Raw genomic sequence first — 230,686 nt, forward strand, 5'->3', positions numbered from 1 at the left:
CTCGCCCAGGCCTTCGGCTTCACGCTTGGCGTTCAGCGCCGCCTTGAGCAGGTAGACATTCTTGACCCCCGGGATCTCCACCGGGTACTGGAAGCCCAGCAGCAGGCCGGCACGCGCGCGCTCCTCGACTTCCATCTCCAGCACGTCCTCGCCTTCATAGGTGATGGTGCCCGAGGTCACTTCATAACCGTCCTTGCCGGCGATCACGGAAGACAGCGTGGACTTGCCCGCACCGTTCGGCCCCATGATGGCGTGGACTTCACCCTTGTTGATGGTCAGGTCGAGCCCCTTGAGGATTTCCTTGCCTTCCACCGAGACGTGCAGATCTTTGACTACGAGCATGATGATACCTTTGGCTGACAGGCCGCCCGCAAGCGGCCCTCAAGAATGGGGATGAATGCGAAACAGGCTGTGGCGTTAGCCGACGGCGCCTTCGAGGGTGACGTTGAGCAGCGCCTCGGCCTCGACGGCGAACTCCATCGGCAGCTCCTGGAAGACGTCCTTGCAGAAACCGTTGACGATCATGTTGACCGCATCTTCCTCGCTGATGCCGCGCTGACGGCAGTAGAACAGCTGATCCTCGCCGATCTTGGACGTCGTCGCCTCGTGCTCGACGGTAGCGGTGGCGTTGCCGATCTCCTGATACGGGAAGGTGTGCGCACCACAGCGATCGCCGATCAACAGCGAGTCACACTGGGTGAAATTGCGCGCGCCCTTGGCCCGTGGACCGATCTTGACCAGGCCACGATAGGACTGCTCGGAGTTGCCGGCCGAGATGCCCTTGGAGACGATGGTGGACTTGGTGCCCTCACCGATGTGGATCATCTTGGTACCGGTGTCCGCCTGCTGGCGACCATTGGTGACGGCGACGGAGTAGAACTCCCCGACACTGTCCTTGCCACGCAGGATGCATGACGGGTACTTCCAGGTGATCGCGGAGCCGGTCTCGACCTGGGTCCAGGACACCTTGGAACGATCACCGCGGCAATCGGCGCGCTTGGTGACGAAGTTGTAGATGCCACCCTTGCCGTCTTCATCGCCCGGATACCAGTTCTGGACGGTGGAGTACTTGATGTAGGCATCTTCCAGCGCGACAAGCTCGACCACGGCGGCGTGCAGCTGGTTCTCATCACGCTGCGGTGCGGTGCAGCCTTCCAGATACGAGACCTGAGCCTGCTTCTCGCAGATGATCAGGGTGCGCTCGAACTGGCCGGTGTTGGCGGCGTTGATGCGGAAGTAGGTGGAAAGCTCCATCGGGCAGGTCACGCCTTCCGGCACGAACACGAAGGAGCCATCGGTGAAGACGGCCGCGTTCAGCGCGGTGAAGTAGTTGTCTGCCTTGGGCACGACGGTCCCCAGATACTGCTTGATCAGCTCCGGGTAGTCCTGGATGGCTTCCGAGATGGAGCAGAAGATCACGCCCGCCTCGGACAGTTCCTTCTTGAAGGTGGTGGTCACCGATACGGAGTCGAATACCGCATCCACCGCCACGCCAGCCAGCGCGGCGCGCTCGTGCAGCGGGATACCCAGCTTCTCGTAGGTCTCCAGCAGTTTGGGGTCCACCTCATCCAGACTCTGCGGACGATCTTCCGGCTTCTTCGGGGCGCTGAAATAGGAAATCGCCTGGTAGTCGATCTCGGGGTAATCCAGGTGTGCCCAGGACGGCGCCTTCATCTTCAGCCACTGATGATAGGCATCCAGACGCCACTCCAGCATCCACTCCGGCTCACCCTTCTTGGCCGAGATGAAGCGAATCACGCTCTCATCAAGTCCCGGCGGAATGGTGTCGCTCTCGATGTCGGTCACGAAGCCCTGCTTGTACTCTCGCTGTACAAGCTGCTCCATCTCCTGGCTCGCCATGCTGGTCTCCTCTCCCGGAGAAGCTCCGGGTCTGTTCAGATTCCTGATCACCCCGCCTCAACTGCGGCGAAGCTCGAATATTCGAATATTTCTGATGCCTGTCCCGCTACCGTGGGGCTGAGCATTCAGCGCCCGGACATGCCGTTGACGACGCTTCCTGCACTGCTGTCCTTGTCGGGGGCTCCCCCGTCAGCCTCTTCATCGCTGTAGAGACTGACGGCCTGTATGGGCAACTGGATCGGCATCCGCAGCGGTGCGGTGGATGCCAGATGTGCCAGCGTCACGCTGCCCAGCAGTTCACCGATGGCGCGCGAGACTCTCTGCCAGTTGTCGGCCACGCCACAGGTGTTGACCAGCTCGCAATCGCCATCGGCGTGGCTGCATTCCGTGACGGCCACTGGACCTTCGATGGCACTGATGATGTCACTGGCCGTGATGTCACTGGCGGGTCGCGCCAGACGGTAGCCCCCCTGCGCCCCACGACGTGACTCCAGCAATCCGGCGCGTACCAGCGCCTTCAAGGTCTTGCTGACGGTGGGATGCGGCAACTGAACGCTTTCCGCGAGATCGATCGCTGCATGGGCCGACTCCGGCTCGCGAGCGATGCGCGCCATCACCACGGCGGCATAATCGGTCATTCTGGAAAGCTTCAGCATCTTGCCTCCACTGCGGGGTTATCAATTGGGGACCATTTTAGTCCTGTATCAGAACGATGTGAAGCCAAGCACCCTGCGAAAACGCCAAATTGCGGCCTGGGCAACCAGTTTGCCGACAAGATAGCCGCCGATCACAACAAAAATAACAATCATTCCCATTTAAAATTCCTACTGACCACCCCACCCTGCCACTCTCGAGCCTGTACAAACCCTTCTGCTGCCAGCCTTGGAACGCAAGACACCCCGCCGGGAAATCCCGACGGGGTGTCTTGGTCTTGCATCATCTCGACATCACGCGCCGCTCAGGAGAGCGACGTGGTCATGATCAGTCGTGGAACGGATTGCGCAGCACGATGGTCTCGTTGCGATCCGGGCCGGTGGAGATGATGTCGATCGGCACGCCGACCTGCTCTTCCAGGAAGCTGATGTAGGCACGGGCATTGGCCGGCAGCTTCTCGACTTCACGCACGCCGATGGTGGAGTCGCTCCAGCCCGGCAGGTCCTGGTAGAGCGGCTCGATGGCTTCATAGCCTTCGGAATCCACCGGGTTGTCCAGCACGTCGCCATCCTTGCTGCGATAGCCGATGCAGACCCGGATGTTCTCGAGACCATCCAGCACGTCCAGCTTGGTCAGGCAGATGCCGCTGACCGAGTTGATCTGCACGGCGTGACGCAGGGCGACGGCATCGAACCAGCCACAACGCCGCGCACGACCGGTGGTGGCACCGAATTCGTGGCCACGCTCGGCCAGGTGACGGCCGAACTCATCGAACAGCTCGGTCGGGAACGGGCCGGAACCGACACGCGTGGTGTAGGCCTTGGTGATGCCCAGTACGTAGTCGAGATACAGCGGGCCGACGCCGGAACCGGTGGCGGTGCCGCCGGCAGTGGTGTTGGAGCTGGTGACGTACGGGTAGGTACCGTGGTCGATGTCGAGCAGTGAGCCCTGAGCACCCTCGAAGAGGATGTTCTCGTTGGCCTTGCGCACGGAGTGGACCAGATCCACGGTGTCGCAGACCATCGGGCGCAGCTCTTCGGCCATTTCCATGGCTTCGTCCAGCACCTGCTGGAAGTCGACCGGCGCTTCACCGTGATAGTGCTGCAGCACGAAGTTGTGGTAGTCCAGCACTTCGCCCAGCTTGGAGGCGAAACGCTCACGGTGGAGCATGTCACCCAGACGCAGGCCACGACGCGCGACCTTGTCTTCGTAGGCCGGCCCGATGCCACGACCCGTGGTGCCGATCTTGGCGACACCACGCGCCTTCTCGCGCGCCTGATCCAGGCGCACGTGATAGGACAGGATCAGCGGGCAAGCCGGCGACAGACGCAGACGGTCACGTACCGGCACGTCGTTGGCTTCCAGCTCACGGATCTCCTTGATCAGCGCTTCCGGAGACAGCACGACGCCGTTGCCGATGACGCAGGTCTTGCCCGGGTGCAGGATACCGGACGGGATCAGGTGAAGAACGGTCTTCTTGCCATCCAGCACCAGTGTATGGCCGGCGTTGTGGCCACCCTGGAAGCGCACGACGGCGCTGGCGGATTCGGTCAGCAGGTCAACGACCTTGCCCTTGCCTTCATCACCCCATTGGGTGCCGAGCACGACTACATTCTTGCCCATGATTCCTAGTCTCTTTCGGTGAATAACCGTCGGTGAAAACCCACTCACAAGTGCAGCCACCTCAAGGGCAGCTGCACCTCGGGACCTGGTGGCCCCTGCTGTTCTGCTGGCTGGCACGCATGGCCGTCAGCGGATCACGACTGCAGCATCACGACCTGCCAGGTGCCATCGACCTGGACAAGCTCGCGGTTGCAACGGTGCGCATCGGCACCGGTGGTCTGGCCCGGCAGCGCGGCGATGACACGCTCGCCGTCGGCGCGCAGCTGATCGACACACTCTCGCAGCGCGCTGTCATTGAGCGCCGGTGCCCAGATGCCATCGCAGGCCGGAGGCTGCACGGCGAGCGACGCCAGCTGCTTCAGGTCCATCGAGAAGCCGGTGGCCGGACGCGCACGTCCGAAGGCACGCCCAGTATCGTCGTAGCGCCCGCCCTTGGCCAGCGCCTGACCGTAGCCCGGCACATAGGCCGCGAACACCATGCCGGTGTGATATTCATAACCGCGCAGTTCGGCGAGATCGAAGTACAACGTGACCTGCGGGTGACGCTCACGCACGACCTGACTGAGGGCGGCAAGCTGATCCAGTGCGCCGGCGACGGCAGCGGGCGCGCCGGCAAAGGCGGTCCGGGCCTGGGCAAGAATCTCTTCATCCCCGTGCAGGTGCGGCAGGGTCTTGAGCATGCCCGCCACCACCTTGTCACCCACCACGCGATCGATCAATGCATCGAGAGCGGAATACTGCTTGCGTTCGATGGCGGCGAACAGCTCGCGCTCGTGCTCGTCGCTCATGCCGGCTTCGGCGATCAAGGCACGATAGATGCCGATGTGCCCCAGCGCCAGGTGCAGCTCGCCAGCACCGGCCTGCTCGAGGCTGGTCAGTGCCAGGTGCAGGATCTCGTGGTCGGCCTCAAGGCCAGCATGACCGAACAGCTCGGCACCGACCTGCACCGGGCTGCGTCCGCCCTGATGCTTGTCCGCCTTGGTACGCAGCACGTTGGCGCAGTAGCACAGACGCACCGGCCCTTCACGATGCAGGGAGTGGGCATCCATGCGTGCCACCTGCGGGGTGACATCGGCACTGGCTCCCATCATGCGCCCGGTCATCTGATCTGTCAGCTTGAAGGTCTGAAGGTCAAGCTCGGTACCGGTGCCGGTCAGCAGGGAATCAAGGAATTCGACGGGAGGCGGCAGCACCAGGTCATAGCCGAAGCGATGATAGAGGTCGAGCAGCGCGCGGCGCAGCGCCTCCATACGGGTTGCCTGAGGCGGCAGTACCTCATCCATGCCATCCGGGAGGAGCCAGCGATCTGCGATGGTCATTGCGCTATCCTGCGAGAAATTTTTGACAAGGAGTGGCGCGTATCGCGCGTGCCGTCAGTGCAGGGACATGCCGCTGCAACTCAGTGACGAAACACCCGCGCAACACGCTGGACACTCGACGGCAACGCCCTTGAAACACGGCGTGAGACAGGCTCGAGCCGCGCCTTGAGGCGGCTTCGCGAGCAAGGACTGCCACGCTGACAGCGCCTGTCCGGGGCCCATCGGGACTTCGTGGGAACGTCGTCGATAGAGGAAAAACGGCCACAAAAAAACCGGGCGGTGCCCGGTTGCAGGAGTCTAGCATGAATCCTTTCGGGATGAACCCCACACGAGACTTCGTGCGGGGTTCATCCGCGGCATCGTCATCTGTTCGCCTGATGACGATGCGGACGGTCAGCCGTTACTGAGAGCCGCCCTTCGAATCCTTGAAGAAGCGGAAGAATTCGCTATCCGGCTGGATGACCATCATGTTGCCATCACCCTTGAAGCTGTCGCGATAGGCCTGCAGCGAGCGATAGAAGCGGAAGAACTCCAGATCCGCCCCGTAAGCCGCAGCGTAGATGGCGGCCGCTGATGCGTCCCCCTCACCACGCAGGGTCTGCGCCTGCTCTTCAGCCTGCGCAAGCAGTACCGAACGACGGCGGTCCGCATTGGCCTGGATCTTCTCGGCCTGCTCCTGACCCTGGGCACGATATTCACGTGCCTCACGCTGACGCTCGGTCTTCATGCGCTCATAGACCGCCTGAGAGACTTCGTCCGGCAGGTCGATGCGCTTGACGCGGATATCGAGAATCGACACCCCCAGCTCCTTGCGCATCACCGCGTCGAGCTCTTCGGTGGGCTTCTTCATCAGCGCATCACGCTGTTCGGAGATGATCTGCACCAGCTCGAGCTTGCCGAACTCGTTACGCAGACTCTCGTCGACACGCGGCGCGATCAGACGCTCTGCCATCTGCTCATCACCGGACGTCGCCTCGTAGTAGCGCTTCGGGTCGATGATCTTCCACTTGACGAAGGAGTCGACGATGACCGCCTTCTTCTCGCGGGTCAGATAACGACTCGCCTGGGCATCCAGTGTCAACACGCGCGTATCGAAGGTACGAATCGTGTTGTAGACCGGCAACTTGAAATGCAGGCCCGGCTGGATGTTGTCTTCCACCACCTCACCAAACTTGAGCTTGATGGCGCGCTGGGTCTCATCGATCGTGTAGAGGCTGTTGCTGGCGAACCAGGCAACGACGGCCAGACCCGCCACGGCCATCAGTGAGCGATTGTTGATCATTGACGACCCTCCCGACGAATGCTGTTGCTGCTGTCATTGCTGCTCTGGCTGCTGCGGCCGAGAGCGTCGCTCGCCTGTCGGGACACGCGATCCAACTCACTGCGACTCATGCCACTGGCATCCTCGGACGTGGCATTGGACTTGCCAGCCAGCTTGTCCAACGGCAGGTACATGAGGGAGTTGCCGTTCTCGACATCCACCAGCACCTTGTTGGTCTTGCCGAGCACTTCCCCCATGGTCTCGAGGTACATGCGCTCGCGGATGATCTCCGGTGCCTTCTGGTACTCGGTCAGCAGGGAAGTGAAGCGATTGGCCTCACCCTGGGACTTGGCCACCACCGACTCCTTGTACCCTTCGGCTTCCTCGATGATGCGCTGCGCCTGACCTTGAGCCGCCGGGAGAATCGAGTTCTCGTAGGCCAATGCCTGGTTGATCGTGCGCTGACGATCCTCACGAGCCTTGATGACGTCATCGAAGGAATCCTGGACCGCTGCCGGCGCCGACGTGGACTCGACGTTGATGGTCTGCAATGTCAGACCCACGCCATAGTTGTCCAGGTAGGACTGCAGACGCGACTTGACGTTGCTGGCCAGCAGCTCACGCCCGGAGGTCAGGATGTCGTTCATGTCGGCGCTGCCGACTTCGTGACGCAATGCAGAATCCATGGCGTTCTCGAGGCTGACCTCGGGAGCACGCACGTTGAGCAGGAAGTCACGCGGGTTGGATACCTGATACTGGACGGACATCTGCACTTCGACGATGTTCTCGTCCTGCGTCAGCATCGACTTGGTCTGGGAGAGCGAGCGCACCTTGGTGACGTTGATCTCGCGCACGTCATCGATGATCGGCGGATTCCAGTGCAGACCCGGGCCGACGATGTCGTTGTACTTGCCGAAGCGAAGCACCACGCCACGTTCGGACTGATCGACCAGATAGAAACCGGAAGCCGCCCAGATGGCGACCAGCACCACCCCGATGATGCCCGGCAGGGCAAAGGCATTGGTGCTGCCACCACTGCCGCCGTTGCCGCCCCCGCTGCCGCCACGACGCTTGCGGCCGTTGCCCAGCATGCCGTTGAGCTTGTCCTGGAACTTCTTCAGCGCTTCGTCGAGGTCGGGCGGTCCACCGTTGCCACCGCCGTTGCCTCCACCCCCTTTCTTGTCCCCGTTGCGGCCACCGCCACTCCAGGGGTCATGCTGGTTGCCGCCACCCGGCTCATTCCAAGCCATACGTCGTCTCCACTCAGTCGATGTTCCGCTCGTCATTATGATGACGCCGCCCATGCCGGCTTTCGTTGCCGGGAATCGTCCCCGGCAATTGATGACCGGTTCTTTGCTATGACACGGCGGCGCGCCCCTTGCGGGAGAAGGCCATGGCCCTGCCTGACAACCATCCTCTGCCAGGCGGCATCCGACAATCCCTTCACGTCGAATGCCTGTTGCTCGCTGCACGTCACTATCCGTGCAAGGGCATCTGCATCAGGTACCTGCAGATGCCAGATGACGCAATCACTGCGTCAGGACTTGTGCGTCACCGAGAGGCGATGCTTCTCGGCGCGCTCGGCAGACAGCTCACGCTGCCAGGCCTCACGATCGTCATGCTCGCCCCCGAGGTAGGCCTCGGGAGATTCCCCAAGATGCGACAACAGCTGGAGAAAGTCGCGCTTCTCGAGACGAATGTCCATCAACGCATTGCCCTGCTCGTCATACGCTTCACTCTTGACGGCATCCAGCTCATGCAGACCGGCACGCAGGCGTGACTTCTCCGGCCCCAGCGTCAGACGGGTCGAGATGACATTGTCTGACAGCAGCTCGGAGAAGGCCTGCATCAGCAGATCCAGCCCCTTGCCGTCACGCGCCGACAACCATACGACCAGCGGACGTCCGAAGCCGTCGCGCTCGATGCGCGGCGCCATGTCGAGGCGATCGACCTTGTTCATGACCAGCAGGCGTGGCACGTCACCGGCCTCAATCTCGTTGAGCACCTCGTTGACCTGCTCGGTATTGCGATCATTTTCCGGATCAGCCGCATCGATGACGTGCACCAGCAGGTCCGCCTCGGCGGCTTCCTGCAGGGTGGCCTGGAACGCTTCCACCAGCTTGTGCGGCAGGTGCCGAATGAAGCCGACGGTATCCGCAAGCACCGCAGGGCCCACGTCTTCCAGCTCCAGACGGCGCAGCGTCGGGTCGAGCGTGGCGAACAGCTGATCCGCCGCATAGACCTCAGAGGTGGTCAGCGCATTGAACAGCGTCGACTTGCCGGCGTTGGTATAGCCGACCAGTGACAGGCTGGGGATCTCGGCACGTGCCCGAGCACGGCGGTTCTGATCGCGCTGCTTGTGCACCTTCTCGAGCCGCTTGTGGATCGACTTGATCCGGGCACGCAGCAGACGACGGTCGGTCTCGAGCTGGGTTTCCCCCGGGCCACGCAGACCGATACCGCCCTTCTGACGCTCAAGGTGGGTCCAGCCACGCACCAGGCGGGTGGACATGTACTCGAGCTGAGCGAGCTCCACCTGCAGCTTGCCCTCGTGGGTACGCGCGCGCTGGGCAAAGATGTCGAGGATCAGACCGGTGCGGTCGATCACGCGACACTGGAGCGAACCTTCAAGGTTGCGCTGCTGGGAAGGGCTCAATGAATGGTTGAAGATCACAAGCTCGGCTTGGTGCTCGGCCAGGGCCTCACGCACTTCCTCAAGCTTGCCTTCTCCGATGAACGTACGGGAGTCAGGGCGGGGCCGGCTACCCTCGATGAGGGTGGCCGGCACGGCGCCTGCCGAACGTACGAGTTCGAGGAGCTCACCGGCATCCTCGCGTTCTTTTTCGTCCCGGAAATTGACATGGACCAGGACGGCCGTTTCACCGGCTTCGGGTCGTTCGAAGAACAATCAGCGCCTCGGATTTCAGCTTTCTGTGGAGGGCACGGTCGCATCCTGGGCCGGCAGGCGCACATTGCGCGAGGGCACCACGGTTGAGATAGCGTGCTTGTAAACCATCTGGGAGACGGTATTGCGCAGCAGGATGACGAATTGATCGAAGGATTCGATCTGGCCCTGCAGCTTGATGCCGTTGACCAGGAAGATCGAGACCGGAATACGTTCCTTGCGCAGGATGTTCAGGTACGGGTCCTGGAGTGATTGACCTTTGGACATGTGACTCTCCGTAAAAAATGTCTCGTTCGAGGCAAGTATGGTTATGTTCGCCAGCGCTCCGGGTTGCCCTCTTTGGGGGGCTTCACGGGCGCGGGTCGTGACAGCTCATGTTACGCTAAGTGCTGGTCTGGCGCACGATTTTCAAGGTTTCACTGTAAGGATTTACACCCATGGAATCCACGTGGTGAATCCCCTTCCAGCTACGCAGCCAGGTCAATTGACGCTTGGCGAGCTGGCGGGTGGCAATGATGCCACGCTCACGCATCTCGTCACGCGTCAGATGCCCCTCCAGATAATCCCACACCTGACGATAGCCGACACAGCGTATCGAGGGCAGCCCGGGGTGCAGCTCCGGGCGAGCCTTCAGCGCTTCGACCTCGCCAATCAGGCCCTGTTCCAGCATCTGGTCAAAACGCGTCTCGATACGTTCATGTAACACGGCTCTGTCATGGGGCGCCAGTGCGATCGGGATCGGCCGGAACGGAAGCTCGGCTTCCGGCTGCTCCGCGAGCAGCTCCGTCATCGAGCGCCCGCTCAACAGACAGACTTCCAGCGCACGTGTCAGACGCTGCGGGTCCGAGGGCCGGATCCTCTCGGCGCTCGCCGGATCCAGCCTGGCAAGCTGCGCATGCAGCGCCGGCAGCCCTTCGTCTCTGGCGCGTGCTTCCAGCTGTTCACGCAGCGCGGGATCCGCCGCCGGCAGCTCCGCCACACCTTCCAGCAGCCGCTTGAAGTACATCATGGTGCCACCGACCAGCAGCGGCATCTTGCCGCGGGACTGGATCTCGGCGATATGCGCCAGTGCATCGCGACGAAACTCCGCTGCCGAATAGCTCTCCAGCGGGTCCAGGAAGTCAATCAACCGGTGCGGCGCCCGCGCCAGCTCTTCGGCGCTGGGCTTGGCGGTCCCGATGTCCATGCCACGATAGATCAGCGCGGAATCGACGCTCACCAGCTCCGCCCCCTGCTCCTCGTGCCAGCGGATGGCCAGGTCCGTCTTGCCGGAGGCTGTCGGTCCCATCAACAGCATGACAGGCGGTTTGTCAGCCATCTCATGCGCGGCACGGGGGGAAATGTCGGGGGATTGCGTCTGGGTCATGACCTATTGTCTGGGCTAGGAGGTGAATCAAGGGTGAACCACTGTCGATACCGGGCAGGCTTACTGCCCACGCAGGAACAGCTTGTCGAGTTCATTCATGGAAAGTTCGGTCCAGGTAGGACGGCCATGATTGCACTGACCGGAGCGCTCGGTGCGCTCCATGTCTCGCAGCAGGGCATTCATCTCGGGGACCGTCAGACGACGATTGGCCCGCACGCTGCCCCGACAGGCCATGTCCGCGAGCAGCTCATTCATGTGAGCTTCCATACGATCGCTGCGGCCGTAACGCTCGAGATCCTCCAGCATGCCGCGCACCAGTGGCTCGACATCGGCATTGCCGAGCACCACCGGCACCTGTCGCACCAGCAGGGTTTCCGGTCCGGCGGCGTCCAGCTCGACACCCAGACGCGTGAATGCCTCGGATTCGCGCTCGAAGGTACCCATCTCGCGCGAACTGACGGCAAGTGACACCGGCACCAGCAGCGGCTGGGCCTCCAGATGACCGCCGCCATGCACATGGCGCTTCATGCGCTCGTAGGTGATGCGCTCATGGGCGGCGTGCATGTCGACCATCACCAGTCCACGCGAGGTCTGCGACAGGATGTAGACCCCGTGCAGCTGCGCGATGGCGTAGCCCAGCGGTGGCGTATCATCCTCGGCGCTCTGGGCTGGCAGGCCACGCATCACGATGTCAGAGGCGACAGGCGTGGGCCCGTCAGCGGACACATTCTCCGCCGGGACTCCCGACGATGGCTCCGCTGACGGTGCCGAGACCTGCCAACCGGCGGCAGATTCGCTGATACCGGCCGGTGCGTCATCCTCACCTTGGCGCATCCCTTCGCCCAGGGTGACACGCGGGGCGCGTCGCGCCTCGCGCTCGGCACTGGCGATGGCGGCAGGGTCGCGAGCAGCGCCATGCTCAGGCGTTGTGCCCGCTGGCCCGCCACCCGGCGTCAGCAGATGGTCTTCGCTGGGATGCAACGCACGATAGCCGGCCATGAACTGACGCACCCGCTCAGCACTCAGGCGCTCGCTGGAGCGGCCATCTCCGGCCGGCGGCAGCTGTGACGATGGCTTCCAGGGCGCTGCAGCGCCTGACGGCTCACCTGCAGCGGCTGACTGATCCTTCCCGGCCGACGCACCACCACCAGGGGATGACTGCGCTGACGCACCATGCTCCTGCGCATCCTGCTCCTGACGCCCGAGACGCATGCCCTGCTGCTGCCAGCCGGGATCCTCCTCCTTCTCCTGGCCCTCGATACCGGTGGGCGCGGCGCTGTTGTCACCGGGGCGCACCTCGGCCAGTGCCTTGTGCAGGCTGGAGAACAGGAAGTCGTGCACCAGGCGTCCGTCGCGGAAGCGCACTTCGTGCTTGGTGGGGTGAACGTTGACATCCACCACCGTGGGGTCCAGCTCCAGATAGAGCACGAACACCGGATGCCGGCCGTGGAACAGCACGTCGCGATAGGCCTGACGCACGGCATGCGCGACCAGACGGTCACGCACCACGCGGCCATTGACGAAGAAATACTGCTGGTCCGCCTGGGCACGCGAATGCGTCGGCAAGCCGACCCAGCCGGAGAGACGCAAGCCGGAGGCCTCGATATCCAGATGCAGCGCATGCTCGAGGAAGTTGCGGCCCAGCAGTGCGCCGATCCGGCGCTCCACCGTCAGCGTGTCCTCGCCGGCACGCAGCTGATGTACCACCTTCTGGTTGTGGCGCAACGTCCAGCCGATGTCGTGACGCGACAGCGCGAGACGCCGGAAGCTTTCCTCGACATGGCCGAATTCGGTCTTCTCGGTACGCATGAACTTGCGACGCGCCGGCGTATTGAAGAACAGGTCACGCACGGCCACGCTGGTGCCACGCGGATGGGGCGCCGGCGAGACGCGCGGCGACATCTCACGGCCTTCCGCCACCACCCGCCAGCCATTGGCGGGCTCATCCGAGACGTTCGAGAACAGCTCCAGGCGCGAGACCGAGCTGATCGAGGCCAATGCCTCCCCCCGAAAGCCGAGACTCGCCACACCTTCCAGGTCATCAAGGCTCTCGATCTTGCTGGTCGCGTGACGTGACAGGGCCAGCGGCAGATCCTCCTCGGTGATGCCGCAGCCGTTGTCACGCACGCGAATCAGCCGCGCACCGCCGCCTTCCAGTTCCAGTTCGATGCGCGTACTGCCGGCATCGATGGCGTTCTCGATCAGTTCCTTGACCACGGAGGCCGGTCGCTCCACCACCTCGCCCGCCGCGATCTGGTTGGCAAGACGCGGATTGAGAATGCGGATACGCCGCTCACGTGTTTCAGCGACATCCGTATCAGATGGCTCGACGGACATGGAAGAACTCCTGATTATGCATGCGTAGAGGGCGTCTCTCTGAAAACGACACTGCCCGCCGACCCGGCCTCTCCGTGCGGCGAGCACGCAAGAGCCGAGTCAGCGGACAGTCGACGGGCTTCATGCCCGATGGATAGCGTGCTCGGGCTGCCACGCCCGCCTGCCGCCACATCGAAGGAGCAGGCGGCCTGACACTCAGCCGCGTGGAATCTTGAGCACCTGACCGACGCGGACCGTGTCCCCGCTCATGCCATTGGCCTGCTTCAGCGCGGCCATGCTCACGTTGTGACGCTGTGCGACTTCCGACAGCGTATCGCCACTCTTGACGCGATACTCGCCACCGTTGCCGCCTCGTGCCTGGCTGCGTCGCCATGCCAGCAGACTGGCAGGCGGCGGATTGCGCTCGAAGTGGCTCTGGATACCCGAGAAGATCGAGCGCGCCAGCTTTTCCTGATAGGCGCCACTGTTGAGGTTGCGCTCTTCCTGGGGATTGGAGATGAAGCCCGTTTCCACCAGCAGAGACGGGATGTCCGGCGACTTGAGCACCACGAACCCGGCCTGCTCCACCTGACGCTTGTGCAGCGAGTTGATGCGGCCCAGATTGGCCAGCACGCCGCTGCCTGCCGCCAATGAATCATTGAGCGTGGCGGTCATGGTCAGATCCAGCAGCACGCCGCGCAGCATCTCATCCTTGTCATTCAGGCTGAGGTTGCCATCCACGCCGCCGATCAGGTCAGCACGGTTCTCGGTGGCCGCCAGCCAGCGGGCGGTCTCTGAGGTGGCGCCACGGCTGGACAGCGCAAAGACCGAGCTGCCATGCGGCCGCGGACTGTTGAAGGCGTCGGCGTGCACCGAGACGAAGAAGTCTGCCTTCTGCTCACGCGCGATCTCGGTACGCTTGCGCAGCGGGATGTAGTAATCGCTGTTGCGGGTCAGGATGGCCTTGAAGCCGGGCTGCTCGTCGAACATGCGCTTGAGGCGCTTGCCGATCTTGAGCACCACATCCTTCTCCTTGGTACCGCTCGGGCCGCTGGCGCCCGGGTCCTCACCGCCATGACCGGGGTCAATGGCGATGATGATATCGCGCTTGGGATGCGTCGCCGCCTTGCTGCTCGGCAGCGGCGCGGCAGGCTCGCCCTTCAGCTTGCGCTTGGCTGCCGCCTGCTCCTGCTCGCGGATACGGGCTTCGATCGGGTCAATGGGATTCTCGACCGCGGACTCGCCCGGGAACTCGAGATCCACCACCAGACGGTTGCCGTACTTGTCGTTCGGCGCCAGCGTGAAGTCCTTGGGATTGACCTGGCGCGTCAGATCCAGCACGACCCGCAGGGCATCGTCCTGTCGTCCGGTACGGATCGCCTTGATGGCACTGCCTTCCAGATCCAGCGCATCGAGCTTGCGCTTCACCGCGTTGCTGGCCACCTCGCTTGCCGCGAGGTCGATCACCAGACGCCGAGGATTGTCGAGGCTGAAGATGTTGGCACTGGCTGCGCTATCGAGATCGAACACCAGCCGCGTGTGGTCCGGCGCGGTCCACAGCCGCAGATTCTCGACCTTGGCGGCCAGCGCCTGGGGAGCGAGCGCGAGACTTGCCAGCGAGCACATCACCCCCCCCGCCAGGCAGCGACGTAGACCGCGCATCATGCGCAGGCGAGAGGATTGGGGCGCAGTTTCAGGCATCGGAAAGGGTGACTCGAACAGAAGGAACATGGATGAATATAGCGAAGGATGACCAGACGCAGCCACGAAGATGATACGGCACGTCAGGCGCCATCATGCCTGAGAGGCGCGTCGCTCGGCCAGTGCCTCAAGCCAACCCTCTCCTCGCGGTGTGAGGGCATGCAACTCGGCCTCGCGGCCCTGCTCGGCGACGGACAACGTCACGCGCAGGTCCGGCACCGGCAGGAAGCCCTGACCACAGCTTGGCCACTCGATCAGCGCCAGGCTGTCATCGGCAAGCAGGTCTCGCCCGCCGATGAACTCAAGCTCCTCCGGGTCAGCCAGCCGGTAGAGATCGAAATGATTGATGTGCCATTCGCCGCCCTCGGGACGTGGCAGCACATAGGGCTCCACCAGGGTATAGGTCGGACTCTTCACCGCCCCCTCATGCCCGTAGGCACGCAGCACGCCACGCGTGAGAGTCGTCTTGCCGGCCCCCAGCTCACCTTCCAGGAACACCAGCCCGCGGCCGGCAAGGACGTCGCCCAGCTGGCTGCCAAAGGCAACCTGGGCATTTTCATCAGACAGGAGTATGCGCATTTCGGGCCCGTGGATTGAGCAATAAATGCATATAGGATGCCAGATCACCCGCGAGCAGGCCACGCTCGCCGCGCTCCTGCACCGCACGGTCGGCGGCCAGGGCGTGCACCAGCACGCCGACCCGTGCCGCCTGCGCCATGCAACACGTGACATGCGCCGCCTGTGCCGTGCCCTGCTCATGGGTGCGTGACTGGCGTGCATCGAAGCCACCATTGAGCGCCTGGGCCGCCAGCCCCGCGATGATGCCGCCCAGCACGTCCCCCATGCCGCCACTGGCCATGCCGGGATTGCCATAGGGACACAGCGCCACGTCTGGCCCTTCCAGTACGCCGGCGGGACTGGCAATCAGACTGCCGGCCCCCTTGAGCACTACACTGCCGCCATATCTTTGCTGCAGGGCGCGCACGGCGCCGGGCCGGTCCTGCTCGACCTGTGCCACCGAGCAGCCCAGCAGGCGCGCCGCCTCTCCGGGATGCGGCGTCAACACCCAATCGTCGCGTCGGATCACCTCACCTTCACCGGCTCGCCAGGCCAGCAGGCTCAGGGCGTCGGCATCCACCACCAGCGGCTGGTCGGCCGCGAGCACGCGAGACAGTCCTCCCCAACCCCACAACAGGCTCTCCAGCGGCTCCGTCCCCATGCCGGGGCCGACCAGTGTCACGCTGGCCTGTGCCATCTGGGCTTCCAGTACGGCAAACCCGTCATGACTGCTGCCCTCCGGCCCGCTCTTGAGACCACGCACCATGACTTCCGGGCAGCGTGTCAGGCTGGCGCTGACATGCGCCGGCGCGGTAAGCAGCGCCACCTTGCCGGCACCGGCACGCGCGGCGGCTTCACTGGCCAGCAGAACGGAGCCGCCAAGCCCCGGCCCGCCGCCAAAGACGAGCACGCTGCCGGCATCTCCCTTGTGCGCCAGCGGAGAGCGCGGCACCAGCTCGGTCTCCAGCCAGCGCGGCGTGAGGCGCTGCACGGACTCGCACGCCAGCAGCGCTGCCGTTCGGGTCTGCTTGACCACCTCCGGCAGCACCCGAGCCGCACCAAGCCGCGCCAGACTGACGTGTCCGGCATGCAGCTCGGCGCGCCCGGTGTGCAGACCCGGCTTGTCGACCAGAAATGTCAGCGTGACATCCGCCTCCACGGCGACACCGGCCACCGCCCCCGTGGCGGCATCAAGCCCCGAGGGCACATCCAGCGCCATGACATGCGCGCCCTCCCGGTGACGTTGGTTGATCAGCTCGATGGCGTGGGCGACCGCGCCGCGGGGCGCCTCGCGCAGACCGATACCGGTCAGGGCGTCCAGCAGCAATGGCCAGCCCTTCACCAATGATTCTGCCGTGGCGGTATCTTGTGGCCAGGGGTGACGCTCGACCCCGGCTTCCCGCGCGGCAATCGCGGCCAGTTGGGCATCGCCTGTCAATTGCGCCTCATCCTTCAAAGCGATGATGCGCACCTCGAACCCCGCCAGCTGGGCAAGACGCGCCACCAGGTAGCCGTCGCCCGCATTGTTGCCGCCACCACACAGGACACACAATCTGCGCGTCTCGGGCCATCGCTGCCGCAGCAGGTCGAAGGCTGACTGCGCCGCCCGCCCCATCAGACGCTTGTCCACCGACGCTTCAGGCAAGCTGTTGGTCATCGAGACGGTCTCTTCCGCCAGCAGCCAATGCTCGAGGTCACGCAGCGCCGCGATGGGCCACAGGCAATTGACCGAACGCCACAAGGCTTGAGTGGCGGATGAGACCGGCGTCACATCGCAGGGGTTAGAGGAATCGCTCACGGCCATGCCCACACTCCATGTCTGATAAACTGAGTCGTGCCCGCGCCCTGGAAAAGCGGCGCCGCACGCCCTGAAATACTGGGTAGCGCACACCTCACATGCCGCTTGGGCTGATCGGCAAGTTACGCTAAGGTGGCGCCCTTTCGCACGCACCGCCGACTCCTCGCCGTGAGACGCCAGCGTGCACCATGCTCCTGAACATCCTGTCCAGCTGGAATGCCCATGCCTGCTTCATCCGCCACCATGCCCCTGCCCGCCGACGCAGCCGGAAGCTCTCCCGACGAGACATCCGGTGATGACTCGCGCGTCGCCGACCCTCAGGCCATGGCGGAACTGGCAGCCCGCATCAAGACATGGGGGCGCGAACTGGGGTTTCAGCAGGTCGGGATCACCGATGTCGACCTCTCGGAACACGAGGCCTACCTGGAACGTTGGCTGGCCAATGGTCATCACGGCGAGATGAACTTCATGGCCAAGCACGGCACCAAGCGCACGCGCCCGGAGGAGCTAGTGCCCGGCACGCTGCGCGTCATCAGCGTGCGCCTCGACTACCTGCCGCCCGAGGTCGAGACCACCCAGGTACTCAGCCAGCCCGAGCGCGCCTACGTCTCACGCTACGCGCTGGGACGCGATTACCACAAGCTGATGCGCAAGCGGCTGGCCAACCTGGCCAAGCAGATAGAGAAGGAAGTCGGCACGTTCGGCTACCGCGCCTTCGTCGACTCCGCTCCGGTCATGGAGCGCGCGCTGGCCCAGAAGGCCGGTATCGGCTGGTTCGGCAAGAACGCCATGCTGATGAACCAGCAGGCTGGCTGCCTGTTCTTCCTGGGCGAACTCTACACCGACCTGCCTCTGCCGGTGGATGCCCCCTTCGAGAAGGAGCACTGTGGCAGCTGCAACGCCTGCAAGGTCGCCTGCCCGACGGATGCCATCGTCGAGGACAAGGTCATCGATGCACGCCGCTGCATCTCCTACCTGACCATCGAGCTGGATGGCGCCATCCCCGAAGAATTCCGCCGTGCCATGGGCAACCGCATCTATGGCTGCGACGACTGCCAGCTGTTCTGCCCCTTCACGCGCTTTGCCAAGGCGACCCAGGAGGCGGATTTCTCGCCACGCCATGATCTGGATCGCATCGAGCTGATCCGGCTGTTCTGCTGGGGGGAGCAGGAGTTCCTCGACAAGACGCAAGGCAGTCCCATCCGGCGTATCGGCTATGAGAAGTGGCTCTCCAACATCGCCATCGGGCTGGGCAATGCGCCCTGGTCGGAGCAGGTCGAGCATGTCCTGCGTGCCCGCCTGCCCTATCCCAGCGAGCCACTGCGCGAGCACGTGCGCTGGGCGCTGAAGGAGCAAGCCATCAAGCGCGGTGCCCGTCTGGCCACCGCGCTCTGACACTCTCACCCTGCGTCGTTCAGACGATGCCCTGCTGGGTCAGCTTGAGGAAGGTCTTGCGGTAATGCGCAAGCTCCGCCAGTGACTCGCGGATATCATCCATCGCCTGGTGAGTCGCGCGCTTCTTGAAACCGTCCAGCGCGGCCGGATTCCAGCGCTTGGCGAGTTCCTTGAGGGTCGAGACATCGATGTTGCGGTAGTGGAAGAACGCTTCCAGCAACGGCATCTCATGCTGCAGGAAACGGCGATCCTGATGCACGCTGTTGCCGCACATCGGCGAGGCGCCTGCCGCCACGTGGCGGGCCAGGAACTCGAGAGTCTGACGTTCGGCTTCGGCGGTATCGATCTGACTTTCCTTGACGCGCGTCACCAGCCCAGATTCGCCGTGGGTGCGCGTGTTCCATTCATCCATCGCCTCCAGCAGGCTGTCCGGCTGATGCACGGCCAGCACCGGCCCTTCGGCAATCAGGTTGAGATCTCCGTCGGTGACCAGCGTGGCCACCTCGATGATGCGCTCACGCGCGGGGTCGAGACCGGTCATTTCCAGGTCGATCCAGATGAGGCGGTCGGCCTGCGCGGTGGGATTTGCCATGGGTCACTCCTTGCTGAACGGGGAATGGGAAGACGCTGAGGATCCGCCTGTGACGGCAGTATCACACGCCATCCCGGGGTGTCGCACGACACCCGAGGGCGCAAAGGGTACAATCGCGCCGCAGAGGGGGGAAGACGCTCCCATCCCTGGCGAACGAACGGCGACCGGAGTCACCAGCCAAGCATGAGCAAACGCAAGCTAAGCCGCCAGCAACAATGGCGCATCGAGAAGGTCCAGGCCGAGCGTACCAAGCGCGCAGAAAAGCGCGAGACGCAGGACCGCGACAAGCTCGACGCCGGCGAATACGGCCCGGAACAGCACGGCCGTGTCATTGCCCACTACGGGCGCAGCCTGGAAGTCGAAAGTGAATCCGGCAGCCTGCATCGCTGCCACCTGCGCGCCAACCTGGAAACGCTGGTCACCGGTGACCGCGTGATCTGGCGTGAAGCCAGCGACGCCACGGGTGTGGTGGTGGCACGCGGTGCCCGCACTACCGAGCTTGAACGCCCGGACATGCGGGGGGTGCTCAAGCCGGTGGCCGCCAACATCGACCAGATCATGATCGTGTTCGCCGCCGAACCCGCGCCACAACCCAATCTGATCGACCGCTACCTGATCGCTGCGGAAGCCACCGGCATCACGCCGGTGCTGGTGCTCAACAAGGTTGACCTCCTGCCCGAGAGCGGTGGTGTGCTGCGTGACCTGCTGGCACGCTACGAGGCACTCGGCTACGACGTCGTCGCCTGTACCACGCGCGGCGAGGCAGGCCTGGACGCCCTGAAGGCACAGCTGAGCGATCGCACCTCGGTGTTCGTCGGTCAGAGTGGCGTCGGCAAGTCGTCACTGGTCGGCATGCTGCTGCCCCGAGAAGAGATACGTGTCGGCCCGCTCTCCACCGAATCACGCCAGGGCATGCACACTACCACCACGGCCTGGCTCTATCACATGCCGGACGGCGGTGATCTGATCGACTCACCCGGTATCCGTGAATTCGGCCTGGTGCACCTGACGCCGGAGCAGGTCACCGATGGCTTCCGTGAATTCCACGACTACCTGGGGCTATGCCGCTTCCGTGACTGCAAGCACGAGAAGGAGCCGGGCTGCGCCCTGCTCCAGGCAGTCGACAGCGGCGAGATAGGCCGCGTGCGCTTTGACAGCTACAAGAAGATCCTGCTGTCACTGACCGAGAGCTGAACGTGCGCGACTGACGCCTCTCTTCAAGGTCTGGTTCGCAAGCACCACGAAAAACCCCCACCCGTCTGTGACGAGTGGGGGTTTTTCATGTCAGTCGAACTGACGGGGCGAGGACGTGATCCGGCGGATCAGGCCAGCGCCTTCTCCACGACCTCGTAGAGATTGCGCGACAGCTTCTCGGCCCGGATACGCTCGAGCTCAGCCTTCATCAGCGCCTGACGCTTGGCATCGAAACGCTTGTAGCGCGTCAGCGGCGTGATGATGCGCGCCGCGATTTCCGGATTCAGGCGATTGAGTTCGATGACCACATCCGCCAGCAGGCGATAGCCTTCGCCATCGAGGCGATGGAAGTTGACGCGGTTCTGACCGGCGAAGGCACCGATCAAGGCGCGCACCTTGTTGGGGTTGGTCAGCGAGAACGCCGGATGCTCCATCAAGAAGCGCACGCGATCCAGCACGTCAGCCTGCGGACGCGTGACCTGGATCGAGAACCACTGATCCATCACCAGCGGATCATGCGACCAGCGCTCGGCGAAGGCCTTGAGGGCCGGATCGCCCAGCTCCGTGCGCGAGGAGTGCACCAGCAACGTCAATGCCGCGCGTACGTCGGTCATGTTGTGCGCCGCTGCCAGCTGAGCCTGGGCCAGACGCACGCCCTCCTCGTCCTCGATGCTCATCAGATAGCTGAGCGCGGCATTCTTGAGGCTGCGGCGCGCCATCTGCTCGAAGGTCGGCGCGTAGTCGCCCTGCTGCTCATTGGCATGATAGAGCGCGACGAAATCATCGCGCAGTGCCGTGGCCAGTTGCGCCTTGGCGGTCTTGCGCGCCCAGTGGATGGCATCGACATCGACGACAGTCTGCTGCTCGGCGATATAGGCCTCCGACGGCAGGGTCAGCATCTCGGCCAGCACGGCACGATCGGACGCCTCGCTCTGGAGCAGGAAGCGATAGGCGGCCAGCAGACGCGCATCGAGTGATGCCTGGGTGTCGCCCTGCTGCCAGGCGGCCATCAGATCCTCGAGCGCTGCCAGCGCCAGACGCTGACCGGCATCCCAGCGGTTGAAGCCATCGCTGTCATGCTGCATCAGGAAGGCCAGCTGCTCACGGCTGTAGGCGAAGGACAGCTTGACCGGCGCCGAGAAGCCGCGCAGCAGCGACGGCACGGGGTCGGCACCGGCCTCGAGGCCAGTGAAGACGAAGGTCTGCTCGGCCTCGGTCAGCTCCAGCACCGTTTCCGTGCCCAGCGCCTCGCCGTCGAGCGTGAGCGCCAGATCACTGCCATCCGCACCCACCAGGCCCATGCGTACCGGGATCACCAGCGGCAGCTTCTCAGCCTGCCCCGGTGTCGCTGGGGTGGACTGATGCAGCGTCAGGGAATAGCGGCCCGACTCGGCATCGAAGTTGCCGCGGGCGCTGATTTCCGGCGTCCCCGCCTGAGAGTACCAGCGCATGAACTGGGTGAAGTCTCGCCCGGAGGCTTCGCTCATCGCACTGATGAAATCCTCGATGGTGGCGGCGCTGCCATCGTTGCGCGCGAAGTAGAGGTCACTGCCGCGGCGGAAGGCCTCTTCGCCCAGCAGGTTGGCGACCATGCGCACCACTTCGGACCCCTTCTCGTAGATGGTCAGGGTGTAGAAGTTGGAAATCTCGATATAGGACGCCGGGCGCACCGGATGCGCGGTGGGACCGGCATCTTCCGCGAACTGCGCGGTGCGCAGCATGGCGACGTCTTCGATGCGCTTGACCGGCGCCGAATTCATGTCGGCGGAGAAGGTCTGGTCACGATAGACGGTGAAGCCTTCCTTCAGGGACAGCTGGAACCAGTCACGGCAGGTGACGCGATTGCCGGACCAGTTGTGGAAGTACTCGTGTGCCACCACCCCTTCGACGCGCTGGAAGGCAGCGTCGGTGGTGGTGTCGGGATTGGCCAGCACACAGGCGCTGTTGAAGATGTTGAGACCCTTGTTCTCCATCGCGCCCATGTTGAAGTCATTGACCGCGACGATCATGAAGATATCGAGGTCATACTCGCGCCCATAGACCTCCTCATCCCACTTCATGGAGGCCTTGAGAGAGTTCATGGCGTGCTGGGTCTTGTCGAGATTCTCCGGCTCGACCCAGATCTCCAGGGCGACATCACGCCCGCTCATGGTGGTGAAGCTGTCGGCGTGCTTGACCAGATCCCCCGCCACCAGCGCGAACAGGTAGCACGGCTTGAGGTGCGGGTCCTGCCAGGTGACGAAATGACGGCCGCCTTCCAGCTCGCCACGCTCGACGGGATTGCCGTTGGAGAGCAGGATCGGGTAGTTCGCCTTGTCCGCGATGACGGTCGTCGTGAATACCGACATCACGTCCGGACGATCCGGGTAATAGGTGATACGGCGGAAGCCCTCGGCCTCGCACTGAGTGCAGAACATGCCGGAGGACACATAGAGCCCTTCCAGTGCCGTGTTGGCCGCCGGGTCGATCAGCACGACCGTCTCGAGCTCACAGCTGGCCGGCAGCGCCGCGAGGGTGAGATGCGTCTCGTCGACCTTGTATTCATCACTGGCGAGCGCTCGCCCATCGACACGCACGGATTCCAGCGTCAGGTGCTCGCCATTGAGCACCAGCGGCGGCGTCGCGTCACTGCCCACGGCGGCATCGGGATTGGCCTCGAGGGTCAGCACGGCCGTCACGCGGGTCGCGGACGGCGCCAGATCGAACGTCAACCGAGTGCTGAGAATGCGCCAGGCCGGCGCTTGATAATCATCAAGATGAATGGCGGCAGGTTGTGACATGAAGGACTCCACGATCAACGCCGCGCGGACGATGCCACACGGCAGGAAAACATCGGGCAGCGATGGCAGCCTGCCACCGCGCCCGCGATGAATGGCCCCTCACGGGAGGGGCAGGACACGCGAATGACTAGTCGTTCTGCAGGCGTTCGCCGCTGACGGGTCGGGAGGGCTCATCGAAGGGCTCGGCCGGGGAAGGCGCAGGCGCGAGTTCCTCGTATCCCCCGCGCGGCTCGGGGCGCGTGCCCAGCCAGATGGCCAACAGGGAAAGGAAGACCAGCAACGAGACCTTGACCGCCATCACGGAAACGGTGAAGAGAATGATCAGCATCGAGACCACCAGCATGCCGACCGCCAGGATGCGTGCACGCAGCGGGATGGCACGCTCGCGCTCCCAGGAGATCAGGGGAGGCCCGATCTGGGGGTGTTCGCGAATGTAGCGCGCGAAGCGAGGGGAGCCGCGACTGGCACAGGCCAGCGCCAGTAGCATGAAGACGGTCGTCGGCAACAGGGGCAGGAACATGCCGGCAAACCCGATCGCGAAGAACAGCCAGGCCAGCCCCAGCCAGCAGATCCGCTTCATGCGCCGAAAAATCATCATCTCAAGGTCCCCTCAACCATCGGGCGCACACCGCGTGCCACCTGCTACCAGTCAAGCGCCAGATGCCTCCCGAGGGAAGTGCATTCTGGCTATCTTTCCCATAGCTGCTGCGTGCATGGTAACGGGCTTGCCCGTGACACGAAAGGCGAACGGGATTGCGGTACAGGCGACATTCAGTCGCTGTGCGCCACCTGCCAGAGGCGCATGATGGCTTCACAGCGGTCCGCCAGCAGTTCAGCGGTGCGCGTCAGGGCCTGCTCCAGCGGCATGGCAGCGTCACACAGGGTGAAGACGGCGCTGACGCCTTCGTCATGCGCAGCCTGCCAGCCATCCGCGAGACGCCCTGCCAGCACGATGGCCGGCACTCCGGCCGCTCGGGCGGCACGCGCCGCGCCGATGGGCGTCTTGCCTCCCAGGCTTTGCCCATCCAGCCCGCCCTCGCCGGTGATCAGCAGGTCACACCCTTCCAGGCGCTGCGCCACGTTCAGTCGTTCCATCACAAGCTCGATGCCCGGGCGCAGCTCCCCCGTGAGCCAGGCCGCCACTGCGTAGCCCATGCCACCTGCGGCACCAGTGCCCGGCAGCTGCTGGTGGTCCTCCCCCAGCACCTCGGCACTCATCCGCGCGAAACGCCCCAGCGCGACGTCCAGCTCCTCGACCACCGCCTCATCCGCGCCCTTCTGCGGCCCGAACACGGCCGTCGCGCCACGCGGGCCACACAGCGGGTTGTCGACGTCCACCGCCGCGGACACCTTGAGAGTCGCCAGCCGCGGGTCCAGGCCACTGGCATCCAACCGCGCCAGTCGTGCCAGCGCCGCGCCTCCGTCCGGCAGTTCGTCACCCGCCTCATCCAGCAGGCGCAGACCAAGTGCACGCAACATGCCGCTGCCGCCATCGTTGGTCGCGCTGCCGCCCAGCGTGACGATCAGGCGCTCGGCACCGGCCTCCAGCGCGGCAAGCACCAGCTGTCCGACGCCGTAGGTACTGGCGATGCGCGCATCACGCTCATCGGGGCTGAGCAGGTGCAGACCACTGGCCTCGGCGAGCTCGACGATGGCCGTGCGGCTACCCGCTTGCCAGCCCCATTGCGCAGTGACCTCACGCCCCAGCGGATCACGTACCTGAGCGCTGCGCGCCTCGATGGGATCTGCCTCGCTTGCAGCGGCCAACAGTGCCACCAGGGTGCCCTCTCCGCCATCTCCCAACGGGCACAGGTCGAGCTCGGCCTCGGGCAATACGCGCCGGATGCCGCTCGCCATTGCCTCGGCAGCCTCCAGCGCAGGCAGCGCCTCCTTGTAGCTGTCAGGGGCCAGCAGGATACGCAACGCCGAACGAGAGGAGGAAGTGGTAACGGGAGACATGGGCTGACGATCCTTGTTGTCAATGGTGGGGATGATCTCAGGTGCTCCTGCGTGATCAGGCATGCGCTGGATGACGCCACGGCACGCTCGGCGCGTCATGGACACGCAGGGCGACTCATGGTCCGCAGGATCCTGACGCTCATTGGTGCCATGCGCTGCCCACAAACGCAACTGCCACCCACCGGAGAACCGACGAGTGGCAGCGAAATTGCCGACGGGAAGCTTGTGATGCTGGCGCGGCAGAAGCCGCTCGGGCGATGCGCGACGCATCACCGGCACCTCACTTGACCAGGCGCGTCTCGGTGGGGGCCAGTGTCACCTTGCCCTCGCGCTTCAGGTGGCCGATGGCACGCTTGAAGTTGGCCTTGCTGGCGCCGAAGGCGTCGCTGATGGCCTGGGGGTCGCTCTTGTCACCCAGCGGCAGTACCCCGGCGTTGGCTTCCAGACGTGCAAGGATGCGGTCCGCCAGCTGTTGATGGCCTGCAGGGCCCGGTGCCTGCGGGGTCAGGTCGATGTTGCCGTTGCCATCATTCTTGAGCACCCACAGACGCAGACGATTGCCGATATGCAGGCGGGTGAAGATGCGATCATGGTGCACCAGCCCCCAATGGGCATTGTCGATGATGATCTTCATGCCCAATTCGGTCTTCGCCGCCACCAGGCCGGAGATTTCCTGACCGACGGTGTACTCGGCCGGAGTCTTGTCCAGCCAGCGATCCAGGCGCATCGACGCGACCATGCGATCGCTGTGCTTGTCGAGCCCCACGTGCACCATGGCGAACTGGCCCGCCTTGAGCTCACGCTTGCGCTCGCCGTAGGGCAGCAGCAGGTCCTTGCCAAGGCCATTGTCGAGGAAGGTGCCGATGTCATTGACCTCGACCACCTTGAGGGCGGCGAACTCACCGACCATGGCGCGCGGATAGCGCGTGGTGGCCAGCAGGCGGTCTTCATCATCAAGACTCACGAAGACTTCCACCGCGTCACCGATATCGGCACCGGCAGGAATGAAGGGAGTCGGCAGCAGGATTTCACCGCGGTCACCGCCGTCGAGGAAGACGCCGAAGCCGACCCGCTTGGTGATGGTCAGGGTATTGCGCTGGCCGATAGCGAGCGGAGCAGACATGTAACCTCTCTTTGCGCAGCCCGACCCACCCGGGGCGAGCGTCACGCGAATATGACGAACGAAGATGGTGAAACGCTTTGAGAGCGCAGCGCCTGAAACGGGTACGTGACGCTTTCAAAGCGATTCAAACGAACACAGCACCGCTCGCCGAGAGCGAACGGTGCTGAGAGTGGCGCCCCTGACACTTGTCGACGACATTTGCCGCTGACAGCGGTCAGCCGTGACATGAGCGCCAGGCGCGCGAGGAAGATCAGTCGCGGAAGTTGTTGAACTGCAGCGGCAGCTCGATGCTCTCGTCACCTTTCAGCAAGGCCATGGCACCTTGGAGATCATCACGCTTCTTGCCAGTGACGCGCACCTTCTCACCCTGGATCTGGGCCTGGACCTTGAGCTTGGCATCCTTGAGCGCCTTGACGATCTTCTTGGCGGTCGGCTGATCCAGCCCCTGCCGCAGCACCAGCTGCTGGCGGGCACGCACACCGCCGGTGTCAGCGTCCTTCTCTTCCAGGCAACGCACGTCGATGCCACGCGCGATCAGGCGACCCTTGAGCAGCTCGATCATCTGACGCAGCTGGAAATCGGCGTCGGCTTCCAGATTGACGGTCTCTTCCTTCTCGAGTTCGAAGCCGGCAGTCACGCCCTTGAAATCAAAGCGTGTCGCAAGTTCGCGATTGGCCTGATCGACGGCGTTCTGAACTTCGTGCTTGTCGAGTTCGGAGACAATATCGAATGACGGCATGGGAGCGATTCCTTTGAAGCCATGAAGAATAAACAGCGCATCCTAGCCCATGGGGGCGACGCGCGCCATGCCCGGCCGTCAGGCAGCGCCCGCATCTCCCCACGTCGAGATCCCCTCAGCCCTGATGTCGCTGCTGCTGGCGGGCGGGTTTGATGAGGGAATCACCAGTGACTTGCGCATCTTCCAGGCCGCCGCGCCGTCGGCGTAGTAATCGCGCAGGCGACCATTCCTGGCAAAGCCGTGGCGCTCATAGAGGGTGATCGCTGCACCGTTGCCGGTATGCACTTCCAGATCGAACTGCTCACAGCCCTGCTCGATGGCCAGCTGCTCGAGCGCGATGAGCAGACGCTGGGCGAGACCGCGTCCGCGCGCCTCGGGATGCAGACAGAAGGAATAGAGTCGTGCCCGGCGTGAATTGCGTCGGAACAGCACGGTGCCATAGCCCAGCACGCTGCGCAGCGGGGTGGCGTCATCCTGCGCCACGCTGCCCGCCGGCCACAGTGCGGCCATCGCATTGCCTGCCGCCGGCAGGGCGTCCGAGCCATCGCCTTCTGGCTGGATGATGACGAGGGTGCGTGCATTGGCACGCAGAATCAGATGGGACAGCTGACGACGACTGAACCAGTCGCTATCGAAACTGACTTCCTCGAGCTCTACCAGAGCATCGAGATCGGCCCGGATCGCCGGACGCAGAATGGGGGTCATGATGCAGGCTCTCCCGCCTGTCAGCGCCCTGAGGCAGCCCTGAAATCAAGGTGTCGTGGGGCGGTAGCAATCCGCTGCATTCTGGGCATGCAGGCACGTCTTGTCTCGACCTATTTGCATGAAATTATTTCATCTTGTTGTCTATTGCGATGACGGAGATTGTTTTTCATGATGCGCTGCATTCGGCACCGCTTCGGTGCCCGCCCTTCGAGGCTACTCAATGTCCCGCCTGCGTATCGTGGTTGACCGTGTCAGTGACTGGCGCGCCTTCTATCCCAGTGATGATGTCATCAGCGCCCACGACTTTCTGTCCGAGCTCTCCCACGACAGCTCCGTGCCCACGGACCGGGCAGACCAGGACGCTCCGCAGCCCGCGACCCACGTCATCAATCTCTGCGGCGGGCTCGATTACCTCGGGATCGGCTATTACGTCTCGCTGCTGGCACAGGCGCGCGGACAGAAAGCCCTGCCGTCGGTGGAAACGCTCAACCAGCTGTCGCGCAAGTCACTGATCGACATGGAACTGGGCAGCATCCGTGTGCTGCTTGAGGAGCTGACGCGCAAGAGCGCCCTGCCCGCCCCGCAGACAGTCCCCCACGAGACCGGCAAGCATGCGCATCTCGACCTGCTGCTGACCTTCGGTGAGAGCGATGACCCCGCACTGGCACGTCTCGGTCGCAAGCTGTTCGAGCGACTGCCCTGCCCGTTGCTCGAGGTGCGACTCGAGGCGCGTGGCGAGCGCTGGACCCTCAGGCGAGTGCGCCCGCAATCCTTGAACCATCTGGCGGAAACGGACGAGGATCGCTTTGCCCAGGCGCTCAACCGCCATTCCCGCAAGGTCTGGCGCACCCCGAAGGCTCGCCGCCACTATCGTTTCGACCTGGCGATGCTGGTGGACCCGAATGAGGCACTGCCACCGTCCAATCGTACGGCGCTCAAGCACTTCATCCGCGAGGGACGCCGCCTGGGCATCGACGTCAGTCTGATCACCAAGCGTGACGAGGGACGTCTGGCCGAATTCGATGGGCTGTTCATCCGCGAGACCACAAGCCTGGACCACCATACCTACCGCATGGCCAAGCGAGCCGAACACGAAGGGCTGGTGGTGATCGACGACAGTCAGTCGATTCTGCGCTGTACCAACAAGGTCTTCCTGCATGAGCTCCTGAAGGCTCGCGGCCTCAGCGCCCCACAGGGGCGCCTGATTCATCGCGGCGAACTGCGCCAGCTGGCCGAACGCGGACAGCACATGCGCTATCCGCTGGTGATGAAGGTGCCGGATGGTGCCTTCTCGCGCGGCATCGTCAAGATTGACGGGCCGGAGACACTGGTGCGTGAAGCCGAGCGACTGTTCCATGACTCCGCTCTGCTGCTGCTGCAGGAATGGCTCCCAACCGAGTTCGACTGGCGTATCGGCGTGCTCGACGGCAAGGTGCTGTTCGCCAGCCGTTACTACATGGCGCGTGGCCATTGGCAGATCTATGACCACAGCGGCGCCCGCACCCGCTCCGGCGGCTTTGCCACCGTTGACCCGAGTGACGTGCCCCCCGCCGTGATCAAGGCGGCTCTCAAGGCGACACGTCTGATCGGTGATGGGCTCTATGGAGTTGACCTCAAGCAGCTCGAGGATCGCGTGGTGGTCATCGAGGTCAATGACAACCCCAATCTGGATGCGGGGGTCGAGGATGTCGTGCTGGGACGCGAGCTCTACCACCGAGTGATGCAGGTTTTCCTGGAGCGCATGCAGGCGCGCCGCCAGCCCGTGCTCGGCTGAATCCCCCGGCTGAATCCCCCGGCTGAATCCGCTGGCTGAACCAGTCGGGCCGGCATCTCTCTTCGATATCCCCAGGCCATACGACAACGCCCGCACTCCTGGAAGGGAGCGCGGGCGTTGTCATTCTCATTAGCCTTGAGTTTATTTCGCAACACGGGGCGCTGTCATTCGCCGAGCTGGACCTCGACCTCATACCCCGTGAACTTGCGCAGATTGATCACCCCGCTGTCGAGGATCAGATACTGACCCTTGAGCCCTTCGAGCACGCCTTCCACCACGGGTGTCTTGTCGAAGTTGAACGAGGTGACCTTGGTCGGCGCGGTACGCACCGGAAACTCGAAGGCCAATGCCGTGGTATCCAGTACCCGGATGGCGTCTTCACCGCAATGCGCCTGCAGCGCCGCCAGACCCTCGGCCATCTGCTCGAGCAGTGCATCACGCTCGGCTTCCAGATCAAGCTCGGCCACATCGCCCTTGAGCATCGCGCGCCAGTTGGTGCGGTCATTGAGTGCCTGCTTGAACAGCACCTCGACCAGCCCTGACTGCAGACGATTGGAGACCTCGACGATGGGCAAGGCCTGGATGGCACCCTGATCGAACCAGCGCGTCGGCATCTGGGTCTTGCGGGTGATACCGACCTTGAGGCCGGAGGAGTTGGCCAGGTAGACGATATGCGGCTGGAAGCAATGCTCCTCACCCCACTGAGGATCACGACAGGTGCCTTCCGCGAAGTGGCAGGTCTCCGGCTTCATGATGCAGCCATCACACTGTGGCAGCTTGCGAAAGCAGGGATAGCAATGCCCCTGCGCGAAGCTCTTCTTGGTCTTGCGCCCGCAATGGCTGCAGTGGATCTGACCGGTGAAGTCCAGGCGTACCTTATGGCCAATATAGGCGTTCAGCGGCTGGGTGATCTCGCCCAGTCGCAGGCCATAGCTGGCCGCCAGCGGCTCACGCGAGCCTGACTGCGCATCCGCCGAGGTATCGATCGCAAGCGCCTCACCGGCAGGCACGATGGACATCTTGCGGATGTCCCCTCTCAGGGTCACCGACTCCACAGCGGGCTGAGGTGCGCCATCGACGTCCAGTGCATCATCCAGTGTCAGTTGACCCACTTGATCTGCTCCGGCTCATCGCGTGAAGCAGTGTCGTCACCGTCACGCGGACCGCAAGTACCGTTGTCGATGAAGCCGACACGTGACTCGGCAGGCACGTTGTTGTGGACCTCGTACTTGATGACGGCTTCCATGCACAGCTCGACCTGCTCCGAGGTCAGCACCCGGCCGTCCGGCCATTTGCGCAGCTGCATGGACTGCTTGAGGCTCTCGTAGATGGCCGGGGTCATCTGTTCGACCATCCCGTCGAAAGTCATGTCACTCATGGGGGTTCTCCTGATGCTGGAGCACGGCGCGGGGGCAGCGCCACGCGGGCAACGTGACGCCACGCCGTGCAAAATGCGTCCATTCTATCATTGTCATCCGCCTGGCTGTCATGACGTGGTGCCCGGTGCGCGGCGCGGCAGCACGAATCCCAGCACCAGTCCTGCCAGCAGTCCACCGAGATGCGCCTCATTGGCGATGGCCCCAAGGCCGATGGCACTCGATAGCGGTGTCATGCACAGCACCAGATAGATCAACATGAAGATCATCAGCGAGCGCTGCATCTGATAGCCCAGCATCGGCCGTCGACGAGCCGCGATGAAGACATAGCCGATCACGGCGAAATCGATTCCCGAGAGCCCACCGAACAGCACACTGCCGGTGGCGTACTGCGCCAGGTTGGCAGCCACCCCGCTCACCAGCACCACCAGCGCGAAGCGCCAGGCGCCATCGATGGCCTCGATCTGGCGCCCGAACACCCATAGCCACAGCAGATTGAAGACCAGATGCAGAATGCCGAAATGCATCAAGGAGGGTGACCACAGCCGCCACCACTCCCCCGCCAGTGTCGTGGACAACGGCGCCGGTGCAATGTGCTGACTGCCCACCAGCTCAAAGGGCACGATGGCCAGCCATTCGAACACCGCCGCCTGACCCAGCACGTACTGACAGAGTACGGTGAGGCAACAGGCGAGCCCGACCAGCCATGTCAGCGGAGTCTGTCTGACGAGCTGCCAGAGACCGCCCGATGAACCGCTTGAGAAACCCGACGCCTCCGTAGCCTCATCGCGCAGCGGCTCTCCGCGTGAGTGGCGCTCCAGCATCGCGATCACGCGGGGGAGCTGCTCGGGGTCCGCCAGCCACAACATCTGACGCACCGCCTCCCCGTCAGGGGTCGAGACGCGCTCGGAGGTGATCTGGTGGCCGATCTTCTCCGCCCACAGCGCCTGACGCAGTGCGAGCGTATCGAAGGAGTCGTCTAGAGTCAGAACCTGGAACATGCAGTGTCCTTGCAGTGACAAGTCAGCGTGATGGCATCTCTCGACAGTAGCCCGACGTCGAGAGCGCCGATGGGCGGTCGGTGGCAGATCCAGCTGATGCCACTCTGGATAGGGACTTGTCTGGAGAGCCGCGATGGCGGCGATGACAAACTGACAGGCATAAAAAAAGTCCGGTGGGGGGCACCGGACTGAGCAAGGGATCATTCAAGGGAACACTTACTCTGAGTCCGGGATGGTGCTTTGGTTCACTGGTTGCTTATTGAAAAAAACAATGGCGATGAGAAAAGTCCGGCAGGTATGACTATGGCCCAGCACGCTATCCCCTCATCTCACCGCGCCCCGACAACTCCTCGGCCGGCAACTCTTCCGGCAGTGGACGACTCGAGGGTTCGCGCGGCACCGGCACCCAGACGAAATTGGCGGCATCCAGCGTCGCTTCGCCACTGAAGCGATAGGCGACCAGGCGACCGCATTTGACGGCGCTGTAATCGAGACAGGCGATATTGGTCGCCGGGAGCGCAGGCACCCCTTCACACCAGTAATGCCCCAGGAACAATGGCAATTGCTCTGGTCCGTAATACGGCAATTTCTCGAGCTCGCCCTCGCTCAACCAGCGCGACTCCAGCTCTCCCGGCAGATTGTCGGGCTGGAACACCACATCGCCATAGGTGCGAGGCTCGCGCGCCCAGAAATGCGCCCGGAAACTGCGGCGCGTGAAGCCATCCCCCGAGTGGATCTCGACGCCCTCCGGCAAGCGCAGACTGGTCCCCCGAGTCAGGCGATCCAGCACCCGATAGGCAAAGCTCGAGGGGTCGACGGAGTCCTGCAGGAAGGCTTCATCGATGCAGCCATCCGGAAAGCGCGCCAGAAACGGACGCACCAGCGCTTCATCCCAACAGGCGTGGACCACGCGCAGACCACTCTTGCCCTCTCCCAGCGACGGCAGTTCAAGACACAGCGGCATGCGCATGAACCAGCTCAATGCGTCATCCCACTCATCGGGATGATGCTGATACTGATCGAGCGTCTCGCGAATGATGCGATTGTGCCGCGAGGTATGCGGGCGCAGAAAATCACGGTGATCGCCACTCTCCCGCAGGCGTGCACGCCGACAATAGGCCAGCGCGTTGTATTCATGGTTGCCCATCACGATCAACGCCTCACCGGCTTCCACCATCCGGCTGGCCAACTGGACGGCCAGTCGGATACGAGGCCCACGATCGATGATGTCACCAAGAAAGATCACCTTGCGCGAGGCATGACGATACACGCCATCCTTCAGGTGATAGCCGAGCTTCTCCAGCAGCGCCGCCAGCGTGGCGCCACAGCCGTGCACATCACCGATCAGATCATAGCCATCCCGTGGCGCCACGAATGCGTTCATGCTGCTTGCCTTGATGTCATTCGCCGAGGCGGTTGCTCCAGCCGAGCTTGGTGCGACAGATCTCGAAATAGTTGTGCTCCAGCGGATGGATCAGCGTCAGACGTTCGCGCTTGCGACGAATCTTGAGCACATCGCCGGGCTTGGCCACGACCTGAGTCTGGCCATCGCAGCTGATGTGGGGATAGGTCGTGTTGCTGGCGCTGATGTGCAGGAGTATCTCGCTGGCCGCGTCGATCACGATCGGACGACTGGACAGCGTATGCGGGAACATCGGCACCAGCGTGATGGCCTCCAGGCGCGGGTGGACGATCGGCCCGCCGCCGGAGAGCGCATAGGCAGTCGAGCCGGTCGGAGTGGCCACGATCAAGCCATCGGAGCGCTGGGAATAGACGAACTGGCCATCGATGAACAGCTCGAACTCGATCATCCGCGCCGCCTTGCCAGGGTGTAGCACGACATCGTTGAGGCCGTCCGCCGCGCCTATCTTCTCGCCGTCCCGAAAGACTTCCGCCTCCAGCAGGAACCGCTGCTCACTGAGGTAGTCACCCTCGAGCACCTCGGCGACCTTTTCCTCCAGCTCATCTGGACGGATGTCGGTGAGAAAGCCCAGACGGCCGCGATTGACGCCCAGTACCGGCGTGCCACTGCGACACAATGCACGCGCCGCGCCCAGCAGACTCCCATCACCGCCCACCACGATCACCAGATCACAGCGCTCGCCCATCTGACGACGGCTCGCCACCTCAAGGCCATGGTCAAGCAACAGCGTCGCCGTGCGCTCCTCGATGATCATCGCCAGCTGGCGAGCCTCAAGAAAGCGAATCAAGCGCTTGAGCGTGTCCACTACCTGAGCACTGCCCAGTCGACCAATCACGCCGATCGTATTGAATTGCTGCTTCATCACGCCTCCCGGGCTGTCATGCAGAACATTATGCGGACTCCCTTCACCAGCGGCAATGCACCTGCATTTTCCGTTGCAGCATCAAGCCACTACCCACCCTTGGCGATATCAGCACATCCAATTGCCTGAATGGCGCGTTAGTTCAGGCATATCGCAAGACATTGTCCCGGTCCACGCCCGCGTGTGACAGACAGCGACTCAACGGGACCGGACCAGCACGCCATGCTCTGCATGTCTCGCCATCAAATCACCTTCATGCCTCCTCGACGTGCTCCATCAATGTCACAGCCGAGGGGTTCACACGACTCTGGAGCTCTCTCCATGTCACTTGCCAACCTCTCATGGGGCGACTACCGTCAGCTGAACGATGGATTCCCAGCCAATGGAGTCGGGCCCCCGATGCCAGCACACACGACACCCGTCAGTTCGCAAGACCCGGACGACTTTGACCACGCCAGTGCCATAGAGGCCTGTGCGCTCGGTGATGAAACCGCCTTTCGTCGCCTCTATGACCTTGAGTCCGGCCGCATGCTGGCACTTGCCATGCGCCTGCTCGGCAGCCGGGATCAGGCCGAGGACGCCGTCCACGATGCCTTCATCAAGCTGTGGTCCAATGCCGGCCAATATCGCCGTGAACTCGGCAATGGCCGCGCCTGGCTGTTCACCATCCTGCGCTATCGTGCACTCGATCAGCTGCGGGCCCAGGGACGGACGCCCCGCGGTGACAGCGAGGCGCTCGACAGCCTCGCCGACTTGCTCGCCAACCCGGAAGCGGCAGCACACGACAGTCAGACAGCCCATCAGCTGAGCGATTGTCTGGGTGAGCTGGAAGCCCCACGACGCGAACCCATTCTGCTGGCGTTCTTCAAGGGCCTGACCCACGAGCAGATCGCCGAAAAACTCAGCGCCCCGCTCGGCACCATCAAGGGTCGCATCCGTGCCGGACTCAAGCGACTGCAGGAGTGCCTGTCACGATGAACCATTTCCCGATCCCCGAATCTCCACAAGAGCAGAATCTGTTGCTGGGTGAACACACCCTGGGCCTGCTGGACCCCGAACGTGAAGCCGAGGTGCGCGCCTGGATAGAGCGCGACGATGAGGCCGCCCGCATGGCACTTCGCTGGCAGCAGCACTGGCTGAGCGTCAGTGATCGCCTGCCGCCGGAACCGGCCTCCGATTCGCTGTGGAAACGCATCGATGCCAGCCTGACGCGCCTCAAGCAGACTCCGACGCCAGCCCATGACACGGGTGGCGCTCCTGCTCCGCAAGCCCCCTGGCTGTGGCGCTGGCTGGGAGGCGGGCTGGGTCTGGGGCTGGGCGCCGGACTCGCTCTTGCTCTGGCGATGCAGGTGGGGCCCTTCGCGCCTCAATCACCACAAGATGGCACCCCGCCAGTGGCGACCGAAGTGCCCGAGTCATCCGCGCAGCGCATGGTCGCGGTGCTGCAGACTCTCGAGGACCCTGCCACGCCGACCTGGGTCGCCAGTGTCACGGCCGGTGGCGGACTTCAGTTGACACCCAAGGTCACTATCGAGCGTCCGACGGATCGCGCCATCGAACTCTGGACCCTGACCGATCCAGCGGAGGGCCCGCGTTCGCTGGGTCTGGTGGACCCGGTGGCAGGTATCGAGTTGAGCGCCGAACAGATCGGCCGCATGAGTCCGGGCCAGTTGCTCGAGATGACACTGGAGCCCAGCGGTGGTTCGCCGACCGGCAAACCGACCGGCAAGGTGCTGGCCATCGGCCGCCTGGTCAACCTGGGACAGATCGACAGCTGACGGGAGCACTCTCTGCCCAGGCCCGCCCGCCCTGCCACGCCATGCCTTCTCATCAGAGGCTCGCCGTGCAGGGCGGGAGGCGCCATGCTCTCGGAGGCCCTCCAGGCCAAGGGGAGCAAGGTCAGCGCAATGGCAACATCAGCGCCAGACACGAACGCCAGACACGAACGCCAGACACGAACGCCAGACACGAAGAAGCCCCGCCATGGCGGGGCTTCTTCGTGTCTGGTCAACCGTCTCTTCAGCAGATGCTCAAGGAAAGTGTCAACTCAGCTCTCGGTACGCTCGAGCCAGGATTCGACGGTTTCGGCACCGTGCTCTTCCTTCCACTCTTTCAGCTGCTTGTGATTGCCACCACGGGTCTCGATCACTTCACCGGTATTCGGGTTCTTGTAGACCTTCAGCTTGCGCTTGCGGCGAACGCCGCCAGCCTTGGTTTCCGCGCTCGCGGCAGCTGCCGGCGTCTGGCTGGCTTTCGGATCCAGCAGGCCAATCACGTCGCGAGTGGACTTGCCGTATTCACTCATCAGGGAATCAAGCTTGTCCTTGAATTCCAGCTCATTCTTCAGGCGATCATCGTTGCGCAGGCTTTCCAGTTGCTCTTGAAGTTTCTTGAGCTCTTGTTCTTTCTGCATGAAATCGGTCAACAGGGACATGGGGTTCTCCAAGGGTATCGGGACAGTCAGGAATTCACTTCCGGAAACAGGTGCTGCGAAAGAAATCGCCGATCAACAAATAACAGCTGCTTCCTGGATTTGGCTCACGCAGGGACTTGGGACAGTAAGACCCTACAGAAGCTGAAGGGATTATAGACCAAGCATGTCCACGCCGTGAAGCACTAATCAACTAACGACAAGTTAATCAAGCGCTCTCTGGAATGCAATAGCTGGCACTCGAAAAGATATGTGAATTCAAAATAGTCTCTGCCTGCAAATATCGTTAATTAGAATCGACATGAGCCTAGAGTCCCTATATGGCGGGCGTCAGCGGCCGTCAGGCGGTATTGTAGAATCACATCGACATCACAGGCAGGTAAATTCTCTCGCTGGCAAGCCGCAGCTTTCATGAAGTATTCATATTGTGACTTTTTCAGTAGCTCTTTCATCACACATCATCACTCCGAGTCCCTCTTGTTCTTGAGCGTATCCTCAAAAGCATGCAGACACAGAGGAAAGTAAACCTTCGCTTCAGCTCCACCAATCCCCCAGCACTATTTCCGCCGGCAATATTAGAGACATCACCCCCTCCAGAAAGTGACACTTCACAAATCATGTCAACCTGATAAAGTGGTCAAGGTTAACAAAGAGGTTCAATTGCCGTCAGCGTCGATGGAGAACATCATGTCCTACCCCCAGACCGCCTCACATGCCGATCAGCCACAAGCGCTTTGGCATCCGTATACGCAGATGCACGCGATGCCTGCCCCGCTTGAGGTCGTGGGCGGAGTCGGGCCGCGCATGACACTGAGTGACGGCGAGACCCTGCTGGACGCAACCTGCTCCTGGTGGTGCATGATCCATGGCTATGGCCATCCTCGACTTGTCTCCGCGATTCAGCAGCAAGCGGCTCAATTGTGTCATGTGATGCTCGGGGGTATTCGGCACCAACCGGCAGTGGCGCTGGCCGAGGCACTGGTGCGCATCACCCCGGAGGGGCTGAACCACGTGTTCTTCTCGGACAGTGGCTCCGTCGGCATGGAAGTCGCCATGAAGATGGCAGTGCAATACCAGCAACAGCGTCAGGATCGTGATGACACTCGCGGGCGGACGCGAATGCTGTCGTTGATGAAGGCCTACCACGGGGACACGGCAGGCTGCATGGCGGTCTGCGACCCGGAAGAGGGCATGCACTCACTGTTTGCCGACTTCCTGCCCAGACATCATTTCGCGCCGGCACCGACGGCGGGATTCACGGCGCCATATGAAGAGGTCCTCGGTGACATCGCAGCTCTGCGCAGAGAGCTCGAGACGCATGATGACATCGCCGCCCTGCTGATGGAGCCGCTGCTCCAGGCAGCCGGCGGCCTCAACATGTACTCGCCTCACTACCTGAAAGCGGCACGTGATTTATGTGACGAGTTCGGTGTGGTGTTGATCTTCGATGAGGTCGCGACAGGATTCGGACGTACTGGAAAACTGTTTGCCTGTGAGCATGCAGATGTGACGCCCGATATCATGGTGCTGTCAAAAGGACTGACGGGAGGGTATCTGGGACATGCTGCCACCCTCGCCCAGAGCCATATCTTTAATGCCTTCGATGGCAAGGATGCCAATACTGCCTTCATGCATGGCCCGACGTTCATGGGCAACCCATTGGCTTGCCGAGTGGCACTGGAAAGCCTCAAGGTTTTCGAGGAAGACGATTATCTCGGCAAGATCGCCAGCCTCAATCAGGTACTACGAGAGGAACTCGCGGATTTCTCACATCCCGCCATTGGCGACATACGCGTATTGGGAGCCACTGCCGTGATAGAAGTTCACGATGCAGCAAGTCTTGAAGGGGCTCAGGCTCACGCTCGTCAGCAAGGGGTCTGGTTGCGACCCTTCGGCCGCTGGCTCTATACCATGCCGGCTTATATCACCTCACACGACGACTTGCGCAAGATCACGCATACCATGAAGAGCCACTTTACCGACAATCTCTGAGGCAAGACATCAGGACAGGGATCTGCTCGGCTGCCTGTCGGCTGACGGGGAGTGACTGAGAGTGACGATCGCCCTCATCACTCCCCTCTTCTTCCTTCACTCTTCTCTCAACGCCGAGATTCGAGGCCCATCTCCCGGCAGGGGAATGCGGTCGGAAGCGCTCAATCTCCCCAGAGACGCCGCTCGAGGCGCGCATGTGCATCTGCCGTCAGCATCCCGCCCTTCATCAGTTTCTTGAGAAAATGACGATAGCGGCGGGCGATCTTGCGGCGCGCCAACCAGGCGATACCGGTGGCGAGGGGGATGAAGTCCGGATTGGAGATGCCATCGATCAACCACAGGCGCGGGGATTGATGCTCGCGAAACTGGACCACGATGTTGCGATCATTGAGGTCGGACGGTATCAGCCAACGCTTGTCGAGATAGCGATAGAGGTTGGCCAGCTCATCCATCAATGCCTCCTCCCCCACCCGCTCGGGAGTTTCATGACAGACCTCTCGCAGACGGCGCGAGGTCGTGCCGTCATCGTCGAGTATCAGATCGAAGACCAGCCCGAGGCCCTCTCGGGTCGCCACGCTGCCATGATAGGCAGGCACGTAGGACCAGTCGTGCACACCTCGCCTCACGAGCCCTTCGAAGTAGCGCTGCTCGCGCTGATTCTGGCGGCTTCCTTTGTCGGGATAGCGCGGTACCTTGATGCAGCGCCGAGGATCACGGGGGTCCTGATAGACACGGCGATCATTGCCCATGCCGATGACACGGGCATTTTCAAGCTCCAGCATGCGCTCTCCTGTTGAATAACGCCTGCGACTGCAGCCGCCGGGCAGCGTGGCATTCTACAAAAAGCCCTTCCCTTGCGCCAACCGTGCCGCCGGCGGCCGCGTTCCATGAGGTCATTCATCGGCCATTCAGCTTGGGACCTCGCTCTGGTATGATAACGCGCCATTTTCTGGCAGTTTCAGGACGAAACCGCCTGACGTAAGCGATCAGCACGACTTGCGAGGTATTGCCCGGGATCGGGTGGCCGCGCACACCTGCAACCCCCCGCTCCATTGGCACATCTCCCTTAATGAGGTACTCGCATGAATGCGGTAATACTGGCCGTTCTGGTCATGGTCGGCCTGTCACTGGCCCGAGTCTCGGTCGTCTTCGCTCTGGTGGCCGGCGCCTTGGTCGGCGGCCTGTTCAGTGGCCTGTCTCTGACTGACACTCTCGGCGCTTTCAACGACGGCGTCGGCGGTGGTGCCAAGGTCGCCCTGGCCTATGCCACGCTCGGTGCCTTTGCCGTGGCCCTGTCTCGCTCCGGCCTGCCGGATCTTCTTGCCGCACGCCTGATCGGCATGCTCAATGGGGAGAGCACCCCTCGCCGTCAGACCGCCATCAAGTACGGCTTGCTGGGCAGCGTGACATTGGTGGCGATCTCGTCCCAGAACCTGATCCCTGTCCACATCGCCTTCATTCCGATCCTGATTCCGCCACTGCTGGTGGCCATGAACCGCCTGCGCCTGGATCGCCGCGCTGTCGCCTGTGCCCTGACCTTTGGTCTGACGGCTCCCTACATGCTGCTGCCGGTGGGCTTCGGTTCCATCTTCCTCAATGACATCCTGCTGGCCAACATCAATGAAGCGGGCCAGGCAATGGGGCTGGAAGTCACCCGCGGCATGGTGCCGATGGCGATGGCCATTCCGGTAGGCGGCATGTTCCTGGGACTGCTGACTGCGGTCTTCGTCTCCTATCGCAAGCCGCGTGACTACGCCAATCGCGAGATCAAGTCGACCAATGTCCCGCACCATACTCCAGTGCACGCACCATCCCGCAGCGGCCTGATCATGGCTGGGGTCGCCATCATCGCCGCCCTGGGCATCCAGCTCTATTCCGGCTCGATGATCCTGGGCGGCCTGGTCGGCTTCGCCATTCTTTCCCTGGGTGGCCTGTTCAAGTGGAACGAAGCCGACGACCTGTTCACCTCCGGCATGCGCATGATGGCACTGATCGGCTTCATCATGATCTCGGCAGCCGGCTTCGCCTCCGTCATGAAAGCCACGGGTGATATCCAGACCCTGGTGGATGCCTCCTTCCACATCATCGGAGACAACAAGCCGTTGGCCGCGCTCGTCATGCTGATGGTCGGTCTGTTCATCACGCTGGGCATCGGCTCCAGCTTTTCCACCATCCCGATCATCGCGGCGATCTATGTCCCGCTGGCCCTGCAGTTCGGATTTTCCCCTCTGGCGACCGTCGCCTTGATCGGCACCGCGGCCGCACTGGGCGATGCTGGCTCCCCCGCCTCTGACTCCACGCTCGGCCCGACGGCAGGCCTGAATGTCGATCAACAGCATGATCATATCTGGGACAGCGTGGTGCCGACCTTCATCCACTACAACATCCCGCTGATCGTCTTCGGCTGGGTGGCGGCGATGACGCTGTAATCCGCCGGCCAGGGTAGCCTGGCAACGGCAACAGGAAATACGACAACGCCCGGCAGGCATCACGTCTGCCGGGCGTTGTCGTCTCTGGGCGAAGAATGAGGCGACACGCCGCCTGATACTGGACAGCCATCCAGTCTTTTAGGATGATGCGCGAATGCGCAAGATCCTTCATGCTGACTGCGATTGTTTCTACGCCGCCGTCGAGATGCTTCGTCACCCAGAGTGGCGCGAGGTGCCCATCGCCATCGGTGGCCGCACCGAGCAACGTGGCGTGATCGCCACCTGCAATTATCCGGCTCGCGCCTTCGGCGTCCGCTCTGCGATGTCCACAGCGCGCGCCCTGCGCCTGTGTCCGCAACTGATACTCGTCCCCCCCGACTTCGAGCGCTACCGTGCCGTCTCGCAGGAGATCCAGGCACTGTTTCACGAACTGACACCACTGGTGGAACCTCTATCGCTGGACGAAGCCTACCTGGACGTCAGCGACATCGAGGAATTTCAGGGAAGCGCGACCTGGATGGCGCGCTGGCTGAAGGAAGAAGCCCTGAAGCGCACCGGGATCACGCTGTCGATCGGCGTGGCCGCCAACAAGTTCCTGGCCAAGATCGCGAGTGATTGGGAGAAACCCGATGGCCTGACGGTGATCACGCCAGAGTCCAGCGACGCCTTCATTCGTAAGCTGCCCGTCGGCAAGCTGCATGGCGTCGGCCCGGCCACGCTGGCCCGCCTCAATCGGCTGGAGATTAGCACCTGCGATGACATCCGCACGACACCACTGACCACACTGGTCGAACACTTCGGCAAATTCGGACATCGCCTGCATGAACTCTCTCATGGCATTGATGACCGCCCCGTCAAGGTCGAGAGAGAGCGAAAGTCCATCAGTGTCGAACGCACTTTCGATCAGGATCTTCCGGATCTCTCCGCCTGCCTCGCCAAGCTTCCCATGCTGATGGGGCGCCTCGGGGAGCGTCACGCACGCCAGGAACAGCCGGTGCTGGCCAAGCAGTTCGTCAAAGTACGCTTCAACGACTTCACCAGCACCACGCTGGAAAGCCTCCTCCCCGCCTCCACCCTCTCATTGCCGGACGCCAGGAGTTTCGCACTGCTGATGGAGCAAGCCTGGCAACGTGGCCATCGACCGGTGCGCCTGCTGGGAGTCGGTGTCCGACTCAAGGCCCACGAAGAGACGCAACAGCTGGGGCTGTTCTGAGAGGGTGCCGCGCTTGACTGGCAAACTTGACGGACGGATGACAGGCATAAAAAAAGCCAGTCACAAGGACTGGCTTGTCCGGTCATCGATACCCCAAGGGTATCGCCGGAAGGGTCGTGAAACCCGCTCAAGGAACCATCGCAACCTGCAATGCAGGCAGGAAACGAGAGTGGGCGAACAGCTCTGCGCATTGAACGACGCAGCCACTCTCGGCAAACGCCTGCGGGGAGCATGAGATGCTCGACCCGCAGGTGTCAGGAAGGAATGCCCAGATTCATCGATGATGATGACAGTCCATCCGCTTCAACTGTCAGCATCATATCTTTTAGCCCGCAAACTAAAAAGCCGATCCACAGCAACAGTCCCATGCCACAACGGCACCGGATCAACGCTGACTCAATGGCAACCGTTGGATGCACTGGTTGGATCACTGGACGGGCGATGGGCGCCAGGATGAGGCGGGTTGTTGCCCCCGGACAGCAGCCGCTGGATGTCCGCCGCCGCCATGGGCTTGTAGAAGTAGTATCCCTGAATGAGATCACAGCGCATTTCACGCAACAGCTCGAGTTGCTGGATATTCTCCACCCCCTCGGCCACCACCTCCAGCCCCAGTCGATGCCCGAGGAAGACCGTCGCTTCCATGATGGCGCGATCCTTGGGTTCCTGAGCACATTCGATCACGAAGGAGCGATCGATCTTGAGCGCCGTCACCGGCAGCATCTTGAGGTAGCTCATCGAGGAGTAGCCGGTCCCGAAATCATCGATCGCGATCTTGTAGCCTCTGTCGTGCAGGGCACGCAGGCTATCGCGCACCTTGACGTCAGCATCGATCAACACGTTCTCGGTCAGCTCGATGCCGATGTCCCGTGGCGTCAGGCCATATTCCGCCACGCATGCCTCAAGACGCTGGAAGACGTCGCTGTTGATCGCCTGACGCCCGGAGATATTGATATCGATCCGATAGCCCTTGATCCCCATGGCATGCCACTCGGCCTGCTGGCGACATGCCTGACGAATCACCCAGTCACCCAGGCGCTCGATCAGATTGGTGCGCTCTGCCACCTTGATGAAGTCAGTCGGGGGAATGGGCCCCTCGGGCGCATGCCAGCGCATCAGCGCCTCTACCGACTCGATACGCTCACTGCGCGCCGCGACCTGAGGCTGGAAGTGGAGGAACAGCTCGCCACCCCCATCCTCGCTCAACAGCGTCTGAAGGCGCCCCGCCAGATGATGCTGATGCAGCATGGCATCGCGCACTTCCTGGTTGAAGAACTGATATCCATCACGCCCGGCCTGCTTCGCTCGGTGCTTGGCGACGTCTGCATTGCGCACCAGTTCCGGCGCATCATTGCCATTCTCGGGATAGAGGCTGACGCCGATGCTCAGACGCAGCAACAACTCACGCCCTTCTATCTGGAAGGGGCGCTGGAAATCTTCGCGGATCCGCTGCACGACCGACAAGGCATCACTTTCATAATCCAGGCGCGGCATCGCCATGACGAATTCATCGCCGCCGAAGCGTGACAGTAGATCCTGACTCCGCTGGAACCCCTGCAAGCGCGACGCGACGCTGCGAATCACGAGGTCCCCCATCTCATAGCCCTGGGTATCGTTGATCTCGGTGAAGTGGTCGATATCCAGGAACAGCACCATCAAGGTATCGCCGTGACGCTGACACTCCCCGAGCATGTTCTCGAGCTCAGTCTCGAACGTCTGCCGATTGGGCAGTTCGGTCAGCGGATCGAATCGCGTCATGTAGTCCAGCTCACGCTGAACCTTGCGCTCGCCCGCCAGATCGATGTCGATGCAGAACATCAATGGATTGTCCGACCGCTCACCCAACATGACGTGGTGAGAGAACACCGGCACCGGTGCGCCTGACTTGTGCTTCAGCTCAAGCTCGCTCGCCGGGATCTGGGTGCCGTGATTGACCCACGCGTGGTGGGCATCCACCACGATGTCCGCCATTTCATCCGGTATCAGCAAGGCTTCAAGACAACGCCCTCGAGCTTCCTGCTCGCTGAAACCATACAGTCGCTCGCTGGCCTCATTCCAATAGATCACTCGGCGCTGGCTGTCGTACCCCTGCACTGCCACGCGTGGCAGGCTTTCCAGCAATTCGCGAAAGCGCTGGTCACTGGCGGGGAGTCCCATGCTGGCCGAGGGGCCAACAACACTAGTCTGCATGACCGCCTCCTGCGTGTGCTGTTGATATGCCATCTGACGATGACGAATCAGCATGATGCCCGCAGTTGCGCCAATAATCACCATCAGCAGCGCTGAAGGCCAGCGGCCGATGATGTCCTGCACTGCCACGACCCCCACCAGCAGGCCGATCGCGATGGCAGCGACCACTGTTCCAAAGAGCGCAATCCCAGTCGCTCTTCCGGTCTGACGAGACCCATCTGCCATGATCCAGGATACCTCCCCTACCATCTTGTCTACCGACCGGTGCTCGGCGGGGACACGCACGTTGCCTGAATCCGCTGAGTTATCGCGATATACATCACTGGAGCCAATAGCAGTCTAAGTGTCTGCCTCGCATAAACACAGTGCCAAACCCGCCGTGACACACGCCTCCTCTCAACGCTACCAGCACCTGCGTCACGCATTGCCCATGCCGTTTTTCGCCGAAAGGCGACAAAGAATACCGCTCATGACTGACATGATGCCAGGAGATCAGACCTCTAATACCCCTCCATCGCCCAGACGCCCATATTGATGATACTTACGCAAGATTAACGCTCTAAGCCGCGCGCTAGGTTTGACTCTCTCTCATGCATCTTCCCATTCTCCTCGACGTTGCGAACGCAACACCTTCCAACAGGCGCTAAATGCCGAAACATCGAGGAATTCTTGCATGAACATCGTAAACCGTGGTGTACGTCAGCTGGCCGATGCTTCCCGTAAACTCACTCTGGACCAGAGCGCTCTCAACGATCGCTACCCGGCAACGTCATCAGAGGATAGCGCTCTCTCGCTGCCCAGGATCTCTGAGTACTGGCCGACAAGCGTGCATGAGGAGCTGGCTCGTCAGCACTGGAGCAAGGCAACGATCACTCCACACATTGACTTGAACGCCTGGCAGGGTTTCCTGGACAACCTTCCCCGTGACCCTTACGTCAACACACGATGGAAGCGCATGTCTTGGCTGCACCTGAATGACCAGATGGAAGTCGAAACCCTTGGCGAGTGCCCGATGGCGCAGGGTGGACGCTTCAATGATGCTGCCAGCATGGCGGACCGCCTGAGATACTACGATCCGCTGGAAGCGGCGTTCACTGAGCGCGACGACGTGCGCGCCTTCGTCAAGGCCTGGGCCGACATGTGGGGCATCGGGCCGCGTGAGCCGATCCTGATGCAGATCACGGGTGTCCGCGGCGACGGCACCATCGACCCTCTCCAGGGACAAGGCATTCACGCCGACGGCTGCAAGTACTTGAGCATTCTGGTACTCAATCGCGAGAACGTCAGTGGTGCCATCAATACCCTCTACCGCGACAAGGCCGGCAGCGAGTTGCTGGCGACCACCGAGCTGGCACCGGGAGAGGTTCTGCACATCCATGATGACCAGCTGTTCCACAGCGTCAGCTCCATCACTCAGGATAACGCGGGCCAGCACTTCGAGCGCTTCATCATCATCATCAACTGCTCATTCATCGATGAGTTCCAGAACCGCATGCTGCGTCGTCACTTCCCGGGGGCAGTCCTGAACGACTGCGAGTGAAGCCATTCGAATTCACTGAGCAGACTGGCAACCCGGTGTCCGGGCATCGCCCGCACAACTGCCTCGACGACAGCTTTCCTCATCTCATCCTGGGGGATCGGTAGCTTCCGAGGCCTCCCCACCTGACCTGCACTCAAGCGTCGCAGCACGCTACCTGAGCACGACACGAGGAACCAGCCGGGCAACCGGCTGGCCTGGCGTGCCACTCCTGACTGGCCCGAAGGCCTCAGCCTGATCGCGACCGCCCCCCTCCTGCAACAGCCCCGCCAACGGCTTCCGCCTGCATGCCAAGCGCATCGGTTTCATTGTCCGCGCGCCATGTACTGGCGATATACTCGACTCATGACAGAGGCGTTGCCCACGATGCGCCTTCCACGACAGGAAATCCTCATGACGCTTGAATCAGGACTGACCTTCTTCCTTGCCATCTTCCTCTTCGGGATCACTCCCGGCCCCGGAATCCTCGCCCTGATGGCGCGTGGCATGAGCCAGGGAGGCAATGCCTGTGTCCCGATGGCCGTCGGCATGAGCCTCAGTGACGTCTGCTACATGCTGGCGGCCGTCTTCGGTCTCTCGGCACTGGCGACCCATTGGAGCGAGCTCTTTCTGGTCATCCGCCTGCTGGGGGCCGCCTATCTGATCTACCTGGGGTACAAGCTCTGGACCTGCCGACCCAGTCTGGAAGACACGGAAATTCCCGACATACGCGGAAGCTGGTGGCGTGGCTTCCTGCAAGGCTTCCTGATCTCGGCCTCCAACCCCAAGGTCATCCTGTTCTACATCGCCTTTCTGCCGACCTTCATGGACATCACCCGCCTGAGTGGTGGCGATATCGTGATCGCGGCCGCTCTCAATCTCAGTGCCTTGCTGATCGGGGTCGTCCCTGTCGGTTACGCCGCAGGCCGCATTCGTCGCCATCTGCGCTCGACGCGAGCCGTCAGACGCCTCAACCGCAGCGCTGCCAGCCTGATGATCGGTGCCGGCAGCTACCTCGCACTGCGTGGTTGAGCACCGGCCTCCTGCGCCAGTCTGGCCGCCGATACGAGAACGCCCCTGTCAATCACATGACAGGGGCGTTCTCTTCGATCACTGAGGCAATTCGCTCAGGTCATGCAACGGATGGCACCGTTACTGACGGATACCTTCCACCACCAGGTACATGTCGACCGTCGCGGCCGCTGGCCCAAGCTTGGAGGTGTCGATGCCATAGTCGGCGAGCTTGAGCGTGGTGGTGCCCTCGAAGCCCTGACGATAGCCGCCCCAGGGGTCTTCGCCACCGCCGATGTGATCGACATCGATGGTGATCGGCTGCGTCTCGCCATGCAGTGTCAGATCCCCCGTCAGCTTGCCGGCACCATCACCGGAAGAGGTGAACCCGGTGGAGACGAAAGACGCCGTCGGGTACTCGGAAGCATCCAGGAAATCAGCGGACTTGATGTGCTTGTCGCGCTCGGCGTGGGCGCTGTCCAGGCTGTCGACATCGACTTCGACCTTGACGCTTGACGCCTCGGGCTGACCCTCGTCATAGCGGAAGGTCCCCGTGAAGTCCTTGAACTCACCCAGGACGTAGGAGTAGCCGAGATGGCTGATCTTGAACTGGATGAAGGCGTGCTGGCCCTTGGTGTCAATGACATAGTCCGAGGCCTGAGCCTGGCCCGCCATCAAGGGGAGTGCCGCTGCCAGAAGGCCGCCAGCGAACGTCTTGCCCAGCGAGAAGGCCTTGGGTGTCAGGGATGTGTCGTTCATGTCCTAGCTCCTTGAGGATTCGTCATGCATGGTGCCGCCGTGGTGGCCGGCAATTCCTTTCAGCGCAGCGGCCAGAGCATACGTCGCAACGTGTCCTGGCCCTCCATCAGATGATGCTTGAAGGCGGCAGCGGCGTGACCAAGCGACAGGATGACGAGCGCCCAGGCCGCGTACCAGTGAACGTCTCCTGCCAACGTCGCCTGATCCTTCATCCCGCTGAGCAAGGCAGGCACGTCAAACAGCCCGAATACGCTGATGGCTCGTCCATCCGCCGTCGAGATCAGATACCCCGAGATCATCACCAGCAACAGCAATGCATACAGCAAGGCATGCCCGATGCGCGCCGCCCGCTGCTCGATGCGGGAGCCATGCGCCTGTGGCGTCGGCTGCATGGCTCGCCAGACAAGGCGCAGCAACGTGATCACGAACAGCACCACGCCCACGGAGCGATGCCACCAGGGACCCAGCTGATACCAGCGATCATAATAGCCCAGTGATGTCATCCACCACCCGAGGGCGAAGAGCCCGATGATGGCCAGCGCCGACAGCCAGTGCATCACGATGACGGGCCAGCCCCACCCCCGACGACTATTGCGCCACATGCTTGTCTCCCTGTCCTGTCATCCAACGCGCCGAGCGTGAGCCCACCTGCCGTGATCGACGCTCTGAACCGCGATACGACACCGTATCGTGATGATGCCTTCCCATGGCAGCCAGCTTACCCACTGGCCTGCCACGCGCCAAGCGATAGTCCCACCCCTTTCTCATCATGCCGCGCCAACCATGCCGGCGCTGAGCGCTCTCTTCCCGAGACACCGGCCACCGTCACGGCCGAGCAGATGCAGAAACGCCCGGCATGGCCGGGCGTTCTCTCACGACAGTGCTGGTCGACTCATGCAGACGCCAGGCGATCCAACCCAAGCGCCAGATCACGCTTGATGTCATCGAGATCTTCCAGACCCACCGCGATGCGCACCATGCCGTCCACGATACCGGCGGCCGCTTTCTGCTCATCACTCAAGCGGCCATGCGTGGTGGTGGCAGGATGCGTGATGGTGGTCTTCACATCACCGAGGTTGCCGGTGATCGACAGGATGCGCGTGGCATCGATGACCGACCAGGCCCCTTCACGGCCTCCCTTGATGACCACCCCCAGCACGGCACCGAAGGCCTTCTGCTGAGCCTTGGCGAGTGCATGCTGCGGATGACTCTCGAGGCCTGAATAGTGGACGCGCTCGACCGCAGGATGCGCTTCCAGCCAGTGCGCCAGCTCCAGCGCACGTGCACAGTGGGCCTCCATGCGAATGTTGAGCGTCTCCAGTCCCTTGAGGAAGACCCAGGCATTGAAGGGGCTCAGGCAGGGCCCGCACGTCCGCACCACGCCGAAGACCTCTTCCATCAACGCGCTGCTGCCGACCACTGCCCCGCCCAGGGTACGCCCCTGACCATCCAGATACTTGGTGGCGGAGTGGATGACGATATCCGCGCCCAGGGTCAGCGGACGCTGCAATGCCGGGGTACAGAAGCAGTTGTCGATGGCAAGCCATGCATCATGTTCATGTGCCAGCGCTGCCAGCGCCTTGATGTCACCGATCTCGGACAACGGATTGGAGGGTGTCTCGGCGAACAGCAGCTTGGTGGACGGTGTGATGGCCGCGCGCCAGGCCTCGAGATCCCCCAGTTCGACGAAGCGCGTGGTGATGCCCAGCTTGCCGAAGTACTTGGTGAACAGGCTCACACTGGAGCCGAAGATGGAACGCGAGGCGACGATCTCATCCCCGGCTTCCAGCAGGGCCAGCACAGTGGACATGATCGCGGCCATGCCGGAGCTGGTGGCCACGCAGCGCTCACCGCCCTCCATTGCCGCCAGTCGCTCCTCGAAGAAGCGCACCGTCGGGTTGGTGAAGCGCGAGTAGATGTTGCCGGCTTCGTCACCACCGAACTTGGCTGCCGCCTCGGCCGCACTGCCATAGACGAAGCTGGACGTGGTGTAGATGGGCTCGCCGTGCTCCTGCTCACCGCCACGCAAGTGACCGGCGCGGATGGCGAGCGTCTCCAGTCCCAGCTCATCGCGGGAAAGGTCGGCGCGGGAAAGATTGTCGTCGTGCATGGTGTCCAGTACCTCTACTGATGGAATCCGCTGATCTCTGTCCCGGATGACGTGGCTCACGGGATTGTCAGGTTACGCGCCGCGGGCGCTTCTTTCATGAGCCGGGAAACAGAGCAGAAAGCTGTCGGTCAATGTTACCGGTTTTGAACGCGCAACGGGCCCCGGATTTCTCCGGAGCCCGTTGCGAATCACTCACCCTGCCATGACCTGTCACGCGAGACAGGTCATGGGGTCAGTCGATGTCTTCGGAATCGTTGTGCAGATCCACGACCGCGTGGGTCTCGCCTGCGTTCTTGGCACCGTCGTTGCGTGAGGCCTGCAGGTCGTTGAGGTAGGCCTCATCGATATCGCCGGTCACGTAGATGCCATCGAACACGGAGCAGTCGAACTCGTCGAGGGCAGGATTGACCTCGCGACAGGCGTCCTTCAGGTCATCGAGATCCTGATAGAACAGACGATCCGCGCCGATCAGATCCGCGATTTCCCTCTCGGTACGACCATGGGCGATCAGCTCTTCCGCGGCCGGCATGTCGATACCGTACACATTGGGATAGCGAACCGCTGGCGCCGCCGAGGCGAAGTAGACATTCTTCGCGCCCGCCTCACGGGCCATCTGGATGATCTCGTTGCAGGTAGTGCCACGCACGATGGAATCATCCACCAGCAGCACGTTCTTGCCGGCAAACTCGATATCGATGGCGTTGAGCTTCTGACGCACGGACTTCTTGCGCAGCGTCTGCCCCGGCATGATGAAGGTACGGCCGATGTAACGGTTCTTCATGAAGCCTTCGCGGTAAGTCACTCCCAGATGCTGAGCCAGCTCGAGAGCGGACGTGCGCGAGGTATCCGGAATCGGGATGACGACATCGATGTCCTGCTCCGGCCATTCCCGCACGATCTTGTCGGCCAGCTTCTCCCCCATGCGCATGCGAGTGCCGTAGACATAGGCACCGTCCAGCAGGGAGTCCGGACGCGCCAGATAGACGTGCTCGAAGATGCAGGGCTTGAGTACCGGATCATCAGCGCACTGCAGGGTATGAAGCTGACGCTCCATGTCGATGAAGACGGCTTCCCCCGGTGCCAGGTCACGGATCAGCTCGAAACCGGCGACGTCCAGCGCCACGGATTCGGAAGCGATCATGTACTCGGTACCTTCAGCAGCCTCGCGCTTGCCGAAGCAGGCCGGACGAATCCCGTGCGGATCACGGAAGGCGACCAGGCCGGTGCCGTTGATGATCGACACGGCGGCATAGCCACCCTTGCAGCGACGGTGCACACGACGTACCGCATCAAAGACATCACCCGCGCCCAGACGCATGCCCTGCTTGCCCAGCTCGTGAGCGAAGACATTGAGCAGCACTTCGGAATCGGAGCTGGTGTTGATATGACGCAGGTCGGAGGAGAAGAGCTCCTGCTTGAGCTGCTCGGAGTTGGTCAGGTTGCCGTTGTGCGCCAGGGTGATGCCGTAGGGCGAGTTGACGTAGAACGGCTGCGATTCCGCCTCGCTGGAAGAGCCAGCGGTCGGATAGCGAACATGGCCGATGCCCATGTTGCCCTTGAGTCGCTGCATGTGACGAGTGCGGAAGACATCACGCACCAGGCCATTGCTCTTGCGCAGCAGGAAACGACCCTCGTGCCAGGTCATCATCCCCGCGGCATCCTGCCCACGATGCTGCAATACGGTCAGCGCGTCATACAGCGCCTGGTTTACCGAGGCGTTGGCCATCAAACCTACAATCCCGCACATCCCGTCATTACCTCACTGATACACACTAGGAGAGGGAGGCGCCAGCCATCATCAGCGCGCCTCCACATGGCAATATGAGTGCTCACATGCCGCAATTGTCAGGCCTGCCCACACCACAGGCAACACCTGACCGATGGGTCAATCGATACCACGATGCTTGCTGCACCTCGACGCGCTGACCTGCTCGGGGGGTCGAGCAGACAAAACAAAAGCGCCGAGCAAGAATGCCCGGCGCTTTTGTCGTCTCAAGGTGCTGCGGTGTCACCATCACGCTGCTGATGCTGCTGACGCATGAACTGCTCGGCGACCTGCTGACTGACGCCTTCACTCAGCGTGCGGCCTTCGTGGCGGGCACGCTCGAGCAGGCCACTCGCCTGCTGCTGGAAACCGGCAGTCTGTGAGGATGGAGCCGTCCCGTCCTGCGGCAACTGCCAATCCCCTCCCGTGTCCCACTCACGGTAGCGTGCCAGCGACCAGTCGCGCAGCTGCTCCAGCGTCGGGCGCAGCTGTGCCGCCTGCCAGTCCGCACTGTCACGCAGAGGTGTCAGGCCGACGACAGCCGTCACCAGCACCAGGATCACCGCCGCCCGAAGCGCGCCGAAGACACCCCCCAGCAGGCGATTGAAGCCCCCCATGCCGACCGCCTGGACCAGGCGTTCGAGCAGACGCAGCATCAATCCCCAGACCAGCACCGTGCCCAGTACCACCAGCACGAAGCCGACCGCGGTGCGAATGCCCGGAGACAGGATCACCTCGTCGAGCAGAGCCCCGGCTTCCGCCCCGAACTGGCGTGCCGCCACCAGGGCCACCAGCCAGCCTGCCAGTCCCAGCGCCTCGCTGAGCAGACCACGCATCAACCCCAGCAACACGGAGATGATCAGCAGCCCCAGACACAACCAATCGATCCAGACCAGCGCGTTCACTCACCCTCCTTCCGGCGTACCAGAAGGCCCTTGATATTGACCTGCTCCTGAAGGCGAGAGCGCGCGGACTCACCAATCTCGGAAGATTTGTAGGGACCGACGAATACCACGGTCAGATTGCCATCCCGCGCGACGCGATAGGCCGCGAATCCCTTGCTCTGCAGGTCCTTCTGGAGTCGCTCGGCGTTGGCCGGCTTGCCGAAGCTGCCGACCTGCACCGCCCAGCCACCGGCGGAAGAAGATGGCGCGCTGGCGGCAACGGCAGGCTTGGGCTCAGGCGCCGGTTTGGGCTCTGGCTTGGGCGTCGGGGCCGGCTTGGGCTGCGGTGTCGGCGCAGCCTTCGGCTCGCTGATGGACACGGATCTGGTCGGCGACAGCTGCTGCGCCTCCGCCACGCGAGCTCGCGACTCGGAGGCGTTTTCGATGCCGGGTCCGGGATCACTGTCACGCACCTTGCCATTGCCATCCACGAAGGTGATGGGGACATCGGTACCAATCTTCAGCTCGCTGGGGGGCTGCGGTGCATCCACCGTCGAACGGTCGATATCCACCGGTTTGCCCAATGTCATCACCGGACTGGGACGCTCATCACGGGCCGGCGGCTCATCAAACAACATCGGGATGAAGATCACGCCCAGGGCCAACAGGATGACTGCGCCGCTGATCCGTTCTCGCTTGCCATATTTCATCGTGCCATCTCCCTTGCACCCGGATTCCAATGACCGCGGTCCTGCTTCACCTCAGGCATCCTCGTCGTCAAGCCATGCCAGCGCTTCGCCGACCGTGAAGAAGGAGCCGCAGACCAGCACCTCCCCCGCGGTGGCATGCTCCACCAGCCAATTCGCCGCCTCAGCGACCGAATCGCATTCCGCCAGCACGGTCCCCTGGCAGGCACGCACCACGGCAGCCAGCTCACTGGCCTGGCGAGCACGCTCGCCGCCCAGTGTCGCCACGACGAAGCCATCCACCACGGGCGACAGCGCCTCGATCACGCCTCGTGCGTCCTTGTCTCCCAGCATGGCCAGCAGCACCAGACGCGGTCGAGCGGAACGCTCACGCGCCGCCAGACGACTGGCCAGATAACCTGCCGCATGCGGGTTGTGCCCCACATCCAGACACCAGTCACGCCCATGACGCTGGACCCATTGCATGCGCCCCTTGAGCTGGACATTGGCCATGGCATGGCGCACGCATGACACCTCAAGCGCCACACCGGCCGCGACGAGCGCATTCAGCGCACTGGCCGCGTTGTCGCGTGGCAGGCCGGGGTCCGGAAGTGCCTCGAGGGTCATGATGGGGTCGCTCAGTCGCTGCCAGTGCCAGAGCCCATCCGCTGACGACCTTGCCGGGGAGGCGAGGTCCTGCTCGCAGGCGTCCTGCCAGACAAAGTCCTGCCACAGCACCTGAGGCGTCACACCCAGCGAGCGGGCGTGCTCGGCACAGCTGCTCGGCAAGTGATCGGAGCCGAAGATGGCCGGGCGCCCTGCACGCAGGATACCCGCCTTCTCGAAGCCGATGTTCTCGAGGTCCGTGCCCAGGAAGGCAGCATGATCCTGTGCCACGGTGGTGATCATCGCCACATCGCAGTCGATAATGTTGACGGCATCCAGACGCCCGCCGAGACCGACCTCCAGAATCGCCAACCGTGGCTGTCGCTGAGCGATCAACCACAGGCCAGCGAGCGTGCCGGCCTCGAAGTAGGTCAGGCTGATCACGCCCTGCCCATCTCCCGCATCCGAATGACGCGCCGAATCCACCTGCTCGAAGGCAGTGATCAGCTCGTCGTCACTGGCGTGCTGCCCATCGAGGGTCACGCGCTCGTTGTAATGCAGCAGGTGCGGAGAGGTGTAAGTCGCGGTCGTCAGACCATGCGCACGCCCGAGCGCCTCGAGCATGGCGACCGTGGAACCCTTGCCGTTGGTACCGGCCACGGTGATGACCCGCTCGCCAATGCGACGAGCCCCGGGGCCGACAAGCCCCAGACGCTCAGCCACGCATTGCACGCGGGCGAGCCCCATGTCGATGCTGACGGGATGCTGGCGCTCCAGACGCGAAAGCCAGTCTTGCAGTGACAGCTCGCGTGGCACGGCCTCATGCAGGGCAGCAACGCTCAGCGGAGGCCGCTCACGGGACTGCAGCACCTCTCGGGTGCTGCAGTGGCCCGGCGCATTGGCCTGCTCAGCCATCGCGACGAACGCCTTGCGGCTTGTCGGCGGAGAATGTCTCGTCAAGCACGCTGTCAACCGCGGAGCGCGGCTCTGCAGGCTGCGGCTCGCTCGGTGCAGCCTCGACAGCCTCACCTTCGACAACGACTTCCGTGGCATCTACCCCCGGTGCCTGCACGTCAGCCTTGACCGGCAGACCCTGCAGCTTGAGCAGGATGCTGGACAGACGCTCACGCATGTCGCGACGATGGATGATCATGTCGACCGCGCCATGCTCGAGCAGGAACTCTGAACGCTGGAAGCCTTCCGGCAGTTTCTCGCGCACGGTCTGCTCGATGACACGCGGGCCAGCGAAGCCGATCAGGGCATTCGGCTCGGCAACGTTCAGGTCGCCCAGCATGGCAAGCGATGCCGATACGCCACCGAAGACCGGATCCGTCAGCACGCTGATGTACGGTACGCCTGCCTGTTTGAGCTTCTCGAGCGCAGCGGAGGTCTTGGCCATCTGCATCAGGGAGAACAGTGCTTCCTGCATGCGCGCGCCACCGGAGGCCGCGAAGCATACCAGAGGCACTTCTTCCGCCAGCGCGAGTTCGGCGGCACGCACGAACTTCTCACCGACGATGGCCCCCATGGAGCCGCCCATGAAGCTGAATTCGAAGGCGACGGCCACGACAGGCTGTCCGGAAAGCGTGCCGCGCATGGCGACCAGCGCATCCTTTTCGGACGTCTGCTTCTGGGCGGCGCTCAGGCGATCCTTGTACTTCTTGGAATCGCGGAACTTGAGGCGATCGACCGGCTCCAGATCTGCCGCGATCTCCTCACGACCCTCGCTGTCGAGGAACCAGGACAGACGGGCACGCGCAGTGAGACGCAGATGGTGGTCACACTTCGGGCAGACGTTGTCGTGCTTGGTCAGCTCCGGAAGGTACAGGACTGCTTCGCACTTGGGGCATTTACGCCACAGGCCGTCAGGAATGGAGGTACGCCGATCCTTGCGTTGGATACGGCTCATTGACGGCACAATCTTGTCAAGCCAGCTCATGGTGGGGAGGCTTCCGTTTTGCTGCTGTTCTGGGCACCGCTCGACGACTGTCGGCGGCCATGCGAGTTGGCACATATTCCAGGGCGCTCACGCCCCGGCAATATGGCGGGCAGCTACCATCACAGGGCAGTGCCAATGGAAAAGACCGTGCAACCCATTGGTCGTACGGCCACTTTTCCGAATTCTGGGGGTCATTGTAGCGGCTTCGCCCCCCTTGCGGGTAGTGCGAGATGCCAATTGAGCGTTGCGGCCCTCGCGGCTGATGACGAAAGCAGCGCAAGGGTCGCAGCGCTTGCCGGCAAATCAGCGCCGATAGCGGACTGCCTGACAGAATGCCTGCATGCGCTCGGCGCTCTTCTCGCCAGGCGCGGCTTCCACACCGCCGGAGACATCGACCGCGTAAGGGGCGACCTGCGTCACCGCCGCGGCGACATTGCCTGACTCAAGACCACCGGCGAGGATAACCGGCAGCGGCAGATCAGCCGGGATGCGCGACCAGTCGAAGGTCTCGCCGGTGCCACCGGGCACGCCAGGGCGATAGGCATCCAGCAGCAAGCCACGCGCGTCGTGGTAGCGCGCCGCCTCTGCGGCGAGATCGATCCCGTCACGCATTCGCAACGCCTTGATATAGGGCCGCCCTGCCGCCCGGCACTGTTCCGGCGTCTCATTGCCATGCAACTGGAGCAGATCGAGATGTGGCGCCGCTGCGGCAATCTCTTCGGCGCTGGCATCCACGAACAGGCCGACCCGTGTCACGAAGGCCGGCACGCATGCGGCAAGCTCGGCCAATCGCGCCACATCGACCGCACGCTTGCTGCCCAGCCACAGCACGAAGCCCAGCGCATCGGCACCTGCCGCCACGGCGTCGCGGATATCCTGCTCACGCGCCAAGCCACAGATCTTGATCCGGGTACGCTGGCTCGCACGAGCGCTCATCTCGGTCATGGGATCACTCCGTTCAACGTGAGGATTCATTCTGGGTGGCAGCCGTCAGCGTGTCATCCTCAGCGCCTGCTGCAGGGTCGCCTGCCGCAGGAATCGCTTGTTCATGCTCGCGACTGAGGCGCTCGGCTTCACGGGCCACATTGCCTAGCCGGATGGCTTCCTGCTCACTGAGCTTGCCCGCCGCGCGCGCCTCTTCGGCACCCTCGGCCTCGGCACGGGCCAGGCGTGAGCGTACCATCGGGCAATCCGGCAAGGGACGCTCTCCCGTCCACTCCCCGAGATGGGCCACCAGACCAGGCCCGAGCGGCTCCCTGGGCAGCTCATAGCGCGGCGGATAGATGACGTCGACGAAGTGAAGTCCCGTGGCTGCTGCCGTGGCACTCGAACGCGTGCGATCTCCCCCGCGCATCAGCTCGACGATCCACTCGACAGGCTTCTCGCCACGTCCGATGGCCATCAAGGTACCGGCAATATTGCGCACCATGTGGTGCAGGAAGGCATTCGCCTGGATGTCGATCATGACCAGCTGGCCGTGACGACTCACCTCGATGAAATGCACGTGGCGTCGTGGCGAGCGCGACTGACAACCTGCCGCACGGAAGGCCGAGAAGTCCAGCTCCCCTACCAGATGGGCGGCCGCCGCCTGCATGTCGGCGACATTCAGGGGTTCACGACACCAGGTGGCGTTGTGACGCTCCATCACCGGCCGAAAAGGCTGATTGATGATCATGTAGCGATAACGACGCGCGATGGCGCTGAATCGGGCATGGAAGTCATCGGGAACGGGGACCGCCCAATGGATACCGATATCCGGGGGAAGATTGACGTTGCCGCCCATGCGCCATGCCTTGCGGCTGCGGCCCACGGGGGTATCGAAGTGCACGACCTGACGCACGGCGTGCACACCTGAATCGGTGCGCCCGCTGCAGTGGACGGTGATGGGAGTAGAAGCCACCTTGGAAAGCGCCTTTTCAAGCGTTTCCTGCACGGAAGGTGCGTGGCTGAGGCGCTGCCAACCGCAATAGCGGCTGCCATCATACTCGACGCCCAGAGCGATGCGCCCCGGGCGTCTTTCATTATCATCAAGCGGTGTAAAAAAGGGCATCAGGTCAGACCAAAGCGCTCCATCAACGCCAGCGCCTCTTCACGGATCATCCCGTCACTGGCGGAGGCGAGCGGCTCAAGCAGCGCTGCCGCTTGATCATCCTCACCATCCACCAGCAACTGGCGGGCTTCCTCGAGCTGCTGGAAGGCCACGCTATCCTGGGCGCCAGCCCCTGCCCCTGCCATGCCGACAGAGGGATAGGCATTATCCTGATCCCCGGACTCGAACGCCACTTCCTCCACCTCGAATTGCGAGATATCACGACGAGGGACATCCACCTCTTCCAGCGTCATGCTATCCAGCGACGGCAACTCGTCGGCTGCTGAAAAGGCGCTTGCAGGCGCCACCTCGTCGCCTGAAGGTGCACTGGATTTCGCAGATTCACCTTCCTCATTGATGGAGGCGGAGGTAAATTCGACCGCCTCACCCTTGAGCGCCTCGTCCGCCTTCTCGGCACTTGCCACTGCCGCAGGCTCCACACCGTCATCAAGCGTCAGTTCCGGCGCCTGGTAATCGATCACGTTGTCACTGAAGAAACTGGTATCGGGTGCCGCCTTTCCGTGCTCGGGACTCTTGCCCTTGAGGCCGGGCTCGAATGCGACTCCTACGTCTGCCGGAGTGTCATTCGTGACGGCGGCATCAGCGTGCAAGTCATCCTCGAACGAGCCACTGTCCTGCCCTTCGCCTGAAGAGTCAGACACGTCACCCTCCGGCTCGCGCTCATCGTCCTGCAGGTTCGCGCCACCTGCCGCCAGCCTTTCAGAGGCTGCGCTGGCCGAGGATGGCACACGCAGGGACTGGGCATATTGACTGACGACACCGGAGAGATGCGTCACGTTGCTTGCGGCCACCGCGCCACCCATGGCAGCACGCATGGGGCTACCCATTCCGGCGTAACGGTTGAGCAGCGCCTGAGCCTCTTCACGCTCTTCTGCATTGCCCGCCGCCAATACCTTCTCGCTTTCGTGATTCAGCGCCTCGAGATTGCCAAGTTCTCCATGCACTCCCATCAGCTTGAGACGCAGGTCCTGACGACTCTCATCGTCTGCAAGACCGGTTTCCAGCAGGGCTTGCGCCTGATCGAAGCGTCCATAGGCGATGAAGATATCCGCCTCGCTGATGGCAGCGGCCTCAGGCTGGGCCAGAGGCTCAAGAGTGTGAGAGCCACGACTTGCCACTGCAGACGCCTCTTCCGGGACCTGTCTGTCAGCGGTACCCGCTGCAGCACCAAAGGCACCCCGTGACGGGTCCTGCAGATCCTGGTCGTTGTGACGCACGGCATCCGCGAAGCTCATGCTGGAGTCATCCTTCGGCCCCGAGCGACGACGCAGCAACAGCAACAGCAGCAACAGCAATGCTCCCGCCGCGCCGCCCACCATCATCAGATTGTCCTGTACCCACTTCCACGTCGCCTGCGGCCAGGGCTGGCTGGGCAACACGAGATTGCCTTCACCATCACGCGGCTGGCCCAGATCCACCCCGGCAGCGACCAGACTCTCGGGTAGCGTCAAGGGAGTGATGCCGCTGTTGACCAGCAGACGGTTCTGCTTAGCCAGCAATACCTTGGCCGTTTCCAGCTGCTCGGTACGCTCGGCCAGGGAAGCACGCAGTTCACCGACTTCACTGCGCAATGAAGCGACTTCACTGCGCAGGTCGTCACGCTCCTGCTCCAGTTGATCCAGACGCTGCTGGTTGGTCAGCAACTGGTCTTCCAGCGATTCGAGGCGATCCGACAGCTCATCGATGGCCTGCTGACTGCCCGCGGAAATCTGCGTACTGGCGACCGCCTTGCTCGCTGGCGTGGCCTCTTCATCGATCAGCGTCAGGCGCGGCTTGCCGTCAGCACCCGCACTGGCGGGGCCACTGGGAGCGGGCGCTGCAGCGGGCGCCTCACTGGCCGTGGCGGTATCCTTCGGAGACGCGGACGTCGTCTTCTTGCTGGCCGGAGCAGGAATGGTCTTGCCTTGCGCCCCCGCGACCCACTGCTGATATTGCTCACGCACTTCGCGATCGGCCGCCGTGCGCGAGCGGCCCAGCATGGTGGCGCGATCGGGAACGCTCAGGACCACCCCCGCCCTCAGCTTGTTGATGTTGCCGCCCGGGAAGGCACTGGGATTGGCTTCCTGAATCGCCAGCATGGTCTGACGGATGCTGACCCCGGCATCCGGCCGCACGCGTCGTGCGATGGTCCACAGGGAATCGCCACTGCGTACCTTGATGCTTGACGGCGTTTCGCCCGCCGCGGGCGCAGCGCTTGCCGAGGACGACTGACCACTGTCACGGAAGACCACGGAACGCGAGGGTGTCGACCCCGTGTCGGCCAACGGACGTGAGCGCGCACCAGAAGGCGTCACCAGTGCCGGCTGACTGGAATAGCCCGCCGGATCGAACAGCAGCGTGACCTGACGCTGCAGCTTGCCATTGGGCCACTCGACGTCCAGCAGAAGATCCACATAGGGCTCACGTACCGCCCCGTTGGTGGTCAGCTGAAGATAATAGCGGCTGCCCTGCTGCTTGATGGCCACCTTGACGTCATCACTGACATAGCTGCGGTCCACACCGGCACGCGCAAAGGCGGCGGCATCGGAGACGTTCGCCTTGATCAGGCTGCTATCAAGCCCGGAGGTATCTGTCAGGCCGATGCGGGCATCCAGCGGTTGATTCAGATTCGAGCGCAATCGCGGCGATTCCATGCCGACCGCCAAGGCCTGAGCACTATAGATGGCGAAGGAGATCGCCAGTGCGAGAGGAAGCTTGCGTCCCATTGAGTGTCCCTTCGTATGCGACCGATTCAGTGTCCGGCCGGCGCATTATGTTACGTATTCTTACATATAAGATACCAGAGAGTCCGCCTCATGATTCAGGCAAGGCGCGACTCAGCCAGAAAAATTTCAACGCTAGCGGGCGTCGTCCCCTCTGATAGCCCACCTGCTCCCCGGATGACAGGAGTGACCAGCTCCACCTCATCCGGCTGACACGATACTCAAATATGCATACGAGATGCCATCATGCATCAACATCGCCAGCCAAATTCGCAAAAAATGCGCAAGCCGGAATGAAGCCGGTCAGTCATTGGAATGACATGCCGGTCATCTGCTGCCCATGGCACTGCCGATCATCGGCACGACCGACCATCGCAATCACCCTTCATTGGGCATTCGGGACATGACCGGGAACCCGGACATGGTCCGCCAGGACATTCGTCAGGGACGTTCGAGTGCATGGATATTCGATTGCAGGATTTTCGATTGCAGAATTTTCGAGCGCAAAAAAGTCGCCCCCGGCTCCGAGGAGTCGGGGGCGACGTCTTGCATCACGCCATGGCACTCAACCGCGAGGGCCAGCCATCGTGATGATCAGGCGGCGCGATGTTCCCGCAGAATGGTCAGCATGCGCTTGAGCGGCTCCGCGGCCCCCCACAGCAGCTGGTCACCCACACTGAAGGCAGACAGGTATTCACCACCCATCGCCAGCTTGCGCAGACGGCCGACCGGAACGGTCAGGGTGCCGGTAGCAGCAGCCGGTGTCAGGTGCTTGAGGCTGTCTTCCTTGGTGTTGGCGACGACCTTGACCCAGTCGTTGTGCTTGGCCAGGCGGTCTTCGATCTCGTCCAGCGGCACGTCCTGCTTGAGCTTGACGGTGAAGGCCTGGGAGTGGGAGCGCATCGCACCGATCCGCACGCACAGCCCATCGATCATGATCGGGTTGCCTTGGCTGTCGAGAATCTTGTTGGCCTCGACACCGGCCTTCCACTCCTCGCGGGTCTGACCGGATTCCATCGGGGAATCGATCCACGGCAGCAGCGAGCCGGCCAGCGGCGCACCGAACTGCTGGGTCGCGAAATCATCGCCGCGCATGGTGGCGGTCACCTTGCGGTCGATATCCAGAATCGCGCTGGCCGGGTCTGCAAGCTCCGAGGCCACGCTGCCATTGAGCTGGCCCATCTGGGTCAGCAGCTCACGCATGTGGCGCGCACCGCTGCCGGACGCCGCCTGGTAGCTCATGGAAGTCATCCACTCGACCATGCCGGCCTCGAACAGGCCACCCAGACCCATCAGCATCAGGCTGACGGTGCAGTTGCCGCCGACGAAGGTGTTGGCACCGGCACCGATCTTCTCATCGATCACGTGACGATTGACCGGGTCCAGCACCAGCACGGCATCCTTCTCCATGCGCAGGGTGGAGGCCGCATCGATCCAGTCGCCCTTCCAGCCGGCTTCACGCAGCGGGCCGAACACCTGCTTGGTGTAGTCGCCACCCTGACAGGTAACGATGACGTCCAGCGCCTTCAGCTCATTGATGTCATTGGCATCCTTGAGCGCCGGCACCGGCGTGCCCACGTCCGGGCCGGCCTGACCGACCTGGGAGGTGGAGAAGAATACCGGCTCGATACCGGCGAAATCGTTGTCATCACGCATGCGTTGCATCAGCACGGAACCGACCATGCCACGCCAACCGACAAATCCGACTTTCAACATGCTTGTTCTCCTTGTTCATGCACGGCCGGGAACACGGAAGACACCGAAGCTCCCGGCACAGGAATGACCCGCAGCGAGCACAGGCAACTCACACGAGGCGAGCCTTGCCCAACGCTCCAGCCGCAGGTCCTGACACGAAAGCCCAGCGACGCACGCCAGGCTTCCTCATGATCATCTCGCGTGAACGCCACTCACGAGCGGCGTTCACGCGGGTCTTGCCTTACGCCTGGGCCTTGAAGGCGGCCAGCACGGCATCGCCCATCTCAGAGGTGGAGACCTTGCGAGTGCCAGCGTAGGCGATATCGGCGGTACGCAGACCTTCATCCAGCACCACACCGACCGCCTTCTCGATACGCTCGGCCCACGCCGCTTCATTCAGCGAGTAGCGCAGCATCATCGCCACTGACAGGATGGTCGCCAGCGGGTTGGCGATGCCCTGACCCGCGATGTCCGGCGCGCTGCCGTGGCACGGCTCATACATGCCCTGGCCGCTGGCATTCAGCGAGGCGGACGGCAGCATGCCGATGGAACCGGTCAACATCGCGGCTTCATCCGAGAGGATGTCGCCAAACATGTTGCCGGTGACCACCACGTCGAACTGCTTCGGTGCACGCACCAGCTGCATGGCGGCGTTGTCGACGTACATGTGCGACAGCTCGACATCCGGGTAGTCGGCGGAGATGCGCTCCATCACGTCACGCCACAGCATGGTGACTTCCAGCACGTTGGCCTTGTCGACACTGCACAGCTTCTTGTTGCGCTTCTGGGCCATCTCGAAGGCGGTGCGGCCGATACGCTCGATCTCGGATTCTGAGTAGACGTAGGTGTTGTAGCCGACCTGCTGTCCGTCGCGCGTCTCGATGCCACGCGGCTGGCCGAAGTAGATGCCACCGGTCAGCTCACGCACGATCATGATGTCCAGACCGGACACCACTTCCGGCTTGAGGCTGGAGGCCTCGGCCAGCTGCGGGTAGAGAATTGCCGGGCGCAGGTTGGCGAAGAGTTCAAGCTCCTTGCGCAGCCCCAGCAGGCCGCGTTCCGGACGCAGGGAGATATCTTCCAGCTTGTCCCACTGCGGCCCACCGACCGCGCCGAGCAGGATGGCGTCTGCCGCCTTGGCGGCGTCCAGCGTGTCCTTCGGCAGCGGATGGCCCGCCGCGTTATACCCTGCACCACCGACCTTGCCTTCGCTCAGCGTGATGTCCAGCCCTTCGCTGCGTGCGGCTTCAAGGATCTTCACGGCTTCGGCCGTGATTTCCGGGCCAATGCCATCACCGGGCAGAATCAGGATATTGCGGCTCATCTGGAACTCCTTGGGCCGGAGAGCATCCGGCAAGACCGACGGTTCACCGCCGGTGCTGAGACTGGGCTCGCTGCCACTCTGGACGGCGAGCCATGACGAATGTGTTGCGACTGCGGCGCTGACTGGCGTGACGCTGGACAGATCAGGCCGTCTTGCCATCGCGGAACAGCCAAGGACGCTCGGCGCGATGACGCGTCTCGAAGCTGTCGATGGCGTCCTGATCCTTGAGGGTCAGACCGATGTCATCCAGGCCTTCCATGAGGCAATGCTTGCGGAAGCTGTCCACCTCGAAGGGGATCGACTCACCGGACGGCGTGATGACGGCCTGCGCCTCGAGATCGATATCCAGACGATACCCTTCCACCGCTTCGGCTTCCTTGAACAGGCGATCCACCGTGTCCTCGTCGAGGGTGATCAACAACAGGCCGTTCTTGAACGAGTTGTTGTAGAAGATATCGGCGAAGCTCGGCGCGATGACGACACGGAAGCCGAAGTCGGTCAGTGCCCAGGGCGCGTGCTCCCGCGAGGAGCCGCAACCGAAGTTGCGACGCGCCAGCAGCACGCTTGCGCCTGAGTAACGCGGCTGATTGAGCACGAAATCCGGATTCAGCGGACGCTTGCTGATGTCCTGACCGATATAGCCCTCATCGAGATAACGCAGCTCATCGAAGAGGTTCGGGCCGAAGCCGGTACGCTTGATCGACTTCAGAAACTGCTTCGGGATGATCAGGTCGGTATCGACGTTGGCGCGATCGAGCGGTGCCACGAGGCCCTGCTGGCGAATGAACTTTTCCATGTCGGGCCTCCTCAGGCTGCGTGGGTATCGGAAGTAGGAATGGGGGCAAAGTCACGAACATCAACGAAGTGACCCGCAATCGCGGCAGCGGCGGCCATGGCCGGGCTGACGAGGTGCGTACGCCCACCGAAGCCCTGACGGCCTTCGAAGTTGCGGTTGGAGGTGGAAGCACAATGCTCGCCGGCGCCCAACTTGTCGGCGTTCATCGCCAGACACATGGAGCAGCCCGGCTCGCGCCATTCAAAGCCCGCGGCGAGGAAGATCTCGTGCAGTCCTTCGGCTTCCGCCTGTGCCTTCACCAGGCCAGAGCCCGGCACGACCATCGCCTGCTTGAGGCTCTTGGCGACCGTACGGCCTTCGGCCACGCGCGCCGCTTCACGCAAGTCCTCGATACGCGAGTTGGTGCAGGAGCCGATGAACACGCGGTCCAGCTTGATGTCGGTGATCTTCTGCTGAGCGCTGAGGCCCATGTACTCGAGCGCACGGGTGATGCCACGCGCTTCGGTGTCATCGTTGGCGGCTGCCGGGTCCGGCACCACGCCATTGACGCTGGTGACCTGCTCCGGGCTGGTGCCCCAGGTGACCTGCGGGGCGATGTCTTCCGCCTTGAGCACGACGACCTTGTCGAATTCGGCGTCTGCATCGGAGACCAGATTGCGCCAGTCGGCCACGGCCGCTTCCCACTGCTGGGCGTTCGGCGCATAGGGACGGTCGCGCAGGTAATCGATGGTGATGTCATCGACCCCGACCAGACCGACCCGTGCACCGGCTTCGATGGCCATGTTGCAGATGGTCATGCGGCCTTCCATGGAGATGTCCTGGATGGCGGAGCCGCCGAATTCGATGGCATAGCCGGTACCGCCGGCGGTGCCGATCTCACCGATGATGGCGAGCACGACATCCTTGGCGGTGACGCCAGTGCCGAGACGACCATCGACGCGCACCAGCATGTTCTTCATCTTGCGCTGGATCAGACACTGGGTGGCGAGCACGTGCTCGACCTCGGAGGTGCCGATACCGTGAGCGAGTGCCGCGAAGGCACCGTGGGTCGCGGTGTGGGAATCGCCACACACCACGGTCATGCCCGGCAGGGTCGCGCCCTGCTCCGGCCCGACCACGTGCACGATGCCCTGACGCGCATCATTGATGGTGAACTGCTCGATGTTGAAGCTGTTGCAGTTGTCGTCGAGGGTCTGCACCTGGATGCGAGAGGTTTCATCCTCGATCCCCGCGATACCGGCAGCGCGCTCCTTGAGAGAGGTCGGCACGTTGTGGTCCGGCGTTGCCAGGTTGGCATCCAGACGCCACGGCTTGCGACCGGCCAGACGCAGCCCTTCGAAGGCCTGCGGCGACGTCACTTCGTGCAGCAGGTGACGGTCGATGTAGATGAGTGCAGTACCGTCTTCACGTTGCTTGACCAGATGCTGGTCCCACAACTTGTCATAAAGGGTCTGGCTGGCCATGTCGTGTCTCCTCGTGGCGCCCTACGGTAAGAGCGCTTGCTGCCTCGGGGCTCGTGGCGGCCCCTTGATGAGGTGTGTCGTCCAGTGTTGATGGCGGGGCGGTCGTGCGAGCCATGTCGCAGGTGGCTTGCCACCAGAGGCTCGAGCATCGCCGCCGCGTCCTGTGTCATCAAGAGTACTCGGCGGCGATGAATAAAAGCAATTCATGTTTTTCATGCTTTGGATTCCCAGAAGGAATACCATTGTCTCAGCCGACATTCCCCCTGATCGCACGGAAGATCATTCTTCTGAACGCCCTCATGACAGGATAGCTGCCTCACATGGACACTCCCTCTCTTCAGGCCTTCGTTGCCGTCGCGGAAACCGCCTCCTTCTCGCTGGCGGCCGAACAGCTGCACCTGACACAACCCGCTGTCTCCAAACGCATCGCGCAGCTGGAACAGCTCCACGGCGCGCGGCTGTTTGATCGCATCGGGCGGCGCGTCACCCTGACGGAGGCCGGCAATATCCTGCTGCCGCGGGCCCGTGCCATTCTGGTGATGCACGATGACACGCGGCGCGCGCTGCGCAATCTGTCCGGCGAGGTAAAAGGCAGCCTGACGATGGCGACCAGCCACCATGTGGGCCTGCACCGTCTGCCGCCACTGCTCAAGGCCTTTACCATGTCCCATCCCGAGGTACGCATGGACATGCGCTTCCTGGATTCGGAACAGGCCTATCAGGGCGTACTGGATGGGGAGCTGGAACTGGCCGTCGTCACTCTGGCACCGCATCGCGATCCCAATCTGACGGTGGTGCCGGTGTGGCTGGACGAGATGCGCTTCGTGTGCGGACGAGACCACCCGCTGGCGGGACACAAGGCGTTGCCGCTGGCCGCCCTTTCACAGCACGACGCCGTGCTGCCGGGCCACCTGACCTTCACGCGTGGCATCGTCATCGACACCTTCGCGCGTGACGGCCTCTCGGTGGAAGTCTCGATGTCCACCAACTACCTCGAGACCCTCAAGATGATGGTCGCCATCGGCCTGGGCTGGAGCGTGCTGCCGGAAAGCATGATCGACGACGAGATCGAGATCCTGCCCATCGACCACCGCCCCATCGAGCGCCAGCTCGGCTACCTCTATCACAACAACCGCACCCTCTCGAATGCCGCCAGCGCCATGATCGAGCTGCTGGAAGGGGCAAGGGATGCGGCCTCGAGACACCGCTGACGAATTTCGAAAGCACAACGCCAGCCCTGAGGGCTGGCGTTGCTGTAGAACGTCCTGCTGGTGGTGCCGCTGATCAGCGCTTGCCAGTGTCCTTGTCATTGCCCGCTGAGCCATCCGTCTTGCTGGCCGCAGGCTTGGCCTCGTCCTTCTTGGCCTCTTCCGCTGCCTTGGCGGCGGCGGCCTTGCTGGCGTTGGAGGGACGGCCACGGCGCGGCTTGGGCGCTGCACTGCCGGTATCACTCTTGGCATCTGCACCCGCCGCACTGCCAGTGTCACTCTTGGCGGCAGATCCAGCAGCCTTGGCTGTGCTTCCAGCACCTGTGCTGCTGGCTGTCTTGGCAGTGCTTCCAGTGCTCGCACTCCCCGTCGAACTGGCGGCCGACTTGCTGGCCGCGGCGCGCTTGGTGGTGCTGGCTGTCGTCTTGCTGGAGGCCGCCGGCTTGCTTGCCGCGGTGCTCTTGGGAGCACTGGCCGCCGCCTTGCTCTGTGTCGCAGGCTGCTTGGCAGCGGGCGATGTCGCCGTGCTGCTGGAGCCCGAGGCAGTGGAAGCAGCGCCGCCGGTTGAGGTGCCGGCCGCTGACGGCTTGCTGTCAGAGGCTGACTTGCTCGCCGTCGTCTTGGCCGCAGTTGTCTTGTTCGCGGTCGTCTTGTTGGCAGTCGTCTTGCTGGCAGCTGTCTTGCGCGGCGTGGAGGTCTTCGCCGCTGAGCTACCTGTACTGCTGGCAGCCGTGCTCGCAGTGCTCGGTTTTGCCGTGCTCTGTTTTGCAGTGCTGTCGCTGGCCGTGCTGCTGGTGGGCGTTGCGCTCTTGGAAGCAGTGCTCTTGGTAGCAGGGCTTTTGGAAGCCGTGCTCTTGGGTGCAGCACGTTTGCGCGCGGCGGGCTTGCTTGCCGGCGCTGCTGACTCAGTAGCCGCTGATGCTGCCTTGGAAGCGGCAGGCCCGGTGCTGGCGCCTTGCGCCCTGGAGGCACCGGACGAGCTGCTGCCCTTCGCGTCGCTGGCATCATTGCTCGCCTTGCCCGCCGCGCTCCCTGTCATTGCCGACACCATCTCTTCCAGTGGCAGCGTGACCTGCTTGAGCGCGTCATTCATGCGCTTCTCGACCGTCTCCTGCACATCACGCACGGTCTTGAGCTGCGCCTGTGCGGCTGAGGTGATCTCTTCCGGCACAGTCTGGCCGAGTACTTCGGGGATGGTCTGGCGCGCATAACGCCCCGGCGCCGCTTCGATCACGTCGAGCTTGCCCTCACCCGGCGTGCGCGCAGAGACTTCCGGTTCCGGCTCGACGAAACCATTGCCGGACATCCATGCCTGCCAGTCATTCCACCAGGAGCCTTCATGCGCCTCGGTGCCTTCAAGCCAGGCATCCGGTGTCGCCGGCAGCTCGTCATTGGTGACGTAGCCGTACTTGTTCTTGTGCGGCGGATTGACGATACCCGCGATATGGCCTGAGCCACCCAGCACGAAGCGCTTGATGGAAGCCTTGGGCAGCTGGGTGCCGTTGTAGGTGGTCTGCCACTTGGCGATGTGATCCTCGCGGGCGGAGACCCAATAGCTGGGAATCTCGATCTGCGAGAGGTCGATCGGGACACCGTCCAGCTCGATACCGCCGGGCTGCACAAGGCGGTTCTCCAGATACATGTGACGCAGATACCAGGCATGGGTACCGGCCGGCAGGTTGGTGCCGTCGGTATTCCAGTACAGCAGGTCGAACGCGGTCGGCGCTTCGCCCTTGAGATAGTTGGAGACGTAGAACGACCAGAAGAGGTCATTCTCGCGCAGCAGGTTGAAGGAGAACGCCATCACGCGGCCATCCAGGTAGCCGTCCTGCGCCATCTGCTTCTCAAGGCCCTGCAGTACCGGCTCGTTGAGGAAGACACCGATCTCGCCGGGATCGGAGAAGTCCTGCAACGTCGCCATGTAACTGACCGAGCGCACGCGATCCGCCTGTTTCCTGGCCGTGAGATAGGCCATGGTGCTGGCCGTCAGCGTGCCGCCGATGCAGTAGGACAGGATATTGACCTGCTTCTCGCCGGTGGCCTGCTCGATGGCATCCATCGCGGCAAGCGGCCCCATCTGCATGTAATCGGCCCAGGTGAGATCGCTCTGCTCCGGCCCGGGATTGCGCCAGGAGATCAGGAACACGGTGTGCCCCTGCTCCACCAGCCAGCGCATCATCGAATTGTCCTGACGCAGATCGAGAATGTAGTACTTGTTGATCCACGGCGGCACGACCAGCAACGGCGTACTGAAGGCCTTTTCCGTCGCCGGGCGATACTGGATCAGCTGGATCAGCTCATTCTCGAACACCACATCCCCCGGCGTGACGGCGATGTTGTCGCCGAGACGGAAGGCTTCGGTGTCGGTCATCGCGACATTGATGCCTTCGGCGGAGTTGGCAAGGTCTTCCCGCAGACGCTTCAAGCCGTCGAGCAGATTCTGGCCGCCGGTTTCGCGGGTCACCCGCTGCACTTCCGGGTTGGTGGAGGCGAAGTTGGAGGGCGAGAAGGCACTGACGTACTGGCGCGCGTAGAACTCGAGATTGCGCTTTTGGCTCTCCGGCAATCCCTTGATGCCCGCCAGCATCTCATCCACGGCGCGCGAGAACAGCAGATATTGCTGCACGAGGAAGTGATAATACGGTTCGCTCTGCCAGGCCTCATCGCGGAAGCGACGATCAGAGCGTGCGGGGCTGATCACGGGCTCGACACTCTCACCGCTCATCTCGCGCAGCGTGCCCTGCATCAGGGCCATCTGGTCCTGGAAGAGGCGGGTCTGCGTGGAAATCAGCAACTGGGGGTCACGTGCCAGTGCCTCCGCGCCTGCCTGGAAGCAACGTCCCATCTCGTCGTAGATGGTGGAGGCAGCAGCACTTGGCCACAGGCGCTCCAGCATGTCACTCATCAGAGCCTGATACTGGGTGCTGGCTTCCTGTACCACGCCGGCCCATTCGCCGCCGTCGGCGCCATCGGGGAACAGATGGGAAAAGGCCTGAGAGAATGCCTGAGAAAGTGCCTGCTGCTGGGCTGAAACCATATCGCCCGTCCTCCTTGTCATTGGCTATCGAAGCATGGCTGTCGAAGCATGGCTGTCGAACGAACGCCGACATGCACGATTTCATCGAACCGAATCCTTCCGTATCTCTGCAGTGCAATGCCCTCGAAAGGCGTTCGCGGCGCCGTCACTGGCACCTTGCACCGACTCTCTTCACTCTGGCGTCACTCTGGCAGGCCAGAGCCTTGCAGTCCGCTTTCCGTCGCATTCATGCCAGAGGCGCGAATACGACGGAAAGCCGGCTGAGACCTCTCATCTGTCGTCTTGCCGCCTCGGGGGGCGACTCTCAGCATGCACCCGGGCCGTGATGGGGGCAATGCCTGACCTCGCCAAAAAAAGGGCTGGCGCGTGCGCCAGCCCTCTCGATGATTCTTCAGCTCTGCTTGGCGCGGCTGGTGGCACTTGCCGGCTTGCTGGTGCTGTCTTTCGCGGCATCCGCCGTGGCGGAAGACGCCTTGCTGGCAGCGGAAGATGCCTTGTCCGTGGCTTCCTTGCCCGCATCGGAATAGGCCTGTTCCATCTGGCTGCGCATCTCGTTGCCCATTTCCGCCAGTTTCAGGGAATCGTCCATCATCTGCTGGGACAGCTCGGTGGCCACTTCCAGCTGACGATTGCCGAATTCGCTGAGCTGCTCGACACTCTTCACTTCCGTCGCGGCGCGGGCACGCTCGAAACCGGTATCGGCATAGCGCTTGGCGGCATCCATCTGGAACTCGGCCACCTTGCTCATGTGGTCGAGCACCAGGCTGTTGAGCTTGCGCATCGGCTGATAGAAGCTGCGGGCCTGCTCGGCAAAGGCGTTGAACATCTGATCCTGTTGCATGACGGTTCCTCCCATGGATTCCGTACCGGAAGAGCGCGCAGAAGACTCTGCGCCATCTTTGGAGCGCAGCATTATGCTGCACTGCACAAAGACTAGTCTGCTCCCGAAGCGGTTGCAATCCCATGACGATAATCCTGCACCGCAATGCCTTCAGCTTCCCTCGTCATCCATCAGTCACGCTGACTGCGTGAGCGCGCGCTGGCGGCCTTGGGTCTGTCCTCAGCGGCCGCCTTCTGCGCAGCTCCCGCATGCGGGTCATTCCCAGCGGGCTCACTGTCGCCACCACTGGCCCCACCACTGGCGTTGCCCGTGCCCTGCTGACCGAACTGCTGCAAGGTATCCAGCATCATCTTCTGGTACTGCTGGAAAGCCGCCATGCCCTTGGCCATGCTGTCGCCCATCTCGTTGGATGAGGCCCCCGGGGAATCAGCCGCTGACGCGCCACCCATCCCCGCCATGCCTTCCGCCATCCCCGGCGGCATGAACCGGGCAAACGGCGTGCCCGCCCCCGGTGTCATCAGCGGCTTGAGCAGGCTCATCGGATCATAGCCCTCGACGCCCGCTTCCATCTGGCGACGAAAGCGCTCCATCAATTCTTGTTGAAAGGCTTCCACATCCGGCAGGCCCATCGCCTGGCGAAACTCCTGAGGCGTCAGGTCGAATTCGACATTGATCTTCATGGCAGTGTCCTTGTGTTGTCTGCCCGCGCACGGCGTGGTGCGCGAGTCCGCTGGCATGCTTGCCATTCGAGTCTAGCAGCGAGAATGACACGGGGGCAGCCTGCTACTTACGCCTTTTCTTATTTACTTTGTGCAAGCCAACCCACCACGCAAGACGCCCCAGCCACGAAGGATGCAGGGCATCACTCCACGGATGGGGCGTCTCTTTCTCACTAAAAGTTCAGCAGCTTGGCAGCGTTACAAGTTCAACAGCTGGGCAGCGCCAGCAGTTCAGCCGCGCCGCAAGCGGCTTACACCTCGCGCAGCACCGGTGTGTCGACCTTGACGTCGGCATTCTGGCCACGATGGCGCAGCAGGTGGTCCATCAACGTCAGCGCGACCATCGCCTCGGCGATCGGCGTGGCACGGATGCCGACACACGGATCATGACGGCCGGTGGTGATCACCTCGACCGCCTCGCCGTTGACGTCGATGCTGCGACCCGGCAGGCGCAGGCTGGAGGTCGGCTTGAGCGCGATGCTGGCACGCAGGGTCTGGCCGCTGGTGATGCCGCCCAGGATGCCGCCGGCATGATTGGAGAGGAAACCTTCCGGCGTCATCTCGTCACGGTGCTCGGTACCCTTCTGGCTGACCACGGCGAACCCGTCCCCGATCTCGACGCCCTTAACAGCGTTGATGCTCATCAGGCCATGGGCCAGCTCGGCATCGATGCGATCGAAGATCGGCTCACCGAGACCCACCGGCACGCCAGTCGCCTCGACGGTGACCTTGGCGCCCACGGAATCGCCTTCCTTGCGCAGGGCGTCCATATACTGCTCCAGCTCCTCGAGGCGGTCCGCATCGCCACAGAAGAACGGATTGGTGTCGACCAGCGACCAGTCCTTGACCTCAAGCTCGATGGGACCGAGCTGGGACAGATAGCCGCGCACCTGCACGCCGTGGCTCGCCAGATACTTCTTGGCGATGGCACCGGCGGCGACGCGCATGGCCGTCTCGCGCGCGGAGCTGCGGCCACCGCCACGGTAGTCACGCTCACCATACTTGTGGTGATAGGTGTAGTCGGCGTGGGCCGGACGGAACTGGTCCTTGATCTTGCCGTAGTCCTTGGAGCGCTGATCGGTGTTCTCGATCATCAGGCCGATGGCCGTGCCGGTGGTGCGGCCCTCGAACACGCCCGAGAGAATGCGCACCTGGTCCGGCTCGCGCCGCTGGGTGGTGTGGCGCGAGGTGCCGGGACGGCGGCGGTCCAGATCGATCTGCAGATCCGCTTCGCTGATCTCGATGCCCGGCGGGCAACCATCGATGATGGCGCCCAGCGCCGGGCCATGGCTTTCGCCGAAGGTGGTGACAGTGAACAGCTTGCCGAAGGTATTTCCGGACATTCAGGGGGTCCTCAGGCGATGCCGCCGGTCATGGCCGACGGCGTTCTGATAATAGTTGTCGTGAGCTTTTCAGGTCTGGGGCTGAAGCGAAGGCACCAGACGAGCCTGTCTTCAGGCGAATTCGGGGGCGCAGACGTCCAGTGTCTGGGCATCGATGGCGAAGACGCCGTTGCCGCCGCGCTCGAACTCCAGCCACATGAAGGGCACGTCCGGGAACGCGTCCATCAGGTGGCGCTCGGAGTTGCCGACCTCGACGATCAAGACGCCGTCGTCGGTCAGGTAGTCACGCGCCTCGCGCAGGATACGGCGCACGATATCCAGGCCATCATCACCGGCGCCCAGCGCCAGCGCCGGCTCGTGGCCGAATTCCTGCGGCATGTGGGAGAGATCGAAACTGTCCACGTAGGGCGGATTGGAGACGATCAGGTCATAGCGCTTGCCGGCCACGCCCGCGAACAGGTCCGACTGCACGGCGATGACCCGCCCTGCCACATCGTGACGCTCGATGTTGCGACGCGCGACTTCCAGCGCCTCGCTGCTGATATCGACCAGATCCACCTCGGCGGTCGGCATCACCAGCGCCGTGGCGATCCCGATGCAGCCGGAACCGGTGCACATGTCCAGCACCCGGGTCGGCGGCAGTTCCGGGAACCAGGCCGAGAAGCCGCTCTCGATCAGTTCGGCGATCGGCGAGCGCGGAATCAGCACGCGCTCATCGACATCGAAGGGCACGCCGGTGAAGAAGGCTTCACCGAGCAGATACGGCAGCGGCTTGCGGGTGGTGATGCGTTCACGCACCAGCGCCACGATGCGCGCACGCTCCATGGTCAGCAGACGGGCGTCGATCACGGCGGGGTCCGTGTCCCACGGCAGATGCAGCGCACCCAGCACCAGCGCCACCGCCTCGTCCCAGGCAGAGTCGGTGCCGTGGGCGAAGTGCAGACGGTGCGCGTGGAACTCGCTGGTCGCCCAGCGAATCAGGTCGCGCAGAGTCACCAGCTCCTCGACGAGACGGGAATCCGGCTCACTGAGGCTGGAAGGATGGCGCAGGTCGGACGCGGAAGTAGTGGACACGGTGATTCCTGTAAGCGGACAGATGGACAACGAGCGCCGCCAGTCATGAAGCGTCGGTGGCGTCTCGCGCAGGCATTGTAGCGTTCACGAGGCGTGGCGGCGACCCTTGCACGCGCCATGGTCACCGCGCGTGACGTGCGCGACATCATGGGACGCCACTGACCTTGCACGGCACGGCGCGGTGCTTCACAGCACCGACAGCCACGCTATACTGCGCCCCTTGCCATTCACCGCTTGCGGAGCCCCCAGCCATGCCCCCCCGACACGACGACAGCTCGGATGACGGCGACGATTTCAACGCCTTCCGCGCCGCCCTCAAACAGGCCGGCGTGCGCAAGATCACCAGCAACCGGGCAGACCCCGGCCGCAAGCCGCTCAGCCGTGACGAGCAGGCCCGACTGGCCGCGCGTCGCGCTGCCGCCAGCGAAGCCTCGACCGACTCTCTCGGCACGCCATCGCGCACCACGGACGGCCAGGTCGAACCGGTCACGCCCAGCCAGCTGCTCGACTTCGCGGTACCGGACCTCCCCTACCGCCAGCGCCAGCGCCTCAAGCGCGGCGAGATCGCTTGGGAAGCCGGTCTCGATCTGCACGGCTACACACTGGAGCAGGCGCGCAGCGAGCTGGAATCCTTCATCGATGACGCCATCGCGCGGCGCTCACGCTGTGTGCTGGTCGTACATGGCAAGGCGTGGACCGGCATGGCGGATCACCCGATCATCAAGAGCCACGTCAACGCCTGGCTGCGCCAGTGGCCGGACGTGCTGGCCTTCACCTCGGCGCTGGAGCTGGACGGCGGCAGCGGCGCAGTTTATGTATTGTTGCGCAGCAAGGGCCGTGATCCGTTGATGGACTGAGCGCCCCCTCGGTCGTCACGCCGCCGACAAATTGACGATCTGAACATCTGAAGCAGGCCTCACGCCGAGCCTGCCACCATAACGACAAGGGAACACCCCGATGACACCCAACGCTGAACACTCCACACGCCAGCCCTCACGCCGCGCGCGCTCCACCGCCATCTTCAGCGGCGTGACCGCAGCCACCCTGTCACTGACGCTTGCCATGCCCGCTGCCGCCAGCGATTCCCTGGCCGACAGCACGCTTTCCCGCGTGAAGGACACTCAGGTGCTGAAGGTCTGCACCACCGGTGACTATGCCCCCTTCAGCCATCGTGAAGACGACGGCGAGTTCGAGGGCATCGACCTCGACATGGCCGCCTCGCTGGCCGCAAGCCTGGGCGCAAGCGTCGAGACGGTTCCGACCAGCTGGCCGACGCTGATGGAGGACTTCACCTCCGGCAAGTGCGACATCGCCATGTCCGGTATCTCGATCAAGCTGGATCGTCAGGCACAGGCCTACTTCAGCCTGCCCTACCAGACCGGCGGCAAGACGCCCATCGTGCGCTGTGAAGATGTCGACAAGTACCAGACCGTCGCCCAGATCAATCAGCCGAGCGTGCGCATCACCGTCAATCCGGGCGGCACCAACGAGCGCTTCGCCAACGAGTTTCTCGGTGATGCCACCCGTGTGGCACACGATGACAACCGCACCATCTTCAACAACATCATCGAAGACCGCGCCGACGTGATGGTGACGGATGCCATCGAGACCCAGCTGCAGGCCAGCCGTCACCCGGCGCTGTGCAGCGTGCATCCTGATGCGCCATTCACCTTTTCCCAGAAGGGCTATCTGCTGCCGCTGGGTGACAACATCTGGAAAGCCTATGTGGATCAGTGGCTGACCCAGATGCAGGGCACCGGCGAGCAGGCCGCCATCTTCGAGAAATGGATCAAGGGCTGAACCAGCGCGTCAGCGTCAGCCTGAGCCACATGCCAAAAGCCCCCGCCAATCTCGTTTGGCGGGGGCTTGCGTCATTGCCGCGTGATCATCGACCTCCTAGCCATCCAGCCCCTTCTCGTAACGATCCAGCGCCTCGGCGGCCAGGTGACGGCCCAGCTTGATCAGGCCTTCGGCCCGATGGAATTCGTAGGCGCCACACACCGTCTTGGGGATCTCGACCAGAATGTCCGGCGGATACCCGGCGATCTTGTACTTGGCCAGTGTCGCCTGGGTGATATCGAAGGAGCGCATCATCATGTCGAGCTTGCCCCAGGCCTGCTCCGGCGAATTGTCGTCGTCGACTCCCTCCTCGATCTCCGCGAGCCGCCGCGACTCCCGATTCTCGCTCTGACGCCCCTGCGCCTCGCGCGGATCAGCGTCGTCCCGGCCCTCCTTCACGGCCTGATTCAGCACATCGTTCAGGGTCGCGCCCGCGCTGGTGGCGGGCTCCGTCTCCGGCGCCTCCGACAAGGCCGTGAAGGGCGGGGCGAGACTGCCTCCCGGCGGCAGCGGCACGCCGCCCAGGGGGCTCACCGCCGAGGTGGAGGATGGCGGTGGCTCGGCGAGCTCAGGAGGCTGCGTCGCCTCACGCTCGGCCGAGAACATGCGCTCGGCACTGCGGCGCACGCCACGCAGCCAGTCACCGAATCCGCCCTCCTGCGCCTGCAGCGCGGCCTCGCGTGCTTCCTCTTCGGCCGCCTCCGCCGGGGGCAGCATCTGCTCCAGCGTCTGGTTGCGCGGCGAGTGCGCGGTGGCATTCACCGCCAGCACCAGATCCACATGCGCGGCCACCAGCGGCGTGATGGGCAACGGATTCATCAAGCCACCATCCACCAGCATCTTGCGATCGCGCTGCACCGGCGTGATCACCCCCGGCACGGCGATGGAGGCCCGGATCGCCTCGAGCAGATTGCCGCTCTGGAACCAGACCTCCTTCTGCGCGATCAGGTCCGTGGCAACGGTGGTGAGCGGTATCGGCAGGTCCTCGATACGCGTATCCCCGATCAGGGCCTCCAGCTCTTCCATGATGCGACGGGCGCGAATGGCGCCCATCGGGCTCCAGGTCACGTCCACCAGTCGCAGCACATCGAAATAATCCAGCTTGCACACCCAGTCCCGATAGGCGTCGAGCTGACCGGCCGCATAGATGCCGCCCACCAGCGCGCCCATGGAGCAGCCGGAGATGGCGCGAATGTCATAGCCCCGCGCCAGCACTTCCTCGATGACACCGATATGGGCATAACCGCGTGCCCCGCCACTCCCCAGTGCCAGGGCGATGGTCTTGCGCTTGGCCATGGCATGTCTCCCGATGACGATGATGAAGGATGACCTTGGCGCGACGGACTACTCCCCCGCGACGGTCCAGTCGATGATCCGTGCCGCGACCGACGCGACATGTCCCGGCTCCAGATGCAGGTGATGGCCGCCGGGCAGGACGCAACGCTCCAGCCCGCGCACGGCCGCTCGCGCCAGCTGCGCTTCGGGCCGCTCCCTCAGGATACCCTGCTCCCCCTCGATCAGCAGCACCGGCTGATTGACGGCGGCCAGCAGCGCCAGTACCTGCTCCGGGGTATAGCGCATCACCGAGGGTCTGAGCAGACGACGGTCACTGCACAGCCGCCAGCCCTCTTCGAGGGGTTCGAGGTTGCGCTCGACCACCGGGCGTATCGTCTCGGCATCCACGGGCGTGACGCCACCGGCCACACGCGCCGCCACCGCCTCCTCGATGCCACGATAGTGCGCACGACGCGAGGGCTGGCTCCCCGAGGCCTCTCGCGAGAGCGGACGCGCATGACGCGCCAGCAGGCCACGGCGCAACTGCCCCACCACCTCGTCAGCCGGTGTCGCCAGCGCCCCGATACCGTCGATCAGCACCAGTCGGGCGACATGCTCCGGCAGGGCCGCTGCAACTTGTCCGGCGACGGCAGCGCCAAGCGAGTGCGCCAGCAAGGTGACCGGTGCCTCCGACATGCCCTCGCCTCGCAACCCTTCCAGCGCTTCGATGACATCGTGACAATAATCCCACACCGCATAGTCGCCATCCGGCCCCTGGGGACTCGAGCGACCATGCCCGACCAGGTCGATGGCCACGATCCGGATGCCCAGTCGCTCACACAGCAGAGGTGCCAGGCGCGTGAAGCTGGCGGCATTGTCGAGCCAGCCGTGCAGCGCCAGCCATACCGGGGCATCAGCGCTGACCTGCTCGGAGCGCCACTCCAGCGCCGCTATCTCGCCGCCGCAGCGACGCGTGAACGTCAAGGGACGAGGGGATGGGCGTGATGTGCCCGTCGTGGAATTCATGCCATCAACTCCGGTGCCAATTGCGTGAGGGTCGCCAGCAGCGCCTCACGCGTCAGATCAGGGTGCTCAAAAGGATACATGTGTCCGCCCGGCACCGTGGCGACCTCAAGCCCGGCCCGTTGGAGCCTGGCGATGCGCAGTGGCGTCAAGAGGTCCGACTGCTCACCTGCCAGTATCTTCACCGGCACCTTGAGCCTGGCCACGGACCCCGTGAGGTGATCACTCAGATGCCGGAAGATCTCCACCTCGTGACGCGTATCGAAGCTCAGCGACAGGCTGCCATCGCCGTGGCGATGCGTGGCATGCTCGATGTAGTCCGCAAGTGCGCGGGGCGTGAAGTTGGCGAACAGCGAGCGGCGACGCAGGTAATCATGCATCGCCTGAGGCGAATCCCAGCGGGCACGCCGGCCACGCGTGCGCCCTGCCGGCGTGACACGGTCGATGAAACCGAAGCGCTTGGCGATCTTGAGGCCGATGGCATCACGTCCCAGCATCAAGGGCGGGTCAAGCAGGATGACGCAGTGGAAACGCGCCGGCTGCTTGAGCGCGGCCATGTAGTTGACCACGCCTCCCAGCGAATGCCCTACCCCGATGACCTTGCGACTGTCCGGCGTACCCACCGGCCCCAGCGCCGTGTCCAGACAGGCCAGCCATTCGTCCCGCAGCGCGATCAGATTGCGCCCCACCGGATAGGCGGGATCATGCGCCAACCTGTCCACCGGCAGCAGATCGAACGACTCGGCCAACGGGGCCAGCAGGCTGTTGTAACAGGCGCCGGTGAAGCCATTGGCATGGGCAAACGCCAGCAGCGGCCGTGACTCTCGCGGCTCGGACACCTCCCGAGGCTCCGCTTGCGGCGTGACCTGCCCGGCCTCTGCCACGGCGGCTTGCCCAGCGGATGCTGATGAGGCATTGCGGGATGGCACTGTCATCATGAAGTCTCCTCACCTTGCGTGGCGGTGTCGCCGGATGCCACAGAGCAAACGGTCGTTTGACCCAGTCTCCCAGCATGCCAGCCCCACCGCCACCACGCTACTCGCCTAATGTCTCACCTTGCGCGGCAGGCCTGTCATCCACCGTCGAAGCCACCTCTTCGTTCGCGTGGGTAGCCGCCTGCAGAGCGGCCTGAATCGCCGTTGGCGACAGTCTGCCCGCCTCGAGGCTACCGCCCGCCTCTGCCGAGCCAGCGGACACGCCAGGATGAGGCCCGGTATGGGTCTCGATGACCTTGCCCAGACCGATCAAGCGCTCGCGCAGCGCACCGTTGACCTGGATCTCCACTGCCGCGAGACGCCGTACCAGAGCCGCCGGCCAGCGCGTGCCCTCCAGGGTCAAACGCGCCCAGGGCTTGCTGCCGGAAGCGATGGACAGCGTCAGCTGCAGGTGATCATCCCGCGATGGCGGCTGGCGATACTGCCGCGCAGCGTGGGACCAGTTCAGGGTCAGCGTGACCGCCGGCTGCCAGTCCGCCTGCGCGACACGCAGGCGCAGATCGTTCTGGTTCAGGGGCGAGAGCGCCGCCATGAGGGCCTCGGCCGCTGCGCTGTCGGGGGCAAGCCCCCGCGTGTGCGGGGTATGGGATGCCTGCGGATGAGGCGCCAGACGCACCTCCACACGGCTCAGCGCGGGCGGCCCCTGCGTCTCCTGCAGCAATGCGGACAGATCCAGCACCTCGCTTGCCGCCAGGCCGCCCCGCCAGTCCGGCAAGCCGATGTCGCGAGACAGTTCCAGCACCGGCGAATCCGGCAGCGAAAGCCAGCGCACGTAACGCCCCGGCAAGGCATCAGCACCACTGCGGGCAGCCGACGGCGTGCCGCCCAGTTGCAGACTCACCTCACCATCACTGCCGGTGACATTCACTACCGGAGACTGCCCCGCCAGCCCCAGCGCCTGAAGCGCCTGGTCAGTCGCGGGCTTGCGCGTGCGCAGGCGTGCCCCGCTCAGCTGGTGCAGCAGCCCGGTCACCTTGTCCTGACGCGCCGGCCAGTTGCCCAGTGATGCCAGCTGCCAATCCCCCTTCGGGTCTCGCGTCAGACTCAGCCAGTCCTGCGCCTCATCGGGATGGCGACGAATGCCGATTCTCTGCGCCGTCGCGGCGACATGCGACAACGCCGGCAGCGGTGTCAGGATGGCGCTTGAGGCCTCGCCCTCCTGAAGCGGAGCGCCTGGCCCGGCATCCGGAAACGAGCCCGACTCACGCGGGCCGAGCGTCAGAGCCCCGATCGCCAGCAACGAGGCCAGTGCTGTCAGCGCCCATCCGGCGCGATTGAAGCGACTCATGCGTCATCTCCCCTGCGGCGCTCGCCGCGATGATCCTCAGCGGCTCGGTCAGACGTGCTGGATGAGTCCGGTCTGCCGGATGCCGACGCCGTCTCGGCGCTGGTGGACGCGGACAGTCCCCCGCCACCGAGGCGATGACGACCGGGCTGACGATGGCCGGACAGTCGCCCGGCAGGGCGATAGCCCGCTCGACGGCTCGCGTGATAGCGCCGCCAGCAGATCAGCTCACCCAACAGGCCCAGCAACACCGGCAGCGCCAGCAAGGTCCAGAGACGAAGCCTGCGACGCAGGTCATCACGCTCGGCATTCGCCGCGCGCTGCTGGCGCGCGAGTGCGCTCTCGAACGCCTGTTGCATGTCATCCAGTGCCGTTCGCTGGCGTGCCGCCTCCGCCTTGTCGGCCACCGGGGCAGCCCCCAGTGCACTCAGGCGCGACTGCCAGTCATTGCGCAGACGGGTTTCCTCGGCCGCCTGGCGATCCGCCAGCTGATGCAGTCGCGTCAACTCGCGCACCTGATGGGCACCGGCACGCAGCGCCACCAGCTCCGGGCTGCCCGCCAGCACATCCACCGCGTTCTCCAGCCAACGGGCATTGGCATTCAGCTCGCGCTCACTGCCGTCCGCCGCGCTGCGCCGCCACAGGCGATCACTGGCCATGTCGACATCGCTGACCACCAGGAGCTGGCCCTCACGCCCGTCTTCATGCCCGTCGTCACGCGCTCCCTGACTCACTGGCGCCGGCCAGTGGGTCAGCACCGCCAGCCCCCCCTCCTCGACGCCCTGGCCAGACAGGCCGGACAACGGCCGCGGGTCCATGCGGTTGGCGTACACCTTGTCGGCCGGCAGCAGGCGCGTGGTGTCGGCCCCTCGGATCAGCCACTGCCGCGAGGTCGCTGCCGGTGTCTCCGCCGTCTCCTCACGCGGGGCCAGCCAACCGGCGCTGGACATCACCAGCTGATCGACATTCTGGTTCAGCAAGGCATCCGACAGACGGTCCGGGCCGATGCCAAGCAGCGTCGGACTGAGGGCGCGCGTGCCGTCCAGCAGACCGATCGGCAAGGCAAGTCGGGTGTCCGCCACCACCTCGCCGGCACGTGACTCAAGTCCTGCATAGTCCAGCAAGGCGCTCAGAGCCTCAGAAGCCGGGGCTGGCTGATCGAGCATCTCGGGGAGCGGGTCCAGCATCATCAGCACTCGCCCACCACGATCCAGATAGTCACGGATCGCCGTCAGCGTCTCAGTCGGCAACAGGCGCGGGGCGATCACCAGCAGCGCATCCTGATCGCCGATAGGGCGCGCCGGGTCATCCCCGCCGGACAGCCAGTCGATGCGCAGGCGGGCATTGAGACGTTCCATCAGCCCCCAGCTGCCCAGTGCCCGGCCCTGCTCCATGCTCGGCTGACCCATCACCGGCAGGCTGGAGATCACGCCCAGACGGGGTGGCTGGGTGCGCGAGACTTCCTGGATCTGACGCGCGACCTGCGCTTCCAGTCCGCCGAGATCGGAGGCCTTGAGCATCGGGATCGCACGGCGCTCGGAATAGGGGCCATCGATGATCAGACCGAACAGCATTCTTTCACCGCCAGGCAGCGAAAGCGCCGTGAGTCCCTGGGCCTCGAGGTCCGTGAAATCGGCACTGTCCGGCTGCGGGTCCACCCGCTTCAGGCGCACCTGAGGCTCACGCGCGAAGGCGCCCAGACGCGTCTCGATACGTGTCGCCAGCTCCCGCAGCTGCGGGAGGTCCGCGGCAAAGCGCTCGCTGTAGGCGAAGGTCAGCGTCACGGGGGATGTCAGCCGCGACAGCAGCTCCCGGCTGGCAGGGCTCAGGCTGTGCTGACGGGTATCGGTGAGGTCATGCGCCGTGATCAGCGGATTGGACGCGTTCGGGGATACCATGGCGGGCAGACGCTGGGCGGCCAGCAGCACGGCCGTGACACTTGATGCCACGGCCAGGGCGACCAGCCACTGGGGCGCCTGCCGACGCGTGTTGCGCTCCTGCTTGAGGCCACGCACCTGCAGCACCAGACCGGCCAGGGTCAACGACAGGAAGTAGCCGACATCCAGCAGCGCGGGGCGCCCTTCGCTGAAGGGCGTGAGATGGGCCGGCAGACTGATCAGATCCAGCAGCTGCACCCAGTGTGGCGCCAGATGACGCGCCAGCTGAGCAGTCACCGCCGGCGTGCCCGGCAGCATCAACGCCAGCCCCAGCACCAGCGCCCCCAGCCAGGCCGAGAGCGCCGAGGGCGCACGGACCGCCAGCGCCTGACCGAGACTTGCCAGTGCCATCACCAACAGCGCCATGCCAAGATACCCGCTGAGCACAAGGCCGAGATCGGGATCGCCCAGCCAGTGGATCAGCACCAGCAACGGTGCCGTCATCGCCAGGCCCAGCCAGCCCAGCACACAGGCGCTTACCAGGCGGGCGCCCGCCAGCCGCCATGGACCAAGCCCGAGCCCTGACAGCCATTCAAGCAGGCCATTGGCGCGCTCTTCCGGCCAGCCACGCAGGGCCAGCAACGGTGTCCATAGCACCAGCAGCCATGGCAATACCTGCCACAGCGCTCCCAGGTCCGCACGATCACGTGCCAGAAGATCACCGACCTCGAAGGCCCCCAGCGGGGCCAGCACCGCCATCACCACCAGCAGAGACCAGCTGGCCCCCTGGGTCATTGCCTGATGCAGGTCACGCCGCACCAGCGCCATCATCGCCCTCATGACGATACCTCCTGATCCGCATCCAGGGGGCGCTTCACGCGCGGCAATGGCGCGGGCTGCTCGGCCATGCGCGCCACCAGTTGACGGAATGCCACCTCGATGTCCCCCCGCTCATGCACGCACTCATCGAGCCGTATCTGCATGTAGCTGCACCACCGCGCCAGCGCGGAGCGCGGGTCCTGCCCGGGCCTGCCCACCAGTCGATAGGCCGGGTCCGCCATCAGGCGTCGCCCTGAGCGGGACACTCGCTCGGCGCCCTCGGGCGACACGGCGGTGATGGCCGCGACACCGGGCAGCCGCGAGACGCTGGCCAGTTCCAGCTCGCTGAGTTCACGGCTCAGGATCACCCGCCACACCGGCAGGGGCGACGTGCCGCCATGAGCGGCACCGAGTCGCTCACGATAGGCACTGGGCACCGCCTCGCTGACGGACAGGGCCGCCAGCGCCGCCGGCGTGTCATCAAAGCCCAGCTGGCCGTTGGCCATGACCAGCACGCGATCACAGATGCGCGGCACCTCTTCCAGCAGATGAGTGGAGACGACGATCAGACGCTCGCGCCCCAGCTCACGTATGAAGGCGCGCACGCTGTCCTTCTGCAGCGGGTCCAATCCATCGGTGGGCTCATCCAGCAGCAGGATGTCAGGGTCATGGGTCAGCGCCATCGCCAGTGCCACGCGCCGGCGATAGCCTTTGGATAACACGGCGCACAATTGATTGGCGAACGGCGTGATGTCGAGGCGATCCATCAAGGCAGGCAGGCGCTCCTTGCGAGTCCTGCGCGACAGACCATGCAGGCCCGCGACGCACTCGAGCGTCTCGCGCACGGTAAGCTGCGGCCACAGTGGTGCCCCTTCCGGCAGATAGCCGATCCGTCGCTTCAGGCGATTGAGCTGACGCTGACCGGCTCGCCCATCGAAGGCCTCTCCCTCGAGCGACAGTTCGCCATCGGTTGCCGCCAGGGTGCCTGCCAGCATGCGCAGACTGGTGGTCTTGCCGGCGCCATTGGGTCCCAGCAGGCCGATCACTTCGCCGCGAAAGGCCTTGAAGGAAAGTCCGGACACGGCCTGGTGAAGGCCGAATTGACGCCCCAGCCCCCGGCTTGCCAGCAGTGGCACAGGCGCAGGCTGATGGGGCAAGGGCACGGAAGACGATGCGGCAGAGGTCGCGTATGGGTCCTGCAAGTTACCCGCTCCTTGTGATGATGTGGGGCCTGCGCCCGAAAGATTGCAGCACAGGGTAAGCGGACAGCCTGCGCTCGCCAAGCCGGGCGCGCGCCTTCCAGTCTGCTGCGCTGCAAAATCCTGATATGCTGGCGCTATTCTGCCGCAAGGCGAGGCGCCGGATATCCGTGAGGCGCCGGGACCGCGCGCTCACCCTTCCAGGAGTTCCCATGCCCGATCCGCACGTCAACTCGCCCTCTTCCGGCTCCCGTTCGAACGCCTCACCGACACCCGAGGAGCTGGAGTCTTCCACGGACAAGCGCTCGACCAGGCGCCCGCAGCGTGACACACGCCTGCGCAATCGCCTGTTCTGGGCACTGCTGGCGGCAGCATTGATCACCGGCTTCTGGCTGATCTGAGGGCGGACTGACATGAGCGAGAGACTGACATGAGCGAGAGACTGGAATGAACGACATGCTGGCGCTGTTCGTCGCGACACTCAACATCACCGTGCCGGTCTTCGCGATGGTATTTCTGGGACTGGGTCTCAAGCGTCTCGGCTGGATCGATGACACCTTCATCGGCACCGCCTCTTCCCTGGTCTTCAAGGGCACCATGCCCGCACTGGTGTTTCTGTCCATCGTGCGAGCGGACCTCGATCACGCCCTGCGCCCCGGCATGCTGCTCTACTTCGCCTGCGCCACGCTTGGGACCTTCCTGCTGCTGTGGGGCTGGGCCATCTGGCGCATTCCGCTGAAGGAGCGCGGCGAGATCGTCCAGGGGGCGTTTCGTGGCAACTGTGCCATCGTCGGGCTGGCACTGGCAGCCAACCTCTATGGCGATCTCGGCCTGTCGATGGGCGGCATCCTGATGGGCGTCGTCATCCTGTCCTACAACATGCTGTCAGTGGTGGTGCTATCGAGTTATCTGGGCGATGGCCGCACCAGCTGGAGTGCCATCGCGCGCGGCATCATCACCAACCCGCTGATTCTCGGTGTCCTGGCGGCGCTGCCCTTCGCGGCGTTCAGCTGGCAGCTGCCCCAGTGGCTGGAAACCTCCGGTGACTACTTCGCGCGCATGACGTTGCCGCTGGCGCTGATCTGCATCGGCGGCACCCTCTCGATGCGCTCACTGCGTGAAGGCCGCCAGCTGGCGCTGAGTGCCAGCCTGATGAAAATGGTCAGCGTGCCACTGGTGGCCACGGCCTTCGCCGTGCTGCTGGGCTTTCGCGGCACGGAACTTGGCGTGCTGTTCCTGTTCTTCGCCTCACCGACGGCGGCGGCAAGCTTCGTGATGGTGCGGGCCATGGGCGGCAATGATCGCCTCGCCGCCAACATCATCGCCATCAGTACCCTGATGGCCGCGCTCACCATCACCCTGGGCATCTTCCTCCTCAAGCTGAGCGGATTGGTCTAGCACCTTTCGGATGACGCAACGCAAGCGCCCCCGACAGCGAATGGCTGACGGGGGCGCTTGCGTCTGAAGCTCATGTCCCGGTCCCGGTCCCGGGCACGCGCCTGCGCGTGTTCAGTCAAGCTCCGCCGGGCTGACGAAGTGGTGCAGGTCCGCCAGACCTGCCGCCCAGATATCGGCATCCAGCCACGCCAGACTCGCGGTGGCAAAGGCCAGCTGAGTGCTGCCGGGGCCATCCACCAGCGCACTGGCTAGGCTCGACACCAACGGGTTGTGGCTGATGATCAGCCAGTCACGCGGCTCACGCGCCTCGCTGCAGGGCGGGACGTGGGTCTGCAGCCAATCCAGCACCGGCGTGAGCGGGTCATCCGGGGTGATGATTTCCAGAGTCGTCTGTTGCTCACCGGCAAGCTTGAGCGCCGAGGAGACTTCCTGCGCCGTCTGCTGGGCACGGGTGAAGGGGCTGACGACGAGGGTCAGACGGGCACGGCGTTCCGCGGGCAACTGATGCGCCAGCCATTGCCCCATGCGGCGGGCTTCTTCACGCCCTCGAGCGCTCAATTCCCTGCTGGCGTCCGGCGAGCCGGAGCTTGCCTCCCCGTGACGCATGATCAATACACTCATGGCTTTCTCCTGAAGGGTGACTACCGCGCGGGACGAAGATCCGCCTCCGGCGGTCGATGACAGTGCTCGCACGGCCGGAGCGCCGAGCGAGGAACGGGATGGCACCACTCAGCCGATGCCACCCCATGGAATTGAGAGTCTTCAGGAGCCATCAGGTTCCAATTGACGCGCCTGCTTGACGGACTCGCGCGACAGCACGAATTCCACATCCGTGGATTGCTCACCGCCCATCAGGGCGCGGGCCATGTGGTGAGGATCGACATCCTCGAAGAGCACCTTGGCCATGCCATTCACCAGCGGCATGTAGATCTCCAGACGCTCTGACTCATCCTGCACCAGTCGCACCGTATTGACACCTTCCGCGACCTGCCCCAGCACCTCCACGGCCTGATCCAGAGTACGCCCCTCCCCGAGGGCGTAGCCGACCCGGTAGTTGCGCGACAATGGCGACGAGCAGGTGACGATGAGATCCCCCACGCCGGCCAGGCCGAGGAAGGTCATCGGATTGGCACCTTTGGCCACGGCGAAACGGCTCATCTCGGCCAGCGCCCGCGTCATCAGCATGGCGCGGGTGTTCTCCCCCATGCCCAGGGCCGCCGCCATGCCCGCGGCGATGGCGTAGATATTCTTCAGCGCCCCGCCCAGCTCCACCCCGTAGCGATCATTGCTGGCATAGACCCGGAAGTAATCACAGCCGAAGGCCGTCTGCACGCGTGCGCGGGTGAAGGGGTCATCCGAGGCGATCACCGTCGCGGTCAGCTGACGCTGAGCGATCTCACTGGCCAGATTGGGGCCGGAGAGCACGCCGATGTGGGAGAAGCCGGTTTCCTCTTCCAGCACCTCGCTCATCAGGGTGAAGCCTTCGCTCTCGATCCCCTTGGTGGTCGCGACCAGAATCTGCTCCTCGCGCAGATGCGGCCGCGCTTGACGCACCACACTGCGAAACGCCTTGGAGGGAATCGCCACGCACACCAGTTCCGCCTCCTTGAGGGCCTCTGCCATGTCGGTGGTGGCCCGCACGGCCGAGTTGATGACGAAATCCGGCAGATAGCCCGAATTGCGGTGCTCGGTGTTGACCTCTTCGGCCTGGCTTGCATCACGCATCCACTGGATGACATTGGCACCATTGTCGGCGGCGATCGAGGCGATCGCGGTGCCGAAGCTGCCGCCGCCCAGCACACAGACATTCAAGCCGGCTGCCTGCGGTGCACTTTCCGAAAGCTCGCGATCACGGATGGCGCGACGAGGAGCGGGTGAAGAGGCAGACATGAAGACTCCTGGTAGTGGCGTAAGAAGGAGAAAGAAACGCGGATTCGGCAACTGTCGCGCATTGTACCTCTAGTCAGTGCCTGTCGTCGGCACCTGTCGGGCTGCCCTCGCAAGCCAAAGCCTGCGTGGGCGATGACATCCTGACAGTGGTGGCGATGACGTCATATTCAACTCTCCTTGATGAGAGATGGCGAACACGAAAACGCCGGCAACTCTCAAGGCAGGAGCCCCGGAAGTTGCCGGCGTCGTCACGAAGGCCGATGGCCATCGCGTCTTGCATCAGGCAGCGATCACCGCCCGGCAGTCAGTTCAGAGTGTCTTGAGCGCCGTGATCATGTCGCCCACCACCTTCTGACCATCGCCATAGACCATGCGCGTGTGGTCCAGATAGAACAGGTGATTCTCGACACCCGAGAAGCCTGCTCCCTGGCCACGCTTGATCACCAGCACGTTGCGTGACTGATCGGCATTGAGGATCGGCATGCCGTACAGCGGGCTAGAGGGATCGTTCTTGGCGACCGGATTGACCACGTCATTGGCGCCGATGACCAGCGTCACGTCGGTGTTCTCGAAGTCGTTGTTGATCTCGTCCAGGTCCGCGATCATGTCGTAGGGCACCCCGGCTTCCGCCAGCAGCACGTTCATATGGCCCGGCATGCGACCGGCGACCGGGTGGATCGCGAAGCGCACTTCCACTCCACGCTCGCCCAGCAGCTCGACCATCTCCCAGACCTTGTGCTGCGCCTGGGCCACCGCCAGACCATAGCCCGGCACGATGATGACGCGCTCGGCGAAGGCCAGCTGCACGGCAGCGTCCATCGGATCAGAAGCCTTCATGCTGCCTTCGATCTCGCCCTGCTCCGCGCCGCTTGCGCCACCGAACTGCTTGAACAGCACGTTGCGGATCGGTCGGTTCATCGCCTTGGCCATCAGCTGGGTCAGCAGCGTACCCGCCGCCCCGACCACGGTACCGGCGATGATCATCGCGGCATTGCCCAGCACGAAACCTTCCATTGCCACCGCAAGTCCCGTCAGCGCATTGAACAGCGAGATGATCACCGGCATGTCCGCGCCACCGATGGGCAGTGCCAGCATGGCGCCGAACAGCAGTGCCAGCACGAAGAATACGATCACCAGCGAGCTTGACGGCTCCACCGCCGCGATCACCACCCCGAGATAGATCGCCAGGCCCAGCACGATCATGTTGATCAGCTGCTGATTCTGGAAATGGACAGCCTTCTTGATGCGCCCGTCCAGCTTAGCCCAGGCGATGATGGAACCGGAGAAGGCCACCGCACCGATCAAGGCGCCGAGCACGCCCAGCCACAGGGCCAGCGAGCCGTGCTGCTCGATCAGTCCCGGGTTGTCGCTCATGCGCATCAGCTCGACCGCGGCGATCGCCGCCGCCGCGCCGCCGCCCATGCCGTTGTAGATGGCGATCATCTGCGGCATGTCGGTCATCGCGACCTTCTTGCCCGAGTACCAGGCAATGCCGCCACCGATCACGATGGCCAGCAGCATCAGCCCGTAGCGCCCGTCAATCTGCGGGTGCAGGAAGGTCAGCAGCGTGGCCACGACCATCGCGATCCCGGCCCAGTGGATGCCGCTGCGCGCCGTGGTGGGGTGCGACATGCGCTTGAGGCCCAGAATGAAGACCACCGCCGCGGCGAAATATCCTGTTTCGACCAGCCAGTTCATCAGCGAGCCTCCTTGTCGTTGATGGCGTTGGCCGCGTCAGCGCCCTTGCTGCGATCACTGGCCTTGAACATTTCCAACATCCGCTCGGTGACGACGTAGCCGCCCACCGCATTCCCCGCACCCAGCAGCACGGCGATGAAGCCGATGAACTGCTGCATGCCGGTCTCGGCCTGGCCGAGGGCGATCATCGCCCCGACCAGCACGATGCCATGGATGAAGTTGGAACCGGACATCAGCGGCGTATGCAGGATCACCGGTACCCGGGAGATGACCTCGTAGCCGACGAAGGCCGCCAGCATCAGGATGTATATGGCTGAGAGTCCTTCGATCATGCGGCGTCCTCCGCGCGAGCGCGTACGTCATCGTGGGTGATGCGACCCGCTTCGGTCAGGCGCATCGGGCCGAGTACCGCATCCTCGAAGTCCAGCGACAGTTCGCCATCCTTCATGAAGGGTGTCAGCAGGTTGAAGAGATTCTTGGCGTACATCTCGCTGGCATTGACCGACAGGCTGGAGGCCATGTCCAGCGGGCCGAGCACCGTGACGCCGCCATGTTCGACCCGGGCACCGGGCTGGGTCAGCTCACAGTTGCCGCCCCCTTCCGCCGCCAGATCCACCAGCACGGCGCCGGGCTTCATGCCCTCGACCATCTCGCGGCTGATGATGCGCGGCGACGGACGCCCCGGAATCGCCGCGGTGGAGATCACCACATGGGCATCGCCCATGTGACGCGCCAGTGCCTCGGCCTGCTGGGCGCGCTCCTCATCGGTCAGCTCACGGGCGTAACCGCCCTCACCGGAGGCATCAACACCGGTATCGATCATCTTGGCCCCCAGCGACTCGACCTGCTCACGGGCGGCTGCGCGAATGTCATAGGCCCAGACCTGCGCGCCGAGACGCTTGGCGGTGGCGATGGCCTGCAGCCCCGCGACACCGGCCCCGACCACCACGACACGTGCCGGACGCACGGTGCCGGCAGCGGTGGTCAGCATCGGGAAGAATACCGAGGACTCGTTGGCCGCCAGCAGTGCGGCATGATAGCCGGCCACGGCGGCCTGGGAGGACAGGGCATCCATGCTCTGGGCACGCGAGATGCGCGGCACGAACTCCATGCACAGGCTGGTCAGCCCGCGCTGGGCAAGCGTCTGGATCAATTGCGGATTCTGATACGGCGTCATCAGGGCCACGATGACCGCGCCCTCACGGAAGTCGTTGATCTGGGACTCGCTGGGCGTACGCACGCAGAGGATGAGGTCCGCCGCGGCACGTGCCGCCGGGATGTCCTGCTCGGCGACGATGGCGACTCCGGCCTGCTCGGCATAGGCGACATCATCGAAGTGCGCATGGCGCCCGGCGCCGCTCTCCACGTGCACGATGGCGTCGCCGGAGTCAGCGATGGCGCTGTCCAGATGACGCGCCAGCTTGCCGGCCGTCACCGGGTCCAGCGCGACACGACATTCTCCGCGCGCCAGGGTGGGGTCTGCGCTGCCCTGCTGTCCGTCTGCGGCCTGCGAGACAGTATCGGGCGCACGCATTTCACGCACGACAAGAATATTCAGCATCGCGCACCTCGTTTCACATCCATGTTCATGCCAGAGGCTGCCAGCCTTGAAAGGTTCATGGCGTCGTTCCTGTTGAGCGCTGATTCGCGTCATCCCTGCCTGCCCGATGCGCTTTCAGCGACGTTATTGTCTGTCACAGGTGAGGCGTGCCGGAATCGCAAGCCGCGGGTCACGCACGGCCAAGAGGCCTGACATCCCCTGTGACACGATGAGTGTCCAGTATCAGTCTTTTCTCGTCGGTGTATCAGGGTCAAGCGCTGCATTGCAAAAAAGGCAATAAAATCAATCATAAAGCTAACGTTATGCGCGACATAACAGTGAGCTTATGCCTGAACGACACTCCACATCTCGCCAAGCGACTGATTTCCAATGAGTTTGTGAATCAGGCCCTTCCAAGAATAGCTCAGCTTTGTGTTATGCATCGCATAATCTCGAGCTTATGGCTGTTGCCGCCATTGCCACGGGAAACGGGATGCCACCGAAGCAGCCTCCCCTCGTGATGGCGCCGAGGTGAGTACCAGTGCATGATCCCGGCATTGCGCCCAGCGGATGCTCGGCCAGCGCTTGCACTGTCAGAAAGCGGTCCAGCCCTCTCGCCAGGCGCGGCTCAGGAAGAGCAGCTCATGCAGATCGGCGCGGCATTCGCCGCCGGCGGGCGTGTCCAGTCATCGACGAGTTCCGCCTCGACACCCTGCGCCTGACCGAGTGCCTGCGCCGCCTCGAGACTGCCCTCTTCAGGACGATGGAACGGAGCACTCAGGCGCTCACGGAACGCTTCGAGCGTCGTGTCATCGCCCTGCTCGACCCGCGCGATCACTTCCAGCAACAGATGCGTGCGCGGCACGTAGAGCGGGTTCACACCCAGCATGGCGAGGCGCCGCTGGCGCTCATCATCGGCGGAGAGCCCGATGGCCATGACACGTGTCTGATAGCGTGCAAGCCAGGCCGAGGCTTCATCGCGCGCCTGTGCCGAATTGCCGTGCGGCCCACGCTCGCCCGCCAGGCGCACGACCAGCGCTTCCGGCGCGGCCTGCGTGACATCCCAATGGCTGAGCAGACGATAGGCGTGGGTGTGATCCACCTTGCCGGCCGCCAGCAGCTCACGCCATTGCTGCACCAGTGTCATGTCCTCATCCCGAGAATCCGGCAGCCCGAGACGCGCGCGCATCAGGCGAGCATATTCGCGCTGCAACTCGCCTTCATAGGCGCCCAGCGCGGCGGAGAGCGCTTCCACATCGATCAGCGGGGACAGCGCAATCCCGAGGCGCTCCAGGTTCCAGAGCCCGATGCCCGGCTGCTGGGCAAACCCATAGCGCCCGGCCTGGTCGGTATGGTTGGGGATCAGATTCTCTTCGTAGCCATCGAGGAAGGCATAGGGGCCATAATCGAAGGTCAGCCCCAACAGCGACATGTTGTCGGTGTTCATCACGGCATGCACGAAGCCATACGCCTGCCAGGCCGCGATCAGCTTCGCGGTGCGAGTGATCACTGTCTCGAACATCAAAAGCGCGGCGGCGATGCGCGTCTCATCCGCCAGCGGCGCGCTGGGCGCTTCACCTGCGCGCGATGCCCCTTTCTCCGTGTCGGGCAGACACTCAGGGAAGTGCTCCCGCAGGGCGTGGTCGATCAACGTCTTGAGGTCGGCGTGACGGCCGGAGTGCGCCAGCCACTCGAAATGTCCGAAGCGCAGATGACTCTCGCAGACCCGCAGCACGGTGGCACCGGGCTCGAGCGTCTCGCGCTGGACCTGCTCGGCATTCACCGCCAATGCCAGCGCGCGACTGGTCGGGATGCCCAGCGCCGCCATGTACTCACTGGCCAGATACTCGCGCACGCTGGAGCGCACCACCGCCTGCCCATCACCGAAGCGGGAATATGGCGTACGCCCGGCTCCCTTGAGATGCAGGTCGAAGACGCTGCCGTTCTCGGTCTGAAGCTCACCGAGCAGCATGCCGCGCCCATCGCCCAGCTGCGGGTTGTAATGACCGAACTGGTGCCCGGTGTACTTCTGGGCCAGCGCGTCCATGCCCGGCAGCAGGCGCTCCCCCGCCATCAGCAGGCGAAGTGACTCGCGATCCTCCCGGCTTGACGCCATTTCCGCCACCAGCGAGTCCAGGCCCAGCAGCCGGGCGCAGTCAGGACTCACATCGGCCAGGCGAGTGCCTTGACGTGGCTGCGGCGCAACACGACTGAAGAAGTGCTCCGGCAGACGGGCGTAGCGGTTGTTGAAGCTCAATGACATCAGATCAGGCACGTTATCTCCGACAGCCAGGCTGTCTTCGCTGGATTCATTCATCGGAAAGCGGGTCGCGCAGACGCGGGGGCGTGACGACCCCATCCGGGGATTCACGGGAGCCACGCTCCTCGTCACGGCCAGCCCCAGGGGCTGTCGCGGGAGGCGCTTCAGGGGTCAACAGGCTACGCAGCCCCCCTGGCGGACGCCCCGGCGGCAACTGGCTGGCCATGTCATACAGCTTGCGCGCCGTGCTGTCCCTGTGCGCCTGACGCTCCAGCGCCTGGAGGCCGTCGTCGTGACGAGGCCGGGTCTGCACGTCGGGGGCCAGCTCGGCACCGGTCTGTCGGTGCTCGGCGGCGGCCCGAGTCGGTCGCACTGGTTCGTCGACGGCCTGATGAGCCCGCTTGAGCATCAGACGCTTGCGGGGCGTCAGGGCCAGCTCGGCCAGCCGCGCACGCCCCCACCAGGGGTGAGGGGCACGGCTGCCATGGGCAGCCCCCGCCGCCTGCCCCCCCGCGGCCGGACGCCACATCGCCAGCATCTCGGCGGATAGTTCCTGGATCAGAGGGAAGCGCTCACTCTCGGCCTGCGCCTGCCACCAGTGGCTCAGCCGCTCGTTGAGCACCAGCAGCTGTCGTGCCCGCGTGGCTGCGGTGTAGGTCAGATTGGTGACCAGCACCTGATTGGCAAGCTGCTGTCGTTCACCGGGCAACATCAGGTCATCCGCCAGCACGACGCAATCGAACTCCAGGCCCTTGGCGCGGAAGACGGTCCCGAGCATGACGCAAGGCAGCGTGACGGTCTGGTCGGCCAGGATGGCGGCCTGCAGATCACCATCCTGCCTGCGCAACTCACCGATCCATTGATCCAGCGGCGCCTGCGCGTACCAGGAAGCCAGCTCGTGCAGGCTGCGCGCCTGATGATCATCGAGACGCGCGAGAGCCCCCAGCACCTGTGCCGGGGTCTGGCCAAGCCGCGTCAGTGTTGGCGGCAACTGACGCCACCATTGCTGCTGCTCGTGCCTGTCGCCCTGCTCCGCCAGCTGGTGGCAGCGCCACAGGCGCCAGTGGTCCAGCAGACCCGCCAGTGGATAGCCTTCGATGCCGTCCAGCCATGCCACCGCGATGCCACGCTGATGCAGTGCCAGCGCTTCACCCAGCGCCGCGATGGGCCCGGCACTGATCACGGCATGTCGCGCGCCGGCGGTCAGCAAGGCCTCACGCACACCCGGTGCCGCCAGACGCGTGGCAGGCCCGAGACCGCTCATGGCCTGCTCACGCGAGGTCGGGGAACAGGCCGCCAGACGCGTTCCCAGCGCGGCCAATGACGGCCCGAATCGCCAGGCCCCCGGCAGGGAGTAGACGGTGGCATCGCCAAGCAGCGGCGAATCCAGCGAGCTCAGTCCCTCGGCCTGGCGTGCCAGGCTCTGGTGTGGGTCGCCGATCAGCAGCAGATCACAGCGCTGGCGTCTCAGCATGGCCAGCAGCGCCGGCGTGGCGTCCTGGGCCTCATCCAGCATGACCAGATCGGCATCGAGCGACTGACCATGCTGGGACCACAGCTTGAGCAAGGCATTGAAGGACAGCGCCTGCTGATGGTCCGCCGGGTCCAGCAGGCACTCCCACACCAGTCGCATGCTCTCGACCAGCTGGCGCAGCTCATTGGCGCTCAAGCGGTCGGCGCAGCCCTCCGGCAGATGCTCCGGCATGGGCACGGCATCACTCAGCGTGAAGAAGGTATTGAGTCCCTGGGCGATCAGGCTGCGCGACTGACTGGACAGGCTGCCCAGCCAGTTGAGGCTCTGGGGCGACAGTCTGCGCGTGATGTCCGGCTGCCGCTTGAGCTTGTCGCCGTACTCTTCCTGCAGCGCCTGACGCGCCAGCTGGTGCAACGACAGGGACTGGACATTGGCCGGCAGCTGGCTGGCCGTACGTCCCGCGACCGCCGGGTTGAGTGAGGTATAGATGAGGATCTCATCGGCATAGGTCCGCGCCAGCTCCACCATCAGGACGGTCTTGCCGCTGCCGGCACAGGCTCGCACCACCACGCAATCGCTGTTCTCGGCACTGGTGGCCGGCGTGCGATCGCGCAGTCGCGAGGGAAAGGGGTGGGCGAGAATCCGCCGTTGATCATTGCTCAGATGCATCGGGGCATGATCCCTTCTGTCAGACCGTGGGACAAGCGATTCACGCAGGACGATATCCAGCACCAGGGCTCACGACAAGACACCATTGGCCGCCAGGCGCTCACGCACGGTACGGATCAGGCCGCGATTCCAGCGCAACAGCTCATTGAGCGTCGCGAAGTAGGCCTCGCCCCGGGTCGAATAGGCGCCCAGCATCGGGATGAGATCCTCGGCGCGCACCCGTTCACCGGCATTGCGCAGGCGGGCCCGCAGCTGGCGCATCCTGGCATAACGCGGGTTGGCATTGAGGTTCTGGTAATAGGCGGCCAGCCCCGCCTCCAGACTCTCGAAGCGCTGATATTCACGCCCTGCTCGGCCGGTACCGCAGCCGGAGGTGAAGCAGCGCATGCCGAACAGATTGTTGGCGTTGCGGGCGTGACCGGACGTCCCCCAGCCGGACTCCTCGATGGCCTGTACCATTACCATGTCCAGTGGCAGGGTATCGATGCTCGCCAGCAGGTCGTCCCAGGGAATGCCGATGTCCGCGGCGCTGACGCTGCAGCGCTGCTGCGCCTGTTCGCACAGGGCATTCAATCGCTCCTGCTCACGCTCGCTGTAGTCTCTGCCGGCCTCGCCTGCTCGCCGACGCATCGCCTGCAGCCAGTCACGTTGTTCCGAAAGACGCTGATTCTGGGCCACCACCAGCGGGATCATCAGCTCGAAGAAGGCGACCTTGCGTGGATTGCCGGCAGCAAGGACACGCAGGTCCGGCATCTGATGGGTGGTGTCCCTGACCAGCAGCTCGTCATCCAGGCGTGCCGCCTCGGCGACCGAGCACACGGCCATCACCACCATCAAAAGGCAGAGGCCGGATCGACGTTGCATGCGTGACCTGGCAAAACGGCGCAGGAGTCGCTCGCCGGCGGCCAGCAGGCCACGAGCCATCGCGAGAGGCTGCAGGGACTGACGGCGGTTCGGGAGTCGACAGGAAAGCAGGTAGGTCATGCGCGGCGCTCATGTGATGAGACATGTGATGAGAATGGACACATCCAAGACGCATAATCACTGGCAGCGTATCTCATGAGGCTGCATGAAACCCCAAAAATGCCGTCTGGAGAAGCCCATCTCATCGCCAGCGACACGAAAGACTGACAGGCTGACAGGCACGGTTGCTGAAATACACGATGCCTGAAACACACGATGCCTGAAACGCACGATGCCTGAAACGCACGATGCCCCCGCAGCCGAGGCTGCGGGGGCATCACGTCAAGCATGACCGGTCACGAACGACCTGTCACGACGGGCATTCGAGCCTCCACGTGACGTGTTCGGTCAGTCGCCTCAGGCGCTGAGCATGCCGTTCAGGCGACGCACGTAGGCGGCCGGGTCTTCCAGCGCGCCACCTTCGGCGATGATGGCCTGATCGAGCAGCACGTGAGCGAGGTCGGTGAAGTAGTCGCCTTCGCCGCCTTCCAGACGCGAGACCAGGGCGTGCTCCGGGTTCAGCTCGAGAATCGGCTTCACTTCCGGCAGCGGCTGGCCAGCGGCTTCCATCATCTTGCGCATCTGGTAGCCCATCTCGTGCTCCGGCAGCACCACGCAGGCCGGGGAATCGGTCAGACGGTGCGTGATACGCACTTCCTGAACGCTATCAGACAGCGCTTCCTTGACACGCTTGACCAGATCTTCCTTGGCCTTGGCAGTCTCTTCCTGGGCCTTCTTCTCTTCCTCGTTCTCGACATCGCCGAGATCGAGATCGCCCTTGGCGACGTCGGCGAAGGACTTGCCGTCGAACTCGGTGAGGTGGCTCATCAGCCACTCATCGATACGGTCGGTCAGCAGCAGAACCTCGATGCCCTTCTTGCGGAAGATCTCGAGATGCGGGCTGGACTTGGCGGCGTTGAAGCTGTCGGCGACCAGATAGTAGATCTTGCTCTGACCTTCCTTCATGCGCTCGACGTACTGGGCCAGCGACTGATCCTGAGTGGCGCTGTCAGTATGCGTGGTGGAGAAGCGCAGCAGCTCGGCGATCTTCTCGCGGTTGGCGTAGTCCTCCGCCGGGCCTTCCTTGAGCACGGAGCCGAACTGGTTCCAGAAGGTCTGGTACTGCTCGGGGTCCTTGGCCAGCTTCTTGAGCATGTCCAGGCCACGCTTGGTCAGCGCGGACTTGAGCTTGTCGACCTGCGGGTCCTGCTGCAGCAGCTCACGCGAGACGTTCAAGGACAGGTCATTGGTGTCCAGCACGCCCTTGATGAAGCGCAGGTACAGCGGCAGGAACTGTTCGGCGTCATCCATGATGAAGACGCGCTGCACGTAGAGTTTCAGGCCACGCGCGGCATCACGCTGGTAGAGGTCGAACGGCGCACGACCCGGCACGAACAGCAGGCTGGTGTACTCGAGCTTGCCCTCGACCTTGTTGTGGCTCCAGCTGAGCGGGTCGGAGAAGTCGTGAGAGACGTGCTTGTAGAAGTTCTTGTACTCCTCGTCGCTGACCTCGGACTTGGAGCGCACCCACAGCGCAGTGGCGGAGTTGGCGGTTTCCCAGTGGATCTGCTCGTTGCCTTCCTCGTCCTTCTCGACACGCTGCATGCGCACCGGCAGTTCGATGTGATCGGAGTACTTGGTGACCAGATTGCGCAGGCGATGCTCATCGGCGAACTCGAGGGCATCGTCCTTGAGGTGCAGCACGATCTCGGTACCGCGCTCGGCGCGCTCGATGTCCGCCACGCTGAACTCGCCCTCGCCACGGGACTTCCACTCGACACCCTGGTCGGCATCGAGGTCGGCGCGACGGGTGCGCACGGTGATCTCGTCGGCGACGATGAAGCCGGAATAGAAGCCGACACCGAACTGACCGATCAGACGCGAATCCTTCTGCTGGTCACCTGACAGGTTCTTCATGAACTCGGCGGTACCGGAGCGCGCGATGGTGCCCAGATTGGCCACCACGTCATCGCGGCTCATGCCGATGCCGTTGTCACGCAGGGTGATGGTCTTCGCGTCGGCATCGTGCTCGATCTCGATGCGCAGCTCGCTGTCGTTGCCGTAAAGGGCATCGTTGTCCAGCGCCTGGTAGCGCAGCTTGTCGCAGGCATCCGCGGCATTGGAGACCAGCTCGCGCAGGAAGATCTCGCGGTTGGAGTACAGCGAGTGGATCATGAGGTGAAGCAGCTGCTTCACTTCTGTCTGGAAGCCATGCGTTTCGGTGTGGGTGGCGGTGGTCATCGTGAAGGACCCCTCTATGTCTGTGCCTGATGTGGAAACCGGCGGCAACCTGCGTCACCGCTGCAAGGTGGTGGCGAAGGCTCGCCCGTCATTCTCGGGGACGGGTCGAGTCACGCTCTCGTGGACCAGATATGGGGCAAGGATGAACGATTTCAAGGCACTAGAGGCAGCATATTGCGCTCGGCGTCGCGCTGATTCCTTCAGCAGGTTCCGTCAGGCCAGGCGTGAGACGACAGGGCACCCGCGCGGGGTGCCCTGAGGTGTCGCTGACGAAGGTGGCTGAGGATCAGGCCTCTTGTTCTCTTGCCAGAGGTTCCAGCACGAAATGCATGCGCGCACTGGCGACCGGCCGTTGACTGGAGTGCTGCCAAGCACTGACGCGCACGTTGGCCATGCGCCGCCCCTCGCGCAGCACCTCACAATCGATGCGCGTGACACTCTCACCCCGCGCCGTGGCCAGATAATCGATGGAGAAATCGATCAACTTGGGCAGACGCGCCTGACGCCCTCCACGGCCATTCAAGCGCAGCACCTCGAGCGTGGCGGCCGTCTCCATCGCGGCCGCCAGCACGCCTCCATGCACGGCGGGCAACATGGGGTTGCCGACGTTCTCGGGCATGGCGGCCATCGCATAGCGAAGCGGGGTGGTCGGCAGCGGGTCATCCTCTGCCAACGAGGAGGGCGCCAGGGAGCACAGGCCCAGTCCGATGGCTCTGGCGTAGGGCAGGCTTGCCAGCAGGTCGGCAAGATCCCCTCGGGTGCGCTGGCCTTCGACGAAACGCCGGGCATGCTGCAGCCCGTCCCCCGGACGGCTGACGACCGGCTGCGACACGGCAGGGAGCGCCTCGTCGTCAGCGGTCTTCTGCGGGCCATCGATGACAGAGCCGGCCGCCCCGGCCGATGGGCGACCCTGCGCGGCGGCCATCAGCGCCTCGCCAAATCCCGGAGGCGTATTGCGCGCCCCCAGGCGAACGAAGTTGCCGATGGCGCGACACAGAAGCTTGCCCGGTTGCTGCCAGATCTGCGCTTCGGTGAAGACCATCGACTCGGTGACACGCAGGACGCGTGCCTCGCCGATCAACGCCATGCCTTCCACCCCGGGACGATAATGATCGAGACGCAGATCCAGCGTCGGGCAGACTTCCGGACGCTCAAGGCCCGTCAGGACGGCACTGCCGCACAGAGTGTCGGCGAACATCGTCAGTACACCGCCGTGCACCAGGTGGCGATGCGGGTCCCCCACCAGTGCCGCCTGCCAGGGTAACGTCATGCGCACGGCCGGCGCGGCGACCTCATCGACACTGACCTGCAATCTCGCGGTATGCGGAATGAAGCTCACGAACCCCGTCAGCGCCCTCACCCAGCTGGCGTCATCCAGCCCTCCTCCCGCCGCCGGCACGTCAGCGCGATTGACGGCCAGCCCCAGCAGACTGTGCGGCCCGTCTTTCGTCGCCTCCGACGCCGTCACATCCATAGCGGCATCGCGATCAGCGCGAGGGAGACCAGATAGCCGACGCCCCACAGCAGGGAGCGCAAGAGCGCGATATTCGCCAGATAGCAGCCCCAGTACCCCAGACGCGCCAGCACGAAGATCACCGCCAGAGTGGTGGCGATCGGCGCGCCGGGCGCGACGATGACACTCACCAGCACCCCGGCGGCAAACAGCGGGAACGCCTCGTTGCTGTTCTGATGCGCGGCGAGCGCACGCGCCCCGAAGCCCGTGAGTTCGCGCTGCTGCGCGCGGGGGTCATGGTTGTCATAGCGTCCGGTACGTTGCTGGGCCCAGGCGACGGGCGCCTTGGTCAGCACCAGCATCAGCGCCGCGAAAAGCAGACAGGCATAGATCAGCATGCAGGATTTCCTCGAGACTCGTCATGAAAGGCATCGTCCGCCAGGGCGCGTGTGCATGTCACCGGCACGACGCGGTTCAAACTGGTGTTTGATGATCCCTCACGAGCATGACAGGTGATCCTCATCGCCGCCATGCGGCCAATGGGCAGTGCCTTGGCATCGCATGGTCAGCCAGCGCCGTCAGGGCGCCGAGGGATCGGAAGGCTCGGAGTCGGGGACCTCGCCGCGCCACAGGCGATAGTCGGCCAGCGCATCATCGAGCTTGCCGAGCAACCAGGTCACGATCACCAGATCATCCAGAATCCCCAGCCCCACCAGCATGTCGGGGATCAGGTCCAGCGGCGAGACCAGATAGAGCAACGCACCTGCGGCCAGTCCCAGCGCCTTCCACGGCACCGGGCGATAACGTCCACTGATCACGTCACGGCACAGCGGAACGAGTGTACGCAATGCCGCTCCGGCCTTGCCCAATACGTGTCGGCGACCAAACAGGCGGGTCAACCACATTGCCTTGCCCATGGGAACACTCCTCGTACATTGCCTGTATCGCAGGTATTGCATGTATTGTGACTGTCAGCATCCATCGACACTGTCATTCCTCGTCATCGGCTGCCACGATAGCCCTCAATGGGTGCTATCTCTGCAACCCCTGATACACGACATCGGGGCACTGGGGCGTCTACGCAAGATGCGGGCGACGCCTCAGCCCTCTTCACCTCGTTCATCGCAGGAGTCTCCAGGTGACACTAGGCAAGTTCGTTCCCCCATCGGGCCGCGGCGCCCGCGCCATGCGCCGCTTCACATCGTTGCGCCATTTGACAAGCCTGGGTCTGCTGCTGGGCCTCAGCCTGCCGCTGCAAGCGGCCACTCCCAGTGATCAGAGCTTCCGCGCTGCGCTGGAGGATGCCCGAGCCAAGCGCTTCCAGGATATCCAGCAGGTCGCCGTCAACGGCCATGTGCTGGAAGGCTATATCGAATATCACCAGCTCAAGGCACGCCTGCCCTACGCAACGCCGGCGGAAGTCCTGTCCTTCATGGAGCGTCACGCCGATTCCCCCCTGGCGGAGTGGATGCGCGGCCAGGCCATCTCGGCCTACGGGCGCACCGGACGCCATGACGCTCTGCTAGAGGTCAGCGATGGCGTGCCGGCCGGCGCCAGCCGTCAGTGCCATTACTACACGGCACAGCTGAACAATGATTTCGCCAGCGCCTCGCAAGGCGGCCTGAAACTCTGGCATGTCTCGGGCTCGCAGGATTCCGCCTGTGACCCGCTGTTCTCGACGCTGCGCGAACGTGGCGTGATCGATGATCAGGCCGTCTGGGAACGCATGATGCTCGCCTGGGCCGCCGGTCAGGGCAGCATGGTCAGCTACCTGGAACGCCAGCTGTCGGGCAACTGGCAGCAGGCCATCGCCGCACGTGAGCAGCTGGATGGCAACTTTGCCGCCATTACCCGGATTCCGACCGATCTGGGTCACGGTGGGCATGCCTTTGCCGCGCTCAGTGTCGCTGCCATGCATGGCTTCGTGCGCGCGGATACCGAGGCAGCCCTGGAGGCCTGGCGCAAGGTCAGCCCGCACATGCCGCTGAGCGATGAGCAGCGTCATGAGGTCGAGCGTGATCTGGCCTGGTATTCCCTGGTACGTGACATTCCCAACAACCAGGGCTGGGTGGATGAGCGCCTGGCCATGCTCGATGATGAGGAGCTGTTCGACCTGCGCATGCGCAATGCCATTCGCGATGGCGCCTGGGGCGAGGTACGCGAATGGGTCCTCAAGATGCCGGAACGCTTCAGTGGCGAAGCCCGGTATCAGTACTGGCTGGGCCGTGCGGATGACAGCCTGGGACGCCGGGATGAGGCACGTGCCGCCTGGGCACGCGCCAGTGGCGAACGCAACTTCTATGGTTTCCTCGCCTCGGACCGGATCGGCAAGGCCTATTCGCTCAATCGCGATGACCAGACCTTCGATGATGCGCAACTGGCAGAGATTGCCCGCACCCCGGCCGTCAGGCGTGTCAGGGCGCTGATGGAGATCGATGAGATCGGTCTGGCGCGTTCGGAATGGTTCAATGCCGTGAGCCAGGCCGATGACGCCGGCGCGCGTCGCCTGGCGGCTTACGCCCTCAAGCAGCAGTGGTATGACCTGACCGTGTTCGCGACCATTCGCGGCAAGCTGTGGGATGGCCTGTCCTGGCGCTTCCCGCCCGCCTGGCAGCAGGACTTCCAGCGCTATGGGGCCAACGCCGGCGTGGACCCCTGGATGCTGATGGCACTGGCGCGTCGCGAGAGTGCCTTCAATCCTACCGCCACCTCGCCCGTGGGTGCCCGTGGGCTGATGCAGCTGATGCCGGGCACGGCGGCCAAGGTCAGTCGTGACCTGGGGCTTGCCACGCCCAGCCATGCCGCGCTCGGTGACCCGGACACCAACATCCGCCTCGGCAGCACCTATATCCGCGAGATGCTGGACCGCTACTCCGGCAATCGCCTTGCGGCAGCGGCGGCCTACAACGCAGGCCCGGGCCGCGTGGATCGCTGGCTGGCCGATACCCCGCGCGAATATGACCGCTTCGTCGAGCGCATTCCCTTCAAGGAAACCCGTGAGTACGTCAAGGCAGTACTGGCGTATCGCGTCATCTTCGAGTCGCTGGCCAAGGGCACGAGCGACGGCGTCAGAGTGGTCAGTGAGCGCGAGGTCAATCAGCCCTACACCACCGCGCTGGTGGACCGCCGCTGAAGAGAATCATGCCGAACGTCCAGCGCACGCGCTGACAGACCACTCATGACGTCACACACGACAACGCCAGCCTCAGGGCTGGCGTTGTCGTCGTGCGTCTCCGCTACGGCTCAATCATCGCGTCGGGCATGGATTCCCGATAGCGGTGGCGTCTGGCCGTCGCCCTGTCGGGGAGCTTCCTCATGCTGGGGAGCGTAGCGATTCAGCGCCTCGGCATAGCTCAGCGGACGCCCATCACCGCTGTCGCGCTGACTGCCCTTCCAGTTCTCGTCCTTGCGGGCGAGAGAGGGATTCGCGGGAAATGTCGAGGGCGAGGTCTCATGGGGTGTCTGGCGAGCCCCATCCGAGTGACGAGCCGAATGGCTGACGCGAGGGCGGCGCCACAGGCGCCAGGCCAGTATCAGCCCCCCTGCCCAGCTGACGCTCCCCAGCAGCCCGTAGGCGATCATGCTCCAGACATTGCCGGGACGATGGCCCGCATTGATGATGATCACCCGCGACAGGTCGATGTCCGGCCAGCGTTCACTCAACAGGGCGCGCTCGTCTCCGGGGAGGTCCGTCTCGGCATGCAGCACGGTACCGAACAGGCCATCCGGGAACTCGATGAGCGGCGGGACGTTCTTCAGACTCTGGACGGAATCGGTACGCACCAGCACGCCCATGCGCTCGATGCGCGGCCACTCGTCCGAGGGAATGCCATCGATGCCACCGAAGGCGCGTGACAATCCTGCCAGCTCCAGCAGATAGGGGTTCATGTCCGAGATCACCGGGTAATAGAGCGTCTCGATACGCTGCCCACCTTCGGCAGCCGCATCCAGACGAAAGGTCTCGGCATGTTCGCGATAGACCGCCCAGTGATCGCGTAGCGACACGAACTGATTGACCGGCAGATTGCCCTGTTCGACGGCTTCCAGGTTCAAGGTCTCAGGCCGGGACGTGACGCGGCCCACCCAGCGTCCCTCTTCGAAGGCAAACAGCCAGGCCGCCAGCCCCACGAGCAGCAAGACGACGATACCCGCCCCGGCCAGCCGGCGACGCAAGGTGTAGGAAGGACTCATTGGTTAGCATTCCCTGCTTCTGCCAGCCTGACGTGCGGCCGGTCTTGATGTAATGACGACACGAACCATCGTGATCTTCACGACAGCATACCTCATCCACTCACGCGGCCTTTCCACACTCGGCCGGCCACGCGACAGCGGTGAGCGTCCGGACTCAAGGGCCCTTGAGTCGCGAGGACAGACGCTCACTTTCACGACAGTAGCGCTGACGCAGACGCAGCACCTCAAGTGAGTTGCTCGACAGCGCATCCAGCACATAACGATTGCAGGCGCGTTCCGCACGTTTCTGGGCAGCTTCCAGCGCCTTGCGCGCCTCACGCTGGGCAGGTGTCATCCCGGCATAGGGGTCGCGCAGGGGCTTGTAGGTGGCGGCCGCCTTGCAATACATGGTGCGAGTGTCGAGATGGGCAGCACGCCCCCTCTGCTGCAGGGCGTGACAGGTCTCGACGAACAGACGGCTGGCCATGCGTGAGCAATCACGTTGCTCCGCCGCGCTGCCGGTCTTGCTCAGCCGAGCACACACCGACTCCTCCTGGATACGCCACAACTGATGACGGAAGTCGACGGTGTAGCCGTGATAGAGCACCTGTACCTGCTGGACACGCGAATCGTAGACATCGCTGATATCACGAGACTCAAGATGGGTCACGATCTTGAGGAAGGAGGCAAGGGTCAGCGTAGCAGGATCCATGTGGCGTGAGGGATAAGGCGTTCATCCCCGGCTTCTCCGTCGCAGTGAGTGCTCTCGTGCCCGCAAAGGGCCGCGTGCAGATGTCAGACGCCGCCGTCAGCGGCTCAGGGCCAGGCGCGCGCCGAGTGCCACCATCACGGTGCCGGTGATGCCTTCCATCCAGCTGGCGACACGGGGTCGGGCCAGCCAGCGTCCGGCACCGCCCACCATCACCGCCACACCGATCTGCCACAGGTTGGCGATCACGAAGTGGACACCTGCCAACCACAGCGACTTGAGAATGGCCGGGTCGGTCGGTGCGATGAACTGCGGCAGGAACGCCATGTAGAAGACGACGGTCTTGGGGTTGAGCACGTTGGAGAGGAAGCCTTCGCGCAACGGTTGCCAGAGAGAGACCCGCTGCCGCGCGACATCGGCCTGGATATCCAGCCCGCGAGTGCGGCGCGCACTGAGCAGACTCTTGATCCCCAGCCATACGAGATAGGCAGCACCGACCAGCTTGAGTGCCGAGAAGGCCCAGGCGGATTGCAGAAGAATCAGCGAGATCCCCGCCGACGACACCAGGGCATGCACGAAGAGTCCGGCACAGATGGCAACACTGGTGAGCACCCCGTCGCGCAGGCCGCCACGCAGGGTGTTGCGAATCACCAGCAGGGTGTCCACTCCGGGGGTCACGGTGAGCAGCGTGATGGCCACCACGAATGACCAGAACGCGGTATCGAACTGAATGAAGTCAAACATGCCGCATATCCTTGTGACGGACTTCTCCACGCCCTGCGGCATGAACGGATGTCCAGTCTAAGCGAGGGATGCGAGCCTGAAAAGTCATCGCTGACAACCTTCAGACCGCCAGCCCATCCTCGTCGCTCAACTGCCGCCCTCGCCCCCATCTCGGCGTGATCCCTTCCACTGAGAATCACTCATGCCTTCGGGGGAGCCGCCCCGGGCGCCGAGGCGCCGCAGGGGCAGCGCCTTCAACCGACCAGCCACAATCCCGCCACCACATCGGCAAGCAGCACCGCCAATGCCAGCAGAATGACGACGCCATCCTCACCGATCAGCCCCAGCCCGAGCAGCAACAGCGTCGCGGCGGGCAGTGCCGAGGCAAACGGCACCAGCTCCAGCGGCACCATGGTGGCCGCCAGCAGAATGGCCAGTGCAGCGATCAGACGATAGGCGATGCCACGTGTCATGAAACCGAGCCGCGGCTTGAGCAATCGGTCGATGCGCCGTGTCCAGGGACGCGCTCGCTGCACGCCATGGGTGAGGCGCTCATGCTCGAAACTGAAGCTGGCCAGCCGTCTGGGCAACCAGGGAGTGCGATGGCCCAGCAACAGCTGGAAGGCGATCAGCCCGATGAACAGCGCACAGGTGGTCGGCACGCCCGGAATGGCTCCGGTCGGCAGCAGAACCAGCAGCGCCGGCAACACCAGCAAGGGGCCGAAGCCGCGTGAATTGAAATGTTCCAGTATGGCACCCAGCGAGATGTCGCCTTCTATCTCGCGGTCCAGCTCTTCCAGCAATGCGGTGAGACCGCTGTCCTTGGCGTGTTCGCTCATGAGATATCCGTGGTGAGACGTGACAGGGAAGAAAGAGCAGACACATGGCAATACCGATGTCGGTCAGTCCTGCTGTCGGCAAGCGGATCGCCTGCCATCAGCCGACCAGACGTTCACCGAGCATGCCGATCATGAATCCCAGCGTGGCCCCCAGCGGTGGAGACCAGTGATGCACCACCCGCGCCTGGGGGGCGATGTCCTGAAAGATCAGATACAGGATGCCTCCCGCCGCGAAGGCCATCAGCCCGCCCAGCAACCGGGGAGCATCCGCCAGCCACAGATGGCCGGAGAAGGCCGCCAGCGGACCGAGCAATGACAGCAGCAGGAAGGCGCCCAGTCCCTGTCGCGCGGTGAGGCCAGCGCCTTCCAGCTCCCGATAGGCATTGAAACCTTCTGGCAGGTTCTGCGCGGCGATGAACAGCGCCATCAGCATGGCCGCCGCAGGTGAGGCGGATGCCAGGGCCCCGAGAGCGATCGCCTCGGGGATGAAGTCCATCAACATCGCCAGCAGCTGTCCCCTGGCGTCGCCGCTGCGGGCCAGCCAGCGATCCAGCTGCATGAAGACGAGCGCCCCGAGCAGAAACAGCCCGAGCAGAGGTAGGACGGACAGGGACTCCATGGCGCGAGGCACCAGCACCAACGCGACCGCTGCCAGCAGGATGCCTCCCCCCAGCGCCGTGATGCCAGCCAACCAGCTGCGCTTGACGTGGGTTTCGTGGCTACGCTCCAGTTGCGCGATCACCCCACCCAGCGGGATGCACAACCCGGCCGCCCAGGCCATCGCCAACATTTCCCAGGGGAGGTCTGCCATCATGCTGCCGGGCGGCCACCAGGGGCCGGACGTTCACCCAGCACGCGCATCAGCAGGCTGGTACCGAGCCCCCAGGCACCATTGAGAATCAGCCCGCCGATGATCATCATTGGCACCACGGCGATGCCCTTGAGCGGGAAGACGACCAGCATGGCCACTGCCGTCGGACCGACGGCACCGAAAGCCAGACTGATCAGCCAGTGGCTCATGCCGGTGCTGCGGCGTACCAGCGCCCATAGCGGCAGTCCCCATAGCCCGCCCCAGAAGGCCAGCGAGAGCACTGACGGAACGCCCAGCGGCCCGGCAGGGGTCATGTTGTAGGGCGCCTTGGGCAGGATATCGGCCAGATAGAAGAGCCCGAACAGCCCCTGATGGAAGATCAGGGTCGCCAGAAAAGCCGCCACGAAAGCCTTGAGCCAGATCATGTGAACATCCTTGTGATTGAGGCCGCCTGCACTGAAGGTCGGCGGCGTCCGGACAGTCCCGGAGCCACCTCCCGGGACCGATGCGGCACTGACGCTTGCCGAAGGTGGATCAGCGGGCCTGTTCCTGGGAGATCTGCTCGTTGAGCGTCCAGAAATCATAGAGCACGCCGATGAAGAACAGCCCACCGGTACACAGATAGATCAGCCCGGTCAGCCACTTGCCCATGTACATGCGATGGACGCCGAATACGCCCAGGAAGGTGAGCAGAATCCAGCTCAGCGAGTAGTTGATTGGCCCTTCACGAAAGCGGAAATCCGCCTCGCGGTCCATGGCGGGAATCAGGAACAGGTCGATCAGCCAGCCGATCCCCAGCAGGCCGAAGGTGAACAGCCAGATGGTGCCGGTGACCGGTTTGCCATAGTAGAAACGATGGGCGCCGAGGAAACCGAAGATCCACAGCAGGTAGCCCATGGTCTTGGAGTGCGTGTCCTGTACGACGGGCGATGCGGTCATCTGTACAGCCTTAGCCGTGAAACGGCAGATCATGATTGCGAATACAGTCAATGCGGTCTTGGCGGGCGGGAATCAAGCCTCTCGTGCCCGCAAGCCTCGTCCAGACGCGACAACGCCACCCACGCAGCCGCGCGGGTGGCGTTGAAGCCTGTCGTGTCGTCACCGAAGCCTAGATCACGCCCAGTTCGCGCAGACGTTCCTTGAGATAGGAATCCGCGGTGTGCTTGTCAGACAGCACCACTTGTGGACGCGGATGCAGGAAAAGCGGCAGGGACAGACGCGACTGACTGCACCCTTCCCCGGTCGGATTGATCACGCGATGCGTGGTGGACGGGAAATAGCCGCCACTGGCTTCCTGGAGCATGTCGCCGACATTGATGACCAGCTGACCCGGATCACAGGGCACGTCCATCCATTCACCATCGACATCCATCACCTGCAGCCCCGGCTCATTGGCGGCAGGCAGCACGGTCAGCAGGTTGATGTCCTCATGGGCAGCGGCACGCACGGCACCCGGCTCTTCCGAACCGGTCATCGGCGGATAGTGCAGGACGCGCAAGAGCGTCTGCCCACTGTCCTTGATCATGTTGGAGAGCGGCTCACGATAGAGCTCGGCCACTTCAGCGGGCGAATGCGCTTCCACCCAGCTCAGGAGCTCCGCGGCGAAGGCTTCTGCCTGACGGTAGTACTCCATGGCATTCTCGCGCAGGCTGTCCGGAATCTTTCCCCACGGATAGATGTGGTAGTACTCCTTGAGGTCCCGCGCCGTATGCCCCTTGGCGGTCTCGGAGACATCCGCCGGGAAGAGACCATCCTGAGTCTTCGGGTCGTAGCGCCACTCCAGCTTGTCGGCACTCGCGAAGAATTCCGCCCATTCAGCGTAGATCTTCTCGACCAATTCATGAGAAATCGGATGATTGCGAATCACGCCGAAGCCTGTCGTGCGCAGGGATTCGACAAATTTTTCGGCAGCATCGGCCGAGCGGTAATCTACGTTCTGGACCTTCATGGCATTTCCATCTATGTTGGCTCTGTGTACGCATCCTACTTGAGCAGGCAGACGTCGCCAATACGACGACTGACTATTCGGTCAAGATGCGAACATGTGCAGTTTCTACTGCAGGCGTAGGTCAAGCAGGAAAGGATGTCGTCGCAGGACGTAACGCGTCTCTCTGGTGGAATTCCCCCTAGCCGCACCAACGCAATCCGGTCTGATGGGCAGACCACCAACATCATCACGTAAGCAAGGAAAGAATCATGGCAACTGGCACAGTCAAGTGGTTTAACGACACCAAAGGTTTCGGCTTCATTTCTCCGGACGACGGCGGCGACGACCTGTTCGCGCACTTCTCTGAAATTCAGGCAGAAGGCTTCAAGTCCCTGCAGGACGGCCAGAAGGTTTCCTTCGACGTCACCCAGGGCAAGAAAGGCCTTCAGGCCGCAAACATCAAGCCGGTCTGATCATCTGATCATTCCGGTCAGTCCACCCTCATCGGTGGTCTGATGATGGCAAGACACAGAAACGCCCGCCTATTGGCGGGCGTTTCTGTGTCCGCTGCCTCCGCCAGAGCGATGGCTCTACATCGCTTCAGGACGGCATGAGAGCAAGACGCACAACGCCGCAGCACGGGGCCGCGGCGTTGCAGGCAGGACATTCACTCACGTGAGTGATGGCATTGCCTCAAACGATCACTGCTGAGCGTCATCAACGGATTCGTTGGCCGCCTTCTGAGCTTCATTGATCTCGGCGTTGGCTTCTGCCGCAGCGTCATCACCCTGCTGTTCAGCGGAGTTGGTCAGTTCAGCAGCCTGCTCCTTGGTGGAGTCGTAGGCGTTCTTGGCAGCATCGGCGGTGGCGTCAGCGGCATCGTTCACACCCTGCTTGGCGGACTCGTAAGTCTCGCTGGCGGCGTTCTTGGTCGCATCGAGGGCATCATCGCTCTCGGCGGCAGCTTCATCACCCATGGCGTCAGCGGACTGCGCTGCGTCATCGGCCATGTTGTCAGCCTTGTCAGCCGCGTCGTCCATTTCAGCAGCAGCTTCATCTGCAGCCTGGTCCATCTCGGCAGCAGCGGCTTCAGCAGCCTGATCGGCACTCTGCTCAGCCTGCTCTGCGCTTTGCTCTGCAGACGTCTCGGCTTGCTGGGCGGCCTTGTCGGTATCGCCATTGTCACAACCGGCGATGGCCAGGGACAGGCCAGCGGCCAGTGCGGGAATCATCCATTGCTTGAGCTTCATCGTCTTCTCCTTGATAGGTGGGGAGTCATCAGCCCCTTGTTTCCTGCGCAAAGCATTGCAACAAAGGTCGAGTATTCATGCAAGCGAAAGCGTGTTCAAACGCTTGGATGACTTCAACATGGTGCTCGCTTGGCAGCTTTTCAAGCAAATCGCCCTTTCAGTAGCATGAAAATGTTAACGAACACCATTTCTTTTCTCTGACGACTCTCTGATCACTCTCCGATATCTTCGTTCCATACTTCCGGCTGTTCGCGGATGAATGTCTCCATCAGCTCCCGACAACGCGCATTGTCCACGACGTCCACCTTGACGCCTTGAGCGCGCAGATGGTCTTCCGCGCCCATGAAGGTCCTGTTCTCACCCACGACGACATGGGGAATCCCGTAGAGCTGGATGGCGCCACTGCACATCGGGCACGGTGACAAGGTAGTGTAGAGCACGCACTCGCGATAGACCTTCGCCGGCAGACGTCCGGCATTCTCCAGCGCATCCATCTCACCGTGCAGTACCGTGCTGCCCTTCTGCTGACGCTGGTTGTGGCCACGCCCGATGATCTTGCCATCGTGGACCAGTACCGAGCCGATCGGTACGCCACCTGCGGCATGGCCCTTCTCGGCCTCCTCGATGGCCGCTTGCAGGAAACCTTCGTGATCCTGAGTCTGCGCTGACATGGTCTTGCTCCTGAATATTCAGTAAGGGGGTTCAGTCATGAAACATCGGCGATGACGACATGGGGAGGCCACCCTGCAGGTACGCCCCTGTGAGCGAACCTGGCGTGAACGGCGAGCATCACCCGAGTCCCGCTTCCCCTGTCATCATCTGACGGGCTCGTCTCAGCCCTTCATTGCCGGCATTGGTGGGCTCACCGACTTCATTGGCAAGCTCGCGGAAGCTGCCCATCGCACCGAGCAGCGCCGAGGCTTCATAGGGGATGAAGACTCGATCACCGTCACGGGCCATGTCCGGCAGCATCTGCAGGTATTTCTGTCCCAGCATGTAGCCCACCACCAGCTGCGGATCTTCCGCCCCGATGGCATCACGCAGCTGGTAGATGGCCTGGCGCTCACCTTCGGCACGCAGGATGGAGGCCTGCTTGTCGCCCTCGGCGCGCAACACCGCGGACTGCTTCTCACCTTCCGCCGTGGCGATGGCCGCCTCGCGCTGACCATTGGCCTCGGTGACGGTGGCACGACGCCGGCGCTCGGCCGCCATCTGCAGACGCATCGCATCCTCGACTTCATCGGGCATGCTGATGTCCTGGATCTCGACTCGGGTGACCTTGACGCCCCACTTGTCACCGACCTCATCCATGGTGACCTGCAAGGCATCATTCACTTCCTTGCGACTCTCGAACAGCTTGTCGAGCTCCATTCGTCCGATCTCGGAACGCAGACTGGTCTTGGCGAGCACCTCGATGGCCTGGGTGAAGTTCTCCACTTCATAGACCGCGCGCTTGGGGTCGACGATCTGGAAATAGAGAGCGCCATTGACGGTCACCGTCACGTTGTCCGTCGTCACCACGCTTTGTCCCGGAAAGTCCATCACCGTCTCACGACGGTCGATGCGCGTCTCCTCGACCACCAGCGGCAGATTGTCGCCCTTGATCTGGCGATAGCGGCGAATGGTAATCGAGCGCGGCTTGTCGATGAAAGGCACGACCAGATTGATACCGGATTCCAGAGTACGGCTGTAGCTGCCGAGCCGTTCTATCACGACGGCTTCGGACTGCTGGACGATCATCAATCCCTTGGCCAGCAGAATGACGACAAGCGCCACGATGAAGAGAATGATGATGAGACCCGGACTGATGATCATGTTGCTCAACTCCCTTGAACTGGGCAGCTTCCTGCCGCCCGAATGAATGGTGATATCACCACTTGCCCGACCGCCAGGACGGCGAGGCGGACCTTGAGACAGATTACTCGACGCGCTCCACGCAGAGCGTGATGCCTTCGACGCTGAGGATCCTGACCGTGTCCCCCGCTGCCGGCTTCGTCTCCCCCTCCCAGCGTAGCGGATACTCATTGCCTGACACGCGCACGGCAAGTTTGCCGCCGTTGCCGATGATCACCTTGGCCAGCTGGCCGGTCTCCGCGCCACTGCCCAGGGTACCGTAGGGCGTCTTGGGCAACAGATAGGGATGGATCTTGCGGACGAACAACGGCACGACCACCAGCGCCGTGATCGCCACGCTGATCAGCTGGACATTGAGCCCCGCCCCGAGAACGGATGCCAGAGCGCCACTCAGCGCACTGACCCCCAACGCCAGCAGCACGAATTGCGCTCCCAGCAACTCAAGCCCCGCCAGAATCAACCCGAGAATGACCCAGAGATGCCACGCTGCCACACCTGTCATGCCATCGTTCTCCCAAGCGTTTCTCTCGTCCATTGCGGCCAAGAGACTGAAGAAATCTCGTGCTGAAAATGCCACGAGCGCAGCCCGAGTAAACCTCAGACTGCGCTCGTGTACCAGACTGGCATCGATGATGAGAGGAGCGCTAGCGCTTCGCCTGCAACAGCTCGGTATCCGCCGGCACCACCAGTTGCAGAGCCTGTGGCGCGATACTGAACTCGCTGTCCTCGATCAGATGACTCTCGCCGTCCAGATTGACCGGCAGCGGCTCCCCTCGATAGCGCAGCGTATCGGTACGCACATAACGCACGAAATGACCGTTCTCAGGCAGGGATTCCAACTCTTCCACCACCTCACCGATGCGCGCGATGGGGAAATCACGAATCACCAGCACATCGAAACCGGCATCATCGAGCAAGGCCCGTGGCGCCAGCTCCTGCCCGCCACCGGCCTGCCGACCATTGCCGATGGCCAGCACGAACAGCGCAAGCTCTTCCTCGACCCCATCGAGCGTGAGACGTCCTCGATAGGGACGGAAATCCCACGCCTTGAGCACGCCCATCAGCGAATAGGCCCCACCCCCGAACAGCTTCTTGAGTCCGGCCGGGGTCGAGCGGGTCACCTCCGCCCCGAAACCGGCCGAGGCGACATTGAGGAAGTAGGCATCATCGAGCTGCACCAGATCCACCGCTCGTGATTGCCCTTCACAGGCCAGTGCCAGCGCCTCGGAGATACCGGGCGGTATCCCGAGCGAGGTCGCCAGGTCATTGGCCGTCCCCAGCGGAAGAATGGCCAGTTCCGGACGTTGAGCCCGTGGATGCGTCATCAGCGCATTGGCCAGCAGGTTGAGCGTGCCATCCCCGCCCCCGGCAATCAGGCGTGTGACGCCTTCCGCGATCGCTTCATCCACCAACCTCGCGACATCCTGTGCTTCGAAGGTCAGACGTATCTCCAACCCCTGGGTGCGCTCACGCTGGGCGAACAAGGCATCACGCAGCTCAGGCTGCTGTGCCTTCTCACCGTTGAGTATCACGCGCACACGCGCCGCTGATTCCATGTGGTGTCTCCTTGGCGACATGCGGATCGAGCGACAAGCATACTCCCGTCAGGCCTCAGGAATGAACCACCCACGCGTGCCCACATCGGTTAGCTGCCCTGAGGTGTCTCATCGACGCCAAGCCCCGGCTGACGGCGCGCGCCCAGCAACAGCAAGGGAAGAATCATCACCACGCTGATCAGGAGCAATCCCTGTTGCGGCGCCAGCGGGGTACTGAGCAGCGCGGTGGCCACGATGGCCGAGCCCCCCAGCTGAATACTGCCCAACAGCGCCGCCGCCGTACCAGCACGCTCACCGAAGGCTTCCAGCGCCAGACTGGAAGCGGCGCCCAGGGCCAGCGAGAAACCGACTGACAGCACTCCCACCGGCACCATGAAGGCTGCCGCCGACAACGGCAGCCAGGCCATGGCGGCCCCTTGCATCAGCCCGGAGACCAGGATGATCGCCAGTCCCAGCCGAACCGTCGGCTGGCGTCCCAGTCGGGTGATCACGCGCGGTGCGAAGAAGAACGTCAGGATATTGATCACGGCGTTGCCCCCAAACATCGCGCTGAAGGCAAGCTCGGAATGGCCGAGCGTTTCCACCAGCAACTCGGAAGAGGAGGAGACATACAGCAGGATCGCACTCATCGCCGACATGGCCACCAGCGCCTGATACAGGAAGCGCCAGCTGGTCAGCACCGGACGATACCGCGCCCAATTGTAGAGCGGACGCTCCACCACCGTGTTGGCGGGGCGCGTCTCGGCGAACAGCCGCCAGGCGGCTGACCCGACGCATAGCGCGAAGAACCCCATGAACAGGAAGTTGGAACGCCACCCGAACTGCACCGCCAGCAGGCCGCCCAGAACCGGCGCCAACGCCGGAATGATGCACAACGCGCCGTTGAGGTAGCTGTACATCCTGGCACCCTGCTCCGGCGTATAGCAGTCACGCACCGCCGCGAAGGCCACCGTGACGGTGGCACAGGCACCCAGCCCCTGCAGGATGCGCCCGACATACAACATGCCGATGTCCTGGGCCAGCGTCGCGACCACGGCACCTGCCAGATAGACCAGCGCGCCGCCCAGCAAGGCGGGACGACGACCATAGAGGTCCGTCAGCGGCCCGACCAGAATCTGGCCGACCCCCACCGCACCGAGAAACAGGGTCACCGTCATCTGCATCACGTCGGTGGGCTGCGCAAACTCGCGCGCCATCGCCGGCAACGAAGGGAGATAGATATCGATCGCCAGCGGCGAGAACATCACGCAGCCGACCAATAGCAGCAGCAGTTGTCGGGCACTCGGCAGGGGCCGTGCGGTAGCGGAGGAAGACGCGGACATGGAGTCTCTCATGGTGTCGGAAGGCAGCTCAGCGGCGAGTGGCGAGCGAGTCGGAAGCTGCAGAGACTAGCGCCTGTGACTTATGCTGCAAAATGATATTATTTCAGCCCTGATATTCCACTGGCGAAATTCATGACCTCGACTTCCCGCCATGCTCCCTCCAATGCTGGCATCCGGTCACCCGGCCTCCTCAATCCGCGCCTGGACCTCAATCTCCTGCAGGTATTGCAGGTGCTTCTGGAAGAATGCAGCGTCACGCGGGCCGCGGGCCGTCTGCACCTTTCCCAGTCGGCCGTCAGCAAGAGCCTGGCTCGCCTGAGAGCGATGTTCGATGACCCCCTCTTCATTCGAGAGCGTCATGGCCTGCGACCCACGCCACGTGCGCTCGGGCTCAGGGGTGAGCTTGCCGAGCTGCTCTCGCGTCTCGAGCATCTCAGCGCACCGCCGACCTTCACGCCCGCCACCAGTCGCCGACGCTTCCAGCTGGCCGTGCTGGAGAGCGCCTGGGCGACGCTGATGCCCTCCTGTACCCGCGCCCTCACCCAGGCCCTCCCGCTCGGCAGTCTCGAGATCAGTCGCTGGCAGGCCGACTGTCTCAATCTGATGGAAAGAGGCCTGCTGGATATCGGCCTCGGGGCACACGACCATCCGACCGACACGCCGAGCGAGCCTCCGGCGCTACCGAGAGGCTTCCACTCGCACACCCTGTGGCGCGATGATCACGTGATGTTGCTGCGCGACGGCCATCCACTGCTCGAGCGTTCGGTGCCGCTGACTCTCGAGGAGTTCGCCACGCTCGATCATGTCCAGGCCACCTGCGAGGGCCGCTCTCGCTGGTCGCTGGATGAGCGGCTCGAACGGCATGGTGCTCCGCGTCGCATCAAGGTACTGGTGCCGGACTTCCGGGATGCCTTGAGCATCGTCGCGCACAGTGAGCTCATCTTCTGCGCACCCAGAAGCTTCGCCCAGGCCAGCCGCCAGCAACACGGACTGGTCATTCGCGAACTGCCGCTGAAACTGCCGGCCCTGAGTTATCGCCTCATCTGGCATGCCAGCCACGAGCAGGACCCGGGCCATCGCTGGCTGCGTCAATCGCTGATGACCCACATTCGCAACGCCCATGGGGCAGACGCAGCCGCCGACGAACACTAGAATGGCCGCACACTCTGCAACCCACCGCTTTTGCGAGCGCTGACCGAGGGCTTGGCCCGACGCGCAAGCACTCACCTCATATCACCATCCGCCTGTACACGAGGTATTTCCATGCGCCCCATCATCCGCCTGTTCTTCCGCACTCTGCGACTGGTACTGGCCCCCTTCATGCTGATCAGCGAAAAGCTGACCCGTGGCAGTGCACTGGAGCGCAGTCCTGCCCAGCAGGCTGAAGTCGATGCCGAGACCGCCAGGCTGGCGCTGTATCAATTCTCGACCTGCCCGTTCTGCATCAAGGTGCGCAAACGCATGCATCAGCTGAACCTGAACATCGAGCAGCGCGACACCCAGCACAACGCCACTCACCGCCAGGCCCTCGAACAGGGTGGCGGTCGCGTCAAGGTGCCGTGCCTGCTGATCACCCATGACGATGGCCGCGAGGAATGGATGTACGAATCCGACACCATCAATGCCTATCTGCAGGAACGCTTCGGTCACGCCGCCTGAGACTCTCGCAAGTCTCGAGACCGCCCGCGGTGCGCCTTGGCAAACAAAACGACGCCGCTCTCATGAGCGGCGTCGTTGCGTCAGCGGGACAGTCATCAGCATGCCGTTCAGGCCAGCGTCTGACACATTCCCGTCCGCTTAGCCCGGTGAGCCTGGTTCATCCGATCCATCGCCCACACCATCGCCAATGTCAGCATGACGGCCCCCAGGGTGTGCGCCAGCGCCAGATCCAGTGGCAGCCACCACAGCACATTGGCGATCCCCAGCCCAGCCTGCAGCCCCCAGGCTGCCAGCGCCCAGCCCCAGGGATTGAGCGTCCCCGTGGTCATGAAGCGCCTATCGCCCGCCAGCGGGCGTGCCAGTGAAGAGGAAGATCGCGTTGAAAGGACGGCCTCGGGATGCCCGGATTGCACATGACGCCGCTGGCGCCAGTAGAGCATCAGCAGCACTGCGCCCAGCAACACCGCTCCACCGCGATGCGCCAGATGGATGGCGGTACGCGCCTCCCCATGCAGCTGTCCGTGCAGATAGCTCGGGCCGACATCCTGAGACAGATGGAAGCCCTCTCCCCAATCCATCGCCGGCCACAGCGAGCCATTGCAGGTGGGGAAACCCTCGCAGGCGAGTCCGGCGTAATTGCTCGAGGTCCAGCCTCCCAATGCCAGCTGTCCAAGCAACAGTGCCGCTGCCAGCGTGGCCAGCCACGGCTGACGCAAGACACGATGCCCGTGATCGTCCGCCGCCTTGGGCAGCGTTGCTCTCGCGCCACGCGCCGCCAGTCGTCGCGTCAGTGACAACCACAGCAACAGCAGCAGACTCGCCACGCCCAGGCCGCCCAACAGATGCAACGTCACCACCTGTGGCCAAAGCTTCAGCGTGACGGTAAAGGCGCCGAAGGCACCTTGTATCAGCAATGCCGCCAGCAACAGCCAGCACCCTGCCAGCGGGAAACAGGTAGCCATGTCCAGCGCCCGATGACGCATGCCTGCCGCCGACCGGGTAAGCCGCAGGCGGCGCTCACGCCGCCGGACACGCCAGCCCAGCACGAGCAAAGCCAGTGATGCCAGGCCGAGCAGGCTCGCCGCATAGCGGTGAATCATCTCTGCCCATGCCTTGTAACCCTCCAGAGGGTGGTGAGGACTATGCAAGCTTGCCGTGTGCGCATCCGGCACCACCAGAGCGCCATAACAGCCAGGCCAATCGGGGCATCCCAGGCCGGCATCCACCAGGCGCGTCCAGGCCCCGAGACCGATCACGAGAATGACCAGTCCCAGCATGCCGGCGACCAGCTGCCGAGCCATCCGCCACACACGCAGGATGTCTGTCTGACTGACTGCCTGCCGGGCCATCGAGTCATCAGCAGCGGTCAGCGGTGTGATTCCCGGCACACTCCCAGACAAAGGATGCCCTGTCAGCGAAGTGGCAGAGGTTGAGGGACGCAGGAACGGCGGCGGGGGTATCAGCGCGGCACCGCGCTGACGGGCGCGCGCGCTGACACGGGGACGTAGAGGGTAGCGCGGGTGCGAGACAAGGCGAGACATGGCGTATCTCCCTGCTGGAGAGCTAGGGGCGAGCGAGTGATCGACGCATCACACGCTCAGCTCAGCGCGGCGCAGCCGGATTGCGCTTGAGCAATCGGCGCACATCCTTCATGACGGCCTGCGGTGTGATCTCGGGGCCGTATGCCACCACGACTCGCCCCTGTGGGTCGATCAAGCGCAACGGCTGTGGCGAGGCCCCGGCGCCATTCGCCGAGGGCCAATGGCCCAGCGCACGCTGCTCCCCCGGTACTTGGGGATGCTGAAAGGACTGCTCGGCCACCACTAGACGCCCCAGCCGCGGCGCCTCCTTGCCTAGGGCGCGGTGCAGACGCCACCAACGTTCGGCCTGCGCCGTGGCCAGCTCCGACCGCCCCGGCTCCGGCCAGCTGAGCCAGAAGCGCTGCTCATCCGCGCCCTGAGCGGCTCTGGGCGGCATGCCACTGTCATCCCCGGACTGTCGCGGGGCTGATGCACTCACGAGATACTCCAGTGACCAGTCCTGCAGCAGCATCACGTCCGGCAGCAAGGCACCGTTCGCCACCCGCCCTTCGGGTATCCCCACCTGCACACTCAGCATGGCCCACGCCAATGGCAACGGGGCAGACAGCAGCCCCAGCAATGCCACGAGTTTCAGACGCTGTCGCATCACGTGTGTCATACCACCTCCTCCAGAGCAAGACGTCCCTTGACTCGCTAGACCTGACGCTGACGCAGCGCGGCCTGTCGTTGGCGGCGCGCGCCCACGATCATCACCACCGCCGCACCGAGACTGAGCCCCAGCCACTGCAGGGCATAGGCGTAATGGCGCTCAGGCGTCATGTTGCTCGGCTGCCACCAGGGCAAGAACCTTCCCGCACCGCCGGCCTGGTGCACGATGCCGGCAAACGCCGGAGCGCCAAGCGTCTTCCAGGCACTCAGATCCACCTGCTGCAACCGCTGCCCCTCCCGGTTGGGGCCGAACAGTGGCCCACCGCTGGTCCCCTGGCCGTTCAACCACTGCCAGCGACCCCTGATCACCAGAGAGCCTTCAGGGGTGATGAACTCCGGGTCCGCACGTGGCGCTGGCGATGCCACGAAGCCCCGCTCCACCAGCCACCAGCGGCCATCCCGGGACCTGAAAGGCGTGAGCACCGCCACGCCATGGCGCTTGTCCAACGTCCGGTTATCCAGTAACAGGCTGTGCTCCGCGAGCCACTCGCCCTGCAGCTCGATCAGGCTGGCACTCGCTGGCGGTGCCGTCGGCATCACCAGTTCCGGCGCACTGGCCGTATCTTCCAGATGCTGGGCTCGCGCCTGGCCTCGCATCACCTGCCAGCTGCACAGACACAGGCCCAGCACGATCAGGCATCCCCAGAACAGCCACCAGCCACGCCCGACACATCGCTCCTGCGGTGCCTCCGGTGACGCCAGCGCTGTCACCGCCGACTTGCGCTTGTCTGCCGGATGGGCTCGACTGTCAGATACGGGGCGAGCGAGAGCCTTGCCCTCGCCTAGCAACGTCTGCGCCCCGGGAGGTGACATGCTGCTCAAATCGCTGATCGCGCTGGTCTTCGTCGGCATGCTGGCAAGTCTCATCGCCGGAGCCGGCTTTCTGTTGCACGACGGCAGCCGCAGTCGGCGCCTGCTGACGTCTCTCAAGTGGCGAGTGGGCCTGGCGGTCTGTCTGGTGATTCTGCTGGTCATGGGCTTCTCCACCGGAATGCTGAACTGACTCGCGCTCGACGCTCTTCGGCCTGCCTCAGAACACGTAGACGAACAGAAACAGGCCGATCCACACCGCATCGACGAAGTGCCAATACCAGGCAGCCGCCTCGAAGGCGAAATGGCGCTCGCGGGAAAAATGACCGCGAATCACCCGAACCAGCATCACGATCAGGATCACGGTGCCGATGGTGACATGCAGGCCATGAAAGCCGGTCAGCAGGAAGAAGGTACCGCCATAGACACCGGCTTGAAGCGTCAGCCCCAGGTGATGCCAGGCCTCGTAATATTCGAGCCCCTGCAACAGCAGGAAGCACACCCCAAGCGTCACGGTACCCGCCAGCCAGTTGCGCGCCGTGCGGCGATATCCCATCTTCAGCGCCTCATGGGCCACCGTCAGGGTGACACTGGAGCTGACCAGCAGCAGCGTATTGGCCAGCGGCAACTGCCAGGGGGACAGCACTTCCTTCGGTCCGGCAATGCTGGCATCCGGCGGATTCATCAAGGGCCAGCTGGCCGTGAAATCAGGCCACAACAGCGCCGTCACGCCCTTGGCACCCTCACCATCCAGCCATGGCAACGCGAAAGTTCGTACGTAGAACAACGCGCCGAAGAAGGCAGCGAAGAACATCAGTTCAGAGAAGATGAACCACGCCATGCCCCAACGAAACGAGCGGTCCATCTGATCGTCGTAAAGGCCGCCCATCGACTCGCGAACGACATCGCGAAACCATCCTGCCATCACCAGCACCACGGCCAGCATGCCGATGCCTGACAACCAGGCGGCGCTGCCATGCACCATCCAGATTCCCGTGCCGATCATCATCCCACCCACGGCCAGCACACCGAGGATGGGCCAGGCACTATGTGCCGGAACGTAATAGCTGCTACCGCTCATCGTTCACCTCCTGCAGAGTTCTCTGCCAGGTCGCCCGCCGGCATCGACGGCATCGTGACCGGGTAAAGGGTATAGGCCAGCGTCAGGTCGCGAATGCCCTCGGGGAGATCCGGGTCCACCTGGAAGACCAGCGGCAACTCACGCCGCTCTCCCGCCGCCAGCGTCTGTTCCTGAAAGCAGAAACACATGATCTTGCGCAGATGCAGCGAGCCCTCGGCAGGACTGACGCTGGGGACCGCACGACCACGCACCGGATGATCGGCGTGATTGGTGAACACGAAGCGCGCGCGGTACTGGCCGCCGGGATGAATGCGGAACTGCTCATCCAGCGCCTCGAGTGTCCAGGGCAGACCCTGTCCCTGCTGGGTGATGAAGCGCACCGAGACCCAACGGCTCTCGTCGATCTCCATGGCCACCGCAGCCCTGGCCTGACTGGCGGCCTTGCCATTGAGGCCCGTGAGATTGCAGAAGACGTCATAGAGCGGCACCAGCGCGAAGGCGAAGCCCAGCATCCCGACCAGCGCCAGCAGCGTGCGCCGCACGGTACGTGCCACCGCCTGTTGCTGTGCTGCGTGATCGCGTGAGGACATGTCACTCTCCTGGCCGCTGGCTATCGCTCAGCGGATGATCTGACCATCGCGGGTCTGAGGCGGTATCTCGAAGGTATGCAGCGGTGCCGGGCTTGGCACGCTCCACTCAAGATCCACCGCCCCTTCCCAGGCCTTGGCTGGCGCCCTGATACCGCCGCGCGCGCACTTGATGATCACGACCAGGAACAGCAGCTGCGAGATACCGAACAGGAAGGCCCCGATACTGGACAGCATGTTGAAGTCGGCGAATTGCAGCGCGTAATCCGGAATGCGCCGTGGCATGCCGGCCAGCCCCGAGAAGTGCATCGGGAAGAAGGTGAGATTGACGCCGATGACCGACATCCAGAAATGCCATTTCGAGAGCCCCTCGTGGGGATAGAAGCCAGTCCACTTGGGTAGCCAGTAATAGGCCCCGGCGAGAATCGCGAACAACGCGCCGGGCACCAGCACGTAATGGAAATGGGCCACCACGAAATAGGTGTCGTGATACTGGAAATCCGCTGGCGCGATGGCCAGCATCAACCCCGAGAAGCCGCCGATGGTGAACTGGACGATGAAGGCGATGGCAAACAGCATCGGGGGCTCGAAGCTCAAGGAGCCGCGGAACATGGTGGCGATCCAGTTGAAGACCTTCACGCCGGTCGGCACCGCGATCAGCATCGTCGTGTACATGAAGAACAGTTCCGCCACCAATGGCAGGCCGACGGCGAACATGTGATGCGCCCAGACCAGGAAGGACATGATGGCGATGGAACCGGTGGCGTAGACCATCGAGGCGTAGCCGAACAATCGCTTGCGCGAGAAGGTCGGCACGATGGCGGACACGATGCCAAAGGCCGGCAAGATCATGATGTAGACCTCGGGATGGCCGAAGAACCAGAACAGATGCTGGAACAGCACCGGGTCTCCCCCGCCTGCGGCATTGAAGTAGCTGGTGCCGAAGTTGATGTCGAACAGCATCATGGTGATGGCACCCGCCAGCACCGGCATCACCGCGATCAGCAGGAAAGCGGTGATCAGCCAGGTCCAGACGAACAGCGGCATGTCCATCAGGCGCATGCCCGGCGCACGCAGATTGAGGATGGTGGCGATGATGTTGATGGCGCCGAGAATCGAGCTGATGCCGGCGATGTGCAGCGAGAAGATGAAGAAGCTGGTCGAGGGCGGCGCATAGGTGGTGGAAAGCGGTGCGTAGAAGGTCCAGCCGAAGTTGGGCCCCCCGCCCTCCATCAACAGGGTGGAAAGCAGCAGCAGGAAGGCGACCGGCAACAGCCAGAAGCTGAAGTTGTTGAGACGCGGAAGCGCCATGTCAGGGGCGCCGATCTGCAGCGGAATCATCCAGTTGGCCAGTCCCGTGAAGGCCGGCATGATGGCACCGAACACCATGATCAGCCCATGCATGGTGGTCATCTGGTTGAAGAACTCCGGCTGCACCATCTGCAGGCCGGGCTGAAAGAGCTCGGTACGGATCACCAGTGCCATGATGCCGCCGATGAACAGCATGCTCAGCGAGAAGATCAGATAGAGCGTGCCGATATCCTTGTGGTTGGTGGTCAATAGCCAGCGCAGCATGCCGCGCGGCGCGGTGCCATGGTCTCCTCCCGCATGGGAGCCGCCTGCGGAATAGCCACCGGCTGTCCCCTCGCTCTCGCTGGCCTGAAGTACCGCCTTGCGTGGCTGTTCACTGGCCATGACACGCCTCCTGAATGCGTCGCTTGCACGCTATTGAGACAGCTGTTCCTTGATGACGGCTGGCTGTACCAGCTCGCCGGTATCGTTGCCCCAGGCATTGCGCTCATAGGTGATGACAGCCGCAAGCTCGACCGGACTGAGCACATCGGCGAAGGCCGCCATGGGCGTGCCTGCCTTGCCGTTCACCACGATATCGATGTGCGCCTGCATGTCCTGCGTGACGATGGCACTCCCCACCAATGAGGGGAATGCCGGGGGCATGCCCTGGCCGTCCGGCTGGTGACAGGCGGAGCAGATGGTGGCGTAGGTCTTCTCGCCCTTCTCCATCAACTCCTCGAGACTCCAGTCGCGTCCGGCATCATTGCGTGACGCTTCGGCCTCGGCCTTGCGTGCGATCAGCCACTCGTCGAATTCGGCCTCCGGCAGCGCCTCGACCACCACCGGCATGAAACCGTGGTCCTTGCCGCACAGCTCGGTGCATTGGCCACGATAGGTGCCGGGTGTCTCGATGCGGGTCCAGGCCTCGTTGATGAAGCCGGGGATGGCGTCCTTCTTGACGCCGAAGTCCGGCACCCACCAGGAGTGGATGACATCGGAGGACGTCGTCAGGAAGCGCACCTTGCGATTGATGGGCAGCACCAGCGGATTGTCGACTTCCAGCAGGTAATGCTCGCCCTTGGCGGCGGTGTTGTTGATCTGCTCGCGCGGGGTCGCGAGACTTGAGGTGAAGGCGACATCCTCGCCCAGATACTCATATTGCCAGCGCCATTGGTGCCCGGTGATCTTCACGTCAAGCGCCGATTCGGAGGCGTCGTACATGTCCTTGAGGGTGGCGGTGGCGGGGACTGCCATCACCACCAGGATCAGCAACGGGATGGCGGTCCATAGAATCTCGATGCGGGTGTTCTCGTGGAAGCTGGCCGCGACTGCACCACGCGACTTGCGATGCTTGACCATCGCGTACCCCATCACACCGAACACCACGATCCCGATGACCACACAGATCCAGAAGATGATCATGTGCAGGGAGTGGATCTCGCGACTGACGGCCGTGACGCCGACCGGCATGTTGTATTCGACTCCCCATGCCGCGGGAACGAGCCCCATCAGTGACACCGCCGTCATCGGGCGCCACGAGCGCCGCCACCGGAGTGCGGTGACACGGGAAAGGCATTCCGCGATCCACGACATCGGCGCCTCCTTGTCATTGTTATCGAGAGCCTCATCCGGATGACGGCAATGAGCGACTCCCTGTGCTCCGACTTGCTTGGAGTATAGAAGAGCTGGGCGGAACACAAGGTCGCGTGGATCAACCCACTGATACTCCTTGGTCGCAAGGCGAGGAAGTGCAACAGCGGCTACGCGGTTCCACCAGACAAGCGCCGGCAGGGCCCCGGGCGACTTCCGCGATGTCTCCACGCACCGCGCGCATTCCACCTGCTTGCCTGCGCTTGCAGACAGGGTCCACGTCGGGTCAGCCCGGGGCGACCAATGGCGAAGTTATATGCGCAAATATAGATGTTAGCGTCACGCCGATGACACGCCATGCACTGCCGTCGCCCCACTCACACGCCTACTGGAACGCCCCATGAACGCCATCTGGCTCGCCCTGTTCGGCTGTCTCGCCTTTGCCATCGGTTATCGCTTCTACTCGCGCTTTCTGGCGGAACGCATCTTCCGTCTCGACCCCGATTACGTGACTCCCGCCCATGCGCTGCGCGATGACACCGACTACCTGCCGACCAATCGCTGGATACTCTGGGGCCACCACTTCACCTCGGTCGCCGGTGCAGCGCCCATCGTCGGGCCGGCGATCGCCGTCTACTGGGGCTGGCTGCCGGCGGTGCTTTGGGTCGTGCTGGGCAGCCTGTTTGCCGCGGGAGTCCATGACTTCGGTACCTTGACGCTCTCGGCGCGTCATCGTGGCCAGTCCATCGGCACGCTGGCGGACAAGCTGATCGGCAAGCGCGCCAAGCTGTTGTTCCTGTTCATCATCCTGATTCTGGTGCTGATGCTGAACGCGGTGTTCGCCTGGGTGATCGCCAACCTGTTCATCAACTTCCCGGCCAGCGTGCTGTCGGTGCTCATCCAGATTCCGCTGGCGGTCTGGATCGGCCATCGTGTCTATCGGCGTGGCGGCAAGATGCTGTTGCCCTCGATACTGGCGCTGCTGGTGATGTATGCCGCTGCCCTGCTGGCCGGCCAGTACGAATTCTTGCAGATTGATCTGGCCGGCACCTTCACCGCCATGGCAGGCGGCGAGGATGGCACCTTGCTGTTCGGCCTCTCACCGATCTCCAGTGCCTTCCTGGTGTGGATCGTCGTGCTGATGGCCTATGTCTACATCGCCTCGGTGCTGCCGGTGTGGAAGCTGCTGCAACCGCGCGACACCATCAATTCCCATCAGCTGGTGGTCGGGCTGGTGCTACTGTATCTGGGGCTCGCCGTGGGCGGCCCACATCTCACGGCGCCGGCCTACAACACCGAAGCCGAGATGTCCTTCTATCCGCTGCTGTTCATCACCATCGCCTGCGGCGCGATCTCGGGCTTCCATGGACTGGTCGCCTCGGGGACCACCTCCAAGCAGCTTGCCCATGAGCCGGATGCACGCATGATCGGCTACACCGGCGCACTGGGCGAAGGCATGCTGGCGCTGATTTCCATCATCGCGGTAGCGACCCTCTTCGGGACCCAGGCCGATTTCACCGCCACCTATTCAAGCTTCGCCGCCGCCGGTGCCAACGGGCTCTCCAGCTTCGTGGAGGGTGCAGGACAGCTGATCTCGCACCTTGGCCTGCCGGCCAGCATCGGCAGTACCCTGGTGGCGGTCATCGTGGTGAGTTTCGCGGCCACCACACTGGATTCCGCGGTACGTCTGATGCGCTACATCATCGCGGAGCTGGGCAGCGAGTACGGCATGCCGGCACTCAGCCACAAGCACGTCGCGACCAGCATCGCGGTCATCTCCAGCGCCGCGCTGGTCATCCTGCCGCAGGGGCCCAAGGGCTTCGGTTCCGGCGGCTATCTGCTGTGGCCGCTGTTCGGGACCAGCAACCAGCTGCTGGCAGGGATCTCGCTGATGCTGATCTCGGTCTGGCTCAAGCGTCAGGGACGCCCGGTGATCTACACCCTGGCTCCGATGGTCTTCCTGATGATCATGACCCTGTGGGCGATGGTGCAGCAGGTAGTCCTGGACTGGTCCGGCATGGGCAGCAACGACCCGCAATGGCTGCTGTTCACCTTCGGCAGCCTGATCATGGTATTCGCGCTGTGGATTCTGCTGGAGGCCAGCCGCAGCCTGAAAGCCCCCGCCCAGGTGAGCGCCCATGAGAGCTGATGACGACTCCCGCATGGCGCGCTCGCCACGACACCCCGGACTGACGAGGCGCCTGTTGACTGGTGCCGCAGGGCTGCGGGATGGCTGGGAGGCCATGCTGCGCGTCAATCAGCAACGTGACCTGGCGCAGCTCGCCCGCGAGGAGGAAGACATCTTCATGATGATGAGCTTCGCCGAGCTGATGGGAATCCCCAATCCGGCACCCTCCGTCTCACTGGAAATGCTGCCGCTGATGCTGGAGCGCATGCACGACTGGCACCTGCGCCAGGGGCTTGAGCATTCACCGCTGGAAGGGATCAAATGCTGCTGAACTGGCTCAGGCGGCGTCGCCGACAGGATGGGACCCGACGCACGCATGCAGCCGAAGGCCGCTCCGACCCCGGCAGGGTGCGTGATACGCAAGAGGAAGGCGCCGCCCCCCGCCCCGAGATCTGGTTCTTCGGTGGCAAGGGCGGTGTCGGCAAGACCAGCTGCGCGGCGGCGCAGGCATTGGCGCTGGCAGAGAAAGGCGAGCCGACACTGCTGGTGTCGACGGACCCGGCGCACAATCTGGGCGATCTGTTCGGAGATCTGGGAGGCAGACCGCGCGCCATCGCGGCGTGCCTGGATGTGATGGAGCTGGACCCCGAACAGGAGTGCGAGCGCTATCTCGAGGAGGTACGCCAACGCATCGCGCCACTGGTCAGCGGAGAGCGCAGCGCCACGGTGATGCGCCAGCTGGCACTCGCACGCCATGCACCGGGCACCAGTGAAGCGGCGCTCTTCGATGCGCTGGTCGAGATCATCCTTACCCCGCCGGCCCCACTGGCACCGGACAGCTCATCGTATCGACACATCCTGTTCGATACGGCTCCCAGCGGGCATACCATCCGACTGCTGAGCTTGCCGGAGGTGCTGGGCGGCTGGCTGGAAGGCATGCTGGGCCAGCGCCGGCGAGCCGTCGCGGAGCGCAGCCTGTGGCTGGACAGCCAGCAGACAGCCACCGCCAGCGAGACCGGATCTTCTGCCCCCGAAGACCCGATCAGCGAAGCGCTGGAGCAACGTCGTACCCGCTACAAAGCGCTGCGTCGGTGCCTGACGGATGCCAGCCGGGCGCGCGTCATCCTGGTCAGTACGCCAGAGAAGCTGCCCTGTCTGGAGACGCTCCGTACGCGCGAGGCACTGGAAAGCCATGGGCTCTGCGTCGGCGGCCTGATCATCAATCAATGCCTGCCGGATGCCCCGTCAGAGGTGTCGGGCGCAAGCTCGCCCTCCTCCGGGGAAGCACAGGCCGACTGGATCACGAGCTGGCGTGAGCAGCAGTACCAGTGGGCGGCCAGACTGGAGGACGCCTTCGCTGATCGCCCCTGCCTGCGCCTGTCACGTCAGTCACGCCTGCCGGAAGACAGGGAGAGCCTCGGTCCCCTGATCACGGCACTCTCGTCGTTCCGCCCGTGGTCTCACAACTCCTCATCGACACCTTCCTGGCACTGCCTCCCTGAATGAGATGCTCGATCACCGCGCCACGCCCTTCGGGCAAAATTTCTTCCCGGTGCGCAGTGGTTCAGCATTCATACACCTCTATCTGCTAACTTATGCACCATTGACGCATAGGATGGGCTGTCACCGCCTCATGTCTCACGAAGCTAGAGTGGGGCAATGCATGAGAACGATCCACATGATGGCAAGAGAAAGGTATTGCCAGGATCATGCAAGCCTGAACATAAGGTGCTGATCACCTGGCAACAATCTGTTGCAGCACGATGCGCAATAACTGCACAAAACAACCATACAGCCGCCTCGCCATTCCGATAGAATAGCTGGCTAAATATTTTTCTCATCATGACACCATTGCCTTGGCGTGCCGCACCCGCGGCGGGCCAGGGTGTGACGATTGAAACGCACCTCAGCCCCTGAACTTCGTAAAGGACGCTCCATGGCCCCGACTTCCCTCCGTCTACCCCGCCTGCAGAGACAACCCTTGGCCGTCAATGCCCGCCGCCTTGGCTTGCTTCCGGCAAGCCTGCTGCTGATCGGTGCCCTGTTGGCCGGTTGTAGCGGCGACAAGGAAGAGGCTGCCCAAGGCCCCTCCGCAGGTGCAAGCCAGGCCGCTCAGGTCGATGTCATTACCGTCACCACGCAGGATGTGCCTATCACCACCGAGCTGCCGGGCCGCACGCGCGCCTATCAGATCGCTGAAGTACGTCCGCAGGTGGGAGGCATCATCGAATCGCGTGACTTCACCGAAGGCAGTGACGTCAAGGAGGGGCAGGCGCTTTATCACATTGATTCACGCACCTATCGCGCCGATGTCGAGAGCGCCAAGGCGAGTCTGGCGCGTGCCGAGGCGAGCCTCAACACCTCCAGCCTCAAGGCCAAGCGCTTCAAGAACCTCGTGGCACGCAAGATGGTCAGCCAACAGGATTATGATGATGCCGTGGCGACCGTCGGCGAGGATCGCGCCGATGTCGCCTCTGCCAAGGCTGCCCTAACCAGCGCCCAGATCAATCTGGATTACAGCGTGGTGAAGGCCCCCATCAGCGGTCGTATCGGCAAGTCGAGCGTCACCAAGGGCGCATTGGTCACGGCAAGCCAGGACACCAGCCTGGCAACGGTCCAGCGGCTCGACCCCATCTATGTTGACGTGACCCAGTCCGCTACCGAAGTTCTGCGCCTCAAGCGTGAATTGGCCGAGAATCGCGATGCCGCCGCAGCACCGGCTCAAGCATCGGTGGAACTGGTAATGGAAGATGGCAGCGTATACGGCACTCAGGGCAAGTTGCAGTTTGCGGATATCACCGTCGATGAAGGTACCGGCATGGTCACGCTGCGCGCTCTGTTCCCCAACGAGGACGAGCTGTTGTTGCCCGGCATGTTCGTGCGTGCCCGCCTGACGGAGACGGTGGCCAGGGATGCCATTCTGGTTCCGCAGAAAGCCGTGAGTCGTGACAGCAAAGGCAATGCGAGCGTGATGACGGTCAATGCTGACAACAAGGTCGAAGCCAAGCAGGTAGTGATCGGTCAGGCCATCGACAATCAGTGGCTGGTGACCAATGGCCTCGACAACAATGACAAGGTCATTGTCAGCGGACTGCAGAAGATCAAGCCGGGTGCCACGGTCGAGATCGCTGCCAACGAGACGAGCACTGACCAGAATGGCTCGGCTCAGTCCGAGACTGCGGCCAGCGACTCCTCGGAAAGTGAACCGGCCGGGACTGGCAATCGCCAGTAAGCCTGCCGCCTCTTTTCGCGCCACTGTCGCCAGTCACTGAGCTATGCGTATCACGCCTGACTGGCGGCACGTCCCGAACGACGTTCCAGGAGCCTCAAACGTCATGGTCAGATTCTTCATCGATCGCCCTATCTTCGCCTGGGTGCTCGCCATCATCGTGATGCTGGGGGGTATCTTCAGTATCCTCAAGCTGCCGATCGAGCAATATCCCTCGCTGGCCCCGACCAGCATTACCATTCAGGCCACCTACTCCGGCGCTTCAGCCCAGACGGTAGAAGATACGGTGACTCAGGTCATCGAGCAGCAGATGAACGGCATCGACAATCTGCTGTACATGAGTTCGAGTTCAGACTCCCAGGGCAATGCCAGCATCGAGCTGAGCTTTGACACTGGGACCGATCCCGACATCGCTCAGGTGCAGGTGCAGAACAAGCTGCAGCTGGCTACCCCGCGCCTGCCGCAATCCGTCCAGAACCAGGGTGTCTCGGTCACCAAATCGTCCGGCAGCTTTCTGATGGTGGCAGCTTTCGTCTCTGACGATGGCAGCATGACCAAACAGCAATTGACCGACTATGTCGCCTCCGATATTCAGGACGAGGTAGCTCGCGTTCAGGGCGTGGGCGAAACTCAACTGTTCGGCGCACCGGGGGCCATGCGCGTCTGGCTTGACCCGCAGAAGCTCAACAACTTCAAGCTGACCACCAGCGATGTCACCACGGCCATCAGCACGCAGAACAACCAGATCGCCTCGGGCCAGCTTGGCAACCTGCCGGCAGTGAAGGGTCAGCAGCTCAACGCTACCATCGTGGCTCAGACACTCTTCGAGACACCGGAACAGTTCGGCAACATTCTGCTCAAGACACAGGAAGATGGCTCTCAGGTCTATCTGCGAGATGTCGGCCGTGTCGAGAAAGGGGCGGAAAGCTACAGCACCGTCAGCCGCTACAATGGCAAGCCTGCTGCAGGGCTGGGCATCAAGCTCGCCTCGGGTGCCAACGCACTGGACACCGTACAAGCCGTCAAGGATCGTCTCGGTGAGCTGTCCGACTACTTCCCCCCGGGCATGAGCTTCAAGGTACCTTACGACACCTCGCCCTTCGTCAAGATTTCCATTGAAGAAGTGGTGATGACGCTGCTGGAAGCCGTGGCGCTGGTCTTCCTGGTAATGCTTCTGTTCCTGCAGAACTTCCGTGCCACGCTTATCCCCACCATCGCCGTCCCGGTCGTTCTGCTGGGCACCTTCGGGGTGCTGGAAGTGATGGGCTTCTCCATCAATACCCTGACGATGTTCGCCATGGTGTTGGCGATTGGGCTGCTGGTCGACGATGCGATCGTGGTGGTGGAGAACGTCGAGCGCGTGATGCATGAGGAAAAGCTCTCGCCGCTCGAGGCGACGCGCAAGTCAATGGGACAGATCACCGGCGCTCTGGTCGGCATCGGTCTCGTGCTGTCTTCCGTGTTCATCCCGATGGCCTTCTTCCCCGGCACCACAGGGGCAATCTTCCGTCAATTCTCGGTGACCATCGTCTCGGCCATGACGTTGTCCGTGCTGGTGGCGTTGATCCTGACACCGGCCCTGTGCGCCACGTTGCTGAAGCCGACCAAGGAGAAGACCACCGGCTTCTTCGGGCTGTTCAACCGGGTCTTCGACCGCTCCAACGCGCGCTACCAGAAAGGCGTCAGTGGCATGCTCAAGCGCACTGGCCGTTCCATGCTGGTCTACGCCTTGATCGTGGTCGGCTGCGGGGTACTGTTCACTCGCATCTCCACGGGCTTCCTGCCCGATGAAGACCAGGGCTATCTGTTCAATCAGGTCATCCTGCCGGTGGGCTCCACTCAGGAACAGACGCTCGAGACGCTGGAAAAGGTCGAGCATCACTTCCTCGTCGATCAGGAAGATGCCGTTCAGGAAATGTTCGACGTCGCCGGCTTCAGTTTCGCTGGCCGAGGCCAGAACATGGGCCTGGCGTTCATCAACCTCAAACCCTGGGATGAACGTACTCGTGACTCCTTCAGCGTGGTCGGACAAGCTCAGAGCTACTTCAACACCTTGAAGGAAGCCGTGGTCTTCGCCATCAACCCGCCACCGATCATGGAACTGGGCAACGCCAGCGGTTTCGACATGATGCTGGTGGACCGAGGTGGTATCGGCCATGAAGCGCTGACCAATGCACGCAATCAACTGCTGGGAATGGCAGCTCAGAATCCAGCAGTGACCGGCCTGCGTCCCAATGGTCTGGAGGACAGTCCGCAGTTCACGCTCAACATCGATGAGCTCAAGGCGACAGCGATGGGCGTCTCGTTGTCAGAGGTCTACTCGACTCTCTCCACGGCGTGGGGCTCGAGCTATGTCAATGACTTCCTCGACAACGGCCGCACCAAGAAGGTCTACGTGCAGGCAGAAGCCAGCGCACGCATGCAGCCAGAAGATCTCAAGAAGTGGTACGTCCGCAACACCTCTGGTGAGATGGTGCCACTGAACGCCTTCATCCACGGTGAGTGGACCTATGGGTCTCCGCAGCTGGAACGCTACAATGGCGTCTCCTCGATGGAACTGTTGGGTCAGGCGGCACCGGGTTACTCCACCGGTCAGGCCATGCAGGCCATGGAAGACATGGTCGGCCAGCTCGATAATGGCGTCGCGCTGGAATGGACGGGCATTTCACTGCAGGAATCCCAGAGTGGCGGCATGGCTCCTTATCTGTATGCCATCTCGCTGGTCTTCGTCTTCCTGTGTCTGGCCGCGCTCTACGAGAGCTGGAGCATTCCGTTCTCCGTCATGCTGGTCGTCCCGCTGGGGGTCCTCGGCGCCCTGCTCGCCACCTGGCTGCGTGGCCTGGACAATGACGTCTACTTCCAGGTCGGCCTGGTGACCACCATCGGGCTCTCGGCGAAGAATGCGATCCTGATCGTCGAATTCGCCAAGGACCTCGAGGTCCAGGGCCGCTCACTGATCGACGCCACCATGGAAGCGGTACGCATGCGCCTGCGCCCGATCCTGATGACCTCCATGGCCTTCACCCTGGGGGCCGTGCCACTGGCCATCTCGACCGGTGCCGGTGCGGCCAGCCGTCATGCCATCGGCAACGGCGTGATCGGCGGGATGATCTCGGCCACGGTACTGGCGATCTTCCTGGTGCCGGTCTGCTATGTGGTGGTTCGCCGCGTGTTCGGGGAGCCGAAAGAGCTCAAGCGGGCCCATGAAGCCGCAAGCCAGGAAGACGATCTTGTCTGAGCATTGATCGCACGCTTCCTCATTGCCGTCACCTCGCGTGATGGCCCTGCATGCCGCCCTCTCCGGGCGGCGTGTCGGTTCATGCGTCTGGTGGATCGATGACGGCACGGGTGCCCGTGATGTCTCGTGAGCGATGCTTCGCATTGGCGGGCATTGAGTGCGAGGCGAGTTTTGCGGCATCATGCAGGTATCGAACAGTGTTTGCCTGCCGCCGGGGCAGGCGCCAGTCACCCGGACTTCGCCCCCGTCATTCTCGCCACTCGCCCTTGTCCGGCATGGCGCCAACGCGCCCCTTCATTCAGGAGAGACATGCCTCGTCCTCTAGCTGCCTTGCGTCGTCTTGCGCGCCATACCCTGGAAAGACGTGACCCGCCGACACTGTTCGCGCCTGTCACGCGCAGCGTCTCACGGCGGCGACTTCGCGCATGCGAATGCTGTGACCTGGTCGTGGCCCTTCCGGCGCTCAAGACCGGCGAGCGGGCGCGCTGCCCACGCTGTGATCATCTCTTCGCCCAACGCCACGCCCATTCCGTCCAGCGCACCCTGGCACTGGCGACGGCGTGCCTGGTGATGCTGGGGCTGACGCTGCCCTTCGAGTTCATCGCCTTTGCCACCCGCGGCATCTCCGCCAGCCTCAGTCTGGTGGACACGCCAGCGGCGCTGACGGCAGAGTCGTATCCTTCGCTGGCGGTGCTGCTAATTCTGACCATCGTGCTGCTGCCGGCGCTCTACCTGATCGGGGTGATCTACACCCACACGGCCATCGGCCTGAAGGTGGCGTTGCCCGGCATTCGCGGCATTGCCAGAACGCTCAGCCATCTGCGCCCCTGGATGATGGCCGATGTCTTCCTTGTGGGCGTGATGGTGAGTCTGGTCAAGATCGCCGGCATGGCCGATATCAGCTTCGGCCCGTCGTTCTGGGCCTTCTGTGCCTTCGCCCTGCTGATGACCAAGACCCTGGCCAGCATCGACGGTGATCGCATGTGGTTCGCTCTGGCGGGCGAGCCGCCGGCCCCGGAGACAGCCAGACCGGGGCTGGGGGCCGCGCTGCAGGGGCTGGGCAGCTGTCACAGCTGCGGGTTGATCAATGAATGCACGCAGGACCAGCACGTCAACTGCCGGCGCTGCGGCGACCCGGTCCATCAGCGCAAGACACATAGTCTACAACGTACCTGGGCGTGGTTGATCGCGGCGCTGATACTGTATCTGCCGGCCAACCTCTTCCCGATCATGAGTACCGTGAGTCTGGGCGAGAGCGACCCGCAGACCATCGCCGGCGGTATCGTGGTGCTGTGGTCCCACGGAGACTGGCCCATCGCGATGGTCATCTTCATTGCCAGCATCCTGGTGCCGGCCTCCAAGATGATCGCCATCGCCTGGCTGTGTCTCAGTGCGCAACGCCCGCAGGTCCAGCATGCCCGCGCGCGCGTCACGCTGTATCGCATCACCGAGTACATCGGCCGCTGGTCGATGGTCGACGTCTTCGTGGTGGCGCTGCTGGCGGCATTGATCCAGCTGGGCGCCCTGATGTCCGTGCACCCGGGGCCGGCAGCGCTGTCCTTTGCCAGCGTGGTGGTGCTCACGATGCTGTCCGCCCAGAGCTTTGATCCACGTCTTGTCTGGGATACGCCACAGGAGGCGCGAGTCGCGACCAGCGGCCTTCTCCAGGCAAGCAAGGAACGTGAGGTCTCCCCCGCTTCCTCCCCTATCGATTCACCGTCACAGGATGACCTATGAGTGATGACTCTCGTGCGCGTCGTGAAAGCCGACGCCGTCTTTCGCCGATCTGGATCGTCCCGATCGTGGCATTGCTGATCGGTGCCTGGATGGTGTGGCACAACATCGCCAGCCGTGGCCCGCAGATCACCATCGAGATGGAGACGGCAGAAGGTATCGAGGCCGGCAAGACCTTGATCAAGACCCGTAACGTCGAGGTCGGCAAGGTCGAATCCGTACGCCTGTCGGACAACCTCGACAAGACCATCGTCACGGCACGCATGTCCAAGGACAGCGAGCGCATGCTCAATGAGGACACGCGTCTGTGGGTGGTCAAGCCGCGTATCGGACGCGAAGGCATCAGTGGTCTGAATACCGTGCTGTCAGGCGCCTACATCCAGCTGCAGCCCGGCGACAGTCGCGAGGAAGCCGACCACTTCGTGGCGCTGGAGCAACCTCCGGTCACGACCCAGGACGCCAAGGGGCTGCGCATCGACCTGACCAGCAATGATGGCAGCGTGCTGTCCGATGGCGACCCCGTCACCTACGAGGGCTTCGTCGTGGGGCGCGTGGAATCCAGCGAGTTCCGCCCCAGCGAGAAGGAAATGCATTACACCCTGTACATCGACTCGCCCTACAACGAGCTGGTGACCTCGACCACGCGCTTCTGGTCCACCAGCGGGGTCAGCCTGCGCCTGGACTCCCAGGGGCTTCAGGTGGACGTGGGGTCACTGGAAAGCGTACTGAGCGGCGGGGTCGCCTTCGGCATCCCCGAGGACCTGCCGCGTGGCCGCCCTGTGGTGGAGAACACCTCCTTCACCCTGTATTCCGATCAGGAAGAGGCCCGTGAAGGCAGCTTCCATCAGGCCATCGACTACGTGATCATGGTCGACGACACCGTGCGCGGCCTGTCGCGTGGCGCACCGGTGGAATTCCGCGGCGTGCGACTGGGCACGGTGGTCAGCGTGCCCTACCGCCTGACCCATCAGCGGGTACGCACGCTCTCCAGCTTCGAGATTCCCGTGCTGATTCGCATCGAACCGGAACGCCTCGAGGGTCAGGTCGATGATGAAGGCGTCAAGCAGTGGGAGAAGCGACTGGAGCGACTGTTCAAGCGTGGTCTGCGCGCGACGCTCAAGTCCGGCAACCTGCTGACCGGTGCCTTGTTCGTCGACCTGGACTTCTATGACAATCCACCGCCGTACAAGACCGATACCTTCGATGACATCGAGGTCATGCCCAGCGTGTCAGGCGGCCTCGCGCAGATGGAAGCCAAGCTCAATGCGCTGCTCGACAAGCTCAATGGCCTGGACATCGAGCCGGTACTGGGCAATCTCAACAAGACCCTGTCAGCCTCCGAGAGCCTGGTGAAGCGTCTCGACAAGACCGCCGGCCATGTCGATTCCCTGTTGGGTTCCGATGAGGTACAGAAGCTGCCGAGCGACATCAGCACCAGCCTCGACAACCTCAATCGCACCCTGGATGGCCTGACACCGGAGTCTTCTGCCTATCGCAAGCTGGAGGGAGATCTCGAGCGCCTGGACCGCGTGCTCAAGAAGGCCGAGCCGCTGCTCGACACGCTGGAGAAGAATCCCTCAAGCCTGATCTTCGACAAACCGACGACCCGTGATCCGATTCCGAGGGCCCAATGATGACAACAGCCATGAGTCTCTCGACCCGCACGGCAGCCATGCCGCAAGCGTGCAGCGCGTCTGCCTCACCGCGCACTTCAACGTCGCGCAAGGGCCGCTTCGGCGGCCTGATGGCAGGTTTGTTGATGCTCGGCACACTGGCGGGTTGCACGACCGCCGCCACTGGTGGCGCTTACCTGCTGCCACAGACGACACAGACCGCTGCCCAGCGCAGCGTTGCCGCCGATGCGCCCCTGCTGGAAGTGATGCCGGTGCAACTGGCCAGCTATCTGGAAGGCGGCAGTCTGGTCTATCAGACGGACGACATCACCCTGGTACAGGCCAGCCAGAACCTGTGGGCCGATGACCTGCAGGACATGCTGACCCGCCAGCTGCTGAACCAGCTGAAAGCCAGCCCCGCCCAGCCGCTGAGCCAGTACCGTATCGCGGATACCAGCCTGAGCGGATTGAAGGGTGCCCGCCTGAGCGTCAGCCTGGATCGCTTCATCGGTCGCCATGATGGCCAGTCCGTCATCACCGGTCGCTGGCGCCTGCGCGGCGTGGATGGCAGCGTGCTGGAGGAAGGCGACATCCAGACGCTGACTCCACTGACGGATGACGGCTATCCGGCACTGGTCAACAGCCTGGGCGAAGGCTGGCGTGTGACCGGCGAGCAGTTGGCACGTGAGATCGCCAAGGCACTGCCGGCCACGGCAGATGCCAGCTAACGGTCTGGCAGGCTGACAGAACAGGGCACGATGTGATGCCCAGAAACCAGAAGACCCCCGACGGATTCCGTCGGGGGTCTTCTGGTCTGGCGACTATTGCGCAGAGCGATCGAGGGAAACGTTTGAGAGAACTCATCGAGCCGCGCCTGTCGACGTTCTTCGTCTCCGCCTGACCGCTCGGCTATCTGGCCTCAGCCCTGCTGTGGCAGTACCAGCTCACCGTCACGAATCTCGAAGCGCTTCACGTCCGGCTTGTCTTCAAGACGCACGGTGCGAGTCTCGTCGCCCATGTCGACCTTGACGTCATAACCCACCACCTTGTCGCTGGCATCCTGCACTGTCTCGCAGCGCTGCTCGGTCGTGGTGTAGGTATCGCCCTTCTTCATCTGTCCCTGGATCTGATTGCCGGCATAGCCGCCACCCACGGCACCCGCGGCGGTCAATACCTTCTTGCCGTTGCCACCGCCGAATTGATTGCCCACCACGCCTCCGACGATCGCACCGACGGCAGTGCCGACGACATTGTGGGTATCCTTGCTGGGCGCCTGATGGGTCACGGTCTCGTTGTGGCATACCTGACGCGGGGTGGTCACGGTTTCCGTCACCGCATCCACCGCCACGATATCGGCGTATTCAGGGCCTGAGTTGCTGGCCGTATAGCTGCCGATCGCCACTCCACCACCAATGCCCAGTGCAGCAACGATCGCGCCAATCAGGATGGACTTGTTCATGCGTGTTCTCCTCACCGAATAGTGTTGCAGCCTGGCTCGTCGGCCAGTCAGCCATGCCCCTGGATAACACTTGAGGGGCGTGCCGCTGCGTTAGGAGAGTAATCTAACACTGTTCGATAAACTCGGTAATGTGGCAACTTCACCACCCGGCTGTCTCAAGAAAGCAACAACCAGCCCGATAATGGCATATCGACGCTAGAAGATGCCGCTATTATGCAAATATTCTAAACAATTGAATATCCGGGCCTCGATTCGAAAGACTCAAGCAGCCAGGCATGCTCGGCCCCCTTCCAGCAGGGGTTCAGGTCGTCAGTCCCGCTGCGTCGCGGTGATGGAGACAGCCTCGTCATTGCAGAACTGGACACGAACATCTCCCCACCAGCTGAGCAGGCGGCATGACTGGTTGTCGGCGATGGTCTCGCTGACATCACTGGGCTTGCCCAGCAGGGACACCGCCTGAGACTCACTCATGCCTTCCACCAGATAGCCATCATCGATGGCCGAGCGAATCCGGTATTGGCGCTGGCTCTCCTGACGGGCCGCCAGAGTCCGCTGCTTTTCGCGCTCGAGACGCTCCGCGGTGGCGTCTTCCTCCAGATCTGCCGGCCCGTCTTGCGCAGCGGGTACCACCGTCAGGGAGTCATCCAGCGCCACCGGCGCATCCCCTTGATGACAGGGCTGCTGCTGCCAGGTGGGGACACCGTCGAGCATGCAGCGATAGATGCTGTTGCCGGCCTTGGCAGCCGTTGGCAAGGCCGGCGCCACAGCTGGCGCGGCGGCACTGGCCTGGCCGGCATTCACATCACCGTCCTGCGTCGTTGCAGGAGCCGCCAGTGTCATCTCTGCCGTCAACAAGGCTGCGGTCATGAACAGGCACTGCCAGAGACGCCCCGCGCGTCCACCACTCGTATCGATCATCAATCTCAATCTCCGGAATACGCAGAAAGGGTCTTGCCACCGGGCTGCCCGGGCACGGCCATGGAAGTGGCGCGACCGTCATCGGGAGCGGTGCGATTCAAGGACGTTTGTAGCCATAGCATCCAGTCCCGGCGACATGGGAGCTACCTTCGCCGTGAGTGTCCTGCTGTCGCGTCTCGCGCTGGGAGCCCTCCACACAGAGACGCATCTCTGACGAGGATGACGCAGGACTCGGCATCGGGGCGGTGGCTTGTGCTGTCGCCGGGATATCGGCCGCGTCGGTCTGGCTGCGGGGTTCATCCAGCATGTCCCAGGCCGTCACCACCCGATTGCGACCGGTACGCTTGGCACGATACATCGCCTGGTCCGCACGACGGATCAGCTCCGGCAGCAAGGACTCGGCTGCCGTGGCCGGCCCTCCCTGGGCCACGCCGATACTGACCGTGACCCGCAGCAGCTTGCCATTGTTCAACACGAAGGCGCGTCCGTTGATGGACTGCAGCAGCCGGTCGGCCGCGTGTCGCAATCCCTGGCGATCATTGCTGGGGCACAATGCCACGAACTCCTCGCCCCCCTGGCGACAGAGCAGATCACTGCCGCGCAGGTGATGACTCAGACGCCGTGTCAGCTCCACCAGCACATCGTCACCGCTGGCGTGCCCATGCGTGTCATTGATCGTCTTGAAGTGATCCACGTCGATCATCAACACCCCCAGTCCGTCCTCCTGAAGCATGCGTGCGCCCTCCTCCCTGAGCGCAAGCCGCGAGAGGGCCCCCGTCAGCTGATCATGGCGCAACTCCCGCAGATAGCGCTTCTCGCGCCGCTCGGATTCCCACCCCATCTCGATGGCCACCAGGCCGATGAAGGTGACACAGATCACGAGATTGACGATGCTGGCCGTGGCCATGAACTCATAGGAGCCGATGTAGACAGGACCCGGCAGGGATTGGGCGATCAGATAGAAGATCAGCAGGCCGCCACTGGTCAGGAGACGTGTGATCCGCGCCATCGGCGCGATGCAGATGAAGAAGATCGACAGGATGTGGTAGTACTCGAATCCCGCACCCACGCCGAACTGGTGCTCCCACCATGACGCCTTGAGCGATACCGGCACGACCAGCAGCAGCAACGCGGTCTGCAGGTGTCCCCTGCGATGCAGGATGATGGAAGCCACGGTGAGCAAGGTCCCGACCACCTGGGCGACGACGGGCTGCGGGTAGGGCTGCATGCTGAGCAGGGCGAAATAGCCGATGTGGCAACCCAGCGCACTGATGTAGCACCACATGAACAATTGATAGAGCCCGGCATGCCGCTCAGCCAGCCCTCCTGGAGCCGGCCAACGCCACTTCACCCCAGCCAGACCGGTCCTCTCCCCGGCCCGACGGCGATCAGGTTTCGCCATGATTCCTTCCTCTTTGAACTGACACCTTCCATGTGTCCCGTGTGAGAATCTCATACCGTCTGAATGCTCCCAGTCTACCTCACGTTCGAGTGTGAAACGTGATGGCGACAGTCCATGCGCGTCATTCAAGGCATGCAGGAAAGGGGGCATAACGTGACATAACGTCGCCGTTTGACGCGGGAAAGGCATATGGACGTGCCAAGTCTTCGTTGTTGGCGTTTGCGCCAGGGGCCACATCTCGTAGAAGATTTCAGGCAAGAGTGTGAGTGAGGTGCCATCACCTGCAAATGGCAGCCTGATACTCCTGCATGACAGCCAGCCTGATCACGTCTCGCCGACAGGCGCCGCAATCCGATGCCGCCCACCTCAAATGCCATCCCTCTTCCGCACGATGTCCATCCCCCTCGACATGACCTGGCCGCGCATCGAATGCGGCCCATTATCCGGTGAGGCTGCATGGCGCATCAACCACGGTGGATGCCACGGGGCCGCGCAATGCTCGACGCTCATGCGCGGCGACGCTTGCCTTGGCAGCGCCCTTCGGATTAGGGATGATGAGGGCCATCAGTGATACGCCTGACTGCCGGGCCGGAGCAGCACGACCACAAGGTCCTGCCTCCCGCCACCATCCTTGCCCGTTTCCCCCGCCAGGGGGCAACGGCCTTCATGCAACAAGAGAGTATTCAATGGACGCGACCACTCTGACGCGCGATTTCCACCTGTGGCAGCGTTTCTCCAAGCAGGATCGTCTCGAGCGCGAACACCGTGCTGCCCGTCGCAAGATTGCCGAAGCCGGCACCATGGCGACCCGCATGATTCAGGCCTACCAGAGCATGGCGGCCAAGGGTGCCTCGGAAAGCGCCTGCTACCGCACGATCTACAAGCACAAGGATGCCCAGGGGGATGTCCTGGTGCGCGAAGGTTGGCTGAAAGTTCGCCGTATCGTCGCCGAAGGCGGCACTACCCGTCTGCGTGGCACGCTGATCACCACCTTCAGTCTGGCAGATGGCGAGCGGGAGCCTGCCGATGCCGAGGTGGAGAAGCTGACGCTGGAGGTCTATGACGAGATCGTGGCCGGGACTCGCATGAAGCTCGCCTGCAAGGTCGATCGCTGCGATGGCGAGGGTCAGACGGACTTCATCACCTTCCTGGACTCGGTGCGCGGCGACTTGAAAGAGTGGCTGTGATGCCGTGAGCATGCTGGCATCAGGGCCCAGACATCAGGGCTTGGCATAAGGGCCCTGGCATAAGAGCTCTGGCATAAGGACTTCGACATGAGGGCTCTGAAACGGAGCCAGCGGCGCATTGTTGCCAATCCGGAACAACAGCGGGGCCTGCTGACGCGGTGATGAGCTCACTGCCCCCTGCATGAACAAGGCACGACGTGATTCCTGATCCGGGAGGACGCCGTGCCTTGTCACATCCGGCCGTCATTCAGCGCAGGATCTTTCACACCCCCCGCCCCATCCGGCTTTCTCGCCAGTCACTTCGCCTCTACTCCATCCTGCCGGTCTGCTGCCAGACAGGCGTCTTTCCGCGCGCCAGTCACACGCCCGCCTCTCGAGCGGGGCCTTGCTTCAGTGGTTGCGACAACAGCAACAAGTCGTTACTCCCGGTGCAGGAAACTCCCTTGATCAGCGTGACTCTCATCTTGCAGACGCTCATCGTTCATCAAGTATCGGAGTCATTCCATGAATGCCATCGCCCCATCTGCCTATCACACCCTCGAAGTGAAACCGCTTGAACAGGTCACCACCTCACGCCTGCCTCTCCAGCCTCTGGGCGACATCAACATGGACAGCCCCGCCAGCGAACTGCTGACCGATTTCTCGGTGACCGCGGGTCGCAGCATCCAGGGGAGCGCCTCCATCGGTCAGGCGCTGGCGACCATGAAACAGGCAGGCGTGCGTCTTCTGCTGGTGCATGATCACGACGGCACCTTCACCGGCGTCGTCACCTCCCGCGAGCTGCAGGGCGGGCGCGTGGTGATGCGGGCCATGACACGCTTCGATGTACAGCGTGATGAAGTCACCGTCGACATGGTGCAGGTGCCACGCGCCGAGCTGCACGGCATTGCCCTGTCAGTGCTCAAGCGCGCCAGGGTGGGCGATCTGGTCGAGACCCTGCGTCAGAGCGGAGAATCCCACCTGCTGGTCACGGAAGAGGACAGCGATGGCCACCCCTGCATCCGTGGTTTGATCGCGGCATCTCGTGTCGGGCAGGCCCTTAGGCTCCACCTTGAGCATCCCCCGGAAGCCCGCAGCTTTGCCGACATCTGCCGGGCGGTACTTGGCAAGTACGAGTGACATGAGCACTTGGCACCAGACGCCTCAGCCCTTGTCATCAAAGACGCCCATGAATCCAGCGACAGGTTGCATAGATCACTGCGCCAGGGCGCTGGATTCAGGAAATCCTCGACAGGACGGCGTATGATATAGTCGACAGATATCGCTTCAACGCCATCCAACCCGTCTGGCGACCCGCCACTGAAAAGAGGCCAGAAGCTGCCAGAGAGGATTCCCGCCATGCCCTTGAGCTCATTGCGTAATCAACTGTTCAAGCAACGCCACGTCGAGGTGCTTGTCATCAAGCAGATCGACGGCGAACTGTTGCACGTCTGTGGCGTGGGTGTCCTGGAAGGGTCTGGCAGCGTCAACCACAAGCGACGTGAACTGTCCCGCGACAACCACGCCTTCCCGGTGCGCATGCATGAAGGCAACCAGGTCCTTCAACCCCAGGACTTCAATCGTCTAGTGTTGCTGGAAGAGGTACAGCTTCATCCTCGGGGCTGCCGTCCCAGGGAAGCCGTATCGCTGGAGGTGGAAGGCCACCGCTACCGCGTCGCCCATACCCCGATGCGCTGCTGGCACTTCAAGGGCCTGTTGAAGATCGAGCGTACCCAGCAGGGCCTGCTGCTGAGTACCGAGGACATGTCCCTGATTCGTGCCAAGGCGCTGCGTCGTCCCGCTGCCTCGTCAACCAGCAGCGTCTCGTCTGATCGCACGTCGCCGCTTTCCTCATGGCGCAACGGTGACACCAGGTCACGTACCGGGCAGCAAGGGCAGGGAGCTGGCACCACGCCACGCAAGACACCGCTTGAGCTCTACCCCGGGGCTCGCGAGCTGGAGCTCGAGCCGAAATACTGAGCCCCTCTCTGCAACCCGCCTTATCTCACAAGACGCCCAGCCCCTGCTGGGCGTCTTGCGTCGTGGATGCCAGATCGTGAATGGCAGGTCGTTCATTGCACGGCGTGCCTTGCATCATGGGTATTGCATATTGGTCGGAACCCGCAAGACAGTGCCGGAGGATGACGGTATTCTCGCAGAACTGTCCAAGCGTTCAGGAGGTTCACTGCCCCTGTCCGCCCGCGTATTCATGACTCTCCTTCACTTCAGGATAGGCCTGCCTCATGCGCCGAATGTCCGTCCCGCTGTTTCTGCTCATCCTGATACTGGTCGCCCTCAATCTACGACCGGCGCTGTCCTCGCTGGCTCCCCTGCTGGATCGCATCACGCAGGACCTTGGCCTGAGCACACTGGCCGCCGGCCTGCTGACGACTCTGCCGGTGATATGCCTGGGACTGTTCGCGCCACTGGCACCACGCCTGGCGGGGCGACTGGGGGCGGAGCGTACCTTGAGTCTGGCGCTTGTCATCCTGGGAATCGCCTTGTGGCTGCGCGCCAGCGACCTGACCCTCCTTCTCTATCTGGGGACCTTGCTGTGCGGCGGCAGTATCGGTATCGCGGGCACCCTGTTGCCCGCCATCGTCAAGCGCGAACATCCCGAGCGCGCTGACCTGTTCACCGGTGTCTACACCATGGCGCTATGCCTTGGCGCCGCCCTTGCCGCAGGGCTCAGTGTGCCGCTGGCCAACTGGCTGGACAGCTGGCAGGCCTCTTTGAGCTGCTGGGCATTGCTGGTGGTGATCGCCCTACCGGTCTGGCGTCTGAGCATGCCGCACCCCTGGCCTCGGCGCCTGCCGGCCGGTCAACATGACACGCCACGCCTGTGGCACCTGCCATTGGCACGACAGATCACCTTCTTCATGGGCTGTCAGTCATCACTGGCCTATATCGTCTTCGGCTGGCTTCCGTTTCTGTTGCAACAACGTGGCTTGAGCGATGTCGAGGCCGGCTGGCTGATGGCCGCCTCGGTGATAGCCCAGGTACTCACTGCCCTGCTGGCGCCGGTGATCGGGCGCATGGGACGGGATCAGCGTCCCGCCATCCTGCTGCTGCTTGCCTGTTCGGCGGTCGGCTTGCTCGGCCTGATGGTCGGCCCGCTGTCACTGCGCTGGCTGTTCGCCGTACTGCTGGGCTTTGGTCAAGGAGGCAGCTTCTCGATGGCGCTGACCTTGCTGGTACTGCGCAGCAACGACGCTCGCCTGGCCGGGGCGCTGTCGGGAATGGCGCAAGGCACCGGCTACATGCTGGCGGCGCTCGGCCCGCTGGCGGTGGGCATACTGCTTGAATTCACCAATGACCTTGACGTGATCGCCTCGCTGTTCGCGCTGATTCTCATCGCCGCCGCAGCGCTGGGCCTCAAGGTCGGGAGACGTCAGCGCATCTGTCTGCGCGATGATGGAAGCCCCGAGGTCATCGACGGCTGAGTCCTCTGCTGCGCATTCTTCATCTCTTCCCTGCCCCGCCCTTTTGCTCAAGCGGTTGCACGCTCTGACGTGATGTTCGAGCGTGCGCCCGGCGAGGCCAGTTGATGCGAGCGTCCCGCTCCGGCATTCACACGCTGACATGCTGATGTCAGCGTGTGAATGCCGGAGCGGGACCAGACCTGTCATGCACCTCCAAGTGATAGATTCTATCGATTCAACAATTACGATTAATTTATATATTCCGAATGTCTCATTTGGATTATTCCTGCCTGACCCTACCCTCTGAACTCGCGTAGTAAAACAACGTACTTCACGGTACCTACTTCGCGGCACGTACTTCACAACAACAAGCTCACCCTCAGAGGTGAAAGCCCATGTCCTGCCCCCGCAACAGACTCTCCTCCTCAGGCTCGGGAGATATCACATGTTGTCATTGATCGGCGTCGCCATCATCGTGGTCGGTCTGGCACTGCGCTTGAACGCTCTGCTGGTGGTCCTGGTGGCAGGCTTTGCCTCGGGACTCGTGGCCGGCATGACGCCCACCGAGATCCTCGGCGCCCTCGGCCAGGCCTTTACCGACAACCGCGCCGTGTCACTCTTCATCATCACCCTGCCGGTCATTGGCCTGCTGGAGCGCAATGGCCTGCGTGACCAGGCCGAGCATCTCGTGCAGAAGCTGCGTGCCGCCAGTGCCGGCCGCATCACCCTGAGCTACCTGCTGCTGCGCAAGGTGACCAACGCCTTCGGGCTGCAGCTGGGTGGGCACCCGGCGATGATCCGTCCGCTGGTCGCGCCGATGTCGGTCGGTGCCGCCGAGCGCGACCTCTCCGAGGAAGCCGTGGCCTCCCCCCGCTTCAAGACCCTGAGCCAGCGCATCCGGGTACTCAATGCCGTCAGCGAGAACTTCGGCAACTTCTTCAGTCAGCTGATCTTCGTCGCCTCGGGCGGCCTGCTGCTGATCAAGAGCGTGCTGGACAAGAGCGGCACCAGCGTCAGTCTCGCGGACATGGCGCTCTATGCCATTCCTACCGCACTCGTCTCGCTGGTCGTGGTCTTCATCCTGTGTCGCCGGCTGGACAAGCGCATCCAGCAGGAGCATCGACTGCTGCGCGAGGAGTATCCCGCCTCCCCTTTGCAGGCAACCCCCGCGTCAGCCCCTGACAGCTACACCACTCCCGTGACGGAGAGCCACTCATGAGCGGTATCGATGCCCTTTACCTGATCACCGGCTTCGCCGTCATGGTGTTTGCCCTTCTGACCCTGACCGACCGCGACCATCCGCGTCGCCTTGGCACCAGCGCCTTCTGGATGATCTTCGGGATCAGCCTGGCCTTCGGCCAGTGGCTGCCCAATGTCGTGGTCGGCCTCGCCATGCTCGCCATGGCGCTGCTGGCCGCCACCGGTCAGCTCGGCTTCGGCAATTACGGACAGCTCAGCGATGAAGCCCGCCAGCAGCGCCGCCAACGCCTGGGGTCTCGGCTGTTCATTCCGGCACTGGTGATTCCCATCGGCACCTTCCTCTACACCCTCACCACCGGGCAGAGCGCACTGGTCGGACTGGGGCTTGCGACCGTGCTGGCGTTTGCCGTTGCCCTGCTGCTGCTGCGTGAGCGCCCCGGCACCGGCATGCAGGAAGGTCGTCGCCTGGCGGATGCCATCGGCTGGGCCGCCATCCTGCCGCAGTTCCTGGCCGCGCTCGGTCTGCTGTTCGATCAGGCCGGTGTCGGCCAGACCATCGCGGGGCTGGTCTCAAGCGTGGTTCCCGATACCAGTCTCATCGCCTGCGTGATCGCCTACTGTGTCGGCATGGCCGTGTTCACCATGCTGATGGGCAACGGCTTCGCCGCCTTCGCCGTCATCACCTCCGGGATCGGCTATCCGCTGGTCATCGCCCTGCATGGTGGCAATCCCGCCATCGTCGGCGTGCTGGGGATGCTGTCGGGCTATTGCGGCACGCTGATGACGCCCATGGCCGCCAATTTCAACATCGTTCCGGCGGCGCTGCTGGAGCTGGATGATCGCTATCACATCATCCGCGCCCAGATCATTCCGGCGCTGGTGATGCTGATGGCCAACATCAGCCTGATGCTGCTGCTGGCCTTCTGATTCGTTCTCATGCTTACCCGCGCATCGATCACCGCCAGCAGTGGCCTGCGGTGATCGATGCCAGTCAAGGAGTCTCCCATGTCCCGTCTGCTTCTCTGTGGTTTCGAGCCCTTCGGCCACGACAGCGTCAATCCGGCACTCAAGATCATCGAGCAGTTGGAGGGTCAGACCCTGGCCCTGCCGAATGGCTCATCGGACAGTGTCGAGATACGCACCTGCCGCGTGCCGGTGACGCGCTACGCCGCGATCGAGAGCGTGGTGGAGGCCATCGAGCGTCACGCCCCCGATACCGTGATCATGCTGGGCCAGGCGAGTGGTCGCAGCGCCATCACGCCGGAGCGCGTCGCCATCAATCTGGATGACTACCGCATCAAGGACAATGGCGGACACCAGCCGGTGGATGAACCCATCGAGACCGGTGGCCCGGATGCCTGCTTCACGACTCTGCCCATCAAGGCGATGGTCAATGATCTGCAGGCAGCGGGTCTGCCGGCCAGCGTCTCCTATACCGCCGGCACCTTCGTCTGCAACCACCTGTTCTACGGCGTGCAACGCCATCTGGCGGACAGTCCGATCCGCTCCGGCTTCGTGCATATTCCGGCACTCCCCGAGCAGAGCCTCGATGGCCGACTGCCGACCATGAGCCTGGAGAGCCTGCTGGAAGGCGTGCGCGTCCTCTGCATCAGCGCCATGACCCATCAGCAGGATGTGCGCATCGGCGGTGGCAACATCAGCTAGCCCTTCCGCCACCACCGCACTCGCTGCTGACCTGGTCATCCCCTTGGCAGCACGTCTCACCCGCCAGCCGGCATGCGTTACAATGCCGGCTTTCCCATTTCTGGCAGGTGGATACGATGACTCCCGAGACACACATCCTGGTGCTGTATACCGGCGGTACGCTGGGCATGGTCGAAAGCGAGCAGGGCCTGGCGCCGGCCGGAGACTTCGATGCGCGTCTGCGAGCAGCGCTGGAGGATCTGCCGCCCAGCCGTCGTGGCCGTCTGCCCGCCTTCACCTTGCGCGAATTCCCGCAACTGATCGACTCCTCCTCGGCGACGCCCGCTGACTGGCAGCAGATCGCGGGCGAGATCGCCGATGCCTATGACAGTTTCGATGGCTTCGTGGTGTTGCAGGGCACCGACACCCTCGCCTGGACGGCGTCAAGCCTCGCCTTCCAGCTCAAGGGCACCGCCCGCCCGGTGATCGTCAGTGGCGCCCAGCTGCCACTGGAGGCCGACGGCAGCGATGCTCTTGCCAATGTCGAACTGGCCCTCACCGCCGCCGCCCAACCGACCCTCAATGAGGTGGTGGTCGCCTTCGGCGGTCAGCTGCTGCGCGGCGTGTGCACCCGCAAGTGGTATACCCAGGATCACCGCGGCTTCACCACTCCCAATGCCCCCCTGCTGGGCGAGTGGGTCGATGACCGTGTCGTGGTCTATCCAGGCCGCCTGATGGATGACCAGGGGCCGGCCTTCGAATTGCCGGATTACGCCTGCCTCGGCCAGGATGCCATCATCCGCCTGCCGCTCTACCCCGGCATCAGCGCCGAGAGCGTACGAGTGCAGTTGCTGCGCAGCGAAGTGAAGGGCGCGGTGCTGGAATTGTGGGGCAGCGGCAATCTGCCGGCGGACGCCGAGCTTCTGGGCGTGCTGGCCGATGCGCGCGGCGAAGGCAAGCTGCTGGCCGGCATCAGCCAGTGTCCGCATGGCCCGGTCAGCATCGGCCACTATGCGGCAGGCGCGGGCCTTGCCACCATCGGGGTACTGTCCGGTGATGACATGACACTGGAGGCCGCCTTCACCAAGCTGCTGCACCTGGTCGCGCTCAATCAGGATGAGGACTGGCAGCGGGAACGCTTCCTGATGCCATGGGTAGGAGAGCGCGCCAGCGGCCTGCTGTAACCAAGCCTCGTCGTTAGCTTCATGACAACGAAAAGCCCCGACAGGCATGCCTGTCGGGGCTTTTTCATGCAGTGACTCAAGACTGGCCGACGCGATTTCGTCAGCCGCCGCCTCAGCCGGTGTTGCGCAGACCGGCCGAGATACCGGCCATGGTCACCATCAGGGCGCGCGACAGCTCGGCGGAGATGGCGCCATCGGCATCCCGGTTGCGCTGCAGAAGCTCGGCCTGCAGGCCATGCAACGGGTCGATGTAGGGGTTGCGAACATCGATGGCCTGACGGATCAGCGGCATGTGCTCCAGCAGCGTCTGTTGATCGCGGATCTCCAGCACCACCTTCTCCAGACGCTCGAGACGATCACGCAGCGACTGCCCCAGCTCCTTGAGCGCAGGCTCATCCACCAGACGTTGCTCGTAGTAGGCCGCCGTCGAGAGATCCGCCTTGGACAGCAGCATCTCCAGCATGTCGACATAGGTGGAGAAGAACGGCCAGTCGTTCATCATCTCGCGCAGGATTTCCAGCCCACCCTCTTCCTCGAGCCGATTGGCGAAGGCTTCGCCACTGCCAAGCCACGCCGGCAGCATCAGACGAATCTGGGTCCAGGCGAAGATCCACGGGATCGCCCGCAGCGTCTCGACGCCTCCGTCCTGACGACGCTTGGCCGGGCGTGACCCCAGCGGCAGGCGCGCCAGTGCCGTCTCCGGCGTGACCGAGCGGAAGTAAGGCACGAAGTTCGGGTCCTCGCGCACCACTCCGACATAGGCCTTGTGCGCGACGTCCGCGAGACGATTCATCTCGTCGCGCCATTCCTGACGCGGGGCGGGCGGCGGCAGCAGGCTGGCCTCGAGGACCGCACAGACATAGATCTCCATCGAGCGGCTGGCGATGTCCGGCAGGCCGAACTTGAAGCGGATCATCTCGCCCTGCTCGGTCACGCGCAGGGAACCGGTCACCGAGCCCGGCGGCTGCGAGAGGATCGCCGCATGTGCCGGACCGCCCCCGCGACCCACCGTGCCGCCACGACCATGGAAGAGCGTCAGTTCGACGCCGTGCCGCTTGGTGACATCCACCAGCGTCTCCTGGGCACGATACTGTGCCCAGGCCGCCGCCAGCTGGCCGGCATCCTTGGCGGAGTCGGAATAGCCGATCATCACTTCCTGACGATTGCCGGCGTGCTTGCGATAGATCGGCATGCCCAGCAGCGTGTCGATGACCGGGCCGGAGCGATCCAGGTCGTCCAGGGTCTCGAACAGCGGCGCGATGGGCAGGCGCACGTCACCGCCCACCTCCTTCATCAGCAGCGCCACCGCCAGTACATCGGAGGCCTGGCCCGCCATCGAGATGATGTAGGTGCCCAGCGCCTCACGGTGTTCACGCGCGATGACCTTGAAGGTATCCAGCACTTCGCGGGTATCGGTGGAGCACTCCCAATGACGCGGGATCAAGGGACGCTGACCGCCCAGCTCCCTGGCGAGGAATTCACAGCGCTTCTGCTCATCCCACTCGAAGTAGCTGCCCATGCCCAGCGACTGGGTCAGCTCGTCGAGCACCTGGGCGTGGCGCGTACTTTCCTGACGGATGTCGAGCTTGGTGAGAGTCACGCCGAAACAGGCCACGCGGCGCAGCGTGTCGAGCAAGGCGCCATTGGCAATGGTGTCCAGCCCCACATCACACAGCGAGCGGTAGCAGGCCAGCAGCGGTGCATAGAGCTGCTCACGCGTCTCGATGATGTCGAGCCCCTCGTGACGCTTGCCGTCCAGGCCAGCCTTGGCCCAGTCACGGGTGCTTTCCATGCGCAGGATCAGACGCCGCAGGATCTCGCGGTAAGGTTCCGCCACATCGCCGGCCTCGGCACGCAGCGCCGCGGAGCACTTCCACATGGAGAGCTCGGACTTGAGCTGCTCGAGATCCCGCAGGTAGAGATCCGCCGCCATCCAGCGACCCAGCAGCAGCACGGTGCGGGTGACCCGCGCGGTGACATTCGGGTTGCCATCGCGGTCGCCCCCCATCCAGGAGGCGAAGCGCAGCGGCGCGGCGTCCAGCGGCAGACGCTCGCCGGCCGCCTCCAGCGTCATCTCGTCCAGCTGACGATGGAAGTCCGGCACCGCCTGCCACAGCGAATTCTCGATGGTGGCAAAGCCCCACTTGGCCTCGTCCACCGGGGTCGGGCGCTCGTGACGGATCTCGTCGGTATGCCAGGCCTGGCTGATCAGCTCAGAGAGGCGTGCACGCGCGAGCGTCGCCTGTTCCGGGCGATCACAGGCACCTTCCATCTGGGTCAGGCAGCCTTCGATGGCATCGTACTTCTGGATCAGGGTACGGCGGATGACTTCCGTCGGGTGGGCCGTCAGCACCAGCTCGACGCGCATCGCCGACAGCTCCTCGACGATCTTCTGGGCACTGAAGCCACGCTCACGGATACGCGTGATCAGCTCGCCCAGATCCGGCTGACTGCCGGGACGATAATCCTCGACACGCTTGAAGCGGCCGCGGTAGTGCTGCTCGGCGATGTTGGAAAGATTCAGAAACTGATTGAAGGCGCGGGTGACCGGCAGCAGATCGCTGTCGGGAAGGTCGCGCAGGTAATCGATCAACTCGCGGCGGGCCGCGAGGTCGCCTTGTTGGCCTTTCTTGGCCAGGGCGCGGATGCGTTCGATACGCTCGACGAAGTCATCGCCGAGATCGGCCGCGATGGTCTGGCCGAGGTTGTCCCCGAGAATGCGCACATTGTCGCGCAACGATTCATGCAGGTCGTGACTCATGCAACCCTCCTTGGGAGTGACGGTGCCGCCGCGGGAATCATCCCCTGTCATCAGGGGCATTCAGTTAACAGATCCATGACGGGCTCGCGGCCCGTCGCAAGCCCTGCGCCATCTGACACGGAGACTGGCACAGAGATCTGACGCATGCCCCAAACGAAAGGCCCGCGGCGCAGCAGACCGGAAAGCAGGACAAGGCACTTGCCCTGATCGCTTACCATCAGCATACGACCGCGGGCCTTGGCTCCACAATCCGACTATCGCGTAAACTTACTACATTTTCTTTCTGCCGCCCGACGACGGCATCACATCACCTGACAAGCGGAGTCACCGCACGCGCGTTCGACGAGCCATCCTCGAGGCTCTCGGACTGACTGGCCGCCCGCTCCCGGCGCTTGGCCTCATCCCAGTGCGCATCCATCTCGGCGAGACTGGCCTCCTTCAGCGAACGCCCCTCTGCCGCAATCGCGGCTTCCACATGACGGAACCGGGACGCGAAACGGGCATTGGTCGCCCGCAGCTGCTGCTCCGGGTCCGCCTTGAGCGTCCGCGCCAGGTTGACCACCGCGAACAGCAGATCCCCCACCTCCTCACGCGCATGGGCCTCATCGCCCTCGGCCAGCGCTTCCTCGACCTCGCCGAGTTCCTCGCGGATCTTGTCCAGCACGCCGGCAGTGTCCGGCCAGTCAAAGCCCGAACGTGAGGCCTTCTTCGAGAGCTTGGCCGCCCGCGTCAGCGCCGGCAGGCCCAGCGGCACGCCATCCAGCACGCTGACGTCAGCGGCCTGGCTGGCAGATGGCTCGCCGGACTCCTGCTGCTTGAGGGTCTCCCACTGGGCATTGAGCGACCCTGCGTCCACCTCATGCGTGGCGATGCCCTCACGGCGCGAAGCCAGGGTGCCATCCGGGAAGACATGCGGATGGCGGCGCAGCATCTTCTCGGTGAGCACATGGATGACGTCATGGAAGTCGAAACGCTGCTGCTCGCTGGCGATCTGGGCATAGAACACGCCCTGGAAGAGCAGGTCGCCCAGCTCCGCCGGCAGCTCGTCGAGCACCTCGGCATCTGCCGCGGCCCGCTCGATCACGTCGGCGACTTCATAGGCCTCCTCCAGGGTGTGCGGCACCAGGCTCGCGTAGTCCTGTTTCAGATCCCACGGACAGCCGTACTGCGGGTCACGCAGCACGGCCATCAGGGTCAGCAGATCCTCAAGGCCATGGCGTCCGGGGGGAGTTGCGGCACTCATGACTTGTTGCCACCGACCCGCAGGCGCTTGACGTCGATGATGTTGGGCAGCTGCTGGATACGTGCGAACACGCGTCCCAGCACATCGAGGTTCTCGACCTCCAGCGTGATCCTGAGCGTGGCGATGTTGTCGAGCTGGTCGGTGCGCGTATTGACCGACAGCACATTGACCTTGTCGCCACTGAGCACATTGGTGACATCGCGCAGGAGCCCCGAGCGGTCCCAGGCCTGGATCTCGATATCCACCGGATACTGGCTGCGTGACCGCTGGCCCCAGTCGACATCGACGATGCGCCGCGGCTCGTCCGAGCGCAGCTGGATCAGGTTCGGGCAGTCCTGACGATGCACCGTCACGCCACGCCCCTGGGTGATGAAACCGGCGATCTGATCCCCCGGCACCGGATGGCAGCAGTTGGCCATGGTGGTCTTCAGGTTGCCGACCCCCAGCACCATGACGGCGTCCGGCTTCTCCTTGCCCTGCGGCTTGCGCTGACGCAGCAGGCGCTCGAGCTGCTCCTGATCATCGGTGTCGCCGAACAGCTGCTGCGCCTGATGCAGCACCTGGCCGACCCGCAGGTCCCCCGCGCCGATGGCGGCGTACATGTCATCACGTGTCGGATAGTTGACGGCGTTGGCCAGCTTGTCGCGGTCAAGGTTCTCCAGCGCCAGACGCGAGAATTCCTTCTCGAGCAGCGCCTTGCCCTCGTCGACGTTCTGATCCCGCGCCTGGAGCTTGAACCAGGTCTGGATCTTGGCGCGAGCGCGCGAGGTGCGCACATAGCCCAGGTTGGGGTTGAGCCAGTCACGACTCGGCCCGCCCTTGGTGGCCGTCAGGATCTCGACCTGCTGGCCGGTCTTGAGCTTGTAGGTCAGCGGCACGATACGGCCGTCAACCTTGGCACCACGACAGCGATGCCCCACCTCGGTGTGCACGCGATAGGCGAAGTCGATGGGCGTGGCGATCTTGGGCAGGTCGATGACGTGCCCTTCCGGCGTGAAGACATAGATACGGTCAGGCGCCACGTCGGAACTCAGGCCCTGACGGATGGACTCCTGTCCTCCGCTCTCGCCGACCTCGTCCTGCCATTCGAGCACCTGACGCAACCAGGCGATCTTGTCCTCGTAGCTGCGACTCTTGTGACCGACGTCGTGGCCCTTGTAACGCCAGTGGGCACACACGCCCAGCTCCGCCTCCTCGTGCATGTCGAAGGTGCGGATCTGGATCTCGATGACCTTGTTGCTGGGCCCGACCACTGCGGTGTGCAGCGACTGATAGCCATTCTTCTTCGGGTTGGCGATGTAGTCATCGAACTCGTGAGGCACGTGGTGCCAGCGCGAGTGGACGATACCCAATGCCGTATAGCAGTCACTGACGGTGCCGACGAGAATCCGCACCGCGCGCACGTCATACACCTGCGAGAAGGCGATGCGCTTGATCTTCATCTTCCGCCAGATGGAGTAGATGTGCTTGGCGCGGCCGGCGACATCGAAGTGCTTGATGCCCTGATCGCGCATCAGACTGCGCATCTCGACCAGCAGGTCGGCGATGTAATGCTCACGCTCCAGACGCTTCTCGGCCAGCTGCTTGGCGATGTTCTTGTACTCGGTCTCCTCGCGGTAGCGGAAGGACAGATCCTCCAGCTCCCACTTGAGCTGACCGATGCCAAGACGGTGAGCCAGCGGGCCATAGATGTCGAAGACCTCATTGGCGACCCGCATGCGCTTCTCACGCGGCGCATCCTTGACGTGACGCAGGGCGACGGTGCGCTCGGCGATCTTGATCAGCGCGATGCGCACGTCATCGATCATCGACACCAGCATCTTGCGCAGGTTGTCCTGTTGATCGTGCTGCGCCATGCCATGACTGGGCGCCTGCAACTGACTGATGGCGGCCATGTTGAGCACGCCCTCGATCAGGCGTGCCACCTCGGCACCGAAGTGCTTGTCGATGGCCTCAAGCCCCAGGTGCCCCTCACGCACCGCGCGATAGAGCACTGCCGCCACCAGCGCAGGCTGGTCAAGCTTCAGCTCCGAGAGGATATCCGCCATCTCGAGACTGAAGCGGAAACTGACCAACGGCTCACGCCAGGGCTTGTCGCCACGCGCATCCGCCTCACGCGCCACCTTCAATGCGACTTCACAGGCTCGCACCATGACCTCGGCATTCACCGACGGGACTTCCTCGCGCAGTCGCGCGACCCACACCGGGATGTCCACACCACCGCTATCGGTCAGCGGCTGATCTTCGCGCACCTTGACCATGACCCTATGTCCTTGAATATCTTGCCATCTTGATGACAGCGCCCGGGGGCGCCGTCTCAGTCTTCCATCCGCTCCAGCAGCAGCATCGATTCCAGATGTGCCGTGTGAACGAACATGTCCGCCATCAGCGCACGCGTGACACGATAGCCGGCGTCGGTGAGCATCTTCACGTCACGCATCAACGTGGTCGGGTCACAGGCGATGTACAGCACCCGTGCGGGTGCATGGGAGACCTTCCCGGCATGCAGGTGACGTGCCAGCTCATCGCATAGAGGCTGAGCGCCATCGCGCGGCGGGTCCAGTACCAGAAGGTCGATACCCTCGAGTGATGGCAGCGCACGACTGAGGTCGGCGCGTCGAGCGCTCACCTGAGGCAGCGCGTTGTGCTCGGCATTGGCGATCAGCTGATCCACCATGCCCTGGCTGCCTTCGATGCCGGTTACCTTCGCGGCCCCCGCTGCCGCCACGGCCAGCGTGAGATTGCCGACTCCGGCATAGAGGTCCATGACCGCAAGGCCACTGACGTCGCCCAGCCAGTCCAGCGCCGTATCCACCAGGCGCTGATTGAGCGCGGCATTGACCTGCACGAAGTCACCCGGCGAGAAGGCGAGACGCAGTGTCCGCTCGCCGACGCGCACGGAGTAGGCGGCGTCCGGCGTGCCGGCCAGCCATTCCAGCACCACCGGATCACGCCCGACTCGCCAGCCGACCACCAGCCCATGCTGTTCGGCAAAGGCCTGCCAGCGCTCGGCATCACGCGGCACGGCCTTGAGCTGTCGAATCACCAGGATGACTTGGTCATCCGCGGCCGTCAGCTCCAGATGCCCCAGACGCTTGGGCGCTTCCAGCGTATTGATCAGCTCGCGCAGCGGCGTGATCAGTCGATCCAGCGCCGGCACCAGCACGCTGCAGCTCTGGATATCCACCAGCTGATTGCTGCCACGGCCGCGGAAGCCCAGCTGGATCTCGCCGCTGTCCGTGACGCGCACCCCGAGGCGTGCACGCCGACGATAACGATGCTCGTCCTCGCCCAGTGGCTGGATATCCGCCAGCGCCACGCCATTGCGCTGTGCATGCTCACTGAGCACCTGCACCTTGTGGGTGCGCTGGGCCGGCAATGCCATGTGCTGGAGATCACAACCACCACAGGTGCCGAAGTGCGCACACGGCGGCGTCACGCGACTCTCGGCAGCATTGTCCCGCGAGCGCACATGCGCCTCGTTGAAGCGCTTGTGGGTTCGGTGGATGGCCAGCGTGACCCGCTCACCGGGCAAGGCCTGGTCGATGAACTGGGTCTTGCCGTTCTCGTCATGCGCGACGCCTCGCCCATCATGCGCCAGACGTTCCACCGTCAGCCATTGGCTGTCGGCATCACTGACGTTGCGCGTCTCGCGACTGGCCACTTCCTTCTCACGACGCGTCGGTTTGCGCGCTGGGCGTTTCTGTCCGAGCAGTGCCATCAGAGGTCATCTCCGTGGGTGTAGAGGCCGGTCGACAGATAGCGGTCGCCACGGTCACAGACGATGAACACGATCACCGCGTTCTCGACCTGCTCCGCCACCGTGAGCGCCCCTGCCAGGGCGCCGCCGGAGGACACGCCCGCCAGAATGCCTTCCTCACGCGCCAGACGGCGCATGCAGACTTCGGCGTCCCGCTGAGCGATATCCAGGGTGCGGTCGATGCGCGAGGCATCGAAGATGCGCGGCAGATAGGCCTCGGGCCAACGACGGATGCCGGCGATGCTGGCGCCGTCCGCCGGTTGCAGTCCCACGATCTCGATGGCGGGATTCTGCTCCTTGAGATAGCGCGAGGTACCCATGATGGTGCCGGTCGTGCCCATGGAGGAGACGAAATGCGTGATGCGTCCCTGAGTCTGTTGCCAGAGTTCCGGTCCGGTGGTGCGGTAGTGCGCCAGGGGATTGTCCTGATTGGCGAACTGATCAAGGGCCTTGCCCTCGCCACGCGCGATCATCCCATCGGCGATGTCCCGCGCGTGCTCCATGTTGTCTGCCTCGATCAGCGTCGCGCCATACGCGCCCATGGCCTGCTTGCGCTCGCTGGAGGCAGTGGAGGGCATCACCAGCACCATGCGGTAGCCCTTGATGGCCGCGACCATCGCCAGCGCGATGCCGGTGTTGCCGGAGGTGGCTTCCACCAGGGTGTCACCGGGCTGGATCTCGCCACGGGCCTCGGCTTCATTGAACATCGAAAGCGCCGGACGATCCTTCACGGAACCCGCGGGATTGTGGCCTTCCAGCTTGGCCAGCAAGACGTTGTTGCGACCGGCGGTGATACGCGTCAGGCGTACCAACGGCGTATTGCCGACGACATCGGCAAGACTGGGGAATTCAGTCGCGGCAAGATCCGCGGGGTCACTGACATGAGACATGAGGGGCAGACTCCAAGGACGCGCCCGGATACTCCGATGCTGACCGTCAGGAGGCAGCATCGAGACCTGAGACAATCGGGGCCACGTCGGGGGTGTAGAAGATGTGCGCAGTATATCGCTCCCGCCACCTCCCTGTCAGGGCGCGAACCATCGCATCACTGCAGTCTGGAAGGTATGCTTGAGCCTGGCTTTCGCACGCCGCTCGCCGCTGGCGGCTGTGCGGGCCTTGCACGCAGGCCCTCGGACACGTCACCTCCGGAAGGTGCGGCGCTGCAACCCTGTTTTCCTCTTCCTGCGGCATCCGAGTCTCTGGCTCGCTGCCCCGTCGCGATGGACTGCCATGCTGCTTAGAACCCGCTTTCAGCTCGCGTTGCTTCTGCTGCCGCTTGCCACGAGCCTGCTGTTCAGCCTCTATGTGGTGGATCGTGAGATCAGTCGTGAACGCACCGCCATGATGCAGCGTCTGCAGGCCAGTGTGCAGGCGATCATGCCCGGGCTTGCCAATGCCGCCCTGGAAGCCGACGACCAGCGTCTGCATGAACTGGCACAGATGCTCATCGATCAACGCGACGTGCGAGGGTTGACGCTGCGCACCCCCGAGGGTGGCACCCTGCTTCACATGGGGCCGAGCCAACGTCCACAGACAAGCTCGCTGCTGGAAAGCGACGCCTACCCGCAAGCCCCCGACGCGCTGGTGCTGGTGACACCGGTGATCGACCCATGGCGGGAGGCACGACGCGGAGACCGCATCTCCTGGCTGATTCTCGAGGCCTCCGATACCCGTATCGTGCTGCACCGCTATCAGCTGCTGGTCGGCTATGGGCTGGCCAATCTGGTCTTCGGACTGGCACTGCTGCTGTTCGCCTACCATGCCTCACGTCGCATGCTGCAGCCCTTCCATGACCTTGGCGAAGCCATGACCCGCCTCGCGCGCGGCGAGACTCACCAGCGTCTGCCGGTGCAGGGGAATGACGACATGAGCGAGCTGGCCGAGCACTACAATCTCAGCGTCGAGCAGCTCAAGCGCGCGCGGGAAGACATGCAGGACCAGATCGACCAGACGACGCGTGACCTGCACGAATCGATGGAAACCGTCGAGATCAAGAACATCGAACTGGACATGGCCCGCCGCAAGGCGCTGGAAGCCAACCGCATCAAGTCGGAATTCCTCGCCAACATGAGCCATGAGATCCGCACGCCGCTCAATGGCATCATCGGCTTCAGCAACCTGCTGGGGCGCAGTGACCTGGACAACCGCCAGCGCGACTGGCTGGGCCACATGCAGAACGCCTCCTCCTCGCTGATGTCATTGATCAATGACATCCTGGACTTCTCCAAGATCGAGGCCGGCAAGCTCGAGCTCGAGAAGGTCCAGATGGACATCGAGCCGCTCATCGAGGAAGTGCTGGCGATGCACGCCCCGGAGGCGCATCGCAAGCATCTGCACCTGCTGGGGCTGGTCTACGATGACGTGCCACAACGCTTCGAGGGTGACCCGCTGCGCATCAAGCAGGTAGTCACCAATCTGGTGGCCAATGCGGTCAAGTTCACCGAGCAGGGCGAAGTCATCGTCCGCGTGATGGTGGATGACCTTTCCGGCAGCAGTACCCGCCTGAAGATTGCGGTGGCCGATACCGGCATCGGCATGGACAGTGCGCAACGCAACCGCCTGTTCCAGGCCTTCTCCCAGGGTGACCCGTCCCGCGCCCGCCAGTTCGGCGGCACCGGCCTGGGCCTGATGATCTCGAAGCGCCTGGTGGAACAGATGGGTGGCGAGATCCAGGTCGAAAGCCTGCCCGGACATGGCTCCACCTTCCTGTTCAGCGTGCCGGTGGCCGTCAGCAGCATCGAGGAGCGCCCGCGCGAGATCGTCTTCGATCATCAGCGCATCTGTCTCATCGAGCCACACCCGGCCACGCGCCGCGCCCTGAGCTACCTGCTCTCGCGCTGGTCGCTGGACCTCGTCGGCATCGAGGAGCAGCCTGATCTCGTGGTAGTCGCCCTGGAAAGCCGTGACCTGAAGCGGCTGGAGGAATGGAGTCAGCGCCTCAAGCATCTGCCGTGTCGCGTGCTGTGTCTGCTGAATGCACCGCTGCCGGCCAATATCGAGGACCTGCAGCAATACGGGATCGACGAACTGCTCAGCAAGCCGGTCACACGCCTGCAGATGCGCCACAAACTGGCCAACCTGCTGCATTCACCGCGGCGCGACACACCACGCCTTCAGGAGCTGCCGGCCTTCACGCCGCTGGAGGATGGCTCCACGGCCGGGCGGCTGACGCCTGATCTTTCCGCTCCGCTCCCGGAGCGCTCGCCGGCATCGCCGCGGCCCCCCGAGACGTCGCCTGCCTCCCCCATGCCTGATGGGCTGCCTCAGGCTGCCACGCCTGCGGAGACGCCGAACATGACGCGCAAGTGCGTGATGGTCGTCGATGATAACCCCTCCAATCGCCTGCTGGCCGAGGAACTGCTCACCGACATGGGTCTGGATACCCTGGCCGCACAGAGTGGCGAGGAAGCGTTGGCCCTGGCCCAGCAGCAGCCGGTGGATGCGGTACTGATGGATATCCAGATGCCGGGCATGAACGGCCTGGAAGCCACCAAGGCACTGCGCCATCAACAGCGCATGCGCCATGAACACCTTCCCGTCATCGCGTTGACCGCGCACGCCCTGGCACACGAGCGCCGGGAGCTGCTGGCCGAGGGCATGGATGACTACCTCATCAAGCCGGTCGACGAGCACCTGCTGGCCAACATGCTGAGCCGTCACCTTGGCATCACGCTCAGCGTGCCGAAGACCCCGCCACACGACACGGCCCCCGCCTTCTCCCCCCTCTCCAGTGCCACTGACGCGGGCAGTATCGAGCGTGGCAAGCGCCCCGAGGGTACACCTCCCATGCCCGCCGCATTCGAGGGACTGAGCGAGCAGGATGGCGAACTGCCCATCGTCGACATGGCACTGGGCATCGAGATGGCCGGCGGGCGCAAGGCGCTGGCCCTGGAGATGCTGGGGCTGCTGATCAAGAGTCTGCCGGAGAGTGAGGTCACCATCCGCAGGGCCTGGGCGGTACAGGATGGCGAGGCCATGCTCGATGGGGTGCACTATCTAAATGGCGCCTGCCGCTACTGTGGCGTGCCGCGCCTGGCACTGCTGGTCGAGGCGCTGGAGACACGCCTGCGCGTCAGTGGCCTGGATCAGCTGGAGGACGACGTCGCCGCGCTGTTCGATGCCATCGCAAGCCTTGCCCAGTGGGCGCAGAGCGAGGAAGCCACCTTGCTCCTGGCAGAGTCGCGCCCCGACGCCTCGGACCGCGAGCGCTGAGCGAGAGCACTGGTCGAGAGCACTGATGACGGCATCCGCTCTTCGCCACCCCTTTTTCTCTTGCCTTTTCCGCCCCCTCCTCACCATCCCACTGCCGACAACGACAACGCCACCCTGGCCGCGAGGCGAGGGTGGCGTTGTCATGTCCAGCACTTGTCAGCGGTCAGCGGATACTCAGCGCTCCAGCACCACGAAGGCGATGGCCTGATCACGCTCATCACTGATCGACAGATGCAAATGACGAATCCCGGCACGCGCAGTCAGCGCTTCCGCCTCATCTGACAGCACGAAGGACGGCTTGCCCAACGCATCGTTCACCACCTGGATCTGGGTGAAACGCATGCCCTGGCGCAGCCCGGTCCCCAGCGCCTTGACGAAGGCTTCCTTGGCCGCGAAACGCTTGGCCAGAAAAGCCGCCGGCTGGGGGTGATCCGCGAAGCGTGCCAGCTCCTGCGCTCCGAGCAGACGCCGAGCGAAGCGCTCTCCGTGGCGTGCCATGCCGGCCTCGAAACGCTCGATTCGCGCGATGTCCGTGCCTATCCCGACGATCATCCGCAGCAGCCTGACCCTTGCACGTGCTCATGATCCTCATCGTGCTCATGGTCATGGTCGTGCGCATCCAGCGCTGCCATCAGCCCCGCTTCCTGGCCTGCGATGCACAGGCGCTTCATCTCGATGACGGCCTCCTTGAGGCCGACGAACATGGCGCGCGCGATGATCGCGTGACCGATATTCAGCTCGTTCAGCCCCGAGATGCCCGCGATGGCCTCGACGTTGTGATAGTTGAGACCATGCCCGGCATTGACAATCAGACCCAGCTCGTTGGCGAGCTCGGCTGCAGCCGCGATGCGCTCGAATTCGACACGCGCCGCTTCACCGCTGGCATCCGCGTAGGCACCGGTGTGAAGCTCGACGACTGGCGCCCCGGTCTCGAAGGCGGCACGAATCTGCTCAGGCTCCGGGTCGATGAACAGCGAGACTTCACAGCCCGCCGCCGCGAGACGCTCACAGGCCGCGCGGATGCGTTCCAGATCCCCGGCGACATCCAGACCACCCTCGGTGGTCAGTTCCTCGCGCTTCTCCGGCACCAGGCAGACATTGGCCGGACGCACTTCCTCGGCCAGCGCCAGCATCTCGTCACTGACGGCCATCTCGAGATTCATGCGCGTATTGAGCACCTCGGCCAGAAGACGCACGTCGCGCTCCTGGATATGGCGACGGTCTTCACGCAGGTGCACGGTGATGCCATCGGCGCCGGCTTCCTCCGCGACCAGCGCGGCCTGGACCGGGTCCGGATAACGGGTGCCACGCGCCTGGCGCAGAGTGGCGATGTGGTCAATATTGACCCCGAGCAGGATACGCAGCGGGTGCATGATCAGCTCCTAGCGATGGAGATGGAAAATAGGCATGGCAACAGGTGCCATGACGAAGACAGCTTGCATGACGACAGGATACGACCTGCAGGCAAGGCCCGCATCAACCTGTCTGACGACTTTCACGTCGCCGGGCGGTCAGCTGACGCATCAGTTCACGCGAGCGCAGCGGACGCTCTCCCAGCAATGGCGCCAAGGCGCGCCGCGCCAGCCATAGACTCTCTCGCGACAGGCCGGCGTGCCCCCAGTCCTCACTGGCCAGCAGCTTCAAGGCACGCCCCTCGATACCTGCTGCCCCCTCGGGTTGGGCGCGAAAACGCCGCTCGCTGGCGACATAGTCGTAGCGCACGTCGGGCATCAGAGGGGCATCCTCCAGCGTACGAAACTGCGGCAATTGCTCAAGGGCTTCCAGCAGGGTGTATTCCAGTCGCCTGAGCGCCGGGGCGCGACGAGCAGGCAGCGCCACGTCATCCAGGGTCAGCGAATAGAGCGCGAACAGCTCCGGTACCGGCATTTCCACCGGCAAGGTGCGCGTCAATAGCTCATTGGCATAGAAGCCACACAGAAGCCCCTCTCCCGCCAGCAGACTGGCGCTGCCGCCGGTCTCCATCAGGTTGAGCGTCTTGAGATCGCTTTCCCCGCGCCAGGTGACGTGCAGGGGAGTGAACGGCTGCAGTCGCGCCCGCGACTTGCTGCCCGGACGCTGGACACCGCGTGCCACCGCGCGCACCCGACCATGCTCGAGGGTCAACAACTCGATGATGGCACTGGTTTCACGATACGGCTTGCGATGCAGCAGGAAGGCCGGTTGCGGCGTCATCGGACAGGCTCACGACAGAGAGGGCTTGCGGACAGGAAAGATGGCATCCGGCAGAGGCGAACGCCGAGCATCAGGCGATGCTCGACTGATGAGGCCACCCGTGGCGCGGCAGTCGTCTTGCCTGCCGCGCCACGGGGGCGGGGAGCATCAGTCCTTGTCGTGGGTGTAACCCAGGCTTTTCAGCGCGCGCTCGTCATCCGACCAGCCACGCTTGACCTTGACCCACAGGTTCAGCATCACCTTGGCATCGAAGGCACGCTCCATCTCGAGACGCGCTTCGCGACCGATGTTCTTGATGCGCTCGCCGTTCTCGCCGATCAGGATCTTCTTCTGGCCCTGACGCTCGACCATCATCAGCGCGCTGATGTGCAGCGTGCCGCGCTGATCGGTCTTGAATTCCTCGATCTCGACGGTCATCTGGTACGGCAGTTCGTCACCCAGCTGACGCATCACCTTCTCGCGCACCAGCTCGGAGGCCAGGAAGCGTGAGCTCTTGTTGGTGATCTGATCATCCGCGAACATGTGCTCGCCGTGCGGCAGACGCCCCATCACGTTCTCGAGCAGTAGGTCGATGTTGGTGCCATTCTTGGCCGACATCGGGATGATGGCCGCGAAGTCACGACGCTCCTGCAGACTCTGGAGCCAAGGGGCCAGAGTGGTCTTGTCCTTCAGCCAGTCGATCTTGTTGACGACGAGAATCACCGGCGCCTTCACGTGGGCCAGCTTCTCGAGCACGATCTGGTCTTCTTCCATCCAGCGGGTGCGGTCGACGATGAACACCACGGCGTCCACATCGCGCAGCGCCTGGGTGGCGGTCTGGTTCATGAAGCGGTTGATCGCCTTGTTGCGATCGCGCTGCATGATGTGGATCCCCGGGGTATCGACGAAGACGCACTGGGTGCCGTCCTCGGTGTGGATGCCCATCACCTGGTGACGTGTGGTCTGCGGACGACGCGAGGTGATCGAGACCTTCTGGCCCAGGATGTGGTTCATCAGCGTCGACTTGCCGACATTGGGGCGCCCGACGATGGCGACGAAGCCACAGCGGGTATCCGGCAGCGGCTGATCGCTGACACCGGCGGCCGCCAGCATGCCCTCGAGGGCATCGGCGTTGCCGGTGTGCGTCTCGGTAGAGGCATCAGGGGCGTCGCCGCTCGGGGTGACGTTGTCTTCTGGGGTATGGCTCATGAGCGGCCTCCGCGGGCAGGTTCGAGCAGTTGCAGCGCGAACTCGGCCGCCTGCTGTTCAGCATGGCGACGGCTGGAGCCGACGCCTGTGGTCTTGGTGTCGATCATCTCGACGTGGCAATCGACGCTGAAGGTCTGCGAATGCGCTTCGCCTTCGACGCTGGTCACCTCATAGCGCGGCAGGGCCGCCTGACGCGATTGCAGGAATTCCTGCAGACGTGTCTTGGGATCTTTCTGGGTGTCCTGAAGGTTCAACGCCTCAAGACGGCTGTCGTACCAGCGCAGCACGTGTTCACGCACGACCTGCATGCCAGCATCCAGATAGATGGCACCGATCACGGCTTCCACGGCATCGGCCAGGATGGATTCGCGACGATGACCGCCGCTCTTCATCTCGCCGGAGCCCAGGCGCAGGTTCTCGCCCAGCTTGAACTCACGGGCAAGCTCCGCCAGGGTCTGGCCCTTGACCAGACGCGCACGCAGGCGTGACAGCTGGCCCTCACGGGCCTGGGGGAAGCGCAGGAACAGCGCTTCGGCGATCACGAAGTTGACGATGGAATCGCCAAGAAACTCGAGCCGCTCATTGTTCTGGCCACCATAGCTTCGATGGGTCAATGCCAGTTCCAACAGACTGGCATCCTCGAAGGTGTGGCCGATACGCTTTACAAAGGCATTCAGCGGGCTACTCACAGGTCTCCCTACTCTCTTTTTGTCGCTGACGCCCGCAGGCGTCCTGTCGAATGGTGCATCAGTCTTGACGGCTGATGCCTGTCGTCATCGACATGCTTCGCGATGCCCGAAGCCTACACGGCTTGAGGAGTTGCCGATCGCCACCATCCCAATCCGATATTCGTCAGCCGCGCTGCCCGCAGGCTCGTGGCCTCGGGTCCGACATGATGAACAGCAGGTTGACATGGCAGGCACGACGCATCGTCCCATGTCGAAAGATCCGTCCTTGCGGTACTGGCACGCCGCCGGGCGGCGCTGCCAGACACGACCGGGCCGCCTCTCGGCGGCCCGGTCAATGCACTGATCAATGAATCAGGCGTACCGAGGAAAAGTCCGGGAATCCGTCCTTCCAGTGCATCCACACCGCGACCGCCTTGCCGACGATGTTCTCTTCCGGCACGAAGCCCCAGTAGCGGCTGTCGTTGGAATGGTCGCGGTTGTCACCCATCACGAAGTACTGCCCTTCAGGCACCCGGATCTCGCGCATCTGTGGGCCGGGGTCCTGAGGGTTATTGTAGATTTGATGGGCGTGTTTCCCCAGTGTCTCATCCAGCAGACTCTCGCCGGGCTGCTCACTGACGTTGCGCGCATTGAGCGTCTTGCTGACCGCCTGACCATTCACGTAGAGCTGCTTGCCCTCATAGCGAATGGTGTCACCGGGCAGACCGACGACGCGCTTGATGAAGTTGGTGGACGGGTCCTCCGGGAAACGGAACACCATCACGTCACCACGCTCAGGCTCGCCGACCTCCAGCACCTTGGTGTCGACCACCGGCAGGCGCAGGCCATAGTCATACTTGTTGACCAGGATGAAGTCGCCGATCTTGAGCGTCGGCAGCATCGAGCCGGAGGGAATCTGGAACGGCTCATAGGCGAATGAGCGCACCACCAGCACCAGCAACAGTACCGGAAAGAACGACTTGGCATAGTCCACCAGCCACGGGTCCCGCGTCAGCTTCTCACGCGTACCACTGTCCAGCTCCCCTTCGACGGATGCCTCGGCCTTGGCCAGACGCGCCTTGCGCGCACCGCGCAGGGCAATCAGATCTATCAGCCACACCACGCCGGCTACCGCTACGGCAATCACCAATACTAGCGAGAAATCCATCGTCATCCCTGTCTGCCCTGGGTCTTGGGGCAGGCCGCCAGCCGGCGGCCTGCATCAGTCGTTCATCTTGAGCACGGCAAGGAAGGCGTCCTGGGGAATTTCCACCCGGCCGACCTGCTTCATGCGCTTCTTGCCCGCTTTCTGCTTCTCGAGCAGCTTCTTCTTGCGGCTGACGTCGCCGCCGTAGCACTTGGCAGTCACGTTCTTGCGCAGCGCCTTCACGGTGGAGCGTGCCACGACCTGGCCACCGACGGCCGCCTGGATCGCCACGTCGAACATCTGACGCGGAATCAGTTCCTTCATCTTCTCGACCAGCAGTCGGCCACGGCCGTGAGCATGGTCGCGGTGGATGATGGCCGCCAGCGCATCGACGCGATCGCCATTGATCAGCACGTCCAGACGTACCAGCTTGGCCGCCTCGAAACGCTCGAAGCTGTAATCCAGAGAGGCATAGCCCTTGGAGATGGACTTGAGGCGATCGAAGAAGTCCATCACGACCTCGGCCATCGGCAGCTCGTAGACCAGCTGGATCTGGCTGCCCAGGAACTGCATGTCGAGCTGGACGCCGCGACGATTGACGCACTCGGTGATGACGTTGCCGACGTATTCCTGTGGCACGAGGATGGTGGCGCGGCAGATCGGCTCACGCAGTTCATCGACGTTGGCCATGTCCGGAAGCTTCGAGGGGTTGGACACCGGCAGCACTTCGCCGTTGTCCATCAGCACCTCGTAGATCACCGTCGGCGCAGTCGTCAGCAGGTCGAGATTGTACTCGCGCTCCAGACGCTCCTGGATGATCTCCATGTGCAGGGTGCCCAGGAAGCCGACGCGGAAGCCGAAGCCCAGTGCGTCGGAGTTCTCCGGCTCGTAATCCAGCGAGGCATCGTTGAGCGCCAGTTTCTGCAGCGCGTCACGGAAGTCCTCGTAGTCATCGGAGCTGATCGGGAACATGCCGGCGTAGACCTGCGGCTTGACCTTCTGGAAGCCCGGCAGACGCTCGACCTTGTCGGCCGTCTTGGTGTGCACGATGGTGTCACCCACCGGCGCGCCCATGATGTCCTTGATGCCGGCGACGATGAAGCCCACCTCGCCGGCACGCAGCACACCGGTTTCCTTGCGCTTGGGCGTGAAGATACCGATCGCGCCGGTTTCCCAGTCGCGGCCGGTGGACTTCAGGCGGATCTTCTCACCCTTCTTCAGGGTGCCGTCGAAGATACGTACCAGCGAGACGACGCCGAGGTAGTTGTCGAACCAGGAGTCGATGATCAACGCCTGCAGCGGCGCTTCCGGATCGCCCTTGGGCGGCGGAATGTCACGCACCAGACGCTCGAGCAGCGCTTCCATGCCCATGCCGGACTTGGCCGACACCTGACAGGCATCCGTCGCGTCCAGACCGATGATCTCCTCGATCTCCTGGGAGACCTTCTCCGGGTCCGCCTGCGGCAGATCCATCTTGTTGAGGACCGGCAGCACCTCGAGGCCCTGCTCGATGGCGGTGTAGCAGTTGGCCACCGACTGGGCTTCGACGCCCTGACCGGCATCCACCACCAGCAGCGCCCCTTCACAGGCATACAGCGAGCGCGAGACTTCATAGGAGAAGTCGACGTGGCCCGGGGTATCGATGAAGTTCAGCTGATAGGTATTGCCATCATCGGCGTGGTAGTCGAGGGTCACCGACTGGGCCTTGATGGTGATGCCGCGCTCACGCTCGATGTCCATCGAGTCAAGCACCTGCTCCTTGAGCTCACGGTCACTCAAGCCTTCGCACAGCTGAATGATGCGGTCAGCCAGCGTGGACTTGCCGTGGTCGATGTGGGCGATGATTGAGAAGTTGCGGATATGCTTCAAGGACGGCGGCGTTACGCGTTCGGTCATGGATCACTGCTCTGTATTTGTGCCCGTCTCCGTGAAATCACACGGCCAACACGGGAGACGACGGAAATCGAATTGCACGCATTGTACAGTCCGACTTGAGGCGATGATAGAAGGCGTTACCTTTTGCACCTCTCTCACCCAGCCGTTCGAACGGCAGTCACAGGGCAATCCTCATGCTTGCGAGCCCCGCGAGAAGGGGCTCGCCCCTGAATGCAGACGGGGCGCACAGTCGCCCGTGCGCCCCGTCGTCACTCGCCTCCCTTGCTGGCGTCCGCGTCATTCATCGCGCATGCGCAGAGCGATGTACAGCGGGCGGCCGTTGCGCACCAGGCGCAGCGAGACCGGGCGATCCGCCGGCAGCTTGGCCACCACGTCACGCAACGACTGCACGCTGGTCAACGGCTGCTGATTGAGCTCGACCAGCACATCGCCGGCAGTGATGCCCGCCTCTGCCGCCACGCCCTGTGGGTCGACCTCCAGCACCTTGACGCCATTGTCGAGGTTCATTTCCGCCAGCGCCGCCTTGCCAAGCTCTGTCACGGCAATGCCCAGGCCTTGCTTGTCATTGCTGGCAGCGGCAATCTCGTCCTGATCGCTGCCCGGCCAGTGCCCTACCTTGGCCTGCAGGGTCTGACGCTTGCCATCTCGCAGGATGGAAAGCTTGAGCGAATCCCCCGGCGAGCTGGCACCGACCATGCGCGGCAGGTTGGCGGAGGTTTCCACCTCATCGCCATCGACCGCCATGATGATGTCGCCCGCCTTGAGGCCGGACGCTGCGGCCGGGCCATCCGGGTCAAGATCGGCGATCAGCGCGCCACGCGCCCGGTCCAGCCCGAAGGATTCGGCCAGATCCTTGGACACCGGCTGGATGACGACCCCCAGCCAGCCACGATCGACGCGACCATCGGTCTTGAGCTTGTCGGCCACATCCATCGCCACATTGATGGGAATCGCGAAGCTCACTCCCATGAAGCCACCGGAGCGGGTGTAGATCTGGGAGTTGATTCCGACCACGTCTCCCTCGAGATCAAACAGCGGCCCCCCCGAGTTGCCCGGGTTGATCGCGACATCCGTCTGGATGAAGGGCACATAGGCATCCGAGGGCAGTGTGCGATCGATGGCACTGACGATCCCCGCCGTGACGGAGTGATCGAAGCCGAACGGCGAGCCGATGGCCGCTACCCACTGACCGACTTCCAGGGCGTCACTGTCGCCCATCGGCAGAGTGGGCAGATCATCCGCCTTGACCTTGAGCAGCGCGATATCGGTCTTCTTGTCCTCGCCGACCACCTGAGCCTTCAGCTCTCGACGGTCATTCAGGCGCACCATCACCTCGTCGGCACCATCCACGACGTGGGCGTTGGTCATGATGTAGCCATCGTCAGAGATGATGAAGCCGGAACCGAGGCTGGAGCGCTTCTCGATCCCCCCACGCCCCTGACCGGGGAACTGATCACCGAAGAAGTGCTTGAAGAACTCCGGCATCTCCTGGCCATCCGGGCCACGGAACACCGGGCCCGAGGTACGTTTGATCTCGGTGGTGGTCGCGATGTTGACCACGGCAGGCGCCGAATCCTTGACCAGCTGGGTAAAATCGGGAAGTTCACGCGCCTGGGCCATCTGGGCACCCATCAGGGCAGCCATGGCCAACGCGGGCGCCATCAGGCGAGAAAGCGATTTCATCGATGCGACTCCTGGTACGTCCTGTCACTTGTTATGAGGCACGCTGTCACTTGCCATCCAGCATGCTGACGTCGCACATCACGACCATGGCGACGTCCCATTCATTGACGCCAAGACGGCGTTGAAGTTCAGCGAATGATACCGCGCTCGACGCAACCTCAGGTCGCATGAAAGCGACAGACGACATGCAGCAGGCATTCTCGGGGGCGGGCGAGGGTCGACCACTGCCGCTCACGCGCGCGAGCAGCTGTCAGCCGAGCACAAGAGCCGTCAGACGGCCTTGATGGCCAGCGAGTCCACCCCCAGGCGACGCAGCAGGCGGGGACGATACAGCGCCTGCTGCTCAGGACGCGCGGCATGCCAGCGCACCACGCCCAGCCCCGCCGCCAGCGAGAGCGCAAAGCCCAGTGGCACCACCAGAGCCCCTGCGCCTGCCAGCTGCTCGGCCACGATACCGCCGAGCATGCCACTCATCAGCGGCAGGCCATACAGCAGTCCGGCACTGCGCAGGAAGGCGGATTCGTCGATACCGATCACGACCCGTTCGCCGACCATCGGCCACGCCTCGCCAAGCGGCACATGAATCAGCACGCGGTGTGCCTTGCGGCGCGAGAACTGGCTCAACAGCCCGCTCCCGCAACTGCTGCGAGCCTTGCAGGCTCCACAGGTGGAGCGGCGCTGAGTCTCGACCCACACCCCTTCCCTGCCATGACCGGTGACCTGCCCTTCTTCCTGCATCATCTTGCCGACTCCTGAAATCTCGCCACCTGCCGGCAGCACATACGGGTAGAATAACGCCTTTCAGGGGGACGCTTCACCTCACCCCGCCGCCATTGCCCCTCATCCCGGGCGACCGGGATGACACCCATGTCCGCACAGGAACTCTCATGAGCGAAGTACCGCCACCCTCCACCTCGCGTCTCGACCCCCTGCACGGGGTCACCCTCAAGGCGTTGCTGACCTGGCTGGTCGACCATTACGGATTCGAGACGCTGGGCGAACTGATCCCCATCAAGTGCTTCCTGAGTGACCCCAGCATCAACTCCAGCCTCAAGTTCCTGCGACGCACGCCCTGGGCACGCGCCAAGGTCGAGGCGCTCTACATCCAGACGGCAGATCGCTATCTACATGACTGAGGCGGAGAGTGGCCACACCGCCAGGTGACGGCGCTGGCCGAACGCGACTAGGATATGCGGGCGCAACCAGAATATGCGGGCGCAACCAGGATATGCAGACGCAAAAAGAGGGGCAGCCATTGGCTGCCCCTCTTTTCCTGTCGCCACTTGCTGCTTTCACCTACCTTGGCAACGACGCCATCGCAGGCCAGTCATCCCGCGAAGGTTACTGGGCGACATCCTGCAGACTGATCCATTCGCTGCGCTCCGGCACGGGGCCGCGCTCGGACGACTTGCTCAGGTACGCTTCAAGCAGTCGACGCTGGGCAAGATCCGCCGCCGCGACGTTGCTGGACGACATGCCGGAGTCATAACCGCCATTCTGCGGGGCCATGAACATGGGACGCGACGGAGAAGCCGTCACGCCGACCTGCATCAGGCCGCCTGCAGCACTCGGTTGTGCCCACTGGGAAGCTTCGGCATTCACGGACGGCTGGCTGACCTGATGCACCGCGCCACCCTGCAGACCTGAAGCCCCGCTGGCCAGCTCCGCGCCTGAGCCGTTGAGGCTCGGTACGCCAGTGTCAGTGCCATTGAAGACCTGCACACCGGTGATCACCATCACCGCGACACCCGCCGCGATCGCGGCAGAGCCTGCGAAGGAGAAGAGGCTGCGGCGCTCGGCCACGGGTTCGGCAACCGGCGCTTCACGAGAGATCATCTCGACCTCGGCACTCACGGCCGCCGAGATATCCATGGTGAAGCTGCTCTCGCGCTCGCGGTGCATGACGCTGCGCGCAAGATGATAGCGACGCCAGGTGTCTGCCGCCTCAGGCGATTCGTCGAGCCCCTTGAGGACACGTCGCAGATCCAGCTCGTCACCCTCCGCATCCATCAGCGCGGACAGCGACTCCTTCACGGATTCGGTGGTCTTAAGATTCATGCGTAAATACCCTCACACTCGACAGGCCATCACGGGGCACAACCTGCATTTCAGACAACGAATGGCGTCATGACACGACTGGCTCGCTGCATGACTCTTGGCGGCCCGACTGAACGAACCGGCAATCTGCACACTATGATCACGCGCGCGCCAGTTCGTTCCGCGATTCATTCAGAAAACATTCACTTTTCATGCACTCTCTGAACAAGCCATTGTTTTTGATGAGTTTTCTCGACAGACAAGGATGTAGACCATCGGAGACAGATACCTGCCTGTCGGGTCCTGCTCGACCGCCAGACGCCGTCCTCAACAGTGCCCCTCTCAGTCAGCTACCGCCCCAGCTGCAGCAGGACTGAGCAGCCCCTGGATGGCCTTGTCCACCGATTCGCGAGCACGGAAGATGCGTGAGCGAACGGTCCCCACCGGGCACTGCATCACCTCGGCGATATCCTCATAGGACAGACCGTCGAACTCGCGCAGCGTGATGGCGGTGCGCAGGTCTTCCGGCAATTTCTCGATGGCATCGAACACCACCTTCTCCAGCTCGTCACGCGCCATGGCCGCTTCCGGTGTCTCGACATCCGCCAGACGTCCGGACTGATCCAGCACCTCGGCATCCCCGATGTCCAGATCCGTCCCCGGGGGACGCCGCCCCCGCGAGACCAGATGATTCTTGGCGGTATTGATGGCGATGCGATACATCCAGGTATAGAAGGCGCTCTCCGCCCGGAAATTGGGCAAGGCGCGATAGGCCTTGATGAAAGCTTCCTGGGCGACATCCTGGACTTCGGCATGATCATGCACATAACGGCTGATCAGGCCGAGAATCTTGTGTTGATACTTGTTGACCAGCAGATCGAAGGCGCGGTTATCCCCTTTCTGGGCGCGCTCGACCAGCTGCTGATCTGTCTCATTGACACTCATTCACTCGCTCCCTCCGCGGGAGTGGAGGCACCGCTAGAGACGACTCGCAAAGACGTCCCCGGGGCATCAGTACCTGATGGAAATTGCGACTCGCGCATATGGAATCCGGCCCCTTTGACATTCATGCTCATGGATGCGTCGCGCAATTCGAACAGCACACTGGCTACCTTGCACCCGTTCGGGCGACCAAAATCAACGCACAGTGTTCCTGTTTATCATTTGCACGGCAAGACACGTGGTGGCCAAAGCCACAGGTTTTCCATGCCTACGCCTGAGATGACCGTGTTTGGCGACGCTGACTCGCCCAAGTGTAACGTTTTCTTTACGACTGACTCATTGCTAGGCATGACACTCGCTCCTGATCCCTCCATTTACCTTGACAGGTGATTTATATTGCGCCAAAGCCGCTGACAAGCGTCAAAGCAGCAGATACCATGGAGCCATTCACGACTCCACTCACGGCAGGGGGACAGCCTCTGCCAGGATCTGCGCTCACGATTGCGGACCGAACAACGCTCAGGACACCGTCATGTCAGAACAGCACGTCAACAACCTCAACGTCCTGTCCCAGGATGTACTGATCACTCCGCAGGCGCTCAAGCAGGACATCCCGCTGACCGACAAGGCCGAGCAGACCGTCATCGAAGGCCGTCGCACCATCCAGCGCATTCTGGACGGCGAAGATCCGCGCCTGCTGGTGGTGGTCGGCCCCTGCTCCATCCATGACCTGGACGCCGCCCGCGACTATGCTCGCCGCCTGAAGGTGCTCGCGGAAGAGGTCAAGGACAGCCTCTACATCGTGATGCGCGTCTACTTCGAGAAGCCGCGCACCACGGTCGGCTGGAAGGGATTGATCAACGACCCGCACCTCAACGATTCCTTCGAGATCGAGGAAGGCCTGCACATCGCCCGCGGCCTGCTGGTCGAACTGGCCGAGATGGGCCTGCCGCTGGCCACCGAAGCGCTGGACCCGATCTCCCCGCAGTACCTGCAGGACTGCATCAGCTGGTCCGCCATCGGCGCGCGCACCACCGAATCCCAGACTCACCGCGAGATGGCGTCTGGCCTCTCATGCCCGGTCGGCTTCAAGAACGGCACCGACGGCTCGCTGGATGTCGCCGTCAACGCGCTGCAGTCCGTCTCCCACGGCCACAACTTCCTGGGCATCAATCAGGCCGGTCAGGTCGCGATCATCCGCACCCGCGGCAACGCCTACGGCCACGTCGTGCTGCGGGGTGGCAACGGCAAGCCGAACTATGACAGCGTCAGTGTCGCCCTGGCCGAGCAGGAACTGGCCAAGGCCGGCGTCACCGCCAACCTGATGGTCGACTGCTCCCACGCCAACTCCAACAAGGACCCGGGCCTGCAGCCGCTGGTGCTGGAAAACGTCACTCAGCAGATTCTCGAGGGCAACCGCTCCATCATGGGCCTGATGGTCGAGTCGCACATCAACTGGGGCGCCCAGAAGATCAATGCCGACCGCAGCAAGATGGAATATGGCGTTTCCATCACCGATGCCTGCATCGACTGGGCGACCACCGAAGAGACCTTCAAGACCATGGACACCAAGCTCAAGGACGCCCTGCGCGCCCGCCTCGAGCAGTCCGCCGAAGCCTGATACGCACCGGACAGGCAGACAGAAAAAGCCCCGCCGATCGGCGGGGCTTTTTTGTGGCCACTCAGTACTTGCGAATCAGTACTTGCGAATCAGCACTTGCAGATCAGTACTTGCAGATCAGGCTTGCGGCTCAGTTCTGACGTACGCCGTCAATCTCGCGCACGAAGGGCGGCAATGCCTCGATCAGCTGCTGACCGTAACGCTTGGTCAGGATGCGCCGATCCAGAATCGTGATGCGCCCCTCATCGGCCTCCTTGCGGATCAGGCGTCCGCAGGCCTGCACCAGCTTGATGGACACATCGGGCACCGCGATGCGCATGAACGGATTGCCGCCTCGCGACTCGATCCACTCTGCAAGCGTCGCACCGACCGGGTCATCCGGCACCGCGAACGGCAGCCGCGTGATCACCACATGGGTCAGGTACTTGCCGGGCAGATCGATCCCCTCGGCGAAGCTCGCCAGGCCGAAGATGATGCTGCCGCGACCACCATCCACCGCCTTGCGGTGCTGACTGAGCAGCTCGTGCTTGGGCAGGCGACTCTGGGCCAGCACCCGCTTGCGGGTCTCGTTGTCCAGCGCCTTGTTGACCGCCGCCAGCTGCCTGCGCGAACTGAACAGCACCAGCACCGCCTCGCGCACATCCAGCGCATTGACGAAATCGACGATCGCCTGCTCATGCGGGCCGGGCGGCGACGGCTCCACCGCCTCGCGTGGGATGGCCAGCACCGCCTTGCCATAATCGAACGGGCTGGGCAGTCGCTGATAGCGATAGCGATTGGCCAGACCAGCGCGCTCCTGCAGGCGCTCGAAGCGGTTGAGCGCCGTCAGGGTCGCGGACGTCAGTACCGCGCCGAAACAGGTCCCCCACAGGTGGCGCGCCAGGGTCTCCGCCGCCGAGACGGGGCTGGCCGAGACGGTCATCTCCGGTTCGCCATTGAAGCGCTCGAAGGTCAGCCAGCGCGCATGCGGCGGGCCATCCGCGGGGTCGCTCAGCCCGATGGCCTCCCACAGCGCATGGGCTTCCAGCGCACGTCCATGCAACAGGGCCACCAGCGGCAACCAGTCCTCGGCATTCTCCTTGGGCAGGCCTGTCGCCTTCTCCGGGTCCAGACTCTCGCGCAGGATATCGGCGATCTGCTCCAGCGCCCGTGACAGCTCCGCGAAGCCCTTGAGCAGATTGTGCCCCAACTCCTTGAGCGCCTCCGGTGCCTGGCCGCGCTCGAAACGATGATTGGTGGCATCATCGCCCGCCCCCTCCGGCAGGTCAGCCAGCTGGTGGCCCAACCCGAACACCTCGCCCAGCCGCGGCTCGATGTCGGCCAGCAACTCCGGCATGCGCGCCAGCAGGCGCCCGATGGTCGGCTGACTGCCCAGCGCCGCGTTCAGCTCGGTGAGCGACTTCTTGAGATTGCCCAGCCAGCGCAGCGTCTGATTGATCGGCGTGCGGTGGTGGAAGTGGTCCAGCGCCTTGTCCGGCAGGTGATGCGCCTCATCGAAGACGTAGATGCAGTCACTGGGCGAGGGCAGCACCAGCCCGCCGCCCAGCGAGAGATCCGCCAGCACCAGATCATGGTTGGCGACGATGATGTCGGCCTGCTCCAGCTGACGGCGGGCACGGAAGAAGGCGCACGCCGAGAAGTGGCTGCAGCGGCGATTGGTGCACTGGCGGTGGTCCGTGGTCAGCCGCGCCCAGTCGCGATCCTCGACCTGCAGCGGCCAGCTGTCGCGGTCCCCTGCCCACTCGCCGCTGGCATAGTCCTCGGCCATCTTGCCGGCCAGCTCCACGAAGCTGCCACCATCGCTGGCGATCATGTCGCGCTCGAACAGCGCCATGGTCGGGTTGTCCTCGACGCCTTCCAACGCCTGATCCAGCTTCTGCACGCACAGATAGCGCCGCCGCCCCTTGGCCAGCGCATAGTCGAAGGTCAGCCCCGAATGCTTCTTGAGCGCCGGCAGGTCCTGATGCATGACCTGCTCCTGCAACGCGATGGTCGCGGTGGAGACCACCAGCCGCTTGCCGCGCGCCTTGGCCACCGGCAGCGCGGAGAGCAGGTAGGCGAGCGTCTTGCCGGTACCGGTACCGGCCTCCAGCACGCAGACGTGCTCGTTGCCGAGGCGATACCCTTCCGGATTCTGCTCGATGTTGCCCAGGGTGCGTGCAATCTCGGCGATCATCAGCCGCTGTCCATAGCGCGGCGTCAGCTCAAGCCCCTCAAGCAGCTTGCGATAGGCGGTCTGGATCTCGCCCTTGAGACTGTCTTCCAGCATTGCGTGTCTCTCCTTGTGCCGAGCTGACCGCCGTGCGGCGCCCTAGCGCAAGACGGCGAACAGCCTGAGCTGTTCGCCGTCCATCACTTGCTGTCTTCTGACTGCGCTGCCGAGCCATGCCCTGATGAGTGGCATCGGTCATCCAGGCCAGACAGCCAGCATGAGCGGGGTATCACCCCCACGTCACAGCATGCCCTGTGGCGGTTGCTCGCGGGGCAGCGTTTCCTGGATGTACTCCTCGATCTCCGGCAGGGAGAACACATCCTCCTCGCCGATGAAGCTGATCAGGCTCACGTCACTGAAGCTGGCACGATGCACGTAATCTTCCGGCACCTCCGGCAGCGTGAAGTTGATGGCATGGGTGGCATCTTCCAGCGGCAGTCCCCGCCCGGCCACATCACTGACCACCAGCACCTTGAGCTTGCCGTTGCGGAAGGCGTCCTGCGCCTCGAGACGTGCCGTCTGGGTCTCAGCACCCGACATCAGCGCCACCTCGATGCCTGCCTCACGCAGAGCGGCATCGATGCGACGCACCAGCGCACGGGTATTGCCGAATACCACCACGCGCTCCAGCGCGTCCTGCTCGACGAGCTTGACCAGCAGACGCAGCTTGTCGTCGTCGCTGACGGTATAGGCCTGCACGCCCGCGTTGTCCGCCGGGATGGCGGCCGCGGCTTCATGCTCCACCGCCACCTGAGCGGCCTCATGCGTCCACTGCTCTGCCAGGCCCAGCACGTCGGAGGACAGCTCGGCGGAGAACAGCAGTGTCTGGCGCTCCTCGGCACGCGGTGTGGCGCGGATGATGCGCTTGACGTCCGGGATGAAGCCCATCGACAGCATGCGGTCGGCCTCGTCGACCACCAGCACTTCGGTCTCGGAGAGATCGACATCGCGCTTGGTATGGAAGTCCAGCAGGCGACCCGGCGTGGCGACCAGCAGGTCGACCTTGCGCTCGAGACGCTCACGCTGCTTCTGGTAGTCCATCCCGCCGACCACGCAGGCCACGGAGATGCGCGCGAATTCGGAGAATGCCTTGGCATCCTTCTCGATCTGCAGCGCCAGCTCACGGGTCGGCGCGATGATCACGGCACGCGGGGCACCCGGCTTCTGACCTTCCGGCGCCTTCTCTTCCAGGAAGTAGGCGAGCGTGGCGACCAGGAAGGCAGCCGTCTTGCCGCTGCCGGTCTGGGCGCGCCCGACCACGTCACCGCCCAGCAGCGCCTTCTCGAAGGTCTGGGTCTGGATCGGAGTGCAGTATTCGAAACCGGCCTTCTGGATGGCACGCATCAACGGCAGCGGCAGATCGAAATCGTGGAAGCGCCACTGACCGGCGACCGGCTCGACCTGGAACTGATCAAGGTTCCACTTGGACTGGGAGCGACGCGGCTTGCGGCGACGACGCTTGGGCTTTCTGGGCTTCTGGTTCGGGTCCTGCGGCTCTTGCTGAGTCTGCTCAGCGGCTGGCTGGGTCTGATCCGTCTCGCTCATGTAATCCGTTCTTTTCAAGGGTTCATATGCGACAGGCGCGGGCCGCTCTCGGAATCTCGCCACGACAGGCCACACCCGGATGGTTCGTCATGCCCAGTGGTCTCACCTGGTTCGCCTGACCCGCTTGTGACAAGCGGTCGTCTCGGGCTGCATGCGCCTTTGCCGGATTGGGAGTCATCCCGTGCCTGTCTGCTCCCCTTCGGGGGTATGCGTCTCCAGGGCCACGCAGGCCCCGGGTGCAGACATGCACGAATGCTCTCACCTGTTCTGAACGGATTCACGCATCCGGATCTCCCCTGCCCGAATGTTCGGCAGGGGCTGGAGCGGACGTCGGCCATGAGGGTCAGCTCACCTGGCATCGGTCATGTCATCGCCGCGCACAGGGAACCGACAGGCTCATGGGTCGCCACAAGGGCGGCCAGTACTGCGTGTCGGTGGAATGGTTGTCTTCTGTCATCTTCTTTGGGCCCGGCGAGGACACGCTGAACGCTTCCTGCCGGAGCGACCGGGCGGTACGTTGCAGGCCAGGTCAACGAGGCTGGCGGGTCCTGAGAGCCGTTCCCCCGGCACGGCATTCAAGCAACGTGCCGCGAAGGCAGGGTACTTGAGACATGCGTGTGGAGGGTGAGGCTTCGGATCCTGCGGCCAGTCGCGAGTCGCGCCTGCGGGTAACAACGATGATGCCGGATCATTGTACCAGCACGTGACCATCTTCGCGCCCCTGCGTGGCATCGTGATGACCCCGCCCGGGCATGGAGAAACCTCCCATCATCGTCTGCGTCCTGCAGGCGTCAGGGGAGCGGCGTGTGACATGGCGCATGGCACCTGCCCCGTGCAGGCTGGTAGAATGCCCGCCAACTGATGCGATTGCCCGCACGCCACGCCCTGACTTGCGCGTGTGCCCGAGGCTGGCGACTGCTGACACCGAACAGGAAAGCCCGAAGATGACACGCAGAAAGAAGAGCCGCTCCATCGCCGACAAGGTGCAGATTCGCACCGGCCGCCGCAAGGACTTCAAGAAGTGGCGCGCCGAGAATCCGGATCAGGTACATTCCGGACCTCGCTATGTGGCCAAGAAGAAGGATCAGCGCAAGAGCCAGGCAGCCGCCAAGCTGGAACGCATGAACGCCGCCCCGCGGCTGCCGCTGCATCCGGACGCCCCTGCCGAGCAGGACGACAAGGGCGGGAATGATGAGGGAGGCAAGGCGTGATGCGACTGGTGTCCTTCAACATCAATGGCATCCGTGCGCGTCCGCATCAGCTGGAAGCGCTGATCGAGGCGCATCAGCCGGACGTCATCGGCCTGCAGGAAACCAAGGTGCAGGACAGCGAGTTTCCCCACGCGCACATCGAGGCACTGGGATATCACGTGGTCTGGCACGGCCAGAAGGGCCACTACGGCGTCGCGATGCTGACCCGCCAGGTGCCGAAGAAGGTGCATTACGGCATGCCCGATGACAGCGAAGATGCCCAGAAGCGCATGATCGGCGTCGAGATCGACGGCCCGAACGGCGAACCGCTGATCGTCTACAACGGCTACTTCCCCCAGGGCGAGAATGTCGAGCACCCGGTGAAGTTTCCCTACAAGACGCGCTTCTATCAGCAGCTGTTCCGCCTGCTGGAAGAGGACCACACCCCCGATCAGCACGTGGTGGTGATGGGCGATTACAACATCTCGGCGACTGACCGCGACATCGGCATCGGCGAGCCCAATCGCAAGCGCTGGCTGCGCGAAGGCAAGACCAGCTTCCAGCCCATCGAGCGCGAGTGGATGGAGCGTCTCTACGCCTGGGGCCTGACGGACAGCTTCCGCCATGTGCACCCGGAAGTCGATGACCAGTTCAGCTGGTTCGACTATCGCTCGCGTGGCTTCGAGCGCGAGCCCAGACGCGGCCTGCGCATCGACCTGATCATGACCAGCCCGGGTCTGACCCCGCTGATCAAGGATTCCGGTGTCGATTACGCGCTGCGTGGCATGGAAAAGCCATCGGACCACGCGCCCGTCTGGACCGATATCGGCTGACACGCTGAGCAACGCCAGCGCGAACACGATCGCCAGATACGCAAACGCCGCCTTCCCCCGTCTCAGGACGATCAGGAAAGGCGGCGTTTTCGTTGCACTGACGGTCAGCCAGCCAGGAGTCGCGGGGGTGAGCGCCTCAGCGCTGCGCGAGTGACTTCAGCCAGTCATCGGCCCCTTCGGCGCCGCGTGCCTGCGCCTTCTTGAAGGCCTCACGCGCGGGGTCCAGCTGGTCAAGCTGACGGGCGACCACACCGCTGAGCAACCAGTGACGCGCGGAATCATCCCCGCGCTCACCGGCACTGGCCAGGGCACCGCTCGCGATATCCCAGCGCCCCCAGTCATAGGCCAGTTCCGCCAGCTGCCGAGCATCCTCGACACGGCCACTCTGCTCGGAAACCGTCGCCCACGCCGTCAACGAGTGCTCGATGTCGCGCGCCGAGGTCCAGGCCTCTGCCAGCTGACGACGCAGTACCGGCGTGTCTACCAGCAACGGCTGCCCCTCGGGAGTTGCCGACGTCGAAAGTCCCGCCTCGATCAACTCCGCGCCCCGCGCCGGCGCGCCGGCGGCCAGTTGCAGATCGATGCGCTGCTGATAGGCCTCGCGACCACTGACGATTCCCGCCGCCCAGGCGGCTTCCCAGGTACTCGCCGCACGCCGCTGCTGATTGAGACGCTGATAGAGCGCCACGGCGCGCTGCCAGTCCTGCGCATCCCGCGATTCGCCAAGTCCCTGCTCGACCAGTGCCACCGCCGCAGCATGGCGTCCCGTCTGCTGATAGACGCTGACGGCAAGTTTCAGACGATCGCCTTCTGGCGCACTCGCTCTGCTGGCGCGCTCCAGCCAGTCCTCGGCCCGCGACCACTGGCCACGGTTGGCTTCCAGGCTGACGGCCAGCCACAGATCATCGGCACTCGCCGAGCCGCCATGCAGGTACTCCGCCAGACGTGCGGTACCGGCTTCCTGCTCTCCCGCCCGCAATCTCAGCATAGCTTCGCGCCGCAGCCACTTGCGCGCCTGACTGGCATCGACGCCCGGCAACCGGCGGGCTTCGCCATAGAGTCGCGCCGCCTGGGCCTGATCCCCTTGTCTTGCCCGCGCGCTGGCGGCCAACGACAGATACAGCGCACGTACCTCGCCACGTTGCTGACGGGCTTCCCGCTCGGCACGCTCGCCGACCTCGTCGTAATCCCCCTCTTCCAACCGTGACTGGAGCGTGCGCAGCTGCCCCGCGACCTCCGCCGACACGCGCATGGCCCCATTCGCGGTGGCGACGCCCCCGACCTCCATCATCAGCATCAGACAGGTGGAGACCAGGGTCACGCGCGTCAGGCGACGCCCGCCGCGACGAATCGCCGTCATCAGACGAGCGCCGAGACCTTCAGGCGTCGCTGACTCGGCAGGCGCCTGTCGCGTGGACTGCCCGCGCGGTGAGCGCTTGGCGGAATGCTTGTCTTGGTTCGACATCGTACGGATATCCTTTGCTCCACGACTCAAGTACGTCTCAGATACGCCTCAGGCGTCATGCCTGCCATCTGCTTGCAACACCAGCTCTCTTCTACACCAGATTCGCGGCGAAGACATGAATGACAGGTACCGCTTTGCATGCGCCCGGATTGCCTCAACGCAACTGGAACTCAAGCCGTTGACGCGCCTGACGCGCTGTCTGGGCCGCCGGGAACTCCCAGCGCGCGATGGCCTTCATCGCGGCGCGATCAAAGACACCGGAAGGCTCTGCACGCACCACCCTCAGCGAACTGCCATCGACATTGCCATCCGGACGAATCACGAAGGCCACCTCGACGAAGCCCTCGATGCCACGCCGGCGTGCACGACTGGGGTACTCAGGCGCCGTGCGCAGCGTCGGGCGGGGCGAGCCCCCTTGCGCCGCGGGTGCCGGCGTCGACCTGGCCTCCGATCGAGAAGCACTGGCGGTGGCCTGGGCACTGGACTGGGCTGACGCCTGGGAGGCGGGTGCCGGGGCCGGCTTCGGCGTTGGCTTGGGTTTCGGATCCGGTTTCGGCTCCGGTTTCGGCGGACGCTTCACCTCCAGAGGCGGCAGGCTGTCATCCAGCGTCAGCTCCGGCGTTGGCGGCAGTGGTGTCTTGACCTCAGGGATCGCCACCGTGCTTGTCACCTCTGGTGACGGCATCGGTGCCGCTTTAGGCGGCGGCGGTGGCTCGGCCGGTGGTGTCGGCAAGGCCTCTGCCGGCGCCGCTTCAGGGGCGGGTGCCTCTTCAGGCGCCTGAACGGTCGAGACCGACAGCGGCTCAGGCGCCGGCGCATCGTTCACCGGCGGCGCCACCAGCAGTGCCAGGGCATAGAACAGGGCCAGCGCCAGCAGGGCTCCGCCCAGCAATCCGATCAGTCGATTGGCATACAGACGTCGCGTCATGTCATTCGCCTTTCGATGCCGCGACCGCGATGTCCTGCACTCCCGCACTGCGCAGCGCATCCATCGTCTCCACCAGCAGCCCGGTCCGCGATTGACGGTCCGCCTGGATCACCACCGGTTGGCCATCGGCCAGCTCCGCTACCGCGTCCCCGACACGGTGGGCATCCACCGGCTTGCCATCGACCCATACCGCGCCCTCGGCGGTGATCGCCACCATCACGGCCGCATCCGGACGCGCCGTGGCATGCGAGGCCTCGGGGCGCTGGATCTCGACCCCCGACTCCTTGACGAAGCTGGTGGTGACGATGAAGAAGATCAGCATGATGAAGACGACATCCAGCATTGGCGTCAGGTTGATCTCGCCGCTGTCTTCCGCGGCTTCCATGCGACGTCTACGCATGCGGTGTCTCGCTTGTATCAGAGGAATCGGAGTCAGGCGCGATGGACATGCCGCCAGGTACCTTGCCCTTGCGGGCATCATCCACGGCGCGCGCCAGGCGGTCGTGCAGGCGTTGGTCCTCACGACGCACGACACGCTCGAAACGGGTCACGAACAACAGCCCCACCACCGCCACTGCCATGCCGGCCAAGGTCGGCAAGGTGGCACGCGCAACGCCATCGGCCATCGCTCGCGCCTGGCCGGTACCGGCGATCGCCAGGGAATCGAAGACGTGGATCATGCCGGTCACGGTGCCCAAAAGGCCCGCCAGCGGGCAGATCATCACCAGCAGCTTGAGCCATGGCAACGGCGCGCGCAGGCGTGACAGCAGCTCACGGGTCAGTACCTCGCGGTGAGTGAGCGCCGACCAGCTGTGGTGCTCGCTGCGCGCCACCCAGTCGTGGATCAACTGGCGGCGCGCCGGCCGATGCACCAGCCGCCAGTAAAGGCCGCGCTCCAGCGCCAGACCGAACAGCAGCATGGCGATCAGGCAGATCACCACGATCAGAGGCCCGCCGCTATCCACCAGCCGCATGACCGGTGCCAGCGCACCGGGCAACAGGGAAGAAGAGGCCAGCGACTCAGGCATGCTCGGTTTCCCGCGTGCGGGCATTGGCCGTCGCCGCGGCGGCGGGCGCACGACGCTCGAGGTGATCCGCCAGACGCGCACTGGCACGCCCTTCCAGGCGTCCCATCAGCCCCTTCGACAGGCTCGACAGACCGGTCTGCGCGAACAGCAGCGGCACGGCGGTGATCAGACCCAGCACGGTGGTCACCAATGCCTGGGAGATGCCGCCGGCCATCAATTTCGGATCGCCGGTACCGAAGACGGTGATCGACTGGAAGGTGCCGATCATGCCGGTCACGGTGCCCAGCAGACCCAGCAGCGGCGCGATGGCCGCCAGCAACTTGACCAGTGCCTGACCACGCTCCAGCTTCGGTTGCTCGGCGAGCAGCGCCTCATCGAGACGCGCTTCCAGCGCTTCCGGCTCATGATCATGACGCATGCCTTCAAAGCGGGTCAGCACGCGGCCCAGCGGGTTGTCATCCTTGAGCTGGGTCAGATCCGCTTCCTGACGCTTGACCGCGCGCCGCGTGGCCGTCAGGCGCACCAGCTGGATCAGCGCGATGATCAGCCCCAGCACGCCAAGCCCGACGATCACGTAACCGACCGCCCCGCCCTGCTTGAGTCGCTCGGTCAGCCCCGGCGCACGTGACAGGGCGCGGGTGACATCACCCCCGGTGGGATCGAAATCGAGTCGATCGGTATCGCCGGCATTGAACGCCGCCAGCTGATCACGCATGGTCGCCGGCGTCTTGCTGGCAAGGCCGAGACTTTCCAGTGCGCTTGCACCATCCACGGCCTTGTCATCGGACAACGGTGAGAGCAGCAGATCGCCACTGAAGGCCATCTGCTCGCCGACACGCACGATCTCGCGTGGCTTGATGCTGCCATCGGCACCGGCCAGCGGAGCCTTGAAACGCAGCGCACGGCCACTTTCGCGGGCGATGCTGCCGATGTCGGCCGTCAGGGCCGCAAGTCGCTCACGACCGGGCACTTCATCCCGCGGACCAAGGTCCGGCAGTCGGGCCTGCCCACCGGCCAGCAACCAGTTGCCGGCCACCCCTTCACGGACTTCCCGCGCATGCTTGCGCGCCACCGTGAAGACCTGGCCGAGATCCCCCTGCTGCGCCTGGCGCTCGTCATCCAGGCCGCTGAGGGTCGCCTGCTGCTGCTTCGCTTCGGCTTCAAGGGTCTCGCGCTTCTCGCGCAGGCTGTCACGTTGCGCCTCGGCCTTGGCCACGGCCGCCTTGAGCGCTTCACTGTCCGACAGCAACGTCTCCAGGCGTGTCTGATCGCGACCTTCCGCCTGACTGGCCGCCTGCTCGAACTGCTCGACGCTCAGTGCCTGTGCCGCGGAGCCGGTCACGGCATGTGCCGGCAGCGCGCTCATGCCGAGCACGCCAAGCAGGCTCACGCCGAGCCACCCGCGCTTGAGTGCGCCAGACATCGACAGTCGCGGGAATGTCTTGTGCATCATGGACATCAGCTGGACTCCTGCGCGGACGGGGTAGACGAAGCGGCATTGGAGACAGCCTGACGAGAGGCGTCGAGCTCCACGTTTTCCACCGGGACGGACAGCGGCAAGGTGAGCAATGACGGTGCCTGCTGGTCACGCGCCATGCTGATTCCCTGGCGCAGCTCGCTCAGCGCACTGTCATCCAGTACCTGCCAGCTGTCATTCTGCGTCTTCCATGCCCCGCCGTGCTGGCCATCCAGCGTCAGGTAATAAAGCCCCACGCGGCCGACACGCAGATATTGCACCTCGGTGTCCTCCGCACCGATCAGCCCCGCACGCCAGGTATCCAGGCCCTGGCCGTAGCTCAGCTCCTGCTGCCAGGCATTGAGCAGCTGATCGAGGCGCTCGTCATTGGTGAGACTGGCGTTGGACAGGTTGTCGCGCAGCCGTGCGACACGCGCCAGACGCTCTTCCTTCAGGAAGGGCAGGTCCTGCTCGATGAACGCTTCCAGCTCATTGACCTGCTCACGCAGCAGGCCCGGCAAGGACTCGCGGGTGGCCTCGAGATTCTCGAGCGCCGTGCGCTGACGCTCGATTCGCGCGGCACGGTCGGCATTGAGCGGGGTCAGTTCCGCGGTATAGCTTTCCAGACGCGCCGCTTCCTGACGCGCCTCGCGCAGCCTCACCAGCAATTCGCGGGTCTCGTCGTCAGCCGCGTCGATGCGCGACTGCAACTCCCCCTGAGTCTGCTGATGACTCGCCGCACTGTCACGCAGCGTCTGTGCATGAACCGGCAGACTCGTGGCACACAGAGGCACCATCAGCGCCAGCGCGGGCAGCATGCCGCCAAACGCGCGCGCCCTCGGGAAAGAGAAAGAAGTGGAACGCCGCACGGACATCTCCTGAAGAACAAGACTGGGTTGCATCCTCGGTCACTGGCCATGCTGCCAGAGAGTCGCGAGTGGAAATGCAAATCACTGGCAGGGACGGTATTACAAACAAGAACAATTATCAATTGATCTCGATCCGCACTCGCCTCCATCTCTGCAATGCCGCGTTGCAGGCTTTCCCCTCGCGTGCCGACGCTCACGCAGAGCCTGTCAGATGTCATGCCCTCGGGATGCCATGCAGGCAGACGCCATGACGTGAGGATGTCTGATCCGGGCACAAAAAAAACGCGACCCGCCGAAGCGGGTCGCGTTTTCTGCTCATCTCCGGTCCGGGTGTCCGGTGCCGGATGAGAGGTCAGCGCACTGTCTTACAGCTTGCCTTCCAGCTCCGGCAGCACCTCGAACAGATCACCGACCAGACCGTAGTCCGCAACCTGGAAGATCGGCGCCTCATCATCCTTGTTGATCGCGACGATGACCTTGGAGTCCTTCATGCCCGCCAGGTGCTGGATCGCACCGGAGATGCCGACGGCAATGTACAGGTCCGGGGCAACGATCTTGCCGGTCTGACCGACCTGCATGTCGTTGGGCACGAAACCGGCATCCACGGCGGCACGTGAGGCACCGATGGCGGCGCCCAGCTTGTCGGCGATGCCGTCGAGCAGAGCGAAGTTCTCACCGTTGCCCATGCCGCGGCCACCGGAGATCACCACCTTGGCAGCACCCAGCTCCGGACGCTCGCTCTCGGCCAGCGTCTCGTTGACGAAGCTGGAGACACCGGCATCCTCGACGACATCCACCGCCTCGATGGCCGCCTGGCCGTCAGCCGCCACCGGGTCGAAGCCGGTGGCACGCACGGTGATCACCTTCAGGACGTCGTCACTCTTGACGGTCGCGATGGCGTTGCCGGCATAGATCGGACGCAGGAAGGTATCGGCACTCTCGACCGCGATGATCTCGGAAATCTGTGCGACGTCCTTCAGCGCTGCCACGCGCGGCATGAAATTCTTGGCCGTGGTGGAAGCACCCGACAGCACATGGCTGTAGTCGTCCGCCAGCGCCACGACCAGCGCCGAGACATTCTCCGCCAGCTGATGGGCGTAGACCGCGTTGTCCGCCACGCGCACGCGCTTGACGCCGGCAAGCTTCGCGGCCTGCTCGGCAACGCTCCCGACACCTTCCCCCGCGACGAGAACATCGATATCGCCACCGATGGCGCTGGCAGCTGCTACCACACTGGCAGTGGTACCTGTCAGCTGGCCATCGTGATGATCGGCAATGACGAGAATGCTCATGAGATCACCTTTGCTTCATTCTTGAGTTTGTCCACCAGCTCATCGACGGAGCCGACCTTGACGCCACCCTGGCGCTCGGCCGGCGGCGTCACCTTGACCAGCGTGACCTTCGAGGCCGTGGAGACACCCAGCTCTTCCGGCGTCTTGACGTCCAGCGGCTTCTTCTTGGCCTTCATGATGTCCGGAAGCTTGGCGTAGCGCGGCTCGTTGAGGCGCAGGTCCGTGGTGACCACCGCCGGCAGGCTGAGCTTGACGGTTTGCAGCCCCCCGTCGATCTCACGAGTGACGTTGACGCTCTCGCCGTCGACCACCACCTCGGAGGCGAAGGTGCCCTGCCCCATGCCGGTGAGCGCCGCCAGCATCTGGCCGGTCTGGTTGTTGTCGGCATCGATGGACTGCTTGCCGAGAATCACCAGACCAGGCTGCTCTTCCTCGACCACCTTGGCCAGCAGCTTGGCCACTGCCAGAGAGTCGACGGCGTCATCGGTCATCACCTGCACGGCGCGATCTGCCCCCAGCGCCAGCGCGGTACGCAGCTGTTCCTGGGCGGCCTTCGGCCCGATGGTCACGGCCACGACCTCGGTCGCCACGCCTTTTTCCTTCAGGCGTACCGCTTCTTCCACGGCAATCTCGCAGAAGGGGTTCATGGCCATCTTGACGTTGGTCAGATCCACGTCAGACTGATCCGCCTTGACGCGAATCTTGACGTTGTAATCGATGACGCGTTTCACCGCGACGAGTACTTTCATGGTGTCCTCGCTGATCTCTCATGGAGCGAGAGGCTGCTCGAGGCGCCCCCGCTCGATTCATGCAAGCGTTTGATAGGTGAATATCATCCAAAATAGGTCGTGCTGACAAGCACCGCGTCACGGCACCCCATCCCACGACCCGGAGGCATGCTGCCTGCTGCTGGCGAACGCTGCTCGCCGGCCGTTGACAACCGGCCCTGATGGCAACGGATCATCATTCTCATGGGGGCATCTTGCGCAGAATTGGGGGTCGGGGTCAAACCGGAAAGCCACCATCCGGGTGCCCGGACATGAAACCCGTCAGGCGATATCCTGCAACACGCCGTGTGGCTATTACGTCAGACCCAAGCATAATAAACAAACGGTCGTTTTAAATGCTACTGTTGCGGCATGCTATGCGGCTGCCTTGCGCATGACAGCTCGCCACGACGGGATGGGAGCCATATCCTTCACTGTCGACACGACGAGCACAGCATCGTTTTTTGCTTTGGCGAGCCACCGCCCTGACGCGCGCCGCCGAAGATCAATAGCCCTGCGATCAGCAACGACTGATCGTGATACGCCCACCCCGCCGGATCCGCGGGGCCTGATACAGGGCATCAAGATTGAGGAGACGGGTCATGGAACGCGAATTCATGGATTTCGACGTCGTCATCGTCGGTGCCGGGCCTTCCGGCCTGTCGGCGGCCTGTCGACTGATGCAGCAGGCCAATGAGGCGGAGCACGAACTGACGGTCTGCGTGGTCGAGAAAGGCTCTGAAGTCGGCGCCCATATCCTGTCAGGCGCAGTGCTGGAGCCACGCGCACTCACCGAACTCTTCCCCGACTGGGCCGAGCGCGGCGCGCCGCTCAATACCGCCGTGACCCGTGATGAAGTCGTGCTGCTCAAGGATGACCAGAAGGCACAGGTCATCCCCAATGCACTGGTTCCCAAGACCATGCACAACGATGGCAACTACATCATCAGCGCCGGCAACCTGACCCGCTGGCTGGGCGAGCAGGCCGAGGAACTGGGCGTCGAGATCTTCCCGGGCTTCGCCGCTCAGGAAGTGCTGCACGGAGAAGATGGCACGGTGCGCGGCATCGTGGTCGGCGACATGGGCGTGGCCGCCGATGGCAGTGAAAAGGATGGCCACATGCCGGGCATGGAACTGCGCGGCAAGTACACCCTGTTCGCCGAGGGCTGCCGCGGGCATCTGGGCAAGCAGCTGATCTCGCGCTTCTCTCTCGACAAGGACGCCGATGCCCAGCATTACGGCATCGGCCTCAAGGAGCTGTGGGATGTCCCGGCCGAGCAGCATCAGCCGGGGCTGGTAGTCCACGGCAGTGGCTGGCCGCTCAAGGGCAACGCCGAAGGTGGCTTCTTCCTCTATCACACCGATGACCAGCAGGTGGTGGTCGGGCTGATCGTCGATCTCGCCTACGACAATCCGTGGCTGTCGCCCTTCGATGAATTCCAGCGCATGAAGCAGCACCCGACCCTGGCTCGGCACCTCGAAGGCGGCAAGCGGGTCTCCTACGGTGCACGCGCCATCGCCAAGGGTGGCCTCAACTGCCTGCCGAAGATGAGCTTCCCGGGTGGCCTGCTGATCGGCTGTGATGCCGGTACGCTCAACTTCGCCAAGATCAAGGGCCTGCACACCGCGATGAAGTCCGGCATGCTGGCGGCGGAGAGCGTGTTCGCCGCCATCAAGAGCGGCGATGAAGGTGGCGAGGACCTCGTCGACTTCGGCAAGCGCTTCCAGGACAGCTGGGCCCATGAGGAGCTGGATGCCTCGCGCAGCTTCGGCCCGGCGATGCACAAGTACGGCACCTTCCTCGGTGGCGCCTACAACTTCCTCGACCAGCTGATGGGCGGCCGACTGCCGACCCTGCATGACGCCACCCCGGACTACGCGCGCATGCGCCCGGCGGATGAATGCACGAAGATCGAGTATCCCAAGCCGGACGGCAAGCTGTCCTTCGACAAGCTGTCCTCGGTGTTTCTCTCCAACACCAATCACGAGGAAGACCAGCCGTGTCACCTGCGTCTGGCAGACCCGGCGCTACCGGTGCGTGACAACCTGCCGCGCTTCGCTGAGCCGGCCCAGCGCTACTGCCCCGCCGGGGTCTACGAGATCATCGAGGAAGCCGGTGAGCCGCAGTTCCAGATCAACTTCCAGAACTGCGTGCACTGCAAGACCTGTGACATCAAGGACCCGGCGCAGAACATCACCTGGGTCGCCCCGGAAGGTGGCGGTGGCCCCAACTATCCGAACATGTGACCCATCGCTGCCCGCCAGCTGACAACGCCGCCGTGGCCCTGCCGCGGCGGCGTTGTCATTTCTGGCCTCCCGTACGGAGCTGCTCCGTGGACCGCTGCGCGGTCCGCTTCAGCAGGGAGATGTCGCGCTCTCACGAGGGCGCTTCTTGTGTTATTCCAAAACAGTCTCAAATACTTCATTGATATAACTTTCCATGGATAGCACATTAGCCATCCTTGATTTCACTCACTCCAACGGGGTCAGACGGCGCAGCACCCGAGCGTCGACTCGCCTCTTCCTGACTTCCCTTGCTTCGGAGCCACCATGTCCGTCACTCGTCAGATACTGCTCGCCCTGGGGCTGGGTATCCTCAGCGGCCTTGCCCTGAACGCCGGAGCAGGTGCCTTGCCCGAGGGCAGTGTCGCCTGGCTCGACGCCAACCTGCTGACGCCGGTAGGCCAGATCTTCCTGCGTCTGCTGCAGTTCGTGGTGGTACCGATGGTCTTCGGTGCCCTCATCCTCAGCCTGACCAGTCGCGAAGGCGGTGCTGACGTGGGCCGCCATGCCGGGCGTCTGCTGGGCAGCTACGTGATCACCAGCGCCGTGGCGCTGACGCTGGGCATGCTGGTCGCTCATTGGCTCAGCCCGGGCAGCGGTGCCGAGAGCCTGGTGGACTCGGCGCCTGAAGGCCGCAACGCCGACAGCATCGCCCAATGGCTGGTGGGCCTGGTGCCCAACAACCCCTTCACGGCGCTGGGTGGCGGCGGCCTGCTGCAGGTCATCTTCGCAGCCGCCTTGATCGGGCTGGCGATGCGTGCCCTGCCGGAAGAAAGCGCGCCGCTGCATCGCGTGATCGAAAGCGGCTACACCGTCAGCCTCAAGGTACTGTCCTTCGTGCTCAAGCTGGCCCCGCTTGGTGTCTTCGCGCTGATCACCTCGGTGATCGCCACCCAGGGGCTGGATCTGCTGATGCGGCTGGGCATGTACGTGATCGGTCTGATCATCGCGCTGGCCTTGATGGCACTGCTCTATCTGGTGCTGCTGGCCGTGACCGGTGCCCGCCCGCTGGCCTTCATGCGCCACTTCGGCCAGAGCCTGGGCTTCGCCTTCGGTACCGCCAGTTCCGGTGCCACCCTGCCGCTGGCGCTGGGCAATGCGCGCGACTACGGCATGCAGGAATCTCTGGCCAGTTTCGCGCTGCCCTTCGGTACCGCGCTCAAGCGTGATGGCGCCGCCGTGCTGCAGGGCTTCAATGCGTTGTTCGCGGCGCAGCTGTTCGGTATCGACGTCACGACGTCACTGGTGATCACCGTCTTCACCACCGGTCTGCTGGTCAGCTTTTCCACGGCGGGCGTGCCGGGTGCCGGGCTGGTCGCGATGACCACCGTGCTGGGCGCGGCGGGTCTGCCGCTGGAGGGCGTGGCCGTGGTCGCCGGCGTCGACCGCTTCACCGACGGCCTGCGCACCGCCCTCAACGTGATGGGCAACTGCGCCAACGCTGCCCTGCTGGAGCGCTTCGAGTCGCGCAAGCCTGCCGCGGAGCCCAAGACGCCAGCCTGAGCGCGCACGGAAAGCGCGCCCCACAAACGACAACGCCCGCCAGAGGTTTCTCTGGCGGGCGTTGTCGTTTCGGCAATATCCGTGTCGGGCTTGCCTGAATGCTACCCTTCGCTGGCCTCGCCGGTGGCGACCGGGCGTTCGGCGTCACTGATCCAGTCACTCCAGGAGCCGGCGTACAGACGCGGCAGCGGCAGTCCCGCGATCGCGAAGGCCAGGATATTCTGACAGGCGCTGATGCCGGAACCGCAATAGGCGATCACGGCGCTGTCATCCGGCAATGTCCGGCGCAGCTCGCGCATCAGGCTCATGCGGTCCTTGAAGCGACCATTGGCCTCGAGATTGCCGGGGGTCGGGCGACACAGGGCGCCGGGGATATGGCCGGCCACCGGGTCGACCGGCTCCTGCTCACCGCGAAAGCGCGCTTCACCACGGGCATCCAGCAGCACCGCCTGACTGTCCACCTCCTCGGCAGTGACCAGCAGGCTGTCGTCAAAGCTCGGCTGCCAGTCACTGGGCTCGGAGGTCACTGGCTGGGAGGGAGCGCGCTTGAGCTCGCCCATGGCCTGATTCCAGGCCTGGATGCCGCCATCCAGAACACGCACATCCGGATGCCCGGCCCAGGTCAGCATCCACCACAGGCGCGCCGCCGCCATCTGGCCGCCCATGTCGTCATAGACCACCACCTGTTGCTCGGGCGTGATGCCGAGACGGCGAAACAGCTCGGCTGTCGCCTGGTGCGACGGCAGTGGATGACGACCGCCCACGCCGTCCTCGCGCACGGGCGCAGAGAGATCACGTTCCATATCGACATGGATGGCCCCCGGCAGGTGCCCTTCACGCCACATCCGCTCGCCCGCCTCGCCATCCTCGAGGCGAGCGCGGCAATCCAGTACCACGGGGGACTTGAGCCCTGCCATCGCCAGCTGGGTCACCAGCTGACTGGCGTCGATCAAGGGTGCCTGCCGCTGGTCCGGGGCCAGCAACGATGAGGTGGAGACGGAGGCTGCCGCCAGTGCGGCAGGATCGGGATACTGGGCCATGGGAACTCCTTTCCAGCGGACGGTGACGCCATGAAGGCATGATGGCCCTCACGTCGATGATTGGCAATCGCGCACCTTGCCACCCTGGGCGTCTGGTCTTACAGAGCGGACAGTGGCGCACGCGAGGCGATCAGGCGTCGCTTGCTGCCATCGGCAAAGCGCACTTCGACCAGCGGATTGGTGTCATTGCCGGACACCTCTTCGATCACGCCCTCGCCAAAGGTGTCATGAGCGACACGCTGCCCCACCTTCCAGCCACCGACGCTTTGCAGCACGCCAGACACCTCGCTGCGAGGCGAGGATGACGTGCGGGAATGACGGCCCCCGGAACGAGGCTGACGCCGGCTGGATGCGGCGTCAGCGGTCTTGCCTACGCCACCGGGCTTGCTCTGTTGCTCGGCCCTGGGCCTGGGCGAGGCCTCAAGCGTCGGCGGCGTGATGCCATGACGTACCAACGGCAGGCGCGCCAGATAGGCCTCGCCAAGGGCTGGCGCGCTCACGCGCAGGGTCTCGGTACTTTCAGAGGGCGCCTCGCGACTGGATGCGTCACCCTCACCGGCCTGCTGGCGAGCGAGCTTGGCACGCTTGCCCGCACCGTGAATCCAGTCACCGAGGCGGGAGCAGTCCTCCACGCACAGTTCCGCCAGGAAGCGACTCGGCGCATGGGTCCCGCCATCCCGCCACAGATGCAGCTGTTCACGAGCACGGGTCACGCCGACATAGCACAGACGTCGCTCTTCCTCGAGGCGCTCCGGTGACAGCGGGTTGTCGCGCGAGTAGGCCGGGAAGTCCTCTTCGTTCATGCCCCAGAGGCCTACCAGCGGCCATTCCAGCCCCTTGGCGCCATGGACCGTGGTGATCAGCACACCATCGGCGGCATCCTCGACCGGATTGCGCAGCAGGTTGACGAAGGCCTCGGGGTCGTTGGCAAGCTCCCCCGCCTGCTCGATCAGCACGTCCAGCAGACGCACGTCCTCCTCGCCCTTGTCCCGTCGGGCCGCGGCCCGTCTCAGCACCTTGTCGGCTTCCAGCTCATCGACCACGTGCCGCAGCAGCCGCGCGGGAGCCCAGTCGCCCAGCGAAGGGAGATCACACAACAGCTTCCAGCGCTTGTGCAGGTTGCGGCGCTGCAGCGGCTTGAGCCCTTCGAGAATCGGGTCTTCCTTGCGCGGCCAGCGCTGGCTGTCGGCCAGTTGCTGACACAGACGCTCGAGACGCTCGCGCGCGACGAAGGCGGTGGGCTGGGTGAACAGCAACATCAGATGCGCCGGGTCACGCAGCCGCGTGGCGTCACGCGCAAGCTCCAGATAGCCTGCCAGCGCCTGCACCAGTGGCAGGCGGAACACGAAGCGATCGCCCTGCCCGAGACGGAAGGGAATCCCGGCCTTCAGCAACTGCAGCTGCACCGGCACCGACAGCGCCCAGCTGCGCACCAGCACGGCGGCCTCGGCACCGCTGCGCCCCGACTCACGCCAGGCGGTCAGCGCCGCGACCAGACTGGCGGCCCCCTGCCCTTCGAACAACCGCGTCGGCGGTGTGCCGGGTGCAGCCAGACACAGCTGATCCGGGCGGCGCGCATTGGCGGCGATCGCGTGATTGGCCGCCAATGCCAGACGATGGCCATGGCGAAAGGTGTAACTGAGCGGGAAGTCCAGCGGGGACGGGAAACTCTCGGCGAAACGCGTCAGCATGTAATCAGGGCGGGCGCCACGCCACTCATAGATGCACTGGTTGGCGTCACCTACCGCCATGACTTCTGCCACGGTGCTGGATGATTCGCCGGTGACTGCCGGCGAGGAAGCCGCAGTGGACGGCGCACCGGCCAGCAGCGCCAGCATGCGCTGCTGCGCCTCATTGATGTCCTGATACTCATCGATGATGACGTGCTGCAGATGCCCCTGGATGCGCGCACGGGTCTCCGGCTCCTTCTCCAGCTGACGCAGCGGCCGATAGAGCAGATCGGCATAGGTCATCTGGCCATGCTGCTCGAGCAGCTGCTCAAGCTGGGCGAAGGACTCGACGAAGTGACCGGTGTGCTCACCAAGGTTCATGCGCTCGTACAGCAGCGTCGGTTCACACATCTCGGCCTTGACCAGATCACAGAACTGGGCAAGCGCTTCGAGACGCTCACCTTCCAGTGCCGCCTCACGATCGGCGCGGTCGGCATCGCCCAGGGCACGCTGGGCGGCCTGCTTGAGCAACCGCTCCAACGCCCAGTCCTGCTGGATCAGCTCGCGCGGCGCCAGACTCCCCCAGCGCACCAGGGTAGTGGTCAGGCGATGACCGATGGAGTGAAAGGTGCGGACATCCGGCAGGCGTGTGCCCGGTGGCGCCGACTGCGCCAGCTTGGCGACGAAGTCCTCGCGCGCCGAGCGGTTGAACATCAGCACCAGAATCCGCTGCGCCGGAATGCCTTCCGCCAGCAGACTCAGCACTCGCGCCACCAGCGTGGTGGTCTTGCCAGACCCTGCCACCGCCGCGACCCGTGCGTGTCGTCCGCGATGTGCCACCACGGCACGCTGCTGATCCGTCAGCCGTTGCGTCAGCTGGCCGACGGCGTGCGCGAGCGGCGAGACCGGTTCCGCACCGCCGGTGGCGACATCATCTGGCGTGACACCGATGGCCTCGACAGGGGTATCAGGCGCGACTGGCGGGAGAGTAGAAGACATGAAGACCTGCAATGGCTGACGAGGGACGGCAAGGATGCCATGCGTCGTTGATGAATACGGTTCAGGCGGCGCTGCCGCGGGCGAGACCAGGTGACTCAGGTGTCGAGGTCACGGGCACTCAGTACGCCGAGCATCTGCCAGTGGCCGTCGCTCACGAAGCCCAGTGCCTGATCGCCATTGCCCAGCTCGCGCATCTCGGCCTCTCCCAGCAGACGATAGTAGAGATTGCGATGCAGACGAGCGGCGAGTCCGAAGCGCACCGGCGCTTCCGGCAACCACAGGCCATCCGGTGTCTCGCTGAGCGTCAGACGGGTATCCCCTTCCAGTCGCACGATATCACCCTGGTCGGTGACCAGCTGCCAGATGTCCGGCTGAGGCTGAGGCTCAGCCTCTCCGAGTGCTGCCTGTCCAGGCTGTGTCTGATCAGGTTTAGACTCGACACGAGAGCAATCCACCGCCAGGAAGGGGCGATCCTCGACCTGGATGGTGACCTTCTCCGCCGGCGTGACCAGGCAGTAGCTGCCATCGGGTTCGCGCCGCATGACCCGCGACAGCATGTGCACCAGCTGTGCACGACCGATCGGCGTGCCTTCATGCACCCAGCGACCATCGGCGCGGATGACGAGATCCATCTCGCCGCAGTGCTCCGGGTGCCAGGTCTCCACCGGTGGCAGTGGCCCATCCTTGCCGGCCCTGTCGTCCAATCGAGTGAGAATGGCGGCTGGATTCATGACATTTCCTCCCTGCCTGGCGTGTCACGCTGCCCGTGGGCGCTCATCCGTCGATGAGCATGCCGCTGCTGGCCAGCGCTTCGCGAACGTTGTCCGGGGCTTCCGGCGCGGCGGCGCGGAACAGACGATAGAAGTTGGCGGTGGTCTGCATCGCCAGCTCATCGACGGTGATGCCGCGCTCGGCGGCGATGCATTCGGCGACCTCGACCACGTTGCCCGGCACGTTGGAGGTGCCACGGTACGGCACCGGCGCCAGGTAGGGGCTGTCGGTCTCGATCAACAGGCGATCCAGCGGGATGGCGCGCGCCAGCTCGCGGACATGCTCGGCATTGCGGAAGGTGACGATCCCGGAGATGGACACCATGAAACCGTGGCCCACCGCGACACGTGCCATGTCCAGATCTTCCGTGAAGCAGTGCAGCACGCCACCCACGGCGGGGTCGGTATGCTCCTTGATCAGCGCCAGGGTGTCCTCGCGGGCTTCACGGGTATGGATGATGACCGGTAGCTCCAGCTCGCGCGCGGCAATCAGATGACGCGTGAAGCGCTCGTATTGCAGTTCACGGCTGACGCTCTCGTAGTGATAATCGAGGCCGGTCTCGCCGATGGCCACCGCACCGAAGCGCTCGGCACACTTCTTGATGTCCTCGACCGAGGGCTCCGGGTCTACCTGATGCAGCGGATGCACACCGGCGGAAATCACCACATCGTCATGCTGTCGGGCGATGGCCGAGATCTCGGGCACATCGTCCAGCGTGACCGCGATGGCGAGGAATTGATGCACGTGACGGGCGCGCGCGGCGTCCAGCACGGCGTCAAGGCTGCCGCCATGTTCTTCAAGCTTGAGGCGATCAAGGTGGCAATGCGAATCGACAAACATCCGGAAACTCTCAGACTGGGGGCCACGCGAGGCATGGCGAAAACATGAACGACCGACACGCCAGCATGGCGGCACCGGTCGGGGGGACAGGCAGAGCGGGATCAGCTCATAGCGTATAGGTGGCGTGGCCCTTGCCCAGCATGCCGGCCAGATGGTTCTCGATATGATCACGCACCTGGCGGTCCTCTTCACTGAAGTGGATGCCGATGCCTGCGGTACGGCGACCGCCGACACCCGAGGGGGAGATCCAGACCACGCGACCGGTGACCGGAATGCGCTCGGATTCTTCCGGCAATGTCAGCAGCAGGTAGACCTCCTGCCCCATGGTGTAGCGCTCGGTGGTCGGCACGAAGATACCGCCTCGCACGAGAGTCGACATGTAGGCGGCCAGCAATGTCTTCTGGTCGCGAATCGTCAGCGACAGTGCCTTCTGGCCTTGCTGTGGAGCGGTGTGCATCCTTCACCTCCGGCCGGTGATCCGGCGAATTCAGTCTCGTGGCTCGGCGTCTGCTCTTCTCACGGCGACGCCGAGCAGCGTGAATCTCATGGCGCCTGTCCTGCGGTTCGCGCGGCGCCTGCTGTCAGTCTAGCCCGCGGGGCACGTTGAGCGCTGCCTCCTGCTCACGGGCATCACGAACGCAGCAGCGCTGCCCAACGCACCAGCCAGGATTCCAGCACCAGCTGCGGGTTGGGGTTGCCCCCCGCCGCCAGCAGACGGCGCTGCTCACGGGCAAAGTCCAGCAGCTTGAACCAGTCACGGGTGCGACCATTCTTGACCGCCTGACGCAACAAGGGCTCAAGACTCGGGTCACGCAGCTGCGCGGTATTGCCAGACAAGCCCATGCGAATCAGATCTTCCAGCCAGGCAATACCGTACCACAGCACCTGCGACAGCGGTTGGCGCTCCAGACGCCAGGCTTCCGCCACCGGCTCTCCCCCGCGCACCAGCGCGTCGAACAGTTCACGCAATGCCTGCCTGAGCTGGCGCTGGTCCGCCTCGCCCAGACGCACCGCCAGCTGCGGCAGGCCTCCTGCCATGCGCAGCAACGATTGGGCATCTTCGCCCAGCTGCTCGCTCAACCACGGCAGACTGTCTTCAGCCGACGGAATCACCAGGGGCCACTGCTGGCAGCGGGAGCGAATGGTCGGCAGCACGCGCGATGGCATGTCACTGAGCAGGATGAACAGGGTGTTGGCGCCGGGCTCCTCGAGACTCTTGAGCAGCGCGTTGGCCGAGGCGATGTTCATCGATTCCGCCGGCTGCAGGCGAATGACACGATAGCCGCCCTGCTGGGCCGTCTGGGCGACGAACCGATTGACGTCGCGGATCGGGTCGATACGGATCATCTTGCCGACGTCCTGAGGTGACACCGCCATCAGGTCAGGATGATGCCCTGCCGCCAGCATGTGGCAACCATGGCAGTCACCGCAGGCGGCAGCGCCGGGCTTGCCCTGTGCGGTGCGGCATAGCACACGGGCGATCATCGCATCCGCGAGTTCCTGCTTGCCAAGCCCCGAAGGCCCGCTGAGCATCACCGCGTGCGGCAGGCGACCGCTGTCATGCACGGCGGTGAAGTGCTGCCACAGCGAGTGCTGCCACGGCAGCGGCGAGAAACTCGAGAGTGTCACGCCGTCATCGCTGGATCGCGTTGCGCTCATGCGGTCTCTCCTGCCTGCCAGGCGGCGATGCGGGCCGACAGCACGCCGGCGATCTCGGCCTGTACCTCTGCCAGCGACTGATCGGCATTGATGGTGGCAAAGCGCTCGGGGTCTGCATCGCGCCGCTGGTGATAGCCGACTCGCACCGCTTCGAAGAACTGCTCGGCTTCCTGCTCGATGCGATCCGCGCCTTCGCCGGTTTCGGCGCGCCGTGCGGCCAGACGCCCTCGTGCGGCCTCGACCGGCATGTCCAACAGCAACGTCAGATCCGGCTGCAGCCCTTTCTGCACCAAGGCTTCCAGTGTGGTGATGTCGGCCAGCGGCAAGCCACGCCCGCCGCCCTGATAGGCGAAGGTGGCATCGGTGAAGCGATCACACACCACCCAGGCACCACGTTCCAGCGCCGGGCGAATGGTCGCGGCCAGGTGCTGGGCACGCGCGGCGAACATCAGCAGCAGCTCGGCATCATCGCTCAAGGCCTCCGCGGGGGCCGGGTCCAGCAACAACCGGCGTATGGCTTCCGCCCGCTCACTGCCTCCGGGTTCCCGCGTACGCACCACCTCGATGCCGTGCGCCTCGAGCTCGGCGACCACGAAGGCGACATTGGTGCTCTTGCCGACACCTTCTCCTCCTTCCAGGGTGATGAAACGCCCCGTCGATGGGCTCACCTCGAGGGGGGGGATGTGGCGAGAAGACGTCGTGCTTGCGGCGCTCGGACGTGAAGACATGAGGTTTCCTGATTCAGACGGCAGATGACTCGCGACGAAGGCCCACGCGGCATGGCGATGATCACCGGACCACGCGGACATTTCGCCTCATTCACGGCGTATTACCGGTTGAGAATATAGCGGCGCACGGCGTTGTTGTGCTCTCGCAGAGTGCGCGAGAAGTGGTGCTTGCCCTCGCCCTTGGCGACGAAGTAGTAGGTGTCGCCTGGCTTGGGGTGCACCGCGGCTTCCAGAGCGGCACGCCCCGGCATCGCGATGGGTGTCGGCGGCAGGCCGGTGATCACGTAGGTATTCCAGGGGGTCGGCTTGCGCAGATCGGCACGCGACAGCGAGCCATCATAATCCTCCCCCAGACCGTAGATCACGGTCGGGTCGGTCTGCAGGCGCATGCCACGCTCCATGCGACGCTTGAACACGCCGGCGATCTCGCCACGCTCTTCCGGGGCACCGGTCTCGCGCTCGATCAGCGAGGCCAGAATCAGGGCCTCGTACGCGGTGGTGATCGGCAGGTCGTCATCACGCCCGGCCCACACGTCCTCAAGCGTCTTGCTCATGCGCGCGTAGGCCTGCTTGTAGAGCGACAGATCGCTCACGCCCTTGTGATAGCGGTAGGTGTCCGGGAAGAAGCGCCCTTCCGGCTTCTCGCCTTCTGCCCCTACGGCCGCCATCAGTTCCTCATCGCTCATGTCGCGAGTCGTGTGCTCAAGCTTGGGTGAGGCGTCCATGGCGGTACGCATCTGGGCGAAGGTCCAGCCTTCCGGCACGGTCAGGGTATAGCTGACGACGTCATCGCTGGACAGCAGTGCCACCAGCTCACGCCCGTTCAGGCCCGGCGTGAGACGGAATTCACCGGCGCGCAAACCATTGACGGCATCAGGCTCCAGACGTGCCCATACCTTGTACGGCCAGCTGGCCTCGATGATGCCTCGGGATTCCAGCTCGCTCACCACCTTGGAGAGACTGGCACCGCGCGGGACCTCGAACAGCTGTTCCTGCTCGATCGCCAGCGGTGACAGCAACTGTGCCTGCCAGTAACGAAAGCCCACCATACCCGCAGCCACGGCCACGACGACCAGCATCAGAAGGATCTTGAATACACGCATAATCGGATTTCCAGTCTTCATGGCGAAGAAGGTGTCTGCTCGGGAACGCCCCCGCAGCCTGGACGCCTTCCATCAATACGCGGGCTCGCCCAGCAAGCGCGCGACAATGTCGTTCAGTGACGCAAGCGCCGGATGCCCCTCATCACTCCATTGGGCCAGAGGCGCTCCCGACGCCGCCAGCAAGGTGCGCAGCGGCCAGACGCCCTGCACGGAATTCATCACCACCACCACCTCGGCCGCCCTCAGTGATGCCAGTCCTTCGCGCACTCGCATGACGGGGAGCTCGGCCTCTAGCGCCACCAGCAAGGTGCCCTCGACACCGGCGCGATCCAGGCATGGCGTGAACCATTGCCCGTCGCGATACCAGGCGAGGTTCATGCTGGTGGCCTCGACGAGCTCATCGCTTGCCGTCAGCAACAGCCCCTCCCGGATGGCGGGGTCTGTCCACTCACGGCGTGCCAGCACATTCTCGAGCCGGTTGAGATGCTTGAGTCCCGCCAGCGCCGGCTGCTCCGCCACGCGCAATTCGCACACGCGCGCCGTGATGCCCTGACGGGCCTCACGATTGACCACAAAGGGCATTGCGCGTGCCCGCAGACGAGGTTCGGGTGACTCGGGTGCCTTGTAGCCACGACCACCGGACCCGCCGGTGACGACCAGCTTGAGCACCTCGAGCCCCTCGCCCCGACAGACGTCCAGACACGCATCGAGCGCCTGCGACGAGGGCACGGGCAAGCCAAGTCGCCGGCAACCACGGGTCAGTCGCGCCAGGTGCCGTGACCATAGCTGCGGCTGGCCATCGCGCACCAGAATCGTCTCGAACACGCCCTCACCGTAGGCAAGGCCGCGATCCTCCATGGGCAGGTCCGCCGCAAGCGAGTCGTGAAGCATCTCCTGCGTGGTACCGGTATGGTCAGCCGTCATCGATGCAACACTCCTTCGCGACATGCATGGCACACAAGGTGTCAGCAAGACATCGTGATCCGGTCATCACCGCCTGGCAACGCCCCACAGACAGACGCGCCCCCGGATGGGAGCGCGTCAGAGGGGAGATCACGACAGCGTGCGACCTCAGTCCTTGAGCTTGCCGAACACCAACGAGCCGTTGGTGCCACCGAAGCCGAAGGAGTTGGACAGGGTGTACTCGATCTTCATGTCGCGTGCGACATTGGGAACGTAATCGAGATTGCAGCCCTCGGCCGGATTGTCGAGGTTGATGGTCGGCGGGGCGACCTGATCACGCATCGCCAGCACGCAGAACACGGCCTCGACGGCACCGGCGGCACCCAGCAGGTGACCGATCATCGACTTGGTGGAACTGACGGCCACATTGCGCGCCGCGTCGCCCAGCACGGATTCGACGGCCAGGCTCTCGGCCTTGTCGCCGGCATTGGTGGACGTGCCGTGAGCATTGATGTAATCGATCTCGCTCGGGTCCAGCTTGGCATCCCGAATGGCGTTGCGCATCGAGGCGGCCGCGCCACGGCCGTCTTCAGGCGGCGCCGTCATGTGATGCGCATCATCGGACATGCCGAAACCGAGCACCTCGGCGTAGATGGTCGCACCACGTGCCTTGGCGTGCTCATACTCTTCCAGCACCACGACACCGGCACCGTCGGACAGCACGAAGCCATCACGATCACGGTCCCATGGGCGGCTGGCCGCCTGAGGGTCGTCGTTGCGGGTCGAGAGCGCGCGCGCCGCGGAGAAGCCGCCCAGACCCAGCGGTGTGGTCGCCATCTCGGCACCACCGGCCACCATCACGTCAGCATCGCCGTAGGCGATGGTACGAGCGCTGTAACCGATGTTGTGCGTTCCGGTGGTACAGGCGGTGGTGATCGCGATGTTGGGGCCGCGATAACCGAACTGGATCGCCAGGTTGCCGGAGATCATGTTGATGATGGAGCCCGGCACGAAGAACGGCGAGATGCGACGCGCACCGCCTTTCTCCAGCGCCTTGTGATTGTGCTCGATCATCGGCAGACCACCGATACCGGAACCGATGGCAACACCGATGCGATCGGCATTGTCTTCCGTGCACTCGATACCGGAATCGGTGATGGCCTGATGGGCCGCCGCGATACCGTACTGGATGAAGAGGTCCATCTTGCGGGCCTCTTTCGGGTTCAGATACTGACCCACATCGAAATTCTTGATGGAACCGCCAAAACGGGTATTGAAACCGCTGACATCGAAATGCTCGATGGGTGCGATGCCACTCTTGCCCGCCTTGATGTTGCTCCAGCTTTCCTCGACGGTATTCCCTACCGGGGTCACCAGGCCTAGACCTGTCACCACTACCCTTCTGCGAGGCATCGTGTCTCCTCCAAAACTATCGACTTGGCACGCCTGGGCCAGCTGCACCTGGGCGGTAATTGAGCGCATTATACAGAAACCTTGCCAGTGATGGGCAGTCGGTTTTCCTGCGGTTTTCCAGACGCTGTCCTGCGCACAGGCAACGGGGGTGACACCGCCATGTCACCTGCGATCAACACTGCCGACCACACGCCCTGCTCCCGCCTCTTTTCGCCCACAAAGACAGGGCTCTGGCACAGGAAGGTCGCGCGAGACATCCCGCGACAGGCTCACGCTCCTGCGCAGACCTCGCCCTTGCCTCGGACGTCGCCCGCCCCTGGCACCGCCAAACTCTCGCATCTCCCGCCGGCAGAGAAGTCTGCCGTCCTTGCTGGCCGCTCTGCCGAGAAAGGCACGGCCGACCAGCGCTCAAGAGTGACGAATGGCAGAAACGACAAGAGCCGCACTGAAGACAGTGCGGCTCTTGAACGTACAGACGATTGCATCACGACCCTGAGCCACGAAGGGCCCGCTGGTCGCTTCAATCCACCTTACTGGTGGTTGACGATGTAATCGATAGCTTCCTGCACGGTGGTGATCTTCTCTGCTTCTTCGTCAGGAATTTCAGTATCGAATTCCTCTTCCAGAGCCATCACCAGCTCAACGGTGTCCAGGGAGTCGGCGCCCAGGTCTTCAGTGAAAGAGGAAGAGTTCTGGATGTCTTCTTCTTTGGCGTTCAGGCGCTCGGCCACAACCTTCTTGACGCGTTCTTCAATGGTGCTCATTTAACAATCACTCCTAGTGGTACGGAATCCGCAGCTCGAAAAAGCTGGGCGTAGTTTATAGGCCACCCCAAAAGGACGCAACCACGTCCCCGCGCGGGGCTTAGCGCATGTTCATGCCGCCGTTTACCTGCAACGTCTCACCGGTAATGTAGCCTGCTGCATCACTGGTCAGGAAGCCGACTGCCGCAGCAATCTCTTCCGGCTGGCCAAGGCGCGCCAGCGGGATGTTGCCGAGCAGCGCTTCGTGCTGCGCTTCCGGCAATGCTTCGGTCATGTCAGTGGCGATGAAGCCCGGCGCCACTGAATTGACGGTAATATTGCGCGACGCGACTTCACGCGCCAGCGAGCGGGCAAAGCCTTCCATGCCTGCCTTGGCGGCAGCATAGTTGACCTGACCGAGGTTGCCCATGGTCGCGACCACGGACGAGATGTTGACGATGCGACCGAAGCGCGCCTTGGTCATGCCGCGCAGGCAGCTCTTGCTGACACGGAAGACCGACTTGAGGTTGGTGTCGAGCACCGCATCCCAATCGTCTTCCTTGAGGCGCATCAGCAGGTTGTCACGGGTGATGCCGGCGTTGTTGACCAGGATGGTCGGTGCGCCGAAGCGCTCGCCGATTTCCTTGAGCACGGCGTCGACGCTGGCCTGGTCGGTGACGTTGAGCAGCATGCCCGCGCCTTCGATACCGTGCGCCTCGAGGTCAGCGCCGATGGCGGCCGCCCCTTTTTCGCTTGTGGCCGTGCCGATCACGATACGGCCCTGACGGCCGAGTTCACGGGAGATGGCTTGGCCGATGCCACGACTGGCACCGGTTACCAGTGCGATTCTGCGTTCGCTCGTCATCTTGAGTCCTGAGTTGGCTGATCCAAGTCACATGACTGGCCGCGCGGGCCAATCACGAGCTTACTGATTCTGTTCGGCAGCGGTCTCACGGGCAAGTTCCAGCGCCGCTTCCAGGCTGTCCGGGTCGTTCACGGCCAGGCCACGGGCCTGACGCTGGATACGCTTGCCGAGACCGGTCAACACCTTGCCCGGACCGCATTCGATGAAGGTCCGCGCGCCGCTGTCGAACATGGCATTGACGCAATCCGTCCAGCGCACCGGCTGATAGAGCTGCTCAATCAGACGCTGACGCAGTGTCTCGACATCCTCATGGGCCTTGGCATCGACATTCTGGATGACGGTGTAGCGCGGCGCACGGAAGTCGATGTCGTTCATCGCCTCGGCCAGCTTGTCAGCCGCCGGACGCATCAGATCGCAATGCGAAGGCACGGAGACCGGCAGCGGCATGGCACGCTTGGCACCCGCCTCCTGACACGCCGCGATGGCACGCTCGACGGCAGCCGTGCCGCCCGCGATGACCACCTGACCCGGCGCATTGTAGTTGACTGCCGCGACCACTTCACCCTGCGCCGCACTGGCACAGGCAGCTTCGACCTGAGCATTCTCGAGACCGAGAATGGCCGCCATCGCGCCCTGCCCCTGAGGCACGGCAGTCTGCATGGCTTCGCCGCGCAGATTGACCAGCTTGACGCCTTCGGCAAAGCCGATCACGCCGGCGCAGACCATCGCGCTGTATTCGCCCAGGGAGTGACCGGCCATGCGCGCCGGACGCGGACCTTCCAGCTCCTGCCAGACGCGCCAGATGGCAACGCTGGCCGTCAGAAGCGCAGGCTGGGTCAACTCGGTACGATTGAGCTCCTCTGCCGGGCCTTCCTGCGTCAGATGCCAGAGATCGCGCCCCAGCGCGTCAGAGGCTTCTTCGAAGGTAGTGCGGACGACGCTGTAGCGCTCCGCCAGCTCCCGCAGCATGCCGACCTGCTGGGAGCCCTGTCCCGGGAAGATGAGGGCCAGGGAATCTGTCATTGCTGTCACCATTTCCATCTGTTCAGGTGGGACTGACACGGGTAAGGAAACCCGATTTCCGCTGGCCCGCCAGTGCGCTGCGCCGTGTCGCTCCCATCCGGAGCCATTCACCAACGCCACACACTCCTGCCAGGGGAAAGCCTGCTTCTCCCTTCACTGCATTGTACTCACCAGCGACACACTTGCTGCCTGCTACCACCCTCTCACTCGCCATTTCTCGCGAGCACAGGCCTTAACACCTGCCGGACATCCCGGACATCAGGCGGCGCCTTCGCGTCAGACCCGATGCCACATCGGTCGGGCGCAGGCATTGTCGCACCGAGTGAGACCAAGCTCGACCCCCGCCGACCAAGAATCCGACCAATTTACGCAATTAACCCGGCAGGCTGCCCTTGAGAGCATGCGCAAGACGCTCCGGCAAGCCTCGACGCGCCTCACTCGCCGCGCGCGAGACAGCATAGGCGAATCCCTCCGCGGCCGCCCCGCCATGACTCTTGACGACCACGCCAGCCACGCCCAGCAGACTGGCACCGTTGTAGCGCACCGGATCCAGCTGACGAGACAGGCGCGTCAATGCCGGACGTGCCAACCAGGCCATCAGGCGCGTACGCCAATCCGCCGCCAATGTCGCCCCCAGCTGTGCCGACAGCATCTGGGCCAGCCCTTCACTGCTCTTGAGCACGACATTGCCGACGAAACCGTCGCAGACCACGACGTCTACCCCACCTGCAAAGAGGTCGCCCCCTTCAACGAAGCCGAGATAATCGAAATTCGCACCGCTGCCAGCCAGCAAGGCATGCGCTTCCTGCACCTGCGCCGTCCCCTTGCCGGATTCGACACCGACATTGAGCAGCCCCACGCGCGGGTTGGTGACACCTTCCACCAGCTGGCACCGCACGGCACCCATGCGAGCAAATGCCAGCAGATGCTGCGGCGCGACCGCCACATTGGCGCCAAGATCCAGCAGACTGCAGGACCGCTCTCCCTGCGTGGGTACCGCCGCACAGATGGCTGGCCGCTCCACTCCCTCGACCGTTCCCACGTCCCGCATGGCCAACGCCATCAAGGCGCCGGTATTGCCCGCACTGACGCAGGCATCGGCCTGCCCGCTCGCCACCAGGTCGAGCGCACGGGACATGCTGCTGGGCTCGCGACTGCGCACGACACGCGAGGGGCGAGCATCAGACGCGACAATGCCGTCGACAGCGAGTGTCTGAAGGCGATCACGAACACGGGAGAGTGAAGCAGGGAGGGAATCAAGCTCGGCACCCAGAAGATGCCCTGGACCCACCAGCGTGGCGCTGAGTCGTGGGTCACGCAACAGTGCACTGGCAGTGCCCCGTAACGTAGCGCGGGGACCGAAGTCCCCGCCCATCGTATCGATGGCGATACGCACGGCGTTACGCCGTGCGCTGCATCAATGCTTTAGGCATCGACGACTTTACGGCCACGGTAGAAACCGTCGGCAGACACGTGGTGACGCAGGTGAACTGTACCGGTTTCCTTGTCCTGGGACAGGGTCGGTGCAGTCAGGGCGTCGTGGCTGCGACGCATGCCACGCTTGGAACGGGTTTTGCGGTTCTGCTGAACTGCCATGGGAATTACTCCAATCTTGTCGACAAATTGAGTTCAGTGCTTGTCCTTCAGGGTGCCAAGCACACTGAATGGATTCACAGCGGGTGCGTCCGAGGCCTCGGGTTCCACACCGCTGGCCAGCTGGTCGCGAGAGACGGCACAATCGGCCTCCTCGTGGTAGACCACCTGCGGCAGGACAAGGAGCACTTCATCCTCGATCACTGACAGGAGATCCAGCTGTTCGTTTTCCACCACTACCGGCTCGTACTCACCGGGCAGCTGCGATGCCAGTGCGTCATTGGTGACCAGTCCCAACAGGAATTCGCTGGAAAGCGGTTCCGGCTCGGTAGGTCCCAGGCAGCGCTGGCACAGCAGACTTGCCTCGAAGGCGATGCTGCCCTCGATGAAGCTGCGACGCTGAGTATCGATGTCAAAGGCCAACGTGATGCTCACGTCACCCTCCTGTGCACCGATCGCTTCAACTACACGGGGCATGTCCGCCAGAGGAATCACGCCTTCAAGGCGTTTTCCCGCTGACGCCAGCCGGTAGGGCTCGACCTTGGTCGGCAGTCTTGTGGTCAACATAGGCGCGCCATAATAGGGATTCCCCCTCCCGGTGTCAAAATGCATGAGCAACTTGTTCATTCTGCCAGCCCACGGCATGGCGGCCTTTCCGCGCCACCCGACCCGAGCATGAGCACAGATGAGGTCAGGCGGATCCTTCAGCGCGCGATTGTACGCCTGTGTCGCTTCAATGCCGAGAGGATTTGCGGCATCCTCCAATCTCAAGCATATCAACGAGTTGTCGTGAGAATGCATGGCGGCGATGCATCACACGGAGAATCACGCGCGCGCCGCCCCCTCTCGACCTCCTGCCCTCTCATGCTCCGCCCCCTTCGCGCCCCGAACGCCTGCACGAATCGAGAGCCCAAAAAGAGAACAACGCCATGACACGACTGGTACTGGCTTCCAGCTCCCGCTGGCGCCGAGCCTTGCTTGATCGACTCGGACTCCCCTACACATGGGGGGCGCCTGACATCGATGAAACCCCTCGTCCCACGGAATCTCCCGAGGCACTGGTCCATCGCCTGTCCCTGGGCAAGGCCAACGCCCTGGCGGAGGCCTATTCACACCACTTGATCATCGGCAGCGACCAGGTGGCCGTCTTCGAGGGCGAGATCCTCGGCAAGCCACAGGACCTGGCCGCCGCCCGCGCTCAGCTGACACGCTTCTCGGGACGCCGTGTCCGCTTCGTCACCGGCCTGGCGCTGTTGGATACACACAGCGCGCGACACTGGGTCTGCCATGAAAGCTACGACGTGGTGTTTCGCACGCTGAGCGAGCAGGAGATCACGCGTTACGTCGAGCGCGAATGCCCGCTGGACTCGGCCGGCAGCTTTCGCATGGAGGGGTTGGGCATCACGCTCTTCGAGCGTCTCGAGGGACGTGATCCCAACACCCTGATCGGCCTGCCGCTGATTCGCCTGTGCGAACTGTTGCGTGAGGCAGGCCTGGATCCACTGCTGGAGGACTAGGGCAGGCGATAGCTGACCGGCGAGACATTGGCGTCAAGCCCCAACGCGCTGGCCATCACACCGGCAAAGCGCCGCGTGAAGCGCTCGAAGGGATCCTGACGCGGCGTGTAATCATGCACGCCACCCTGCGGCGCCAGTTCGGCGGCCAGCTCCTCAAGCGTTGCGGTGCGATCCACAAGCCCGAGCGCGCGAGCCTGCTCGCCGGTCCAGATCAGCCCGGAGAACAGCGCCGGATCGTCCTTGAGCCGCTCACCGCGCCCGGCCTTGACCGCCGCGATGAACTGCTGGTGAGTCGTGGCCAGCACGTTCTGCCAGAAGTCGCGCTGTTCAGGCGAGATCTCGGAGAAGGGATCGAGAAACGCCTTGTTGTCACCTGCCGTGAATACACGTCGCTCGATTCCCAGCTCTTCCATCGGCCCCTTCAGCCCGAAGCTCGAGGAGATCACCCCGATGGACCCGACCAGACTCGACGGTGCCGCGAGAATCTCGCCGGCGCCAGCTGCCATGTAATAGGCGCCACTCGCCCCGAGATCCTCGATCACGGCGATCACCGGCTTGCCACCCTGCTCCCGCATGCGCATCAACTCGTCATAGACGCGCTGGGACTGCACGGGACTGCCGCCGGGGGAATTGATATCCAGCACCACCGCCACGGAGGCCGGCGACTCATTGGCCGCTCGCAGGCCCTTGATGATGCGCTCGGCATTGGCTTCGCCATCCGCCTCGATCACGCCCTTGACGCGCACGACACCGAGGTGCCGTTCACCGGGCAAGGCTGCCGGCTGGCTGCCGAGCGTGAAGAGGGTCACGGATGTCGCGATCGAGGCAATGAACAACAACGCGAACAGGAAGCGAAAGAACAGCTTCCAGCGCCTGGAGCGCCGTTGCTCGGTGACCACGCCCTGCACCCAGCGGTCCATCATCTCGAGCTGCACGGTACGCTCACGCGCCTGCCAGTCCACCTCGCTGCTGGAGGTGGCAGCGCTGTCAGCGCCCTGTCCGCTCGCGCCCGCTCCCCCCTCGTCCTTGCCACCTGGCCCTTCACGCCAGGGATCCTGCGGCCTGTCACTCATCGCTTGCTGCTCCTGTCATGGGCAGGACACCGTCATCATCTGACCGCGCCAAGCCACTCCATCAATTCATCGAAGTGCGAGACGATGCGCTGTGGGGCACAGGCCTCGAGTCGCGGCACGCTGTGCACGCCATAGGTGACACCGACACTGTGCATGCCCAGCGCACGCGCCATCTCGAGATCATATTCGGTATCGCCGACCATCAGCGCCTCATGCGCCTCAACGTTCAGCTCGGCCAGCAGCTCTTCGAGCATCAGTGGATGCGGCTTGGACAGCGTCATGTCCGCGGTACGCGAGGCGTGGAACCAGTCACCGCAGTCATGGGCCTGGAACATCCGATCAAGCCCGCGACGACTCTTGCCCGTCGCGACGGCCAGCAGCTGCTCCGGGTGAGCTCGCAGACGCTCGATGCCATTTTCCACGCCCGGAAAGAAATCCAGCGGCGTGGTATCGACTGCCACGAAATGCTGCTTGTAGGCCTCGACCAGTGCCTCGCACTGGGCAGCCGAAGCTCCGGGGAACAGCCGCGCCATGGCCTCCGGCAATCCGAGACCGATGATGTCGCGCGCGGCATGCGCCGGAAGCTCTCCCATGCCGACCGCCAGCGAGGCCGCCTGCAGGCAATCGACGATGCGTGCCTCGGAGTCCATCAAGGTACCGTCCCAATCGAAGATGACCAGACGATAGCGAGGTGAAGGCAGTACCGCAGAGGCGTCAGTCATGACGGGCTCCCAATTCTCGAGCATTGGCAAGGACGCGCTTCATGCGCTTGTCCAGCGGCGCACGGACCGTCACGGTCCGCCCGTCGGTGGGGTCCGGGAAGCTGAGCTGAGCGGCATGCAGGAACAGGCGCTCCAGCCCGACCTTCTTCGCCAGCGCATTGCCGCGCTCGGTCCCGTACTTGGTATCGCCGAGCAGCGGGTGACCGGCATGCACGGAGTGCACACGAATCTGGTGGGTACGCCCGGTGATCGGCTCGGCCTCGACCAGCGTCATGCTGGGATAGGCTTCGCGCACCGCATAACGGGTACTGGCCGTCTTGCCGGCCTCGTCGACGCGCACGCGACGCTCCCCGTTGCCGCCGTCGTAACGCTCAAGCGGTGCATTGACGTAATCACGCCGCGAGTCCCAGCGCCCTTCCACCAGCGCCAGATACAGCTTGGTCATCTTGTGGGCCTTGAGGTCCGCATTGAGCTGCAGCAACGCCGCACGCGTCTTGGCCAGCAGGATGCAGCCGGAGGTATCACGATCCAGACGATGGACCAGCTCCAGAAACGGCAGTTCATCACGAATCTGACGCATGGCCTCGATCAGCCCGATCTTGACGCCGCTCCCGCCGTGCACGGCGAGACCGGACGGCTTGTTGATGACCATGAAATCATCGGTCTCGCGCACGATGCAGCCCGCCAGCACCTCACGCAGATTGCCACTGACTTCCTGCACCGCGGCTTCCGGCGACAGGCGCAGTGGCGGTACACGCACCAGGTCTCCCGCCTGCAGGCGATAGTCGACCTTGATGCGCTTCTTGTTCACCCGAACCTCACCCTTGCGCACGATGCGATAGATCAAGGCCTTGGGTGCCCCCTTGAGACGTGTACGCAGGAAATTGTCGATGCGCTGCCCGGCCAGTTCCGGGGCAACCTCGATCCACTGGACTGATTGGCCCTCGGCCATGTCTCGCTCCTTTCCGGCCTCGCCTTCGCGCGGCCTGTTCATCATGTTGCCGTACGCCGGGGCGCACTCAGACTGGCCATTCTACGGTGTCATGCGACCAATGGGGAATCATCCCGCCATCGGAGGGCTCTGGCTGCGCCGCTCAAGGCCGCGAAACCCGGGACGAATGGCGGGCTTTCGGGCGAAGCATTTGATATGCCTGCCGAATTGCTGGCCCATACCTTTACTGGTATATTCGGGCCCAGTGAGATGGGCCTTCTCTATATGCCTGATCACCCGCGTCACGACCCCGCCGAGACGGCGAGGTAGACGGTTCTGCATGCGGCGTGAAACCCCATGCAGACCACGTGAACAGGGCCAGCCGGCCCACGACGAAACAATGCGCACCGACGTCAGCACCGTGCAGAGTCTTCACGCACCCTGTTGTCACCTGGACTGTCGGCCGCGTGCTGTCCTGCGCAACGGGTCTGCCGATTGCAGATCACGAATGCCGCCTCACGGACAGTCGTCCAATGCCGCTGGCTGGCCAGCATCATGACGAAAGACATCGATAACGTCCGCGCCAGAGATGGCGAGGTAACGCTATCAGCGGGCGCGGGACGTGTTACCCCGCGCGCCGCAGCGCGACCGGCCGTGACGCCACCTCCCCGCGAGACACGTCACTGCCCTCGAGCGCAGCAACACGATGCAATGCCCAGCCTTCTGGTGGGCCAATGACACACTACCGCCCGGGCATGATGCCCGGGCAATCATTCGATATCCGTGCCGAAGGCCGGCGTCGATGAATCGGCGAATGCCAGGTGTTAGGGAAGAGACCGCAGGGCCGGAGGAGTCAACGTTCCCCGCAACACGTCCTGCCTCTTTCCAGTACTCAACATGATCATGCCGCATGTGGCACGTCACGAGACGTGCCTGCATGCGAAAGACGCATCCCACGACATGCGCTGAGCACAACACGAAGCTGAAAACGGTTCCTCGTCGCCGACGCAAATGCGGCTGCCCTTCGGCACGCCCAGTCTAGCGAGACGACATGAAACGGATGCTCATCAACGCGACCCAGCCGGAAGAGCTGCGCGTCGCACTGGTCGACGGACAACGCCTTTACGATCTCGACATCGAGTCTGGTGCCCGCGAGCAGAAGAAAGCCAACATCTACCGCGGCAAGATCACCCGCATCGAGCCCAGTCTGGAAGCCTGCTTCGTCGATTTCGGCGCCGATCGCCACGGCTTCCTGCCGCTCAAGGAAATCTCCCGCGAGTACTTCAGCAAGGACCCGGGCCAAGGCCGCCCCAACATCAAGGAAGTGCTCAAGGAAGGCCAGGAAGTCATCGTCCAGGTCGACAAGGAAGAGCGTGGCAACAAGGGCGCCGCCCTGACCACCTTCATCAGTCTGGCCGGCCGCTTCCTCGTGCTGATGCCCAACAACCCGCGTGCCGGTGGCATCTCCCGCCGCATCGAGGGGGAAGAGCGCGCCCAGCTGAAAGAGGCGATGAACAGCCTCACCCTGCCGGACAAGATGGGCGTCATCGTACGCACCGCCGGTATCGGCAAGAGCGCAGAAGAGCTCCAATGGGACCTCGACTATCTGGCACAGGTCTGGGATGCCGTCACCAAGGCTGCCGCCAGCCGCCCTGCCCCCTTCCTGATCTATCGTGAATCCAATGTCATCATCCGTGCCATGCGCGACTATCTGCGCAATGACATCGGTGAGGTGCTGATCGATTCCGGTGACGTCCAGGAAGAAGCCCTGTCCTTCGTCCGTCAGGTCATGCCGAGCTATCAGCAGAAGATCAAGCTCTATGAAGACGACGTCCCGCTGTTCTCGCGCTTCCAGATCGAATCCCAGATCGAGACCGCCTATCAGCGCGAAGTGAAGCTGCCTTCCGGTGGCGCCATCGTCATCGACCACACCGAAGCTCTCGTCTCCATCGACATCAACTCCGCGCGTGCCACGCGTGGCAGCGATATCGAGGAAACCGCGCTGCAGACCAATCTGGAAGCGGCGGACGAGATCGCGCGCCAGCTGCGTCTGCGTGACATCGGCGGCCTGGTGGTGATCGATTTCATCGACATGACCCCGGCGCGCAATCAGCGTGAAGTCGAGAATCGCGTGCGAGACGCGCTCAAGATCGACCGCGCTCGCGTGCAGATCGGTCGCATCTCACGCTTCGGCCTGATGGAAATGTCGCGCCAGCGCCTGCGTCCGTCACTGGGCGAGACCAGCGGCGTGGTCTGCCCGCGCTGTGACGGCCAGGGCACCATCCGCGACGTGCGCTCCATGGCGCTCTCGATCATGCGCCTGATCGAGGAAGAGGCCATGAAGGAGCGCAGCTCGCAGATCCGCGCCATCCTGCCGGTGCCGGTCGCGACCTACCTGCTCAACGAGAAGCGCGCCACGCTGTTCGACATCGAGCGTCGTCAGGGCGTCAATGTCGTGCTGCTGCCGAACCCGGAACTCGACACGCCGCACTACGAAGTCGTGCGTCTGCGTGATGACCATGTCGATGAAGACGGTGCCGACAAGTCCAGCTTCGAGCTGTCCGTCGAGACCGAAGTCGGCAAGGAGCCGGATCCGAACTTCGACAAGCCACCGGCACGCACCGAAGCGGCGGTCAAGAGTGTGTCCCACACGACACCAGCCCCCGCCTCCGCACCGGAAGTCAGCAAGCCTGCCGAGCCCGCCGAGACTGACGAGAACACCTCCGCTTCCGGCAACGGCAACGGCAACGGCAACGACAATGCCAAGAACGGCAACCGTCGTCGCAATGGCAATGGCAGCAATAACCGCAGCCGCAACGACAATCGCAACGACAGCCAGAGCGAGACTCGCAACGACAGTCGTCAGGGATCGCGCAGCGACACTCGTAATGACGGCCGCAATGCCAATCGCAACGACAATCGTCAGACCTCTCGCAATGACGGGCGCAATGCGGTGAGCAAATCCGAGGCCACAGCGACCCCGGCCACCCAGGCACCGGCAACAGCCCCTTCCGGCGGCGGCCTGCTGGCACGTCTGGCCAAGGGCTTCAGCCGCCTGCTGGGCAGCGACGACAGCGCCAGCGCGACGCCGGCCAAGTCCAGCGAAGCCCGCAAGGCACTGGAAAAGGCACGCGAGCGTCGCGAAAGCGTCAGCGAAGCCTCAACCGACGGCAATGCACGCAAGGATGGCCGCAATGCCAACCGCGGCAACGCACGCAACGACAATCGTCGCCGCAACGCCGAGGGCGATTCACGCCAGCAGGACTCGCGTCAGCAGGACTCGCGTCAGCAGGACTCTCGTCAGCAGGACACGCGCGGCAACGACAACGATGGTCGCAACGACAGTCGCAACGATGGTCGCAACGACAGCCAGAGCGACAACCGCTCCGAGGGTCGCAACAACAACAAGCGTCGTCAGCGCAATGACCGTGGCAATCGTCGCAAGTCCAGCGAGTCGCGTCAGGACAACGCTCAGGACATTGTGACCAACGACAGCAAGCCGCAGGCAGAAGCGACGGAGAAGACATCCGACGCACAGACACCTGCCAAGGCGCCGTCTGGCAATGATGCCAAGAGCGATGCCAAGCAGAACGTTGCCAAGCAGAACGATGCCAAGCAGAACGAGGCCAAGCAGGACAATGCTGCCAAGCGTGATGACAAGCCGGCGCGCCGTGAGAAGCCTTCCAAGGCGGACAAGGCAGAGCAGGTCAACAGCCATCATGCTCGCGAGTCCATCAAGGCGGCAGAACAGGCCCAGCAGAGCGAGCAGCAGGCAGACGATGTCCAGCAGCCGACGCGCAACAATCCGCGCGCTCGTAGCCGCAGCCATGCACTCAACCCCGACGCCATCGCTCAGCAGCAGTCCCTGAAGGCCATGGCACTGGCCGGCCCGCAGGCGCAGAGCGCTCAGCCAGCCGACGCCGTGCTCGATGACGTCGCCTCGACCGCAGCACCGCAGCAACCGGTTCCCGCCGTTGCCGAGGAAGGTGCCGAAGGCGTGAAGGTCGCGCCTGAGACGGTCGAGAGCAGTGAACCGCAAGCGCAAGCTGTCGTCGCTGACAGCGATGGCGACAAGGCAGCACCTGCCGACACCAGTGCCGACGTCAGCGCCAAGGTGGAGACGGAGGTGACGCCGGCCGTGGCAGTGACCGCTGACAACGCCTCGCCTGATGAGCAGCCGTCGGTCGCCGAGACGCCAGAGGCGCCGGAAATCAGTGCGCCCAGCACGCAAGCCCTGCAACAGGACGTGACGACACGGGATGGCTCTGCCGAGGTCAGCGACTCCAGCACCGCGCCTGCCACGCCCCATCAGGCTCAGCGCACTGAACAGCACGCCACCCAGCGTACTGAGCAGCATGCACCGCAGCAGGCCAACGCTCATCAAGCGCAGGCCGAGACGCTGAGCGCAACGACCAAGACCGATGCCGACACCTCTGAAACCGTGTCCGATGCCGAGGCCGATGTGGCAGCAACGGACGTCAAGGCGGATGACAGCGCGGTACAGGCGCAGGTCGCGGTGGAGACCGCACCGGAAGCGGCCGTCGACAGCCAGGCGCTGAAGGACAGCGTGATGCCGCAGGAGACGGCGTCCGTGGCCGAGACCGAAGCTTGTGTGGAAGCAGACACGCCCCATCGCACTGAGCACGCCAGCGAAGCGGCGACGCAGCCAGAGACGGCAGCTCAGGTAGAAGCGACTCCTGAGACTGCTCCTACCGAGCGCGATGCAGGGCAGTCTGAAGCCGCCAAGCCGGAAGTGCAGCAGCCACAGACGGAATCTGCCGCGACCCCGCTGGCGTCGACTCAGGCCGATGCACAGCCTGATGCGTCTCAGGCAGAGGCTGCGCCAGTAGAGCCCGCTCTGGAAGATGTCGAGGCGACCGCCTCCGTGCAGACGGAAACGCCAGCACAGGATGACGACATCGCCGCGGCAGACGCTCAGGCACCTGCAAGCGATGACAAGCAAGATGAGGCAGCCGGGACCGCCAACGCTTCACGTCGCCGCCGTGGTGCTCGCGCCTACAATGACCCGCGCGAAGTTCGTCGTCGTGAGCGTGAGGCCGCCGAGAAAGCGGCCGCCGATGCTCAGGCGACAGAGGGTCAGGCAGAAGTCAGCTCGCAGGACAACGACGACAGCACGACACGTTGAGCCCTGCCCCCTGCCTCACCGGCTTCATCGGTGCAGGCAGGGGATTGACCCGCCACGAAAAAGCCCCGCAGAGTGATCTGCGGGGCTTTTTCGTGGCGGAATACCTTCGACAAACCGACCAACCGTCAGGAAGGCGTCGCGGCCATCTCTCCCAGTACGCGCGGTTCCTGCTCCAGCCAGACCCCGAAGCGCGCATGAACGCTCTCACGCACCTCCTGTGCCAGCGCCAGCAGCTCCGAGACCTGCCCGCCCCCAAAGTGAACCAGCACCAGCGCCTGGCGATCATGCACGCCGACATGACCCCGACGTGCCCCCTTGAGGCCACATTGGTCGATCAGCCAGCCGGCCGCCAGTTTCACGCTGCCATCGGCCTGCGGGTAGTGCGGCAAGGTCGGATGATGCGCCAACAGCTCGCGAGCCTCGTCGGCGGCAAGCTGAGGGTTCTTGAAGAAGCTTCCCGCATTGCCGAGCACGGCAGGGTCCGGCAGCTTTTCACTGCGCGTGGCAATCACGGCATTCGCCACGCTCAATGGCGTGATGGCCTCCCCTTGCGGTGTGGCGGCATTGACGCGCTGAGCGAGGTCCCCATAGGCCAGTTGCGGTGTCGCTTCACGCGTCACCACGAACTCCAGGCGAGTGATCAGGACGCGATGCTCAAGCGACCCCTTGAAGAGACTGTCACGGTAGCCGAAGGCGCACTCCTCGCGACTCAGCCAGCGCGTGCTGCCATCCTCCAGCGACATGACTTCCAGTCGCAGCAGATGGTCGGCCAGCTCGACACCATAGGCACCGATGTTCTGGATCGGGGCTGCGCCACAGCAGCCGGGAATCAAGGCCAGATTCTCATAGCCCCACCAGCCAGCTGTCGCCAGCTCCATCACCAGGGCGTGCCAGCGCTTGCCCGCCTCGACACTCACGGTGGCGGTTCTGCCATCCGCTGCCGGCGTGATCGTCATGGCCTCGAAGGCCGGGCGCATCACATGGGCATCCAGCCAGGGCAGCAACACCAGATTGCTGCCCCCACCGATCACCACCAGACGCTCATCGGCCGCACGCGAGTCCAGAATCTGGCGACGCGCCTCGGCCACGCTGCGTGGCTCACTGAAGGTACGTGCGGTGGCGGCAAAGCCCAAGGTATTGCAGGCCGTCAGTGATGCTCTCGTCGATGACTTGTCGGGCGCCATCATGAAGGGGCCCGCGTGACAGGTGGCAGGGCATCGATCAATGCCTCACAGGCGATGTCGATCAGGTCCAGCACCTGCTCGAAGGCCGCAGGCCCCCCGGTATAGGGGTCCGGCACTTCGCGACTGCCTCGCGCCGGAGCCGGCAGCGGCGTCGGCAGCAGGTCCAGCAGACGGCCAAGCAGTGCCGGACTGTCCTGGGGTGCCAGACGCCGCGCGTCACTCAGGTTGGCATCATCCATCACCAGGATCAGATCGACGTCATAAAAGTCCTGCACGCACAGCTGGCGGGCGCGCAGGCCACTGATGTCGTACCCACGCTCAGCCGCATGCGCGATGGCACGTGAATCCGGCGGAGCACCCACATGCCAGTCACTGGTACCACAGCTGTCGACCTCGATGAGCTCATCCAGCCCATGGCGTGCCAGCGCGGCACGCAGTACGCCTTCCGCGCTGGGGGAGCGACAGATATTGCCCAGACAGACCATCAGAATTCGTCTGACCGGCGGTCTGCGCGCCGCTATCCGCTCAAGCAACTCACTCATCACCGGCCTCTTGCGTCAGCCAGTCACGCACGCGCTCGAGATCTTCCTGGGTATCCACACCGGCAGGATGGGAGGTGCAGGCGATGGCGACCTGAATCGCATGACCATGATGCAGTGCGCGCAATTGCTCGAGCTGCTCGAGCTGCTCCAGCGGCGCCGGCAGCCAATCGACATATTCGCTCAGAAAGCTGGCGCGATAGGCGTAGAGACCGATATGGCGCAACCAGGAGTCGGTGGCCAGCACGGTCGGCGGCGTGGTGAAGTGCTCCCGATCCCACGGCAGCGGTGCGCGCGAGAAGTACAGCGCGCGACCACGCAGATCACGCACCACCTTGACCACATTGGGATTGAACAGGCTATCGACACTGGTGATGGGCTCGGCCAGGGTCGCGATGGAAGCCCCCTCGTCTTCCTCGAGACGCAAGGTGACCTGATCGATCAGCGCGGCAGGCAACAGCGGCTCATCTCCCTGCACGTTGACGACCAGCGTCTCGGGAGCCAGTGCCAGCCGCTCGACCACTTCCGCGAGACGATCGGTGCCACTGGGGTGATCGGCACGAGTCATCACGACCTCGGCACCGAAGCCCTCACAGACGGTGCGGATACGCTCGTCGTCCGTGGCGATCACCACACGGCTTGCCTGACTGGCACAGGCATTGCGCCAGACATGCTCGATCATCGGCCGACCATGGATGTCCGCCAACGGCTTGCCGGGCAGGCGCGAGGAGTTGAAGCGCGCCGGAATCACCACCACGGCGCCACGACCTGTCACATCACTGCTGTGCGCCACATCGCTCATCAGCCGCGACTCCCCTTGAGCTTCTCGTCGGCATCCATCACGCGCGCTTCTTCTTCCAGCATAACGGGGATGCCGTCACGCACGGGATAGGCCAGTCCATCATAGAAGCACTTGAGCTCGGCATTCGCCGCATCATAGGTCAGCTTGGCCTGACAAAGCGGGCAGACCAGCAGCGCGAGCAATTCCTTGTCCATCGAGACATCTCCGGGATAACAGCTAATAAGAAAGAAACAATCGGTCAGTCGCTCACAGCGCCTCGAGGCGGTTGGCGAGCCAATCCACCAGCGCCTGATCCGGACGCGCCTCGACATCCAGTGCCCAGCAACGCTCGTTGGCGAAGCGGCGACACTTCACGGCATCCTTGGCCGTCATCACCACCGGCAGGTTGTCGGAAAAGCGCAGATCCGTCGGCGTGAAGCGATGATGGTCCGCCAGGGGATGGGGCTGATGCTCCACCCCCAGATTGGTCAAGGTACGGAAGAAACGCTGTGGATTGCCGATACCGGCCAGTGCATGCACCGAGCCACTGAATGGCTGATGAGTGGCGGGATAACGCACATCATCGATCAGATGGCGCCAATGGACCGGCGTCAGCGTCATGCAATGTGATTCCACCGGCAGACGGGTGCAGTCGATCACCCCATTGGAGATCACAGCATCGACACTCGCCAGCCGTGACAGCGGCTCCCGCAGGGGGCCCGCCGGCAGGCACCGCTGATTGCCGAAGGCGCGCTCGCCATCCACCACCACCAGCTCGATGTCTCGCCCCAGCGCATGGTGCTGCAAGCCGTCATCGGAGAGCAGGATGTCGCACCCCGCCGCGATCAGACGACGCGCGGCACTGGGACGGTCCGGGTCCACCGCCACCGGCAGGCCGGTCTGCTGAGCCAGCATCACCGGCTCATCACCGGCGTGCTGCGGGTCCGTATCGGCCTGGACATACAGCGGGTAACGCGGCGCGTGGCCACCATAGCCCCGTGAGATGATGCCCGGGCGCCAGCCCTGCTCGCTCAACCAACGGCCGAGCCAGGCCACCAGCGGCGACTTGCCGGTTCCACCGACGGTGATGTTGCCGATCACGATCACCGGCACCGGCGCCTTCCAGACCTCACGTTTGCCAGTGAGATAGGCCTCACGTCGGCGTGCCACCACCCCTTTATAGACATGCTCCAGCGGACGTAACAGATGGAGCCAGGCGGCGCCCCGATACCAGGCGTCTACCAGTCGTTCACTCATGCGTCAGCCGTCTCCCGGAACTGGATGCGATGCAGGGCGGCGTAGGCCCCTTCCTGAGCGATCAACGCTTCATGCGTACCGTCTTCGATGATCTCGCCGTCATCCATCACCAGGATGCGATCCGCCTTCTCGATGGTGGACAGCCTGTGCGCGATGACGAAGGTGGTACGGCCCTGACAGACTTCCTCCAGCGCCCGCTGGATATAGCGTTCCGACTCGGTGTCCAGCGCCGAGGTGGCCTCGTCCAGCACCAGAATCGGCGAATCCTTGTAGATGGCACGCGCGATGGCGATGCGCTGACGCTGCCCTCCCGAGAGCATGATGCCGTTGTCACCGACGATGGTGTCATAGCCCTGACTCATGCGTTCGATGAACTCGTGGGCATAGGCGGCGCGCGCCGCCTCCTCGACCCGCTGGACATCCGCTTCCCCGGTGCCGTAGGCGATATTGGCGGTGAGGTTGGCATTGAACAACGTCACGTTCTGGGAGACCAGCGCGATCTGCTGGCGCATCGGGCGCAGCTTGTAGTCCTCGATGGCCACGTCGTCGATCAGGATGCGGCCCGTGGTAGGCGAGTAGAACCGTGGCAGCAGGCTCATCAGCGTCGACTTGCCGGAACCGGAGCGCCCGACGATGGCCACCATCTGCCCGGCCTCCACTTCCAGATCGATGCCCTTGAGCACATCCGGCTGATTGTCAGCGTAGCGGAAGTGGACGTTGTCGAAGCGCACCCGACCCGCCAGGCGACCGTCCGGAACCACGTTGCCGTTGTCGGGCTCCGCGGGCATGTCGAGCAGCCCGAACAGCTCCTCGGATGCCGCCATGCCCTTCTGGATCTCGCCGTTGACCTCGGTCAGCTGACGCACCGGCTTGGCCATCATCGAGGCCGCGGTGATGAAGCCGACGAATTCACCCGCCGACATGCCAGCCATCAATTCCGGCGCCATCGCCAGCCACACCAGGGTCGCCAGTGCCACGGCGATCAACAGCTGGATCACCGGCGTGGCGGTGGCCTTGGTCAACGCCTCCTTCATCTTCTGCTCGCGGTTGTACTCACTGACCGCAGCGAAGCGCGCCTTCTCGTAATCTTCCGCACCGTGGGTGCGGACCACCCGATGCCCGGACAGCGCCTCGGATGCCACATGGGTGACCTCCCCCATCGAGCCCTGGATACGCTTGGAGAGCTTGCGGAAGCGCTTGCTGGCATAGCTGACCACCCAGCCGATCAGCGGCGTGACCGCGATGAATACCAGCGTGAGTTTCCAGTTGGTCCAGAACAGATAGCTCAGCAGACCCAGCACGAAGAAGCCTTCGCGCATGATGATGGTCAATGCCTTGGTGGCGGCGCCGGTGATCTGCTCCACGTGATAGGTCACGCGGGTGATCAGGTGACCGGTGGAGTTCTCGTCGAAGTAACGTCCCGGCAGATGCAGCATGTGGTTGAACACGGTGGTACGCAGGGTATGCACCACGTTGCGTGCCACGTCGCTCATGCAGTAGGTCCCCAGGAAGGTCCCCACACCGCGTATCGCGAACATGCCGATCACGAACAACGGCAGGAACAATCTGAACTGGGCGTCAGGATTCTGAATGCCATCGATCAGGCGCTTCATCATCTCGGCCAGCGCCGTGCTCGAGGCACCATAGATGACGTAACCCAGCACGGCAGCCAGGAACATCTTCCAGTACGGACGGACATAGCCGAGCAGGCGGCGGTAATGAATCCAGGTGGAGTCGCGACTCACGGGGTCTCCATAGACTTGAGCGGCGCCCTCATGGGGCATCCGGTGGTGATGTATCGGTCCCGGTGCGCGTACTGATGCGCACTCGGGTAATGCCCACTTCGGCGGCAGCGTCCAACGCTTTCACCACCTTCGCATGTGGCGTACGGCCATCGGCTTCGAGGATCAACCCGAAGCGATCAGCCTGGTCCTTGTGTCGTGCAAGCGCAGCCCCCAATGCTGACTCGGTGAGCGAGGTGTCACCGAGCGTGAAATCTCCCTTGGCGCCGATGGTCATGATCAGCGGCGCCTGCTCCACGGCGCTGGCCTGACTGGATTGCGGCAGAATCAGGTCCAGGGCGCGTCGACTGTCAAACGTGGTCGAGACCATGAAGAAGATCAGCAGCAGAAAGACCACGTCGATCAGCGGCGTGAGATTGACCTCGACCGATTCACGCTGGCGACGAGGAAACCTCATGACGGCCTCCCGGGCCCCACGCCTCGATCGGCGAGCGTATCGGAGCCCGACAGCGGATCATCCTCGTCCCGACGCATGTAGGCCGGCAGGTCTTCCGGCAGACTCTCCCTCGGCGCTGGCCCGTTGCGCTGGCCCGCGCGACGATCGAAGCCGTCATGACTCTCGGCCAGCCCCAGCTCCCCCTGATGGTGCGAGATGTACTCCACCACCTGCCCCGCCTGCTCTTCCATGGTCACGGTGATGTCTTCCACTCGACGCTGGAAATAGCGATGGAACATCAGCGCCGGAATCGCGACCGTCAGACCCGCCGCCGTGGTGACAAGCGCCTGGGAAATCCCGCCGGCCAGCTCCTGGGCACGCTCGGCGGACCCGGCGTCCACGATCACGGCGAAGACATCGATCATGCCGACCACCGTGCCCAGAAGGCCCAGCAGCGGGGTGATGGCCGCGATGGTCCCCAGGGGGCTCAGGAAGCGCTCCATGTCGTGGATCACCGCAACGGCCGATTCCTGAATGCGCGCACGCACCTGTTCATTGCCCAGGCGCGCATTGCGAAGCCCTGCCGCCAGCACCCCCCCAAGGGGCGAATGACTCTCCAACCAGTAGACATTGACCTGTCCCTGACTGATCAGTTCACACACCTGCTGTCCCAGACCGCGCGGCGCGATACGGCGCGTGCGCAACGTCCACAGACGTTCGAGGATGATGGCCAGTGCCACGACCGAACATCCCAGGATCGGGAGCATCAGCAGCCCCCCTGCGTACAAGGCTTCCAACATGTGACCTCTCCCTTGGTCTTGATGGTGCACCGTCAACGGCGCCGATCATTGTTGTCGTCATCAGGCCTGCGCGACCGCGTCCCTGGCACGCTGACAGGCAGACATTCGCCATGCCCCTGATCAATCAACGGATTTTACCCCAAGGCACTGCGTATCGATACCGGCAGCACCCCGCGCGGGAATGAGGCGCTCCGCGTCAGGGGACCACTCCCAGCGCAGCGCTCCCTCCAGGCCACTGTGCCAGACACATTGCGCATGCCGCATCAGGCGTTCGACCACCTCGTCATGCGGATGACCATGCGGGTTGTAGCGTCCGGCACTGATGATCGCGTGGCGCGGTGCCAGACGCGCGAGCCAGGATTCCCCACTGCTGCTGCGACTGCCATGGTGCGCGACGACCAGCAACGGCAGCGGGCTTCCCGCCAGCCGACGCGAGAGCAGCTCCACCAGCTGGCGCTCCTCCTGCACCCCGATATCGCCACTCAGCAACGCCAGCGGACGCTCACCCCACGCGATCAGGACCACACAGGAGTGGGCATTGTCACGCCGCACCTTCCACCCGGGCGGCGGCCACAGCATCTCCAGTCTCACGGGGCGGTCGGCGAGATGGCCGAGCGTGATGCGCCGCCCTGTCTCACAGGACGCGGTCGGCACGCCCTTCAGCCAGCCGACCTGACGGTCAAGACGGCCTCTCTGTCCCTGAGGCACCCACAACTGTGCGACCTGCTCCGCTCGCAGCGCCGCCAGCCCGCCAGCATGATCGCCATCACCATGACTGATGATGACGCCCCAAGGCGCCTCGGCAGCCTTCAGCAGTTCCCCCATGCGCGGCGGCCCGAAGGCAGCACCGGGGCCGAGATCATAGAGCCAATGACGAGGAAGATCCTCCATCGTCTCAGGTGACAGCACGCGCCCCGCTACCCTGAGCGATATCGCCAGCCCCTGTCCGACGTCATGGACGGTCACGACCAACGGGGCCGCTCGCGAATCGGCAAGCCATTCGCTGTCGCGCCCTGTGCGTCCTTCGCCGGCGTGGGCGCTGGACGGCCATGGCGCAGGCGGCCACAGCAGCAAGGCAAGCCCCGTCCCCCACAGCATCGCCAGGGCGGTGCACAGCCCTCTGACACGGCGCTCCAACCCCGGCACTCCACTTGCCAGCCACAGGCCGCCCAGTACCATCATCGCCATCGCTGCTGCCATGTCAGCGGACAGGGTGTCCGTCGCTGTCCGTGCGGGCCAGAGGCCATGGCGCTGCGTGACGGTCCCGAGCCACGCCATGCCATGATCCACTCGCTCGGCGAGCCACTGCCACAGCGCCCCGCTCATTCCCGCCCCTTCCGACAGCCGCAAGCCCATCGCATCCAGCAGGGAGTCGATGCCAGCCAGCCCCCAGCCCAGCATCCCCAACGGCACGACCAGGAGGGTCGCGAGCGGAGCAATGGCGAGGTTCATCGGCATCGCAAGCCATGACAACTGACCACGCCCGACCAGCAGAGCGACCCCCATCACCAGCGTCAACACCCATTGACTGCGCAGCGTGGCGCGACACCAGCCCAGCGCGCCGCGGGGGCGCTCACACCCCTGCCAGGCCAGCAGCAGCGCTGCCACGGCAAGAAACGAATACCAGGTGCCGGGTCGCCACAAGGCCAGCGGATCAAGGCCGATCACCAGCGACAACGCCAGCATCCATATCTGCCAGACGCCCAGGCCGCTGCGCCCGCTGGCCATCCACAACCCAACACTTGTCATCAGCGCCGCTCGCAGCGCCGGCGGTGCCAGCCCCGCCAGTATCGCGAAACTCCAGGCCGCCAGACACGCCAGCCACCAGGGAGCGACGCTGAAACGCCAGTCGGCAGGACGAAGACGGGCGCAGGACGCCAAAGCTCACCACCAGCACCAGGCTTGCCATCAGCCCGACATGCAGCCCTGACACCACGGCGAGGTGCGTCAACCCGGTGGCATTCAAGGACTCCCAGTCATCGCGAGTCAGCGCCGAGGCACGCCCCAGCGTCAGCGCCGCCAGCCAGCGGCAGGGCGAATGCGCCCATTGGATGTCATCGCTCCGCCCTCCACAGCCCTGCCAGAGCCGCTGCTCGGCCGCCAGGCGCAACGCTGCCACCCCGCGGGGTGGTGCCAGTCGCTGTGCTCGGGCGGGGTCTCGCACGTACCCCGTCGCCACGATCCCCTCGCGCCACCACCAGCTGACCCGATCAAAACTCTGCAGCGCGTCCGGGTTGCTGGCAGCATGCGGCGGCACCAGTCTGGCGATCAGCCGCCACCGCTCCCCTGCTTGCCAGGGAACGAGAAGAGGCGAAGCTGATGATTCAGAGGCGGTACGCCGCGGCCAGTAGCGCCGCAATTGCACCCGCTGGCCCTCGAGACGACGACAGGCCAGCTCACGCCCGGCGCTCGTCATGCCGGATGCGTTCACCCTGGGGGGCTTGAGCGCCTCACCTTGCTCTCCGCCTGCTTCGCCGTCAGCGCCCGAGGCTCGACAGGCTTCCACCCTGAAGACCAGACGCACCGACTCCCCCGGGGCCGGGAGCGAACGGCTGGCCTGCTCGATGCGCCCCTCCAGCCAGATATCCTCGCGCGCCAGTGCTTCGGCAAGCATGAGTGGCTGATGCGCCAGCCCGAGCAACAGCCCACCCCACAGAGCAATCCCCAGCCGCAGGACTGCCGGGCGTCGCGCGAAGGCGAGCATCACCAGCAGGCTGAGCACCAGGGATGGCAGCAACAGGCTGTCTGCCATCCCGCTCAAGACATCCCCTGCGCTTTCGGGTGCGCCATCCGGCATGCGTCCCTGCCAATCGGCCGTCCACTCCCCCTGTCGCGACAGCCACACCCCGGCCACCAGACCGGCGAGCCACTGGATCAGAGCCCCCGGTGTCAGCCAGGACCCGCGAAACCGCGTGGCGTCGTTCGCGCCCACGGGCAGCTTTTCAGACGAATCGTTCAAGGAGGCAGATACCGCTCTTCATCAGGCATGACGGGGGCTGGCCTGCGTTCAGCATCATTTCAAGCACACAGGATTGCACGATGCGGGCCGCTTAACTGAGCTCACAGCATGGCAGTCCCGGGGACATGTATGGATAATGGCCGGCGTTGAATGCCAAATGGCCAAGCCATGCCTCGTCGTCTACTCAAGCGGTTCATGCCGGAACCGGATGCCCTCAGGCGCAAGAAATCCCTGCGCTTCATGCATCACCTGATCGCCGACCCCGCGTTGTGGGCGTTGTCGCGTCGAACCGTTGCCAATGCGTGCATGGTGGGCTTCTTTTGTGCCTTGCTGCCGATCCCCTTCCAGATGGTGGTGGCCGCCTTCGGTGCCTGGGCGTTGCGCTGCAACCTTGCGCTCTCGGTAGGTCTGGTGTGGATCACCAACCCGTTGACCATGCCCGTGGTCTACTACGCGACCTATCGCGTGGGCGCCTGGATGCTCGATACGCCTGCCCGGGTGATGCCGGACCAGGTCTCCGCGGCCTGGTTCGCCAACCAGCTGGAAGATATCCTGCCGGCACTTGCGCTGGGCTCGCTGGTCAGCGCGGTGGTGGTCGCCCTGCTCGCCAACGTGCTGGTCCGGCTGCTGTGGCGTTATCAGGTCGTGCGCAGCTGGCGCAGTCGCCGCAAGGCGCGTCTGGCCGCCAGGCGTTGCACCAAGGCGCAGCGGTCCGACCAGAACACTGCCCCGGATACCGACAAGTCCTGAAGGCTGACGACGCCGCCCATGAAAAAGCCCCGCCATCTCTCGATGGCGGGGCTTTTGGCTTTCTGGCATGGCGTGAGGCAGACATCCGCCACTCAGCGGTGGAGCTCAGTCCTCGTGCAGCTTGCCGCCATCCAGGCGCAGCACACGGTGCTGGTGCGCGGCCAGCCCATTGTCGTGGGTCACGATGATGAAGGCGGCCTGCGCTTCCCGAGCGATGTCGTCCATCAGCTCCAGAATGCGCGCCGCCGTGGTCTGATCCAGGTTGCCGGTCGGTTCATCCATCAGCACCAGGCTCGGGTCCGTCACCAGCGCACGCGCGATGGCGACGCGCTGACGTTCTCCCCCGGACAGCTCGCCCGGCTTGTGATCGGCGCGCGGCGCCATGCCGACACGCTCCAGCAGCTTGCGCGCCTTGACGGCGGCCTCGGCACGCTTGTGGCCCCGGATGATCAACGGCATCGCCACATTCTCTTCGGCGCTGAATTCCGCCAGCAGATGATGGAACTGATAGACGAAGCCGATGTGCTGATTGCGGAAGCTGCCCAGCGCCGACTCACTGAGTTCGGACAGGCGCTGGCCGGCCACCTTCACGATGCCCTGACTGGGATGATCCAGCCCGCCGAGCAGATTGAGCAGCGTGGTCTTGCCGGAGCCGGAGCTGCCGACGACGGCGACCCGCTCGCCGGCGTGCACGCGCAGCTCCAGTTCGTCCAGAACCTGCACCTTCTGGGGGCCTTCGTCGTAGCTGCGACTCAGGCGCTCACAGATCAACATCGGCTTGCCGTGAGCCAGGTCAGTCGCACGGGTGTCAGAAGCCGGGGTCGGCATGGCGGAGTCTCCAGCAGCAGAGCGGGATGATGCATCGGTCGATGTCGGTAGATCATTCATAGCGCAGCACCTCGGCCGGCTGGATGCGGGAAGCGCGCCAGGCCGGATAGAGTGTCGACAGGAAGCTCAGCACCAGCGCGGAGCCGATGATGACGCCCATGTCGGACAGCTCGAGACGAGACGGCAGATAGCTGATGAAGTAGACGTTGGGATCCAGGAACTGGATACCGAAGGTCGACTGCACCCAGGCGATGATGTCGGAGACGCTCAATGCCAATGCCACCCCGGCGATGGCGCCGATGATGATCCCCATCACGCCGATGGTCAGCCCCTGGACGATGAAGATGCCCATGATGCTGCCGGGCTTGGCCCCGAGGGTGCGCAGGATGGCGATGTCGGCGTGCTTGTCGGTCACCATCATCACCAGCGTCGAGACGATGTTGAAGGCTGCCACGGCGACGATCACCATCAGTAGCAGGCCGATCATGTTCTTCTCCATCTGGATGGCGGCGAACAGGTTGCCGTGGGTACGCTTCCAGTCCATGCCGCGATACTGCGGCCCCAGCTGGCTGATGATGTCACGGGTGACGGCATCAGCACTGAACAGGTCATCGAGTTTCAGGCGTACGCCCTGCACCTCACCTTCCTTGAAGCGTGCCAGCTTGGCCATGTCCGAGATGTCGGTGTAGGCGAGACTGGCATCCACGTCCGCGCCGACCTTGAAGATGCCGGTCACCGTGAAGCGCTTGAGGCGCGGGAAGATGCCCCCGGGCGTGATGGAGGCCTCGGGCACCAGCAGCGTGACGCGATCCCCGACGCCGACCCCGAGATTGCGTGCCAGCAGCTCCCCCATCACGATGCCCCAGCTGCCCGGCGTGAGGTCTGCCAGACTTCCTTGCACCATGTGCTCACTGATGATCGAGACCTGGTCCTCCGCGGACGGATCGATACCGGTGACCAGCGCGCCCTTGTTGCGACCATTGGTGGTGAACATGCCCTGCTGCTCGATGTAGGGAGCGGCACCGACGACATGCGGCTTCTCGCGCAACATGCCGGCGAGCGTCTCCCAGTCGGTGACGCTGTCGCGCGCCTCGACCCGCACATGCGGCACCATGCCCAGTACGCGGGTACGCAATTCGTGGTCGAAGCCGTTCATGACGGACAGCACCAGAATCAGCACGGCCACGCCCAACGACAGGCCGAGCATCGAGGTCAGGGAAATGAAGGAAATGAAATGGTTACGGCGCTTGGCGCGGGTATAGCGCAGGCCGATCAGAAAGGGTAGGCGATCCAGCAGCATCGAAGTCGATTCCTTGGGTCAGGGTCGCGGGCCATGATACGCATTCCGCAGGCTCGGCGCATGGGGCCACAATCGCGCCCAGTTTGCCAGCCCTCGCATGAGAACAGCATGAACCGCCAGTCTCGAGTGTCTGGCCATATGACGCACGCAGGGGCTAGCGTCGACGCATGGCTCTGCTATCATCGCGCGCCGAGTCCGCGGTATCGCGGCATTACCGTCACTTCTTCATCAGGGAGATGCCCATGGCCACCCGTCTGCTTGCCGAATGGCACCCGCAGGATGCCATCCAGCTCAGCTGGCCCAGCCCCCACAGCGACTGGAACGAGATGCTCGAGAGCATCGAAGCCACCTGCGAGGCCATGGTGATCGCCATCAGCCGGTATCAGCACGTGCTGATCAGCGTCAGTGACGAGGCCACCCGCGAGCGCCTCACGTCACGCTTCGCCGGTTTCGGCGTGCCGGCCGAGCGTCTGCATCTGCATGTGGCGCCGCTGGATGACACCTGGACGCGTGACCACGGCCCCATCACCGTCGAACGTGATGGCCAGCCGGTACTGCTCGACTACACCTTCACCGGCTGGGGCGGCAAGTTCAAAGCCGCCCGCGACAACGCCCTGACCCAAGCGCTGGCCGCTCAAGGGGTCTATGCAAGCCCGGTGGAAAGTCGCGATTTCATTCTGGAAGGCGGCGGTATCGAGACGGATGGCCTGGGGACACTGTTGACCACCGAGGCCTGCCTGCTCAACGACAATCGCAATGCCGGGCTGAGCCGCGAGCAGGTCGAGGCACAGCTCACGGCCGATTTCGGTGTCTCACGCATCCTGTGGCTGGCCAATGGCCATCTGGAAGGCGATGACACCGACAGTCATGTCGACACCCTGGCGCGCTTCTGCGACCCGCGTACCATCGCCTACGTGCGTTGCGATGATCGCGACGACCCGCACTACCCGGCGCTCAAGGCGATGGAAGCCGAACTGGAAGGCATGCTGGATGCCAATGGCGATCCGTACTTCCTGGTACCGCTGCCATGGCCAGAGGCCTGCTTCGATCCCGAAGATGGCCATCGCCTGCCGGCGACCTATGCCAACTTCCTGATCATCAACGGCGCGGTGCTGGTGCCGACCTATGCCGATCGTCACGACATGATCGCGCTCAAGGCCCTGGCGGGCGCCTTCCCGGGACGTGACATCATCCCGGTCGACTGCCGCGCCGTGATTCGCCAGCATGGCAGTCTGCACTGCATGACCATGCAACTGCCCAAGGGCACCCTGGCCACCTCGAACCTCACTCAAGGAGCACTGTGATGACCACTTCCCGCCGTACACTCAAGGTCGGTGTCGTCCAGCAGCAGGGCTGGCCCGACAAGGACACAAGCCTGGCGGCCAGCGAAGCCGCCATTCGTCGCCTGGCAGCCGGTGGCGCTGAGCTGGTGATGCTGCAGGAGCTGCATGCCAGCCACTATTTCTGCCAGACGGAAGACACCGCGATCTTCGATCTCGCCGAACCCCTCGAAGGCCCGACCACCCAGCGCCTGGCCAGTCTGGCCGCTGAACTCGGTCTGGTCATCGTCGGCTCCATCTTCGAGCGCCGTGCGGCGGGCGTATATCATAATACCGCCGTGGTGCTCGACAAGGCCGATGGCCTGGTCGGCACCTTCCGCAAGATGCACATCCCGGATGATCCCGGCTTCTACGAGAAGTTCTACTTCACGCCGGGCGATGCGCCCAGCGCACAGTCGCCGCGCCGCGGTTTCGAGCCCATCGATACCTCGGTGGGCCGCCTGGGCGTGCAGGTCTGCTGGGATCAATGGTACCCGGAAGGCGCGCGGCTGATGGCACTGGCCGGTGCCGAGATGCTGCTC

194 protein-coding genes and 3 pseudogenes (2 of these 197 running past the window's edge) are annotated in these 230,686 nt (G+C 63.7%); 48 read left to right on the top strand and 149 right to left on the bottom strand.

All coding sequences use genetic code 11. The features are described 5' to 3' along the window. From sufC to ACZYGA_RS04020, 14 genes are all read right to left on the bottom strand, one after another. Positions 1 to 342, bottom strand: the start of a protein-coding gene (gene sufC, locus ACZYGA_RS03955; protein WP_077372513.1) for a Fe-S cluster assembly ATPase SufC. Its footprint begins 408 nt before the window's first position; 342 of the gene's 750 nt are visible here — the first part of the coding sequence; its start codon is at positions 340 to 342; its stop codon lies off the left edge, out of view. A gap of 75 nt (positions 343 to 417) precedes the next feature. Next, positions 418 to 1,860 (bottom strand): Fe-S cluster assembly protein SufB, encoded by a 1,443-nt coding sequence (sufB, locus tag ACZYGA_RS03960; protein WP_077372510.1) that lies wholly within the window; start codon positions 1,858 to 1,860, stop codon positions 418 to 420. Between the two features lie 125 nt (positions 1,861 to 1,985). Beyond that, entirely contained in the window at positions 1,986 to 2,516 is a 531-nt protein-coding gene (locus ACZYGA_RS03965; protein ID WP_084209053.1) for an SUF system Fe-S cluster assembly regulator, read from the bottom strand. Between the two features lie 325 nt (positions 2,517 to 2,841). Beyond that, a complete protein-coding gene (locus ACZYGA_RS03970; RefSeq protein ID WP_077372504.1) occupies positions 2,842 to 4,137 on the bottom strand; it encodes an adenylosuccinate synthase in 1,296 nt (431 codons plus the stop codon). Positions 4,138 to 4,271: 134 nt separating this feature from the next. After that, complete coding sequence (locus tag ACZYGA_RS03975) at positions 4,272 to 5,456, bottom strand: ATP phosphoribosyltransferase regulatory subunit (protein ID WP_479398394.1); 1,185 nt, start codon at positions 5,454 to 5,456, stop codon at positions 4,272 to 4,274. 400 nt (positions 5,457 to 5,856) lie between these two features. After that, entirely contained in the window at positions 5,857 to 6,738 is an 882-nt protein-coding gene (gene hflC, locus ACZYGA_RS03980; protein WP_479398396.1) for a protease modulator HflC, read from the bottom strand. After that, the gene (gene hflK / locus ACZYGA_RS03985; protein ID WP_077372495.1) at positions 6,735 to 7,967 is read right to left on the bottom strand and encodes an FtsH protease activity modulator HflK; all 1,233 of its coding nucleotides are present in this window, start codon (positions 7,965 to 7,967) and stop codon (positions 6,735 to 6,737) included. Before hflK ends, hflC begins: the two co-directional genes overlap by 4 nt. A 287-nt stretch (positions 7,968 to 8,254) precedes the next feature. Beyond that, positions 8,255 to 9,625, bottom strand: a complete 1,371-nt coding sequence (hflX, locus tag ACZYGA_RS03990) for a ribosome rescue GTPase HflX (protein WP_065392482.1) — start codon at positions 9,623 to 9,625, stop codon at positions 8,255 to 8,257. A gap of 15 nt (positions 9,626 to 9,640) precedes the next feature. Further along, positions 9,641 to 9,889: an RNA chaperone Hfq gene (gene hfq, locus ACZYGA_RS03995; RefSeq protein WP_065392483.1), complete on the bottom strand. Its 249-nt coding sequence runs from the start codon at positions 9,887 to 9,889 to the stop codon at positions 9,641 to 9,643. A 115-nt stretch (positions 9,890 to 10,004) separates the two neighbouring features. Beyond that, on the bottom strand, positions 10,005 to 10,988 hold the full coding sequence (gene miaA, locus ACZYGA_RS04000) for a tRNA (adenosine(37)-N6)-dimethylallyltransferase MiaA (protein ID WP_374700393.1): 984 nt from the start codon (positions 10,986 to 10,988) through the stop codon (positions 10,005 to 10,007). 60 nt (positions 10,989 to 11,048) lie between these two features. After that, entirely contained in the window at positions 11,049 to 13,325 is a 2,277-nt protein-coding gene (gene mutL, locus ACZYGA_RS04005; protein ID WP_479398398.1) for a DNA mismatch repair endonuclease MutL, read from the bottom strand. 195 nt (positions 13,326 to 13,520) lie between these two features. Continuing rightward, positions 13,521 to 15,005 carry an N-acetylmuramoyl-L-alanine amidase gene (locus tag ACZYGA_RS04010; RefSeq protein ID WP_371861104.1) on the bottom strand — a complete coding sequence of 495 codons (1,485 nt, stop codon included), beginning with the start codon at positions 15,003 to 15,005 and terminating at the stop codon, positions 13,521 to 13,523. Positions 15,006 to 15,098: 93 nt separating this feature from the next. Further along, positions 15,099 to 15,584, bottom strand: a complete 486-nt coding sequence (tsaE, locus tag ACZYGA_RS04015) for a tRNA (adenosine(37)-N6)-threonylcarbamoyltransferase complex ATPase subunit type 1 TsaE (RefSeq protein WP_136938177.1) — start codon at positions 15,582 to 15,584, stop codon at positions 15,099 to 15,101. Beyond that, a complete protein-coding gene (locus tag ACZYGA_RS04020) occupies positions 15,565 to 17,361 on the bottom strand; it encodes an NAD(P)H-hydrate dehydratase (RefSeq protein WP_479398399.1) in 1,797 nt (598 codons plus the stop codon). The genes tsaE and ACZYGA_RS04020 overlap by 20 nt, the downstream gene beginning before the upstream one ends. Positions 17,362 to 17,685: 324 nt before the next feature. Here ACZYGA_RS04020 and queG point away from each other — a divergent pair, with 324 nt between their 5' ends. Further along, positions 17,686 to 18,756 carry a tRNA epoxyqueuosine(34) reductase QueG gene (gene queG / locus ACZYGA_RS04025; RefSeq protein ID WP_141392291.1) on the top strand — a complete coding sequence of 357 codons (1,071 nt, stop codon included), beginning with the start codon at positions 17,686 to 17,688 and terminating at the stop codon, positions 18,754 to 18,756. A 19-nt stretch (positions 18,757 to 18,775) separates the two neighbouring features. On the opposite strand, the gene orn is transcribed toward queG, so the two are convergent. Then, on the bottom strand, positions 18,776 to 19,348 hold the full coding sequence (orn, locus tag ACZYGA_RS04030) for an oligoribonuclease (RefSeq protein WP_084209058.1): 573 nt from the start codon (positions 19,346 to 19,348) through the stop codon (positions 18,776 to 18,778). A gap of 183 nt (positions 19,349 to 19,531) precedes the next feature. On the opposite strand from orn, the gene rsgA reads away from it, so the two are divergent. Further along, complete coding sequence (gene rsgA / locus ACZYGA_RS04035) at positions 19,532 to 20,542, top strand: small ribosomal subunit biogenesis GTPase RsgA (RefSeq protein WP_077372474.1); 1,011 nt, start codon at positions 19,532 to 19,534, stop codon at positions 20,540 to 20,542. 128 nt (positions 20,543 to 20,670) lie between these two features. On the opposite strand, the gene pepN is transcribed toward rsgA, so the two are convergent. From pepN to ACZYGA_RS04065, 6 genes are all read right to left on the bottom strand, one after another. Next, a complete protein-coding gene (pepN, locus tag ACZYGA_RS04040; protein WP_479398401.1) occupies positions 20,671 to 23,322 on the bottom strand; it encodes an aminopeptidase N in 2,652 nt (883 codons plus the stop codon). A gap of 127 nt (positions 23,323 to 23,449) precedes the next feature. Then, positions 23,450 to 23,920 carry a YbaN family protein gene (locus tag ACZYGA_RS04045; RefSeq protein ID WP_479398402.1) on the bottom strand — a complete coding sequence of 157 codons (471 nt, stop codon included), beginning with the start codon at positions 23,918 to 23,920 and terminating at the stop codon, positions 23,450 to 23,452. Between the two features lie 173 nt (positions 23,921 to 24,093). Next, positions 24,094 to 25,245: a glycerate kinase gene (locus tag ACZYGA_RS04050; protein ID WP_479398614.1), complete on the bottom strand. Its 1,152-nt coding sequence runs from the start codon at positions 25,243 to 25,245 to the stop codon at positions 24,094 to 24,096. Positions 25,246 to 25,561: 316 nt separating this feature from the next. After that, a complete protein-coding gene (locus tag ACZYGA_RS04055) occupies positions 25,562 to 26,404 on the bottom strand; it encodes a CvfB family protein (RefSeq protein WP_077372464.1) in 843 nt (280 codons plus the stop codon). Positions 26,405 to 26,654: 250 nt separating this feature from the next. Then, entirely contained in the window at positions 26,655 to 27,143 is a 489-nt protein-coding gene (locus ACZYGA_RS04060; protein ID WP_077372461.1) for a YajQ family cyclic di-GMP-binding protein, read from the bottom strand. Positions 27,144 to 27,221: 78 nt separating this feature from the next. Further along, a complete protein-coding gene (locus ACZYGA_RS04065) occupies positions 27,222 to 27,848 on the bottom strand; it encodes a GNAT family N-acetyltransferase (RefSeq protein ID WP_279855038.1) in 627 nt (208 codons plus the stop codon). Between the two features lie 220 nt (positions 27,849 to 28,068). Between ACZYGA_RS04065 and ACZYGA_RS04070 the strand changes: the two genes are divergently transcribed. Then, entirely contained in the window at positions 28,069 to 29,622 is a 1,554-nt protein-coding gene (locus tag ACZYGA_RS04070; protein ID WP_084209062.1) for a RimK family protein, read from the top strand. Between the two features lie 164 nt (positions 29,623 to 29,786). Here ACZYGA_RS04070 and ACZYGA_RS04075 read toward each other — a convergent pair whose 3' ends face one another. From ACZYGA_RS04075 to ACZYGA_RS04095, 5 genes are all read right to left on the bottom strand, one after another. Beyond that, a complete protein-coding gene (locus ACZYGA_RS04075) occupies positions 29,787 to 30,734 on the bottom strand; it encodes a DUF2797 domain-containing protein (RefSeq protein WP_255303038.1) in 948 nt (315 codons plus the stop codon). After that, the gene (locus tag ACZYGA_RS04080) at positions 30,722 to 31,000 is read right to left on the bottom strand and encodes a YeaC family protein (protein WP_176493003.1); all 279 of its coding nucleotides are present in this window, start codon (positions 30,998 to 31,000) and stop codon (positions 30,722 to 30,724) included. Before ACZYGA_RS04080 ends, ACZYGA_RS04075 begins: the two co-directional genes overlap by 13 nt. A gap of 108 nt (positions 31,001 to 31,108) precedes the next feature. Beyond that, positions 31,109 to 31,999: a rhomboid family intramembrane serine protease gene (locus tag ACZYGA_RS04085; protein ID WP_479398404.1), complete on the bottom strand. Its 891-nt coding sequence runs from the start codon at positions 31,997 to 31,999 to the stop codon at positions 31,109 to 31,111. 316 nt (positions 32,000 to 32,315) lie between these two features. After that, a complete protein-coding gene (locus ACZYGA_RS04090) occupies positions 32,316 to 33,383 on the bottom strand; it encodes a metallophosphoesterase (protein WP_084209065.1) in 1,068 nt (355 codons plus the stop codon). Between the two features lie 16 nt (positions 33,384 to 33,399). Continuing rightward, positions 33,400 to 34,284: an NAD(+) kinase gene (locus tag ACZYGA_RS04095; RefSeq protein WP_077372443.1), complete on the bottom strand. Its 885-nt coding sequence runs from the start codon at positions 34,282 to 34,284 to the stop codon at positions 33,400 to 33,402. Positions 34,285 to 34,683: 399 nt separating this feature from the next. On the opposite strand from ACZYGA_RS04095, the gene ACZYGA_RS04100 reads away from it, so the two are divergent. Next, on the top strand, positions 34,684 to 35,262 hold the full coding sequence (locus tag ACZYGA_RS04100; RefSeq protein WP_077373190.1) for an RNA polymerase sigma factor: 579 nt from the start codon (positions 34,684 to 34,686) through the stop codon (positions 35,260 to 35,262). Beyond that, positions 35,259 to 36,062, top strand: a complete 804-nt coding sequence (locus ACZYGA_RS04105; protein ID WP_479398405.1) for an anti-sigma factor — start codon at positions 35,259 to 35,261, stop codon at positions 36,060 to 36,062. The genes ACZYGA_RS04100 and ACZYGA_RS04105 overlap by 4 nt, the downstream gene beginning before the upstream one ends. A gap of 269 nt (positions 36,063 to 36,331) precedes the next feature. Here the strand turns inward: ACZYGA_RS04105 and ACZYGA_RS04110 are convergent, their stop codons facing one another. Beyond that, positions 36,332 to 36,718 carry a histone-like nucleoid-structuring protein, MvaT/MvaU family gene (locus ACZYGA_RS04110; RefSeq protein ID WP_077372437.1) on the bottom strand — a complete coding sequence of 129 codons (387 nt, stop codon included), beginning with the start codon at positions 36,716 to 36,718 and terminating at the stop codon, positions 36,332 to 36,334. A 684-nt stretch (positions 36,719 to 37,402) separates the two neighbouring features. On the opposite strand from ACZYGA_RS04110, the gene bioA reads away from it, so the two are divergent. Then, positions 37,403 to 38,707 (top strand): adenosylmethionine--8-amino-7-oxononanoate transaminase, encoded by a 1,305-nt coding sequence (gene bioA / locus ACZYGA_RS04115; RefSeq protein WP_479398407.1) that lies wholly within the window; start codon positions 37,403 to 37,405, stop codon positions 38,705 to 38,707. Between the two features lie 161 nt (positions 38,708 to 38,868). On the opposite strand, the gene ACZYGA_RS04120 is transcribed toward bioA, so the two are convergent. Beyond that, a complete protein-coding gene (locus ACZYGA_RS04120) occupies positions 38,869 to 39,489 on the bottom strand; it encodes a YrbL family protein (protein ID WP_077372434.1) in 621 nt (206 codons plus the stop codon). Between the two features lie 300 nt (positions 39,490 to 39,789). Here ACZYGA_RS04120 and ACZYGA_RS04125 point away from each other — a divergent pair, with 300 nt between their 5' ends. Both ACZYGA_RS04125 and dinB read left to right on the top strand, forming a co-directional pair. After that, on the top strand, positions 39,790 to 41,136 hold the full coding sequence (locus ACZYGA_RS04125) for a Na+/H+ antiporter family protein (RefSeq protein WP_077372432.1): 1,347 nt from the start codon (positions 39,790 to 39,792) through the stop codon (positions 41,134 to 41,136). A gap of 154 nt (positions 41,137 to 41,290) precedes the next feature. Beyond that, the gene (gene dinB / locus ACZYGA_RS04130) at positions 41,291 to 42,349 is read left to right on the top strand and encodes a DNA polymerase IV (protein WP_479398408.1); all 1,059 of its coding nucleotides are present in this window, start codon (positions 41,291 to 41,293) and stop codon (positions 42,347 to 42,349) included. Positions 42,350 to 42,745: 396 nt separating this feature from the next. Here the strand turns inward: dinB and ACZYGA_RS04135 are convergent, their stop codons facing one another. Continuing rightward, positions 42,746 to 44,536, bottom strand: coding sequence for a putative bifunctional diguanylate cyclase/phosphodiesterase (locus ACZYGA_RS04135; protein ID WP_254696435.1), 1,791 nt, complete (start codon positions 44,534 to 44,536; stop codon positions 42,746 to 42,748). 673 nt (positions 44,537 to 45,209) lie between these two features. On the opposite strand from ACZYGA_RS04135, the gene ACZYGA_RS04140 reads away from it, so the two are divergent. Both ACZYGA_RS04140 and ACZYGA_RS04145 read left to right on the top strand, forming a co-directional pair. Beyond that, positions 45,210 to 46,076: a 2OG-Fe dioxygenase family protein gene (locus tag ACZYGA_RS04140; RefSeq protein WP_077372427.1), complete on the top strand. Its 867-nt coding sequence runs from the start codon at positions 45,210 to 45,212 to the stop codon at positions 46,074 to 46,076. A gap of 390 nt (positions 46,077 to 46,466) precedes the next feature. After that, positions 46,467 to 47,084 (top strand): LysE family translocator, encoded by a 618-nt coding sequence (locus tag ACZYGA_RS04145; RefSeq protein WP_084209068.1) that lies wholly within the window; start codon positions 46,467 to 46,469, stop codon positions 47,082 to 47,084. Between the two features lie 120 nt (positions 47,085 to 47,204). On the opposite strand, the gene ACZYGA_RS04150 is transcribed toward ACZYGA_RS04145, so the two are convergent. The 15 genes from ACZYGA_RS04150 to leuC form a co-directional block, all read right to left on the bottom strand. After that, a complete protein-coding gene (locus tag ACZYGA_RS04150; RefSeq protein ID WP_077372421.1) occupies positions 47,205 to 47,822 on the bottom strand; it encodes a YceI family protein in 618 nt (205 codons plus the stop codon). A 59-nt stretch (positions 47,823 to 47,881) separates the two neighbouring features. Continuing rightward, entirely contained in the window at positions 47,882 to 48,424 is a 543-nt protein-coding gene (locus tag ACZYGA_RS04155; protein WP_077372418.1) for a cytochrome b, read from the bottom strand. Positions 48,425 to 48,714: 290 nt separating this feature from the next. After that, positions 48,715 to 49,932, bottom strand: coding sequence for an O-succinylhomoserine sulfhydrylase (locus ACZYGA_RS04160; protein ID WP_077372415.1), 1,218 nt, complete (start codon positions 49,930 to 49,932; stop codon positions 48,715 to 48,717). 232 nt (positions 49,933 to 50,164) lie between these two features. Continuing rightward, the gene (purF, locus tag ACZYGA_RS04165; RefSeq protein WP_077372413.1) at positions 50,165 to 51,679 is read right to left on the bottom strand and encodes an amidophosphoribosyltransferase; all 1,515 of its coding nucleotides are present in this window, start codon (positions 51,677 to 51,679) and stop codon (positions 50,165 to 50,167) included. 245 nt (positions 51,680 to 51,924) lie between these two features. Next, positions 51,925 to 52,602 carry a CvpA family protein gene (locus ACZYGA_RS04170; protein WP_084209069.1) on the bottom strand — a complete coding sequence of 226 codons (678 nt, stop codon included), beginning with the start codon at positions 52,600 to 52,602 and terminating at the stop codon, positions 51,925 to 51,927. Then, positions 52,599 to 53,291: an SPOR domain-containing protein gene (locus ACZYGA_RS04175; RefSeq protein ID WP_479398409.1), complete on the bottom strand. Its 693-nt coding sequence runs from the start codon at positions 53,289 to 53,291 to the stop codon at positions 52,599 to 52,601. The genes ACZYGA_RS04170 and ACZYGA_RS04175 overlap by 4 nt, the downstream gene beginning before the upstream one ends. Before the next feature lie 51 nt (positions 53,292 to 53,342). Then, positions 53,343 to 54,788: a bifunctional folylpolyglutamate synthase/dihydrofolate synthase gene (locus ACZYGA_RS04180; protein WP_479398410.1), complete on the bottom strand. Its 1,446-nt coding sequence runs from the start codon at positions 54,786 to 54,788 to the stop codon at positions 53,343 to 53,345. Continuing rightward, positions 54,781 to 55,812 (bottom strand): acetyl-CoA carboxylase, carboxyltransferase subunit beta, encoded by a 1,032-nt coding sequence (gene accD / locus ACZYGA_RS04185; protein WP_479398412.1) that lies wholly within the window; start codon positions 55,810 to 55,812, stop codon positions 54,781 to 54,783. Before accD ends, ACZYGA_RS04180 begins: the two co-directional genes overlap by 8 nt. Before the next feature lie 303 nt (positions 55,813 to 56,115). Further along, positions 56,116 to 56,748, bottom strand: a complete 633-nt coding sequence (locus tag ACZYGA_RS04190; protein WP_479398616.1) for a phosphoribosylanthranilate isomerase — start codon at positions 56,746 to 56,748, stop codon at positions 56,116 to 56,118. 22 nt (positions 56,749 to 56,770) lie between these two features. Then, a complete protein-coding gene (gene truA / locus ACZYGA_RS04195) occupies positions 56,771 to 57,862 on the bottom strand; it encodes a tRNA pseudouridine(38-40) synthase TruA (RefSeq protein ID WP_479398414.1) in 1,092 nt (363 codons plus the stop codon). Continuing rightward, positions 57,862 to 60,627, bottom strand: coding sequence for a type IV pilus assembly protein FimV (locus tag ACZYGA_RS04200; protein ID WP_479398415.1), 2,766 nt, complete (start codon positions 60,625 to 60,627; stop codon positions 57,862 to 57,864). Before ACZYGA_RS04200 ends, truA begins: the two co-directional genes overlap by 1 nt. 591 nt (positions 60,628 to 61,218) lie before the next feature. Further along, positions 61,219 to 62,340: an aspartate-semialdehyde dehydrogenase gene (asd, locus tag ACZYGA_RS04205; protein WP_084209075.1), complete on the bottom strand. Its 1,122-nt coding sequence runs from the start codon at positions 62,338 to 62,340 to the stop codon at positions 61,219 to 61,221. Between the two features lie 220 nt (positions 62,341 to 62,560). Then, a complete protein-coding gene (leuB, locus tag ACZYGA_RS04210; RefSeq protein ID WP_479398417.1) occupies positions 62,561 to 63,643 on the bottom strand; it encodes a 3-isopropylmalate dehydrogenase in 1,083 nt (360 codons plus the stop codon). 142 nt (positions 63,644 to 63,785) lie between these two features. Next, positions 63,786 to 64,439, bottom strand: a complete 654-nt coding sequence (gene leuD, locus ACZYGA_RS04215; protein WP_191236725.1) for a 3-isopropylmalate dehydratase small subunit — start codon at positions 64,437 to 64,439, stop codon at positions 63,786 to 63,788. An 11-nt stretch (positions 64,440 to 64,450) separates the two neighbouring features. Further along, the gene (gene leuC, locus ACZYGA_RS04220) at positions 64,451 to 65,902 is read right to left on the bottom strand and encodes a 3-isopropylmalate dehydratase large subunit (protein ID WP_141392273.1); all 1,452 of its coding nucleotides are present in this window, start codon (positions 65,900 to 65,902) and stop codon (positions 64,451 to 64,453) included. Between the two features lie 320 nt (positions 65,903 to 66,222). On the opposite strand from leuC, the gene ACZYGA_RS04225 reads away from it, so the two are divergent. Further along, entirely contained in the window at positions 66,223 to 67,113 is an 891-nt protein-coding gene (locus ACZYGA_RS04225) for a LysR family transcriptional regulator (RefSeq protein WP_077372378.1), read from the top strand. A 1,171-nt stretch (positions 67,114 to 68,284) separates the two neighbouring features. Here the strand turns inward: ACZYGA_RS04225 and phaC are convergent. The 5 genes and pseudogenes from phaC to prmB form a co-directional block, all read right to left on the bottom strand. Beyond that, positions 68,285 to 70,015, bottom strand: a pseudogene (phaC, locus tag ACZYGA_RS04230) (class I poly(R)-hydroxyalkanoic acid synthase); the annotation flags it as partial. A gap of 523 nt (positions 70,016 to 70,538) precedes the next feature. Next, positions 70,539 to 70,988, bottom strand: coding sequence for a phasin family protein (locus ACZYGA_RS04235; RefSeq protein WP_167593039.1), 450 nt, complete (start codon positions 70,986 to 70,988; stop codon positions 70,539 to 70,541). 170 nt (positions 70,989 to 71,158) lie between these two features. Next, on the bottom strand, positions 71,159 to 71,668 hold the full coding sequence (locus tag ACZYGA_RS04240) for a DUF6489 family protein (protein ID WP_084209079.1): 510 nt from the start codon (positions 71,666 to 71,668) through the stop codon (positions 71,159 to 71,161). A gap of 290 nt (positions 71,669 to 71,958) precedes the next feature. Continuing rightward, complete coding sequence (aroC, locus tag ACZYGA_RS04245; RefSeq protein ID WP_054554938.1) at positions 71,959 to 73,050, bottom strand: chorismate synthase; 1,092 nt, start codon at positions 73,048 to 73,050, stop codon at positions 71,959 to 71,961. Positions 73,051 to 73,161: 111 nt separating this feature from the next. After that, positions 73,162 to 74,124 carry a 50S ribosomal protein L3 N(5)-glutamine methyltransferase gene (gene prmB, locus ACZYGA_RS04250; protein WP_054554939.1) on the bottom strand — a complete coding sequence of 321 codons (963 nt, stop codon included), beginning with the start codon at positions 74,122 to 74,124 and terminating at the stop codon, positions 73,162 to 73,164. A gap of 251 nt (positions 74,125 to 74,375) precedes the next feature. Here prmB and ACZYGA_RS04255 point away from each other — a divergent pair, with 251 nt between their 5' ends. Then, positions 74,376 to 74,981, top strand: a complete 606-nt coding sequence (locus ACZYGA_RS04255; RefSeq protein ID WP_136938208.1) for a Smr/MutS family protein — start codon at positions 74,376 to 74,378, stop codon at positions 74,979 to 74,981. 100 nt (positions 74,982 to 75,081) lie between these two features. Continuing rightward, on the top strand, positions 75,082 to 75,924 hold the full coding sequence (locus tag ACZYGA_RS04260; protein ID WP_479398419.1) for a transporter substrate-binding domain-containing protein: 843 nt from the start codon (positions 75,082 to 75,084) through the stop codon (positions 75,922 to 75,924). 96 nt (positions 75,925 to 76,020) lie between these two features. Here the strand turns inward: ACZYGA_RS04260 and ACZYGA_RS04265 are convergent, their stop codons facing one another. The 6 genes from ACZYGA_RS04265 to ACZYGA_RS04290 all read right to left on the bottom strand — a co-directional run bounded on the left by ACZYGA_RS04265 (position 76,021) and on the right by ACZYGA_RS04290 (position 84,439). Beyond that, on the bottom strand, positions 76,021 to 77,259 hold the full coding sequence (locus tag ACZYGA_RS04265) for a patatin-like phospholipase family protein (RefSeq protein ID WP_479398421.1): 1,239 nt from the start codon (positions 77,257 to 77,259) through the stop codon (positions 76,021 to 76,023). 48 nt (positions 77,260 to 77,307) lie between these two features. Further along, positions 77,308 to 78,264: an alpha/beta fold hydrolase gene (locus ACZYGA_RS04270; protein WP_479398423.1), complete on the bottom strand. Its 957-nt coding sequence runs from the start codon at positions 78,262 to 78,264 to the stop codon at positions 77,308 to 77,310. Next, positions 78,261 to 79,196 carry an alpha/beta fold hydrolase gene (locus ACZYGA_RS04275; protein ID WP_479398425.1) on the bottom strand — a complete coding sequence of 312 codons (936 nt, stop codon included), beginning with the start codon at positions 79,194 to 79,196 and terminating at the stop codon, positions 78,261 to 78,263. Before ACZYGA_RS04275 ends, ACZYGA_RS04270 begins: the two co-directional genes overlap by 4 nt. Before the next feature lie 100 nt (positions 79,197 to 79,296). Next, positions 79,297 to 80,544, bottom strand: coding sequence for a DUF4340 domain-containing protein (locus ACZYGA_RS04280; RefSeq protein WP_479398428.1), 1,248 nt, complete (start codon positions 80,542 to 80,544; stop codon positions 79,297 to 79,299). Further along, positions 80,541 to 83,258 carry a Gldg family protein gene (locus ACZYGA_RS04285; RefSeq protein WP_479398431.1) on the bottom strand — a complete coding sequence of 906 codons (2,718 nt, stop codon included), beginning with the start codon at positions 83,256 to 83,258 and terminating at the stop codon, positions 80,541 to 80,543. The genes ACZYGA_RS04280 and ACZYGA_RS04285 overlap by 4 nt, the downstream gene beginning before the upstream one ends. Then, positions 83,255 to 84,439: an ABC transporter ATP-binding protein gene (locus ACZYGA_RS04290; protein WP_479398433.1), complete on the bottom strand. Its 1,185-nt coding sequence runs from the start codon at positions 84,437 to 84,439 to the stop codon at positions 83,255 to 83,257. Before ACZYGA_RS04290 ends, ACZYGA_RS04285 begins: the two co-directional genes overlap by 4 nt. A gap of 209 nt (positions 84,440 to 84,648) precedes the next feature. Here ACZYGA_RS04290 and ACZYGA_RS04295 point away from each other — a divergent pair, with 209 nt between their 5' ends. Together ACZYGA_RS04295 and ACZYGA_RS04300 are read left to right on the top strand one after the other, a co-directional pair. Continuing rightward, the gene (locus ACZYGA_RS04295; RefSeq protein WP_479398435.1) at positions 84,649 to 84,837 is read left to right on the top strand and encodes a hypothetical protein; all 189 of its coding nucleotides are present in this window, start codon (positions 84,649 to 84,651) and stop codon (positions 84,835 to 84,837) included. A 46-nt stretch (positions 84,838 to 84,883) separates the two neighbouring features. Further along, the gene (locus ACZYGA_RS04300; RefSeq protein WP_176492989.1) at positions 84,884 to 85,834 is read left to right on the top strand and encodes an AEC family transporter; all 951 of its coding nucleotides are present in this window, start codon (positions 84,884 to 84,886) and stop codon (positions 85,832 to 85,834) included. 111 nt (positions 85,835 to 85,945) lie between these two features. Here the strand turns inward: ACZYGA_RS04300 and sixA are convergent, their stop codons facing one another. From sixA to ACZYGA_RS04360, 12 genes are all read right to left on the bottom strand, one after another. Next, the gene (sixA, locus tag ACZYGA_RS04305) at positions 85,946 to 86,455 is read right to left on the bottom strand and encodes a phosphohistidine phosphatase SixA (protein ID WP_077372339.1); all 510 of its coding nucleotides are present in this window, start codon (positions 86,453 to 86,455) and stop codon (positions 85,946 to 85,948) included. A 141-nt stretch (positions 86,456 to 86,596) separates the two neighbouring features. Then, entirely contained in the window at positions 86,597 to 87,724 is a 1,128-nt protein-coding gene (locus ACZYGA_RS04310) for an NAD(P)H-dependent glycerol-3-phosphate dehydrogenase (protein WP_479398436.1), read from the bottom strand. Between the two features lie 309 nt (positions 87,725 to 88,033). Next, positions 88,034 to 89,422 carry an NAD(P)(+) transhydrogenase (Re/Si-specific) subunit beta gene (locus ACZYGA_RS04315; protein WP_077372333.1) on the bottom strand — a complete coding sequence of 463 codons (1,389 nt, stop codon included), beginning with the start codon at positions 89,420 to 89,422 and terminating at the stop codon, positions 88,034 to 88,036. After that, the gene (locus tag ACZYGA_RS04320; protein WP_077372330.1) at positions 89,422 to 89,754 is read right to left on the bottom strand and encodes an NAD(P) transhydrogenase subunit alpha part 2; all 333 of its coding nucleotides are present in this window, start codon (positions 89,752 to 89,754) and stop codon (positions 89,422 to 89,424) included. The genes ACZYGA_RS04315 and ACZYGA_RS04320 overlap by 1 nt, the downstream gene beginning before the upstream one ends. Continuing rightward, positions 89,751 to 90,983 carry an NAD(P) transhydrogenase subunit alpha gene (locus tag ACZYGA_RS04325; RefSeq protein ID WP_479398438.1) on the bottom strand — a complete coding sequence of 411 codons (1,233 nt, stop codon included), beginning with the start codon at positions 90,981 to 90,983 and terminating at the stop codon, positions 89,751 to 89,753. Before ACZYGA_RS04325 ends, ACZYGA_RS04320 begins: the two co-directional genes overlap by 4 nt. 607 nt (positions 90,984 to 91,590) lie before the next feature. Further along, positions 91,591 to 93,279: a protein adenylyltransferase SelO gene (locus tag ACZYGA_RS04330; protein ID WP_479398439.1), complete on the bottom strand. Its 1,689-nt coding sequence runs from the start codon at positions 93,277 to 93,279 to the stop codon at positions 91,591 to 91,593. Beyond that, positions 93,272 to 95,365 carry an AAA family ATPase gene (locus ACZYGA_RS04335; RefSeq protein ID WP_479398441.1) on the bottom strand — a complete coding sequence of 698 codons (2,094 nt, stop codon included), beginning with the start codon at positions 95,363 to 95,365 and terminating at the stop codon, positions 93,272 to 93,274. Before ACZYGA_RS04335 ends, ACZYGA_RS04330 begins: the two co-directional genes overlap by 8 nt. Before the next feature lie 69 nt (positions 95,366 to 95,434). Beyond that, positions 95,435 to 96,349: a glucosaminidase domain-containing protein gene (locus ACZYGA_RS04340; protein WP_077372321.1), complete on the bottom strand. Its 915-nt coding sequence runs from the start codon at positions 96,347 to 96,349 to the stop codon at positions 95,435 to 95,437. Between the two features lie 336 nt (positions 96,350 to 96,685). Continuing rightward, positions 96,686 to 98,569: a molecular chaperone HtpG gene (gene htpG / locus ACZYGA_RS04345; protein WP_279855072.1), complete on the bottom strand. Its 1,884-nt coding sequence runs from the start codon at positions 98,567 to 98,569 to the stop codon at positions 96,686 to 96,688. Positions 98,570 to 98,855: 286 nt separating this feature from the next. Next, positions 98,856 to 100,043 (bottom strand): PaaI family thioesterase, encoded by a 1,188-nt coding sequence (locus tag ACZYGA_RS04350; RefSeq protein ID WP_479398443.1) that lies wholly within the window; start codon positions 100,041 to 100,043, stop codon positions 98,856 to 98,858. Beyond that, positions 100,034 to 100,420 (bottom strand): MAPEG family protein, encoded by a 387-nt coding sequence (locus tag ACZYGA_RS04355; RefSeq protein ID WP_077372316.1) that lies wholly within the window; start codon positions 100,418 to 100,420, stop codon positions 100,034 to 100,036. Before ACZYGA_RS04355 ends, ACZYGA_RS04350 begins: the two co-directional genes overlap by 10 nt. 180 nt (positions 100,421 to 100,600) lie before the next feature. Continuing rightward, positions 100,601 to 100,939 carry a YkvA family protein gene (locus ACZYGA_RS04360; RefSeq protein WP_240704169.1) on the bottom strand — a complete coding sequence of 113 codons (339 nt, stop codon included), beginning with the start codon at positions 100,937 to 100,939 and terminating at the stop codon, positions 100,601 to 100,603. A gap of 221 nt (positions 100,940 to 101,160) precedes the next feature. On the opposite strand from ACZYGA_RS04360, the gene ACZYGA_RS04365 reads away from it, so the two are divergent. Beyond that, positions 101,161 to 103,155: a transglycosylase SLT domain-containing protein gene (locus tag ACZYGA_RS04365; protein WP_240499570.1), complete on the top strand. Its 1,995-nt coding sequence runs from the start codon at positions 101,161 to 101,163 to the stop codon at positions 103,153 to 103,155. Between the two features lie 110 nt (positions 103,156 to 103,265). Here ACZYGA_RS04365 and ACZYGA_RS04370 read toward each other — a convergent pair whose 3' ends face one another. The 8 genes from ACZYGA_RS04370 to ACZYGA_RS04405 all read right to left on the bottom strand — a co-directional run bounded on the left by ACZYGA_RS04370 (position 103,266) and on the right by ACZYGA_RS04405 (position 109,222). Then, positions 103,266 to 104,213, bottom strand: coding sequence for a hypothetical protein (locus ACZYGA_RS04370; RefSeq protein WP_479398444.1), 948 nt, complete (start codon positions 104,211 to 104,213; stop codon positions 103,266 to 103,268). Positions 104,214 to 104,367: 154 nt separating this feature from the next. Next, positions 104,368 to 104,904, bottom strand: a complete 537-nt coding sequence (locus ACZYGA_RS04375; RefSeq protein WP_077372307.1) for a hypothetical protein — start codon at positions 104,902 to 104,904, stop codon at positions 104,368 to 104,370. Positions 104,905 to 105,000: 96 nt separating this feature from the next. Beyond that, entirely contained in the window at positions 105,001 to 105,645 is a 645-nt protein-coding gene (locus ACZYGA_RS04380) for a LysE family translocator (RefSeq protein WP_077372304.1), read from the bottom strand. Between the two features lie 233 nt (positions 105,646 to 105,878). After that, the gene (locus tag ACZYGA_RS04385; protein ID WP_084209094.1) at positions 105,879 to 106,463 is read right to left on the bottom strand and encodes an exopolysaccharide biosynthesis protein; all 585 of its coding nucleotides are present in this window, start codon (positions 106,461 to 106,463) and stop codon (positions 105,879 to 105,881) included. Between the two features lie 97 nt (positions 106,464 to 106,560). Beyond that, a complete protein-coding gene (locus tag ACZYGA_RS04390) occupies positions 106,561 to 107,274 on the bottom strand; it encodes a ZIP family metal transporter (protein ID WP_479398448.1) in 714 nt (237 codons plus the stop codon). After that, positions 107,274 to 107,699, bottom strand: a complete 426-nt coding sequence (locus ACZYGA_RS04395; protein WP_077372298.1) for a hypothetical protein — start codon at positions 107,697 to 107,699, stop codon at positions 107,274 to 107,276. The genes ACZYGA_RS04390 and ACZYGA_RS04395 overlap by 1 nt, the downstream gene beginning before the upstream one ends. Before the next feature lie 109 nt (positions 107,700 to 107,808). Continuing rightward, on the bottom strand, positions 107,809 to 108,213 hold the full coding sequence (locus ACZYGA_RS04400) for an NINE protein (protein WP_077372295.1): 405 nt from the start codon (positions 108,211 to 108,213) through the stop codon (positions 107,809 to 107,811). 169 nt (positions 108,214 to 108,382) lie between these two features. Further along, complete coding sequence (locus tag ACZYGA_RS04405; RefSeq protein ID WP_077372292.1) at positions 108,383 to 109,222, bottom strand: isopenicillin N synthase family dioxygenase; 840 nt, start codon at positions 109,220 to 109,222, stop codon at positions 108,383 to 108,385. A gap of 248 nt (positions 109,223 to 109,470) precedes the next feature. Between ACZYGA_RS04405 and ACZYGA_RS04410 the strand changes: the two genes are divergently transcribed. Then, the gene (locus ACZYGA_RS04410) at positions 109,471 to 109,674 is read left to right on the top strand and encodes a cold-shock protein (protein WP_043335501.1); all 204 of its coding nucleotides are present in this window, start codon (positions 109,471 to 109,473) and stop codon (positions 109,672 to 109,674) included. Positions 109,675 to 109,902: 228 nt separating this feature from the next. On the opposite strand, the gene ACZYGA_RS04415 is transcribed toward ACZYGA_RS04410, so the two are convergent. From ACZYGA_RS04415 to ACZYGA_RS04440, 6 genes are all read right to left on the bottom strand, one after another. Beyond that, positions 109,903 to 110,451, bottom strand: coding sequence for a hypothetical protein (locus tag ACZYGA_RS04415; RefSeq protein ID WP_065392582.1), 549 nt, complete (start codon positions 110,449 to 110,451; stop codon positions 109,903 to 109,905). Positions 110,452 to 110,663: 212 nt separating this feature from the next. Then, positions 110,664 to 111,122: a nucleoside deaminase gene (locus ACZYGA_RS04420; RefSeq protein WP_077372290.1), complete on the bottom strand. Its 459-nt coding sequence runs from the start codon at positions 111,120 to 111,122 to the stop codon at positions 110,664 to 110,666. 118 nt (positions 111,123 to 111,240) lie between these two features. Continuing rightward, positions 111,241 to 112,266, bottom strand: coding sequence for an SPFH domain-containing protein (locus ACZYGA_RS04425; RefSeq protein WP_077372286.1), 1,026 nt, complete (start codon positions 112,264 to 112,266; stop codon positions 111,241 to 111,243). Positions 112,267 to 112,369: 103 nt separating this feature from the next. Next, positions 112,370 to 112,807 carry an NfeD family protein gene (locus ACZYGA_RS04430; protein WP_141392150.1) on the bottom strand — a complete coding sequence of 146 codons (438 nt, stop codon included), beginning with the start codon at positions 112,805 to 112,807 and terminating at the stop codon, positions 112,370 to 112,372. A 142-nt stretch (positions 112,808 to 112,949) separates the two neighbouring features. Then, positions 112,950 to 113,861 carry a lipid kinase YegS gene (yegS, locus tag ACZYGA_RS04435; RefSeq protein ID WP_077372280.1) on the bottom strand — a complete coding sequence of 304 codons (912 nt, stop codon included), beginning with the start codon at positions 113,859 to 113,861 and terminating at the stop codon, positions 112,950 to 112,952. Between the two features lie 89 nt (positions 113,862 to 113,950). After that, positions 113,951 to 115,183: a multidrug effflux MFS transporter gene (locus ACZYGA_RS04440; protein WP_176502746.1), complete on the bottom strand. Its 1,233-nt coding sequence runs from the start codon at positions 115,181 to 115,183 to the stop codon at positions 113,951 to 113,953. Between the two features lie 132 nt (positions 115,184 to 115,315). Here ACZYGA_RS04440 and ACZYGA_RS04445 point away from each other — a divergent pair, with 132 nt between their 5' ends. Continuing rightward, on the top strand, positions 115,316 to 116,335 hold the full coding sequence (locus tag ACZYGA_RS04445) for a LysR family transcriptional regulator (protein WP_289862989.1): 1,020 nt from the start codon (positions 115,316 to 115,318) through the stop codon (positions 116,333 to 116,335). Positions 116,336 to 116,446: 111 nt separating this feature from the next. Beyond that, positions 116,447 to 116,842 (top strand): glutaredoxin family protein, encoded by a 396-nt coding sequence (locus tag ACZYGA_RS04450; protein WP_176502748.1) that lies wholly within the window; start codon positions 116,447 to 116,449, stop codon positions 116,840 to 116,842. A 107-nt stretch (positions 116,843 to 116,949) separates the two neighbouring features. Here ACZYGA_RS04450 and ACZYGA_RS04455 read toward each other — a convergent pair whose 3' ends face one another. The 3 genes from ACZYGA_RS04455 to ACZYGA_RS04465 all read right to left on the bottom strand — a co-directional run bounded on the left by ACZYGA_RS04455 (position 116,950) and on the right by ACZYGA_RS04465 (position 119,904). Continuing rightward, positions 116,950 to 118,143 carry a COX15/CtaA family protein gene (locus ACZYGA_RS04455; RefSeq protein WP_479398618.1) on the bottom strand — a complete coding sequence of 398 codons (1,194 nt, stop codon included), beginning with the start codon at positions 118,141 to 118,143 and terminating at the stop codon, positions 116,950 to 116,952. 301 nt (positions 118,144 to 118,444) lie between these two features. Further along, entirely contained in the window at positions 118,445 to 119,041 is a 597-nt protein-coding gene (locus ACZYGA_RS04460) for a hypothetical protein (protein ID WP_479398449.1), read from the bottom strand. Positions 119,042 to 119,076: 35 nt separating this feature from the next. Further along, positions 119,077 to 119,904, bottom strand: a complete 828-nt coding sequence (locus tag ACZYGA_RS04465) for an SURF1 family protein (protein WP_479398451.1) — start codon at positions 119,902 to 119,904, stop codon at positions 119,077 to 119,079. Here ACZYGA_RS04465 and ACZYGA_RS04470 point away from each other — a divergent pair. Further along, the gene (locus ACZYGA_RS04470; protein ID WP_077372262.1) at positions 119,903 to 120,094 is read left to right on the top strand and encodes a DUF2909 domain-containing protein; all 192 of its coding nucleotides are present in this window, start codon (positions 119,903 to 119,905) and stop codon (positions 120,092 to 120,094) included. The two genes, ACZYGA_RS04465 and ACZYGA_RS04470, sit on opposite strands and share 2 nt — an antisense overlap. A 27-nt stretch (positions 120,095 to 120,121) precedes the next feature. On the opposite strand, the gene ACZYGA_RS04475 is transcribed toward ACZYGA_RS04470, so the two are convergent. The 4 genes from ACZYGA_RS04475 to coxB are packed head-to-tail and all read right to left on the bottom strand — an operon-like array spanning position 120,122 to position 124,455. Continuing rightward, positions 120,122 to 120,982, bottom strand: coding sequence for a cytochrome c oxidase subunit 3 (locus tag ACZYGA_RS04475; protein ID WP_479398452.1), 861 nt, complete (start codon positions 120,980 to 120,982; stop codon positions 120,122 to 120,124). Continuing rightward, a complete protein-coding gene (locus ACZYGA_RS04480; protein ID WP_077372256.1) occupies positions 120,979 to 121,572 on the bottom strand; it encodes a cytochrome c oxidase assembly protein in 594 nt (197 codons plus the stop codon). Before ACZYGA_RS04480 ends, ACZYGA_RS04475 begins: the two co-directional genes overlap by 4 nt. Positions 121,573 to 121,599: 27 nt before the next feature. Continuing rightward, positions 121,600 to 123,264: a cytochrome c oxidase subunit I gene (gene ctaD / locus ACZYGA_RS04485; RefSeq protein WP_479398453.1), complete on the bottom strand. Its 1,665-nt coding sequence runs from the start codon at positions 123,262 to 123,264 to the stop codon at positions 121,600 to 121,602. A gap of 30 nt (positions 123,265 to 123,294) precedes the next feature. Next, complete coding sequence (gene coxB, locus ACZYGA_RS04490; RefSeq protein ID WP_389370604.1) at positions 123,295 to 124,455, bottom strand: cytochrome c oxidase subunit II; 1,161 nt, start codon at positions 124,453 to 124,455, stop codon at positions 123,295 to 123,297. Positions 124,456 to 124,852: 397 nt separating this feature from the next. Here coxB and ACZYGA_RS04495 point away from each other — a divergent pair, with 397 nt between their 5' ends. From ACZYGA_RS04495 to ACZYGA_RS04530, 8 genes are all read left to right on the top strand, one after another. Continuing rightward, entirely contained in the window at positions 124,853 to 126,601 is a 1,749-nt protein-coding gene (locus ACZYGA_RS04495) for a carbon starvation CstA family protein (protein ID WP_077372250.1), read from the top strand. Beyond that, on the top strand, positions 126,591 to 126,911 hold the full coding sequence (locus ACZYGA_RS04500) for a cory-CC-star protein (RefSeq protein WP_479398455.1): 321 nt from the start codon (positions 126,591 to 126,593) through the stop codon (positions 126,909 to 126,911). Before ACZYGA_RS04495 ends, ACZYGA_RS04500 begins: the two co-directional genes overlap by 11 nt. Next, entirely contained in the window at positions 126,902 to 128,086 is a 1,185-nt protein-coding gene (locus ACZYGA_RS04505; RefSeq protein ID WP_404624704.1) for an ArsA family ATPase, read from the top strand. Before ACZYGA_RS04500 ends, ACZYGA_RS04505 begins: the two co-directional genes overlap by 10 nt. 430 nt (positions 128,087 to 128,516) lie before the next feature. Next, a complete protein-coding gene (locus tag ACZYGA_RS04510) occupies positions 128,517 to 129,812 on the top strand; it encodes an efflux RND transporter periplasmic adaptor subunit (RefSeq protein ID WP_479398457.1) in 1,296 nt (431 codons plus the stop codon). Between the two features lie 103 nt (positions 129,813 to 129,915). Then, complete coding sequence (locus ACZYGA_RS04515; RefSeq protein WP_176492971.1) at positions 129,916 to 133,047, top strand: efflux RND transporter permease subunit; 3,132 nt, start codon at positions 129,916 to 129,918, stop codon at positions 133,045 to 133,047. Between the two features lie 309 nt (positions 133,048 to 133,356). Beyond that, positions 133,357 to 134,784, top strand: coding sequence for a paraquat-inducible protein A (locus ACZYGA_RS04520; RefSeq protein ID WP_084209107.1), 1,428 nt, complete (start codon positions 133,357 to 133,359; stop codon positions 134,782 to 134,784). Continuing rightward, entirely contained in the window at positions 134,781 to 136,415 is a 1,635-nt protein-coding gene (gene pqiB, locus ACZYGA_RS04525) for an intermembrane transport protein PqiB (protein ID WP_479398458.1), read from the top strand. The genes ACZYGA_RS04520 and pqiB overlap by 4 nt, the downstream gene beginning before the upstream one ends. A gap of 11 nt (positions 136,416 to 136,426) precedes the next feature. Continuing rightward, positions 136,427 to 137,122, top strand: a complete 696-nt coding sequence (locus ACZYGA_RS04530) for a PqiC family protein (RefSeq protein WP_479398461.1) — start codon at positions 136,427 to 136,429, stop codon at positions 137,120 to 137,122. Positions 137,123 to 137,313: 191 nt separating this feature from the next. On the opposite strand, the gene ACZYGA_RS04535 is transcribed toward ACZYGA_RS04530, so the two are convergent. From ACZYGA_RS04535 to ACZYGA_RS04545, 3 genes are all read right to left on the bottom strand, one after another. Then, positions 137,314 to 137,853, bottom strand: a complete 540-nt coding sequence (locus ACZYGA_RS04535; protein WP_084209110.1) for a glycine zipper 2TM domain-containing protein — start codon at positions 137,851 to 137,853, stop codon at positions 137,314 to 137,316. A 309-nt stretch (positions 137,854 to 138,162) separates the two neighbouring features. Next, positions 138,163 to 138,771 (bottom strand): hypothetical protein, encoded by a 609-nt coding sequence (locus ACZYGA_RS04540; protein WP_084209111.1) that lies wholly within the window; start codon positions 138,769 to 138,771, stop codon positions 138,163 to 138,165. Positions 138,772 to 138,868: 97 nt separating this feature from the next. Then, positions 138,869 to 140,173 carry a GGDEF domain-containing protein gene (locus tag ACZYGA_RS04545; RefSeq protein WP_169477169.1) on the bottom strand — a complete coding sequence of 435 codons (1,305 nt, stop codon included), beginning with the start codon at positions 140,171 to 140,173 and terminating at the stop codon, positions 138,869 to 138,871. A 686-nt stretch (positions 140,174 to 140,859) separates the two neighbouring features. On the opposite strand from ACZYGA_RS04545, the gene ACZYGA_RS04550 reads away from it, so the two are divergent. From ACZYGA_RS04550 to ACZYGA_RS04585, 8 genes are all read left to right on the top strand, one after another. Next, positions 140,860 to 141,360 (top strand): hypothetical protein, encoded by a 501-nt coding sequence (locus tag ACZYGA_RS04550; protein WP_284728055.1) that lies wholly within the window; start codon positions 140,860 to 140,862, stop codon positions 141,358 to 141,360. Positions 141,361 to 141,864: 504 nt separating this feature from the next. After that, the gene (locus ACZYGA_RS04555; protein WP_479398464.1) at positions 141,865 to 142,479 is read left to right on the top strand and encodes a CBS domain-containing protein; all 615 of its coding nucleotides are present in this window, start codon (positions 141,865 to 141,867) and stop codon (positions 142,477 to 142,479) included. Positions 142,480 to 142,698: 219 nt separating this feature from the next. Further along, a complete protein-coding gene (locus ACZYGA_RS04560; protein WP_176502757.1) occupies positions 142,699 to 143,319 on the top strand; it encodes a hypothetical protein in 621 nt (206 codons plus the stop codon). 263 nt (positions 143,320 to 143,582) lie between these two features. Further along, positions 143,583 to 144,782: an MFS transporter gene (locus tag ACZYGA_RS04565; protein WP_479398467.1), complete on the top strand. Its 1,200-nt coding sequence runs from the start codon at positions 143,583 to 143,585 to the stop codon at positions 144,780 to 144,782. A 424-nt stretch (positions 144,783 to 145,206) separates the two neighbouring features. Next, entirely contained in the window at positions 145,207 to 145,980 is a 774-nt protein-coding gene (locus ACZYGA_RS04570; protein WP_077372210.1) for a DUF969 domain-containing protein, read from the top strand. Next, positions 145,977 to 146,888, top strand: coding sequence for a DUF979 domain-containing protein (locus ACZYGA_RS04575; protein WP_077372207.1), 912 nt, complete (start codon positions 145,977 to 145,979; stop codon positions 146,886 to 146,888). The genes ACZYGA_RS04570 and ACZYGA_RS04575 overlap by 4 nt, the downstream gene beginning before the upstream one ends. Positions 146,889 to 146,966: 78 nt before the next feature. Then, the gene (gene pcp / locus ACZYGA_RS04580; RefSeq protein ID WP_284728051.1) at positions 146,967 to 147,626 is read left to right on the top strand and encodes a pyroglutamyl-peptidase I; all 660 of its coding nucleotides are present in this window, start codon (positions 146,967 to 146,969) and stop codon (positions 147,624 to 147,626) included. A gap of 116 nt (positions 147,627 to 147,742) precedes the next feature. Then, positions 147,743 to 148,789, top strand: a complete 1,047-nt coding sequence (locus tag ACZYGA_RS04585) for an asparaginase (protein WP_479398471.1) — start codon at positions 147,743 to 147,745, stop codon at positions 148,787 to 148,789. A 112-nt stretch (positions 148,790 to 148,901) separates the two neighbouring features. On the opposite strand, the gene ppc is transcribed toward ACZYGA_RS04585, so the two are convergent. From ppc to cysM, 5 genes are all read right to left on the bottom strand, one after another. Beyond that, on the bottom strand, positions 148,902 to 151,550 hold the full coding sequence (gene ppc / locus ACZYGA_RS04590) for a phosphoenolpyruvate carboxylase (RefSeq protein ID WP_077372197.1): 2,649 nt from the start codon (positions 151,548 to 151,550) through the stop codon (positions 148,902 to 148,904). Positions 151,551 to 151,857: 307 nt separating this feature from the next. After that, positions 151,858 to 152,793: a nucleoside triphosphate pyrophosphohydrolase gene (mazG, locus tag ACZYGA_RS04595; protein ID WP_077372194.1), complete on the bottom strand. Its 936-nt coding sequence runs from the start codon at positions 152,791 to 152,793 to the stop codon at positions 151,858 to 151,860. Then, a complete protein-coding gene (relA, locus tag ACZYGA_RS04600) occupies positions 152,790 to 155,054 on the bottom strand; it encodes a GTP diphosphokinase (RefSeq protein WP_077372191.1) in 2,265 nt (754 codons plus the stop codon). Before relA ends, mazG begins: the two co-directional genes overlap by 4 nt. A 56-nt stretch (positions 155,055 to 155,110) precedes the next feature. Beyond that, positions 155,111 to 156,514, bottom strand: a complete 1,404-nt coding sequence (gene rlmD, locus ACZYGA_RS04605; protein ID WP_176492962.1) for a 23S rRNA (uracil(1939)-C(5))-methyltransferase RlmD — start codon at positions 156,512 to 156,514, stop codon at positions 155,111 to 155,113. Further along, the gene (gene cysM / locus ACZYGA_RS04610; protein WP_077372185.1) at positions 156,514 to 157,443 is read right to left on the bottom strand and encodes a cysteine synthase CysM; all 930 of its coding nucleotides are present in this window, start codon (positions 157,441 to 157,443) and stop codon (positions 156,514 to 156,516) included. The genes rlmD and cysM overlap by 1 nt, the downstream gene beginning before the upstream one ends. Before the next feature lie 340 nt (positions 157,444 to 157,783). On the opposite strand from cysM, the gene ACZYGA_RS04615 reads away from it, so the two are divergent. After that, positions 157,784 to 160,765 (top strand): response regulator, encoded by a 2,982-nt coding sequence (locus ACZYGA_RS04615; protein WP_191236699.1) that lies wholly within the window; start codon positions 157,784 to 157,786, stop codon positions 160,763 to 160,765. 174 nt (positions 160,766 to 160,939) lie between these two features. Here the strand turns inward: ACZYGA_RS04615 and acpS are convergent, their stop codons facing one another. The 9 genes from acpS to ACZYGA_RS04660 all read right to left on the bottom strand — a co-directional run bounded on the left by acpS (position 160,940) and on the right by ACZYGA_RS04660 (position 170,281). Continuing rightward, on the bottom strand, positions 160,940 to 161,317 hold the full coding sequence (acpS, locus tag ACZYGA_RS04620; protein ID WP_077372179.1) for a holo-ACP synthase: 378 nt from the start codon (positions 161,315 to 161,317) through the stop codon (positions 160,940 to 160,942). Then, positions 161,314 to 162,138 (bottom strand): pyridoxine 5'-phosphate synthase, encoded by an 825-nt coding sequence (gene pdxJ / locus ACZYGA_RS04625; RefSeq protein ID WP_341542068.1) that lies wholly within the window; start codon positions 162,136 to 162,138, stop codon positions 161,314 to 161,316. Before pdxJ ends, acpS begins: the two co-directional genes overlap by 4 nt. A gap of 103 nt (positions 162,139 to 162,241) precedes the next feature. Then, positions 162,242 to 162,958 carry a DNA repair protein RecO gene (gene recO, locus ACZYGA_RS04630; protein WP_077372173.1) on the bottom strand — a complete coding sequence of 239 codons (717 nt, stop codon included), beginning with the start codon at positions 162,956 to 162,958 and terminating at the stop codon, positions 162,242 to 162,244. Positions 162,959 to 163,105: 147 nt separating this feature from the next. Then, positions 163,106 to 164,050: a GTPase Era gene (era, locus tag ACZYGA_RS04635; protein ID WP_077373161.1), complete on the bottom strand. Its 945-nt coding sequence runs from the start codon at positions 164,048 to 164,050 to the stop codon at positions 163,106 to 163,108. Positions 164,051 to 164,142: 92 nt separating this feature from the next. Next, a complete protein-coding gene (gene rnc, locus ACZYGA_RS04640) occupies positions 164,143 to 164,835 on the bottom strand; it encodes a ribonuclease III (protein WP_077372170.1) in 693 nt (230 codons plus the stop codon). A 343-nt stretch (positions 164,836 to 165,178) separates the two neighbouring features. Beyond that, entirely contained in the window at positions 165,179 to 165,982 is an 804-nt protein-coding gene (gene lepB, locus ACZYGA_RS04645; RefSeq protein ID WP_077372167.1) for a signal peptidase I, read from the bottom strand. A 54-nt stretch (positions 165,983 to 166,036) separates the two neighbouring features. After that, complete coding sequence (gene lepA / locus ACZYGA_RS04650; RefSeq protein ID WP_084209117.1) at positions 166,037 to 167,857, bottom strand: translation elongation factor 4; 1,821 nt, start codon at positions 167,855 to 167,857, stop codon at positions 166,037 to 166,039. A 276-nt stretch (positions 167,858 to 168,133) separates the two neighbouring features. Then, positions 168,134 to 169,540, bottom strand: coding sequence for a DegQ family serine endoprotease (locus ACZYGA_RS04655; protein ID WP_176502763.1), 1,407 nt, complete (start codon positions 169,538 to 169,540; stop codon positions 168,134 to 168,136). Positions 169,541 to 169,810: 270 nt separating this feature from the next. Then, positions 169,811 to 170,281, bottom strand: a complete 471-nt coding sequence (locus ACZYGA_RS04660; protein WP_077372161.1) for a SoxR reducing system RseC family protein — start codon at positions 170,279 to 170,281, stop codon at positions 169,811 to 169,813. A 146-nt stretch (positions 170,282 to 170,427) separates the two neighbouring features. On the opposite strand from ACZYGA_RS04660, the gene ACZYGA_RS04665 reads away from it, so the two are divergent. Next, the gene (locus tag ACZYGA_RS04665) at positions 170,428 to 170,676 is read left to right on the top strand and encodes a VF530 family protein (RefSeq protein ID WP_479398475.1); all 249 of its coding nucleotides are present in this window, start codon (positions 170,428 to 170,430) and stop codon (positions 170,674 to 170,676) included. A 205-nt stretch (positions 170,677 to 170,881) separates the two neighbouring features. On the opposite strand, the gene ACZYGA_RS04670 is transcribed toward ACZYGA_RS04665, so the two are convergent. Both ACZYGA_RS04670 and rpoE read right to left on the bottom strand, forming a co-directional pair. Further along, positions 170,882 to 171,598, bottom strand: coding sequence for a sigma-E factor negative regulatory protein (locus tag ACZYGA_RS04670; RefSeq protein ID WP_077372155.1), 717 nt, complete (start codon positions 171,596 to 171,598; stop codon positions 170,882 to 170,884). A gap of 321 nt (positions 171,599 to 171,919) precedes the next feature. After that, positions 171,920 to 172,522 carry an RNA polymerase sigma factor RpoE gene (rpoE, locus tag ACZYGA_RS04675; protein ID WP_077372152.1) on the bottom strand — a complete coding sequence of 201 codons (603 nt, stop codon included), beginning with the start codon at positions 172,520 to 172,522 and terminating at the stop codon, positions 171,920 to 171,922. Positions 172,523 to 173,051: 529 nt separating this feature from the next. On the opposite strand from rpoE, the gene ACZYGA_RS04680 reads away from it, so the two are divergent. Beyond that, positions 173,052 to 174,140, top strand: coding sequence for a 3-deoxy-7-phosphoheptulonate synthase (locus ACZYGA_RS04680; protein ID WP_077372149.1), 1,089 nt, complete (start codon positions 173,052 to 173,054; stop codon positions 174,138 to 174,140). A gap of 130 nt (positions 174,141 to 174,270) precedes the next feature. Here the strand turns inward: ACZYGA_RS04680 and dinG are convergent, their stop codons facing one another. After that, positions 174,271 to 176,409, bottom strand: a complete 2,139-nt coding sequence (gene dinG, locus ACZYGA_RS04685) for an ATP-dependent DNA helicase DinG (protein WP_479398479.1) — start codon at positions 176,407 to 176,409, stop codon at positions 174,271 to 174,273. 183 nt (positions 176,410 to 176,592) lie between these two features. Next, positions 176,593 to 177,897 carry a DEAD/DEAH box helicase gene (locus ACZYGA_RS04690; protein ID WP_479398483.1) on the bottom strand — a complete coding sequence of 435 codons (1,305 nt, stop codon included), beginning with the start codon at positions 177,895 to 177,897 and terminating at the stop codon, positions 176,593 to 176,595. 944 nt (positions 177,898 to 178,841) lie between these two features. Here ACZYGA_RS04690 and ACZYGA_RS04695 point away from each other — a divergent pair. Both ACZYGA_RS04695 and xthA read left to right on the top strand, forming a co-directional pair. Continuing rightward, the gene (locus ACZYGA_RS04695) at positions 178,842 to 179,108 is read left to right on the top strand and encodes a hypothetical protein (protein WP_479398486.1); all 267 of its coding nucleotides are present in this window, start codon (positions 178,842 to 178,844) and stop codon (positions 179,106 to 179,108) included. Then, on the top strand, positions 179,108 to 179,920 hold the full coding sequence (gene xthA / locus ACZYGA_RS04700) for an exodeoxyribonuclease III (RefSeq protein ID WP_479398620.1): 813 nt from the start codon (positions 179,108 to 179,110) through the stop codon (positions 179,918 to 179,920). Before ACZYGA_RS04695 ends, xthA begins: the two co-directional genes overlap by 1 nt. Positions 179,921 to 180,056: 136 nt before the next feature. Here xthA and ACZYGA_RS04705 read toward each other — a convergent pair whose 3' ends face one another. From ACZYGA_RS04705 to ACZYGA_RS04740, 8 genes are all read right to left on the bottom strand, one after another. Beyond that, on the bottom strand, positions 180,057 to 181,385 hold the full coding sequence (locus tag ACZYGA_RS04705) for a hypothetical protein (RefSeq protein ID WP_479398488.1): 1,329 nt from the start codon (positions 181,383 to 181,385) through the stop codon (positions 180,057 to 180,059). Positions 181,386 to 181,539: 154 nt separating this feature from the next. Beyond that, on the bottom strand, positions 181,540 to 182,313 hold the full coding sequence (locus ACZYGA_RS04710) for an energy transducer TonB (protein ID WP_479398491.1): 774 nt from the start codon (positions 182,311 to 182,313) through the stop codon (positions 181,540 to 181,542). Position 182,314: 1 nt separating this feature from the next. Beyond that, positions 182,315 to 182,713: an ExbD/TolR family protein gene (locus ACZYGA_RS04715; protein ID WP_077372126.1), complete on the bottom strand. Its 399-nt coding sequence runs from the start codon at positions 182,711 to 182,713 to the stop codon at positions 182,315 to 182,317. Beyond that, complete coding sequence (locus ACZYGA_RS04720; protein WP_077372123.1) at positions 182,706 to 183,341, bottom strand: MotA/TolQ/ExbB proton channel family protein; 636 nt, start codon at positions 183,339 to 183,341, stop codon at positions 182,706 to 182,708. The genes ACZYGA_RS04715 and ACZYGA_RS04720 overlap by 8 nt, the downstream gene beginning before the upstream one ends. Continuing rightward, a complete protein-coding gene (locus ACZYGA_RS04725; RefSeq protein WP_479398492.1) occupies positions 183,334 to 184,800 on the bottom strand; it encodes a MotA/TolQ/ExbB proton channel family protein in 1,467 nt (488 codons plus the stop codon). The genes ACZYGA_RS04720 and ACZYGA_RS04725 overlap by 8 nt, the downstream gene beginning before the upstream one ends. Next, positions 184,800 to 185,666: a DUF3450 domain-containing protein gene (locus ACZYGA_RS04730; protein ID WP_167593047.1), complete on the bottom strand. Its 867-nt coding sequence runs from the start codon at positions 185,664 to 185,666 to the stop codon at positions 184,800 to 184,802. The genes ACZYGA_RS04725 and ACZYGA_RS04730 overlap by 1 nt, the downstream gene beginning before the upstream one ends. 365 nt (positions 185,667 to 186,031) lie before the next feature. Further along, positions 186,032 to 186,958: an electron transfer flavoprotein subunit alpha/FixB family protein gene (locus ACZYGA_RS04735; protein WP_084209126.1), complete on the bottom strand. Its 927-nt coding sequence runs from the start codon at positions 186,956 to 186,958 to the stop codon at positions 186,032 to 186,034. Further along, positions 186,955 to 187,707: an electron transfer flavoprotein subunit beta/FixA family protein gene (locus ACZYGA_RS04740; protein ID WP_077372115.1), complete on the bottom strand. Its 753-nt coding sequence runs from the start codon at positions 187,705 to 187,707 to the stop codon at positions 186,955 to 186,957. Before ACZYGA_RS04740 ends, ACZYGA_RS04735 begins: the two co-directional genes overlap by 4 nt. A 620-nt stretch (positions 187,708 to 188,327) precedes the next feature. Between ACZYGA_RS04740 and ACZYGA_RS04745 the strand changes: the two genes are divergently transcribed. Together ACZYGA_RS04745 and ACZYGA_RS04750 are read left to right on the top strand one after the other, a co-directional pair. Further along, the gene (locus tag ACZYGA_RS04745; protein ID WP_479398493.1) at positions 188,328 to 189,971 is read left to right on the top strand and encodes an electron transfer flavoprotein-ubiquinone oxidoreductase; all 1,644 of its coding nucleotides are present in this window, start codon (positions 188,328 to 188,330) and stop codon (positions 189,969 to 189,971) included. A 303-nt stretch (positions 189,972 to 190,274) separates the two neighbouring features. Next, the gene (locus ACZYGA_RS04750) at positions 190,275 to 191,510 is read left to right on the top strand and encodes a dicarboxylate/amino acid:cation symporter (RefSeq protein ID WP_479398494.1); all 1,236 of its coding nucleotides are present in this window, start codon (positions 190,275 to 190,277) and stop codon (positions 191,508 to 191,510) included. A 101-nt stretch (positions 191,511 to 191,611) separates the two neighbouring features. Here the strand turns inward: ACZYGA_RS04750 and ACZYGA_RS04755 are convergent, their stop codons facing one another. The 16 genes from ACZYGA_RS04755 to ACZYGA_RS04830 all read right to left on the bottom strand — a co-directional run bounded on the left by ACZYGA_RS04755 (position 191,612) and on the right by ACZYGA_RS04830 (position 207,295). Continuing rightward, complete coding sequence (locus ACZYGA_RS04755) at positions 191,612 to 192,550, bottom strand: sulfurtransferase (RefSeq protein ID WP_479398495.1); 939 nt, start codon at positions 192,548 to 192,550, stop codon at positions 191,612 to 191,614. A 98-nt stretch (positions 192,551 to 192,648) separates the two neighbouring features. After that, positions 192,649 to 195,219 (bottom strand): ATP-dependent helicase, encoded by a 2,571-nt coding sequence (locus ACZYGA_RS04760; RefSeq protein ID WP_479398497.1) that lies wholly within the window; start codon positions 195,217 to 195,219, stop codon positions 192,649 to 192,651. 95 nt (positions 195,220 to 195,314) lie between these two features. Further along, positions 195,315 to 195,950: a DUF1285 domain-containing protein gene (locus ACZYGA_RS04765; protein WP_479398498.1), complete on the bottom strand. Its 636-nt coding sequence runs from the start codon at positions 195,948 to 195,950 to the stop codon at positions 195,315 to 195,317. 43 nt (positions 195,951 to 195,993) lie between these two features. Further along, positions 195,994 to 196,830, bottom strand: coding sequence for a TatD family hydrolase (locus tag ACZYGA_RS04770; RefSeq protein WP_084209132.1), 837 nt, complete (start codon positions 196,828 to 196,830; stop codon positions 195,994 to 195,996). A 106-nt stretch (positions 196,831 to 196,936) separates the two neighbouring features. Then, positions 196,937 to 197,287, bottom strand: coding sequence for a PilZ domain-containing protein (locus tag ACZYGA_RS04775; RefSeq protein WP_077372097.1), 351 nt, complete (start codon positions 197,285 to 197,287; stop codon positions 196,937 to 196,939). Between the two features lie 173 nt (positions 197,288 to 197,460). Beyond that, positions 197,461 to 198,489 carry a DNA polymerase III subunit delta' gene (locus ACZYGA_RS04780; protein ID WP_077372094.1) on the bottom strand — a complete coding sequence of 343 codons (1,029 nt, stop codon included), beginning with the start codon at positions 198,487 to 198,489 and terminating at the stop codon, positions 197,461 to 197,463. Then, the gene (gene tmk / locus ACZYGA_RS04785) at positions 198,486 to 199,217 is read right to left on the bottom strand and encodes a dTMP kinase (protein ID WP_341542427.1); all 732 of its coding nucleotides are present in this window, start codon (positions 199,215 to 199,217) and stop codon (positions 198,486 to 198,488) included. Before tmk ends, ACZYGA_RS04780 begins: the two co-directional genes overlap by 4 nt. 101 nt (positions 199,218 to 199,318) lie before the next feature. Further along, complete coding sequence (mltG, locus tag ACZYGA_RS04790) at positions 199,319 to 200,320, bottom strand: endolytic transglycosylase MltG (RefSeq protein ID WP_084209134.1); 1,002 nt, start codon at positions 200,318 to 200,320, stop codon at positions 199,319 to 199,321. A gap of 72 nt (positions 200,321 to 200,392) precedes the next feature. Continuing rightward, on the bottom strand, positions 200,393 to 201,244 hold the full coding sequence (pabC, locus tag ACZYGA_RS04795) for an aminodeoxychorismate lyase (protein WP_479398500.1): 852 nt from the start codon (positions 201,242 to 201,244) through the stop codon (positions 200,393 to 200,395). A 147-nt stretch (positions 201,245 to 201,391) separates the two neighbouring features. Further along, positions 201,392 to 202,636 carry a beta-ketoacyl-ACP synthase II gene (gene fabF / locus ACZYGA_RS04800; RefSeq protein ID WP_077372085.1) on the bottom strand — a complete coding sequence of 415 codons (1,245 nt, stop codon included), beginning with the start codon at positions 202,634 to 202,636 and terminating at the stop codon, positions 201,392 to 201,394. A gap of 530 nt (positions 202,637 to 203,166) precedes the next feature. Then, complete coding sequence (gene acpP, locus ACZYGA_RS04805; RefSeq protein WP_065392587.1) at positions 203,167 to 203,400, bottom strand: acyl carrier protein; 234 nt, start codon at positions 203,398 to 203,400, stop codon at positions 203,167 to 203,169. A gap of 100 nt (positions 203,401 to 203,500) precedes the next feature. Beyond that, positions 203,501 to 204,244, bottom strand: a complete 744-nt coding sequence (gene fabG, locus ACZYGA_RS04810) for a 3-oxoacyl-ACP reductase FabG (RefSeq protein WP_043331893.1) — start codon at positions 204,242 to 204,244, stop codon at positions 203,501 to 203,503. 60 nt (positions 204,245 to 204,304) lie between these two features. Continuing rightward, complete coding sequence (gene fabD / locus ACZYGA_RS04815) at positions 204,305 to 205,267, bottom strand: ACP S-malonyltransferase (RefSeq protein WP_077372081.1); 963 nt, start codon at positions 205,265 to 205,267, stop codon at positions 204,305 to 204,307. Positions 205,268 to 205,640: 373 nt separating this feature from the next. Beyond that, a complete protein-coding gene (gene plsX, locus ACZYGA_RS04820; RefSeq protein ID WP_479398501.1) occupies positions 205,641 to 206,663 on the bottom strand; it encodes a phosphate acyltransferase PlsX in 1,023 nt (340 codons plus the stop codon). 29 nt (positions 206,664 to 206,692) lie between these two features. Next, on the bottom strand, positions 206,693 to 206,863 hold the full coding sequence (rpmF, locus tag ACZYGA_RS04825) for a 50S ribosomal protein L32 (protein ID WP_065392644.1): 171 nt from the start codon (positions 206,861 to 206,863) through the stop codon (positions 206,693 to 206,695). 33 nt (positions 206,864 to 206,896) lie between these two features. Then, a complete protein-coding gene (locus ACZYGA_RS04830; RefSeq protein WP_308457318.1) occupies positions 206,897 to 207,295 on the bottom strand; it encodes a YceD family protein in 399 nt (132 codons plus the stop codon). A gap of 494 nt (positions 207,296 to 207,789) precedes the next feature. Between ACZYGA_RS04830 and ACZYGA_RS04835 the strand changes: the two genes are divergently transcribed. Then, positions 207,790 to 208,377 carry a Maf family protein gene (locus ACZYGA_RS04835; RefSeq protein ID WP_141392621.1) on the top strand — a complete coding sequence of 196 codons (588 nt, stop codon included), beginning with the start codon at positions 207,790 to 207,792 and terminating at the stop codon, positions 208,375 to 208,377. Here the strand turns inward: ACZYGA_RS04835 and sppA are convergent. From sppA to rluC, 3 genes are read right to left on the bottom strand one after another with little or no spacing between them, the layout of a single operon-like run. Further along, positions 208,374 to 209,450 carry a signal peptide peptidase SppA gene (gene sppA / locus ACZYGA_RS04840; protein WP_077372070.1) on the bottom strand — a complete coding sequence of 359 codons (1,077 nt, stop codon included), beginning with the start codon at positions 209,448 to 209,450 and terminating at the stop codon, positions 208,374 to 208,376. The two genes, ACZYGA_RS04835 and sppA, sit on opposite strands and share 4 nt — an antisense overlap. 35 nt (positions 209,451 to 209,485) lie before the next feature. Next, a complete protein-coding gene (locus tag ACZYGA_RS04845) occupies positions 209,486 to 210,172 on the bottom strand; it encodes an HAD-IA family hydrolase (RefSeq protein ID WP_136938267.1) in 687 nt (228 codons plus the stop codon). After that, complete coding sequence (rluC, locus tag ACZYGA_RS04850; protein WP_077372067.1) at positions 210,165 to 211,124, bottom strand: 23S rRNA pseudouridine(955/2504/2580) synthase RluC; 960 nt, start codon at positions 211,122 to 211,124, stop codon at positions 210,165 to 210,167. Before rluC ends, ACZYGA_RS04845 begins: the two co-directional genes overlap by 8 nt. A gap of 1,030 nt (positions 211,125 to 212,154) precedes the next feature. Between rluC and rne the strand changes: the two genes are divergently transcribed. After that, positions 212,155 to 216,249 (top strand): ribonuclease E, encoded by a 4,095-nt coding sequence (gene rne, locus ACZYGA_RS04855; RefSeq protein ID WP_479398502.1) that lies wholly within the window; start codon positions 212,155 to 212,157, stop codon positions 216,247 to 216,249. 125 nt (positions 216,250 to 216,374) lie between these two features. On the opposite strand, the gene murB is transcribed toward rne, so the two are convergent. The 11 genes and pseudogenes from murB to ACZYGA_RS04910 form a co-directional block, all read right to left on the bottom strand. After that, a complete protein-coding gene (gene murB, locus ACZYGA_RS04860) occupies positions 216,375 to 217,436 on the bottom strand; it encodes a UDP-N-acetylmuramate dehydrogenase (protein ID WP_479398504.1) in 1,062 nt (353 codons plus the stop codon). Continuing rightward, positions 217,433 to 217,975, bottom strand: coding sequence for a low molecular weight protein-tyrosine-phosphatase (locus tag ACZYGA_RS04865; RefSeq protein WP_479398505.1), 543 nt, complete (start codon positions 217,973 to 217,975; stop codon positions 217,433 to 217,435). Before ACZYGA_RS04865 ends, murB begins: the two co-directional genes overlap by 4 nt. Beyond that, positions 217,968 to 218,774 carry a 3-deoxy-manno-octulosonate cytidylyltransferase gene (gene kdsB, locus ACZYGA_RS04870; RefSeq protein ID WP_077372058.1) on the bottom strand — a complete coding sequence of 269 codons (807 nt, stop codon included), beginning with the start codon at positions 218,772 to 218,774 and terminating at the stop codon, positions 217,968 to 217,970. The genes ACZYGA_RS04865 and kdsB overlap by 8 nt, the downstream gene beginning before the upstream one ends. Further along, on the bottom strand, positions 218,774 to 218,968 hold the full coding sequence (locus ACZYGA_RS04875) for a Trm112 family protein (protein WP_077372055.1): 195 nt from the start codon (positions 218,966 to 218,968) through the stop codon (positions 218,774 to 218,776). The genes kdsB and ACZYGA_RS04875 overlap by 1 nt, the downstream gene beginning before the upstream one ends. 52 nt (positions 218,969 to 219,020) lie before the next feature. Next, positions 219,021 to 220,010: a tetraacyldisaccharide 4'-kinase gene (gene lpxK, locus ACZYGA_RS04880; RefSeq protein ID WP_077372052.1), complete on the bottom strand. Its 990-nt coding sequence runs from the start codon at positions 220,008 to 220,010 to the stop codon at positions 219,021 to 219,023. Then, entirely contained in the window at positions 220,007 to 221,755 is a 1,749-nt protein-coding gene (gene msbA / locus ACZYGA_RS04885) for a lipid A export permease/ATP-binding protein MsbA (protein ID WP_254696427.1), read from the bottom strand. Before msbA ends, lpxK begins: the two co-directional genes overlap by 4 nt. A gap of 28 nt (positions 221,756 to 221,783) precedes the next feature. Continuing rightward, entirely contained in the window at positions 221,784 to 222,209 is a 426-nt protein-coding gene (locus ACZYGA_RS04890; protein ID WP_077372047.1) for an ExbD/TolR family protein, read from the bottom strand. Between the two features lie 194 nt (positions 222,210 to 222,403). After that, positions 222,404 to 222,988, bottom strand: a pseudogene (locus ACZYGA_RS04895) (MotA/TolQ/ExbB proton channel family protein); the annotation flags it as partial. 120 nt (positions 222,989 to 223,108) lie between these two features. Further along, a complete protein-coding gene (locus ACZYGA_RS04900) occupies positions 223,109 to 224,344 on the bottom strand; it encodes a ComEC/Rec2 family competence protein (protein ID WP_479398622.1) in 1,236 nt (411 codons plus the stop codon). Then, positions 224,345 to 224,761, bottom strand: a pseudogene (locus ACZYGA_RS04905) (ComEC/Rec2 family competence protein); the annotation flags it as partial. Beyond that, positions 224,643 to 225,785, bottom strand: a complete 1,143-nt coding sequence (locus ACZYGA_RS04910; RefSeq protein WP_479398624.1) for a ComEC/Rec2 family competence protein — start codon at positions 225,783 to 225,785, stop codon at positions 224,643 to 224,645. The gene ACZYGA_RS04910 and the pseudogene ACZYGA_RS04905, both read right to left, overlap by 119 nt. Positions 225,786 to 226,115: 330 nt before the next feature. Here ACZYGA_RS04910 and ACZYGA_RS04915 point away from each other — a divergent pair, with 330 nt between their 5' ends. Next, positions 226,116 to 226,697: a DUF2062 domain-containing protein gene (locus ACZYGA_RS04915; protein WP_271302663.1), complete on the top strand. Its 582-nt coding sequence runs from the start codon at positions 226,116 to 226,118 to the stop codon at positions 226,695 to 226,697. Between the two features lie 105 nt (positions 226,698 to 226,802). Here the strand turns inward: ACZYGA_RS04915 and ACZYGA_RS04920 are convergent, their stop codons facing one another. Further along, positions 226,803 to 227,525 carry an ABC transporter ATP-binding protein gene (locus ACZYGA_RS04920; protein ID WP_077372034.1) on the bottom strand — a complete coding sequence of 241 codons (723 nt, stop codon included), beginning with the start codon at positions 227,523 to 227,525 and terminating at the stop codon, positions 226,803 to 226,805. A gap of 52 nt (positions 227,526 to 227,577) precedes the next feature. Then, positions 227,578 to 228,822 (bottom strand): lipoprotein-releasing ABC transporter permease subunit, encoded by a 1,245-nt coding sequence (locus ACZYGA_RS04925; protein ID WP_077373141.1) that lies wholly within the window; start codon positions 228,820 to 228,822, stop codon positions 227,578 to 227,580. Positions 228,823 to 229,067: 245 nt separating this feature from the next. On the opposite strand from ACZYGA_RS04925, the gene ACZYGA_RS04930 reads away from it, so the two are divergent. After that, positions 229,068 to 230,129, top strand: coding sequence for an agmatine deiminase family protein (locus tag ACZYGA_RS04930; protein ID WP_479398506.1), 1,062 nt, complete (start codon positions 229,068 to 229,070; stop codon positions 230,127 to 230,129). Next, positions 230,129 to 230,686, top strand: the 5' portion of a protein-coding gene (locus tag ACZYGA_RS04935; protein WP_479398507.1) for a carbon-nitrogen hydrolase. 363 nt of this gene lie beyond the right edge of the window; 558 of the gene's 921 nt are visible here — the first part of the coding sequence; the start codon lies at positions 230,129 to 230,131; the stop codon falls past the right edge of the window. Before ACZYGA_RS04930 ends, ACZYGA_RS04935 begins: the two co-directional genes overlap by 1 nt.

It is taken from the genome of Cobetia sp. BL01, from assembly GCF_056493605.1.

Excerpts from the sequence above, each read along its gene's own strand:
- ACZYGA_RS04340 (WP_077372321.1), bottom strand. The coding sequence starts at position 96,349 with ATGACCTACCTGCTTTCCTGTCGACTCCCGAACCGCCGTCAGTCCCTG.
- bioA (WP_479398407.1), top strand. The coding sequence starts at position 37,403 with ATGTCCTACCCCCAGACCGCCTCACATGCCGATCAGCCACAAGCGCTT.
- leuB (WP_479398417.1), bottom strand. The coding sequence starts at position 63,643 with ATGAGCCGCAATATCCTGATTCTGCCCGGTGATGGCATTGGCCCGGAA.
- ACZYGA_RS04555 (WP_479398464.1), top strand. The coding sequence starts at position 141,865 with ATGAATGCCATCGCCCCATCTGCCTATCACACCCTCGAAGTGAAACCG.
- ACZYGA_RS04540 (WP_084209111.1), bottom strand. The coding sequence starts at position 138,771 with ATGATCGATACGAGTGGTGGACGCGCGGGGCGTCTCTGGCAGTGCCTG.
- ACZYGA_RS04735 (WP_084209126.1), bottom strand. The coding sequence starts at position 186,958 with ATGAGCATTCTCGTCATTGCCGATCATCACGATGGCCAGCTGACAGGT.
- ACZYGA_RS04400 (WP_077372295.1), bottom strand. The coding sequence starts at position 108,213 with ATGACCGCATCGCCCGTCGTACAGGACACGCACTCCAAGACCATGGGC.
- ACZYGA_RS04420 (WP_077372290.1), bottom strand. The coding sequence starts at position 111,122 with ATGTCAGCGCAGACTCAGGATCACGAAGGTTTCCTGCAAGCGGCCATC.
- ctaD (WP_479398453.1), bottom strand. The coding sequence starts at position 123,264 with ATGGCCAGTGAACAGCCACGCAAGGCGGTACTTCAGGCCAGCGAGAGC.
- ACZYGA_RS04770 (WP_084209132.1), bottom strand. The coding sequence starts at position 196,830 with ATGTTTGTCGATTCGCATTGCCACCTTGATCGCCTCAAGCTTGAAGAA.
- tmk (WP_341542427.1), bottom strand. The coding sequence starts at position 199,217 with ATGTCTTCACGTCCGAGCGCCGCAAGCACGACGTCTTCTCGCCACATC.
- rne (WP_479398502.1), top strand. The coding sequence starts at position 212,155 with ATGAAACGGATGCTCATCAACGCGACCCAGCCGGAAGAGCTGCGCGTC.
- ACZYGA_RS04200 (WP_479398415.1), bottom strand. The coding sequence starts at position 60,627 with ATGGGACGCAAGCTTCCTCTCGCACTGGCGATCTCCTTCGCCATCTAT.
- ACZYGA_RS04240 (WP_084209079.1), bottom strand. The coding sequence starts at position 71,668 with ATGAAGATCAATGTCGAATTCGACCTGACGCCTCAGGAGTTTCGCCAG.
- ACZYGA_RS04705 (WP_479398488.1), bottom strand. The coding sequence starts at position 181,385 with ATGTCGAACCAAGACAAGCATTCCGCCAAGCGCTCACCGCGCGGGCAG.
- ACZYGA_RS04315 (WP_077372333.1), bottom strand. The coding sequence starts at position 89,422 with ATGAACTGGCTGGTCGAAACAGGATATTTCGCCGCGGCGGTGGTCTTC.
- miaA (WP_374700393.1), bottom strand. The coding sequence starts at position 10,988 with ATGACCCAGACGCAATCCCCCGACATTTCCCCCCGTGCCGCGCATGAG.
- ACZYGA_RS04425 (WP_077372286.1), bottom strand. The coding sequence starts at position 112,266 with ATGATCATCAGTCCGGGTCTCATCATCATTCTCTTCATCGTGGCGCTT.
- ACZYGA_RS04285 (WP_479398431.1), bottom strand. The coding sequence starts at position 83,258 with ATGAGGGCGATGATGGCGCTGGTGCGGCGTGACCTGCATCAGGCAATG.
- ACZYGA_RS04320 (WP_077372330.1), bottom strand. The coding sequence starts at position 89,754 with ATGATCGAAGGACTCTCAGCCATATACATCCTGATGCTGGCGGCCTTC.
- sppA (WP_077372070.1), bottom strand. The coding sequence starts at position 209,450 with ATGAGTGACAGGCCGCAGGATCCCTGGCGTGAAGGGCCAGGTGGCAAG.
- ACZYGA_RS04930 (WP_479398506.1), top strand. The coding sequence starts at position 229,068 with ATGGCCACCCGTCTGCTTGCCGAATGGCACCCGCAGGATGCCATCCAG.
- ACZYGA_RS04390 (WP_479398448.1), bottom strand. The coding sequence starts at position 107,274 with ATGGCAGACCTCCCCTGGGAAATGTTGGCGATGGCCTGGGCGGCCGGG.
- ACZYGA_RS04350 (WP_479398443.1), bottom strand. The coding sequence starts at position 100,043 with ATGGATGTGACGGCGTCGGAGGCGACGAAAGACGGGCCGCACAGTCTG.
- ACZYGA_RS04660 (WP_077372161.1), bottom strand. The coding sequence starts at position 170,281 with ATGATGCAGGAAGAAGGGCAGGTCACCGGTCATGGCAGGGAAGGGGTG.
- ACZYGA_RS04720 (WP_077372123.1), bottom strand. The coding sequence starts at position 183,341 with ATGCCTGAGTCGCTGGCCTCTTCTTCCCTGTTGCCCGGTGCGCTGGCA.
- ACZYGA_RS04615 (WP_191236699.1), top strand. The coding sequence starts at position 157,784 with ATGCTGCTTAGAACCCGCTTTCAGCTCGCGTTGCTTCTGCTGCCGCTT.
- ACZYGA_RS04560 (WP_176502757.1), top strand. The coding sequence starts at position 142,699 with ATGCCCTTGAGCTCATTGCGTAATCAACTGTTCAAGCAACGCCACGTC.
- ACZYGA_RS04755 (WP_479398495.1), bottom strand. The coding sequence starts at position 192,550 with ATGGCCCAGTATCCCGATCCTGCCGCACTGGCGGCAGCCTCCGTCTCC.
- ACZYGA_RS04445 (WP_289862989.1), top strand. The coding sequence starts at position 115,316 with ATGACCTCGACTTCCCGCCATGCTCCCTCCAATGCTGGCATCCGGTCA.
- ACZYGA_RS03965 (WP_084209053.1), bottom strand. The coding sequence starts at position 2,516 with ATGCTGAAGCTTTCCAGAATGACCGATTATGCCGCCGTGGTGATGGCG.
- ACZYGA_RS04085 (WP_479398404.1), bottom strand. The coding sequence starts at position 31,999 with ATGTTCCAGGTTCTGACTCTAGACGACTCCTTCGATACGCTCGCACTG.
- ACZYGA_RS04255 (WP_136938208.1), top strand. The coding sequence starts at position 74,376 with ATGCCCCCCCGACACGACGACAGCTCGGATGACGGCGACGATTTCAAC.
- ACZYGA_RS04110 (WP_077372437.1), bottom strand. The coding sequence starts at position 36,718 with ATGTCCCTGTTGACCGATTTCATGCAGAAAGAACAAGAGCTCAAGAAA.
- asd (WP_084209075.1), bottom strand. The coding sequence starts at position 62,340 with ATGTTGAAAGTCGGATTTGTCGGTTGGCGTGGCATGGTCGGTTCCGTG.
- ACZYGA_RS04680 (WP_077372149.1), top strand. The coding sequence starts at position 173,052 with ATGTCAGAACAGCACGTCAACAACCTCAACGTCCTGTCCCAGGATGTA.
- mltG (WP_084209134.1), bottom strand. The coding sequence starts at position 200,320 with ATGCGTGTATTCAAGATCCTTCTGATGCTGGTCGTCGTGGCCGTGGCT.
- ACZYGA_RS04300 (WP_176492989.1), top strand. The coding sequence starts at position 84,884 with ATGAACGACATGCTGGCGCTGTTCGTCGCGACACTCAACATCACCGTG.
- ACZYGA_RS04260 (WP_479398419.1), top strand. The coding sequence starts at position 75,082 with ATGACACCCAACGCTGAACACTCCACACGCCAGCCCTCACGCCGCGCG.
- ACZYGA_RS04375 (WP_077372307.1), bottom strand. The coding sequence starts at position 104,904 with ATGGATCCTGCTACGCTGACCCTTGCCTCCTTCCTCAAGATCGTGACC.
- ACZYGA_RS04865 (WP_479398505.1), bottom strand. The coding sequence starts at position 217,975 with ATGAGTGAGTTGCTTGAGCGGATAGCGGCGCGCAGACCGCCGGTCAGA.
- ACZYGA_RS04460 (WP_479398449.1), bottom strand. The coding sequence starts at position 119,041 with ATGACACACGTGATGCGACAGCGTCTGAAACTCGTGGCATTGCTGGGG.
- ACZYGA_RS04695 (WP_479398486.1), top strand. The coding sequence starts at position 178,842 with ATGACACGCAGAAAGAAGAGCCGCTCCATCGCCGACAAGGTGCAGATT.
- ACZYGA_RS04275 (WP_479398425.1), bottom strand. The coding sequence starts at position 79,196 with ATGACAGTGCCATCCCGCAATGCCTCATCAGCATCCGCTGGGCAAGCC.
- ACZYGA_RS04405 (WP_077372292.1), bottom strand. The coding sequence starts at position 109,222 with ATGAAGGTCCAGAACGTAGATTACCGCTCGGCCGATGCTGCCGAAAAA.
- aroC (WP_054554938.1), bottom strand. The coding sequence starts at position 73,050 with ATGTCCGGAAATACCTTCGGCAAGCTGTTCACTGTCACCACCTTCGGC.
- ACZYGA_RS04090 (WP_084209065.1), bottom strand. The coding sequence starts at position 33,383 with ATGAACGCATTCGTGGCGCCACGGGATGGCTATGATCTGATCGGTGAT.
- ACZYGA_RS04160 (WP_077372415.1), bottom strand. The coding sequence starts at position 49,932 with ATGCACGACGACAATCTTTCCCGCGCCGACCTTTCCCGCGATGAGCTG.
- ACZYGA_RS04055 (WP_077372464.1), bottom strand. The coding sequence starts at position 26,404 with ATGTCTGCTCCGCTCGCTATCGGCCAGCGCAATACCCTGACCATCACC.
- pcp (WP_284728051.1), top strand. The coding sequence starts at position 146,967 with ATGTCCCGTCTGCTTCTCTGTGGTTTCGAGCCCTTCGGCCACGACAGC.
- lepA (WP_084209117.1), bottom strand. The coding sequence starts at position 167,857 with ATGACCGAACGCGTAACGCCGCCGTCCTTGAAGCATATCCGCAACTTC.
- ACZYGA_RS04505 (WP_404624704.1), top strand. The coding sequence starts at position 126,902 with ATGCTGCTGAACTGGCTCAGGCGGCGTCGCCGACAGGATGGGACCCGA.
- ACZYGA_RS04100 (WP_077373190.1), top strand. The coding sequence starts at position 34,684 with ATGCCAGCACACACGACACCCGTCAGTTCGCAAGACCCGGACGACTTT.
- ACZYGA_RS04745 (WP_479398493.1), top strand. The coding sequence starts at position 188,328 with ATGGAACGCGAATTCATGGATTTCGACGTCGTCATCGTCGGTGCCGGG.
- ACZYGA_RS04570 (WP_077372210.1), top strand. The coding sequence starts at position 145,207 with ATGTTGTCATTGATCGGCGTCGCCATCATCGTGGTCGGTCTGGCACTG.
- ACZYGA_RS04835 (WP_141392621.1), top strand. The coding sequence starts at position 207,790 with ATGACACGACTGGTACTGGCTTCCAGCTCCCGCTGGCGCCGAGCCTTG.
- ACZYGA_RS04190 (WP_479398616.1), bottom strand. The coding sequence starts at position 56,748 with ATGAGCGCTCGTGCGAGCCAGCGTACCCGGATCAAGATCTGTGGCTTG.
- era (WP_077373161.1), bottom strand. The coding sequence starts at position 164,050 with ATGCTGGCGGCCGCCGGTGTCAGCGATCAGCCGCTGCCGGATACCCGC.
- ACZYGA_RS04495 (WP_077372250.1), top strand. The coding sequence starts at position 124,853 with ATGAACGCCATCTGGCTCGCCCTGTTCGGCTGTCTCGCCTTTGCCATC.
- accD (WP_479398412.1), bottom strand. The coding sequence starts at position 55,812 with ATGAGCTGGCTTGACAAGATTGTGCCGTCAATGAGCCGTATCCAACGC.
- ACZYGA_RS04120 (WP_077372434.1), bottom strand. The coding sequence starts at position 39,489 with ATGCTGGAGCTTGAAAATGCCCGTGTCATCGGCATGGGCAATGATCGC.
- ACZYGA_RS04665 (WP_479398475.1), top strand. The coding sequence starts at position 170,428 with ATGAGCGAAGTACCGCCACCCTCCACCTCGCGTCTCGACCCCCTGCAC.
- ACZYGA_RS04430 (WP_141392150.1), bottom strand. The coding sequence starts at position 112,807 with ATGACAGGTGTGGCAGCGTGGCATCTCTGGGTCATTCTCGGGTTGATT.
- ACZYGA_RS04915 (WP_271302663.1), top strand. The coding sequence starts at position 226,116 with ATGCCTCGTCGTCTACTCAAGCGGTTCATGCCGGAACCGGATGCCCTC.
- ACZYGA_RS04330 (WP_479398439.1), bottom strand. The coding sequence starts at position 93,279 with ATGAATGAATCCAGCGAAGACAGCCTGGCTGTCGGAGATAACGTGCCT.
- ACZYGA_RS04280 (WP_479398428.1), bottom strand. The coding sequence starts at position 80,544 with ATGAGTCGCTTCAATCGCGCCGGATGGGCGCTGACAGCACTGGCCTCG.
- lepB (WP_077372167.1), bottom strand. The coding sequence starts at position 165,982 with ATGGATTTCTCGCTAGTATTGGTGATTGCCGTAGCGGTAGCCGGCGTG.
- ACZYGA_RS04175 (WP_479398409.1), bottom strand. The coding sequence starts at position 53,291 with ATGAAATATGGCAAGCGAGAACGGATCAGCGGCGCAGTCATCCTGTTG.
- ACZYGA_RS04750 (WP_479398494.1), top strand. The coding sequence starts at position 190,275 with ATGTCCGTCACTCGTCAGATACTGCTCGCCCTGGGGCTGGGTATCCTC.
- ACZYGA_RS04295 (WP_479398435.1), top strand. The coding sequence starts at position 84,649 with ATGCCCGATCCGCACGTCAACTCGCCCTCTTCCGGCTCCCGTTCGAAC.
- ACZYGA_RS04910 (WP_479398624.1), bottom strand. The coding sequence starts at position 225,785 with ATGCCGGATGGCGCACCCGAAAGCGCAGGGGATGTCTTGAGCGGGATG.
- ACZYGA_RS04475 (WP_479398452.1), bottom strand. The coding sequence starts at position 120,982 with ATGAGCGGTAGCAGCTATTACGTTCCGGCACATAGTGCCTGGCCCATC.
- ACZYGA_RS04775 (WP_077372097.1), bottom strand. The coding sequence starts at position 197,287 with ATGCACACCGCTCCACAGCAAGGCCAGAAGGCACTGTCGCTGACGATT.
- ACZYGA_RS04535 (WP_084209110.1), bottom strand. The coding sequence starts at position 137,853 with ATGAACAAGTCCATCCTGATTGGCGCGATCGTTGCTGCACTGGGCATT.
- ACZYGA_RS04180 (WP_479398410.1), bottom strand. The coding sequence starts at position 54,788 with ATGGCTGAGCAGGCCAATGCGCCGGGCCACTGCAGCACCCGAGAGGTG.
- ACZYGA_RS04740 (WP_077372115.1), bottom strand. The coding sequence starts at position 187,707 with ATGAAAGTACTCGTCGCGGTGAAACGCGTCATCGATTACAACGTCAAG.
- acpP (WP_065392587.1), bottom strand. The coding sequence starts at position 203,400 with ATGAGCACCATTGAAGAACGCGTCAAGAAGGTTGTGGCCGAGCGCCTG.
- dinB (WP_479398408.1), top strand. The coding sequence starts at position 41,291 with ATGCGCAAGATCCTTCATGCTGACTGCGATTGTTTCTACGCCGCCGTC.
- ACZYGA_RS04450 (WP_176502748.1), top strand. The coding sequence starts at position 116,447 with ATGCGCCCCATCATCCGCCTGTTCTTCCGCACTCTGCGACTGGTACTG.
- rluC (WP_077372067.1), bottom strand. The coding sequence starts at position 211,124 with ATGGCCGAGGGCCAATCAGTCCAGTGGATCGAGGTTGCCCCGGAACTG.
- ACZYGA_RS04080 (WP_176493003.1), bottom strand. The coding sequence starts at position 31,000 with ATGAGTGACATGACTTTCGACGGGATGGTCGAACAGATGACCCCGGCC.
- pabC (WP_479398500.1), bottom strand. The coding sequence starts at position 201,244 with ATGACGGCTGACCATACCGGTACCACGCAGGAGATGCTTCACGACTCG.
- ACZYGA_RS04135 (WP_254696435.1), bottom strand. The coding sequence starts at position 44,536 with ATGCAGACTAGTGTTGTTGGCCCCTCGGCCAGCATGGGACTCCCCGCC.
- ACZYGA_RS04045 (WP_479398402.1), bottom strand. The coding sequence starts at position 23,920 with ATGATGATTTTTCGGCGCATGAAGCGGATCTGCTGGCTGGGGCTGGCC.
- ACZYGA_RS04875 (WP_077372055.1), bottom strand. The coding sequence starts at position 218,968 with ATGGACAAGGAATTGCTCGCGCTGCTGGTCTGCCCGCTTTGTCAGGCC.
- hfq (WP_065392483.1), bottom strand. The coding sequence starts at position 9,889 with ATGTCCAAAGGTCAATCACTCCAGGACCCGTACCTGAACATCCTGCGC.
- rpoE (WP_077372152.1), bottom strand. The coding sequence starts at position 172,522 with ATGAGTGTCAATGAGACAGATCAGCAGCTGGTCGAGCGCGCCCAGAAA.
- ACZYGA_RS04780 (WP_077372094.1), bottom strand. The coding sequence starts at position 198,489 with ATGAGCGCAACGCGATCCAGCGATGACGGCGTGACACTCTCGAGTTTC.
- mazG (WP_077372194.1), bottom strand. The coding sequence starts at position 152,793 with ATGAGTGCCGCAACTCCCCCCGGACGCCATGGCCTTGAGGATCTGCTG.
- ACZYGA_RS04520 (WP_084209107.1), top strand. The coding sequence starts at position 133,357 with ATGCCTCGTCCTCTAGCTGCCTTGCGTCGTCTTGCGCGCCATACCCTG.
- ACZYGA_RS04415 (WP_065392582.1), bottom strand. The coding sequence starts at position 110,451 with ATGAAGCTCAAGCAATGGATGATTCCCGCACTGGCCGCTGGCCTGTCC.
- hflC (WP_479398396.1), bottom strand. The coding sequence starts at position 6,738 with ATGATCAACAATCGCTCACTGATGGCCGTGGCGGGTCTGGCCGTCGTT.
- ACZYGA_RS04380 (WP_077372304.1), bottom strand. The coding sequence starts at position 105,645 with ATGTTTGACTTCATTCAGTTCGATACCGCGTTCTGGTCATTCGTGGTG.
- ACZYGA_RS04715 (WP_077372126.1), bottom strand. The coding sequence starts at position 182,713 with ATGCGTAGACGTCGCATGGAAGCCGCGGAAGACAGCGGCGAGATCAAC.
- ACZYGA_RS04510 (WP_479398457.1), top strand. The coding sequence starts at position 128,517 with ATGGCCCCGACTTCCCTCCGTCTACCCCGCCTGCAGAGACAACCCTTG.
- ACZYGA_RS04095 (WP_077372443.1), bottom strand. The coding sequence starts at position 34,284 with ATGAAGCAGCAATTCAATACGATCGGCGTGATTGGTCGACTGGGCAGT.
- ppc (WP_077372197.1), bottom strand. The coding sequence starts at position 151,550 with ATGAGTCACGACCTGCATGAATCGTTGCGCGACAATGTGCGCATTCTC.
- ACZYGA_RS04585 (WP_479398471.1), top strand. The coding sequence starts at position 147,743 with ATGACTCCCGAGACACACATCCTGGTGCTGTATACCGGCGGTACGCTG.
- ACZYGA_RS04480 (WP_077372256.1), bottom strand. The coding sequence starts at position 121,572 with ATGTCCTCACGCGATCACGCAGCACAGCAACAGGCGGTGGCACGTACC.
- ACZYGA_RS04125 (WP_077372432.1), top strand. The coding sequence starts at position 39,790 with ATGAATGCGGTAATACTGGCCGTTCTGGTCATGGTCGGCCTGTCACTG.
- ACZYGA_RS04065 (WP_279855038.1), bottom strand. The coding sequence starts at position 27,848 with ATGACCCCCATTCTGCGTCCGGCGATCCGGGCCGATCTCGATGCTCTG.
- queG (WP_141392291.1), top strand. The coding sequence starts at position 17,686 with ATGGCGGAACTGGCAGCCCGCATCAAGACATGGGGGCGCGAACTGGGG.
- ACZYGA_RS03970 (WP_077372504.1), bottom strand. The coding sequence starts at position 4,137 with ATGGGCAAGAATGTAGTCGTGCTCGGCACCCAATGGGGTGATGAAGGC.
- ACZYGA_RS04155 (WP_077372418.1), bottom strand. The coding sequence starts at position 48,424 with ATGTGGCGCAATAGTCGTCGGGGGTGGGGCTGGCCCGTCATCGTGATG.
- mutL (WP_479398398.1), bottom strand. The coding sequence starts at position 13,325 with ATGTCCGTCGAGCCATCTGATACGGATGTCGCTGAAACACGTGAGCGG.
- cysM (WP_077372185.1), bottom strand. The coding sequence starts at position 157,443 with ATGTCTCATGTCAGTGACCCCGCGGATCTTGCCGCGACTGAATTCCCC.
- dinG (WP_479398479.1), bottom strand. The coding sequence starts at position 176,409 with ATGCTGGAAGACAGTCTCAAGGGCGAGATCCAGACCGCCTATCGCAAG.
- ACZYGA_RS04440 (WP_176502746.1), bottom strand. The coding sequence starts at position 115,183 with ATGTCCGCGTCTTCCTCCGCTACCGCACGGCCCCTGCCGAGTGCCCGA.
- pdxJ (WP_341542068.1), bottom strand. The coding sequence starts at position 162,138 with ATGCACCCGCTGCGTATCCTGCTCGGGGTCAATATTGACCACATCGCC.
- ACZYGA_RS04385 (WP_084209094.1), bottom strand. The coding sequence starts at position 106,463 with ATGAGCGAACACGCCAAGGACAGCGGTCTCACCGCATTGCTGGAAGAG.
- htpG (WP_279855072.1), bottom strand. The coding sequence starts at position 98,569 with ATGACCACCGCCACCCACACCGAAACGCATGGCTTCCAGACAGAAGTG.
- ACZYGA_RS04335 (WP_479398441.1), bottom strand. The coding sequence starts at position 95,365 with ATGCATCTGAGCAATGATCAACGGCGGATTCTCGCCCACCCCTTTCCC.
- acpS (WP_077372179.1), bottom strand. The coding sequence starts at position 161,317 with ATGATCGTCGGGATAGGCACGGACATCGCGCGAATCGAGCGTTTCGAG.
- recO (WP_077372173.1), bottom strand. The coding sequence starts at position 162,958 with ATGACGCCGCAACCGGCCTTCCTGCTGCATCGCAAGCCGTATCGTGAA.
- truA (WP_479398414.1), bottom strand. The coding sequence starts at position 57,862 with ATGCCCTTTTTTACACCGCTTGATGATAATGAAAGACGCCCGGGGCGC.
- ACZYGA_RS04455 (WP_479398618.1), bottom strand. The coding sequence starts at position 118,143 with ATGGCTCGGCAGCTGGTCGCCGGCATGCTGGGACTGGTCATTCTCGTG.
- ACZYGA_RS04845 (WP_136938267.1), bottom strand. The coding sequence starts at position 210,172 with ATGACTGACGCCTCTGCGGTACTGCCTTCACCTCGCTATCGTCTGGTC.
- ACZYGA_RS04890 (WP_077372047.1), bottom strand. The coding sequence starts at position 222,209 with ATGAGGTTTCCTCGTCGCCAGCGTGAATCGGTCGAGGTCAATCTCACG.
- fabD (WP_077372081.1), bottom strand. The coding sequence starts at position 205,267 with ATGACAGATTCCCTGGCCCTCATCTTCCCGGGACAGGGCTCCCAGCAG.
- ACZYGA_RS04565 (WP_479398467.1), top strand. The coding sequence starts at position 143,583 with ATGCGCCGAATGTCCGTCCCGCTGTTTCTGCTCATCCTGATACTGGTC.
- relA (WP_077372191.1), bottom strand. The coding sequence starts at position 155,054 with ATGGTCAAGGTGCGCGAAGATCAGCCGCTGACCGATAGCGGTGGTGTG.
- ACZYGA_RS04355 (WP_077372316.1), bottom strand. The coding sequence starts at position 100,420 with ATGCTGATCTATGCCTGTCTGCTTTTCGCGGCGCTGATGCTGGTGCTG.
- rpmF (WP_065392644.1), bottom strand. The coding sequence starts at position 206,863 with ATGGCAGTTCAGCAGAACCGCAAAACCCGTTCCAAGCGTGGCATGCGT.
- orn (WP_084209058.1), bottom strand. The coding sequence starts at position 19,348 with ATGGCAAATCCCACCGCGCAGGCCGACCGCCTCATCTGGATCGACCTG.
- ACZYGA_RS04710 (WP_479398491.1), bottom strand. The coding sequence starts at position 182,313 with ATGACGCGACGTCTGTATGCCAATCGACTGATCGGATTGCTGGGCGGA.
- ACZYGA_RS04010 (WP_371861104.1), bottom strand. The coding sequence starts at position 15,005 with ATGCCTGAAACTGCGCCCCAATCCTCTCGCCTGCGCATGATGCGCGGT.
- ACZYGA_RS03975 (WP_479398394.1), bottom strand. The coding sequence starts at position 5,456 with ATGACCATCGCAGATCGCTGGCTCCTCCCGGATGGCATGGATGAGGTA.
- ACZYGA_RS04070 (WP_084209062.1), top strand. The coding sequence starts at position 28,069 with ATGTCCCGCCTGCGTATCGTGGTTGACCGTGTCAGTGACTGGCGCGCC.
- ACZYGA_RS04655 (WP_176502763.1), bottom strand. The coding sequence starts at position 169,540 with ATGAAATCGCTTTCTCGCCTGATGGCGCCCGCGTTGGCCATGGCTGCC.
- rsgA (WP_077372474.1), top strand. The coding sequence starts at position 19,532 with ATGAGCAAACGCAAGCTAAGCCGCCAGCAACAATGGCGCATCGAGAAG.
- ACZYGA_RS04150 (WP_077372421.1), bottom strand. The coding sequence starts at position 47,822 with ATGAACGACACATCCCTGACACCCAAGGCCTTCTCGCTGGGCAAGACG.
- ACZYGA_RS04530 (WP_479398461.1), top strand. The coding sequence starts at position 136,427 with ATGAGTCTCTCGACCCGCACGGCAGCCATGCCGCAAGCGTGCAGCGCG.
- fabF (WP_077372085.1), bottom strand. The coding sequence starts at position 202,636 with ATGCCTCGCAGAAGGGTAGTGGTGACAGGTCTAGGCCTGGTGACCCCG.
- murB (WP_479398504.1), bottom strand. The coding sequence starts at position 217,436 with ATGATGGCGCCCGACAAGTCATCGACGAGAGCATCACTGACGGCCTGC.
- pqiB (WP_479398458.1), top strand. The coding sequence starts at position 134,781 with ATGAGTGATGACTCTCGTGCGCGTCGTGAAAGCCGACGCCGTCTTTCG.
- ACZYGA_RS04360 (WP_240704169.1), bottom strand. The coding sequence starts at position 100,939 with ATGGGCAAGGCAATGTGGTTGACCCGCCTGTTTGGTCGCCGACACGTA.
- tsaE (WP_136938177.1), bottom strand. The coding sequence starts at position 15,584 with ATGCGCATACTCCTGTCTGATGAAAATGCCCAGGTTGCCTTTGGCAGC.
- ACZYGA_RS04725 (WP_479398492.1), bottom strand. The coding sequence starts at position 184,800 with ATGTCCATGATGCACAAGACATTCCCGCGACTGTCGATGTCTGGCGCA.
- kdsB (WP_077372058.1), bottom strand. The coding sequence starts at position 218,774 with ATGAGCGATGTGGCGCACAGCAGTGATGTGACAGGTCGTGGCGCCGTG.
- sufB (WP_077372510.1), bottom strand. The coding sequence starts at position 1,860 with ATGGCGAGCCAGGAGATGGAGCAGCTTGTACAGCGAGAGTACAAGCAG.
- sixA (WP_077372339.1), bottom strand. The coding sequence starts at position 86,455 with ATGAGTGTATTGATCATGCGTCACGGGGAGGCAAGCTCCGGCTCGCCG.
- ACZYGA_RS04465 (WP_479398451.1), bottom strand. The coding sequence starts at position 119,904 with ATGTCACCTCCCGGGGCGCAGACGTTGCTAGGCGAGGGCAAGGCTCTC.
- ACZYGA_RS04470 (WP_077372262.1), top strand. The coding sequence starts at position 119,903 with ATGCTGCTCAAATCGCTGATCGCGCTGGTCTTCGTCGGCATGCTGGCA.
- yegS (WP_077372280.1), bottom strand. The coding sequence starts at position 113,861 with ATGGAATCAGCGGCGCGTGTGCGCGTGATACTCAACGGTGAGAAGGCA.
- ACZYGA_RS04920 (WP_077372034.1), bottom strand. The coding sequence starts at position 227,525 with ATGCCGACCCCGGCTTCTGACACCCGTGCGACTGACCTGGCTCACGGC.
- leuD (WP_191236725.1), bottom strand. The coding sequence starts at position 64,439 with ATGGAAAAGTTCATTCGCCAGCAGGGCCTCGTGGCACCGCTCGATCGC.
- ACZYGA_RS04900 (WP_479398622.1), bottom strand. The coding sequence starts at position 224,344 with ATGGGCTTGCGGCTGTCGGAAGGGGCGGGAATGAGCGGGGCGCTGTGG.
- ACZYGA_RS04395 (WP_077372298.1), bottom strand. The coding sequence starts at position 107,699 with ATGATCTGGCTCAAGGCTTTCGTGGCGGCTTTTCTGGCGACCCTGATC.
- ACZYGA_RS04235 (WP_167593039.1), bottom strand. The coding sequence starts at position 70,988 with ATGCAACAGGATCAGATGTTCAACGCCTTTGCCGAGCAGGCCCGCAGC.
- hflK (WP_077372495.1), bottom strand. The coding sequence starts at position 7,967 with ATGGCTTGGAATGAGCCGGGTGGCGGCAACCAGCATGACCCCTGGAGT.
- ACZYGA_RS04140 (WP_077372427.1), top strand. The coding sequence starts at position 45,210 with ATGAACATCGTAAACCGTGGTGTACGTCAGCTGGCCGATGCTTCCCGT.
- fabG (WP_043331893.1), bottom strand. The coding sequence starts at position 204,244 with ATGACGAGCGAACGCAGAATCGCACTGGTAACCGGTGCCAGTCGTGGC.
- ACZYGA_RS04105 (WP_479398405.1), top strand. The coding sequence starts at position 35,259 with ATGAACCATTTCCCGATCCCCGAATCTCCACAAGAGCAGAATCTGTTG.
- ACZYGA_RS04225 (WP_077372378.1), top strand. The coding sequence starts at position 66,223 with ATGGACACTCCCTCTCTTCAGGCCTTCGTTGCCGTCGCGGAAACCGCC.
- ACZYGA_RS04550 (WP_284728055.1), top strand. The coding sequence starts at position 140,860 with ATGGACGCGACCACTCTGACGCGCGATTTCCACCTGTGGCAGCGTTTC.
- ACZYGA_RS04760 (WP_479398497.1), bottom strand. The coding sequence starts at position 195,219 with ATGTCTTCTACTCTCCCGCCAGTCGCGCCTGATACCCCTGTCGAGGCC.
- ACZYGA_RS04265 (WP_479398421.1), bottom strand. The coding sequence starts at position 77,259 with ATGGCCAAGCGCAAGACCATCGCCCTGGCACTGGGGAGTGGCGGGGCA.
- leuC (WP_141392273.1), bottom strand. The coding sequence starts at position 65,902 with ATGGCCAGCCAGACCCTTTATGACAAGTTGTGGGACCAGCATCTGGTC.
- ACZYGA_RS04325 (WP_479398438.1), bottom strand. The coding sequence starts at position 90,983 with ATGCTGAATATTCTTGTCGTGCGTGAAATGCGTGCGCCCGATACTGTC.
- ACZYGA_RS04670 (WP_077372155.1), bottom strand. The coding sequence starts at position 171,598 with ATGAATCTTAAGACCACCGAATCCGTGAAGGAGTCGCTGTCCGCGCTG.
- purF (WP_077372413.1), bottom strand. The coding sequence starts at position 51,679 with ATGTGCGGGATTGTAGGTTTGATGGCCAACGCCTCGGTAAACCAGGCG.
- rlmD (WP_176492962.1), bottom strand. The coding sequence starts at position 156,514 with ATGGCACTGCTCGGACAGAAACGCCCAGCGCGCAAACCGACGCGTCGT.
- pepN (WP_479398401.1), bottom strand. The coding sequence starts at position 23,322 with ATGTCACAACCTGCCGCCATTCATCTTGATGATTATCAAGCGCCGGCC.
- ACZYGA_RS04310 (WP_479398436.1), bottom strand. The coding sequence starts at position 87,724 with ATGTCTGCCTCTTCACCCGCTCCTCGTCGCGCCATCCGTGATCGCGAG.
- ACZYGA_RS04060 (WP_077372461.1), bottom strand. The coding sequence starts at position 27,143 with ATGCCGTCATTCGATATTGTCTCCGAACTCGACAAGCACGAAGTTCAG.
- ACZYGA_RS04575 (WP_077372207.1), top strand. The coding sequence starts at position 145,977 with ATGAGCGGTATCGATGCCCTTTACCTGATCACCGGCTTCGCCGTCATG.
- ACZYGA_RS04690 (WP_479398483.1), bottom strand. The coding sequence starts at position 177,897 with ATGAGCGAGACGGATCAGACCCAGCCAGCCGCTGAGCAGACTCAGCAA.
- ACZYGA_RS04545 (WP_169477169.1), bottom strand. The coding sequence starts at position 140,173 with ATGGCGAAACCTGATCGCCGTCGGGCCGGGGAGAGGACCGGTCTGGCT.
- ACZYGA_RS04270 (WP_479398423.1), bottom strand. The coding sequence starts at position 78,264 with ATGAATTCCACGACGGGCACATCACGCCCATCCCCTCGTCCCTTGACG.
- ACZYGA_RS04500 (WP_479398455.1), top strand. The coding sequence starts at position 126,591 with ATGAGAGCTGATGACGACTCCCGCATGGCGCGCTCGCCACGACACCCC.
- ACZYGA_RS04145 (WP_084209068.1), top strand. The coding sequence starts at position 46,467 with ATGACGCTTGAATCAGGACTGACCTTCTTCCTTGCCATCTTCCTCTTC.
- ACZYGA_RS04410 (WP_043335501.1), top strand. The coding sequence starts at position 109,471 with ATGGCAACTGGCACAGTCAAGTGGTTTAACGACACCAAAGGTTTCGGC.
- xthA (WP_479398620.1), top strand. The coding sequence starts at position 179,108 with ATGCGACTGGTGTCCTTCAACATCAATGGCATCCGTGCGCGTCCGCAT.
- ACZYGA_RS04765 (WP_479398498.1), bottom strand. The coding sequence starts at position 195,950 with ATGAATCCAGCCGCCATTCTCACTCGATTGGACGACAGGGCCGGCAAG.
- ACZYGA_RS04370 (WP_479398444.1), bottom strand. The coding sequence starts at position 104,213 with ATGAGTCCTTCCTACACCTTGCGTCGCCGGCTGGCCGGGGCGGGTATC.
- coxB (WP_389370604.1), bottom strand. The coding sequence starts at position 124,455 with ATGTCGTGGATCGCGGAATGCCTTTCCCGTGTCACCGCACTCCGGTGG.
- lpxK (WP_077372052.1), bottom strand. The coding sequence starts at position 220,010 with ATGAGTGAACGACTGGTAGACGCCTGGTATCGGGGCGCCGCCTGGCTC.
- ACZYGA_RS04515 (WP_176492971.1), top strand. The coding sequence starts at position 129,916 with ATGGTCAGATTCTTCATCGATCGCCCTATCTTCGCCTGGGTGCTCGCC.